The sequence below is a fragment of the Duganella sp. Root198D2 genome, from assembly GCF_001428585.1.
Taxonomy (GTDB): Bacteria; Pseudomonadota; Gammaproteobacteria; order Burkholderiales; family Burkholderiaceae_D; genus Rugamonas.
Genome location: NZ_LMIC01000023.1, coordinates 57,672 through 288,357 on the forward strand (window position 1 = coordinate 57,672; position 230,686 = coordinate 288,357).

The following is a 230,686-nucleotide window of genomic DNA, read 5'->3' on the forward strand; positions in this document are numbered from 1 at the left end:
TGCTGTACCTGGTGAAATGCCTGGCTGTGCGGCGCCTGGCGGTGATCGCCGCATATACCCATACGGCGATTGACGATTGGCTGGTGCGCGCGCTGCGCAAGACCTGGTTGCTGACCATAGCGGTGGGCGGGGCGTGGCTGGGGAGCCAGATGCTCGACTTGCCGCCGAAGCAGCAGACCTGGATGTGGCGCATCACGGCCACCACCCTGCTGCTGCAGGGCGGAGTCTGGGCCGACAGCCTGCTGCGCTCGTGGCGCGGCCATTACCGTGCGCGCGACGAGAAAGGCGCCTCTGCCACCTCCGCTGCGATCATCGACTTCGTATTGCGCCTGGTGGTCTGGGTCGTCTTTACCCTCATGGTACTGGACAACCTGGGCTTCAATATCACGACGCTGGTGGCCAGCCTCGGCATCAGCGGCATCGCAGTGGCGCTGGCGGTGCAGAACATCCTGGGCGACCTGTTTGCCTCGCTTTCCATCGTGCTGGACAAACCCTTCGTCGTCGGCGACTTCATCATTGTGGACGACAAGCTGGGCACGGTTGAATACATCGGCTTGAAGACCACGCGCTTGCGCGGCCTGGGCGGCGACCAGATCATTTTTTCCAACGGCGACATCCTGAAGGCCCGCATCCTGAACCAGACGCGCATGCACACGCGGCGTGCCGCATTCATCCTGCGGGTGCGTCACGGTACGGCGGAACAGCAGTTGCGCGAGATTCCGCGGCTACTGAAGGACGCCGTGCTGGCCCAGGAGCAGACGGCGACCTTCGAACGCTCGCATTTTTCGGGCCTTGGCGAGTGGTCGTTCGACTTCGAAACCGTCTACTGGATCAAGTCGCCCGACTACTTCGTCTTCATGGACACCCAGCAGGCAATCTACCTGCGGGTGGTGGGCGCGCTGGCCGAGCACGGCATCGAGCTGGCCATTCCCATGCGCTTGATGATGGCGCCGGCGGCCGCTGAAATGCTGCCCGCAGCAGGACCGGAAGCGACCCGCGCCAATCCGGTCCACTGAGCAGCCGGCTGGGCGCTCAGTTCGAGGTGGACCGACGCCAGGAAGGTGTGGTCGGGATTGCACCAGCGTCGCGTTGGCTCATACGGCATCGGGCTAGCTGCCATTTTTCAAACATTTTTCCCGTTCGTATCGTGAGCGCACTGAGGTAGATGCGCTGTTACGATGGCCCAACGAAAAAACAAATCGGGCAGGGGAGAAAATGGGCCAGTTCGAATATCCAAGGCCGCAGCTGGTGCGCGAGCAATGGCAGTCCTTGAACGGCGAGTGGGACTTCGAATTTGATGACGAGCATCAATTCAGCTTGCCGTCCGACCGCATCCCATGGTCGCGACGGATCACGGTGCCGTTTGCGCCAGAATCCGTTGCAAGTGGAATCGGCGATACGGACTTCCATTCTGCATGCTGGTACCGCTGCCGTTTCACGGTTGAGGAGCGCGGGCCTCGCACCTTGCTCCACTTTGGCGCCGTGGATTACCAGGCGCGCGTGTGGATCAACAACCATATGGTTGCCGAACACGAGGGCGGCCATACATCATTCACTGCCGACATCACGGATGAACTGGTCGACGGCGAACAAACGCTGGTGGTGTATGTCGAAGACGATCCGGCCGACCTGGCCAAGCCACGGGGCAAGCAGGACTGGCAACGTGAACCGCATTCGATCTGGTATCCGCGTACGACGGGGATCTGGCAATCCGTCTGGCTGGAGAATGTCGCGGCGACCTATATCCGCCGCTTGCGCTGGACGCCCATTTTCGACGGCTATGAGCTGGGCTGCGAGGTGCTGGCCGCCGGTGACGCCTGCCCCGCACTGGCGGTTGAGGTCAAGATCTGGCAAGGTGAAAAACTGCTGGCGGCCGACCGCTACATGCTGGTTGGGCAGGAGGCCAACCGCAAGATCGCACTGTCGGACCCTGGTATTGACGATTCCCGCAACGAGATCCTGTGGAGCCCTGAACGGCCAACCTTGCTTGATGCGGAACTGACCCTGTACAGCGGCGATCGCATTCTTGATCGTGTGCGCTCGTATGCCGCCATGCGCTCGGTATCAATCAACCGCGACCGTTTCATGCTCAATGGCCGGCCCTATCAGTTGCGCCTGGTACTCGATCAGGGTTACTGGACGGACAGCCTGATGACGGCGCCTTCGGACGACGATTTGCGGCGCGATGTCGAGCTGGCCAAGGCAATGGGCTTTAACGGCGTCCGCAAGCACCAGAAGATCGAGGATCCGCGCTACCTGTATTGGGCGGACCGCCTGGGCCTGCTGGTATGGGAGGAAATGCCGTCCGCTTACGCCTTCACGGCGCGGGCCATGACGCGGCTGGTGCGTGAATGGACGGAAGCCATTGAGCGCGACTACAGCCACCCCAGCCTGATTGTCTGGGTGCCGTTCAACGAATCATGGGGCGTGCCGAATCTGACGGCGGTGCAGGCGCATCGCAATGCCGTGGAGGCACTGTACCACCTGACACGCATGCTCGACCCGACCAGGCCGGTGATCGGCAACGATGGCTGGGAGGCCTCGGCCACGGACATCCTTGGCATCCACGACTATGATCCGGACCCCGACAAGGTGCGCCAGCGCTACGAAGTCACGGACCCGGTCCGCACATTATTCGACCAGCGCCGCCCGGGTGGCCGCATCCTCACCCTGGATGGCTTTCCGCACCGCGGCCAGCCCATTGTGCTGACTGAGTTCGGCGGCATTGCGTTCGATCCGAACGCGCCGCCCCACCATACCTGGGGCTATTCGCGGCAGAACACTCCCGCAGCCTTCCTCGATCATTACCGCGCCTTGTTGAAGGTGGTGAACGAGACGGTCATGTTCAGCGGTTTTTGCTACACGCAATTTGCCGACACGTTCCAGGAAACGAATGGCCTGCTGAACGCGGACCGCACGCCGAAGGTCCCGCTGGAACAGATCAGCGCGGCGACGCGCAACCTGATGTAGCGCCAATCAATCCGGCTGGCTGACAGCCTTTGCCTCGAGGAGAGCACCATGCAAACCCTGATCGTCTTCTGCCACCTGCGCTGGGACTTTGTTTTCCAGCGTCCGCAGCACCTGCTCACGCGCCTGGCGAAGCATTACAAGGTCATGTTCGTCGAAGAGCCGGTGTACGAGGCAGGCGAGGGGCGCATGGTATTTTCGCAAGCTTCGCCTAACCTGACAGTTTGCCAGCCGCATACGCCATCCCATGCGCCAGGCTTCCATGACGACCAGCTCCCCCTCCTGCAGCCGCTGGTGGCGGAGCTGGCACCGGCTGGCGAAGAGGTGCTGGTATGGTTTTATACGCCGATGGCGCTGCCATTGCTGCAGGGCCTGCACCCTTCGCTGGTGATCTACGATTGCATGGATGAGCTGAGCGCATTCAAGAATCCGCCCAAGCAGCTGCTTCAGCGCGAGAGTGCCTTGCTCAATATTGCCGACCTGGTGTTCACGGGCGGACCGAGCTTGTATGAAGCAAAGCGAACGCGCCATGACAATGCGCATTGCTTCCCGAGCAGTGTCGAGGCGGCGCATTTTGCGCAGGCGCTTGACCGCAGCAATGGACATGCGCTTCAACGCGGCGTCCCGCATCCGCGGCTGGGATTCTTTGGTGTTATCGACGAGCGCTTCGATGCCGGCCTGATTGCCGACATCGCCGATGCGCACCCGGAATGGCAGGTGGTGCTGGTGGGGCCTGTGGTCAAGATCGATCCTGCTGCGCTGCCGCAGCGGCAGAACGTGCACTATTTCGGTCAGCAGTCCTATCAGGATCTTCCGCAATTCCTGGCCGGATGGGACGTTTGCCTGCTGCCGTTCGCATTGAACGAAGCAACGCGTTTCATCAGCCCGACCAAAGTCCTGGAGTACATGGCGGCGGAGCTGCCAATCGTCAGCACGGCGATCCGCGATGTGGAGGACCCTTACGGGACGATTGTTGCAATTGGTCACGACCACAAGCAATTCATCGCCCATTGCGAAGCCGCGCTGGCGCAGACACCGGAGCAGACTTCCAGGATGGGCGCTTCGATGCGGGAGGTGGTGGCGCGCACCTCATGGGATGCCACAGCCGACCGCATGCAGCAACTGATTGCCGGTACACCACCAGGCGGCAAGGCCGCGCGGCTGACACGTAAAAGCGCCGGCGACAACGGGGAAGCGGGCCAATCCGATGCGCCCGGCAAGATCAATCCGCTGCGTGCATCTCCAGGTATACCGCTCTACGGCAGCATCGTTATTGGGGGCGGGCCGACTGGACTGTCGGCGGCATATCACGTAGGCACCGATAATTTGCTCCTGGAGCGAAATGGCAGCGTTGGCGGCTGGTGCCGCTCAATCCAGGACGGCGGTTTCACCTTTGATCATGCCGGGCACATCATGTTTTCCAATGACCCTTACGTGCTGGAGCTGTACGACAAACTGCTGGGCGAGAACCAGCACTGGCAGATGCGCGAAGCGTGGGTCTACAGCAAAGAGGTGTATACACGCTATCCGTTCCAGGCCTCCCTGAATGGCCTGCCACCTGAAGTCATCAAGGAATGTATCCTCGGTGCCATCGAGGCCCGCTACGGGGATGGCGCCGAGGCACCATCCTGCGCAAGCCAGCACGTGGAAGATTGTTGCGCTGATGGTGGTAGCGAAGCGGCGCGGGCCAGTGATACGGCTCGCAAGGAGAAGACGCAAAGCTTCGAGGACTTTATCTACAAGGTGTGGGGCGCCGGGATCGCGAAACACTTTGCCATCCCGTATAACCGCAAGCTCTGGACGGTGCCGCTCAGTGAAATGGAAACTTCCTGGCTGGGCGGCCGCGTGCCATTGCCGAACCTCGCGGAGATTGTTGAAGGCGCGCTGCGGCCGGTGCCCAGGCCGATGGGCCCCAACGCCCGTTTTGGCTATCCGAAGCGCGGCGGCTTCCAGTCGTTGATGAATGGCTTCCTGCCCCTGATTCGCGGAAAAATTGAGCTCAATGCCGAAGTGGCGCAGGTGCTGCCAGAGGAACACCGGGTAACGCTGGCAGACGGCCGCCGATTCCAGTACGAAAAACTGGTCAGCACGATGCCATTGCCGGAACTGGTCAAACTGATTGGCGATGCAGCGCCACCGGCGGTGCGGCAGGCCGCACGGGGGCTGCGTCACATCTCGATACGTTGTGTAAATATCGGCATCGCGCGCAGTGATGTGACAGACAAGCATTGGATCTACTATCCAGAAGACACGATATTTCATCGCATCTTCGTGCAAGGCAATGCCAGCCCCGAATGCAATGCTCCGGGCGGCTTTGGCTTCACCTGCGAGATCTCATACTCACCGCTCAAGCCGCTTCCACTGGACGGCCAAGCACTGATCCAGCGCTGTATTGACGACGCCATCAAAGTCGGCTTCATCAGCGCTGACGACCAGGTGCTGGTCGCAAACCAGATCGACATGCCTGTGGCCTATGTTGTCTACGACCACCAGCGGGCCGAAAACGTAGCGACGGTGCGGACCTGGCTGGCCGGGCATGACATTCATCTGGCTGGCCGTTACAGTGAATGGGAGTACTACAACTCCGACCATGCGTTCCTTGCAGGAAAGCGGGCAGCCGAGCAGGTCACGCGAGAACATAGCCGGGTTGCCCCGCGCGCGTCATGAGGAGCGCCGACGCCGGAGAACGGCCCCATGTGTAGCGGTCAGGGATTCATCGTTGATGCGAGGTGGACATGAAGATCACACGACTGAGCACTTACCGGGTGCCGCCGCGCTGGATGTTCCTCAGGATCGACACGGACGAGGGCATTGTCGGCTGGGGCGAGCCGGTGATAGAGGGCCGTGCCCGCACCGTTGAGACCGCTGTGCAAGAGCTGGGCGAATTGCTGGTCGGGCGCGACCCGGCACGCATTAACGACATCTGGCAGGTGCTGTACCGCGGCGGATTCTATCGCGGCGGTGCGGTATTCATGAGCGCCATTGCCGGCATCGACCAGGCGTTATGGGATATCAAGGGCAAGGCGCTGGGAGTTCCGGTGTACCAGTTGCTGGGTGGGCTGGTGCGTGAGCGGATGAAAATTTACAGCTGGGTCGGCGGTGACCGGCCGGCGGAGGTCGTCGCCGGGATCCGGACCCTGCAGGCGCTGGGCCTGAATACGTTCAAAATGAATGGAACTGAAGAACTGGCAATGCTCGATAGTGCGAAGGCGGTAGACGCCGCCGTCGAACGCATCGCGGGCATCCGCTCGGTGTTCGGATACGACATCGAGTTCGGCATCGACTTCCACGGCCGTGTTGCATGGCCAATGGCGAAGCCGCTGTTGCGGGCCCTGGAACCATATCGGCCTTTGTTCGTCGAAGAGCCCGTGCTGGCGGAACAGGCCGAGTATTACCGCCGGCTGTCGGATATGACCAGCATCCCCCTGGCAGCAGGTGAGCGCATGTATTCACGGTTCGAGTTCAAGCATGTACTGGAGCAGGGCGGGCTCGCTGTCCTGCAGCCCGACCTGTCGCACGCCGGCGGCATCAGCGAGTGCCTGCGCATTGCGGCCATGGCCGAGGCCTACGACGTGGCGCTGGCACCGCACTGCCCGCTCGGCCCCGTGGCACTGGCCGCCTGTTTGCAGGTCGACTTCGTTTCCTACAACGCCGTACTGCAGGAGCAGAGCATGGGTATCCATTACAACCGGGGCGCGGAGTTGCTGGACTATGTACACAACGCCGACGACTTCCGCATGGATGGCGGCTACATCAAGCCGCTGCCATTGCCGGGTTTGGGCGTCGATATCAACCAAGAGCGGGTCATTGAGGCTAGCCGCAGCGCGCGGGATTGGCGCAATCCGCTGTGGCGCCACCCCGATGGCAGCGTGGCGGAATGGTAGCGCCAGCCTGCCTGTTGGGTATCGATTGGGGTAGCAGCAACCGGCGCGCTTATGTCGTCGGCGCCGGCGGACACTGTTTGCATAGGCATGAGGACGCCCAAGGTGCGCTCGCCGTGCAGGGGCACTTTCCTGAGTCGCTCCAGGCGCTGCGCCATCATCTCGGCATCGACGCGCAAGTTCCGGTCGTGTTGTCCGGTATGGCGGGCAGCGCCCTGGGCTGGCAGGAGGTAGCCTATTTGGACAGTAGCGTCGCGCTGAACCGCCTGCCTGAGACGCTGGTGCCGGTAAACACAGCGCCGGGCTGCTTCATCGTCCCCGGTTATTGCCACCGCGGGGATGGTTCCGTTGATGTGATGCGGGGCGAAGAGACCCAGCTACTGGGTGCCTTGGCCCTTCAGCACGGCGACGGCTGGTATGTCCTGCCAGGCACCCATAGCAAGTGGGTCGAACTCCGCGAAGGCGTCATCAGGCGATTGTCGACTTACATCACGGGTGAATTGTACGCGGCCATGCGCAGCGGGGGAACGCTGGCGCCCTTGATGGGCGGTAGCGATGACCAGGCCGCGCTATGCAAAGGGGCCGACCGTGCGCAGGATGGCGAGACGCTGTCGCACACGCTGTTTGAAGCGCGGGCTCGCGTGGTGTCCGGCGATGCTGACGCTTCCGGCACCGCATCCTACGTCAGTGGCCTGCTGATCGGGGCCGAGTTCGCGGCACGCGCCGCATGCGACAGGGATGAATTGCCGCTACTGCGCCTGATCGCATCGGCCGGGCTGAATGCCCCATATCTCCAGGTTGCCCACGCGCTGGGCTACTCCACGCGGCTGATTGATCCAGACCAGGCCTATTGCGCTGCCCTGGCACGATTCGCGGAGGCGATCGCACCATGAACATCGAAGAAAGGCACTGGCGGGTGGAGCAGCTGGCCGCCTGGAGGGAAGGATGAAGCCATCCGTCTCCCAGTCTCGATTCGGCGAATTGGCCGATGGCCGGCCTGTCACCGAATTCACCCTGGATAACGGCACAGGGATGCTGCTCCGGGTGCTCGACTATGGCTGCATCATCCGGCGCTGGACACTGGCCGTATCTTCGGAAGAACCGGTCGATCTGGTATTGGGCTTTGACACAGTGCGGGAATATGAAACCGACGCAAGCTATATGGGCGCACTGGTCGGACGATTTGCCAATCGCATCGCTGGCGGACGTTTCGCCCTGGATGGCAAAGTGCATCAGTTGGGCCGAAATGAGGGCATGCACCACCTGCATGGAGGTGCTGCCGGCTTTCACAAGCAGATGTGGCAAACAGGCTTCCATGTCGAAAACGAACTGGCACGGCTCATCATGTATCGGCTGAGTCCTGCCGGGGAAGAGGGCTATCCGGGCAATCTGCTGGTGATGGTTACCTACGAGCTGCTGGCCTCGGGTGCCTTGCGTTGTACCTACCAGGCGGCATCGGACCAGGCGACGCCGGTCAGCATCAGCCAGCACAGCTACTTCAACGTTGCCGGCCGGGGCGATGTGCTGTCGCACCTGCTCTGGATCGATGCCGACCTGTATTTGCCGGTGCGTGACGACCTGATTCCCGTCGGACGTGCGGAGCCTGTGACTGGCGGCCCATTCGACTTCCGGCTTGCGCGCTGCATCGGAAGCAGCCTTGGCACCGACGACCGCCAACTGATGCTCGCGCGCGGCTATGACCACAATTTCGTTCTTGGGGCAATTCCCGGCCCGCAGGCCTGGCTGCGCGACCCGGCGTCGGGGCGCCGGCTGCGGATCTATACCGATTGTCCGGGCTTGCAGTTCTATAGCGGACAGTACCTCGATGCCTCAGCGGGTGGCCAAGGCAGGAGATTCGGACCGCATGCGGGTCTTTGCCTGGAGCCGCAGCAGTTCCCGGACGCGCCCAACCAGCCGTCATTTCCAGGCATGGTGTGCCGTCCAGGCGAACCTTGTGCAATGTCGACGCTATACGTCGTGGATGCAGGAGGAAATCATGGAACTGGTGGTTGACGCGCAAAACGCGCTGGGTGAGTGCGCGCTCTGGTGCGACCGGACGCAGCGGCTATGGTGGACCGACATTTTGGGACGCGTCTTATGCTGCTTCACGCCGTCCAGCGGAGCTGTCCAGACATGGGTGATGCCTGAACGCCTTGCCTCGTTTGCCCTGACGCACAACGATGACCGTATATTGCTTGGCCTGGAAAGGCGGCTGGCCTGGTTCAACCTGCCTGAAGCGGCCATCCTGACCATCGTGGAAGTGGATGGCGGCAGTCCCGAGGTCAGGCTCAATGACGGCCGCTGCGACAGGCAGGGGCGGTTTGTATTCGGCACCATGAACGAAGCGTTGGGACGGGCGCCGATCGGCCGTTTCTACCGGCTTGGGCACGATTTGCGGCTCGAATGCCTTCCCTTGAAACCGGTGGCCATTGCGAACAGCATCTGCTTTAGCCCGGACGGCCGGCTTATGTATTTCTGCGACTCGCTGGCCGGGGTCATCTGCTGCTGCGACTACGGCGATGAGCTTTCAGGTGAGCGGGAATTCGCCTGCCTGCCCCCCGGCTGCGGTGAGCCCGATGGTTCAACCGTGGACGCCGATGGCTGCGTCTGGAATGCGGAGTGGGGCGCCGGCCGCATCGTGCGCTATCGGCCGGACGGAATTGTCGACCGCGCCATCGCTGTGCCGGTCAGCCAGCCAACGTGCCCGGCGTTTGGCGGCCCAGGGCTGGACCAGTTGTACGTCACCACTGCGCTCGTGGATTTATTGGTGCATGAGCGCGATGCCGGTGGCGTGTTCTCGGTGCGCGTGGCGGATACCGTTGGTTTGCCCGAATCGCGCTTTGGCAGCTAATTGAAGGAGGTTCATATGCGAGCGCTGGTCTATCATGGAGCCCATGATGTAAAAGTCGACACCGTCCCGGATCCTGTCATCCAGGAGCCTGATGACGTCATCCTTCAAGTAAGCGCCACCGCGATCTGCGGCTCGGACTTGCACCTCTACCGGGGCAAAGTACCGGGAATGAAGGAGGGCGACATCATGGGCCATGAATTCATGGGTGCCGTGGTGGATGCCGGACCGGATGTCACGCGGTTGCAAAAGGGGGACCGGGTGGTGGTGCCTTTCGTGATCGCCTGCGGGAGCTGCTTCTTCTGCGACATGCACCTCTATTCGGCGTGTGAAACCACCAATCCGGACCGTGGCGCCATCATGAACAAGAAGTCGCTCCGTCCAGGGGCGGCATTGTTCGGCTTCAGTCACCTGTATGGCGGTGTGCCGGGAGGGCAGGCGGAATATGTGCGGGTGCCCAAAGCCAATGTCGGCCCGATCAGAATTCCGGATACGCTGGAGGACGAAAAAGTCCTGTTCCTGAGTGACATCCTGCCAACCGGCTACCAGGCGGTGTTGAACGCCGGGGTTGGCGCCGGGTCATCGCTGGCGATCTTTGGCGCCGGGCCGGTCGGACAGATGGCCGCGGCGTGCGCCCGCATGCTGGGCGTGGAAACGATCTTCATGGTGGATCACCATCCTTACCGGCTGGAGTTCGCACGCACGACCTACAACATCATTCCCGTCAATTTCGATCAGGTGGACGCAGCGGAATACATCATCGAACACACGAGCCGCCGCGGCGTTGACGCCGTGGTCGACGCCGTGGGATTCGAGGCGAAAGGTAGTGCGCTCGAAACAACGCTGGCGGCGCTCAAGCTCGAAGGGAGTAGCGGAAAAGCCCTGCGCCAGTGCATCGCCGCGGTGCGGCGAGGCGGAACCGTTAGCGTGCCGGGCGTCTACTCCGGATTCATTCACGGCTTTCTGTTTGGAGATGTGTTCGAAAAGGGCATTGGATTCAAAACTGGCCAAACCCACGTCCAGCGCCACATGCCCGAGCTGTTGACGTTCATTGAACAGGGAAAGCTCAGCCCGGATGTCATCATTTCGCACAGATTGCCGCTTCTCGAGGCCAGCGAGGGATACCGGATGTTCGATGAGAAGCGCGACGCCTGCCGTAAAGTCGTTCTTCGGCCATGAGGGCGCCAGGACTGCAAAACCATTACGGCATGGCGCCGGCATCACAGTGCAACGCAATGTCAGCCGCCCAGCGCTTTGAAGGCGGCGACAGCGGCGCGGGCCGACTCGGTTTGCGCCTGCGCCTGCGTGTCGGTGGCACGCAGCAGGTTTTCGTCCGCCTGCAGCACTTCGACCAGGCTGGCAACGCCCTGTTGGTAGGCGGCAAGCGAGGCCGCGCGTGCGCGGCCAAGCGAATTCACGCCGTCGGCCAGGATGCTGGCTTGCTGTTCACGGTTGACCAGGGTGGAGAAGGCATTCTCCACGTCCTCCATGGCATGCAGTGCTGATAAGCGGTAGGCTGCCAGCGCTTCGGCCTCGCGGCCTTTGGCCACTTCGATTTGGGCATTGATGCGGGCGAAGTCGAATAGCCGCCAGCGCAAGCCCAGTATCCCGGCAGCCTGGTTTGCGCTGCCGGAGAACAGCTTGCCTGCCGAGATGGCCGTGGCGCTGCCAAGCATTCCGCTCAGGGACAGCTTCGGATAATATTCAGCGGTTGCCGCGCCAATGCGGGCATTTGATGCCGCAAGTCGACGTTCTGCAACGACCAGGTCGGGCCGGCGCCGAAGCAGGTCGCGCGGCGACCCGGTCGCGGCGACCTGGGGGATGGCCGGAAGTACGCCGCGTGCCTCGGCCAGTTCCTGCCGGTGCGTTCCTGGAGCGCTGCCGAGCATGACGTCCATTGCATTCATGGCCGCATCCAAAGCCGCTTGCAGCACTGGCACCGTAGCCCGTACCTGCGCCAGCGCACCCTCGGTTTGCCGCATCTGCAGTTCGGCTGCCAGGCCCTGGTCGTAAAGCTGCCTTATCTTGGCCAGCAACTCCTGCTGCGTCTGAATTTGCCTGCCCGCGACGTCAAGGCGGATTTGCAGGCCCCGGATAGTCATGTAAAGGTCCGCAGTCTGGGCCGCTACGGCCAATTGCACGGCCGCCGCGCCAGCCTGGGACGCCTGGTATTCGGCAAGCGCTGCCTCGCGGTCGCGGCGCACGCCGCCAAACAAGTCCAGTTCCCAAGACGCTCCGAGACTGACATCATAGGCGCTGCCATTGCGGTCGTAGCCTGGCGTCGAACTCAGAACCTGTCCCAAAGGTGTTTCCAGCGATTGGTGGGCGCGCGTGCCCTGGGCGCTGACGCTGGCGGAGGGCAGGAGAGCCGCGTTGGCCGATGCCAGTCCGGCCTTGGCCTGGGTGATACGGGCCGCGGCCTGGCCGATGTCAAGGTTCTGGCGCAGTGCCAGGGCAACCAGGCGATTCAGGTTTGGGTCGTCAAAGCCTTCCCACCAGGCGCTGGATGGCACTGTCGCCGCGCTGCCCCGCTGTTCGATGGCCTCCTTGCTGAAATAGTGTTGGGGCAAGGGTGCGTCGGGGCGAGCGTAATCGGGGCCGACCGCGCAACCCGCTGCGAGACCGGCAATGAGGCTGATGGAAAGGCTGGTTTTGAACATGGCTGACTTTCTGGGAAGATGATTTTGAGGTGACTGTATCATGAAATGGTCACTGGTTGTGCAAAATGGAGTCAGGCGGTAAGCTGTCGGTCATGAATAAGGCAACCGTTACCCCCAGCCCATCGCGTGGTCCTGTCGACCATGAGGTGCGTGACCAGATCGTCGCCGCGGCGAGCGAGCATTTCCGTTTGTATGGCTATGAAAAGACCACGGTCTCCGACCTGGCCAAGTCGATCGGTTTCTCCAAGGCCTATATCTACAAATTCTTTGAGTCCAAGCAGGCGATTGGCGAACAGATTTGTGCGAACTGCCTGGCTGAAATCGAGTCGGATGTCAGGGCGGCCATCGACGCGGTCGAGAAGCCGCCTGAGAAGCTGCGCCGTATGTTCAAGGCGGTTGTCGAATCGAGCCTGCGCCTGTTTTTTGAAAATCGCAAACTTTACGATATAGCAGCAGCGGCAGCCACGGGAAATTGGGAATCCACCAGCATGTATGAGCAGCGCATCCAGTCCATCTTGCAGGACATCCTGCGGCAAGGCCGCGAGACGGAAGATTTCGAACGAAAGACGCCTCTCGACGAGGCGGTGACGGCGATTTACCTGGTGATGCGGCCGTACCTGAACCCGGTCCTGTTGCAATACGGCCTGGACTCCGCGCAGGAGGCGCCGCTCCAATTGTCGAGCCTGGTGCTCCGGAGTTTGTCGCCCTGAACGAGCCGATACGGCAGAAATGTGCAAGTGACTATTGACTTAAGTGGTCACTAGTCTCAAAATGGAATCCTGTTTGCTTCCTTTTCGGGATTCCTATGCGCCGCCGCAACCTCATTTTCTCGTCTGTCGTTACCGTCCTGCCCCTTGCGCTAGCCGCTTGCGGCGAAAAACCGCCCGCCGATCCACGTACTGCTGCTCCGCTGGTGAGGGCGGTCGGGGTCGAGAGCGATGTCGCCGATGCCCGCGCATTCACCGGGACTGTCGCTGCCCGCGTGCAAAGCGACCTGGGTTTTCGTGTCGCCGGCAAGGTGACGGAGCGGCTGGTGGATACCGGCCAAGCCGTCAAGCGCGGCCAGGCGCTGATGCGTATCGATCCCTCCGACCTGAAGCTGGCAGTCAACGCCCAGCTGGAAGTCGTTGCCGCAGCACGTGCCCGGGCCCAGCAAACGGCCGACGATGAAACCCGCTACCGTGGCTTGCGCGGCACGGGCGCCATATCGGCATCAGCCTACGACCAGGCCAAGGCTGCGGCAGATGCGGCCAAAGCGCAGCTCAGCGCGGCTGAATCGCAGGCGGAATTAGCGCGCAACGCGAGCCGTTATGCGGAGCTGGTGGCCGATGCCGACGGCGTGGTTGTCGACACGCTGGCCGAGCCCGGCCAGGTCGTCAATGCAGGGCAGGCCGTTGTGCGGGTAGCGCACGCCGGCCGGCGCGAAGCCGTCATCCAGTTGCCGGAAACCCTGCGCCCGTCCGTGGGCGCCACCGCCCAGGCGAGGCTGTTCGGCAAGGAGGAACTGGCAGTGCCGGCCCGGCTGCGGCAGCTTTCCGATGCCGCCGACCGGCTGACGCGCACGTACGAGGCCCGCTATGTGCTCGAGGGCGAGCTATCGAATGCGCCGCTCGGCTCCACAGTCACCCTCCAGGTCCCGCTAGCGAACGCGCAGGGGCGGGGCGGCCTGCGGGTGCCCATTGGCGCGTTGTTCGATGCAGGTAAGGGGCCGGGTGTTTGGCTGCTGGCTGGAGAACCAGCCAAGGTCTCCTGGCGGCCGGTCGTCGTGCAGCGCCTGGACGACGATAGCGCACGTGTCGCCGGCGGTCTTAAACCGGGCGATCGCATCGTTGCCCTTGGTGCGCACCTGCTGCATGAAGGCGACCAGGTACGCGTGGCCGGCCAGGCCGCCGCAGCAACCGTGGCGGGGCTGCCATGAGCGAGGGGCGTTTCAACATGTCTGCGCTGGCCGTACGCGAGCGCTCCGTCACATTGTTCCTGATTTGCCTGATCTCCCTGGCTGGTGTCATTGCGTTCTTCAAGTTGGGACGCGCGGAAGATCCTGCCTTCACGGTCAAGGTGATGACCATCGTTACCGCCTGGCCAGGCGCCACGGCGCAGGAAATGCAGGACCAGGTCGCCGAGAAGATCGAGAAGCGCCTGCAGGAATTGCGCTGGTACGACCGCAGTGAAACCTATACCCGACCGGGCCTGGCCTTCACGACCTTGACCCTGCTCGACAGCACGCCGCCGTCTGAAGTGCAGGGAGATTTTTACCAGGCGCGCAAAAAGGTCGGCGATGAGATAAGCAACCTGCCGCCCGGCGTGATCGGCCCTCTGGTCAACGACGAATACGCGGACGTTACCTTTGCCCTGTTCGCCCTCAAGGCGAAGGGAGAGCCGCAGCGCACGCTGGTGCGCGACGCGGAGGCGCTGCGTCAGCGCCTGCTGCGCGTTCCCGGCGTGAAAAAAGTCAACATCATCGGCGAGCAGGCGGAGCGCATTTACCTTGAATTTTCGCATGAGCGGCTGGCAACGCTTGGCGTCAGCCAGCAGGATGTATTCGCGGCGCTGCAAAGCCAGAATGTCCTGACCCCGGCCGGTTCGGTGGAAACCAGGGGCCCGCAGGTGCTGGTGCGCCTGGATGGTGCCTTCGACCAGTTGCAGAAGATTCGCGACACGCCGGTGGTGGCACAGGGCCGCACGTTGAAGCTGTCCGATATCGCCACCGTCAAGCGCGGCTACGAAGACCCGGCAACGTTCATGATCCGCAACGGCGGCGAGCCGGCGCTCCTGCTGGGCATTGTGATGCGTGAGGGCTGGAATGGCCTTGACCTCGGCAAGGCGCTCGACAAGGAAGTAGGTGCGATCAATGCCGAACTGCCGCTGGGCATGGGCTTGAGCAAGATCACCGACCAGGCCGTGAATATCGGTTCGGCCGTCGATGAATTCATGCTCAAGTTCTTTGCCGCGCTGCTGGTGGTGATGGTGGTGTGCTTCGCCAGCATGGGTTGGCGGGTCGGGATCGTGGTTGCAGCCGCCGTGCCGCTGACCCTGGCGACGGTGTTCATCGTGATGGCAGCGACCGGCAAGAATTTCGACCGGATCACGCTTGGCTCGCTGATTCTCGGCCTGGGCCTGCTGGTGGACGACGCCATCATTGCCATTGAGATGATGGTGGTGAAGATGGAGGAGGGCTTCAGCCGCGTCGCTGCCTCGGCCTACGCCTGGAGCCATACGGCGGCGCCGATGCTGGCCGGCACGCTGGTGACGGCGGTAGGCTTCATGCCCAATGGCTTTGCCCGCTCTACCGCCGGCGAGTACACCAGCAATATGTTCTGGATTGTCGGCATCGCGCTGATCGCCTCATGGGTAGTGGCTGTGGTGTTTACGCCTTACCTCGGCGTCAAGCTGCTGCCCGACGTCGAGAAGGTCGCCGGCGGCCACGGGGCGCTTTACGACACGCCGCGCTATAACCGCTTCCGCCAGCTCCTGAAGCGCGTGATCGCACGCAAGTGGCTGGTGGCGGGCGCGGTGGTCGGCTTGTTTGTCGTGGCCGTACTCAGCATGGCGGTGGTGAAGAAGCAGTTCTTCCCGATCTCGGATCGTCCCGAAGTGCTGGTTGAAGTGCAGATGCCCTACGGCACGTCGATCGGCGCGACCAGCGCCGCCGCCGCAAAGGTGGAAGCCTGGCTTGCCAAGCAGGACGAGGCGAAAATCGTTACGGCCTACATCGGCCAGGGCGCGCCGCGTTTCTACCTGGCGATGGGCCCGGAACTGCCAGATCCATCGTTTGCCAAGATCGTGGTGCGCACCGATAACCAGGTGCAGCGGGAGGAGTTGAAACAGCGGCTGCGCAAGGCGGTAGCCGACGGGCTGGCGCCCGAGGCACGGGTGCGCGTCACCCAGCTTGTGTTCGGGCCATATTCGCCGTTCCCGGTGGCCTATCGCGTCTCCGGCGCCGACCCGGAAAAGCTGCGCCATATCGCTGCCGATGTACAGCAGGTGATGGGCGCCAGTGCGATGATGCGGACGGTGAATACCGACTGGGGCACCCGCACGCCATCCTTGCACTTCACCTTGCAGCAAGACCGCCTGCAGGCCATGGGCCTGACGTCAAGCGCGGTGGCGCAGCAATTGCAGTTCTTCCTGTCCGGTGTGCCGATCACCGCGGTGCGCGAGGATATCCGCACGGTGCAGGTGGTGGCCCGCTCGGCCGGCGAGGTACGCCTCGACCCGGCCAGGATCGCCGATTTCACGCTGACCGGCGCCAATGGCCAGCGCATACCTTTATCCCAGGTCGGGAAGGTCGAAGTGCTGGCGGAGGAGCCGGTGATGCGCCGGCGCGACCGCCTGCCGACGATCACGGTGCGCGGCGATATCGCCGAGGGCCTGCAGCCACCGGACGTATCTGCCGCCATCAGCCGCCAGTTGCAGCCGCTGATCGACAAGCTGCCGAGTGGCTACCGCATCGAACAGGCCGGCTCCATCGAGGAATCGGGCAAGGCGACCGTGGCGATGCTGCCGCTGTTCCCGATCATGCTGGCGATTACCCTGCTCATCATCATCTTCCAGGTGCGCTCCATTTCCGCGATGGTGATGGTGTTCCTGACCAGCCCCCTGGGTTTGATCGGGGTGGTGCCGATGCTGATCGTGTTCGGGCAGCCATTTGGCATCAATGCGCTGGTGGGCCTGATCGCGCTGTCAGGCATCCTGATGCGCAACACGCTGATTTTGATCGGGCAGATTCATGACAATACGAGGGCTGGACTCGATCCCTTCAACGCGGTGGTGGAGGCAACGGTACAGCGCGCCAGGCCGGTGATCCTGACAGCGCTGGCGGCGGTGCTGGCCTTCATCCCGCTGACCCATTCAGTGTTCTGGGGCACGCTCGCTTACACCCTGATCGGCGGCACCTTTGCGGGAACCATTCTTACGCTGGTCTTCCTGCCTGCGATGTATGCGATCTGGTTCAAGATCCAGGCTGGCGGCGATAGCGTGGAACAGCCAGAGGCGGACAGCAACGTCGCGCCGATTGCGGGGCGGCTTAGCCATCATTGAAAAGGAAATGGAAATACAGGAATCTACAGTTGTTGTTGTCACGGGGGTGTCGTCGGGTATTGGCCGCGCCACAGCAGAGAAATTGGCCAGGCGCGGTTGCCGCGTGTTCGGAACCGTACGGGATATCGCCGGTGCGAGCCCATTGGCCGGTGTCGAGTTGGTGGAGATGGATGTACGCAGCGACACGTCCGTTAAGCAAGCATTTCAGCAGATCGTCGCACGCGCCGGACGCATCGACGTCCTGGTCAATAACGCCGGGGTGACCATCGTCGGCGCGGTGGAAGAGACTTCGATCACGAGGCGGGTGCGCTGTTCGATACCAACCTGTTCGGTATCCTGCGCACGGCACAGGCGGTCCTGCCGCAGATGCGGCTGCAGCGCAGCGGCAGGATCGTCAACGTCAGCTCGGTGCTTGGTTTCCTGCCGGCGCCTTACATGGGCTTTTATGCGGCGTCCAAACATGCGGTCGAGGGGCTGTCGGAATCGCTGGACCATGAAGTGCGCCAGTTCGGCATTCGAGTCGCCCTGGTCGAGCCGGGTTTCACGAAAACGAACCTGGACCTGAACTCGCCGCACACTGCGTCCAGCATTGCAGACTATGACCGTGAGCGTAGCCTTGCTACACAAGCTGTGGCAGCAAGCGTCAGCGGCGCGCCGGAACCGGATGCTGTGGCGGACACCATTGTGCAGGCGGCACTGGGACCATGGCGCATGCGGCGCGTTCCATCCGGCCAGGCGTCCTTGCTCAGCAAGTTACGGCGATTTATGCCGGCCGGGCCGGTGGACGCAGGATTGCGCAAGACTTTTGGACTTGCCTGATGCCGCAGCAAGATTTATGCGGTTCGTCCGTCGACAGGTAACGCGGAGCTTGACTGTGGAGGGCTATGGCGCAATAGTTGATGCGGAAATGCCATCATCAACTCCGCATTGCTCAGAAGATTCATGAGACGCTTTGCTTTCGCGACATGCCTGGTTTTCGCCGCGTTCGGCACGGACGCGCGGAGCGATACGTTCAAGGTCGGCTTCTACGATTACCCGCCTATGATGATCGAGAACGGGCGGAGCGGGATTTATCAGGAAATCCTGGATGAGCTAAGCAACATCACGGGCCACCGCTTTCAGATCCAGTACTTCCCCTACGCGCGCCTTGCCAAAGAGTTCGACGTAGGACGTATCGACCTTGAACCCGGCGTGTTTCCCGGCTGGGTAAAAAATCAAAGGGTTCCGGGCGAATTTTCAGTCCCGTTTGGTAAGGTCGTCGACGTACTCGTGTTCGCCCCGGGCAAATATTTTCCAATGCATACGCCGAGGGACTTGAGTGGCAGAACCATCGGATTGGTAAGGGGTTACACCTATCCGGACTTGCATGAGCTGTTTGACAGCGGCGCCGTGCATCGCTCCGATGCCGTGAGCGAGGCGCAGCTCATGGCCATGCTTTCGGCGGGGCGCATGGACCAGATCCTGATAAACAAAGCGGTTGCCCAATACAATGTTCTCATGGTGCCCAAGTATCGTGAGTTTGTCCTGGGTGACGTTCTCGGTTCGTTTGATGTCTCGATGCGCGTCCACCCCGGCAAGAAAGCCTTGCTGCCGAAATTGGACGAAGCCATCATCACAATGAAACGCTCGGGGGCCATCGCCAGGATCTACGCCAAGTATGGTGTGAGCCTCTAAGACGTTGGTACAGTTGCTGTTGGGAAAAATCGTAATCCATAAACTTACCGACGGCTATGGTGACTGCACATTGTCCGGCGCTGTGCAATACTGGGCTATATATGCATGGGGACAAAGCAATGGCCGGTACAGAACAAGCAAGGCGGGTCGACAATCGAGTTGCCGAAAAGGTGGAGCGTGGCATAGCGCTGATGGCCCTTACTGGAAGGGAAGAGGCGGTGCGCTACTTGAGGAACTGCGGAGTCCCGGCCGACGTCATTGGACGCGTACTCACCAGTCCGATAGCTCGCAGGACGCACGGTGCACACTTGGCTGATCAGCGACCCGATCACCGGGGAAACGAAGGCTTGCATTGAGGGCCGGGGTATGGCTGTCTGGCGGCATGCCTGCGCTTTGCCTGGAAAACGACAGTGGACTTTGAGATTTCAATTTGAAATGGAATAATAGGTCTCAGCGGTTTTCAGTCGCAAGATGGTTAATGTATCGCCATGGCCAGTTGGAGGTGATGATGCGCTCTACGACGGAAGTGATCGGGTCTCACAGTGTTCGGCACGAGATGTACACCGTGATTTGCAAGAGTGGACAGCGAGGTATCGAGTTCAGCGATGCGCGGCTGGCAGCGTTGGCCTTCCTGCGCGCGCCGGCCAATGATCGGCCCTTTGTGTTGCGCCACCAGGGTAATGCAACGCATGTGGTGGCTTCAGCAAAAGCGGGAACAAAGCTGATTGAGCCCGGTCGATTGGATGACACCTTCCGCGCCGCTTACGAGTCGGCAGCCATCGCCAATGCATTTTAGTGAGGCCGGCGTACCACGCTGGCCCTCACGATCAGATCGCGCGGTCGCTGCGATTCGATTGCAAGCGGTATTCACTCAGGACGGACATTCGCAGCTTTCTCACCCTTCGGACTTGGCGCGCGCTCAAAGGAGACGCGTTGATTTTCCTTGAGAGCCTTGAATCCTTTTGCCTGGATATCCTGGAAATGCACGAACAGGTCTGCACCGCCAGTGTCTGGTGTGATGAAGCCAAACCCCTTCGCTTCATTGAACCACTTTACGGTGCCGGTTTCGGTAGTCATGTTAGAACCTCCAAGTTGATATGAAAATACCTGGCGCCCCTTTGCGACCAGCGCCCGCTCGATCAGCCTGCCTGCGGGTTTAACCGGGAAAGCCTGGAACTATTCCCCCTGCCAACAAAGACCCGGTCTGTAATGTCATGACGGAACAGCTCAAGCCAGGAAGTGTTGTCACTGATGAGGTATTGCTTTGACTTGCCGGTCGACTTTCGCATCACGGTAAGTTCGCCCTGTAAACCTGATACCTCGTCGGTCTTTGGATCGGTTGTGTCGACGGCGCTCAACGAAAAGTCCTGCTGCGCCAGATGGTGCTGGCGGAGGATCGATTCAAATTCCGCAATATCTCTCTGTTCGATCAGTTGCATGGCTTCACCTTTTGAGGGGCTCTTTCAGTTTAGGCCAGATTTGCCGCTCCGCTTTCCAAATAGTCCGGAGCTGGGTCTCCGCAACGTATACGGCGAACGCATCGGGTTGCGAATGTTAATAGTAAAGCCCAATGCCGGCGGCCGGCGCGGCATGCTAAATTTCTTCTTCCAACAGGCGGGCAAGTCTCGTCCTCGGCGAATGCCGGGAATACAGGGAGAACAGCATGCCAGATGATTTAATGATTGGAGATCGGCGATCACTCGAAGGATTAACGGAAATGGTCGACGGCGCCCTTGAGTTGGCTGACGAATGTGGATGGAGATATGCGTTGGCATATCTGATCAGCGAGCGTGTTCCTTCGCAAGTGATCCAGCGACTGTTGTCAGGACGCGCGCGAGCCAGAAAGGCCGCAATCAATAACAACATGAGTTTTCCAGACAAGAGCTACTGCTGGCAAGGACGAAATACAGAAGAGACGCAACGCCTTTTTGCGACCTTGCGATTGCGCAGTCCGATCAAATTCCAACCATGCGACCTGCCGCCGATGGCATCGCGCAGCCGCGGCCCCGTCTCCGACGACGAATGACACGGCAGGGCGATAGTCCTTAACGGTTGTTGCGCAGTTTGCTAATGCGCCGGCCCCCAAGGAACAGTCCTGTGGCGCACAACATTGCGCCGAATACGCAAAGCACCGCCACCAGGACGTCCCATAAGGGTCGCTTGCGCACGGCGGCCGCAAAATCAAGCTGGTGCAGGCCATTGAACAGCCAGCGGTTCCACTTGCTGTTGCGATCGGCATGTCCGACCAGCTGTCCCTTGCGGGGATCGGCATAGAATGTGGTCTCGTCGTTCAACTGGAACTGCACGCGCAGTACCGGGAAGTCGCGATCTCCATGATGTCTGTAGTAAAAGCTGTCACCGCTATCGATCAGCTCAGCCGCAAGAACCTGGACGCCAGGCCGCGCGGCGCGCACGGCATGCAGCAGTACCTCTTGCGCAATGGGCGCCGCTGGCCTGCCGCTGTCTGGGTCCAGCAAGCGTTGCCCGGTACGGTCGAGTGCACCGAAGAAAAGTTTGCCGTCGACTCTGCGCCACTCGAGCTCGAATAAGCCCTGGCTGGCATGGACCGCCTGCGCCAGGTCCAGCGACAAATCCTGGCGACTGAGCGGGCCGCCTGCGAAGGCCAACTGGTCGTTGGCCGTTACGCCCGGTGAAGAAAGCCAGTTGAATGGGGTGACCGATAGCCAGCCGCTGAACAGCCAGGTCAGTGTCAGCGTCCCAATACCCAGCCCAAGCCAATGATGCCATGCCTGCCAGCCACGATACGGCGAACGCCGGCCGCTGGCATAGCGCTGGCGCAGCCGCAAACGCTGAAGGCCCAGAACCATGCCTGCCATCACCAGCACGAGGGCTGCGGCGGAAGTCCACATCACCGCTTGCCGCCAAGGCTGGGCATATGTACGCAAGGGCGTGAAATAGATCCAGTGCATGACCGAGCCAACCCAGTTCCAGCCACGCTCGTTGCGCGTGGCGTCCCGCACTAACTCGCCAGTGCGGCTGGACACATACAGGACACTGCCCACATCGTCGTTCGCCCGAACCCGGTACAGCGGCCGATGTCCGCTGACGGAACCAAAAGACCACTGGTCCAGGTCAATCCGGTCCACCGCCAGGCTGCTTGCTCCAGGCGCCGCATTTCTGGCTGAGGCCTGGGCGATAGCCTCCGTGACTTCCAGAGCGGTGCCGGTGTCCGCCCAGGCTGACCACCGGCGGCCATCGCGCATGAAGTGATAGGCAGGACGTCCTGCAATGGTATTGATCTTTACCGCAGAGGGAACGCCGGCTTGGCCGGAAGATTGCCATGCATCCCAGGCGCTGGCCTTGACCTGCTGGATATCCAATGGCGCCAGCCACGCCATGCGTTCCTGCTTGTTAAGGGCAGGATATGGCACGTACATCATGACGATGCCGGAGATGAACCACATCAGCACGAGCAAGCCGATGGCGATGCCGAGCCAGCGGTGCAGCAGGTGCAGCTGGCGTTTCCACGATCCCACGGTGCGGGAGATCAGTAACGCCACTGCACGGTCAGCTCGGCGTGGCGGCGCTCGCCCAGCAGGTACTGGCTATCGCTGTATGAGGTGCTGGCATAAAGCTTGTCGCTCAGGTTGCGCAGGTTCAGCTGCAGCAGCACATTGCGGTTGACGTTCCAGCCAAGCGACGCGTCCATCGTGGTATACGCGGCGAGCGCCTGCGTGTTGCCATTGTCGATATAGCGTTCGCCAACGTAGCGCGCGCCGATCGCCACGCGCCATGAGTCTGCATGGTAGTTCAGCCACACGTTGGACGAGATCTTTGGTACGTCGGCCGGACGCATCCCAGCGCGCGAGCGATTGCCGCTTTCGATCAACTGGTCGAACCGGGCATCGGTGTAGGCCGCATTGGCCTCCAGGCGCCATTCCGGCAATAGGGTCACACTGGAGGTAAACTCCGCGCCACGCGACGATTGCGATCCGCCCTGGATCGACAGCGCCGGACTGGATGGATCGCGCGTGATGATGTCGTTCTTGCTGATGCGGTACAGTGCCGCAGTCCATTCAGCCTTGCCGTTCGCCAGGGATTGCTTGATGCCGGTTTCGACTTGGCGCGAGCTGGTCAGCTTGTAGCGGCTGCTGGCCAGGTTCAGCGACAGCAAACTGCCAACCGGGTCGCTGCCGCTGCTGACCTGCCCGTACAGGGAAGCGTCGGCGGCCAGCTTCCAGGTCAGGCCCAGGCGCACTGCGTTCGAATGCAGCCTGGTGGTAAAGCCGGCGGCACCGCGCAGGCTGGCGCGCTCGACCTTGTACTGGTCGTGGCGGAAACCGGCAAGCATCAAAAGGCTTGGGTTGATGGCGTAGGCATCTTCCACATACACGGCATTGGTGGTGGTATCGGTGCTGAAGTCAGGCCGCAGCGGATCAGGGCTGGCAAACAGGCCCGGATTGAAGCCAGTCGGGGCTACTGTGGATGATCCGCCGTAGGGCGAGTTGTTGGCGTGGGTGAAGTTGATGACAGCAGCTTCCCAGCCAGCTACGACGCGGTTGTCTCCGCCGTTCCAGCGTGCTTCCAGTCGATTGCCGGTCTGTTCCTGCTCATGCCGGATGGCGATATAGTCGCTTCGCTCCACCACCTTGGCTTGCGCATCATAGGAATAATATTCCGCATTGCGCCAGTTCCGGTGCACCTTCATGTAAGCGAGCTCGTTACTGATGGCCAATACCGGGCTGACACGCCAGGTGAAGCGGGCAACGGCTTTGTCATCCTTGTACGAGATGTCGGCATCGCCGACGTTGTAGTTCTGGTCGCGAAGTTCGCGCGCGATACGGCCATTGACAAGGGGCGTGCCAAAGTAGCGCTGCGGTTTTTGTTCCAGGTGGTCGAGCGAGAAGTCGAGGTCGAGGCCGGGCGCCAATGAACAGGTCAGGCTGGACAGGATCTTGCCGCGGCGGGATTGGCCGCGGTCGATGAAACCTTCGCTATGATCGGCATAGGCGTCGATGCGGAACGCCGCTTTCTCGCCGAGTGCGCCAGTTGCGCCGACACCGCCGCGCAAGGTCTTGCCGCCGCCGACACCAGCCATGGCCTCGAAGCTGGTGGCGCGCTGTGGAGCTTTGCGTACGGCGTTGATGGTTGCGCCGGTGGTGCCGCTGCCATAGACCACGGACCCCGGGCCGCGCAGCACGTCGATGTATTCATAGCCCCAGGGGTCGGACGGATAGGTGGCCGTACCGGAACCGACTTGCGGGCGCTGGCCATTCTCCAGTAGCGCAATGGCGCTGTTGCCGCTGAAGCCGCGTGCAGAGTAGGCGACTCCGTTACCCGGCGAGCTCGTATCTGTCAGGCCGGTAGTACGCGTGATGGCATCCTTGACCAGCAGGTCGCCACGCGCCTGCATCGTGTCGGCGCTGAGGGAGTCGACGCTGGCCGGCAGTTCCTGTGCGGTCAGGTCCAATCTGCTTGCCGTAGCGCCAGGGCGCGTCAGTCCGAGGCCCTCATACGCCGTCGCTCCCTGTACGGTTACGGTTGGCATGATCTCGGTTTGCTGAGCCCAGGCAGCGGAAGTGAAAAGCACAGAGATCGCGGCAACGATAGGGCGCAGGGAAGGGGAGCGGGCTGGTCGGGATGAGGACATGGATGGATTTCTGCTGGGACGGCATGGCACGCGCGCATTGCGAGCGCGAGTGCGCACAACGACCGAGTGCGGTAGCTTTAGCGATAAATGGAAAACGGCGAAACATATCTTGCAAGAGCCACACCCCGGGCTTTGCTTAATCATCGTGACTGGCCGGTCTTCTGGCTTGCCTTCATTCTTCCCTGATCGTGCCTTCCCGTGCGTTGGACAGTGGCGGTTGATCAGAGTCGTCAGGCTTACAGCAGCGGGGACTGCGCCGGAATGGTGCGAGATGAAAATCCCGCGCGTCACCGGCTTCCCGTTTCACCCTTCGGCCGACAAGCAGAAGGGCACCTTTCACGTATTGGCGCGCATTCTACATGCAAAATGCGATCAGAGGTAAATTTGGGCCACGACAGGGGTACTTCGTCCACGGCCGTGTGAAATGGATCAATGCTGAGCAGTCACGAAGCCAACACAACGTTCAGAAGGTTGTGTGCTCTTCTTCGAAAAGCCAGGTGAGGGGATTTTTCTACCATCGAAACGGCCATTATTCCCTCCAACGACGCAAAGATTAACTCGGCGAGTTCGCGCTCTGCGCCGTCCTGCCGCAATCTCAAATTGGCCGGTTCGCTGTGCAGAATCTTCTCTAGCCAGTCTATATTCTGCGTTGCAAACCGCTGTAACTCTTCAATGCATGTACGCTCCTGGAACGACGGTTCGCGCACCATCATCAGGTACATGCAAGGCCGCTTGCCGTCCTCCAGCATTTGCGCGAAGAGTTCGGTGTATTGCCGAAGGTGCTCAGCAAGCGTCAAGCTACCTGATCCGGAAATCGCATTCAGCCTTGATGCCTGCTCTTCTCGATATAGTTGCATTGCCTGTCGGGCCAGATCTTCTTTCGATGCGAAATGATGGTAAAGGCTCGGTGCCTTAATCTGTAGGTTATCAGCGATTTGCCGCATTCCCAGTGTGCTGAAACCGAACTGCTGAAACAGGCGTATCGCCGCGCCCAGAATGGCCTCCCGGGTGAGTGACGCTTGATTTGCTTTGACAGGCGCCATGGGTGTCACTCCAGAATCTCGATGCCACCGCGGTGGGCAACGAACAGAAGCGCTTCTTCCAATGCGTAGGCCTCATGCTCGTCGCTTCCCTGGACATGAAGTACGTCTCCTGCCCGCATCTCGACGTCATTGAAGCGGATAGCGCCTTCCAGAATACAGATTTGCTCCCACCCATGATGGGAATGTTTTGGAAAGCGTGCGCCCGCCTGGAACCTGGCCAAGTAGCCGCCGTCGCCGTCATTACCTGTCCAGGTCGAACATGTCTGAATCCCGGGAATGCCTGAATCGCACCATTCACGGTTAATTTGCCGAACCAAATTCATTTGCTGATTTCCATCTCATAAGGAATACGGAACTCTAACTAACGTTCGTTAGGTTGTCAATGGCAGGTTCATCTGGAGCAAGCCAGGGCATGACCCTGGCTTGCTCGGTGCCTGTTGCTTGGTCTCGAGGCCGGTATCGGACGCTTGAGGGGGATCAGAACTTGTACTGCAGGTTGGCAAAGAACGACCGGCCGCGTGGGTCACCGTAGGTCGGGTCCCAGGTCACTTCGAAGTAGCGCGACTGGTTGGTGAATGGCGGCGCGGTATCGGCGACATTAATCACGCCGGCGCGCAGCTTGAGGTTCTTGTTGAACGAATAGCTGCCGGTCAGGTCCCACAGCGAATAGGCCTTCACATCACGGTCGTTCCAGCCCGGATCAGCCAGGCCCGGAATGTTCTGGTCGCGATAGCTGGAGAAGAAGGTGTTGCCCAGGCTCAGGCTGAGGGGACCCTGGGTCCAGTCGACACTGAGTTTGTGGCGCCAGCGCTGCACGGCCTTGTCGTCGCGGAACACGCCCAGGCCATTCGTCATCGGCGAGAGTGGATCGGACTGGAACTTGTACTTGGTGATCAGCGTGCCATCCAGGCTGGCGCTGAAGCGGCCCAGCGACGTGGCATCGCCACGCCAGTTGAGCGCAAGATCGAAGCCTGACGTGTTGAGCTTGCCGCGGTTTTCTTTCTTGAACTGCAGGAAGGACACCACACCATCTTCGTCGCGCACCACGATATTCGGATCGTTGTAGTAGACCGGGTTGTCGAACACGGTTTGCTCACCGATCTCCGAAATAATGTCGGTCTTACGAATGATCCAGTAATCGAGGCTACCGCTCCAGTTGTTATTGGGTTGCAGTACCACGCCGGCAGAGAACTGTTTGGATTTTTCCGGCTTCAGCTGCGGGTTGCCGTAACGGTCCAGGTCGAACTGGGCAATTTCTCCCGAGACCGGGTCTTTAACAAAGCTGGCCGTGGTGCCGGAACGCACCGGCAGGAACAGTTCGGCAATCGACGGTGCACGGAAGCCGGTGCCGTAGGAAGCGCGGCCCAGTACTTCTTTGCTGGGACGGTAGCTGACGGCGATTTTCGGATTGGTGCTTGTCAGTTTCGGGGTGGTGATATTGGTCAGCGGATCGTGTACGCCTTTGTAGCGGTCATGGCGGATCGCGAACTGGCCTTCCCATTCCTTGCTGAACGGCGCATTGATCTCCGCATAGATGCCGGCTATGTCGCGCGAGTTGGACGAATCGGCCAGCAGTTCGTCGGAGCTGGCGCGGTCACCCTGCACGTCATTGGTGCGCAATGCTTCGGTAGAGCTGAACGCGGTCTTCTCGCGCCGCAGCTCGGCGCCCACCGCCAGCATGGCATCGCCACCGCCCAGCGCCATCAGCGGGCGGGTCACCTTGCCATCGACGCTGTCGCTGGTGCCTTTGGAGATACGCGCTGCGTCGTGGATCTTGATCGAGTCCATGAACTTGCGCCCCGAGCCGTCCGTCGCCGGAACAAAGGGGTTGTACTGGCCGCTGGCCATGCCCGCCAGCATTTTGCTGCGTGAGACCCAGCCATCCATATCGAGGTCGGTAGCCTTGTTGACGCTATGGTTAAGCGCCGTATCGTAATCCCAGTCGCCCACCTTGCCGGTCGCACCCAGTACGAAGCGCGACGCTTTGCTGGTCACTTCCGAGGTGCGGCGGCCGGCGTCCGTCAGGCGGAAGCGGAAGTTGACCGGGGTGACGATGCCGGTCTTCGCTTGCAGGTCGGCCGGCAGGAAGATGCCGTTGTCGGTGCCGTTGATGCTGCCCGAAGTGGCGGGCGATGCGGCATAGCTGGTCTCGGCTTTGCTCAGCAGGACTTCGGCAAACACTTCATGGGTGTCAGCTATCTGGAAGGTGGCACGGCCGATAAAGCTTCGCTTTTTGGATTCCGGATAGACTTCGGAGTCGCCCATGTAGTTGAAGGAACAGCCTTCGGTGCCGCCAGGACCGAGTGGCCGCACCACGTTCGGGCTGCCATTCACGCAGGAGTCCTTGCCGAAGTTGACGCGCCGGCCCGGCGACGGCGCCCAGGTGCCGCCAGGGCCGGAACCTTTCAGGTAGCTCGAATTGTTCAGGGTCGCCAGCTGGGCAGGAGTCAGGTCGACGTTGGCAGGGAATGTGTAGCTGGAGAGCTGCGGAGAGAGGCGGTCCGGCAGGCTGTATTCCTGCATGAACTCGCGTTGCGAGCTGGCCAGGCGGTCGGTTTTCTGCACGTCCAGTGCGCCGAACACGTTGTAGCGGTCAGTGCTCAAATTACCAAAGCCTCCGGACAGCGAGGCCGATCTTTTGCCGCCGCCACCTTCGTGCGTACGCAGCGCATACACGCTGGCATCGCCACCCTGGTAATCCTTGCGGGTGATGAAGTTGATCACGCCGCCCATGGCATCGGTACCGTAAATCGCCGAAGCGCCATCCTTGAGCACTTCCACGCGCTGGATGGCGCCGGCTGGGATGTTGTTCAGGTCGACGCCGGAATTGTCGCCAGGGCTGGCGAAGTTGGCCATGCGGCGGCCGTTCAGCAGCACCAGGGTGCTCGATACACCCAGGCCGCGCAGGTTGGCGCCATTGAATCCGCGCTGGCCACCCATGACGTCGCTGACGCTGGCACCGTCGGTCAGGCCGCCGACATTCGAGGAAATTTTTTGCAGCAGTTCAGCTGCAGTTGTCACGCCGGTCTTTTCAATGTCTTCGCGCTTGATGACTTCTACTGGCAAAGCTGTCTCACCCTCGATGCGCTTGATGCTGGAGCCGGTGATTTCCACGCGCGGCATGGTCTGCGCGTAAGCGCTCAAGCTCATGCTGCCAAGGGCGAGTAATACAGCATGGGTGCAATGGGTGCGGCGGAAGGCCGATGCCTTGTGCTTGCCAGGTATTTTCATGCGATCAGTCCTCGTGAGTAGGTATTCAAACGCTATTAACTAGCTTCGGTGGAACTGTTTCAGTGTATGCAACTTTGCACGCCTTGCGCGCGCAGGAACTTGCATGAGTACCTCGGTGCAAAGGGGGTGTTGGATTGTTGCAACAAAGTCAATGCCGGATCAATGGCAACATGGTCGGCAATTCCATTCCAGTGAAGGAGCCTGTTCGTGAAATCCGTATCGACACTGCTGTTATGCGCGGCGCTATCCAGCGGCCAATTTCCGGGTTCCTGCGCCCATGCTGCGGACGCTTTGCCGTCGCAGGCGTTCCAGCCTGTCGCCGGTACGGTGGTGCCGATGGGTGGCTCCGTGCGCAACGATAACGAGGCGGTACGCCAGCGCCTGGTGCAGCTGGCCGGCGGCCCTGCGGCGCGGTTTGTGGTGATTCCCAGCGCATCGTCGCAGCCTGAAACGTCGGGCGCGGAGGCGGTGGAGCAGCTAAGGCGCCGCGGTGCCCAGGCGGAACTGCTGAAGATCGCTCCGTGCTGGGCTGGCGAGACGCTGGAGTCCGCACGCCGGGCGGCAGCCGACCCTGCCATCGTGGCCAGGATCGGTGCCGCCACAGGCGTGTTCTTTACCGGTGGCGAGCAGGGGCGCACGGCCGACGTATTGAATCCGGACGGGAAGGCATCTCCGGTACTGCAGGCTGTGCGCGAACTGCAGGCGCGCGGTGGCGTGATTGCCGGCAGCAGTGCCGGTGCCGCCATCATGAGCAGCACGATGTTCCGCGATGCGATGAATTCCGTGCAGGTGATGAAGGGCGTGATGCGCGACGGTAAGGAGATCGACCGGGGGCTGGGGTTTGTTGGCGAACAGCTGTTCATTGACCAGCATTTCCTCAAGCGCGGCAGGGTGGGGCGCATGCTGGCGCTGATGCTCGCCAAAGGCTACAAGGTGGGGCTTGGCGTGGACGAGAACACCGCAGCGATTATTCACGGTAGCGAAATCGAAATTGTCGGCGGCAGTGGCGCGCTCCTGCTGGACTTGCGCCGGGCAACGCAGGAACAAGGGCCTGTGAATGTACGCAATGTACGGATTTCCTATCTCGATAATGGCGATCGGTATGACCTCGCTAGACTGCAGGGGCAGGTGCTGGCGGCAAAACAGGCCAGGGGTGAGCTCAAGTTCCGCCAGCCAGGCTTTGCTCCGGAGCTGGAATTCATGCGCCCCGCCTATACCGACATCCTCGGCGAAAACGCCATCCTGCGTGCACTGTCGCAACTGGTGGATGGTCCGCGCGACCATGTGCGCGGCATCGCCTTCGACCTCGAGCAGCTACCCGATGCACCAGTTGCCGATCCAGCCCCTGAGCTGGGCTTCGAGTTCATGCTGCGGCGCGATGAGCATACGCATGGCTGGGACAGTGCCGGACTGGATGATAAGGATTACTCGATCTTCGACGCCAGGCTCGATGTGCGGCCGGTGCGTTTGAAAACGCCGTTCTACCAGGCGTGGCAGGAGCCATGAATTTTTGCCTTCACCTGACTGCGTCCTGGATTCTGCCGCTGGACTGCAAGGCATTCTTCAGCGCATCCGCATTGACGGTCACCTGGCCGCCCTGCATCTCCTGAGGTTCGGCGATCTCGATGGAGGTCGTGGTGAATTCAGTGCTATGCACTTTGCCGGAATTCAGCATCACATGGACGGTGTTGCCATCCTCGGCCGAGCATTTTGGTGCAGCCCAGGGAATGCGATGGCGCAGTGACAATTCAAGAGAATCCCCCTTGGATGGACGCCTATATTGAACTGGTGCTGTCGGCGTCCGCCGTACGCGCCACACTTCATTCAAGAGGAGGTCCATGCAATTAGTTATCAAGCTCGCTCCGGAAATTTCGCAAGTCAAATCCCGTGCTGATGTGCCGCCGTTCACACCGGAGTTGAGACGTACCTTGACGGCGCTCGCTCTAGACTTGCACCCAATGCATCCGGGCAGCAGTGATCCTGATCTGACGGGTTTTTTTTATACGGAAGTAGCGGATCAAGGCGCCGCCGTGCACGCACTCGGCTTGCTGCAACAAGCACCTGGTGTTCAGTCAGCATATCTTAAGCCGCGTGACGAGATGCCCTGAAAGTGACCGCAACAGGAACGTAAGGGGAGGATCTGCAATGCAGAAGAATCGTGGATTCATCGCAGGAAACAAGCAGGGTGGCGGTGCCCCGTCTGGCGACGGAAATGTACCGGAACGGCTCAAAAGCGAATGGGAGTTGATTGTTGTCGCGGAACCTGGATTTGCGCTGCGCTCCCGGCAGGATGGTGTTGAGTCGGCGGCCAGTGCGGACGTCGCGCCGCTGGCACGTTTGCTCGAGGCCGAGCAGATTGTGCTGGAACCCTTGTTTGGCAGCGAAGACAAAGTACTGCGCGAGCGGCAGATGGCGCCGGCGGCATCGGATGGCAGCCCTGAAATGCCGGACCTGTCCGTGTATTACCGTGTCGACGTGGCACAGGACCGCATGGCGCACCTTGCCGAACAGCTGCGCAAGCAGCCATCAGTCAATGCCGCCTACATCAAACCTCCGGCTGAACTGGCCCATGCGGCTTTGGATGTCACATGGGAGGAGCTGAACACGATGACGCCGGATGCGCAAGATGCGCCCCCGGTGACTGCGGACTTCAGCAGTCGCCAAGGGTACCTTGATGCCGCACCCGGCGGTATCGATGCGCGCTATGCGTGGACCTTGGGCGGCGGCGGCGGCACAGGGGTGAATGTGATCGACCTGGAATGGGGATGGCGCTTCAGCCACGAAGACCTGCTTCAAAACCAGGGCGGCGTGGTAGGTGGCACCGGCGCCACCAGTACTGACCACGGGACAGCCGTGCTGGGCGAGATCAGCGGCGACCGTAACACGATCGGCATCACCGGCATTGCGCCGGAAGCGTCCATCAGCGCGGTGGCCTTCTCCATGCCCACTGCTACGGCAATCCGCAACGCAGCGGACCGTTTGCGCCCCGGCGATATCATGCTGCTGGAAATCCACCGGCCTGGTCCGCGTTACGCCTTCGCGGGACGCCTGGACCAATTGGGCTATGTCGCCGTCGAGTGGTGGCCGGATGATTTCGCAGCCATCCGTTATGCCAGCAGCAAGGGGATCCTGGTGGTAGAGGCAGCAGGCAACGGCGCCGAGAACCTAGACGATGCGCTGTATAGCACCCGGCCGGCAGGTTTCCCGGCAACATGGACCAATCCATTCAATCGCAGCAATCCCCAGTGCGGCGCCATCGTGGTCGGCGCCGGCGCGCCGCCGCCTGGAACGCACGGCAATGACCATGGTCCGGATAGATCGCGCCTGGGATTTTCCAATTTTGGCGCGTGCATCGACGCGCAGGGGTGGGGCCGCGAAGTCACGACCACCGGCTATGGTGACCTGCAAGGCGGCGGCAACGAGGACCTCTGGTACACCGACCGCTTCAGCGGAACATCCAGTGCTTCCCCCATTGTGGTGGGCGCCCTGGCATGCGTGCAAGGCGTGCTGCGCGCACGCGGGCGAATTCCCATGTCGCCGGCAAGGGCGAGGGAGGTTTTGCGTACCACGGGCTCACCCCAACAAGATGCACCGGGCCGCCCGGCCAGCCAGCGCATCGGCAATCGCCCCAACCTGCGGCAGATCCTGGCGGCGGTCACGGCCAATGTGACGCCCTGGGTCGGGGTTCAGTTCCGCGGCAGCCTGCCTGCTGGCGCCAGCCGCCGCTGGTTCACTTACAACTGGCCGGCACATTGGCACATGCTGTGGACTGTTGTCCCGACAACGCCGAGGCCGGGCGGGCCGCAAATCAAATGGCAGGTCCAGGTGGAGCGAGCGTCCGATGCATACATCACTTACTGGATCACGATCACGAACGTCAGCGCCGCGCCATGCGACATCGAAGCCCGCTACGCCGTGCTGGGTTGGTAAATCTTTCGGAGGCATATCATGAGAGTTGGAGTTCAGTTCACCGGGTCGGTGCCAGCGGGTGCAACCCGCCGCTGGTTTACTTTCAATTGGCCACAGGCCTGGCATGTTAAGTGGAATGTGGTGCCGACATCGCCACGCCCTGGTTCACCACAGATCGACTGGGATGTTGAAGTTGAGCGAGCGGATGCCAACAATATTACTTACTGGATCAGCATTCGCAATGTCACCGCGGAGCCCGTGAACATCGAAGCTCGTTATGCGGTGTTGAACTGAAAGGAGCGATTCATGCGTATTGTCATCGAGACAGATGAGCAGTCAGGTGCCGGTTCAAGCGGCAGCATGGTACGAGCCGGCGGGGGCGACTCCGCTTCGTTTGCGCCCGCGGCGCTTGACGCTACCGATGCGGGCCCGCCGTCGCAGCAGCTGCTGCAGGCGATTTCCGCAGCCAGCGCACCGAGCCTGGCAAGGAACGTCGGCCGTGAAGCCATTGACGGCGGCGGACCAGCCCTCGAGTTGGTGCAAGATCTAAGGCAATCTGCCGCGGAGCCTTCCAGCCGCTCTTCGGAGAGCCCGGAAAACGGCGGTGGCGCGCCGCTGTGACGTATTGAATAGCGCGAAATAAAGCGCGTCGCAATGCACGCCATCCATCTCCTGGATGGCGTGCCATCAGTCGGTAGCGCATCCCACCTTACATTGATACGTCGCTGTTACTTGTGTTACGCATCGCCACGCTCCTACCATCAAAGTCGTGCAGCGCAGTGCCATCCACATTTCGCATCGCGATCGCTTGTTCGTGCTTCCGATTAGGAAGCCGACGTAAAAATGCGACTGTGGAAATGTGCGCAATTCTTCGTCATTTCGCCATGTAGAGTAGACCTGCATGCTCATGCGGAACTGGCTGTACTCACGTAATCAGGCTGTGAAGCGGGCAGTGCGAGGTCCGGGCTTTGATTGGCCTGCCGCCGCGCATTGCATACGTTCCAATTGCGATAGCGAGGTGTATGGTGAGAATGCGTGTATCCCAGGACGGGCCGAAGGCATTGACCGTCAATGCGGTGGCGGGCACTTATGTTGTACTGCTCGGTATGGAGGTGAGCGATGACGCGCGCAAAGGCTTGCTAGGCTTTGCAATCCATCGGACGGATAAGACGGCCGATGAACAGTATTGGTTAAAGGGGTTCAAGACCTTTGAAGCGACTGAACCCAATCCTGCGCCAGGCAGCCTGGTATCGACCCTGGAGCATCCGGTGCAAGGCTTCCTGTGGGGCGACTACACGGCCAAGGCGAACAACAACTACGTCTACAAGGTGGTGCCGGTATATGGCGATCCGCGCAACCTGCAATACGGTGTTGCGGTCGAAGTGCCTGTGACCACCGAGAACGAGGACAATGGCGCACACGCCATCTACTTCAATCGCGGCGTGGCCGGCAGCCAGGCATATGCCCGCAAGTTCGGCAACGTCAGCCCGGCAAAGGCGGGGCCGGAGGCATACAAGTGGCTGTCGCGCGGCGTGGAAGAGGCGATCATCGCTTTCATCGGGCAGGCAAAGGGCGAGCGCTACGCGATCCGGGCCTCGGCCTATGAATTCAGCCACAAGGCAGTACTGGCAGCCTTTGGTGCGGCTGCCGCCAGCGGCGCTGATGTGAAAATCGTATACGACTGCCGTAAGAAAGAGCCGCAGGAAACCAGCAACAAGGCTATTGCGGCAGCTGGCATTGCAGCGCTGATGATTCCGCGCAAGGCAAATCCAAGCTATATCTCGCACAACAAGTTCATCGTGCTGCTAAAGGATGGCGAGCCGGTCGAAGTGCTGAGCGGGTCGACGAATTTCACCGACGGCGGCATCTATGGGCAGTCGAACGTGGTGCATATCACGCGCCTGCAGGAGGTGGCATCGAAGTACCTGCAGTACTGGCATCAACTTGCTGTCGACACGCCTGCCGTAAAACTGCGCCCTGAGAACCTGAAACAGACCCCCGATCCCGAAGGCGACCTGGCCACCGGGGTGCACGTCGTGTTCAGCCCTCGTCCTTCGCTGAATGCCCTGCAATGGTATTCGGGCAGCATCGACCAGGCGCAGAAGCTGGCAGGGTTCACGGCGGCGTTCGGCGTCAACAAGCTGTTCGCCGATGTCCTGGCACGCAATTCAGCGAATATGCGTTACGTGCTGCTGGAAAAGCCTGGCCCGACATATGACGAGTTCAAGGCCGTTCGAAACAACCTGATCGCGATTGGCGAGGTGCTCGACACGGAAGTTGTCGGCGACTCGGAGTTGCATCGCTGGCTGGGTGAAAAGCTCAGTGGCCTGAACAGCTTCGTCAACTACGTGCATACCAAGTACCTGTTTGTCGATCCAATGGGGGCCAATCCGACCGTCATCAGCGGCTCCGCCAATTTCAGCGATGCCTCGACCACCAACAATGACGAGAACATGCTGATCGTCCGCGGCAATTGCAGCGTGGCTGACATCTACCTCGGTGAGTTCATGCGCCTGTGGAGCCACTTCCGTTTTCGCGATGTCGCCAAGCGCTACTCGATGGTCAACGCGAAAAAGGCTGTCGGCAAAGCGGCCAGCGCCGGGAGTGGCGACAACGCGCCGTACCTGGCCCCGGACGATAGCTGGATACGCACCTACTACGGCGACAACCTGGCCAAGGTAACCGAGCGTGAACTGCTGCAGGGCATGTACATCCCGAAACAATAAAACAGGAGGGACATGGTGATGGATCTGATCGGCGGGCCGGTATGCCAGGCCAAAGTGGACCCCAGCCTGCTGCCCGGTGACGGCCAGGCGTTGACGCATGCGAACAAGGAAGCGCTGTGGGACATCTTCAAACAGATTGCTGTGACCTGGAAGAACGTGCGCTACGAGTCGTCGAACCTGAAAAGCTCGTGGCTGGAGATGCTGCAGCAAAAATCGGAACTTGCGCCCAGCTACACCGGCGAATACGTCAACGCCATCTATGTGGTCAGGGAGCTGGTGGCGATGTACGGCGAGGGGGAGGCATACCGCAGGCTGTTCCTGGCGAACGGCATCCCGCCCGGGCCGCCAGGCACGCGCCTGGCCCACGCCAAGCGCTACGTGGTCGATGAATTCATCAAGCTGCAAGTGATGATGAGCGGCTTCAAGCACTTCGGCGGCAAGAACTACCACGGCTATGTGAAGGGTTCGCGCTACAACGAGCATGCGCTGGTGCGGCAGTACGAACCAAAGGAGAACAACTCATGACTGCCAGCCGAGTCTATGACTATGTCATCGTGGGATCCGGTGTGGCGGGGGTGAGCCTGGCCAAGCGCCTGTTGGAGGACGACCCCGAAACCGCTATCCTGATGCTGGAAGCCGGTCCGTTCATACCGTCGCGCGACCGGCGCTCCTGGTGGGACTACATCACCTTGAACCGTGCGCCGTACGACTTCACGTATGACCAGGATTGGGAAGTGCCGTCCACCGGCAACGTGAACTGGCTATCGGCAGGTACGCGAGTGAAGGCGGTTGGCGGTTCGACCATGCACTGGGGAGCCTGGAGCCTGCGCTTCAAGCCGGAAGACTTCCAGCTCTACACGAATACCGGTGAAGGCGCCGACTGGCCAATCGGCTACAACGACCTGGAGGACTATTACAACCAGGCGGAGGAATTCCTGTCCGTCTGCGGCGACGACGCCGAGGACTGGTCGCCGCGCAGCAAGCCCTATCCGGCACCGCCTTTCGCCTGGACGGCGGCCGATGGCGAGATGATCGAAGCCTTCCAGGCTTTGGGCATCAAACCCGGCAAGATGCCGATTGCCCGCTACCGGAAATGCCTGACCACCGGCACCTGCAAATACTGTCCTTTCGGGGCCCGCTTCTCCGCGCAGAACGTGCTGACGGAAATGACGGACAACAAACGCTTTGTGAACTTCGAACTGCGCGCCAACACGCCAGTGACGGAAGTGCGCATGCGCAGCAAAGAGGACGTGGACGGCCTCGATTGCATCGACAACACAACCGGTACGCACTACATCGTGCAGGCAAGCCGTTACGTCATCTGTTCCGGCTCCTATGAAACGCCGAAGCTGCTCATGAAATCGAAGAACCAATACTGGCCGCAAGGCGTCGGCAATGACCACGACCTGCTGGGGCGTTTCATCATCTCGCACTCCATGCTCAAGGTGCGGGGCCGTACCCCCGCCAATCCGAACCGGTGGTTCCAGGAGTACGACTTCCCGACGTTGATGTCGCGCAGCTACGATACGCCGGAACGGCAGAAGATCGGCAAGATCTTCTTGTTCAAGGACCGTGTACGCCCCAATACCGACATCGCCGCCTTGATGATCGCCGGGAAGACGCCGGAAGAGGTGGACACGATCGTCAGCGGCCCGATGGAGATGGAGCTGCAGGCTTTCATGGAGGAGAAGGGCAAGTTCGACAACCGCCTGCAGATCGCCGAGGGCTATGACAGGTTCGGCCTGCCGCTGACGACGGTCAGCTTCAGTCGTACCGAGCAGGAAAACATCAATACGCAAGCCAATCTCGACCTGATGCAGGAAGTTATCGTCAAGATGGGTTACGAAGTGGTGTACGCCAAGACGGAAGACCCGGGTGCGCACCATACCACCGGCACCTGCCGCATGGGTGCGACGCCGGAGATGGGGGTCACCGACAGCGACCTGAAAGTTTTCGCTACCGACAACCTGTACCTCTGCTCGAACGGCGTCTTCCCGAGTGGCAGCGCAGTTAATCCGACACTGACGCTGACGGCGCTGTCGATGCGCCTGTCCGATCACTTCCTTGCCCACCCAATCAACAAGGCCCAACCATGACTACCGCCCCCGCCAGCAGCCTGCACGACCGTGTGTGTCAGGTCCTGAGTGCCCGCAATCCGAGCATCAAGGAGAATGTTGCGTGCCTGATGCATGCCGAACTGGAGGTGAAAGTCAGCCCGGAAGAGCGGCTTGCCTTGCTGAAGAAGACTTTGCAGCAGGCAGTGCTGCTGGAGTTTGCCACGCTGCCCCCATACCTGTGCGCCTTGTGGTCGATCAAGGACAATCTTGATCCGGTGGCCAAGTCGATCCGGCACGTGGTGCAGGAGGAAATGCTGCACATGGCGCTGGCCTGCAATATGCTCGCGTCGCTGGGTGGCAAGCCGCATATCTACGACACCACCAGCGGCGGGCTGCATTATCCATGCGCATTGCCAGGCGGCGTCCATCCCGAACTTCACATCGGGCTGGCCGGCCTGAGTGATGCAACGCTGGACGACTTCATGGAAATTGAACTGCCGGAAGCACCGATGGAGATCGGCACTTACGACAGCAAGTACAAGCACGCCCATGATCACGAAGGGACGCACGCCAGTACCATCGGGGCGCTGTACGACGCCATTGCCCATGAATTCGATAGCCTGAAGCCGGAAATGACGCCGGACCACCAGGTCGCGGGGCCATTGTCCTGGTTTGTGGTGGATGCCCCTGAAAAAGTGGTCAGCGCTATCGATTGGATCAAGACGCAGGGCGAGGGCGCGGTGCAGCTCGACCCTTCGGAGAAGGGCCTGGCGTCCTTATCGCACTACTACCGTTTCTGGGAAGTGCGCGAGCGGCGCAAGATCGAGTACGACCCGGTCAACAAGAAGTACGTATTCGGGGCGCCGCTCGAATTCCCAGAGGCCTGGCCCATGGCAGAGGTGCCGGAAGGCGGCTACCGCGCCGATGAAGTGAGCCAGGAGGTTGGCGACCTGCTGCTTGGCTTTGACCGCACTTATTCGAAGGCGATCCAGCTGCTGGAAAGCGCCTGGGGCGAGGGCGGGCAGGGCGCGATGTGGCGCGCCATCGAGTTGATGTTCGAGCTGGAAAAAACGGCGCGGCCCCTGATGCAGATTCCGATTCCTGATGGCCGGGGCACGTACGGCCCTTGCTTCCGCCTGATCAATCTTTGAGGAGCCGCCATGTTATCGACACCCCAGCAGGCCGGCGAGCTGCGACATGTAGTCAGCACCGTCGAACTGAATGCATCGGCCGACACGGTATGGTCGGTGGTTGGTGGTTTCTACACCATCCACCACTGGCATCCCGATATCACGGAGTCGGAGGTCGATCCTGAGCAAACCGAGATCCCGATGCTGCGGCGGGTGCTGACCTTTCCAGGACAGCCCACGACGACCGAAGAGCTGGTGACGATGGATAACCCCAATCGCTGGTACAGCTACAAGTGGCAGGCCGGGGCCTGGGGCGAACAAGTGAAGGAGTACCAGGCGCAGATCCGCGTGCTGGAGATCGTTCCCGGCCAGACGTGCATGGTGCATTGGTCCTCGACATTCCGCTACACGGAAGATGCACTGAGCTCGTTTTACCAGCGCGGGTTGGATAACCTTATCGAGCGCTTTGGCCGTTCAAAATCAAGGAGCTGACATGGGAAGCTATGTGGAAATCAACGACACACTTCAACTGACTACGGAGCAGGGATTCCCCGCCGACCTGCTGAACCTGTCGCGGCACCGGGAGAAGCCGATTACGCTGCAGGACGTGGAGGGCAGGGTGTTCGAATTCAAGGACAAGCCGAGTGCCCGCATCTTCCAGCTGGACCCTGTGCGCGTCTATTACGTCCACAATATCGATGGCAAATGGCTGTTCTGGGGCAGGGTCTTCGTCGAGAGCCAGACCATCTACAAGAAACTGAACGCCGATGGCAGCTGGACGGAGGGGAACTGGCTAACATCCGGCAGCTACCGCATCATCGACGTGTATCCGCCGGACTACCAGCACACGTTTACGCTGCATGAGGCGCCGGCGGATCGCAATTACTTCAAGCCCTGATACGTCACTCAGAACTGTGGCAACTGGCGTCGCCCTTTAACGGTCAGTTGCTGCCTCACGCCGCTGGACGGATGTGGCACCGTTGCCCCGGCGGGCTGTCCGCCTCCGACCCAAATGATGGCACTGCCGGCTTCCACGATACGGTTGCCCTTCGCGTCGACCGTGCTCATTGCTTTGCCATCCAGCGCAAATGCGATCCTGCGCCGCTCGCCCGGCTCCAGGTGGACGCGGGTGAAGGCGGTCAGCGTGCTGGTCGGCGCGCTGCCGCCGGGACGGCTGACGTACACCTGAACCACCTCATCACCCGCGTATTTGCCATCGTTTTTTACGTCAACCGAGAGTTTGATGCCGCATCCGGCGCAGACGGTCTTTGGCGTTGCCGCACTGGCGGAATAGCTAAAGTGCGTGTAGCTGAGGCCGTGCCCGAACGGATAGAGTGGCGCGCCCTTGAGGTACTTATAAGTGCGCCCTTGCATGCTGTAGTCCTTAAATGGAGGCAAGTCCGCGGCCGCTTTGTAGAACGTCACCGGCAGGCGGCCGGACGGGCTGAAGTCGCCGGCGATGAGTTCGGCCACAGCCTGTCCACCTTCGCCGCCCGGATACCAGGCCTGGATGATGGCCGGCACATTGCCTTCGGCCCAGTTGAGAGCCATGGCGCTGCCGCTCATATTCACCAGCACCATCGGCCGGCCGAGTGCTGCCAGGCGCTCCAGCAGCGCTTCCTGGGGGGCGGGAAGGTCAATGCTGGTGCGGTCGCCGCCGGCAAAGCCGGGCGCTTGCACGGACATCTCCTCGCCTTCGAGTTCCCAGTTCAGGCCGCTGACATAAACGATCAGGTCAGCCTTGCTTGCTGCTTCCAGCGCAGCCGTATCGTCGAAACTTGGCTTGCTCCACTGCAGGCGCTGCTCGCCGCTCCAGCCGGTCTGTTGTGCCTCGATTTCGATCCGGTACACTTTACCGGCCTGCAGCCTGATCTCGGTTTTTGCAGTCGGCCAGGCGATGTCCCACAAATCTGCCACCAATTGGCCATCGACGCGAATGCGGTAGGGCTGGCCGCCTTTCAGGCGGAAATTGTGCATGCCGCTTTCTGCGGCGCGGACGTAGCCGGACCAGCGCGCTGAAGTCTGGCGTTCATATGCGTCAGGCCAGCCCCATTTGAACTGGGCCTGCGCCATGGTTTCCGATGCACTCGGCGTACCTTGCAGCCTGGTGTTGTCAAAGCGCTCCAGCTTCAACCCGGCCTGGGTGCATGCGGCGTCGGAGTACAGGTTGCCAGGCGGCAGGTCTTGCAGGGGCGGGGCGACCCAGCCCGTACCTTCGACATAGCTCACCTGGGCATTCGGGAAACGGGCACGGATGCCGTCCAGTACTGTGACTGGCCTGCTCGGCGTGCCGCTGTAATTGCCCACCAGCGCATCGATGCTGTGGGCGTTCGGCCCGATCACAGCAATGTGTCGTGGCGCTTTCTTTAGCGGCAGCAGGCCGTCGTTTTTCAACAGCACGAGCGATTGGCGTGCCGTTTCCAGGTTCAGGCTGCGGTGCGCCGGGGTGTCGTAGTCTTTGGCGCTGATTTGCCGGTAGGGCCGGTTGCCTGGCGTTTCGAGCAGTCCCAGCCGGATGCGCGCTTCCAGCAGGCGCTGTATGGCGCGGTCGAGGGCGGCTTCCGCCAACAAGCCCTGTTTGACGGCGCGCACCGTGGTCGCAGGCGCCGCGGTCGGCGAGCCGCCAAATTCGCAGACCAAGTCGGTGCCGGCGTTTACTGCCGCCGCAACCGCTTCTTCCGGCGTCTTGGCATAGCGGTGTGCGCCGTCCAAATGGATGTCTGCCACGGCGCCGCAATCCGATACGATATGGCCCCGGAACTTCCAGGCGCCGCGCAGGAAGTCCTTCAGCAGCGGCACGTTGGCGCAGGCCGGCACGCCATCCACGGCGTTGTAGGCGCACATGACCGACAAGGCCTTGCCTTGCGTGACGGTGGCATGGAATGCGGGCAGGTAGGTCTCGACCAGGTCGCGCGGCGCAGGATGCACGTCATCGCGGTGGCGATCCGATTCGGGGCCGCTGTGAACCGCCAGGTGCTTGACGGTAGCCGACACCTTTGGCGCCAGCGGGTCGTCGCCTTGCAAGCCTTGGATATACGCGACTCCCATGAGCGAGGTCAGATAGGGATCTTCGCCATAGGTTTCCTGGCCGCGGCCCCAGCGCGGATCGCGGAAGATATTCACGTTGGGCGACCATACAGTCAAGCCCCGGTAAATGCCAGTGGCGCCGTCGGCGCCGACCGTTTCAAGATATTTGGCGCGGAATTCGGTGGCGACCGTATCGCCGACCCGCTTCATGAGGGCACTGTTCCAGGTCGCCGCGAGGCCGATGGCCTGCGGGAAGACCGTGGCGTTGCCGGCGCGGGCAACGCCGTGCAAGCCTTCGTTCCACCAGTTATAGGCGGGAATGCCCAGGCGTGCGATGGCCGGGGAGTCGTGCTGCAACAGGCTGGCTTTCTCTTCCAGCGTCATTTGCGCCACCAGGTCGGCCGCGCTGCCGCCGCTGTATGCCTGTGCCGACAAGGCATACATGCCGATGACAATGGCCGCTGCCTTGGCGCATACGGACCTGCGATCGATGTTCATGACAGATTTTCCTGCCGGTTCGGTTAGCGGCAGAGCGCACTGACTGGATTTTCACCCTTGGCGGTGATCACCCCCAGGCGATACGGGATCTTGATGTAGTCATCCACAGGCACTGCCGGGTCATTGCCCTGGAAGAGGTATTCGAGCGGCCGGCAAGGATCGATGGTCATTGTCTGGTCCGCGTTGGTCCGGACCATTTCGCCGTGAGAGATACCTTCCGACCAGATCTTTTCGACGTTAGTGCGGTTGGCGAAGGCATTCATGGGGGCGGAAGAGAATGGCTCCCATTTTCCTTCCAGGCCGTCGCTTTTCCAGATCCGGAAGTAGCGCCCCTGCGGAGAAATTGCTTCCACCAGGGTGATGTAGGTTTGTGTATTGGCGATCCTGTAGGTGTTGCTCGCCTCGAACAGGTCCTCCCTTTTTTCGTTCATGACGGCGACCGTGTTGTGGAAGCCATTCGGGAAGCGGGCTATATCGGTTTCGGAGCGCAGCATGCGGCCGTGGTCATCGGTATTGAACAGGTAGCACTTCTTTTCGTCGCAAATCACCCAGAAATCCAGCCAGCCATTGCCCTGCGGCTGCTTGATGATATCGGGAGCGACGGAAAAAAACGGTTTAGGTGCGCTCCAGGACGCCGGATCGCCGATGTCGTTCGACGTCGAGTAGAGTGGATCCGGGCCCTGATAGATGAGGTACCAGGTTTTTTGCGGAGCAAAATAGAATACCTGCGGTGCAGCGCGATACCCCGGCCCCATCGGGGACCTGTCAAGCGGGACTATCTTTGCGCTCGGCGCCTCCGACCACTTTTCAAAGCTGGTGTAGGCGAGCCCCCAGCCTGCCGATCCGGCGGTCGTCATGAATACGTGGTACCTGCCGTTCACACGGACAATCGACGGGTCTTTCACGGCATAGATTGCCTGCTTCGTATCCGGTTGCGGCGATATCAGTGGCGCGCTCGATTCCCAGCCAAACGTCGCATGGCTTTCAGTGCCGCCCGAAATGCTGTTGGGACCGCTGCACGCTGTCAGGGCAGTCATGATGGTCACGCCGAGAATGCATTTTTTCACGTTCAAGATTCTTCCTCTGGGCAGCAAGGGAGCAGTCGGCATTGCCGTACTGCCTCTCTATTGATAATTTGCGAAAACTCACTCTAGGGTAGACGGTTTCTATACGTCAATAAGTTCCAGACCGGTTGCTAGAAATAATAAACAGCCTCGGTAGTTTTATATTGCGCGGTTATGGTATATGATGATCGTCATGTCAAAGAAAACCACAAAGCAACAGTTGCCAACTCGTAAAGAGGAAACGCACGAGCGTATCGTCGAGGTCGCGGCGCGCGCCATTCGCCGTACCGGCTACAGCGGCACCGGTGTCGCTGACATCATGAAAGAGGCCGGCCTGACACACGGCGGTTTTTATGCGCACTTCGATTCGCGCGACGCGCTGCTGGCTGAAGCCGGGGATCGTGCCGGCGCCGAGTCGGTGGCGCTGGCGGGGCGCGTGGCGGCGGCAGCTGCGCCGGGGCAGGCGTTGCAGGCAATGATGCAGGCCTACCTGTCGCCAGAACACATAGCAGCCATTGAAACCGGATGCCCGGTTTCGGCACTGGGATCGGAAATGCCAAGGCAAGCGCCGGAGGTGCGGCGTGCGGCAACCATCCACATCAAGGAAATGATTGACTTGTTCGCGCGGCAAATGCCGGACTGGGGCCAGCCCCAGGCGCATGAACAGGCAATGGCCCTGGTTTGCGGCTTGATTGGCACAACGATGGTGGCGCGTGCGGTTGACGACCCCAAGCTGTCGCAGGCACTCTGTGCGGCCGCGCTCAATCGATTTTTACCGGCCTCCGGTTGAAGCGGGGCGCTGCGGCGGCGCCTTTTTTTTGGCATGAAATATGATACGCATCATATTGCGTAATCGATTTGAGAGGAATCTGGCATGAAAAAGATCGCTTTGGTTACCGGCGCTTCGTCCGGCATTGGCGAGGCGACGGCAACGCGCCTGTCGGAGGCGGGCTTCAAGGTGTACGGCACCAGCCGCCGCGGCGCCCAGGCGGGGACAGGGGCATACACGATGCTTTCCCTCGATGTGACGAGCGACGATTCGGTGCAGGCCGCGGTCGCGGCCGTGATCGCGGCGGAAGGGGGCATTGATTTGCTGGTCAACAACGCTGGCTTTGGTGTGGCGCCAGCGGGGGCGGAGGAAAGCTCCATCGCACAGGCGCAGGCGATGTTCGACACCAACTTCTTTGGTGTCGTTCGCATGACGCGCGCCGTGCTGCCGCATATGCGGGCGAGGGGAAAGGGGCGCATCGTACACATCGGTTCCGTGCTGGGCATCCTGCCGATGCCTTACGGCGCATTGTATGCGGCCAGCAAGCATGCCATTGAAGGCTATTCGGAATCGCTGGACCACGAATTGCGTCACTGGGGCATTCGTTCCATCGTGATCGAACCGGCATACACGAGGACACCGTTCGACGCCAACCTGCTGCAGCCCGACGCCACGCTGGAAGCATACGGCGAAGTGCGCAACACCGTCGCGCGCAGGGTGCAGCAGGCGATGGCAAGCGCCGAAGGCCCGGGGGTCGTAGCGGAAACGGTATTGAAAGCGGCCCTGGCAGGCAAACCAAAACCGCGTTACACCGCCGGAGCCCTGGCAAGGCGCCTGCGCCTTTTACGCTCATACGCGCCGGCCGGCCTGGTGGACGCAGGGCTGCGCAAGGATCTGGGCCTGGCATAGCGCAAGGTCCGGGGTATCTGTTGAAACCATTCGGGAAAATTCCAATGAAAGCACTCGTTTTAAAGCGCTACGGCGGCGCAAAGCATGTCGAGTTCGCGGACCTTCCGCGACCCGCGGTTAAACCGGATGAGATCCTGGTGCAGGTGTACGCAGCCGGCCTTAATCCCATCGATAACATGATTCCGACGGGGAGTTTCAAACCCCTCATCAAACTCCGGCTGCCGGCAACCATGGGCAGCGACCTTGCGGGTATTGTGGTGGAGACGGGGAGCCGGGTGACCCGATTCAAAGTCGGGGACGCGGTCTTTGCCAGCACCTTCGACCTGGGCGCCGGCACGCTTGCCGAATATGCTGCGGTGCCGGAGCACGCGGCAGCGCTTAAGCCGGAGAACCTGGACTTTGTGCAGGCCGCGTCAATTCCAATGGTAGGCCTGACTTCATGGCAAGCGTTCGCCGAACGTGCCAGGCTGCAGCCTGGCCAGAAGGTCTTTATTCCGGCGGGTGCCGGAGGTATCGGCAGTTTTGCCATCCAGTTGGCGAAACTGTTCGGCGCCAGGGTCGCAACGACGACCAGCACCGCCAATGTGGAATTGGTGCGCCAGCTGGGCGCGGACGAAGTGATCGATTATAAGAAGCAGGAGTTCGAAGAGCTGCTGCGCGACTGCGACGTGATACTTGCGACACTGCGCGGCGGCGAGCTGGAAAAGTCCCTGCAGGTCGTTGCGCCAGGCAGCAAGATCGTCTCGCTGATCGGGCCGCCGGATGCCGCGTTCGCACGGCAGCGCGGCATGAACTTCCTGATGAAGTTCGTGTTCGGCCTGCTGAGCTGGAAAATCATCCGTCTCGCGCGACAGCGTGCGTCCAGCTATTCCTTCCTGTTCGTTCGTCCGGATGGCCGGCAATTGGCAAAGATCGGCGAACACCTTGCCGCGTCGCGCCTGCGTCCCGTGGTCGATAAAGTGTTTCCCTTTGCCCAGGCAAAGGAGGGGCTGGCCTATCTCGGGCAAGGCCGGGCGAAAGGCAAAGTGGTTGTGCAAATGGTGGCTTCCGAGGCGGCAAGTGATGCCATACCGGGGTAGCCGGCTACCCCGGTATGGCAAAGCCAGGGATCAGCTACGGCGGCGCACCAGGGAGGCGGCGGCCAGCCCTCCCAGCATCAGCGCCAGCGTGCCTGGCAGCGGCACGGCATTCGCCGCTTCTGCCACCTCGATATTGTCGATCTGGTTGAAGGCGCCCGAGCTTAAGCGCAGTTCTGCGATGCCGGTCAGCGCCGCAGTCCAGCTGCCTGCATCCTGGATGGCGCCGAGCAGCTTGCCGTCGGCCGACACCTTGCTTACATCGACCAGGTAATCGAAGCTCTTCAGGTTGAACAGTCCGCCGCCAACGCGGGTCAGCGTCACGAAGGTGTCCAGTCCGTTGTCGAGGCCGTCGTGCCAGTTGAAGGTCTGGGGCTCGAACGTGCCGGTGCCGAGGTTTGCCGAACCGGGTGCTGCGTTGGGCGCGTGCAAGGTCAGCTGGAAACCGGCTTCCACATAGCTCAGGTTCGAACCGTCATAGTTCATGCCTGCTGCCAGTGGAAAGCCGTTGCCGTACATGAAGCCGGTGAGGCTGTCGAAGCTCAGGATGGTTGCGTTGGCGCTGCTGGCTGCCGCGCCAAGGGCGATGGCGGCGAGGATGGATTTGAATTTCATAGGGTCTCCGAAAGTTGTGGCTGGCGTCATCAGTAGCTGAATACGACGCCGCGGCCGGCGGCGCTGGCGAATACGCGTCCTGGCACCGACTGGTCCGCAGCAAGGTTGCCCAGGCCGGCGTACTGGTGCTTGTCGTCATTGATCCGGCGCCAGTTCACGCCGCCGTCGTCGGAGCGGTGCACGCCCCAGACGCCGTTGATCGTGCCCACGATGTAAATGGACGACGAGTACGCGGCACCGGCAGGTGCCCTGCCCAGTGCGATGGAAGTTGCGCCATACACCTCCGGATACATCCAGGACGGCTGTCTGCCCCAGATCGGCGCCGTAGCTGCCAGCCTGGTCCAGTTCGCCCCTGAATCGGTGGAATGGAAGATGCTGAAGCCGTCGGCCAGCCAGATATCGCCTTCCGCATTCGGATTCACTGCAAGCGAGGTGTGGCCGAAGTCGGCCACCAGTGCGCCCGCCGCAGTCAATGTGGTGCTTTCGGTGAAAGTGTGCCCACCATCGGTCGAGGTCCAGAAATGCGCGCTGTCCGACCACTGGTTCCACCATGCGCCGCCCGAGTTGTAGGCGTACACCTTGTTGGGATTCTTGCGGTCGGCAACCACGCGGTAGCCGCGGTTGATGCCTACGGCGCCCAGGGCCGGCAGGTTGGTATAGCTCCAGCTTGCACCGTTATCGGTGGTATAGGCGGGCCGGGAATTGGACGGCGCCCAGACGATATGGCCCGGCTTCGTGACCGCGATGTTGGATTCACCTCCCGTGTTGGCCACGCCGTCAGGGTGGTTGGCAGCAAACGCCGTCCAGCTCAGGCCGGAGTCGCTGGAATAGGCGCCGGCGACGTTGGGCGTGTTCCACACGGGAGTACCGATCGCTGCGATATAGGAAGGCGTGGACCAGGCCATGTCGGCGCTATTGCCGTTGCCGAACCAGCCGCGCGGGCCGCGCGTCGGCGTCTTCAGGAGCTCGGTCTGCACGTGCATGCCGATATCGCCCGAACTTCTGAGCAGCGTGTAGCTGGCGCCCTTGGGCGGCGTCGCCAGGCCGAGCGTGGCAGTTTCCTCGAGACCGTTCACGTCCAGGTTCCAGGCCGGCGCCGCCGCCGATGCGTTGCTGGTTCCCCACACGCCGCCGCCGAAGACATGCAGGATGCGGTCGGGGTTGTTCGGGTCGATTTCGACGTCGTCGATCCAGCCGGCGAAGTCCGGGCCGGACGGGGTGTGCGGCGTCATCGAGGCAATTTCGCGCCAGCTCTGGCCGGCGTCATCCGACAACTGCACGATTGGCTGGCCTTGCCAGTTGCCCCAGGAATTCGTGACGCCCAGTGCAATGCGGGTGGTCGGGCCGGAGCCATGGACCGACAGGCCGCCGAGACCGAAGTTGACCCACTGTTCGGTGTCGTAGCCCTTCAACAGCGTCCAGTTGCTGCCGTCAAATTTGTAGAGCCTGGCGGGACCGCCGGCGCCCGGGCCGATGTCACGGGTGAACACCATGTAGATCATGCCGTCCCTGGCGCGGACCATATGCGGGATGTGGTAGCCGCTTACCGGCGTCGCGATGCCCGTCCAGCTGGCACCGCCGTCGGTCGACTTGTACAGGCTGAAACTCAAGCCGGCCGCATTGGCATAGTCCGGCGCCACGGTGGCGTAAATACCCTGCGTGGCCGCACCCGCGCCGGTGCTGGAGGTATCGAACAATACGCCTTCGATGCCGCCCGAGGTACGCCCGGGCAGGCTGGGGATCTGGTCGGCGGGATACTGGAACGACGACAGCGAAGTTACCTGCGCCCAGTTCTGGCCATGGTCCGAGCTCTTCCACAAACCCGCTGTGCGCGAGCCGTAAAACAGGACCGAGGACTGGTTGGGATCGACCATCAGGCGTTCGCCAATGGCTCGGCCCGGATCGTTGGAACCGACGCGGAAGGGCAGGTCGACATGTGTCCAGTTGTCGCCGCGATCGCTGGAGATGTAGAGGCGGCCATTGCTGCCGGCCCAGTCGTACAGGCCTGTGACCAGGTAGACGCGCTTGTCGTCGCTGGCGTCCAGGGCAATGCTTTCGGCACCGTTGAAGAACTCTTCGCGAATCCCGAAACCATCGGTAATCGGAATCCACGTCGAGGTCGCTGCCTCCCAGCGATAGCTTCCTCCCATGTCGGTGCGCGCGTACAGGACATTCGGGCTGGTAGGGTGGAATACCAGGCCGGGCACGTAGCCGCTGCCGCCGAATTTGACGTTCATCCAGCGGCTGCCGGTTGCCGTGCCGGCGGCGCTGCTGGTGGTGACGGTAGCGGCGAAAGATGGCGACTGGGTGGCGGGACTGCTTTCGCCACCGCAGCCTGCCGCCAGGCCTGCCACGAGGCAGGCGAGGGCAAGGGTTTGCTTCTTCATCCTTAAGCTCCAAGAAAAATGTGATGCCGTGATTGTTGGAATATCGGACCGGATGGTCCGACAGAACCAGACTACGTCGAGGCCAAAACCATTTTTCGCATTCGCGGCTAGAAAACCTTGAATGTGCAGGAAGTTGTAAAGATTTACACGGTATTAGAAGCTGACCTTGAAGCTGGAGGCCATTTGCGACGGCAGGCTGGCCGGTAGCTCGATGGTCAATGCCTCATCGGTTTGCTGCCAGCGCAGCGTCGTGCTGCTGCCAAGCAGGGTGACTGCCTTCACCGCACGCGGCTCGAGTCCGGATTTGCGGCCCAGCGACTCGATGCGCACCGGCTTGGCTGGCGTGCCGAGCGTGATGGCGTAAATCGCTCCCGCTTTTGTGGTGAAGCGGATATCCTGCGGCGTGTAGGCGGTATCTTCCTTGAAGTGGCCGGACGATGCCTTTGTCGGACCCTCGCCGAAGGTCTTCCAGGGACGGGTGCCGTAGATGGCCTCGCCATTGATGGCCATCCAGGCCGCCATCTCCTGCAGGAAGCGCATTGGCTCCGGCGGCAAGCTGCCGTCAGGGTATTGCACCACGTTCAGCAGCAGGTTGCCGTTCTTGCTGACGATATCGGCCAGCATATGGACCACTTCGCTCGTGCTCTTGTACTTGTAGCCCTCGCTGTAGAACCAGTCGCCAATGGAGGTGTCGGTTTGCCAGGGCAGGGGATTGATGTGATCCATGACCCCGCGCTCCACGTCCTGTACGCCGGCTTCGCGTATGAACTCGCCGGAACCGATCTCCTTGTGGTTGTAGACCGCTTCCAGCTTGCCGCCGTGGTTGGCGATGCTGGCGTTGTAGAAGTTTGCCAGCAGGGTACGCCCTACCGTACCAAAAGGAATGCCACCGTCGGAGTAGAGCAGGTCTGGCTGATAGCGCGTCACAAGGTCGGTGATGCGGTTGAACCATTCCTGGTGGAAGCGTGCATCGGTGGTGTACCAGGTGCTTGAACTGCGGTACGGCTGGTTGTGGGCGCGATGGTAGAGCGAGGCGTACTTCGGATCGGCGCCATCATAGTCCACGCCCAGCATGGGCCAGGCCTGATCGTAGCCATGGCTGGGTGCGAACCAGCCGTAGCTGGCGCCGAGGTGCTCCGAAACCCCGAAGCGCAAGCCGGCTTTGAGGGCGGCTTTCTTCCAGTCGCCGACGATATCGCGCTTTGGACCTGTTTTCACGGCGTTCCACTCGTGATGGCGCGAGTCCCACAGGTCGAAATTGTCATGGTGCACGCCCATGCTGACGAAGTAGCGCGCGCCAGCGTTCTTGTACAAGGCCATCAACGCTTCGGGGTCGAATTTCTCGGCTTTCCACAGGGGGATGATGTCCTTGTAGCCGGACTTCGATGGGTGGCCGTAGTGCTCAAGGTGGTGTTTGTATTGCGCGGTACCGTAAATATACATATTGCGCGCATACCAGTCGCCGGCGCGCGGCACGGATTGCGGCCCCCAGTGCGACCAGATGCCGAACTTGGCGTCGCGGAACCAGTCGGGCGCCTGGTAGGTTTTGAACGATGCGGCGTCCGCGCGGAACGGACCGGCAACGGTGCTCAACTGGACGGGCAAATCCTCGGCGTGGACTGCCGGGATCGGCACGCACAAGGTAAGCAGTGGGGCGGCAAACGCGAGCAGCGTGGCGCGGCGATTGGGCATGGGTGGTCTCCGGATATTGTGAACTTCAGATGGCGGAGACAGGTTAATTACATTCGACCGCCCGGGCAAGCGATGCCGTGCGTTTTGGGGGAAAGTGCGAAATATCGTTGGCCTGCTTGTTAACTTTCGCAATTGCCACCGCTTTGGCGCCGCTCGCACAATGAGGTTGATCCAGCCAGCCGGTAGACCGCAACGAATGAAATCGTCAATAAACAGGCATCACATCAAGCAAATGCTGCTCGCAGCCGTGGGAACGTTTGCATTTGCCGCTGGCGCCCCGCCGGTTGCCGCGGCACAGGCCCCGTCCTTCGCCGCGATCTTCGGCGATCATGCTGTGCTGCAGCGCGGCCAGCCCATCGTGACCTGGGGCCGGGCGGCGCCTGCCGCCATCGTGAGCGTGACGCTTGGCACCGGGACGGTGCAAGTCACGGCCGATAGCCGCGGCAAGTGGCGCGCCGAACTGCCGGCCATGGCGGCGGGAGGGCCCTATGTGTTGGGCGTCAGCTCAAACGGCAGTGCTGCCACCCTGAATGACATCATGGTGGGAGACGTCTTCCTGTGCGGCGGGCAGTCGAACATGGAGCTGCCAATGGCCAATGCAACCAATGCGCCGATGGATGTCGCCTTCTCTGCCAATCCGCACATCCGCTTCGCCAATATCGTGCGCGACAGCTCGCCAGTGCTGCGTGATGAATTCAAGACGGCGCCGCAATGGCAGGTGGCTGGAGCGCAGTCCACCGGCCAGGCGTCCGCCGTTTGCTATTACATGGCCCGCACCTTGCACCGCCAGTACGGGGTTCCGGTCGGTTTCGTCAATGCCAGCTGGGGCGGCAGTTCGATCCAGAGCTGGATCAGCGGTGAGTCCATGCGCAAGTCTGGCAGCTATGGCCAGGCGCTGGACGTGGTGGATGCGTATGGAGCTGATGTGGCAGCGGGCATGCGTGCCGAGGAAGAGCGGCAGGAAGCCTGGTGGGCCAGCGTCGATCCAGCCGCCCGCGCGCAGCAGGCCTGGGCCGGGCCGGATTTTGACGACAGCGCCTGGCCAGGGATGGAACCGGGCGGGCGCTGGAGCGAATCCGGCATCGAAGCGGTCAGAAAACATCGCGGTGTCGCATGGTTCCGTAGCACGCTCGATCTGACCGCGCAGCAGGCCGCTGGCGTGACGCAGCTACTGCTTGGGCAGATTGCGAGCGCCGACACCACCTGGGTCAATGGGGTGCGGGTTGGCGCCAGCACCAATTGGTGGTCTGGGCGCGAGTACGCGGTGCCGAAGGGTGTGCTGAGGGCGGGACGGAACGTCATCGCGGTCCGCGTCCTGGACGACGATAACGGCGGTGGGCTGCTGAGCCCGGCGGACCAGCGGGTCCTGCTGACGGCGGACGGTTCAAGGATAGTCTTGCCGGCGCGCTGGAAGTACCAGATCGGGTCCCGCTTCAAGGCTACCCAGCCCCCTACGCCATGGGAACCGCCGACCAGCCTGACCACGCTGTACAACGGCATGCTCGCACCGCTGCGGGGGTACAAGTTCAAACTGGCGGCGTGGTACCAAGGCGAGGCAAACGCTGGCGCCGCGCGGGAGTACCGTCGCCTGCTGCCGCTGCTGTTCGACGACTGGCGCAAGACATTTGCACAGCCTGGCCTGCCGTTCGTGGTCGCGCAGCTGACCTCATTCGGGTCGGTGGCGACCAGGCCTGGCTATTCTGCGTGGGCCGAACTACGCGAGGCACAGTCGGCGGCGGTGCGCAACGATCCGCACGCAGGCCTGGCCGTGACGTTCGATTTCGGCGACCGTTCCGATATCCATCCGGCGCAGAAATCGATCGTCGGCGCACGCCTGGCCAGGGCCGCCCGGGTGGTCGCATACGGTGAAGCGATCACGCCAGGCGGACCGCAAGCAGTATCCGCACGCCGCAGCGGAAAGGACATCGTGATCCGATTTGCCGATACCAACGGCGGGCTGCGCACCTATTCGTCGGACACGGCGATCGGATTCGAGGTCTGCGGGAAAGACGCGTGCAAATACGCCCACGCGACTGCCAGCGGCGACACGGTCACCTTGCACGGCGCCGCGACACCGGGCATAAGCAAAGTACGCTACGCCTGGGCCGACGCGCCATTCATCAACCTGTTCAGCGCGGACGACCTGCCTGCCAATGGATTCGAACTGGAGGTGAAATGAAGTCGTTAGCGTTGCCCTGGACACTGTTCCTGCTGTTTGCCGCCGGCAGCGGCAGCGCTGCCGGCGCGTGCGGCCCGGACGCATTGGGCACGTCGCGCGTGCTGACGCTGAAGCATGAGTACGCGGCTTACGGGACGGTGCAGTACGGACCCCTGCCTTTGCAGATCGGCGAGGTAGTCCTTACGTTTGACGACGGCCCGCTCCCGGAGACTCTTGACCGCGTGTTGCAAGCTCTCGAAGCGCAATGCGCGAAGGCGACCTTCTTCATGACCGGAGCCAATCTCGCCAAATACCCGGAGCTGGGGCAGCGCGTGGTGCGGGCCGGCCATACCCCGGCTTTGCGCATCCGTCGCTGAAGTCGATGACAACGGCCGCGCAACTGGCTGACCTGGAGCAGGGAATGCAGTCTTTTGGCGCCGTCTTTGGTCATGCCCCGGCGGCGTACAGGTTTCCTTTCCTGGAAGAGACACCTGCCACCCTGGCGGTACTCAAGGAGCGCAAGATCACAGTGGCCTCGGTCGACGTAGGCATCGACGACTACAAGCCTAACGACATGCGCAGTGCTGCGCTGGTGGAGCGCCTGGTGCAGCGGCTGCACGCCGCCGGCGGCGGCATCGTCCTGATGCACGATGCGAACGCGGCAACGGCAGAGGCGCTTCCGGCTCTCCTGAATGCCATCCGGGATAACGGCTACAAGGTCGTGCAATTGCGATGGGAATGATTGAATGATTTACTGCTCAACGAAGACGAATATGAAGATGAAGAAACTGAGTGTGTTACTGGGCCTGGCCTTGGCCAGCGGTGCGGTGCTTGCGCTGGAGAGCCCGAACCGGCAACTGGACGTATCGGTTGCCGTCAACCCGGACAAGACGTTGTCATATACCGTCAAGCGCAATGGGCATGCAGTGCTGCTGCCTTCACCGCTGGGTTTGAAGCTGGCCGGTGCCGATTTATCGCATGACCTGAAACTGGTGAACACTTCGCCGGTCAAGCTGGTCTCCGACCAGTATGAAATGGCGGTTGGCAAGCGTCGCGAGATCCAGTATCGCGCCAATGAGCAGGTGTACTCCCTGGTTAACGCGGCCGGCAACAAGATGGATGTGGTGTTCCGTGTCTCGGACGACGGCGTGGCATTTCGCTATATCGTTGCCGATCCGGCGCTCCCTGCCAAGCGTTTCGTCAGCGAGGCGACCGGTTTCGCCTTCGATCCCAAGTCGCGCGCCTTCCTGCAGCCGATGGCAGTGGCCAAGAGCGGCTGGGGCAGGACCAACCCTTCCTACGAGGAGCATTATCAGGTCGACATTCCGGTTGGACAGCCAGCCCCGCTGAAATCAGGCTGGGTGTTCCCGGCCCTGTTCCGCAGCGGCGACACCTGGGTGGCCTTGACAGAAGCAAATATGGACGGCGGTTTCCACGCCTCGCGCCTGGCGACCAGCTCGGCAGGTGGCGTGTACCGTATCGATGGACCGACGCCAAAGGAAGTCTTCACCAATGGCAAACTGCTGGCGGAAACCAAGGGCAGCTTGACCACTCCGTGGCGCGTGATCGCAGTGGGAGCGCTCGACACCGTCATGAACTCCACCCTTGGCACCGACCTTGCTGCGCCGGCGATCAAGTTCGACTCCAGGCTGGTCCAGCCCGGCCATGCATCCTGGAGCTGGCCCCTGCTCAAGGATGGCGCCACGGTATTCGAGGTACAGAAGAAGTTTATCGACTATGCGGCCGACATGAAGTGGGACTATACGCTGGTCGACGCCGAATGGGATAAGCAGATCGGCTATGACAAGATGGCCGAGCTGGCCGGCTATGCCGCCGCCAAGGGTGTGAGCCTGCTCGCCTGGTACAACTCCGCCGGCGCCTGGAATGCGGCGCCGCAGACGCCGCGCGACAAGCTTTTGACGCATGAATCCCGGATAAAGGAATTCGCGCGCCTGCGCAGCATGGGCATCAAGGGCGTCAAGGTCGACTTTTTTGGTGGCGATGGCGTCTCGATGATCAAGTATTACGTGGATATCCTGAACGATGCCGCCGATGCCGGCCTGCTGGTCAACTTCCATGGCGCCACCTTGCCGCGCGGCCTGGAGCGAACCTTCCCGAACCTGATGACGGCCGAAGCCATCCGTGGTTTCGAGTTCACTACCTTCGACCAGAAGGAGCACGATGCCGTACCGGGCCATGCGGTAAACGCCGCCATGATCCGCAACCTGTTCGACCCGATGGACTTCACGCCGATGGTGTTCGGCGATATGGGGCAGATCAAGCGCATCACCCGCAACGGCTTCGAGCTGGCCCAGTCGGTGCTGTTCCTGTCGGGCATCCAGCATTTCGCGGAGATCCCGGAAGGGATGGCGACGGTGCCGGACTATGTGCGCGGCTTCCTGCGCGACCTGCCGCGGCGCTGGGATGACAGCCGCTTCCTCGCGGGCTATCCGGCTTCGCACGTTGTCGTGGCGCGCAAGGCGGGTGGAAGCTGGTATGTGGCCGGCATCAATGCCGACCAGGGCGAGCGCACTGTCGAGCTGGACCTGTCCTTCATCGGCGGCCGCAAGGGTGTCATGATCACCGATGGCGCGGGACCGCGCGAGTTCAGCCAGAAGGAACTGGCCTCCGGCAAGACGCGTGTGACGCTCAAGCCCCGCGGCGGCTTTGTCGCGGTGTTCCGCTGAGCGTGAGGATTCATGAAACATCTCCCTGAAACTGTGCTGGCCGCGTCGCTGGCACTGGCGGCTGTCTGGGGCGCACCGGCCCACGCCGCCTGCAAGCAGGCCCCGTGTACCAAGGCCGCGGCAGCGGCTGGCAGTGGACTGGATAAGAACGGCCACTCGCTGGCGCTGCCTATCGCCGCCCGCGATGGCTTCGGCTACGTGCGCCTGCAGCACGGCGTGCAGTTCCGCGTCGGCGGGATCACCAAGAACGTCATCTTCTATGGTCCCGGCACGGTTCGCGTCAATGCCAACCTGGGCGAAAACCACTGGACCAGCCCGAGCATCGTGGTAGTCGGCAAGCCGGCCAGGGTCGCCTTCGAACTGCAGGAAAGCGCGGATACACTGGTCATCAGCAGCGCCCAGTTGCGCATATCCATCGACCGCAAGACCGGCGCCCTGAGATTCATGGATGGCGCCGGCCGTGAGTACACGCATGAGGCGGAGCAGCCGCAATCGGTCAGGGCGGTCGAGATTTCGGGCGCACCGTCCTACGAGGTGGAGAACCGTTTCATCCTCAAGCCGGACGAGGCGATCTTTGGCTTCGGCTATACCGACAGCGACGCCGTCAACCGGCGCAAGCAGGACCTGCTGCTGGTGCAGACCAACCTGGGCATCATCATTCCCGTCATGATGTCGTCCGAACGCTACGGCATCCTGTGGGATACCTATTCCAGGATGCGCTTCCAGGACGGCGCGGAAGGTGCAAGGCTGTGGGCCGAAAGCGCACCTGGCGGTGTCGACTATTACTTCATGGGCGGCCGCTCGATGGACGGCGTGGTGGGCGAGTACCGCCGCCTGACCGGCGCCGCGCCGATGTATCCGAAGCAGGCCTTTGGCCTGTTCATGAGCAAGGAGCGCTACCCCACCCAGCAGCGCATCGTCGAAGTGGCCGAAACCTTCCGCAAGGAGCGCTTCCCGCTCGACTACATTGTGCAGGACTGGCAGTACTGGGGCAGCGACAAGGACGGCAGCTGGAGCGGCATGACCTGGGACCCGGTGCGTTTTCCCGATCCGGCCGGCATGGCGGACAGCCTGCATGGGCTGAACCTGAAGCTGATGGTCTCGATCTGGCCGTCGGTGGGCAATGACACGGCGCTGGCCCGGGAACTGGACCAATACGGCCTGCGCTTCGAACCGCTGCACTGGATCTCGCAAAAGGCGCGTGTCTACGATGCCTACAGCCCGAAAGCACGCCAGATCTACTTCAAGCACGCGAAGTCGGGCCTGTTCGACAAGGGCGTGGACGCGCTGTGGATGGATGGCACCGAAGTGGAGGTTGGTTCCGCCGCCTGGGATGCGGGCAAGAATGAAGCCGACATCAAGGCGCTGGGGAAAAACGCGCTGGGCGACTTCGCGCGCTACCTGAATCCTTATACGCTGCTGACCACCCAGGGCACCTACGATGGCCAGCGCGCCACCAGCGACAAGCGCGTGTTCACGCTGACCCGTTCGGCCTGGGCCGGGGCGCAGCGCACCGCCGCCGCATCGTGGTCCGGCGATATCTTCTCGAGCTGGGACACTTTGCGCAAGCAGGTGAGCGGCGGCGTCAACGTGACCATCACCGGCAACCCTTACTGGACCCAGGACACCGGCGGCTTCTTCGTTGCCCGCGATTTCCCGGGCGGCGAGAAAGACCCGGCCTATCGCGAATTGTTCGCACGCTGGTTCCAGTATGGCGCATTCAACCCGATCATGCGCGTACACGGCACGGACATCGAGCGCGAGCCTTACATTTTCAAGACGCTCGATCCGGAAGTCTACAAGTCCCTGCTCGATACCGTGCACCTGCGTTACCGCCTGCTGCCCTATATCTACGGCCTGAGCGCCAAGGTGACCAGCGACCATTACACGCTGATGCGCGCTTTGCCGATGGATTTTGCGGACGATAAGGCGACCTACGGCATCAATGATGCCTTCATGTTCGGTCCGTCGCTGCTGGTGCACCCGGTCACGCGGCCGATGTACCGCATCCAGCCGCCACCGCCGGCTACCATCCCGGCCGATTACCTGCGCACGCCGGACGGCCAGCCGGGGCTGGCGGGACAGTACTTCGAAGGGCGCAACTTCGACACGCCGAAAGGCCAGGTGATCGACAAGGTTATCGACCATTCATGGCCGGCGCCGCCGCTGGCCACGATTCCGGCCGGACTGAGCCGGCTGGACGACTTCTCGGCGCGCTGGAACGGCACGCTGGAAGCGCCGGAGGATGGCGAGTACGAGATCGGCATCGAAGGCGACGACGGCTACCGCCTGTTCCTCGACGGTGCGCTGGTGCTCCAGCGCTGGGAGAACGGCGGCAAGCGGCTGGCCAGTTCGCGCCAGGTGCTGCGCAAGGGGCAGCGCGTCAAGCTCACGCTCGAGTACTACCAGGCCACCTCGGACCGTAGTTTGCGCCTGGCCTGGCGCACGCCAAGCGCCATCCGGGCGCTGGCGGAAAGCAGGCCGGTGTCGGACGCCGGCATGCGCACCTACCTGCCGAAAGGGACGGCCTGGTATGACTTCTGGAGCAACCAGCGCCACGAAGGCGGACAGGCCGTGGTGCGCGAGGTGCCGCTGGATATCGTGCCGCTTTATGTGCGTGCCGGCGCCATCCTGCCTATGGGACCGGTGCTGCAGTACGCCACCGAACAGCCGGATGCGCCTTACGAAATCCGCATTTACCCGGGCGCCGACGGCAGCTTCACTCTGTACGAAGACGACAACCAGACCTATGCCTATGAAAGGGGCCAAGCCGCCCGCGTCCAGCTTGGCTGGAACGACAAGGCGAAGGTGCTGACCATTGGCGCCCGCAAAGGCAGCTTCCCCGGCATGGTGAAAGCCCGCACCCTGAACCTGGTGCTGGTCGACCCCGCCAATGGCAAGGGCGTCGGCATGGCGCAAGCCGCAAGGGCCGTGCGCTACGACGGCAAAGCCATGGCCGTGCGGTTCTCCCAATGAAACCCCTTAGCAACCCATCAATTGATTCCTGGACCCTGATCCCATGACAAACCTGCCTCGCCGCCGATTCCTCACTTCCTCCGTGGCCACGGCCGCCACCCTTGCCCTGCCTGGCGCCGCGCTGGCGTCGGCCCCAAAAGGCGGGGGCCGCACGGCATTGGCACCAACCCCGCCGATGGGCTGGAATAGCTGGAACTCATTCGCCACCACCATCAGCGAGGCGCAGGCGCTGGAAAATGCCCGCATCATGGCGCACAAGCTGCTGCCGTCGGGCTATGACATCTTCACGGTCGACATCCAGTGGTATGAGCCGAATGCCAAGGGCTACGAATATCGCAAGGATGCCGAACTGACGATGGACGAGTATGGCCGCTTGCTGCCGGCGCCGAACCGCTTCCCGTCGGCCGCGCAGGGCAAAGGTTTCAAGGACCTGGCGGAGCAGATCCACCGCCTGGGCATGAAGTTCGGCATCCACGTCATGCGCGGCATACCGCGCCAGGCGGTGCGGATGAATACGCCGATCCTGGGCACCAGCCTGCATGCACAGGATATTGCGGACACCGGCTCGACCTGTGCCTGGAACGGCGACATGTACGGTATCGACATGAGCAAGCCCGGCGCGCAGGAGTATTACAACTCGATCTTCAAGCTGTATGCGTCGTGGGGCGTGGATTTCGTCAAGATGGACGACCTGGCCCGCCCTTATGACAAGAACTGGCCCGAGATTGAAGGTGCGCACAAAGCGATCCAGGCGTCGGGGCGGGCGATCACCCTCAGCATCTCGCCCGGGGAAACCGACCTCAAATGGGCCAACCACGTGCCGCACTATGCGCAGATGTGGCGCATTTCGGATGACTTCTGGGATGAGTGGAAGCTGCTGAAGGAGCAGTTCGAACGCCTGGAAAACTGGAATCCCTTCATGGCGGAAAACTCTTGGCCGGACGCCGACATGCTGCCGCTGGGCCGGCTGGCGATGGGGGAGCGCGACACGAAATTCACGCCCGATGAACAGCAAACCCTGATGACGCTGTGGAGCATTGCCCGTTCGCCGCTGATCATGGGCGGCGACCTGCGGCGCCTCGACGCCGCGACGCTCGCCCTGCTGACGAACCCGGAGGTGCTGGCGGTAAACCAGAAGAGCCAGCAGAACCGGCCGCACCGCGCCGAACCCGGCACACGCATCTGGAGTGCGCAAGCGACCCGCGGCAAAGGGATCCACTACCTGGCCCTGTTCAACACCGAGGATGCGCCGGTGCGGATCGACTTCGACCTGTCGCGCCTCAACCTCGGCAACAGGAACGTGTCGGTGCGGGACCTGTGGCGGCGCCAGGACCTGGCGCCGGTGCATGGGGCGATCCGGCAGGCGCTGGCACCGCACGGCTCAGCCCTGCTGCGTTTGGTGGCCGATGCGCGCTAGGGCAGGAGCGCCCAGGCTATCAAGCCCGACACAATGAGGAAGGGGAAGGAATACAGGTGGAAACGCAGCCATAAATGACGCTCGGGGGCCATGCGCAGCGCGATGATATTGGCCAGCGAGCCAATCGCGAGGCCAAAGCCGCCCGCGTTGACGCCGTAAGCAATGACCTTGTAGGCCGTCGAATACTGGACCAGCAGGATGGTGGCCGGCACGTTGCTGATGAGCTGCGACCCGAGCAGGGCTGACATGAACAGTTCAAGCTGCGAGAAATGCGGGATTGCTGCGACACCGCGCTGGATGAAGTCCATCTGCGACAGCAGGCGGATGTCGATGAACATCAGGATGAAGACGACAATCAGGCTCCAGTCGACCTTGGCAATGATCTCGCGGCAAAGCAGCACGACTGCGATTGCCACGCCAAGCAGGCCCCAGCCCGGCTGCCCCAGTTCGACCGCCGCCAGGAAGGCGAGGTAGAGCAGGGCGCAGCTCCTGAGCAGCCCGGCCCGGTAGGAGGCGGGATCATCCTTCAACTCGGCATGGATTGTCTTGTGCGGGAAGCAGAACCAGGTTGCGAGGAGCAGCACGACGAAAATCGCCAGTGCGAGCGGCGCCATTTGCCAGGTGAAGTCGGTGAATGACAGGTGGGAGCGCTGCCACAGCAAGATGTTCTGTGGATTGCCGATCGGCGTCAACAGCGAGCCTGCATTCACCGCCAATGCTTCAAAGATGACCAGGCGGCCGATCGGCAGGCCGCCGATGCCCGACAGGCTGACGGTCAGGGGAACCACGATAAAGAGCGCGATGTCGTTGGTCAGCACGGTGGACAGCAGCGTCGACGCCGAGACCAGGAAAATCGCCAGCACCCGTTCCTGCTGCAGCCGATTGATGATGAGGCGCCCGAGGTGTTCCAGGTATCCGCTTGCCTCGATGCCGGTGGTGAGCAACAGCATCCCTGCAAGGGTTGCGATGGTGTGCCAGTCCACCCAGCTTCCATACTCTGCGATCGGATGCGGCGACAGGAACGACAGCATGATACCCGCCGCCAGCAGCAGGTGCATCAAGCGGTCGCGCAGGAACGGCCGGCTGATCTGGCGAAGGAAGGAAGGGGCGGCGAATGGAGCGGTGGTCTCGGGCATGGGCGCCATCATAGCAGGCCCCAGGCGGCGAGGGCCGCGATCCGATGTGAGTTTTCGTTCCATGAGTTGGTGACTTTAGCAATTGCCAGCAATGCAAGGCCGCTTGCACAATCGCTCATCTTCCAATGAAGGACGGCTATGAACCCAGTTTTACAGCGTGTGCCCGCTCTGGCAATGCAGCTGCTGTTGGCAGCATCGATTTCCATGCCGGCACTTGCGCCGGCGGCCCAGGCGGCGCCGGACATGCCGGCGGGGCAGGCCGGCCAACCGTCCCGCATCGACTGGTGGCGGCAGGCCCGCTTCGGCATGTTCATTCACTGGGGACTGTACGCGATACCCGGGCGCGGCGAGTGGGTGCAATGGAACGAGCGCATCCCGGTGGGCGAATATGCCAAGCTGGCCGACCAGTTCCGCCCCGCCAGCTTCAATCCCGACGAATGGGCGCAGCTGGCCAAGGCAGCGGGCATGAAGTACACGGTGCTGACCGCCCGCCACCACGATGGATTTGCCATGTTCGACGACGGCGACAACCCGTTCTCGAGCGTCAATAGCGCCGCGCACCGCGACTTCGTGGCGGACTATGTCAAGGCGGTACGCAAGGCGGGGCTGGGCGTGGGCTTGTACTATTCCCCGCTCGACTGGCGCTATCCCGGCTTCTTCTTCCCGGACCTGCAGCGCGAGAGTGCGGAGGCCATGCGCAGCCAATACCACCGCCAGGTTGAACGCCTGCTCAGCAATTACGGAAAGATCGACGTATTGTGGTTTGACGGCGGTGAAATGGACTGGCTCAATTTTGGCGGCGACTGGGCCGGCGCGGAGTGGGGCGTGGGCTGGAAAAAACGGGCGGCGGGGCAGCACTACGCCGGAGCATTCAGCTGGCGCTCCGAGCAGGTCTACGCCAGGCTTCGGCAGCTGCAGCCCAACGTCCTGGTCAATGGCCGTGCCGACATGCCGGAAGACTTCCATTCGCGCGAAGGCGACGGTGCGCTTGGCGATTACGACGACCGTCATCCATGGGAACTTTGCACCACCATCGCCGGTGCCTGGGGATACCAGCCGAACATGAAACCCAAGCCGCTGAAGCATTACATCCAGCTGCTGGCCAATGTCGCGGGGCGCGACGGCAACCTGTTGCTGAATGTCGGCCCCGGTCCCGATGGCAGGATCGACCCGGAGCAGGCGCAGCGCCTGCGGGAGATCGGCGCCTGGCTGGAAAAGTATGGCCAGAGCATCTATGGCACGCGCGGCGGGCCCTTCCTGCCGGGAGAGTATGGCAGCTCGACGCGCAGCGGCAATACGATCTATCTCCATGTCTTGCGCTGGCCGGGCGCGAAGCTGGTGCTGCCGGCGATACCGGCCAAGGTGCTGCGGGCGACCCTGCTGGGAGGTGCCGCAGTGGACTTCAAGCAGTCCGCCAGCGGCCTGGCAATCACGGCGCCGCCCGGCGCACCGGCCCCGATCGATACCGTGATCGCCTTGCAGCTCGATTCACCGGCTGCGGCCATTGCGGTGCGCTGAATGCGTGCATAAGAAATATCGTTCCATTCCTTGGTGATTTTAGCAATTGCGGGGCAAGCGCCGATGCTTGCACAATCTTTGCAACAAGCTGCGTTGGACGAAATATATGACGTACAAAAGGGGCGGTGCAATGCAACGAATGGGAATGGTGATCGGGCTCGCTGCAGACAAGGTGGAGGAGTACAAGGTCCTGCATGCGGACGTCTGGCCACAGGTGCTGGCGACGCTGCAGCAAGCCAAGGTGCGCAATTACACGATCTTCCTGCGTGAGCCGGAGAATCTCCTGTTCGGCTATTGGGAATACCACGGCGATGATTTTGCAGCCGACATGAAGCTGGTTGCGGCGCACGCCGAGACCCGGCGCTGGTGGACTTTCTGCAGCCCTTGCCAGGTGCCCCTGGCCAGCCGCGCCGATGGCGAACACTGGGCGATGATGGCCCCCGTGTTCCACATGGACTGAAAGGAAGCTGCCATGCCGATCGCCTCGCAGCCCGCTGCACCCCTGCTGCTGATGTCAGCCGAAGACAATTGCCTGATCGCCCGCGTGCAGCTGGCTGCCGGCGCGATCATCGACATCGATGGCGTCCCCGTTGCGCTGCAGGAGGATATCCCGCTAGGCTACAAGGTGGCCCGCCGCGCGCTGCGCAGCGGCGACAAGGTGCTGCGCTACGGCGCCTTGATCGGCAGCGTCACGACCGAAGTGGCGCGCGGTGCGATGCTGCACACGCATAACCTGGCGAGCGACTACATACCCACCTATACCCTGGGGCCGGATGCCCACGCCTTTATCGGAAGCGGCCATTGATCATGAGCACAACCATGCCAGCCCTGACGGGCTACCCGCGCGCGGACGGTCGCAAGGGCATCCGCAATATTGTCGCCGTTGCCTATACGGTCGAATGCGCGCATCACGTGGCGCGCCTGGTGGTCAATGCGTTCCCCGGGCAGGAGGTGCACCTGATCGGCTTCCCTGGCTGCTACCCGAACGAATACGCCGACACGATGATGAAGCGGCTGGCGAGCCACCCGAACGTAGGCGCTGCGCTGATCGTCTCCCTCGGCTGCGAAAGCTTCAACCGCCGCGGCCTGCAGGAGGCGGTAGCCGCCAGCGGGCGGCCGGTGCACACCATCACCATCCAGCAGAACCGCGGCACCCGCAGCAGCGTAGCGGACGGCGTGGAATGGGTGCGCTGGGCCCTGGAGGCGCTGGCAACCCAGCAGCGCGTACCGATGGCCGCTGGAGAGCTGGTGGTGGCCACCATCTGCGGCGGCTCGGACAGTACCAGCGGCATTACCGCCAACCCCGCCGTCGGGGTGGCATTCGACCAGCTGGTTGCTGCCGGTGCCGCCTGCATTTTTGAAGAAACCGGTGAACTGGTCGGCTGCGAATTCCACATGCAGCGGCGCGCCGCCACGCCGGAGCTGGGCGCTGCCATCGTGGCCTGCGTGGACAAGGCGGCCCGCTACTACAGCGTGCTCGGCCACGGCAGTTTTGCGCCCGGCAATGCCGACGGCGGCCTGACGACGCTGGAAGAAAAGTCGCTGGGAGCGTACGCCAAGAGCGGCGCCTCGCCGATCAGCGGCATCCTGAAGCCGGGCGACCAGCCCGCGGCCGGCGGCCTGTACCTGCTGGACGTGGTGCCCGATGGCGAGGTGCGCTTTGGCTTCCCCAACATTTCCGACAATGCGGAGATCGTCGAACTGATTGCCTGCGGCGCTCACCTGACGCTGTTTACCACCGGCCGCGGCTCCGTGGTGGGGTCGGCCATCTCGCCGGTGATCAAGGTGTGCGCCAACCCTGCCACTTACGAGCGCCTGGCGGACGACATGGATGTGAATGCCGGTCGCATCCTCGCTGGCGAGGCTTCGCTGCAGCAGGTCGGTGGCGAGATCGTCGACCTGGTGGCGCGCGTGGCAAATGGCGAGCAAAGCTGTTCGGAAGCGCTGGGCCACCAGGAATTCATCCTTACCTACAAGCAGTTCGAGCCGTCCGGCCCGGGTTGCTTTCCCTTGAAGCAGGCCTGACATGGACGCCGCCATGCTTGCCGGCGACAGCCGCACGCTGCAGCGCAGCGGAATCGCCCTGACCGCCATGGGCCTGGGATGCGCCCAGCTCGGGGGCCTGTACCAGGCCATGAGCGACGCCGAAGCGCACGCAGTGGTCGATGCGGCGTGGGAGTCGGGTATCCGCTATTTCGACACCGCGCCTTATTACGGCTATACCTTGTCCGAGCGCCGCCTTGGAATGGCGTTGCGGGAACGCGAGCGCGACAGCTACGTCGTCAGTACCAAGGCCGGGCGCCTGATGCTGCTCGATGCCAGCGTGCAGGCCGGTGAAAACGGCTGGGCCCAGCCCTTGCCATTCCGGCCGCGCTTTGACTACAACTACGACGGGATCATGCGTTCGCACCAGGACAGCTTGCGGCGCCTGTGCCTGGACCGTATCGACATCCTGTATGTGCATGACATCGGCCGTGCCACGCACGGGACTTTGCACAACCACTACTGGAAGCAGCTGACCGTTGGCGGCGGTTTCCGCGCGCTCGCCGAACTGCGCGACGGGGGCAGCGTGCGTGCCATCGGCCTGGGCGTCAACGAATGGCAGATAGTGGCCGACGCGATCGATGCCTGCGATATCGATTGCGCCCTGCTTGCCGGGCGCTACACCCTGCTGGAACAGGCCGCGCGCGAACCCCTGCTGGACCTTTGCGCCAGGCGCGGCGTCGATATCGTCATCGGCGGGCCGTTCAATTCCGGCATCCTGGCCGGATCGCGCAAGTTCAATTATGCGGATGCGCCGCGCACCATCATCAAGCGCGTCGAGGCCATCGAGGCGGTATGCCGCGGCTACCAGGTGCCGATCCAGGCCGCTGCCCTGCAGTTCCCGATGGCCCATCCGGCGGTAGTGTCATGCGTCGCCGGAGCCCACAGCGCGCAGCAGCTGCGTGAAAACGCCGCCTGGTTTGCGCAGCCGCTGCCTGGCGAATTGTGGCAGGAACTGGTGCGGCGCGGCCTGCTCGACTGCCGGGCACCGACGCCGCAGGCGGCCTGAAGCTTCGATCATCATTTTGTCCGACGTACAAGGAAGACCATGAAACTGCTGCGCTTTGGCCCGAAGGGCCACGAAAGACCCGGCCTGCTCGACGCCAACGGCGTCCTGCGCGACCTGTCCGGCCTGTTGCCGGACCTGACCCCCGACCACCTGGGCCGGACCGCGCTGGACAAGCTGGCATCGGTAGACCCGGACCGCTTGCCGGCCATCGAAGGAGCGGTGCGCCTGGCGCCGGTGGTGGCCGGCATCGGCAAGATGATTTGCGTTGGCCTTAACTATTCGGACCATGCGGCCGAATCGGGCATGGCGGTGCCGTCCGAACCTGTCCTGTTCACCAAGTCCACCAGTGCCATCGTCGGCTGCAACGATGCGGTGGTGCTGCCGCGCGATTCCGCCAAGAGCGACTGGGAAGTCGAGCTGGGCGTGGTGATCGGCACGCGCGCCCGCTACGTCGAGCCCGAGGATGCGCTGGACCATGTGGCCGGCTATTGCGTGGTCAATGACCTCTCCGAACGCGAGTACCAGCTCGAGCGCGGCGGCCAGTGGGACAAGGGCAAAGGCTGCGATACCTTCGGGCCGGTCGGGCCCTGGCTGGTCACCGCCGACGAGGTGCCCGATCCGCAAAACCTCGACCTGTGGCTGGAGGTGAACGGCAAGCGCTACCAGGACGGCAATACCCGCACCATGGTGTTCACGGTGGCGCAGCTGGTGAGCTACATCAGCCGCTTCATGACGCTAAACCCGGGTGACGTGATCAGTACCGGAACGCCGCCCGGCGTGGGGCTGGGCCAGAAACCGCAGCCGGTCTACCTGCGACCGGGCGACCGCATCGTGCTGGGCATCGAAGGGCTCGGCCAGCAGAACCAGACCGTGCACGCCTGGGACCCGGCGCTGATCGACGCTTGACGCCGGCCCCTTCAGCAGCAGTCCATTTGCCAACCCACAAGGCACCGCCAAGCGTGCCGCTTCGGAGACACGCAGCCATGACCGAACCAAGCAGCCGGCAGAGCTACGCTTTTGCCTTTGCGATGATCACCTCGCTGTTTTTCATGTGGGGCTTCGTCCATAACCTCGACCCTATCCTGATCCCGCACTTGCGGCGGTCCTTCAACCTGACTGTTTTGCAATCGGCGCTGGTGGATTCGGCAGTCTTCATCGCATATTTCGTGATGGCGCTGCCGGCGGGCATGCTGATCCGCCGCGTTGGCTACAAATGGGCGATGATCGCAGGCTTGCTGCTGTTTGCCGCTGGCGCGCTGCTGTTCCTGCCTGCAGCCGATACCCACCGCTATGCGTTCTTCCTCGGCGCGCTGTTCATTATCGCCTGCGGCCTGGCGGTACTTGAAACCGCGGCCAATCCTTACATCGCGCTGCTGGGAAGGCCGGAGCGTGCCGTCCAGCGCCTGAACCTGGCGCAGTCGTTCAATGGCCTGGCGGCCACGCTGGCGCCGATCGCCGGCGCACGACTGATCCTGGTGGACGGGATGCCGGAAGCGCAGTTGCAGGCAATGCCGGCGGCAGTGCGCCAGGCTACGCTGGCGGCGGTAGCGGCCAGCGTGAAAGGACCGTACCTGGCCATCGCACTGGTGATCCTCGTCATCGCCGTGGTCTTCTACTTCCTCAAGATGCCGGCACTGTGCAGCGAACCGGCCACGCAGGCCGGCGGCGCACTGCGGCGGGCTTTTGGCAGGCCGGCCATCCGCCGTGCGGCCATCGCGCAGTTCTTCTACGTCGGCGCGCAAGTCTGCGTGTTCAGCTTCTTCATCCTGTATGCATCGCAGGCGGCGGGCCTGGCGCAGGTCGCGGCGGCCGATTACCTCGGCTGGGGCTGCGGGCTGGCATTTGTCGGCGGGCGCTTCGCCGGCACCTGCCTGATGAAGTACATCGCATCGGCGCGCCTGTTGTTCGCCTACGCCCTGGCCTGCATGCTGCTGTCGGCTGTCGCCATGTTTGCTGGCGGCCTGGCCGGCGTGGCGGCGGTGATCGGCATCGCATTCTTCATGTCGATCATGTTCCCGACCATCTTTGCCCTGGGCATCCACGGCGCGGGATGCGACACGGAAATGGGCAGCAGCCTGATCATCATGAGCATCGTGGGCGGCGCCGTACTGCCGCTGGTGTTTGGCTATATCAGCGACGTGACGGGCAAGCTCCAGTACGGTTATGCCGCGCCCTTGCTGTGCTTCCTGGTGATTGCCTGGTTCGCGCGCACTGCGGCGCGCCAGCAAAACCCGCAAGCCGCCATGGCCCCCGAAGGAGCGCTGCAACATGTTTGAATTAACGCAGAAGAAGGCCGTCATCACCGGCGGCGGCAGCGGCATCGGGCGGGCCATCGCCATGCTGTTCGCGCGGCAGGGAGCGCGGGTCCATATCGTTGACGTCAGCGCCGGGGCTTGCGCCAGCGTCGCGGCGGAGATCCACGCTGCCGGCGGCGAAGCCCGGGCCCATCCCTGCGACGTGACGCAGCAGGCGGCGGTACAGCAGGTGTTCGCGGACATCGGGCCGATCGACATCCTGGTCAACAACGCCGGCGTGGCGCATATCGGGACGGCCGGCAACACCTGCGAGGCGGATTTTGAGCGGGTGATGAACGTCAACGTAAAAGGCGTCTACAACTGCCTGCACGCGGCTATTCCGCGCCTGCGGGAGAGCGGCGGCGGCGCGATCGTGAACATGGCCTCGGTGGCCGCGTGGGTCGCCGTGGCAGAGCGCTTTGCCTATTCGGCTGCGAAAGGCGCGGTGACCGCCATGACGCTCTCCGTGGCAAAAGACTACCTGCAGGACCATATCCGCTGCAATTCGATTTCCCCAGGCCGCGTGCATACGCCGTTCGTCGATGGCTTCCTGGCCCGCCAATATCCGGGCCAGGAAGCCCAGATGTTCGAGCGCCTGTCCAGGACCCAGCCAATTGGCCGCATGGCGCAGCCGGACGAAGTGGCGGCGCTGGCGCTTTACCTGTGCAGCGATGCGGCGGCATTCATTACCGGCAGCGATTACCCGATCGATGGCGGCTTTATCACCTTGAATTCATGAATCCAATCCTGACCTCCCTTGCGGCTGCAGCCGCAGCAGTTCTCGTCCCGGCGGCTTGCGCCGGCGCGGCGCCCGCCACTATCCTGTCGCCGGACGGGAAGATCGCCATCCGGATCGAGGAGGACGCGGGCCATTTTTCCATTTCGCGCGCCGGCAAGGAGCTGATTGCGGCGTCGCCGCTGGGCCTGGAACTTGATGGCGCCCGGGCTTTCGGCGCATTGGCGCTGGAATCGCGCGCCGAGATCAAGGTGGACCGCAGTATCGCCCTGGTGGCGGCCAAGGCGTCTTCGGCGCGCGACCACTACCGCGGCGCCACGCTGGTATTCAAGGAGCGTACGGGCGCCGGCCGGCGCCTGCTGCTTGATGTCCGGGCCTACGACGATGGCGTCGCCTTCCGCTACCGCGTCGATGGCACCGAAGCAGTGCGCCTGCGCGGCGAACGCACGGCGTTTGTTCCGGCCGGCGACCCCGAGTGCCTGGTGTCGGTGGCCGATGGCGCGCATGAAGTTCCTTTCGAAAACGTGAAAGTGTCGCGGCTGCTGCCCGGCAAGGCATACGACGTGCCGGTGGTGTGCACCCTTCCTTCCGCCGGGACCACCTATGCGATCACGCAGGCCGGCCTGGCCGGCTATACCGGCGCCGCGCTGCTGGCCGGGAACGGGGCGCTGCGCGTGCGGCTGTCGGCGCCACCGAAGCGGCCGGCGCCGCCGTATGTGTCGCAGGGCGGGCTGACGACGGCCTGGCGCGCGGTCATGATCGGCAATCGTCCCGGTGACTTGATCGCCTCGCACCTGGTCGGCAACCTGAATCCGCCGCCGGTGGGCGACTTCAGCTGGGTAAGGCCCGGCAAGGCGGCATGGGACTGGTGGTCGGGCCCGCTGGCCGGCATGAAACCGGACATGGACAGCTACAAGCGCTTCATCGATTTCGCCGCCGCTGCCGGTTTTCCCTACTACCTGATCGACGCCGGCTGGGCCTCCGGCCCCGGCGGCTGCTGCGATGCCGATCCAGCCACCGACGTAACCCGCGCCGCCGATGGCATCGACATGCCGGAGCTGGTGCGCTATGCGGCGGCAAAGGGTGTCGGCTTGCTGCTCTGGGCGCACTGGGAGCACGTGGCGCCGCGCATGGACGAGGTGCTCGATACCTACGCGCGCTGGGGCATCAAGGGCATCAAGGTCGACTTCATGAACCGCGACGACCAGGACGTTGTCGCCTTCTACCAGCAGATCGCACAGGCTACGGCGCAGCGCCGCCTGCTGCTCGACCTGCACGGCGCCTATGTCCCCGCCGGGTTGCAGCGCACCTATCCGAACTTCATCACCCAGGAAGGCGTGATGGGCGCGGAGTGGAACAAGATGGGCACCAGGATCACGCCGCAGCACAACCTGATGCTGCCCTACACGCGCATGCTGGCCGGCCCGATCGATTACACCCCTGGCGGGTTTGACAACGGACAGCCGGCGACGTTCAAGGTGCGCGAAGTGAATCCGCAAACCCAGACGACGCGCGGCCAGGCGCTGGCCATGTACGTGGTCTACGACAGCCCGCTGCAGATGGTGTCGGGCGCGCCGGAGGGCTATCGCGATGCGCCCGGCTTCGACTTCATCCGGCGCGTGCCGACAGCATGGGATGAGACGCGCTTCCTGTCCGGCACGCCGGGACGCGACATCGTGCTGGCGCGGCGCCAGGGCGCCACCTGGTACCTGGGCGCGATGACAGCCGACGACGCCAGCGGCGGCCGGGTCGAAAAGATAGCGCTGGGTTTCCTGCCCGCCGGCCGCTACCGCGCCACGCTGTGGGAAGACGGCGCTTCGCCCAACGAACTCAGGCGCGCGCAGCGCATGGTGAAGGCGGGCGACGTGCTGCCGCTGCGGCTGGCCTCTGCCGGCGGCGCCGCCGTGATACTGGAACCGATTACCGCAAGCGAAGGAAAATAGCATGAAGACACTGGTATGCCAGGCGCCGGGCGAACTGCGCATGAGCGAGGTGCCGGTCCCGGTGCCGGCGCCGGGTGAGGCACTGGTACGGGTGCGCCGTATCGGCTTGTGCGGCACCGACATGCATATCTTCCGCGGCAGCCAGCCTTTCCTGCAGTATCCGCGTGTGATGGGGCACGAGCTGTCGGGGGAAATCGTGGCTGCGCCGGAAGGTTCCGGCCTGGCGCCGGGCGACCAGGTATATGTCATGCCTTACCTGTCGTGCGGGCGTTGCGTGGCCTGCCGCCGGGGCAAGACCAATTGCTGCGCCAATATCCAGGTGCTGGGCGTGCACCGCGACGGCGGCATGGCCGAGTACCTGGCGCTGCCGGCGCAGTTTGTATTCAAGACCGACGGCATCTCGCTCGACGAGGCGGCGATGCTGGAATTCCTGGCGATCGGCGCGCACGCGGTGCGCCGTGCTGTGGTGCAGGAAGGCCAGCGCGTGCTGGTGGTCGGAGCTGGGCCGATCGGCCTGGCGGCGACGCTGTTTGCGCGCCTGAACGGGGCCCGGGTCACCGTGCTCGATACCCGCGAGGACCGGCTGGCGTTCAGCCGCGAAGTGCTCAAGGCGCCGTACACGGTGCTGGCCGGGGAGGGCGACAAGCAGCTGATGGCGGCATTGACCGAGGGTGAGTTCTACGACGTGGTGTTCGACGCCACCGGTAATGCCAAGGCCATGGAACGCGGGCTGGAGTTCGTCGCACACGGCGGCGCCTATGTGCTGGTATCGATCGTGCCGGACCGGATCTCCTTCGCCGACCCCGAGTTCCACAAACGGGAAACCAGCCTGCTGGGCAGCCGCAACGCTACTGCCGATGATTTTCGCACGGTGCTCGCTGCCATGAGGGCGGGCCAGGTACCGACCGGCTTGATGAACACCCACCGCTGCACGCTGGAGGGCTTGATCGACGCCCTGCCGCAATGGATGGATCCGGCCAGCGGTGTGATCAAGGCCATCGTCGAGGTATAGATGCAGCCCATTCTCCAATTCGGCACCAGCCGCTTCCTGCAGGCGCACGCCGACCTGTTCATCAGCGAAGCGCTGGAGAGCGGCAACGCGCTGGGCAGGGTGACGGTGGTGCAAACCACCGCCAGCGCCGCAAGCGCGCGCCGGGTGGCGGCGTTCAGCCAGGGCGGCACATATCCGGTCGTCATTCGCGGCTGGCAGGATGGCGCGCCTGTCCAGCGCGAAGTGCAGGTCCGGTCGGTGGCGAACGCCCTGCAGGCCAGCCGGCAATGGCCGCAGGTGCTGCAGGCGGCGCTGGCTGCGCAGGTGATCATTTCAAATACCGGCGACCGGGGATACGAACTGGAGCCGTCCGATGATGCCGGCCTGCTGCAAGGCGGCCGGGTGCCGCGCAGCTTTCCGGCCAAATTGCTGGTGCTGCTGCACGCTCGCTATCTGCACGGCGCGGCGCCGCTCACCCTGATGCCATGCGAGCTGCTGGCCAATAATGGCAGCGCGCTGCGCGGCACGGTAGCGGGTCTGGCGCGGCGCTGGGAGATGGACCGTGCTTTCCTGGCCTGGCTGGAAGGTTCCTGTATCTGGGTGAATTCGCTGGTCGACCGCATCGTGTCGCAGGCGCTTGAACCGGCAGGAGCGGTGGCCGAGCCGTACGCCTTGTGGGCGATTGAGGCGCAAGCAGGAATGGTGCTGCCATGCAGCCATCCCCAGCTGGTGGTGACCGGATGCCTGGCTCCTTACGAGCGGCGCAAGCTCCTGATGCTGAACCTGGGGCACAGCTTCCTGGCCGAACATTGGCTGCTGGGGGCGCGGCCGGCCGGGGAAACCGTGCGCGAAGCGATGGCGGATCCTGCGCTGCGGACAATGCTGGAAGCGCTCTGGGAAGAAGAGGTGCTGCCGCTGTTTGCCGCCTTGGGCGAAGGCGAGGCGAGCCGCGCCTACCTGGCGCAGGTAAGGGACCGCTTCTGCAACCCTTTCCTCGACCACCGGCTGGCCGATATCGCCCAGAACCACGAGGAAAAGAAGCGCCGCCGCCTGTTGCCGGCGCTGGAACTGGCCGCCGGGTTGGGGCTGCAACTGCCGCAGCCGCGCCTGCGCGCCGCGATGGCGGGGAGCACGCCGGCATGATGCGCGTCGACGCCCACCAGCATTTCTGGCGCCTGGCCGACCGCAAGGGAGCATGGCCGCCGCCGCAATTGGCGCCGCTCTACCGCGACTTTTACCCGGAAGACCTGGGCGGCCTGCTGCACCGGCACGGCGTGGCCGCGACCGTGCTGGTGCAGTCGCTGCCGAACGAGGCCGATACCCATTTCTTGCTGGACCTGTCGGAGCGCTACAGTTTTATCGGCGCGGTCGTTGGCTGGGCCGACCTGAAAGCACCCGATGCAGCGCAGCGCATTGCAGCATTGGCGTGCCGTCCCAAGCTGCGCGGCCTGCGCCCCATGCTGCAAGACCTGGACGACGATGGCTGGATCGGTGATCCCGCCCTGGCTGCCGCCGTGGCGGCCATGCGGCAGCACGGCCTGCGCTTCGATGCCCTGGTCCTGCCGCGCCATTTGCCGGCCTTGCTGGCGTTTGCGCGCCGCAACCCGCAGCTCCCCATCGTGATCGACCACCTGGCCAAACCGGCCATGCACAGCGAACCCGATACGCGCTGGCTGAGCGACATGGCCAGCCTGGCGGCCCAGCCGCAGGTGCACTGCAAACTATCGGGCATGGTCACCGAGGCCGGCAGCGGCTGGACGGTCGCGCAGTTGCAGCCCTATGCCCGGCATATCCTGCAGGTTTTCGGCCCGGAGCGTGTGCTGTGGGGCAGCGACTGGCCGGTGCTTACGCTGGCCGCCGAATACGGGGCCTGGATCGATGCCAGCGCAGCGCTGCTGGCGCATCTTGACGAAGCGCAGCAGCGGGCCGTGTTTGGCTTGAATGCCTGCCGATTCTACGGGATGGCCTGCCATGCAGGGTGAAGGTGGCAGGCCGGAAGCGCGCCTTTACCGGCTGGTGGCCGAGCGCATTGAGCTGCTGATCCGGCAGGAAGGGCTGGCGACAGGGGCGCGCCTGCCGGCGGAACGCGAGCTGGCAGCCAGCCTGGGCGTGAGCCGCGCCTCGTTGCGCGAAGCCTTTGTGGCGCTGGAGATCGGCGGCGTGATCGAGGTGCGCAGCGGCTCGGGGGTGTATGTGGCGGGCAGGCCCGCGCTGCCTGCCGCCGGCGTGGAATCGGGCCCGGGGCCGTTCGAGGTGCTGGCGGCGCGCAGGGTGGTGGAGGCCGAAGTGGCAGCCAGGGCAGCCCGCAATGGCAGCGACTCGGCACTCGATGCGATCCTCGCCGCGCTGCTCGAGATGGAGCAAACCTACGCCGATCCAGCCTGCCATGAGATGGCGGACCGGCGCTTCCACCTGGCACTGGCAAGGGCGGCCGGCAATTCGGCGCTGGTGGCGCTCGTGGAGTACCTGTGGAACCAGCGCGGCGCCATGGCGCACCGGCTCAAGCATCATTACCGTACCGAGGAACTGGGCAAGGCGACCTTGGCCGACCACCGCGCCATTTTCAGCGCCGTTGCCGCGCGCGACGAGGCCGGCGCGCGGCAGGCGATGCGTGCCCACCTGGCACGCGTGCACCGCACCTTGTCCGGCGGCTGAGGCGTCGCGATCCGTGGCCCGTTTGCCCACCGTCTCACGGCGCAGCGCCAACCTGCTGCTGGACCATATCGCAGAAAACATCGTGGTGGGCGAGGCGCTCCCCACCGAACACCGGCTGGCCGCGCTGGCGGCGGGCAGCCGCAGTGCCGTTCGCAGCGCCATTGCGCACTTTTTCGCGCGTGGGCTGATCAGCGGCAGGAAGGGGCGCCTCCTGCTGCGCAAGCCGGCGCCGGGCGACTATTTCGATGTTGCCGATTTGCAGGGCGGAGCCGAGCGGGTGCGGCAAGCGCTGATGGAGCTGATCTACCAGGGCGACTGGCTGCCAGGTGCCGAGTTCACCGAGGCGGAGCTGGCGCGCGCGGCGCGAGTCAGCACAGTCAGCGTGCGTGAGTTCCTGATCGGGTTCTCGCGCTATGGACTGATCAGGAAAAAGCCGCAAGGCGGCTGGCGCCTGTCTGCCTTCGACCGCGCCTTCGCCATGGAAGTGGCGGAGGTCCGCCAGATGTTCGAGCTGGCCGCCATCGAGCGCTTCGCTGCCCTGGCGGCTGGCGACCCGGCCCTGGCCGCTCTCGGCCAGCTGATCGTGAGGCACGAGCAGCTTGCTGCCGGCATGGCGCAGCGCCACCAGGACTTCCCGGCGCTGGACCGCGACTTCCATACCTTCCTGATCGGCTGCCTGGAAAACCGCTTCGCGCAGGATTTTTACGACATTGTCTCGCTGGTCTTCCATTATCACTACCAATGGGACAAGGCTTCGGAAATGGCGCGCAACCAGCATGCTGTGCACGAACACCTCGCCATCCTGCAGGCCCTCGCGCGCCGCGACACGGCAGCGGCGCTGGCCGCCATGCGCGCCCACCTCGATTCGGCCCGCAGCACGCTGCTGCAGTCGATCCACAGCCGCCAGCTGGCCTTTACGAATTCGGCCAACGACAACAATGATTTGACTCAAATGCCGCCACGTTGACGCGCGGCGCCGGGCTTTCCTATATGTTTTATCCATTCCCGCCGCCCGCTTTTGGCGGCCGGGAAGCAGCGCCTGCCGCCCACAGCGGCAGCAGGTTTTTTATCGTCCACATGCAGTTCAATCCAACAGGAGACATATCAAATGAAGTGGATCAAATCAGTGTTCCGGAGCGCGCTGGCCCGGGCAGCCGCTTGCGCGGCGGTGGCCCTTGCGGTCCAGCAGCCCGCCGCAGCCTATAGTTGGGATACCGTCGCCATGGGCGGCGGCGGCTTCGTCTCGGCGGTCATCCCGAGCAAGACCGAGGCCGGCGTGGTGTATGCCCGCACCGACGTCGGCGGCGCCTTCCGCTGGGATAATGCCAATGGCCGCTGGGTGCCGCTGCTGGACTGGGTCTCGGACGAACAGACCGGCTACCTGGGCGTCGAATCGCTGGCGGTCGACCCCAAGAGTGCGCGCAATGTCTATATGCTGGTCGGCATAAGCTACTTCAATAACGGCAAGAGCGCGATCCTGCGCTCCACCGATTACGGCGCGAGCTTCACCACCATCGACGTGAGCGGCCAGTTCAAGGCGCATGGCAATGGCATGGGGCGCCAGGGTGGCGAGCGGCTGGTGGTCGATCCCGGTTCCAGCAACGTGCTGTATGTCGGCACACGCTGGAATGGTCTGTTCAAGAGCACCAATTCCGGTTCCACCTGGTCGCAGGTGACTTCGCTGAACGTGGCCGCGACGCCGAACGACAACGGCATCAGCCTCGTGATGGCCGACCCGTCCAGCGTGTCGGGCGGCGTGGCGCAGCGCCTGTTCGTCGGCGTCTCGCGTTACGGTTCGGCAGGAACGAACTTCTATCGCAGCGACAATGCGGGTGCTTCCTTCTCCGCCGTGTCGGGCGCGCCATCGGGATTCATGCCGCAGCGCGCAGCGTTCGATGGCGCAGGCAACCTGATCGTCACCTATGGCAATGGCGCCGGCCCGCACGGCAACCAGTCGGGATCGGAGCCGATGGACAATGGCCAGGTCTGGAAGTACACCATTTCGAACGGGGCCTGGACCAATATCACCCCGGTCGGCGTGGCGCGCGCGTTCAGCGGTATCAGCGTTGATCCGTCCAATCCGCAGCGCATGGTGGCGTCGACGGTCAACCAGTACGCCGCGCAAGGCGGGGCCTGGGGCGACCGCGTATACATCAGCAGCAACGGCGGCGCCAGCTGGACCGACGTGATTGCGCGCGGCTTTGCCCGCGACAACGGCGGCATCAGCTGGATCGGCAATGGTTCCATCCACTGGGCCGGCACAGTGAGCTTTGATCCGTTCAACAGCAAAACCGTGTGGGTCACCTCCGGCAACGGCATCTTCAAGACCAGCGATATCGATGCTGCGACGACCACCTGGACCTTCAACAGCAAGGGCCTGGAAGAAACGGTGCCGTTGAACGCCGTCAGCATTCCCGGCGGCCCACTGCTGTCGGCGCTGGGCGACGTGGACGGCTTCCGCCACTACAACACCGCCACCTATACCAATCCCATGCACGAGCCGCGCATGGGAACGACCACCGGCCTGGCGGTGGCCGCAGCCAACACCAGCATGGCGGTGCGGGTCGGCGCCAATATGTACACTTCGGCCAACGGTGGCGTCAACTGGAGCCAGGTAGCGATGAACGGCAGCAAAGGGCAGGTCGCGTTGTCGGCCAGCGGTTCCGCGCTGCTGCATAGCCCGGAGAACTCGTCCACCACCTACCGTTCGACCAATATGGGCGGCAGCTGGTCGGCAGTTGGCGGCCTTGGCGTAAACAATGCGCGTCCCGTCGCCGATCCATCCAATGCCAGCAAGTTCTACGTCTACAACCCGGCCGACGGCAGTTTCATGATCAGCACCGATGGCGGCGCCTCGTTCTGGAAATTCAACACGCTTGCCAGCTGGGGTTCGGACGTGATCCGGGCGGCGCCTGGCCGGGAAGGCGATATCTGGGTGCCGCTGTACGGCGGCGGCCTGGCGCGCAGCACCAGCTCGGGGTGGCAATTCAGCACCTTCGCCAATGTCAGCTACTGCAGCGCGGTCGGCTTCGGCAAGGCAGCCGATGGCGCCAGCTATCCGACGGTCTTCATCTGGGGCACGGTGGGCGGCGTACGCGGCTTGTTCCGTTCGACCGACGCCGGCGCCAACTGGACCCGCATCAACGACAACGCGCACCAGTACGGCGGGGTTGGCAATGGCCGCTTCGTGGTGGGCGATATGAATAGCTACGGCGTGGTGTATATGAGCACCGCGGGCCGCGGCATGGTGGTCGGCAGGCCGTAGGCAGGGAAGGAAACAGGGAAGGAAATATGCTCCCGCCGCAGTCCGCAAGGGACGCGGCGGGAGCAGGCGGGAGGCTTAGAACATATAGCGCAGCGAGACGCGGTAGCTGCGGCCCGGCTCGAACCAGGCGCGCCCCATGTTGCCGGGGTGTTGCTGCTGGGTCTGCCTGACCACGGTATCGGTCAGGTTATTGGCCGCAAAACTGGCCGACAGGCGCTCGGTCACCTTGTAGTCGATGCCGAAGTCAAGCTGTCCCATCGCTTCCTGCCAGGTCGGCAAGCCCCAGCCCACGTCCTGCATGCCGGGACGGGCCGGATCGGCGCTGGTGGCATCCGTACCCTGGGTGCCATTGACGGTCACGCCCTGCAGGAAACGGCCGCGCCAGCTGTAGGCCAGGCGCGCCGACAGCGGCCCGCGGTCGTACAGGAAGGCTACATTGTAGGCATTCTTCGACAGGTACATGATAGGCAGCGAAGTGAACGGCAGGCCGTTGGTATCGCAGCCGTACACGGCCAGCGAGCTGTTGTTGAAGGTACTCGAGGAAGGGCAGTATTTCAGGTCGAACGGGTGGTCGAGGTTCTGTTTGCTCTTGATGTAGGTGTAATTGGCGGAGATGCCGAAACCCTTGGCCCATTCCGGCAACAGCTGCTGCAATCCCGGCACGTGGTCGAAATATGTCTGGCCGGCGACTTCAGCTCCGCTCACCGAGCCGTTGGCGACATTGTTCGGCGCCGTGATCAGGAAGCTTTGCTCGTTGCCATCGAGCGACTTGTAGCTGCGCGTGAAGGCCGACGGCAGGATGATGTCGCGCACCTTCTTGTGGAACAGGCCCAGGGTCAGCGATGCGCCATTGCCCGGGTACCATTCGAGCGACAAGTCGTAGCTGTTGGCCGTGATCGGCTTCAGTTTGACGTTGCCGTCGTCCTTGCCGGTATAGGTGATGTTTTTCACGCTGCGGTCGTCGTTGTCGGTGACGGTCTGGTTGAGCGTGATGTATTCGCGCAGGTCGCCAAAGCCCGGGCGGTACATCGCCTTGGCGAATGCAAAGCGGGCCTGCAGCTTGTCGGTCAGGTCTGCCTTCAGGTTCAGGCTTGGCAGGTAGTTGGTGTATTTATGCTGTGCCTCCAGCGGCTCGTCGATGGTGCCGAACTGCGGTACTTCCGGCCGCGGGCTGCTGCCATAGTTCGGCTTGAACACCGTGTAGCCCTGGGCTCTGGTGTTGGTGCGTACCACGCGCAGGCCGGCACTGCCTTCCACCGGGAAGCGCCATTCGTCGAAGGCAAAGCGCGCCGAAACATAGCCGGCCTGGGTGTTTTCCTTCTGGCGGCCGGTGTTGGCGGGATCGCCATCGAAGGTCAGCGCCTTCCAGTTGTTGCCGGCGGTCGAGCAATCGTTGCTGGTGCCATACAGCTGGTTGCCGTCCTGGCATTGCAGCTGCATGATCCGGGTCGCCTGCTGGTAAGCGCCCGGATAGTCGCGGGTGAAGCCCAGGGTCGGCATCACCAGCGACGGCGGCAGATTGGTTTTGCCGTTGAAGAAATTATTGAAATTGACTAGCTGGTTCGGCACCAGGGCGGCATAGCGTGGATCGCTCAGGTAGCCGAAGCTGCCGCGGCTCTGCCAGCTTTGCATATCGGTCGAACTGGGCAGCCGGCCCGGCACGCTGGTGGTCTTGACGTTCCATGGCTCGGCCACGCTGTACCAGCCGCTGCCGCCGGCGTTGATGCGCGTTGCGGAGCGGTCGGTCAGGCGTACCCCGAAGCCCAGGTCGCGCAGTACCGGGTGGTCAAAGCGCACCTTGGCGTCGACTTTCCAGGCGTACAGGTCGCCCGACGCCTTGCTCAGGCTCGGCATCATGTGGTCCAGGTAATAGTTGCCCGGATTGGACAGGAAGTCGCGCGCCGACTGGTCGAAGCTGATGCTGGGCGGGGTGCCGGCGGTGGCGATGCCCATGCTTGGCACATAGGTCACCATCGCCAGATTGGTGGAGAAGTTCTTGTTGGTCGAATGGACCCATTGCAGGTCATTCTGCACTGTCCAGCGATCGTTGATCTTCCACTTGGTATTCCAGGCGATCTCCCTGGTCTGCGAGCGGCGGTCGGCAAAGCCGGTGTTGGAATTGAAATTCAGGCCGCCGGCGGCGAAATTGTTGGCGCCAAGGCCGCCGAACGGGTAGGTGTAGGTGGCCGATTGCAGTACGCCATTGGCGTCGAACACGGGATCGACGAGTTTGGACTTGTAAGGGTTTTCCACGCCGCTGTAGAGGGCGTATTCTTCGCTTTGTTCCTTGTAGCCCGAATGGAAGTAGGTGAGGGCCGATTCCAGCTTGTCGTTCTTCCATTGCAGCGCGCCGTAGATGCCGGCGCGGTTGGTCTCGCCCGTATTGCGGCGCCAGGAGGCGGACTTGGGCGCCCACACCGTCTGGCCGTCGACAATACCGGTGCGTGGATAGAACGCGTCCATCTGCACCGTGTCGTTGAGCGTATTGGTGCGGTTGAACGACAGGTCGATCAGGGCGCCGAACTGGCCGCTGGCGGTATCCCAGCGCTTCGAATACAGGGCGGAGGCGCCGGGTGATTTCTGCTTGCCCAGCTGGTTGTAATTGCCGTTGGCCGATAAGGCAAATTTCTCGCTCTTGTAGTCGAATGGCAGCGCGGTGCGCAGGTCGACCTGGCCGCTGACGCCGCCTTCAATCAGGCTGGCTGGCGGGTTCTTGTGCACGATGACGGCGGACATCAGTTCCGGCGGCACGTCGCCCCAGCTCAGCTCACGGCCCGGCCAGCCCGCCGAAAACGCTTCCCGCCCGTTCAGGGTGGACGAACCCCAGGTCAGGCCGCGGATCGAGATTCCGGAGCCTTCCACGGAAAAGTGCTCGGGGTCGCCGCGCGAGCGGTTGCGGTCAATGGTAATGCCGCTGACCCGCTGCAGTACTTCGGTAATCGATTTGTCGGGCAGCTTGCCGGCTTCCTCTGCCACGACGGCCTCGACGATTTCATCGGCATGCTGCTTGATCTTCTGTGCCGACTGCAGCGCTGCACGCTGGCCGCTTACCACGATCTTCGGCGTAGCATCGCCGGATTCCTGCGCATGTGCCACGCCCCCCACAACCAGGACTGCTTGTGCGACCGCGACGGACAGCGCGGTTCTTTTGATTTGTCTCCGCATCACTTCAAACTCCCTCAAGAAATAGTGCTCGATAGCCTGCTTACTGCACGGTGATTGCGCCGCTCAGGGTGATCTCGGTTGGATAGGTCGGGCTGCTCGCCGTGGCACTCTGCACCGAGAAGTTGGGTTGCGCCGCGTCGAAGCCGATGCTGACGATCGGATAGCTGGCCAGCTCGCCGGCTGCAGTCAATCCCGCCAGGTCGCAGGTTTCGCCGATTGCCGTGAAGCTGCCCAGTTGCAGTTCGTATTTCTGGACGGCTGCACCCTTTGGCGTAAACACGGTATTCAGCGTGACGTTGCAGGCCTTGTTGTTGTCCGAAACCTTGTTGGCGAAGTGGCCGAGCACCAGCGTGACTTTGACGGCCTTGGCGGAAGCACTGAACCATTCGCTGTTCTGTCCCAGGTTGAATTTCACCGACGTCTGTTTGTCGACCTGGACGCCGCCCGTGGTGTTGCCGGTTTTACTGATGCTGCCGACGTTCGGGCCCAGGATGCTGAAGCCGGCGTAGCCGCCGATCCAGCCGTCGTTGTTTGGATGATTCGGATCCTTGGTCTGGATCAGGTAATGGAAGCTGAACGTGCTGCCGTCCGTGCTGGCGTTGGCGCCACACCAGTTGGCATCGCTGCACCACCAGCCGTCGATATTGCTGCCTGCAAAGGTGGTGATCGCGCCGCCTTCCAGCGTCGCGCTGGCCGAGGCGTAGCCGGAAGCGAACGTCAGCACCGGCGGCGGTGCGTCGCCGACAGTAAAGCTAACCATCTGCTGCGTTGCCGCGGCATAGTTGGTATCGCCTTCCTGGCTGGCCGAGAGGGTGCACTGGCCCTTGGACAGCAGCGTCAAAGCGGCGCCGCTGGCGGTGCAGACGTCCGGCGTGGTGGAACCGTAGGTGATCGGCAAGCCGGAAGTGGCAACGGCCGCCAGCGGTGCCGGTTGTCCGGTGATGGCCTGGAAACCGGGCGATTCAAAATTGATGGACTGGGCCTTCTTCAGGACCTTGAACAGCTGCTGCGAGCTGGCCGGCGCATAGCTGGCGTCGCCGGCCTGGCTGGCGGTGATCGAACATTCGCCGGGCTTGACTGGCACCAGCTTGCCGTCGGCCACAGTGCAGAAGTCCGGCGTGTTCGAGCTGAACGTGATCGCCAGTCCCGATGTCGCGGTCGCGGCCAGGGCTTCCGGCGCAGTCGCCAGATAGCGTGCTCCCGGGTAGGGGAAATCGATCGACTGGGATTTGCTGCCCGAGCTGTCGCTGCCGCTTCCGCCGCCACCACAGGCGCTTAGCGCGGTGATACAGGCCAGCCCCGCCATCGATACAGGGATTCTCATCGCATGTCTCCTCATGATTTGTTCTCCAGGTTTTGATTTGTCTGCCTCCGGCCAATCCAATGGCACTGGCAAATCCTTTTTTTACTTCACTGCTGTTGAATGCAGGCAGGTGTCAGCAAACTGTATGGTGCAAGCGCGGGCGCTCACCATCAATTACAAAAAACGTCAATACAACAGACATTTTTCCGCAAGCAAGAGTGCGTGCGTCAGCGCCGCACGTCGAGTGCGCAGTTGCTGACAGCGTCGATCTGCGCCTCGTTGGCCAGGTTGAAGTCGCCGGCGATTGAATGCTTGGCCACGGCAGCAGCCAGGCCGAAGCCAAGCGTCCGGTCGTCGTCCCAGCCGTGCAGCAAGCCGTGCAAAATCCCCGCGGCGAATGCATCGCCGGTACCGATGCGGTCGACGATGCCGTGCATTTCGTAGGTGCGGGCCTGTATCGAGCCGCTTCGCGTGCACAGCGTAGCGCTGAGGTCATGGCGCTCGTTGGCGAGCTGGCTACGGCTGGTGGCCGCGATCGATGCAAGATGTGGAAATGCAGCGAATGCTGCCGCCATGGCTTCGGTGCGGCTGCCTTGGCCCAGGCCAGGGCGGCGCAGCACCAGTGCGAAGTCGCGCTGGTCGGCAAAAGCCAGGTCGGCGTGGCGCATCAGTTCGCACAGCACGTCGGCGCCGTCGCTGCCTCGCCGTGCCCACAACGCTGCACGGTAATTGCCATCGAAAGAGACTTTGACACCCAGCGCGCGTGCGGCGCGCATGGCGTCCAGGGTGGTTTGCGCACCGCGCTCGCCGGTGGCTGCCGAAATGCCGGAAACATGCAGCCAGCCCGCGCCTTCCAGCAGCGCCGGCCAGTGATAGGCGGCCGGCTCGGTCGCGGCGAAGACGGAGCATTCGCGGTCGTAAATTATTTCGGCGGGGCGCAACACCGCTCCGCTGGTCAGGAAATACAGCCCGACCCTTCCAGGCGCAAAGCGGATGGCGCGCGTATCGACCCCGTGGGCCCGGACGCCATCACGTATCGATTGGCCCAGCGCATTGTCGGGCAGGCTGCTGACCAGCGCGGCGCGGTGTCCCAGGCGGGCCAGGGAGACGGCGACATTGGCCTCGGCACCGCCAATACAGGTATCAAGGTGCGGCGACTGGAGCATCACCTGGCCGCCCGGCGCCGACAGGCGAAGCAGCAGCTCGCCGAAGCATACGATGTCATTTTCCATGCGACTATGTTGGGAACTTCGTCCCTGCAGCGCAATGGCGAAAACGGCCAAGGCGGCCAATGAAATGCGCCAGACGGCAGCCGATACGGAAAAACATGGAGCCGGCTAGTGAATATTGGAATTGCCCGGCAAAGTGGCGCAGCCGAAAATCGGCCGCAAGCCATACCGACAATGCCCCGCTTACCAGGAATGCGTTCCGATGTTGAACAGACTCGCCCTTATCGTCGCCGCCTGACTGGCGACGGCGTGTACGCTGCCAGTGCAACAAGGCCCGGCGGCCGGCAATCCGGAGCGGCCGGGCGCCACGCAGCCGCGCGCCATTCGGCTGGCGAGCGACGATGTACGTGCATTCCCGGTGCCGCCGGCAGGCTTCGCGGACAGGCAGCCGGGCATTGCGCAAGGGCTGGTGAAGGAATTCGAATACGACTCGGCGGTCACGGGAAAGCGGCGCAAGGCCAGCGTGTACCTGCCGCCAGCCTATTCTGCACTGCGCCGATATCCGGTGCTGTATTTATTGCATGGCCTGGCCGGGACCCATGATGAATGGCCCGCTTATGTCCGCGCCGCACCGGTTCTCGACCAGCTGATCGCGGCTGGAAAGGCGGTGCCAATGATCGTCGTCATGCCCAATGGCCGCGCGCTGCCCGACGACCAGCCTGCTCCCGAAGAACGCAAGTTTTCGGAAGAACATGTCGCAGGCTTTGCCAACTTTGAACGCGACCTGCTGGAGAACCTGGTTCCGGCGATCGACCGCAACTACCCGACCTTGCCCGGCGCCGGACAGCGGGCGATAGCCGGCCTGTCGATGGGCGGCGGCCAGGCGCTGAATTTCGGACTTGGCCACCCAGAGGCATTTTCCTGGGTGGGCGGATTCTCTGCGGCGCCCAATACCCGCGCCGCCACGAGCCTGCTGGCGCGACCGGCGGACGGGCCGCCGCTGCGGCTGCTGTACCTGTCGTGCGGGAAGCAAGATGGTTTGATCGGCGTGTCGCAGGATTTCCACCAGGCGCTGCGCCGGCTCGGGGTGCCGCACATCTGGCATGTCGACGACTATGGACATGAGCGCGAGAGCTGGGCCGAGGCCTTGTACCAGTTTGCCCAGCTGGTCTTCCGCTGAACGCCCAGCCGTCAAGTGGCGAAAGCGTCATGATGAATTTGTGTAAAATGGCTCAAGAGCCACAGATTGCTGAACAATGAACATGCTTCGCCTGTTGACCTGGATAGGCTTGCTATGCATTGCGGCCTCCGCACACGCGGCGACCACGGTGACCTGCGTCACCGAGGAGAACCGGCCCGTCAATTTCCTGGAGAACGGCAAGGTCACCGGCTTCAGCACGGAAGTGATCCAGGCCGTGCTGAAGGAAATCGACGTGGAATGCGATTTCCATGTCATGCCCTGGGCGCGCGCTTATTCAACGGCCCTGCATTCTGAAAATGTGCTGATCTTCTCCATCCTGCGCACGCCGGAGCGCGAACAATTGTTCAAATGGGTCGGCGTGGTTTCCCCGCCGGACAGTTCCTACCTGTTCGCCCTGCGCGAGCGCAAGCTGAAGATCCATAGCCTCAGCGATGCCCTCAACTACAAGATCGGGACCATCAATGGCGATGCGCGCGAGCAGTACCTCGAGTCCAAGGGCTTTGTCAAAGGCCTGCAGCTGCAGGGGAATGCCTTGCCGAAAACGACATATGAGAAACTGAAACTGGGTCGCGTTGATTTTTGGGCAATGAGTGAAATCGTCGCGCTCGACCTGGTACGGCGCGAGGGCGGCGACCCCGAGCAAATCCTGGTGCGGGCCCTGCACCTGTCTGAACTGGGCAGCGGCGGCAGCTATATGGCGTTTGGCCCGAAGACCGACGACTACCTGGTCGAGCGATTCCGCAAAGGCCTTGAGACCATCAAGGTGCACGGCATATTTGCTGCGCTGCATAAGAAGTGGTTCTGATTTTACCGAATATCGTTCGGCTGCCTGGCGCTTTTCGTAATTGCCCGGTATGCAAGGCGTCGGCAAAATCGCAGCATGACAAAATCCTCTGGAGTGTTGGCGGCCTTGCTTCTGGCGGCCGCCGGGACCGGCCCGTGCGCCGCTGGCGACAATGAAATCGTCCTGTTCGCAGGAAGGCCGGCGCCATCCTGGAGCGCAGCGATAGGCGCGTTCGAAGCGCCGCCAGGCGCCTCGGCAGGGTTGCGTATCGGCGAGGTCGATGGCAAGCAGGGGGCACTCACGCTGCAATGGAAGGATTCCTGGACTACCGCCATGCGCCTGGAAGGCGGGCCTCCGCTAGACTTGCGTCCCTTCGCTGCCGGCGGCACATTGGAGTTTGACCTGAAGGTGCTTGACTTGAGCCAGGGCGGCATCTATTTTGCCCTGGGTTGCGGGCCGGATTGCTACCGCAAGCTTTCCTATGTCGTGGCCGGCAAGGCCCTGCAGGGCAAACCCTGGCAGCACCTGTCTTTCGCGCTGTCGTGCTTCATGCGCGATGGGGACGATTTCAGCAAAGTGCCGCTTCCATTTTCCCTCGAGGCCAACGGGACGGGGCAGGTCGCGCTTGCCGGCATCAAGCTTGTGCAGTCCGGTGTCCCCAATGCGGGCTGCCCCGATTACCGCACCCAATCGTCAACGCCGGGGCCGCTCGACCATTCCTGGGCGCTGTCTTCCTGGCTGGCGCGCCACGAGAGGAATCTCGAGGAGAATCGCAAACTCCTGGCAGCGGGCAAGAAGCCGCAAATGGTATTCATCGGCGACTCCATCACGGAGGGTTGGGAGACGCCCGGCCAGGCGGTCTGGCAGCGCTATTACGCCAGGCATGATGCGGTCGCGCTGGGCTTCGGCGGCGACCATACCGAGAATGTGCTATGGCGCTTGCGGCACGGCGAGCTGGACGGCCTGGCGCCCAAGGTTGCCGTGCTGATGATCGGCACCAACAATAGCGGCGACCGTCATGACGACCCAAGGGCAACCGCGGCCGGCGTCAAGGCAGTCATTGACGAGATGCGCAGCCGCCTGCCGCGTACCAAGGTGCTGCTGCTGGCGATCTTCCCCCGGGAGGAACAGCCGACGGCCTTCCTGCGCCGCCTGAACGAAAGGGTGAACTCCCTTATTTCGTGCTATGCGGACGGTAAGCACGTCTTCTACGCCAATATCAATGGCGCGCTGCTGAATGCGGACGGCACGCTGTCGCGCGACGTGATGCCGGACCTGCTGCACCCGCAGGAGAAGGGGTACGAGATCTGGGCGCGCAGCATGGAACCGGTCCTGACGAAACTGATGACGGAGTAATTCTATGAAGATGACCAGGGCGGTCCTGGCCTGCCTGCTGTTGGCGGCCGGTGCGATGCAATCCGCGCGGGCCGGAAATTGCGCCACGGTCCCGGCCGAGCGCTATTTCGAATACCCCTGGATGTCGGTCGAGCGCTGGCACCAGATGCACGCCGACCAGGTTGCGCGCGCCACGCAGGGCGATGTCGACGTGATGTTCGTTGGCGATTCGCTCACGGAAATGTGGCCGAAAGCGCTGTGGGACAAGAATTTCGGGCATCTCAAGGCCGCCAATTTCGGCATAGGCGGTGATCATACCGGCAACGTGCTATGGCGGCTGCAGCATCCGGCCATCGCTGCCCTGAAGCCAAAGCTGGTGGTGCTGATGATCGGCGTGAACAATATCAACCTGTGCAGCGAAGGCGCGGAAGAGGTATTTGCCGGCATCCAGGCGGTGCTGGGGCAGTTGCGCAAGCAGTACCCGCAGGCGCGCATCCTGCTCAATGCCGTGCTGCCGGAAAGCACGCCGGAATCGGAAGAGCGCCTCCGCATCGGCGCGCTTAACCGCAAGGCCAGGGCGCTGGGTGACGGGAAGACGATCTTCTTCCGCGATTATGGCCGCCACTTCGTGGGTGAGGGCGGAGTGCTGTCGAGGCAGTTGCAGCCCGACCTCCTGCACTTCTCCGAACAGGGCTACCAGGTCCTGGCCGGTGCGATGCGGCCGGATATCGAGGCCCTCCTGAAGTGAGCCGGGCGGCAGGGCCCGGCCACTGCTTCAGCGGCCCGTGCCTTCCTCGACGATGGCCAGGTCCCATGGGCCAAGGTTGAGCGTATCGCCGGCTTTGACCGGGCGCGAAGACAACAGGTCGGTACCGGCCTGGTGCTGGTAGCTGAAGCTGGCCGCGGCGGCGGAATAATTGAAGAAGTAGCGCACCGTCTTGCCGTAGCCGTTGGTGCCGCTGCGGGTATGGACCTGCGGCGGCAGTTGCTGGTCGGGGCTGGACAGCCCTGCATCCTCCAGTGCCGACTTCAGCACTGCTTTTTGCAGCTTGTCCGTCAGGTAGGTTCCCTCATAGATAACCGTGCCCGCGCCGTACTGGTTCTGCGTGATGGCCGGCCAGCGGCCGAAGAAATGATGGTCGTAGTAGGCCAGGGCCCTGGCCGTATCGAGCTGCAGGAACTCGGCCCAGTACTGGACCTTGTTGTCGGCGCCGGCCTGGAATGGATCGCCTTTCAGCGCCAGGGGCTGCGCCAGGTTGGAAAACTCCTGGTAATGGAAGCCGAGGGCCTCGCGCAGCGGGCCGGGCGCCATGCTCCAGCGCACCGCGGCGTTTTCGTTGGCGAAGCCGCTCTTGAAGGTCATTACCACGCGGCCACCCTGGCGGATGTAGCCGGCGATACGCTTCAGCAGCGCGTCGTCGGCGACGTACAGCGCCGGCACGAGCAGCAGCTTGTATTGCGAGAAGTCCTGTACCTCCGGGAAAACGAAATCGGCGCCCACCTTCATGTCGTACAGGGCGCGGTGCATCTGCCGTACCAGTGAACCGTAATCGGCCTTGCTGCCGCCCGCGCCCCACTGGGCGTCCTTGGCAAATGGCATGTCGTTCAGGGCGTTCAGGGAATCGCGGCTCCACAGGATGGCGACGTCGTTGCGCAATTTCAGGTTGACCAGGCGCGGCCCGATCTTTTGCAGCTCGCGTCCGGTGCGGCTCATTTCGGCGTAAGCCCGGTTCGGCTCCATGTCGTGCGACAGCACGCCTTTCCAGTAGGTCTCCTGGTTGGCGTGGATCGACGACCAATGCCAGTACTCGACCATGTTCGAACCATTCGACAGGTGGGTGTATACGTCCTGCCGGAACTGGCCGTCATAGGGCGGATACTGGAACGAGGAACTCCAGTCCGTACTTTGCGCATTCGTTTCCGTTACCAGGAAGTTGTTGCGCTTGAGCGAACGTGTAAAGTCCGCCTGCAAGGTTTGCTCGGCCCCGTTGTAGTACTCGCGCTGGCCCCAGTGGTAGATGTTCACGGCCGGCATGTCGAGGGCGGCGGAAACAGCTTCCTCGTTCACGTCGCTGTGCATCGCGCCGGCAAAATCATGGGTCACGAACTGGCGCGGCGAAGCGTTTTCGCGCACCAGGTTCGCCTGCCAGTGCAGGAATCCGGTCACGCGCATCTGGCCCCAGCGCGACCATTCAAGCTTGTAGCCGGTGCTCTGGGCGGCATCGGGGCGCGGCAGGTCGAGCCACGAGTGGAGGTTCTGGCCCCAGTAGTTCAGGAACCAGGCCTTGCTGAGGTTTTCCGGCGTGCCGAATTTCTTTTCCAGGTGGTGCTGGAAGCGTACGAAGACATCGTCGTTGGCCGCGCCGTAGGTGCTGGTTTCGTTATCGACCTGCCAGCCGATGACGTTCGGGTTATCCTTGTAGCGGCTGACGATCTTGCGGATCAGGCGCTCGGCGTAAAAGCGGTAGGCTGCCGAGTCGGTATTCATGTTCTGGCGCATGCCGTACATGTTCTGGGCGCCGTTGAACTTGCGGGCCAGGATTTCGGGATTCTGCTTGGCCATCCAGGCCGGGATCGAGTAGGTCGGGGTGCCCATGATCACTTTAATGCCGGCCTTGCCCATGGCATCGATGACACGGTCCATCCAGGCGTACTCGAAACGGCCGTCCTCCGGTTCCCACAGGCTCCAGGTTGATTCGCCCAGGCGCACGACATTGAAGCCGGCAGCTTTCATCATCTGCACATCCTTCTCCAGCCGCTCGTATGGCATGTACTCATGGTAATAGGCGGCGCCATACAGGATGGTGGGCAGGGGTGCAACGGCCGGGGAGGGGGCCTGGGCGCAGGCAGCGCTGGCGAGACTGTATGCCAGTGCCGCCGAAAGGATCCTGTGTCGTAACATTGCGTCTTTTTCCTCAGGTTGAATTTCCAGTCATTCCATTGTGGCGGCTCCCCGCGGCCGGGCCAATGCTTTGGCCACAAGCTGCGCAATTTCATTTTGCCGGTTGGCGTTTTTTGCAATTGCGGCGTGCTGGCGCAGCTCACACAATGGTCCAAAACATGAAAGGAAGAGTAAATGAGACCCGTGCTGACAAGGACTGTGTTCGCCCTGGCGCTGAGTGCGGCGCCGTTCGCGCATGCGCAGAATTGCGGCAGCGGCGGCGGCGCCACTGTCTGCCTGAACGCCAGCGCCAGCGGCAGCGACGTGCGCCTGAACTGGAGCGTCAGCGGCGCCGTCAGCGGCCTGCAGGTTTATCGCGATACCGATAGCGACCCGAATGGCCGCAGCCGCATTGCCGCGCTGGGCAAGAGCGCGACCAGCTATACCGACAACAGCGCCGCAGCGGGGACTGTCTATTGGTACTGGATCAAGTTCAGCACCGGTGGCGGCAGCTTCAGCTCGGGTGCGGCGCATGCCGTGCGCGTCGGCGTGATGCGCAACCTGAGCAGCATGCAGTTGTCGGCGCAGATGGCGCCCGGCTGGAACCTGGGCAATTCGCTGGAAGCGACGGGCGGCACTTACGTCTGGGGCAGCAGCAACTTCAATGAAACGGGGTGGGGCAATCCCAGGGCGTCCCAGGCCCTGTTCCATGCCGTCAAGGCAGCCGGCTTCAAAAGCGTGCGCATTCCTGTCTCGTGGAAGCAGTACGCCGACGCAGATGACAACATCAGCCCGCAATGGATGGAGCGCGTGACCGAAGTTGTGAACTACGCGCACAGCGCAGGCCTGGTGGCGATGATCAATATCCACTGGGACGGGGGCTGGATGCAGCCGACTTATGCCCGGCAGTCCGCTGCCAATGCGCGCCTGGCCAAATTCTGGACCCAGATCGCCAACAACTTCAAGAACCATGACGACACGCTGCTCTTCGCTGGCACCAACGAGGTGATGGTCGACGGGAATTACCAGCCGCCGACCGCCGAATACTGCGACGTGCAGAAGGGCTTCAACCAGGCGTTCATCTCCGCTGTACGTGCTACCGGCGGCAATAACGCCAGCCGGCACCTGGTGGTGCAGGCCTTCAATACCAATATCAACCACGCCAACTCCTGCAACGCCGCCATGCCAGGCGACAGGGTCGCCAATCGCATGATGATGGAAGTGCATTATTACGACCCGTTCGACTTCGCGCTGGACGAGAAAAGCACATCCTGGAAGTGGGGCCAGGCTGCCAACCCGTCGGGCTGGGCCAACGAGGCCTATGCCGATAGCCAGTTCCAGATGATGAAAACCGGCTTTATCGACAAAGGCGTGCCTGTCTTGCTGGGCGAGTTCGGCGCGATCGTGCGCACCGAGTACGATCCCGCCGGCATCTACCGCAAGTCGTGGGACCAGTACATCACGCGTGCGGCGTTCACGCGCGGCATCGTGCCGATGTATTGGGATAACGGCTACACCGGCAATCACCAGATGGGCCTCTTCGACCGCGCGAGCGGTGCGCAAGCCTTCCCCGACGTGATCGGTAGCATCGTCAATGCGTCGAAATGATCCGATGACCCGATTGCCCGCACACTGGAACCGGTGCGCGCTGCGCGCCGGTGCCCCGGCACCGTTGTTGTAACCTGTAGTCTCCTCTACCTCTATTTCGGTAGTTTCCGGGGCGGCCGCGGCTGCCCCCTTTTTTGAGGAACCCATGAAATTGAAGAAAACGATCAGTCTCCTGTCGGCCGCTGTTGCCTTGTGCTGCGGACCTGCGCTGGCCGCATCGGATAGCAAGCCCTGGATGAATTCGAAACTGGGCGCGGCCGAGCGGGCCGACCTGGTGATCAGGGAAATGACCCTGGACGAAAAGCTGAAGCTGGTTTTCGGCTACTTCGGCATGGATAACGAGGGCAAGAAATACAAGCGCCCGCAAGAATCGTACAACCAGTCGGCAGGCTTTGTGTATGGCGTACCGCGCCTGGGCATCCCGAACCTGTGGCAGACCGACGCCGGAGTGGGCGTGGCAAGCCAGGGCGGGCCCCAGGTGCGCACGGCGACCGCGCTGCCATCGGGCCTGAATACCGCCGCCACCTGGGATCCGCAGACCGCCTTCGCAGGCGGCGCCATGATCGGTGCGGAGGCGCGCGGCTACGGCTTCAATGTGCTGCTGGCCGGCGGCGTCAACCTGATGCGGGACCCGCGCAATGGCCGTAATTTCGAATATGGCGGCGAGGACCCGCTGTTGGCCGGCAGGATGGTCGGCGCCCAGATCAAGGGCATCCAGTCGAGCCGCGTGGTGTCGACCCTGAAGCATTACGCACTGAACGACCAGGAAACCGGCCGCACCACGCTGAACGTGAAGATCGATGACCAGTCGGCCCGCATGTCGGACCTGCTGGCTTTGCAGATTGCCAAGGAAGAGGGCAATCCCGGCTCGGTCATGTGCTCCTACAACCGCGTCAACGGCGTGTACGCCTGCGAGAGCAGCTACTTGCTGAACGAGGTGCTGAAGAAGGACTGGGGCTTCAAGGGCTGGGTCATGTCGGACTGGGGCGCCACCCACAGCACCATCCCTGCCGCCAATGCCGGCCTGGACCAGCAATCGGGCATGCCGTTCGACCTCGCCGACTATTTCGGCGCGCCGCTGAAAGAGGCGGTGCTGAACGGCTGGGTGCCGCAGTCGCGCCTGGACGATATGGCGCGCCGCGTGCTGCACGCGATGTTCGAACATGGCGTGGTGGATCACCCGGTGGCGTCCGAACCGGGCAAGATCGACTTCAAGGCGAATGGCGCCGTTTCGCTGAAAGACGCGCAAGAAGGCATGGTGCTGCTGAAAAACCAGGCAGGATTGCTGCCGCTGGCGAAGTCGCTGCGGCGCATCGCCGTGATCGGCGGCCATGCCGACAAGGGCGTGCTGGCCGGCGGCGGCTCTTCGCTGGTGTACCCGGCCGGCGGCAATGCGGTGCCGGGCCTGGAACCGAAGACCTGGCCGGGACCGATCATGTATTACCCGTCCTCGCCGCTGAAGGCGATCCAGCAGCGCGTACCGGCGGCCCAGGTGTCGTTCAATGACGGCAGCGACAAGGCTGCCGCGGCAAAACTGGCGCAGGAGAGCGATGTGGTGCTGGTTTTCGCCACGCAATGGACCGGCGAGGCGTTCGACATGCCCAGCCTGTCGCTGCCCGGCGCGCAGGACGAACTGATCGCGGCGGTGAGCACGGCTAATCCGAAGACCGTGGTGGTGCTGGAAACCGGCGGCCCGGTAAGCATGCCATGGCTGGCGAAAGTGCCTGCCGTGCTGGAGGCCTGGTACCCGGGCACCAGCGGCGGCGAGGCGATTGCCAGCGTGCTGTTTGGCGAGGTCAACCCGTCAGGCCACCTGCCTGCCACGTTCCCGGCGTCGGAAGCGCAGTTGCCGCGTCCCGTACTGGACGGCTATCCGGAAGTGGCGGACAAGCGTTTCGATGTCGAATACCGCGAAGGAGCGGCAGTCGGCTACAAATGGTTCGACCTGAAAGGGCTGAAGCCGCTGTTCCCGTTCGGCCACGGCCTGTCGTACTCCGAATTCGGTTTCTCAGGCTTGTCCGCCAGTGTGAAAAACGGTGCGCTGCAGGCGACGTTCACGGTGAAGAACACCGGCAAAGTGGCAGGCAAGGAGGTGGCCCAGGTCTATGTGGCGCCGCTCAATGCCAAGTGGGAAGCGCCGAAGCGGCTGGCCGGGTTCCAGAAGCTGGCGCTGCAGCCGGGGGCCGAAGGCAAAGCCACGGTCACGGTCGATCCGCGCCTGTTGGCGATGTACGATTCCGCCAGCAAGACCTGGAACATCGCCAAGGGGGACTATCAAGTCACCCTGGCGGCCGATGCCGCGGGCGGGAAGGCCGTCAGCACGGTGGTTCACCTGGAAGCTGCCAGCTATGATGTGAACGGCAAGCCGTTGCGCCGCTGACGATGATACTGGAGGGGGCACGATTGGCGCCCCTTTCACTCGTTGAACTGTTATGATGCAATAAGCAAGCCCGGCAAGAGGCTTCGCATACGGAGACAGTTCAACCATCTGTAATGATGCAAAAATTCTACAAGCAGGCCTTGCTGGCACTGATCGGCCTGGTGATCGCGGATGCATTGCTGGCGTTCTTCCTGATCTACCAAAGTTATTTGTCCGTCCCCCTGCTGGCGGCGCAGGGAGCCGGGGCGGGCTGGCAATACATGACCAACACCGACCAGGTCATGGGCGGCACGTCAAGCGCCCGGATACCGGACCCGCAGCGCGCGCAACTGCGCTTCGACTTCAAGCTGACCAATGCCGGGCAATACCCGTTTGCCTCGGCCGGAATGATCTTGCGCGATGCCAGGGGGGAGGTGGCCCAGGCCAACTGGGCCAGGTATAGCGAGATTTCCTTCCTTGCCAAGTGCGCGCCGTCCAATTCGATGATCTTTGGCATATCGACTTTCGACGACAATATTTCCAAAGCCGGCGATTTCATCACCTACCGCTCCCCCGGCACTTATTTTTCCTGCAACGCGCGCGGGGTCCCGGTCTCGCTGGACCTGTCGCGCCTCACCATTCCCGACTGGTGGTTCTATTCGGTCAAGCTGGACTTGTCGCACCAGGGTTATGAATTGAACAAGGTGTCGAAGCTCATGTTCGGGACCAGCAGCCAAAGCCCGATGCACGTCGATTCCTACCTGGATATCAGTGAACTGACCCTGCATGGCCGCGACTACCGCTATATCGCCGCCCTGGTGGCGAGCGTGCTGGCGAGCTGGCTGGCGTTTGCCCTGTGGTTCTTCCGCGCCCACGCGCAGGCCCTGACTTCCAGCCTTGACTCCAAGATGAAGGAAGACCTGCCGCTGGTCGCTTATCGCGAATTAACCCTGGAACCATATAAGGATAAAGAAAAAGCCAGCGTGCTGCGATATATCGCCACCAATTACACCAATCCGGATCTGGACCTGGAATGCGTGGTTTCGGCCACCGGGACCAATCGCAATAAAGTCAATGAGGTTTTAAAAACCGAGTTGGGGATGACATTTACCAGTTACCTCAATAAATTACGCCTGACGCAGGCGGCCAGGTTATTGTCGGAAAAAAGCACGGCGACGGTTTCGGAAATCGCCTATTCGGTGGGCTACTCCAACGTCTCCTATTTCAATAAATTGTTCAAGGAAGAATACGGCTGCACGCCGAAATCTTTCCGCCTGCTGGCCAGCCAGCAGGCTCCGGTAAATCCCCCCTCCCAGGCAGAAAACCAGCCTTCCCAGGGCGCAGAAACCGCCTGAGCGGCTTGCACTCCCTGCACAACTAATCGCATTTCTTGCACATTGATAGAAATTCCTCCACGGGCGCTACCGTGCAGGGAGGCCCCGTTGCTATGCTTGGTCCATGGCTTGGCGCTTGCTGCCAGCCATTAATTGCCGTCAGCGGCGACCTTTCTTTTTGAATGCGAAGACCGGGGGTGCCTGTCGGCCCACCCCGGCTTATTGGAGACATCATGGAAAAGAATCTTTTCGGTATCAGTGCCGGCAAAGTGCAATTGCCCGGCCAGCCAATGCAAACAGGCGCGGTACGCCGAAAGCGTGCTGCGGCGGAAAAATCCGCCGCTTAGCATTCATTTGAACCTGTTTTGCGATTGGCGATTATGAATACTTCGAAAGCACACCGTATTGCCCTGCTTTTTAATGCAAACAAGAGTTTCGACCGTGAAGTTATTTCCGGGATTGCCGCTTATCTTGGCAGCACCCGCGCGGCATGGGATTTATTCCTGGAAGAGGATTTCCGCCTGCGCCTGGCCGGTATCGAAGACTGGCAGGGTGACGGCATTATTGCCGACTTCGATGATCCAACCGTAGCCGCGGCCCTGGGCCGCTGCAGCGTGCCGGTGGTGGCGGTCGGCGGCTCGTACGTCGACGAAGCGGACTACCCGCGCGGCGTGCCCTATGTGGCTACCGACAATTTCAAGCTGATCAAGCTGGCCCGCGACCACCTGATCGACGTCGGCCTGCACCGCTTTGCCATGTTCAGCCTGCCCAAGGCCCGGGATAACCGCTGGGCCCAGGAGCGCGAAAATGCCTTCCGCGCCCTGATGGAAGCGGACAAGATGGATGCTGAGATTTTCCGCGGCTGCGAAACCAGTGCTTCCGCCTGGGACGAATCGGTGGAAGGGCAGATTGCCTGGCTGCGCAGCCTGCCCAAGCCGGTCGGCATCATCGGCGTGACCGATGCGCGCGCCCGCCAATTGCTGCAGGCCTGCGTCATCGCCGGCATCGCCGTGCCGGAACAGGTGGCATTGATCGGCATCGACAATGACCCGCTGGTGCGCATGCTGACCCGCATTCCGCTCAGTTCCGTGATCCAGGGCGCGCAGGAAATGGGACGTACCGCGGCCCACTTGCTGGACCAGATGCTGCATGGCGTGCGCCTGTCGAATACGCGCATCCTGATGCCGCCGGCCGGGATCAATGTGTTCGCGTCGAGCCAGCACCAGGCGGTGCGCCATCCGCACGTGGCAAGGGCGCGTCATTTCATCCGCCAGTATGCCTGCCAGGGCATCAAGACGCACCAGGTGGCGGAATACGTTGGCGTGTCGCGTTCTTCGCTGGAAGCCTATTTCCGCCAGGAGCTTGGCTGCAGCGTGCACGACGTGATCCTGCAGTTCAAGCTCGATGCCGCCAAGGCCGGCCTGGAATGCGTTGAACGCAGCATTGCCGACGTGGCGCTCGGCTGCGGATTTACCTCGACCCAATACATGCACCTGGTGTTCAAGCGCGAGCTGGGATGTACGCCGCGGGCCTACCGTGACAGGGCGCTGGCGCTCGAGACGCAGTGAAGCAAGGGCCTGAGGGCCCTGTTTCTTTTGATGGGGCAGGTATCGTACCGGCGAACTGCCGATCAGGGGCAGCGTGGCCGGAAAGTGCGCGCGGCGGCAACTGGTGCCGCCAGCGCGCTTGTCGCCGCCGGGCCGCCGTGGCACAGCTTCCAGAATCCCTGTTTTCCGCCCGCGTTCGCCGGGCCGGCGGGTGTTCAATAGTGAAAGAAGACATGAGATCAAAGAGAATTTTCCTTGCCGCCGCAGTGTGCTGCGGCACTGCCGCGCTTGGCCCGGTCGCGGCGAACCCGGCATCCACCGGCCTGCCCTGGATGGACGCCCGGCTGGCGCCTGGAGAGCGGGCCGGAATGGTGGTCCAGGCCATGACCCTGGATGAAAAACTCAAGCTGGTGTACGGCTACCTGGGTGCCGACCTGGAGTGGAAAAACTCGAAACGCCCGGCCGAATCCCGGCTGCAGTCGGCCGGTTTTATTCATGGCGTGGCGCGCCTGGGCATTCCGCATTTGTGGGAAACCGACGCCGGCCTGGGCGTAGCCAGCCAGGCCGGTCCGGATGTGCGCCCCGGCACGGCACTGCCTTCGGGCATGAATACGACTGCCACCTGGAACCCCGGGCTGGCCTACGGCGGCGGCGCCATGATCGGCGCCGAAGCGCGTGCCTTTGGCTTCAACGTGATGCTGGCTGGCGGCGTGAACCTGGTGCGGGAACCGCGCAATGGCCGCAACTTCGAATATGGCGGCGAAGACCCGCTGCTGGCCGGGAAGATGGTCGGCGCGCAGATCCGCGGCATCCAGTCGAACCGCGTGATCTCCACCCTCAAGCATTTTGCGCTGAATGACCAGGAATCCGGGCGCACCACGCTGAACGCCAGGATCGGCGACCAGGCGGCGCGCATGTCGGACTTGCTGGCGCTGCAGATTGCCATGGAAGAGGGGAATCCGGGGGCCGTCATGTGCTCCTACAACCGCGTCAACGGCGTGCATGCCTGCGAGAGCAGCTACCTGCTGACCGAAGTGTTGAAGCAGGACTGGGGCTTCAGGGGCTGGGTGATGTCGGATTGGGGCGCGGTGCACAGTACCGTCCCGGCCGCCAATGCGGGGCTGGACCAGCAATCGGGCATGCCGTTCGACCTGGCCGACTATTTCGGCCCGCCGCTGAAAGAAGCCGTGCTCAATGGCTGGGTGCTGCCGGCGCGCCTGGATGACATGGCACGCCGCGTGCTGCACGCGATGTTCGAACAGGGTGCGGTGGACCACCCGGTCAAGCCGGCGCCTGAAAGCTTCGACCGCAAGGCGCATGCCGCCGTCTCGCTGGCCGATGCGCAGGAAGGCATGGTGCTGCTGAAGAACAGTGCCGGCGCGCTGCCGCTGAAAAAGACCGCGAAGCGCATTGCCGTGATCGGCGGGCATGCCGACAAGGGTGTGCTGGCAGGCGGCGGTTCTTCACTGGTGACGGCGGAAGGCGGCAACGCGGTAGCGGGACTGGAACCGAAAAGCTGGCCGGGTCCGGTCATGTACTACCCGTCCTCGCCGCTGAAAGCGATACGGAAGCGCGTGCCGTCGGCCGCGGTGTCGTACCACGATGGCGTGGACCTGGCCGGCGCCGCCAGGCTGGCGCGCAGCAGCGATGTGGTGCTGGTGTTTGCCAACCAATGGACCGCCGAAGCGCTCGATGTGCCAAGCTTGTCGCTGCCAAACAGGCAGGACGACCTGATTGCCGCGGTGGCCGCAGCCAACCCGAATACCGTGGTGGTCCTGCAAACCGGCGGGCCGGTCACGATGCCGTGGCTGGCGCATGTTCCGGCCGTGCTGGAAGCCTGGTACCCGGGCAGCAATGGCGGCGAGGCTATCGCCGCTGTGCTGTTTGGCGAAGCCAACCCGTCCGGGCACCTGCCGGTCACCTTCCCAGCCTCGGAAGCGCAACTGCCGCGCCCGGTGCTTGACGGGTATCCCGAAGTGAAGGATCTCCGTTTCGACGTCGATTACCATGAGGGCGCGGCGGTAGGCTACAAGTGGTTCGACCTGAGAGGGGAAAAACCGCTGTTCCCGTTCGGCCATGGCCTGTCGTATTCAGAATTCGCGCTGTCCGGCCTGGCTGCGCGCGTCAAGGACGGCGCGCTGGACGTTTCGTTTGCGGTGAAAAACGTCGGCAAGGTCGCAGGCAAGGAAGTCGCGCAGGTTTACGTGGCCCCGCTTGGCGTGCGCTGGGAAGCGCCGAAGCGCCTGGCAGGTTTCCAAAAAGTCGACCTGAAGCCGGGAGCCAGCGCAAATGCGGCGGTCACGGTCGATCCTCGCCTGCTGGCGATGTATGATTCGGCGTCGAAAACCTGGCAGGTGGCCGCCGGCGATTACAAGGTGATCCTTGCCGCCGACGCCGCCGGCAGCAAGGCACTGAGCCAGGTTGTGCACCTGGAGGCCGCCACCTACGACGTGCGTGGCAAGCGTTTGCGCTAAGCTTTGTTCACAGTGCAGCGCCCGCCATGCGGCGGGCGGTCTGTTTGTGATCGGCTGTCCTCAGTTGGAGTAGAGCAGGCCGCGGCCGGTGCCTGACACGTAGATCCGGCCGTAGGTGTTGTGGTCGGCCGCCATCACGCCAATGCCGCCAAACTGGTGGGCATCGTCGTTGAAGCGGGTCCAGCTCACGCCCGCGTCGTCCGAGCGGTGCACGCCCCAGACGCCGTTGATCGTCCCCACCACATAGATCGCGGCCGAGTACTTGGCGCCGCTGGCCGCCTTGCCCAGCGCGATCAGGCTCGCGCCCTGCGTGCCGGCACCCGCCGCGAAGGTATTCAGCTTGGTCCAGTTCGCGCCCGAATCGACCGAGTGGTAGACGGTATTGCCGTCGGCCAGCCAGAGGTCGCCTTCGGCGTTGGGGTTGACTGCCATCGAGGTGGTCCAGAAGGCGCTTGGCGCGAGGCTGGCCGTCACCGAGCCCTGGCTCAGGCTGAAACTGTGGCCGCCATCGGTCGAGACATAGAACTTGCCTGGGGTGCCCCACGTTGCCCCGCCCGAATCATAGGCATACACCTTGTTCGGATTTTTGCGGTCCGCCGCCAGGTGATAGCCGCGATCCCAGTTCTGTCCGACCACAGGAAGCGCCGGCAGGTTGGTCGCAGTCCAGCTCGCGCCGCTATTGGTGCTGTAGGACGGCACCGAGTTGGCAGGCGCCCAGACGATGTTGTTGCGCGACGGGACTACCAGGCTGGCCGCGGAGCCAATGTTGGCCTGGGCTCCGGCGGGCAGGGTGGCGAAATCGGCCCAGGTCTTGCCGCCGTCGCCGGACCAGAAGCCGAAGCCGCCTGCGCCGGACCAGTTGGCCACGCCGGCACCGGCGATATACAGCGGGTCGGCCCACGCCATGTCGGCGGTGTTGCCGTTGCTCCAGTTGGCGTTGGGGGCCAAGGTCGGCTTGCTGGCGACGTCGGTCTGGAGCCAGGTGCCGATGTCGCCGGCACTGTTGATGAACTTGTATGGCGCAGCGGCCGGCGGCGTGACGATGGCCTGGGTCGCGGTTTCCTCGATATTGCTGATGGCGCCAAGCCAGGTCGGCGTCGCCGAGGAAGCATTGCGGGTCTCGATGATGCCGCCGCCGTGCACGTGCAGGATGTGGTCGCGGTTGGACGGATCGATTTCGACGTCGTCGACCCAGCCCGAGGCGCTTTCGCCCGGCATGGCGGCTTCGATTTCGCGCCAGGTCGCGCCGGCATTGTCGGACAGTTGTACGATCTGCTGGCCGTTCCAGTTGCCCCAGGAGTTGGTCACGCCCAGTGCGATGCGGGTGGTGGCGCCGCTGCCGTGGACCGAGACGCCGCCCAGGCCGAAGTTGGTGCCGCCCGCCGGGTCTACGCTCTTGAGCAAGGTCCAGCTGCTGCCGTCGAATTTGTAGAGGCGGCCGGGACCGCCGGCGCCGGGCCCGGCATCCTTGGTGAACACGACATAGAACATGCCGTCTGCGGCCCGCACCATGTGCGGGATGTGGTAGCCCGATACCGGGGTCGCGACCGGGCTCCAGCTTGTGCCGCCATCGGTGGATTTGTACATGCTCGAGCCCAGTCCGGCTGCGCCGGCATAGTCCGGGGCCACGGCCGTGTAGATGGTCTGGGTGGCCGTGCCGCTGCCCTTGGTGCCGGTGTCGTATACCACCAGCTCGACGCCCATGGCGCTGCCGCCGACGGCATTGACCTGGTCCTGGGTCATCTTGAGCGAAGACAGTGCCGTGACCTGGGACCAGGTCTTGCCGGAGTCGGTGCTCTTCCACAGGCCGGCCGTGCGCGAGCCGAAGAACAGGGTAGAAGGCTTGTTCGGGTCGACCATCAGGCGTTCGCCGATGGCGCGGCCGGAGTTGTTGCCGCCCAGCGGGAAGGGCAGGTCGACGTGGGTCCAATGGTCGCCGCGGTCGCTGGAGATGTACAGGCGGCCGTTGCCCTCGAAAGTGTACATGCCGGTCGCCATGTAGACCAGCTGGTCGTTATTCGGATCGACCGCGATGCTTTCGATGCCGTGGTATTTGCTCTCGGCTGCGCCGAAGCCCAGGCCGTCGGTGATCGGCGTCCACGAGGACGTCGCCTGGTTCCAGCGGTAGGCGCCGCCGATGTCGGTGCGCGCGTACAGCAGGTTGGCGGTGCTCGGATGGAATACCAGGCCGCTGACGTAGCCGCCGCCGCCCCATTTCACGCTGTTCCAGGTGGTTGCTTTGGTGGTGGGCGTGGCGCTGCCGGCCGGATCCGGGGTGCTGCCGGCAGGATCCGGTGCGCTGCTGCCGCCCGGGGCCGGCGTGCTGCCGGCGCTGCCTGGGGCTGGTGCGCTGGTGTTGCCTGGGGTGGTCCCGCTGCCTGTGCCGTCGGAGCCGCCGCCACAGCCCGCGGCGAGGCTGGCTGCGATCGCAAGGACGATCGCCCGCATTTTGTAGTTATTCATGCTATCCCTTCCAAAGAGTGAAAATTGCCGCTAACGCGCCATGCATTGTGCAAGCCGGTAGGTGCGCTGGCAATTCTCAAGAACGCCAAACTGGTGAATGAAATTGCGTAATGGCCGGCACAATGAAAAAGGGCCTTGCGGCCCTTTTATGCAGCTGCAGTTCGGCTTGCGGTTACCAGAGCGAACCGTAAATCGCAGCCAGCGCCACGCCGATGATGGCCGAGCCGACGGTAAAGGCGCCGTCAACCCGGAACATCGAGCTGTCGACGTGCAGGTGCTTGATGACGCCGTCGCGCCTGGCTTCGGCCAGCTTGCTGAGCAGGACCATGCCGGCGATCACGAACCAGAACACGATGAACATGCGGTCCAGGAAAGGAATCTCGGCAACGCCGGCCTCGGTGACTTTGGCGAAACCGATCGGCAGCAGGAAGGACAGGTCCATCATGGTCGGCAGGAACTTCAGCAGGATGGAGCCGGCCAGGCCGCCGACCGTGGCGAACATGGCTGCGCCCTGCGTGGTCTTTTTCCAGAAGAAGCCCATCAGGAACATGGCCAGGATGCCAGGCGAGACAAAGCCGGTGTATTCCTGGATGTACTGGAAGCCGCCTTTCTTGTCGATGCCCAGCATTGGCGCGATCAGCACGGCCAGCGCCATCGACACCACCACGCTGACACGGCCAATCCACACCATGCGCTGCTCGGTGGCCTGTTTGTTGAAGTTCTTGTTGTAGATGTCGAGGGTGAAGATGGTGGCAATGCTATTCGCCTTGCCGGCCAGCGAGGCCACCACGGCAGCGGTCAGGGCGGCGAAGGCTACGCCCTTCAGGCCCGATGGCAGCAGGTTGAGCAGGACCGGGTAGGCGCGGTCGGGATTCAGCTCGCCGCCCTGGCGCATGGCATCGCCCAGTGCGCCGGATTTATCCAGGGCGTAGGCGGCAATGCCCGGCAGTACCACGATGACCGGCATCAGCAGCTTGAGGAAGGCGGCGAACAGCAGGCCTTTGCGCGCCGTCGGCAGGTCGGCGCCCAGGGCGCGCTGGGTGATGTACTGGTTGCAGCCCCAGTAGTTCAGGTTGACAATCCACATGCCGCCCAGCAGTACCGACAGGCCCGGCAGGTCCATGTAGTTCGGGTCTTCGCGTTTCAGCACCATGTCGAAGTGGCCGCGTGCCGCGCCGAACAGTTCGGACAGGCCATGCATCGCGCCATGCTTGCCGGCCAGGCCAGCCACCAGGTCAAGCGCCAGCCAGGTGGTGACCAGGCCGCCGACCACCAGGCAGGCCACCTGCACCACGTCGGTATAGCCGATCACCTTCATGCCGCCGAGGGTGATGATGGCTGCGAACACGGCCAGGAACAGCATGCAGGGCAGCAGGGCGATGCCTGACAGGCTGGAGATCGCCAGCGCGCCCAGGTACAGGATGGAGGTCAGGTTGACCACCACGTACAAGCCAAGCCAGAACAGGGCCATGGTGGTGGCAACCGCCTTGCCGTAGCGCTGTTCCAGGAACTGTGGCATGGTATAGATGCGGTTCTTCAGGTACACCGGCATGAAGAACACGGCCACGATGACCAGCGTGGCGGCCGCCATCAGTTCGTAGACGGCGATCGCCATGCCGATCTTGTAGCCCGAGCCGCTCATGCCGATGAACTGTTCGGCGGAGATGTTGGAGGCAATCAGCGAAGCACCGATGGCCCACCAGGTGAGCGAGCCTTCGGCCAGGAAGTAGTCGTGCGAAGCCTGGCCGGAACTGCTTTGCTTGCGGCGGTAGATCCAGATGCCGTAACCGGCCACGGCGATGAAGTAAATCAGGAAGACAATCAAGTCCAGGGTTGAAAAGGTACTCATGCGGTGCTCACAAAGTGGGGTTGTCTCTGGGCGGGAGCGCGTGGACTGTGCGCCGTCCCCCGTTTTTTCGAATCGATATCCGGAAATCGTAGGCGATAGCCGCCTCTCATTTCCAATAACACTTTTGCATGCAGCTATATCGGATTGCATATGGGTCGGAATTCTCATGCGGTTCCGCTCCGCTGCGCTGGCATTATTGCCCAATCCCGGCGCTTGCAGGCCACCCGGAACGACAGTTCGCCAGAATCGTTCCGGGCCTTGGTGATTTTAGTAATTGAATCGCCATGCGCCGGATTGCAGAATGGCATGGTGCCGAAGTGTGCACAGGGAGCCCGATTTTTCAATGATGACGAAACATTTTTCCGGCGCAGCGTCAGAGGCTGACGAATACCGCTTGTTTACACTCAGGAACGCCAACGATATGGTGGTCACGGTCAGCGAACGCGGCGCCGCTTTGTGGGCCTGGCGTGCGCCGGACCGCTACGGGCGGATGGCGGATGTGCTGCAGGCGCCCGGCCGCAGTGCCGGCATGGCACTGTGGCAAGGACGCCACGCCGATGGCGGCGTCCAGCTGTTGCGCATGGGGGATGGCGATGCCTTGGCCCAGATGACCAGGTTCCGCCTGGACGACGATGGCAGCCTGACGGTGGAGCATGAGGTGGTAGCCATGGCGCTGGCCCCGCTCGAAACGGCATCCAATCCCTGTTTCAACCTGAACGGCGGCATGGCCGACGTGGGCGACCATATGCTGCAGATCGACGCCGACTACTACGTCGAAGCGGATGCCAATGGCGCCCCGGCCGGAGTGGCCGCCGTGGCCGGCACAGCCTTCGACTTCCGCCAGCCGGCGCCGATTGGTGCGCGCCTGCGCTGGCCCGATAGCCAGCTGGTCGGACGGGCCGGCTTCGACCACTGTTTCTTCGTGCGCGACCATTTTGCCGGCGGCCAGGGTCCGCTGCGCAAGGTGGCCCGTGTCGTCGATCCAGGGTCGGGGCGCTGCCTGCAGGTGTATACCACTGAAGCGGCGATGCAGTTTTGCGCCGGCCCGCTGGGCGGCTTTACCCTTGAAGCGCGCTCGCGCCCGGAGCTGGCAAGCGCCGCCTGGCCGAACATGATGGTCCTGCCCGGCCAGGTGTACCGGCAGACCTCGGTCTACCGGCTGTCGCTGGAGGCTTAGGCAGGCGTCAGGCCGCGGTAGGAAAACTGCCGCGCCCGGACTTCGCCGCTGCCGGCGCTGTAGAGGCCGACTTTCAGGCTCATGAATCCACCGAACACGTTGTGGTGGAATCCCGAGACTTCCATCTGCCACGGGTGCTTGACCCACGCTGCGCCGTCGCGCGAGTAATGGTAAGTCACCACGTTGCTGCGGTTGGTGAGCCGGATGTGGATGGTGCCGGCGGCGACGTTTTGCCGCATCCAGCTTTGCTCTTCGCTGCACTGGTAGGTGAACATCTGCGCCGGACTGAAACCGATGCCGCAGAAGGCGCGCTGGCTGTAATACAGCAGCAGGCCGCCCTGCGCCCCTTCTGAAATATCAAGAACCACCGACACTTCGTAATCGCGGTCGCCGACGATGCAGGTGAGCGGCGAACAGTCGGCGGGCGAGCTGCCCTTGCCCTTGATGACCAGCCCCTTGCCGTCGTAGCGGGCGCGCAGCATTTCATCGGCACCGGGGGCGAAGAAGCTCCATTGAACGCCGAAGCGGTTGCTTGAAAAGTCGTCCGACAGCGCCTGCCCGGCAGGCGAGAGCTGGCCGCCCCTGGGTTTGCGCAGGGGCCTGGACAGGGTGCCGCCGCGTGCGCGGAACCAGCCGTCGCTGGTCCATTCGACCGGTTCCAGCAAGGCCTGGCGGCCCAGTGTGCGAAAGCCATTCTCATAGCCGTGGTAGATCATCCACCAGTCGCCGCCCGGTCCTTCGAAGACGCTGGCGTGGCCGCGCGACCACCACGGTTCGTCTGCGCTGCGGGTGCGTACGATCGGGTTGGCCGGGCAGTCCTGCCAGGGGCCATGGATGGACCGCGAGCGCGCCGCGGTCACCATATGGCTGGTGGGCGGGCCGGAAGTGCCGCCGACGGCAGTCACCAGGTAGAACCATTCGCCGCGCCGGAATAGCTTGGGGCCTTCCGGCGCGAACATCTCGACTACCCAGTCCTCCGGGTAGCGCCAGGGCTCATAGACTTTTTCCAGCGCTCCGGCTGTCGAGAGGCCGTCGTCGGACAGGGCGACGCGGCGCACGCCATTGAAGAACAGGTAGCGCTTGCCATCCTCGCCCACCGCGTGGCCGGGGTCGATGCAGCCTTGCAGCTTGAGGTCGACCGGATCGCTCCACGGGCCGCGGATATTGTCGGCATGGATGACGTGGATCGAGTCGCCGGCCGGGATGTACAGGAAGTAGCGCCCCTGGTGCTTGACCAGGTCCATCGCCCATACGTTGCCGATCGGCTGGCTCAGGGCGGCGCAGATGGGAGCCCAGTTGAGCAGGTCGCGCGAATGCCAGATGACGGCGCCGGGGTAGGACAGGAAGGACGAAAACGTCATGTAGTAATCGTCGCCGTCCTTCAGGATGGTGGGGTCGGCATGGTCGCCGGGCACGATCGGATTCATGAACATGCCATTGCCTGAGTCGGCCTTGCGTTGCCCCTCGATGCCGTAGGCTGGCTGCGGCGGGCGCGGCGCGCCCGGCGGGCATGCCGGCACGCCGGCGGCGGCGGCGCCGGCCAGCGGCGCCAAGGGGGCTGCCGCGGCCCCGGCCCCGGCCAGGGCCAGCTTGAGCAGGCCGCGGCGGCGCGCCGGATCGGCTGGTTTGCTGTCGCGCCTCATTTTCCTGCCACCCTGGTGATGCCTGGCGCCTTGCGCGACAAGTCGGCGTCGCCGCTGACGGTGAGGCGGCCGGCGCTGTCGTCCCATTTCAGCCTGGCCAGCGTGGCCTTGCCTTTTTCGTAGTCGTAGGAGACGCCATCGTCGTCATACAGGGTGAATTCGCCGTCCCTGCCCGGATAGACCTTGATCTCGGCAATTGCCTGCCTGGTGGCGGTCGACTGGATCTCGGCGCCCAGCGGCACGATGGAGCCGGCGCGCACGAAGACCGGGATCTGCTCGATCGGTGCCGCGACCTTGATCCAGCGGCCGCCAGCCAGTTTTTCATTGGTCCAGAAGTTGTACCAGTCGCTGCCCGCGGGCAGGTAGACATCCTTTTCGGTCTGGCCCTGCTCGGTCACCGGCGCCACCAGGAAGGCCGGGCCGAACATGTATTCGGTACCGATATTGGCGACGTTCGGGTCCTGCGGGAAGTCCATCCACAGCGGGCGCATGAAAGGCGCGCCATTGTCCCAGGTCGCCTTGGCCTGGCTGTAGATGTAAGGGATCAGCTGGTAGCGCAGGCGGTCGTAGCGCGCCATGATGCTTTCGGCGTGCTGGCCGAAGGCCCAGATTTCCGCATGCTTGCGGTCGCCATGCAGGCGCAGTGTGGGCAGGAAGGTGCCGTACTGGAACCAGCGTGTGAGCAGTTCAGGATAGTCGTGGTTCTGGCCGATGGTCTCTTCGCCGCCGCGCGGGTCGACCAGCGGCTGCCTGGTGGCCCGGGTCGACTGCGGCAGCCATTGCCAGCCGCCGATATCGTTGCCCCAGTAGGCGATGCCGGAAGCGGTCATGTTCAGGCCAGTCGGGATCTGGCGCGCCAGCGCTTCCCACGACGGGTTGATGTCGGAAGACCAGAACAGGGCGCCGGTGCGCTGGGAACCGAGGTAGGCGGCGCGCGACAGGATCAGGGCGCGCTTGTTCGGCTTCCAGGCGCGCATGCCCTGGTGTACGCCTTCGGTGTGCAGCAGCGGGAACAGGTTGTGGTAGCGGTCGCCGGAGCCGATCGAATAGAAATAGCCGTCCGGTACCAGGTCCGGCTCGGTTTCGTCGAGCCATGGGTAGTCGAAGCCTTGCGACAGGATATTGTCGCGCATGCGCTCCCAGAACCATTGGCGCGCGGCCGGGTTGGTGGCATCGATCAGGGCGCCCACGCGGTCGGAGCGGAACGGCAGGCCGTCGACGGTCTTGCCGTCCTTGTCCTTCAGGAAGTAGCCCTTGGCATCGAGCTCGTTGAAATAGCGGCCCGAGGTTTCAAAGCGCGGCCAGACCGAGACGATCGACTGCATGCCCAGCTCGTGCAGCTCCTTGTTCATGGCCGCCGGGGCGGGGAATTGCGCCGGATCGATATCGAGCTGGCCCATGCGGGTCCAGTGGAACCAGTCAAGCACCATGATGTCGAGCGGGTATTTCTTCTGGCGGTAAGTGTTCGCCACGCTGAGGATTTCCTGCTGGCTTTCGTAGCGCGCTTTGGACTGGATCAGGCCGAAAGCAGCCTTGGGCGGGATCGGCGTCTTGCCGGTCACGCGCGCGTAGCCCGAATAGATTTCTTCCGGCGTGCTGCCGGTGATGACGAAGAAGCTGACACGCTCGCCGACGTTCGACTGGAAGGCGGTACGGCCGTTGACGCCGGCGATGAAGCGGGTCGCCGAGGCATTGTCCCAGACAATGCCGTAGCCCTTGGAGGACACCATGAACGGCACGCAGACCGTCTCGCCGGCCGGTGCATCGTACCAGTGCTTGCAGTCGAGCACACGGCCGCGCAGGTCGAGCGGGCCGGTCGATTCCTGGTTCTGGCCCATGCCGTAGTAATGTTCGTCGGCAGGCGCGCTGAAGCTGGCGCCGGCCTGGTAGGTCTTTTCGCCGGCAACCGTGTGCGGCGCCAGCTCCCAGCCCGTCATGTCGAGCACCAGCTCGCCCTTGGCGTTGCGTACCTGCAGGCCGACCGGCGCCAGCTGCGGCGCGAAGTACTTTTCCATCTGGCTTGGCACGCGCGGTTGCGGGGCGGGCGGCAGGCGCAGGTTCAGCGCCGCCGAGGCGAAGCTGTCGCCATCTTTTCCGCTGCTGTGGCGGAAGGCCGAATTGTCGGCGTTCTGCGGCAAAATGCCAAATCCCGGACCCTTCAGTGCTTCGGCCTTGTCGGCCGCAATGGTGATGTGGAGCACGTTCGGCCCATAGGCCTCCACCGAGACCCAGGCGCCGTTGCGGTCAAGGGTAGCGATTGGCGCTGCGTGGGCGGCGCCCAGGCCGGTCAAGGAAAGCGCAGCGGCCAGGGCCGTGCGTTTGCAATGCACATTCATCAAAACTCCTTCATTGGGAAATCAGTTTGCGGTCGCGCAGCCAGTCTTCGGCGCGCCGGGTCCAGCTGGAGGCAGTGCCGTTGCCGGTGCGCATGGCCATGCCGTGGCCGCCGTGCTCGAAGACCAGCATTTCAGCCGGCACCTTGGCGCGGGTCAGGGCCTGGAAGTAGAGGATGCTGTTGTCGACCGGCACCAGGCCATCGTCCTGCGAGTGGATCAGCAGGGTGGGCGGCGTAGCCGCGCTGACCTGCTTCTCGAGCGACATCAGCTGCACCAGTGCGGCCGGCGGCCTGGGGCCGAGCAGTGCGTCGCGCGAGCCGGCGTGGACGGCCGGCGCTTGCATGCTGATCACGGGATACATCAGGATGGCGAAATCGGGGCGTGCGCTGACAGGGTCGAGCGCATCGCCGGCCCTTCCCGCCGGATGGTTGAACAGGGTGGAGGCGCTGGCGGCAAGGTGGCCGCCGGCCGAACTGCCCATGACGCCGATGCGGTCCGGTGCGATGCCGTATTTTGCCGCCTGCGAGCGCACCAGGCGGATCGCGTGCAGGACGTCCTGCAAGGGAGCCGGATGGCCGTAATCGGCCAGGCGGTACTTGAGGACGAAGGCGGTGATGCCAAGGCTGGACAGCCATTGTGCGTATTGCTGGCCCTCACGCGTATTGGACAGGAACTGGTAGCTGCCGCCAGGGCAGATGATGACGGCCGTGCCGGTCGGGCGGTCCAGGGCAGCCGGATACAGCGCCAGGGTCGGCTGGCTGACATTGCTGATACGCTCGCCGTCGGCGCGTTCCGGGCCGGCCTGCGGCCGCGCGTTGGGGACCCCATCGGGCCAGACCGGTATGACGCTGGTTTGCGCAAGGGCGCTGTTGGCGGCCATGAACAGCAGGGCCAGGATCCATGATCGCATTGGTTGCATTCTCCGGGAATTGACAAACCAGGCCATCTTTGCAGACTGGCCGTGGCGCTGCAATTATGAAAATCACCGACCGGCAGAATGATTTACCGCAAGCGGCAGCGGCCACATTCCCAGTCCGAATGCCCGGTGATAGCATGCCTCGCACAACCAGAAACAACAGGAGTCCGACCGAATGAAGCTGCAACACATCTGCCTGGCCGCGCTGGGCGCGGCATGTCTATCGAATAGCGCGGCGAATGCCGCCACGCCCGCCAAGGCGGCGGAGCGCCAGGTTGTGCTGGACGCTGCGAAAGCCGGCCAGTCGCTGGACCGTTTCTACGATCTGTCGATCGGCTCCGATTATCCGGGCACCCTGCGGCGTGCAGACAGCATGGCCCAGTTGAAGACCCTGGTCGACGAAACCGGCTTCCGCTACATCCGCTTCCACGCCATCTTCCACGACGTGCTGCAGACCGTGAAGAAGGAAAACGGCAAGCTGGTCTACGACTGGAGCGGCATCGACAAGCTGTATGACGACCTGCTGGCGCGCAATATCAAGCCCTTCGTCGAACTGGGCTTCACACCCCAGGCGCTGGCCACTTCGAACGCCAGGATTTTCTACTGGGAGGGCAATACCTCGCACCCTGAGCTCAGTGGCTGGCGCGACCTGGTTACGGCCTTCGTCCAGCACTGCCAGCAGCGCTATGGCAAGGACGAAGTGCGCAGCTGGTTCTTTGAAGTCTGGAATGAGCCGAACCTCGACGGGTTCTGGGAGGGCGCCGAGCAGAAGGCGTATTTCGAACTGTACGACGTCTCGGCCAAGGCGATCAAGGCCATCGATCCGGCCCTGCGCGTAGGCGGTCCGTCCACTGCCGGCGCGGCCTGGGTGCCCGAGTTCCTCGAGCATGTGGCCAGCAGCGGCGCGGCGGTGGATTTCGTAAGCACCCATACCTACGGCGTCGATAGCGGCTTCCTGGACGAGAAGGGCGTGGAGGACACCAAGCTGTCGCCATCGCCCGATGCCATCATCGGCGACGTGCGCAAGGTGCGCCAGCAGATCGCCGCATCGAAGTACCCGCAGCTGCCGCTGTACTTCACCGAATGGAGTACCAGCTACAACCCGCGCGACAAGGTGCACGACTCCTATATCGGCGCGGCCTACATCCTGAGCAAGCTGAAAGGGACCAAGGGCCTGGCGCAAGGCATGAGCTACTGGACCTACACCGACCTGTTCGAAGAACCCGGGCCGCAGACCAGGCCATTCGACGGCGGCTTCGGCCTGATGACGCCACAGGGCGTGCGCAAGGGTCCGTATTTCTCGTACAAATACCTGCACGCCTTGAGCGGCAAGGAAATTCCGGTGGCCGACGGGCAGGTGATGGCGGCCAGCGATGGCAAGGCGATGCGCGCCGTGGCCTGGGACTTCCAGCAGCCGCAACAGGCGGTCAGCAACCGTTCCTTCTTCACCAAGGTGCTGCCGGCCACGCCGTCCGCGCCGCTGGCGTTCACGGTGCGCCACGCCAAGCCCGGCAAGTATCGCGTGCAGGTGCACCGCACCGGCTTCCGCGCCAACGATGCCCATACGGCCTACATTGAAATGGGCATGCCGGAAAAGCTGACGCCGGAGCAGCTGGACAAGCTCACGGCCTTGACCAGCGACGCGCCGGAAACGGTGCGCGAAGTCAGCATCGGCAAGTCGGGCAGTTTCTCGCTCACCGTACCGATGCGCAGCAATGACGTGGTGCTGCTGACGCTGGAACCGGTGGGGAAGCGCTGAAGCGCTAGCGCGCCGGCGGCGCCGGCCGGAAAGTCCATTCAACGGAATCGGCGGCGCCGCCCGCCGAGACTTGCAGCCGGTTGGCGCCCTCGGCCAGTTCCACCTGCCAGGTGGCGATGTGGCCGGCCACCGGCCGCTGGCCGAGGTCGACGCCGTTCAGGCGCAGGCGCGCGCTGGCCTGGTTGCTGTACACCTTGACCTGCGTGGCAGCCTGGGTGCGCAGGGCGTGGCGGCGCGAGGTGATATAGGCCATTGGCTGCGTCGCCCAGTTGGCCTGGTACCAGAAATAGGCGTCCTTCCTGATCGTACGGTCGAAGCTGACCAGGCCCTTGTCGTTGAATCCCGGGGTGTCGCCCTCGTTGCGGCCTGCCGACGCGAAGTCGAACCCGACCCAGACGAAGCTGGCCCAGAGCCAGGGCCGCGCCGCCAGCTGCGGCCAGGCCGCCTCGTGGTACAGCGCCTGGTACTGCTCGGGGTGCCAGCGGCCGCCCGGCTGCGGGCGTCGCGGCGGGTCTTCCTGCTGCAGTGCACTGGCGCCCGCGCCATACTCGCTGATGGCCAGCGCAGTTGCCGGGCGGCGCGTGCGGTTGGCATCAAGGAAGGGGCCCAGGTCGGCGAATTGTCCGTCGTACCAGCCGAAATAGACGTTGGAAGCGACGGCATCGGTGTGCGACGCCTGCGGGCCATCGATCGGTGCGCAGCAATTGGCGTAGGCGGTCGGGCGGCTCGGGTCCTCCTCATGTGCGATTTGCTGCAGCTTTGCCAATACGCGCGCGCTCGCCGCGTCGCTCTGGTAAATCTCGTTGCCCAGACCCCACAGCATGACGGAAGGATGGTTGCTGTTCTGGCGCACCAGCTCGCGCAGCTGCTGCGTGCTGTTGGCAAGGAAGTCATCCGAGCCGTTGACGGCGGCGGTCAGGGGCAGTTCGGTCCACACCAGCCATCCGGCACGGTCTGACAGGTCATAGCCGCGCTGCGGATGCTGGTAGTGCGCATAGCGCAGGCCGGTGACCCCGAGTTCCGACAGGATACGGTAGTCGGCGTCGATGTCCGCGTCGGAAGCGGCGATGCCTTTGCCGGGCAGCGAAGTCTGGTGCACATTGACGCCATGCACCCGGTAGCTCGCACCGTTGAGCAGCAGGCCGCGCTCGGGATCGAGCCGGATATCGCGGATGCCGGCTGCAAATGAGAGCCGGTCGCGCAAGCTGGCCCCGGCGCCGCCTTCTTCGGCCAGTTCGGCTTCGCTGGTGTACAGGTAGGGATCGGATGTCCCTTGCCACAGGTGCGGTGCCGGCAGCACCGCTTGCAAATCGATTTCCACCGCGCTGCGGGGCGGCAGCTCGACGGTTTTGCGCGCGCTGGCGACGATCCGTTGGCCGGCATCGCGCAGCCGCGTGGTGACGACGGCCCGCGCGCTGCGATCACGGTCATTGCGCACCCGTGCGGTCCAGGCCAGCGATGCCGTTTCGTGTGAGATGGCATAGGGCTTGAAGTAGACGCCCGGGCCGCCGTAGTCAAGCATGTCGAAATGGAGATCGCTGGTCGCCACAAGGCGGACTTTGCGATAGAGCCCGCCGGAGAGCGTGTAGTCGCCGGCCAGCGGCGCGACGGCGGCATCAGGCGCATTGTCGACGCGAAGCACCAGCGTGTTGTCGCCTTGCCGAAGCAGGTTTGTGACGTCAAAGCGGAAACGGGCGAAGCCGCCTGCGTGCCGGCCTGCCTGTTGGCCGTTGATCCAGGCTTCCGTTACCAGCAGGGCGCCATCGAACTCCAGGAAATGGCGCTGGCCGTTGCGCACGCGCGACAGGTGCAGCGTGCGGCTATACCAGGCGGGCCCGCGGTAGGCGCCGTAGCTGTGGGGCAGGGTGACCGCCTGCCAGCCATGGTCGCCAACCTTGTGGAAAAGCCAATCCGCATCAAGCGCAATCGCTTCGCGCGGTGGTGCGGCGGCGGCCAGCGGCGCAAGCAATGCGCACGATATCAATGCGAGGGTCGGTTTCATAGCGCCGCATTGTCCACCGCAGTGCGCCGCAGTTCAATTGCCCTGCAAGATTTCATTGTGCGACTTGGTAGTTTTCACAATTGCGAAGGCCGGTGGCCACTTGCACAATCCAGACGCATAAAGAGTCGATCCACACACGAGATCGCGAAGGGGACGAGGATGAATACCGCATACAAGCGCATCGTGGTCGTTGGCGGCGGAACGGCCGGCTGGATGACAGCCACCGCATTGGCGACCGCTTTCCCGGTCAGCACGGTCGAGCTGGTTGAATCGGAGGAAATCGGCATTGTCGGCGTTGGCGAGGCAAGCTTTCCCTCCATCCGTGCCTTCCACAAAATCCTCGGTATCGACGAAGCGCAATTCCTGCGCGCCACCGACGGCACCTTCAAGCTGGGCATCGAGTTTCGCGACTGGCGCGAAGCGGGAGCGAAATACTTCCATACCTTCGGCGATTTCGGTGGACTGAGCGGCCCGTATGCGCTGTGGGGCCAGCACCGCCGCCTCGGCGAGGCGGAGCTGGGTGCGCTGGACCGGCAATGCCTGCCCAGCGTGATGGCCAGCCAGGGACGTTTCATGGCCCCCGGTCCCGGCGACGGGCGGCAGTTCAATTACGCCTACCATTTCGACGCTGCGCTGTACGCCGCCTTCCTGCGCACGATGGCGCTGCAGCGCGGCGTACGCCGCAGCGAAGGCCGTATCGTCGACGCGGTGCGCCGTGCCGACGGCGGCATCGCCCACCTGGCGCTTGCCGACGGCCGCGTGGTGGAAGGCGACCTGTTCGCCGACTGCTCGGGCTTTGCTTCGCTGCTGCTCGGGCGTGCGCTGGAAGAGCGCTACGTCGATTTCAGCCGCTGGCTGCCGGTGGACCGGGCCTGGGCTTGCCCGTCCGCGCGCAATGGTGCGGCGTTGACGCCCTCTACGCGTTGTACCGCGCTGGAAGCGGGCTGGGCATGGCGTATCCCCTTGAGCAACCGTACCGGGCATGGCCATGTGTTCGCCAGCCGCTACATCGACGAAGAACGGGCGCGGGAACAGTTGATGCAGCAGCTCGACGGCGCAGCATTGGCCGACGCGCGCCTGCTGCGTTTCAGCGCCGGGCACCGTGAGCGGTTCTGGGTGCACAACGTGGTGGCGCTCGGCCTGTCTTCCGGCTTCCTCGAACCGCTGGAGTCGACCAGCATCTTCCTGGTCCAGAGCGGCCTGGGACGACTGATCGAACTGCTGCTGGCCGGCGCGCGCCCCGGCCAGGAAGCCGTGGCCGCCTACAACGCCGGCATGCGGCGCCAGTTCGAGCGTATCCGCGACTTCATCATCCTCCACTACTGCCTGACGGCTCGCCGCGACAGCCAGCTTTGGCGCGATATGGCGAGCATGGAATTGCCGGAGACGCTGGCTTTCAAAATCCACGCATGGCGCCAGGCCGGCGCCCTGCACCAGTACGACCAGGAAGGTTTCGACGCTACCAGTTGGCTGGCGATCCACGCGGGCATGGGCCACTGGCCCGAGCGCGCGGATCCCTCGCTGCACGAAATGCCGCACGAAGATGCCTTGCGCGCCCTGCGCATGCGGCGCGACAGCATCGCCGCCACCGTCGCAACCATGCCGAGCCACCAGGATTACCTGCACAGCGTGCTGGCACGCTGACCGAGACGCTGTTTATAGGAAGTTTGATGAAACGACGAGACTTATTGAAGCATATGGGAGCCGCCGTGCCTGCAGCCGCACTATCTGGCGTGGCGCGCGCTGCGGCCGACACCCTGGCGCCGGGCGCCGCGACCCCGATCGCCTCCGGGCCGTTCAAGCCGGAATGGGAATCGCTGGACCAATACCAGGTACCTGAATGGTTCCGCGACGCCAAGTTCGGCATCTGGGCCCACTGGGGCCCGCAATGCGCACCGGAGTTCGGCGACTGGTACGGCAGGCTGATGTATGAGGAGGGCAGCGACGCCTACCGCAATCACCTGCAGAAGTACGGCCACCCTTCGCAAGCCGGTTTCAAGGACGTCATCCATCAATGGAAGGCTGAAAAATGGGATCCGGACGGTCTGGTCGCCTTGTACAAGAAAGCAGGCGCGAAGTACTTTGTCGCCCTGGCCAACCACCATGACAACTTCGACACCTACAGCAGCCGCTACCAGCCGGAATGGAATTCGACAAAGATCGGACCGGGCAAGGACCTGATCGCAGGCTGGAGCAAGGCAGCCCGCGCCAACGGCCTGCGTTTCGGCGTCAGTGTGCACGCCGCCCATGCCTGGACCTGGTATGAACTGGCGCAGCGTTCGGACAAGAGCGGTCCCTATGCCGGCATCCCTTACGACGGCAACCTGACGCGCCTCGATGGCCTGGGAAGGTGGTGGGAAGGGATCGACCCGCAAGCACTGTATGCACAGCGCCATCCGCTGAGCAAGGCGGAAGGCGACGGCGGCGTGAACAACGAACAATGGCACTGGGGTGGAGGAGCCGCGATTCCGGACAAGGCTTACTGCGACAAATTCTTCGACCGCACGCGCGACCTGATCGATACCTACGATCCGGACCTGGTGTACTACGACGATACCGTGCTGCCTTTGTATCCGTTCAGCGATGTCGGGCTGCGCCTTGCGGCCCACATGTATAACCGCAGCATTGCCACCAAGGGCAAGCTGGAAGCTGTCGTCAACGGCAAGATCCTGAATGAACAGCAGCGCCGCAGCATGGTATGGGACATCGAGCGCGGCCAGAGTAACAAGATTGAGGCATTGCCATGGCAGACCTGCACCTGCATCGGCAGCTGGCACTACGACCGGCGCATCTACGATAACCGCGCCTACAAGAGCGCGCAGGCCGTGGTGCACACCCTGATCGACGTGGTCAGCAAGAACGGCAACCTTCTGCTCAGCGTTCCGGTGCGCGCCAATGGCACCATCGACTCGCAGGAGACCGCGATTGTGGAGGAAATCGGACGCTGGATGGCGCGCAACGGCGAGGCAATTTACGACACGCGCCCCTGGACTGTGTTTGGTGAAGGCCCAGTGATGGAAGACGCAGCCGCACCGGTGTCCGGTGCGGGCTTCAACGAAGGCAAGGGCAAGCCGTTCTCGGCGGCCGATATCCGCTTCACCGCCAAGGGCGATGCGGTGTATGCCTTCGTGATGGGCTGGCCGCAGGATGGCAAGGTGCTGATCAAGACGCTGCGCGCTGCAACGCCGTACCTGAAAAAACGCATTGCGCGCATTGAGCTGGCAAGCAGCGGGCGCCCGCTGGCTTTCCGCCAGGGCGCCGACGGTTTGCAGGTGACGCTGCCGGCACACAAACCTGCGCTGGCCTACGCCAACGTGCTGAAGATCACCTGACAGGGCGGGATTACAGATTTTCGTTTGTTGTATTGGTGATTTTCACAATTGCCGCCGGGTGCAGCCGAAGGCAGAATGGTTTGCCCGCCAGAGGTTATAAAACAGATAATGGAGATATCAATGAAAATTCGAATTCTTGCCGCGCAAAGCGGCGAAACAGCACGCGCCGTCTAGGCGCGGCGCGATTCAGGCTTATCCCGCCAGGCACTCCTAAGCAATGCGCAGCTCGCGCGCCGGCACGGCGGCGTAGCCGCGCTGCATCGGGTCACGGTGACCAGATCAATAAGTTAGAACGAGAGGATTCAGAGTGAAACACTTGAGGAAGACAGCGATCGCCATGGCCGCGGCGCACATCGCACTGCTGGCAAGCGGCGCCGCCCTGGCGCAAACAGCAGCTGCCGGCAAGGGCAGTGAGAACACCGTGGTAGTGGTGGGCCAACGCGCCGCGCTGGAATCGGCACTGAAGATCAAGCAGAATTCCGACGAGATTGTCGATTCGATCGTGGCCGACGACATCGGCAAATTGCCGGACCGTTCGGTTACCGAAGTGCTGCAGCGCATTCCTGGCGTGAGCATCGACCGCACCATGAACCGCGCTGACCCGATGCAAGGCCTGGGTGATGGCATCCAGCACTTCGCCGCCGAAGGTACGGGCGTGTCGGTGCGCGGCTTGAGCTATGTGCGCTCGGAATTGAACGGGCGCGATTCGTTCTCCGCCAACGGTGGCCGTGCGCTGAGTTTCGAGGACGTGCCGCCCGAGCTGATGGCCGGCGTGGACGTGTACAAGAATCCATCGGCCGAGCAGATCGAAGGCGCGGTGGGCGGCCTGGTCAACCTGCGCACCGCCATGCCATTCGACTACAAGGGTTTCAAGTCCGCGCTGTCGGTGGAAGGCTCGCGCGCCAGCCGCAGCGGCAAGACCAAGCCGGCGGTGTCCGGCCTGGTGTCGAACCGCTGGGACACCCCGATCGGACAGGTCGGCGCGCTGCTCGACCTTTCGCATTCGCAGATTTCCACCGCCAGCGATGCCCTCGGCGTCAGCAACTACCTGCCGCGCGCCGATATCACGCCAGGCCAGTTGCGCTGGATCAGCCCGGGCGCCAGCTGGAACTCGAACACGTTCGACCGCACCCGCCAGGGCCTGTATGGCGCCCTGCAATGGAAGAAGGGCGATCTCTCCTCCGGGCTGACGTACTTCAAATCGAAGTACAAGATCCATACGGAGGAGAGCGGGTTCTTCATGACCACCACTGCATCGACGCTCACCGTCGATCCGGGCGCGACGTACGACGAAAAAGGGGCGCTGTTGACGGGCGTATTGCGCAATCCGACCGATGGCGGCTTTGGCCTGAGCAACGGCATCGGCTTCGGCACCGACGCGCGTACCACCGCCCGAAAGGCTGACACCTCCGACCTGTCCTGGAACGCCCAGTGGCGCGCTTCCGACCAATGGGTGTTCAAGGCCGACTTGCAGCACACCCGCGCCACCACCAAAGGATTTGACAACACGGTCGGCCTGGGCGGCTTCATGCCCAAGGAAACGATGGACCTGAGGACCTCGCCGCCGACCTACACCTTCGACGCCGCCGACCGTGCCTGGCTGGCCGATCCCTCGCACTATTACTGGAGTTTTGGCCAGGAGCACCGCGACAAGGCGGTTGCCACGCAAAATGCGGCACGCCTGGACGCCAGGTTCATCTTTGATTCGCCCGTCCTGCAGGACCTGCGTTTCGGTGTGCGCGCGACCAAGCGCGACTCGCTCACCAACCGTACCCATGGCGGCAATGGCGGCAACGAATGGTCCAACATCACGCAGACCTGGTCGGTCGGTGACAGCTGGCAGCCATACAGCCAGTTCGCCGTCCTGACCGATCCGCGCTTGGGACAGAACTACACCACGCACGCTTTCGGCAGTTTCTTCAACGGCACCTTGCCGGCACCGCCGACAATCGTTGTGCCAACCCCGGCGACAGTGGCCGGCTCCTTTGACGCCACGCCGGCGATGTTCAATGAATTGCACGGCTACGCCAACAACTTCTGCAAAAACCCGGGGCCGACCGGCGATTGCACCAACTGGAAGCCTTCGCCATTCGGCGGCCCGAGCGATACCAACGAGCAGCACGAGCGCACCAAGGCGGCCTATGCCCAGCTCCGTTTCGCCATCGACAGCTTGCCCTATCCGGTCGATGGCAACATCGGCACGCGGGTCGTCAAGACGCAAGCGCAGGCGGTCGGGATGTTCTTGTTCAGCCCGCCGACCGGAACCCAGCCGCCGGGCGTGCCGGCAATTGCGGAGCTGTCTGAAAAGCGTACCGTCGAACATAATTACACCAACGTCCTGCCGAGCCTGAACCTGCGCATGAAGGTCGGCAGCGAGCTGCAGTTCCGCTTCGCCGCGTCGAAAGGCATGACGCGGCCGGACTTTTACATGATGCAGCAGTACACCACGCTGGAACAGAAGGTGAACACGCACACCGACGCGGCGACCAACCAGACGGTGCTCGATTCGATCGACTACAAGGGCAGCGCCAACGGCAACCCCATGCTCAAGCCGACCACTTCGAACAACCTGGACCTGACGGCAGAATGGTATGGCAGCCATGGCAGTTCGGCGACGCTGTCGCTGTTCAACAAACGGCTGAAGGACATCATCATCAACCGCACCTCGTTCTACACCTTGACCGATGGTGCGGGCGCGGCGCACGATTTCCTGACTACGGGACCGGTGAACGGTGCCGAGGGCCGCGCCCGTGGCGCCGAACTCGGATTCCAGCACTATTTCGACAAGCTGCCGGGTTTGCTGTCGGGCATTGGTGTCTCAGGCAACTACACCTATATCGACAGCAAGCTGGACATGCACGCGCCGACCGGCCTGTGGTGCACGCCGAAGGGCACGCTGGTGGCCAATACGCTGCGTGACCTCGCCGGCTGCGATACCGACGGCCGCGTGATCGGCAATATGCCGCTGACGGGCATGTCGAAGAACGCCTACAACCTGGCGTTGTTGTACGATAAAGGTCCGTGGTCGGGACGCCTGGCATATAGCTGGCGTTCGAAGTACCTGCAGGTGATCAATGCCTATGGCAGCAATGGCACCGATGGTATCGACCAGAACCCGGATAGCCCGAACAAGGGCCAATTGAACTCGGTGAACTACGCCCTGCCGGTGTGGGGTGGCGCGTACGGCCAACTGGACCTGGGACTGCAGTACAAGGTGACCGACAATATGACCGTGGCGTTCAACGTCGGCAACCTGAACAATGCCATGTACAAGCAGTACGTGCAGCAGCACATCGGCATGAAGGAGCACTTCGCCAACTTCACCGGCCGCAGCTACTACCTGCAGGCGCGATACTCGTTCTAGAACGGTCTGGCGGCACGCCGAGGCGGCGTGCTGCCTATTTCATCATGGAAGACGCATGAAAAGAATTCACTGCCGCCGCATGGCGGCGTTTGGCTTGATGGCCGTGCTGGCTGCGACTGCCGATGCGGCGCAGGCGCCGATTCCACAGCTGGCAGGTAAAGACGGGCGCTATGCGCTGCTGGTCGACGGCAAGCCGTTCACCATGCTGGGCGTGCAGGCCCACAATTCCAGCAATTATCCGGCCGCACTGGATAAGGTATGGGCGGCGGCAAAAGATGCGCATGCCAACACGGTCGAAATTCCGGTGGCCTGGGAGCAGCTGGAGCCGGCCGAAGGGAGGTTTGACTTCAGCTTCGTCGATACCCTGGTCGCGCAGGCGCGCCAGAACAAGATGCGGCTGGTCCTGTTGTGGTTCGGCACCTGGAAGAACACCGGACCGCAGTACACGCCAGAGTGGGTGAAGTTTGATAACCGGCGTTTCCCGCGCATGGTCGACAGGGAGGGGAAGGGGATCTACTGCTTGTCGCCGTTTGGCGAACAGACTTTGCAGGCCGATAAGAAAGCCTTTGTCGCCCTGATGGCGCACCTGAAAAAGATCGATGCAGCGCAGCGCACCGTGATCATGGTGCAGGTAGAAAACGAAGTGGGCACCTATGGCACCGTGCGCGACTTCGGGGCGAAGGCGGAGGCGGCCTTCCGCCAGCCGGTGCCGCCGGCTATCCTGGCGCGCAAGAAGGCGCCTGTGCCGGGTGCGGCCAGCGGCACCTGGGCCGAAGTGTATGGCCCGTACGCCGACGAATACTTCCACGCTTACGCGGTGGCGAGCTATATCGAAGCGCTGGCCAAAGCAGGGCGTGCGGTCTACGACCTGCCGATGTATGTCAACAACGCGCTGCGCGACCCGATCGAGCCGATGGCGCCATGGAAGGGCAACTTTGCCAGCGGCGGGCCGACTTTCGACGTGATCGATATCTACAAGGCAGCCGCGCCGCATATCGACATTGCCGCGCCGGACGTGTACTCGCCTGAATCGAGCAAGGTGGTGGCCACGCTCTCCCTGTTCCAGCGTCCGGACAATGCCTTGCTTGTGCCTGAAATGGGCAATGCGGCCGGATATGCACGGTATGTCTACCAGATCCTGGGCCGCGGAGCGATCGGGGTCGCGCCATTCGGCATCGACTATGCCGACTACAGCAACTACCCGCTCGGATCAAAGCTGAAGGACAAGGCCATGGCCGAACCTTTCGGCAGGATCTACGCGGCGTTCCGCCCGATGCAGGGGCAGTGGGCGCAGTGGGCGCTGGACGGGCGCACTTTCGGCATTGCCGAGGCCGAGGACCGCAAGCCGCAAACGATCGATGCCAATGGCTGGAAAATCACGGCATCGTTCCGCGAATGGCAATTCGGGACTGCCAACAACGGCGACCGCCCGCCCGGCACCGAGTCGCCCAACGGCGGCGCCGCCCTGGCACAGGTGGCCGCCAACGAGTTTGTGGTGATCGGCCAGAATATACGTCTGGCCTTTGAGGGCGCCGGCGCGAACGCCGGCAAGCCTTCGATGTACGCCCGCGTGGAAGAGGGTCATTTCGACAACGCGGGCAAATGGGTTATGGAACGCAACTGGAACGGCGACCAGACCGACTATGGCATCAATTTCACCGCCAACCCCACGGTACTGAAGATCCGCCTGGGCACTTATTGAAGGAGAAGCAGGCATGGCAGGTAAGCCGATCCGGAACATCGTAATTGTCGGCGGCGGCACCGCCGGCTGGATGAGCGCTGCGCCGCTGGCGCTCAAGCTTGGCAAGGCCTGCCGGATCGTGCTGGTCGAATCGCCGGAGATCGGAACGGTGGGCGTTGGCGAGGCGACCCTGCCCACCATCCGCTACTTCAACCACGCGCTGGGGCTGGATAACGCCGATTTCGTCCGCAAGACGCAGGCCACCTACAAGCTCGGTATCGAGTTCAAGGACTGGGGGCATGTTGGCAACCGCTTTTTCCACGGCTTCGGCGACTTCGGCCCCACCATCGAAAACCGTTCGCCGGTGACCTACTGGCTGCGCCTGGCCCGCGAATACAAGGACATGCCGTCCTACGAGGAATGGTCGACAGCGACCGCCATGGCACGCAGTAACCGCTTCATGGAGCCTTACGGCGACCAGCCTGCCGCGACCAATGCCTTCTCTTACGCCTATCATTTCGACGCCAGCCTGTACGCGGCCTACCTGCGCGATTATGCAATGGAGCGCGGCGTGCAGCGCATTGAAGGCTTGATCAGTGAGGTCGAGCAGCATCCTGAAACGGGTTTCATCACCGCGGTGAAGCTGAACGACGGGCGCCGCGTCGAGGGCGACCTGTTCATCGACTGCTCCGGCTTCCGCGGCCTGCTGATCGAAGGCGTCTACCAGGCCGGGTACGACGACTGGAGCGCCATGCTGCCGTGTAACAGCGCGCAGGCCGTACCCTCTGAAAAGGTGGAGCCCCTGACGCCATACACGACGTCCACCGCCCGCAGCGCCGGCTGGACCTGGCGAATCCCGCTGCAACACCGCACCGGCAATGGCCATGTGTATTGCAACGGCTTTACCAGTGACGAAGAGGCGGGACGCGTGCTGCTGGCCGGCCTGGACGGCCGCGCCCTCGATAACCCGCGCCAGCTGCGATTCACCACCGGACGGCGCCGCAAGTCATGGGTCAAGAATTGCGTGGCAATCGGTTTGTCGAGCGGCTTTCTGGAGCCGCTTGAATCGACCAGCATCAATATCATCGAAAACTCGGTTGGCTGGCTGCTGCAGTATTTCCCCGACCGTGACGCCAGCCCGGAGCTGGCCGATGAATTCAACCGGCTGGTGTCGCAGCGCTACGAGTATGTGCGCGACTTCATCATCCTGCACTACAAGGCGACCCGGCGCGACGATTCCGAATTCTGGCGCTATTGCGCCAATATGGCGATCCCGGACACCTTGCGGCACCAGATCGAGCTGTTCCGGGCCACTGGGCGCGTGGCCATTTACGACCGGGACGGCTTTAGCGTCGCTTCCCACGTCTCGATCCTGATGGGGCTGGGGATCGTACCCAGGGCCTACGATCCGCTGGTCGACCTTTTCGACCTGGCGCGCCTGCATGAGCACTTCAGCCGGCTGCGCGAGACCATCAGCCAGGCAGTGGCCGCCATGCCCGGGCATGGCCAATACATTAAGCAATTACGATAGAAGAACCCAGTACGCGTAATTATGAACGCCGTTGGTGACTTTCATAATTGCCGAGACCAGCGCTAGCGGGCAACATTCCATTCGTAAATCAACCAACCCAGTCAGGGAGAAGATTCAAGTGACGAATGGAATATTGCCGGCCGACCTGGAGCGGGCGCTGCTGGTAGGGCGTGTCTGGCGCGAAAACGTGGGCCCTGCAGTCGTCGTAGTGCGCCAAGGCGAAGTATTCGACATCACGCAGCACGCGCCGACCGTGTCCGCGCTGCTCGAACGCGCCGGCCTGCAGGAACTGCTGGCGAACCTGCACGGCGAGCTGCTCGGGACGGCGGAAGAATTGGTGGATGGCTCGGCCGCCGCCCGCGGCTTGCGCCTGCTGGCGCCGTGCGACCTGCAGGCCATCAAGGCCTGCGGCGTCACTTTTGCAGTCAGCCTGCTCGAACGCGTGATCGAAGAGCGCGCAAAGGGCGATCCGGCAAACGCCGCGGGCTTGCGGCGTGAGATCCAGTCGCGCATTGGCGTCGACTTGTCCGAAATCCGCCCCGGCTCCGATGAAGCCATGCGCCTGAAACAAGACCTGCTGGCGCAGGGCTTGTGGTCGCAATACATGGAGGTGGGCATTGGACCAGACGCCGAAGTATTTACCAAATCGCAGCCAATGTCTGCCGTCAGCCATGGCGACGCCGTGGGCCTCCATCCATCCTCGAAATGGAACAATCCCGAGCCGGAAATCGTGCTGGCGGTGAATGGCGCCGGCGTGGCCCTGGGCGCCACCCTGGGCAACGACGTCAACCTGCGCGACATCGAAGGCCGCAGCGCCCTGTTGCTGGGCAAGGCCAAGGACAATAACGCCTCGTGCTCGATTGGCCCCTTCATCCGCCTGTTCGACCAGCACTTCGACATGGACACAATCCGCAACGCGGAAGTGAGCCTCGCGATCGAAGGCGACGACGGCTTCCAGCTGGCGGGCACCAGCCGCATGCGCGAGATCAGCCGCGATCCGCTCGACCTGGTGGCCCAGACCTGCGGCAAGCACCACCAGTATCCCGATGGCTTCATGCTCTTCCTCGGCACCATGTTTTCGCCGACCAAGGACCGCGCTGCGGCTGGCGGCGGCTTCACCCACCACCTGGGTGACCGCGTCAGCATCAGCAGCCCGGCGCTGGGAACCCTGGCCAACCACGTGCAGCGCAGCGACCAGCTGCCGCCCTGGACCTTCGGCGTGCGTGCCCTGTACAGCAACCTGGCGCAGCGCGGCATCGCGCTCGGGGAGTGAACATGGCTGGCAAACCAATGGAATTTGCGCGCTATCCGGACCTGCCGGGCAAACTGGTCGTGGTCACTGGCGGCGGCAGCGGTATCGGCGCTGCCATCGTCGAAGCCTTTGCCGGCCAGGGGGCGCAGGTGGTCTTCCTGGACGTGCAGGACGAACCGTCGCGCGAACTGGCCGCCAGGCTGGCCGGAAGCAGCCACCCGCCGCATTATGTGCACTGCGACCTGACCGACCTGGAGCAACTCGGCGCTGCGTTTACCGCCATTACGCGCGACTACGGCGCTGTCGACGTCCTGGTGAACAATGCCGCCAACGACCAGCGCCACCAGGTGCAGGACGTTACGGCGCAGTACTGGGACCAGAGCCTGGCCGTCAACCTGCGCCACCAGTTCTTCTGCACCCAGGCGGTGGTGCCCGGCATGCAGTCGAAAGGCGCCGGCGTGATCCTGAACTTCGGCTCCATCTCATGGCATCTTGCGCTGGCCGGCTTACCGCTGTACATGGCGGCCAAGGCTGCCATCGAAGGCCTGACGCGCGGCCTGGCGCGCGAGTTGGGCCCGCACGGCATCCGCGTCAACTGCATCGTGCCGGGCGCGGTCAACACGCCGCGCCAGATGGCGCTGTGGCAGACGCCGGAGAGCGAAGGGGCAATCCTGGCAGCGCAATGCCTGCCGCAACGCGTTGAGCCGGATGACGTCGCGGCGCTGACGCTGTTCCTGGCGTCGTCCAACGCGGCGCGCTGCAGCGGACGCGAGTATTTTGTCGATGGCGGCTGGTATGGCGCTTAAGGAGGGTGACACCATGAACAAACGCCGCTTCCGCTCGCAGGACTGGTTCGACAATCCAGAGCGCATCGACATGACTGCGCTCTATCTCGAGCGTTTCATGAATTACGGCATCACGGCCGAGGAACTGCGGTCCGGCCGGCCGATTATCGGCATCGCCCAAAGCGGCAGCGACATCAATCCATGCAACCGCATCCACCTGGAACTGGCCAAGCGGGTGCGCGAGGGCATCCGCGACGCCGGCGGCATTCCGATGGAATTCCCGGTACACCCGACTTTCGAGAATTGCCGGCGGCCGACTGCCGCTATCGATCGCAACCTGGCCTACCTGGGGCTGGTAGAGATCCTGCACGGCTATCCGATTGACGCGGTGGTGCTGATGACCGGTTGCGACAAGAGCACCCCGTCCCAGCTGATGGCCGCGGCCACGGTCGACATTCCAGCCATCGTGCTGTCGGGCGGGCCGATGCTGGACGGCTGGCTCGACGGGGAACTGGTGGGTTCCGGAGCCGCCATCTGGAAAGGCCGGCGTATGATGGCGGCGGGCCAGATCAATGAAGAGAAGTTCCTGCAGATCGCAACGGCGTCCGCCCCTTCTTCGGGACATTGCAACACAATGGGCACCGCCTCCACCATGAATGCGATCGCCGAGGCGCTCGGCATGTCGCTGACCGGTTGCTCGGCCATTCCCGCGCCATACCGCGAACGGGGGCAGATGGCGTATGAAACCGGGCGCCGCATCGTGGCCATGGCGCATGAGGACTTGCGGCCATCGCAGGTCATGACGCGCGCGGCATTCCTGGATGCCATCGTGGTCAACGCCGCCATTGGCGGCTCGACCAACGCACAGCCGCATATCATGGCCATGGCGCGCCATGCCGGCGTTGAAATCACGCCGGAGGACTGGATGCGCTTTGGGTACGACGTGCCTTTGCTGCTCAATATGCAGCCGGCTGGAAAATACCTGGGCGAGCGCTTCCATCGCGCTGGCGGCGTACCGGCCATCATGTGGGAGCTGCTGCAGGCTGGCCGCCTGCTTTCCGATCGCCCAACCGTCACGGGCCGCAGCATGGCCGCCAACCTGGAAGGCCGCGCCACTTCCGACCGTGAAATGATCTATCCGTTTGAACAGCCGCTGAAGAAGCAGGCCGGGTTCCTGGTCCTGAAAGGCAACCTGTTCGATTTCGCCATCATGAAGACCAGTGTAATCTCGGCGGACTTTCGCCAGCGCTACCTGTCTGCACCGGGACATGAAGGCGTGTTCGAATGCCGCGCAGTAGTGTTCGACGGCTCGGACGACTACCATGCCCGCATCAACGATCCGGCGCTCGAGATTGATGCGCGCACCATGCTGGTCATTCGCGGCTCCGGCCCGATCGGCTGGCCGGGCTCGGCCGAGGTGGTCAATATGCAGCCGCCGGATACCTTGCTGAAACAGGGTATCAGCGCTTTGCCGACGCTGGGCGACGGCCGCCAGTCCGGTACTTCGGACAGCCCATCGATCCTGAACGCATCGCCGGAAAGCGCGGCCGGCGGCAACCTGGCATGGCTGCGCACCGGCGACATTATCCGCGTCGACCTGAACGAGGGGCGCTGCGATGTGCTGATCGGCGACGAGGAGTTCGCCGAGCGGAAAAAGCTGGCTCCGGCACCGGTCCCTCCCAGCCAGACGCCGTGGCAGGAGCTGTACCGCGCTACCGTCGGCCAGTTGCAATCCGGGGCCTGCCTGGAATTGGCCGTATCCTACCGTGGGGTTGGCCACGATTTACCGCGCCATAACCATTAAGCTGCCGCCCCTGAATTTCGCAGGGGCTTTTTTACGCGAACTATCATCAATATGCGGCGGTGACATTTCAAGAGAATCTCCCGGGAAGGAAGGCCTATAGTGTACGGGGCGCGGTCGCACGCCCGGCACTTCATTTCACAGGAGATTCAAGCAATTGCTTACCCAGCCCGCCCCGGAACGTTCACGCCAAGGCGCCGTCGCGCACACGGCCGGCTGGTTGCCGCAAGTACGGGATTAGGCGGGTATGGTTTCGATATTTGTGGATGATGTCGATAGAACCCGGCAAGTGAAGGATTGGAAGATTTGGCGGGATACCAAGGAGAAGAAGCTCGTTCTTACCTGCTATTTTCATTCGGGAAAGTCGTTTCATTACCCGCTTGGTAAATGCCGGATTCAACCGACCGTCAAAGTGGATGCGAGATTGCTGTCGCGCGCGGGTGGAAGCGTGTTCAATGCGATCGACAGCGCCGAAATTTACGGCGGACGCTATGCGGTGGTACGGTACGCCGGAAACCCCAACGACTACGTCTGGAATGCGTCGGGTATTACCCTTAGTTCAGTATCCTCCGTCAAGGAGGGGCCAGTATTCCGCTACCTGGCGGACGTCGCGCAAGCCAGGATCGCGATGTCTGCGCCAGCGGACAGGCCAATCACCGAGAATATCCTGCGTCAACTTGAGAAGCTGCCTGCACATGAAGACAGCGTACTTGACGCGTATTGTTCGGGGCAGTGGCGATCGCGGCAACCGGACGGGGAACTGATATATCCATTTGGTGTGAACGAGAGCCAGTTGCAGGCGGTAGAGCAGGCCTTCACGTCCCAGGCAAGTCTGGTTGAAGGTCCGCCAGGTACTGGCAAGACGCAGACAATCCTGAACATCGTCGCAAATATTGTGTTGCGAGGAAAGACCGTTGCGATCCTGTCCAACAACAACGCCGCGGTCGACAACGTCTACGAGAAGCTTGCCAAGGTTGACCTGGACTGGCTGGTTGCCAGGCTGGGGAGCCAGGAAAATCGCCATGAGTTCTTCAAGTCGCTTGCCCCGGTCCACAGCTGCGATCCTGCCGCGGCGCCGAGTATGGAGCAAATCCAGATCTGCCTGCGCAAGTTGAGCGGGCTTCTCCAGGCCCGGGGCAGGGTAGCGCGGCTGACGGCGGAGATCGATGAAATCAATATCGAACTCCGGTACCTGCAGCAATGGCAGGAAGAAAACGAGGTGATGGCGCCGCTGTCTGTGACGAAGTACAAGCTCTCTCCAGGAAAGTCGACGGATTTGATGGCCTACCTGGCCTGCCTCGAAGACAAGCGCCTCAGGATTAAAGACAGGATCGAACTCCTGCTCAATTTCAGAATCCTGCGCATGAAGCCCTTTGATAATCTGGAAAAGCGCAAGGCGGTAATTTACGCGCTCCAGCGGCACTTCTACGAAGAGCTGCTCCGGATGAAGGGGGCGGAACTCGATGACTGCCAACAGGCGCTCGATAGGGGCAATTTCGAGGCGCTGCTGGAGGAGCTGAGCGCCGGGTCGATGTTATATCTGAAACAGCAACTGGCTCGAACGCCGCAGCCTCCTGTGGAGTTCGACGCAAAGACCTACCGCAAGGATTTTGACGCTTTCCTGAAACGATTCCCTGTACTCGGCAGCAGCACACACTCGATTGTCAATTCCCTCGCGCCGGGGACGATACTCGATTACGTCATTATCGATGAGGCGTCGCAACAGGACATTGTTCCAGGAATCCTGGCGCTTGGCTGCGCCAGAAACCTGATCATCGTCGGTGACAGGAAACAGTTGCCGCATATCCCTGCAAAAACGGGGCTTGCCGCACCAGCAGAGTTTTACGATTGCGACAGATATAGCCTGCTCGATTCGTGCATCGGGGTATTTGGAAGCGCCATGCCAATGACGCTGCTGAAGGAGCACTATCGTTGCCATCCAAGGATCATCCAGTTCTGCAACCAGCAGTTCTACGACAATCAGCTTGTACCGATGACCCTGGACTCTGGCGAGAAGCCGCTGAGGCTGATTGTGACCGCCAAGGGAAATCATGAACGCAGGAATGCCAATCGTCGTGAGCTGGACTCATTCCTCGAAACACTCGATTGGAGTGGACCGAGTGACTGGGATGGTGCAAACAGCCGGGGCTTCATCGCGCCATTTAAGGCACAAGTTTCGCTATCGCGCGGGCTGTTGCCATCGGACTTTGTGAAGGAAACTGTGCACAAATTCCAAGGCCGGGAGTGCGATGAGATCGTCTTCTCCACGGTGCTGGACAAAAAGACCAGCGGTTCGGAGAAGCTGGCCTTTGTGGACGATCCTCACCTGGTCAATGTCGCTGTGTCGCGAGCCAGGGAAAGATTTACGCTTGTCACTGGCGACGGCGTTTTCAGCGGAGGTACCGGGCACGTGGCTGCGCTTTTGCGTTACATGGAATATTATGCCGACGTTGATCAAGTCTATCGTGCTCCGGTCGTATCGGCCTTCGACCTGCTATATGAAGAGTATGACCAGTCCCTTGAGAGGCTCAATGATAAATTGCGCGATAGCGATTCAAAGTTCAAGTCCGAACGTATCGTAGCAGCCATTCTGCGCCATGCCTTGAAGCACGAAGCGCACCAGACGATGAAATTCCACAGCCAGGTGCCGCTGATTCAGCTGGTGGCGTCGAGCCGGCTGCCGTTGACTCCGCGCGAAAAGGAATTCATTCGGAATCGCGCGAGCTGTGACTTCGTGCTCTATTTTAAGGTCGGCAAGGCACCTCTCGGCGTGATCGAGGTCGATGGCGGCTCGCATGACTTGCCGCACCAGGCCGAGCTTGACGCCCTTAAGGACAGCATCCTTAAAAAATACGCGATCCCTATCTTGCGGTTAAAGACGGTGGAATCGGAAATTGAAGAAAAGGTGGGGCGATTCCTGTTCCAATGGGCGAGGGGCCCTAGCGGCGATGCTTGCCGAAAAAATCAATGATCAATCGGCCAGCATCGGGACCTGCTTTCGCATTGAACCGTTCCGATGGATCGCCTCCGCTCCACGCGTGGCCAAGGCCGCTAATGCGCACTGAACGTACCACGGGTTTATTGCCAAGCAGGTAGTCGTGAATTTCGTGTGCGTTCCGGCTGCCGCCGCGCAGGGATGGCTTGATCGTTATACGCTGCGCTCCTGTGTCATGGGGCATGCCATTCAATCGCAGCCACTGGCGTATGAGCTGTTGCTGATTTACCGGATGGACCACTTTATCGTCGTCGCCCTGGATGGTCAGGACCGGCATGAGCGGCATCGGCAGGGCAACTCCAGTCAGCGAAGGCCGCCTGCGATGCTCCAGGATGCGTTCGATCGGGCCTTCGGCGGGCGTTGCCGAACCGTGCCGCATCACGCGCAGGCCATCCACCGCATTGCTTGCGGCGCCAAAGACCGGGCTCGAATGCAGGCCGACCGCTGCAATCAACTCAGGATGATTGAGCGCCAGTATGGCGGCCATTCCGGCGCCGGCGGAAATGCCGCAGGCGTAGATCCGGCTGCGGTTGATTGGGTACTGTGTGCAGATCTTTTCAATCAGTCCCGCCAAGGCAGCGGCTTCATCGCTGCCTTGCTGTACCGACGAGGAATACCAACGCCAGCAGCGCTGTGCCTGCATGCTGAGCGGTTGCTGCGGGTACAGCACTGCATATCCCTTGCCCTCTGCCAGGTGATTCATTCGCGTCCCTTTGGCGAGCTGGGTAGCGCTTTGATGGCAACCGTGCAGCATCACAATCAGGGGCCAGCCATGGCGGACTACAGTTTCGGGGATCTGTTCAGGCGTATACAGCCAATAGTTCATCCGTGCGAGATGGCTTCGGGATTGCAGCGGATATGCAAACTGGCCGGCTTGCCAGTTACCCGGGGCGGGATGGACATCCTTACGTTCGTGCGAACGGATTGGCACCTTCCTGGACGATGAGCCAGTCCGTTTTACGGCTTTGGGCGCTGAGGCAGCGACGAGTTTGGTGACTAAACGCTGCTGTGCTTTACCGGCGCGTGCCAGGCTGCGCAGCAATTGGGATACTGGATTTGCTTTTGCCATCAGGACTCCGCCGGTTTTTGCTGCGCTGCAGTATGTTACCCCGCCCGGCCCGTTCCGGAGCGTCCGATATGCAGCGCCTCTCCATCCTGTGCAATAATCGATTTCATCACCCTGATGAGGCGTGGCGCTATTTGAGGAATGGTAGCGCTTGCCATCCGGAACGCTATCAAGATGTCCTTTTCACTCCGTCTGTTGTTTGCCATCACTCTCATCCCAAAGACCATCTATGCGGCGGAGCTGGTGATGGCCATCTCGAACGGCAGCGGCATGCCAATGACCGACATTCGTGCCGAGGAATTGAAAGGCGGGATACTCAAGGAGTTCGGGGATGCATTGGGTGAACAGTTGCATCTCCAGCCGCGCTACCTGATCTTGCCACGCACCAGGGTTGAAGGCGCACTCTTGCGCGGGCACGCCGACTTGCTATGCGACCTGCGGCCCGAGTGGCTCGACAACCAGACCTTCCTCTGGTCCGACGCGATCATCTCGAATCGGATGATTGTTGCCATGCGCCGCGAAAGACCTTTGCCAGCGTCCCTGGATGCCATCGCAGGGCTGCGCGTCGGTACTGTCCGGGGGTACCGCTACCCGGAAGTCGAGCGCTTGCAGCCGGCGATCGCGCGTGATAACGCTGCCAACGATAGCCAGAACCTGGAGAAGCTGCTGCTTGGGCGCTTTGACTTTATTTTCACGAACCGCATTTATTTCGACTGGCAGCGCAAGGTGCATCCTGAACGGGAGCGCCTGGCTCCCTACGACCTGAAGATCACGGACTTTGATACTTACTGTGCAATCCCCGCGCATGGCAAGCTTGCTATCAAGGACCTGAACCAGGCGATTGCGACGCTTAAGGCGCGTGGCACCATCCAATCGATCCTGGCGCGTTACCGGCCGCATGGCCCATCCTGAAATTTCGCGCTTCCGGCCAGCGGGCGCACAAGGTCCACACCTTGTGCGCAAGTATGGTTCGACGAAGTAAGCGACGATGCCGCCAGGTTCGTCAAATTCCTGCCTTTGCTGAGAAGGATGGCCAATGCGGGCAGCAAGATGGCGCAGGCCGGCCGGCTCGAGCTGGCTGCGCCCGCGGCGCATTATCTTCCCGACGGCTATCGGCATTTTCACGACCCGCTGCGGCGCACTGCCCGCGACTCGGGTCCGGGAAACCGCTGGCGTTCATTTCCGAACCTGGCCTGGGCTGGCGCTGTTCCGGCGCAGGGTACCTGGTACTGCAGGACATCATGGAGTCAATTGCGCAAACGGGGCTTGCCGAACATCTCGACCAGCATTTGTTCGCTCGCCTAACAGTCAGAACTGCTCGTTGCGCGCCACGAGTTCACCAGGGGAGCCGAGCAAGAAAATATTGTCGTTCAGCGCCTCTTCGGTTTTGTAGCGCTCATAGGTGGTAAGGGAAGGCAGCAGGTCGCGCACCAGTGACTGCTGGCTCGGGGTGGTTTTGTCCTTTGTCAGCTTGCCGAGCAGGAACGTCTGCACCCGCTCCGACTGATTTGCCATCTGTTCCAACGTCGCCTTGTTCAACTTTCCGTCCCTGAAGTTCAGCGAGACATTGCTGCGCGCGCTGTCGTCAATCTGATGGTATTCATAGTTCTGGGTCTGCGGCGTTCCGTCGAAAAAGGGCGCACTGGATTTTTCGATGGCGGTATGGAATTGGGCCCCCAGGTGTGATTGCTGCGATTGGCTGATGGCGCGCTCGTTGAGCGTTGGGGTCTTCACCGTGGTCGACTGCGAAACATCGTAGGAGAAATTATCCTGTTCCAGCGGCTTGCGCGGATTGCTCGATGTTGGTGTCTGGGTGACGGAAGCACTGAAATCGGAAAGGCCGGTGAGGGTGCTGCGGTCGGAGTTCAGCTGCCAGCGGGAATCCGCAGCAAGCGCATCCTTGCGCTCCTCGCTGGTAGCGGTTCGATTCATGTCCGAGAAAGCGTCCTTGAACATGGCCATCAACCTCTTGTCGCCGTGACCGCGCGACACTGCCTGGTCGAATTGGGCAAGGTAATTGTTGATGGCCTTTGCCTGCTGCTGCCTGGTGCCGACGTGCTCCACGGCGCCCGTATCCACATTCACTTCAGCCTTGCCATCGGGCCCGCCTATGCTCACTTTGCGCCGCGCGTCGTCAATGCTGAAATCCAGGGTTTGCGTGGTGGCGTCGGCTGTCTTCACTTCGGCATGGAAGTCGATGGACTGCACAAACTGGTGATCGAACCGGGTCAGGCCGCCTAACCGTACTTGCGGATTCGGTTCGGCCATTCCGTCAATGGCGGCCTGGAATGCGTCCGCCAGCCCGGCAAGGGCTTGGCGCTCATCATCCTTCAACTCGGCGCTTGAACTGACCTGGAAGATCATTTCGTCATCCACATTGGCCAGCGTCAGTTCAAGCTTGGCGCCACTTCGTGTCGTGACGCTCAGCCCGAATCTGTTGTCGACGGTGTCGGGCAATTTCGCATGGTCGGGCGGAATCACCGAACCGGTGCCGAGCTGCTTCAGGATATCCGCACCCAGCTCATGGTAGCGCTGACCCGTCGAAACCGGGGCGGCGGCAGCGGCGAGCGCTTCCGGGCTCAGTGCGACGATGGTTGACGGCGGCGACGTGCCGGCCGCCGCGTCGAGCCTGGCGACGACCGGATTGAGGCTCCGGCCGGATGCCGGCGCCGCGTAGCGGCTGGCTGGTTGCCAGTTGGAGAGAGTGGAAATTGAGCTCATTCCCACTTAACGGAAATTCATTAGTGAAACTTTAATTGTGACCCTTCGGCATTGCAAAGCGTGCTACCCTACCATTGCTTTTGAGGAAATGTTTTTCGTGCCCGTTTTGCGATCCGCAGCGGGCGGTTCCACAATCCAGGCCGGCTGCCGCTACCCGCTGCGGGCCCGCCAGGATTGGTCCTGCGTCACCATCGCAATTGAAGGAATCTGAATGAGCAAGGGCGAACCACTTCGCCTGCACGTGCCCGAACCGACGGGACGTCCAGGCTGTGCAACTGATTTTACCTATCTCCGGCTTTCGCCGGCCGGCGCCGTGCGCCGTCCCGAGGTTGACGTGGCTCCCATGGACACGCGCGATCTCGCATACTCCCTGATCAGCGTGATCGACGCCGAAGGCAACGCAGTCGGGCCCTGGGTCCCCGAAATCGATATCGAAACCGTGCGCAAAGGCATGCGCGCCATGATGAAGACGCGCATCTTCGATAGCCGCATGCTGATGGCGCAGCGCCAGAAGAAGATGTCTTTCTATATGCAGAGCCTTGGCGAGGAGGCCATCGGCACCGCGCAAGCGCTGGCGCTCAATGTGGACGACATGTGTTTTCCCACCTATCGCCAGCAAAGCATCCTGGTGGTGCGCGACTACCCGATGGTGGACATGATCTGCCAGCTGATGTCGAATGAGCGCGATCCGCTCAAAGGCCGCCAGTTGCCCGTCATGTACTCGGTGAAGAAGGCGGGCTTCTTTTCGATTTCCGGCAACCTCGCGACGCAATATATCCAGGCAGTGGGCTGGGGCATGGCGTCTGCGATCAAGGGCGATACCAAGATTGCATCGGCATGGATCGGTGACGGCGCCACGGCGGAGGCGGACTTCGACACCGCACTGACTTTCGCCCACGTGTATCGCGCCCCGGTGATCCTCAATGTGGTCAACAACCAGTGGGCCATCTCGACCTTCCAGGCCATTGCCGGCGGCGAGGACACCACATTCGCTGCGCGTGGCGTAGGCTGCGGTATCGCGTCGCTGCGTGTCGACGGCAATGACTTCCTGGCGGTGTACGCGGCGTCGCGCTGGGCCGCCGAGCGGGCGCGCCGCAACCTCGGCCCCTGCCTGATCGAATGGGTTACCTATCGCGCGGGCCCGCATTCTACCTCCGACGACCCATCAAAGTACCGACCCGGCGACGACTGGTCGCATTTCCCCCTTGGGGATCCGATCGCACGCCTGAAGCAGTACCTGATCAAGGCCGGCGCCTGGTCCGAGCAGGAGCACGAGGAAACCCAGAAACGGCTGGAGGCGGAAGTCCTGGCGGCGCAGAAGGAGGCCGAGCAGTACGGCACCATGGCCAGCGGCCATACCTTCAGTCCCGCGGAAATGTTCGACGGCATCTATAAGGAATTGCCGGAACACTTGCGCGTGCAACGTCAGCAACTGGGGATCTGAGATGGCGGAAAACACAGTAAAAACTTCCATGACCATGATCCAGGCGCTGCGTTCGGCGATGGATGTGATGATGGAGAAGGATGAAAATGTCGTGGTCTTCGGCCAGGACGTTGGCTACTTTGGCGGCGTGTTCCGCTGCACCGAGGGCCTGCAAAAGAAATACGGCAAATCGCGCGTGTTCGATACACCGATTTCCGAAGGCGGCATCGTCGGCGTGGCCATTGGCATGGGGGCGTACGGCCTTCGGCCATGTATCGAAATCCAGTTTGCCGACTATATCTACCCGGCTTACGACCAGATCGTGTCGGAGGCGGCGCGACTGCGCTTCCGTTCGGCCGGTGACTTTACCGCGCCGATCACCATCCGTACGCCATGCGGTGGCGGCATTTACGGTGGCCAGACGCACAGCCAAAGCCCGGAGGCGGTCTTCGCCCACGTCTGCGGCTTGCGCACGGTGATGCCGTCGAATCCTTACGACGCCAAGGGACTGCTGATTTCTTCGATCGAGAACGACGACCCGGTGATCTTCCTCGAACCGAAGCGCTTATACAACGGCCCGTTTGACGGCCACCACGATAAGCCGGTGGTGCCCTGGTCGCAGAATCCTTTGGGCGAAGTGCCCGAAGGCTATTACACCGTCCCGCTGGACAAGGCGGCCATTTTCCGGCCGGGCAAGCAACTCACCGTACTTGCCTACGGCACCATGGTGTGGGTATGCGAGGCCGCCGCGCGGGAGACCGGCATCGATGCCGAGATCATCGACCTGCGCAGCCTGTGGCCGCTGGACCTTGAGACCATCGTCGAGTCGGTCAGGAAGACCGGCCGTTGCGTGGTGGTGCACGAAGCCACCCGTACTTGCGGCTTCGGCGCCGAACTGGTGTCGCTGGTGCAGGAACATTGCTTCTACCACCTGGAAGCGCCGATCGAACGTGTGACGGGCTGGGACACGCCTTATCCGCACGCGCAGGAGTGGGCGTATTTCCCTGGGCCGGCGCGTGTTGGCGCGGCGTTCAAACGTACGGTGGAGGCATAAAGATGGGTATTCACGTCATCAAGATGCCTGATATTGGCGAGGGCATTGCAGAAGTTGAGCTGGTCATGTGGCATGTCAAGGTGGGCGACGCCGTTACGGAGGACATGATCCTGGCTGATGTCATGACCGACAAGGCCACCATCGAGATCCCGTCGCCGGTGCACGGCACCGTGGCCATGCTGGGTTGCGCGGCGGGGCAGGTGATGGCTGTTGGGGCGGACCTGATTCATATTGAAGTGGAGGGTGCGGGCAACCTGAAACCGCAGGCTGCAAGCGCTGCCGCTGCCGCTTCCGCTGCAGCTGCAGCACCGGGGCAGGCTGCGCCACCGGCGCCGGTTGCCGCTGCTGCGCCTGTGCCGGCGGCGGTTGCTCCTGCGCCTGCTGCAGCCAAGGCCGCGGCGCCGCCGGCAGCGCACGCGTCCACGCCTGCGTCGACCCGCGTTGCGCGTGAGCCCGGCGAACGTCCGCTCGCTTCGCCGGCAGTGCGCAAGAGGGCCTGGGACATGGGTGTTGAACTGCAGTTCGTGCATGGCAGCGGTCCAGCCGGCCGCATCCAGCACGCGGACCTCGACTCTTATGCTGCGCGCGGCGTCCAGGGTGGACCAGCCGCTGTCGCGCGCGGTTATCGCGAGATCCACACGGAACAGGCGATTCCCCTGATAGGGCTGCGCCGCAAGATCGCGCAGAAAATGCAGGAATCGAAGCGCCGCATCCCTCACTTCTCCTATGTCGAGGAGGTCGATGTCACCGAGCTGGAGAACCTGCGCCTCCGCATGAACGAGCAATGGGGCAAGGATCGCGGAAAACTGACGGTGCTGCCGTTGCTGGCGCGCGCCCTGGTGGTTGCGCTGCGCCAGTTTCCACAGATGAACGCACGCTTCGATGACGACGCGGGCGTGGTCACGCAGTACGGTGCCGTCCATCTCGGGGTTGCGACGCAGACCGATTCGGGGCTGATGGTATCGGTGCTGCGCCACGCCGAGGCGCGCGATATGTGGTCCTGTGCCGCAGAGATCGGGCGCCTTGCCGATGCTGCGCGTACCGGCAAGGCCACGCGCGACGAGCTGTCCGGTTCGACCATCACCATTTCCAGCCTCGGTGCGCTGGGCGGGATCGTCACCACCCCCGTGATCAACCATCCGGAAGTGGCCATCATCGGCGTCAACAAGATCGTGGAGCGGCCCATGGTACGGCAGGGGGCGGTAGTAATCCGCAAGATGATGAACCTGTCGTCCTCATTCGACCACCGCGTGGTCGACGGAATGGATGCCGCCCAGTTCGTGCAAACCATCCGCGGCCTGCTCGAATGCCCAGCCATGCTCTTTGTGGAGTAATCAATGAATCAACACACCACTACGCTGCTGGTAATCGGCGGCGGTCCCGGCGGCTATATTGCGGCCATTCGCGCCGGGCAGCTGGGTATTCCGACCACGCTGGTCGAAGCTGCGGAACTTGGCGGCACATGCCTCAATGTCGGCTGCATTCCATCGAAAGCGCTGATCCATGCGGCGGAGGAATTTGAGAAAGCCAGCCATTTCGCGAGCGGATCGGCGCTCGGGATTTCGGTGCAGGCGCCGCGCATCGACATTGGCCAGACCGTGCTGTGGAAAGACGGCATCGTCGCTCGCCTGACCGGCGGCGTGGCGGCATTGCTGAAGAAAAGCGGGGTGCGCGTCGTCAAGGGATGGGCCAATATCGTCGATGGCAAGACGGTCGAAGTGGTTCGCGACGGCGAAAGCCCGCAGCGTATCGGCTGCGAACACCTGCTGCTGGCCACCGGTTCGCATGCTACCGAATTGCCCTTCATGCCGTTTGGCGGGAAAGTGATCAGTGCAACGGAAGCACTGTCGCCCAAGACCGTGCCGGGCAAACTGGTGGTGGTGGGAGCAGGGTACATCGGTCTCGAACTGGGTATTGCTTATGCCAAGCTGGGGGCGCAGGTTGCCGTGGTGGAGGCACAGGAGCGGATCCTGCCCGCCTACGATACGGAATTGATCCGTCCGGTGGCCATTGCACTCAAGGGACTGGATGTCGAGACCCATCTTGGGTGCTCGGTGCTCGGGCTGGAGCAAGGGGGCGTGGCGGTGCGCATTCGAAATGCCGCCGGCGAAGAGTCGGCATTGGCGGCGGACCAGGTGCTGGTCGCAGTCGGGCGCCGTCCGAATACACGCGGCTTCGGCCTGGAAAAGCTGCGCATCGACATGGATGGCCACTTCATCAAGGTCGACGACCAGTGCCGCACCTCGATGCGCGATGTGTGGGCGATCGGCGACGTGACCGGCGAACCGATGCTGGCGCATCGCGCCATGGCACAGGGCGAAATGGTGGCCGAGGTCATTAGCGGCAAGCGCCGCCATTTCAGCCCTGCCGCTATTGCGGCGGTGTGCTTTACCGATCCGGAAGTCGTGGTGGCCGGCGCCACGCCCCAGCAGGCACGAGTGCAGGGGATCGACTTCATCGAGGCCGTGTTCCCGTTTGCCGCCAACGGGCGCGCCATGTCACTCGAATCAAAGGACGGTTTCGTCCGGGTGGTAGCGCGCCGCGACAATCACCTGATCGTCGGCTGGCAGGCAGTGGGCAAGGCCGTGTCGGAGCTATCCGCGGCGTTCGCCCAATCCATCGAGATGGGGGCGACGCTGGAAGACGTGGCGGGGACGATCCACGCGCATCCCACCTTGGGCGAAGCGATCCAGGAAGCAGCGCTGCGGGCGTTGGGGCATGCGCTGCATATCTGATCGGCCTTGTTACTGTTGCGGCTGTGCCGGCGGCTGCGGTTGCTGCTGGTTGCGCTTGGCGATTTCGTTGCCAACATAACCGCCGCCAATCGCACCGACCACGGTAGCCACCTTGCGGCCATTGCCGCCGCCAACCTGGTTGCCGATCAAACCACCCACCACCGCGCCGATGCCGATGCCTAAAGCACTATTCTGTGGCGCAGCGACCGTGGCCGGTGCTGGCGCTTGCGCTTGCGGTTCAGCGGCCGCCACCTGCTGCGCCGGCGGGTAGTTACGGCGCGCCGGCGTCCTGTGCTCCACTACCTTGCGTGCTTCGGGTTCAGGCGCCGGCGCCGAGACCGCAACGGCTGCCGGCGTTGCGACGGCGGCTATCGGGGCGGCTGCCGCACTTGGCATGGTGGTCGCTTGGGAGTTCGGCAGCAGGCCGGCGATGGATGCGGCTCCAACCAGGCTCACGAGCGCAACCGAGGCGGCTGCGGCGATAATCATTGGATGAATTTTGGTGCGGGCGCTGTTTTCCATTTTCTTCTTTCGTGAATTCGCCATCATTGGCGCTTGCTCACTAAACGGCTGGGAAAGGCAAGGCGGTGACGCAAAAAGTGTTTCACGGGTAAGTAAATGTAAGCGGTTGAAGTAGCATATTTGGCAATTCGAGGCAGGAATTCGACCATTCGTCGCAAGCGAAGGACAGCAACCTGCCACCGCTCATAAAATTCAAGCTGGCCAATCCGAGCCGCTTTAGAAGAGAGAATCCATGAGAATTCCCCTGACCGTCCTTGCCTTGTCGCTGTCCGCCATGGGCGCCCATGCCGAATCGCCGTTCAAGTTCGCCGCCACCCCGGGCAAGCTGCCCAAGGACGTGATTCCGCTCCAATATACGGCGCACCTGGTGCCGGATGTTGCGAACAACACATTCAGCGGCTCCGAAACGATTGATGTCGAGGTGAAGCAGGCCACTTCCAGCATCATGCTCAATGCCCTGAACATGGAGATCGACGCCGCCGCCCTGAGCGGCAAGGGATTGCCGGAAACCAGGCTGGACCCGGTGCTCGACAAAAAGGCTCAAACGCTCAGCTTCAAGCTGGCCAAGCCGCTGCTGCCGGGCAAATACACGCTTGCGCTCAAGTTTCGCGGCGTGGTCAATCGTGAACCGCGCGGCCTGTTCTACCTGAAGTACAAGAGCGGCGCGGACGACAAGTCCCTGCTGGCAACCACCATGGAGCCGACCGATGCACGCCGCTTGCTGCCTACCTGGGACGAACCTTCGTTCCGCGCCAGGTTCAAGCTGACCGTGGACGTGCCGGCCAGCTTCAAAGCCTTCTCGAACACGCCGGCTGAAAAGCAGGAAACCCTGCCTGGCGGCCTGCAGCGCGTATCCTTCGGTGTCACGCCAAAGATGCCGAGTTACCTTTTCGTGCTGGTCGCTGGTGAAATGGCGCGCAATGTGGCCGCGCAGGACGGGGTTGAGATCGGCGTTGTATCCACCATCGGAAAGGAGGGTTCGACCCAGTTCGCGCTGGACTCCTCCAAAGAACTCCTGCATTACTACAACAATTATTTCGGCGTGCCTTACCCGCTGGCAAAGCTGGACCAGATCGCCATCCCCGGCATGAACGGCGCGATGGAGAACTGGGGCGGCATCGTCTACAACGAAGCGACCTTGCTGTACGACGCGAAGAAGAACCCCGAGACCACAAAGCAGACCGTATACGCCGTCACGGCGCACGAGATGGCACACCAGTGGTTCGGCAACCTGGTCACCATGGCCTGGTGGGACAACCTCTGGCTCAACGAAGGCTTTGCTTCCTGGATGGGCACCAAGGCGACCGCCCGTTTCCATCCTGAATGGCGTATGCAGCTCGACGCGATGGTGGACCGCGAGAGCGTGATGAACCTGGATGCGCGCGCGACCACGCATCCGATCCAGACCAAGGTCGAGAACGAAGAACAGGCCAACAGCGTGTTCGATGCGATCACTTACGGCAAGGGCCAGGCCTTCCTGCACATGCTGGAGGCGTACCTGGGCGAGGATGCGTTCCGCGAAGGTATCCGGGCCTACATGGCCAAGCACAAATACTCCAACACGACGAGCGCCGACCTGTGGGCGGCACTGGAGAAGGCGTCCGGCAAACCGGTTGCCATGCTGGCTTCAGACTGGACCACCCAGGCAGGCGTGCCCGTTGTAAAAGTGGCGCAAAGCTGCGAGAACGGCCAGCGCAAGGTCACGCTGACGCAGCAGCCTTTCGTGTTGGACGGCAGCCCCGTGCCGACGCGCCAGTGGCATATCCCGGTTGCGCTCGGCACCGTCGGCGGCAAGGTGGAGTACACCATGCTGTCGGGCGCCAGCAGCACCGTGACCCGTCCCGGCTGCGACGGCCAATTGATCGTCGACCCTGACAGTGTCGGCTATTATCGCGTGCAGTACGACGATGCCAGTTTCAATGCGCTGGCTGCGATGGCCACCGGGCTGCCGGACGCCAGCCGCGTCAAGCTGCTGGGCGACGCCTGGGCCATGGTGGTGAGTGAACGCATCCCCCTTTCGCGCTACCTGTCATTGGCCAGCCAGTTCAAGGACGAGCCGCGCCTTGCCGTCTGGGGCGCAATGCTGAACAACCTGGGCAACCTGTATAACCTGGCGCAGGGTACGCCGGAACGCGCCAAGCTTGGCCGCTACATCGCCACGCTGGTGCTGCCGAAGTTCCAGGCCTTGGGCTGGGAAGAGAAGCCGGGCGAATCGGTCGAGGACCGCCAGCTGCGCACTGCGCTGGCCGGCGTATTGGCCCGTACCGGCGACGAGAAGGTGATCGCCGAAGCCCGTGCGCGTTTCCAGCGTTACCTGGCGGATCCGGCCAGCTTGCCGCCTTCCTCGCTGGGCTTCGTGATGTCGGTGGTGGGACGCTATGCGGACGAGACGACCTACGATGCGCTGAAAGGACTGGCACTGAAGGCGCAGTCGGTGGAAGAGCGCAACCGCTTCGCGCGCTCGCTGGCGATGGCGATCGACCCCAAGCTGTCCGAGCGCACGCTGCAAATCGCACTGTTGCCCGACCTGCCGATCCAGCTGACCAGCATGGTGTTACCGAGCGTGGCCTCGGCGGAACACGTCGGGCAGGCCTGGACCTTCGCGGTTGCGAATCGCGAGGCGCTGCTGAAGAACCAGGATTCGGTGGCGGGCAACCGCATGTATTCGGCCATTGTCGCCAGCTCGGTCGACGCCGCCGATGCGGACCGGATGGAAGCCTATGTCAAGGAGCACTTCTCGGCCGACGCTCTGGTCGATGCCAAGCGAATTGGCAACGGCGTCAGGGTGCGTGCCAAGCAAAGGGCGCTGCTCGTTTCGCAGATTGGTCCGGCCCTCGATGAGATGAAATAAGGGCGAGGCCGGGCGACAAGCCGCGGGCTACATTCGGTCCAGGCTTTCGATGCGATTTGAAAGGATCGTGCCCATCCAGCGCAAGGAGTTGGACACGACCTGATCGTTCGGCATGATGCGGCTTAGTATCGCCTGGCTGTTCAACAGGACAGCGCCGCCGTCGGCAGGGTCCGCGACTTCCCAGGCGCCCGCGATGATCGGAAACTTCGTGAGCCACCGCAGTACGACGTCGACTTCTTTCTGGTGGATGAAATCGTATGGCGAATTGTGCATGTCGCCGTGACCTTGCTTCGCATTGTGGAGAATTGCTTGCGCAGTGAGTGGCTTGGCGGGCTTGAAGAGTTGCTTTCCGCCGATCTCGCCGCCCTTGGTGGGGCTTGCCGGCAAAATGCCGCCGACCAGGTGCAGCTTGAGCGTATTGTCGATCTGTCCCATGGCGCGCCCATTGCCGATCGGGCCGTGGATCACGGTTTGAGGCGGAACGGGCATGCCAACTCCCGTGGTGGCATCACGCGGGATGGCCAGGGGGTGCCACAGGATGGCACCCCAGGTGAAATTGGGTGTGCTGGCTTCGGCCAGGTCAAGCACCATCAAGTTGATTGGCCAGGCGCGGGCGTTTCGCGCGGGTTCGGCATGGAATATTGCCATCGTCGTGACCGGCAATAGAAACTGCATGCGCGAATAGTCCTTGCCCAACGCTAGCTTTTCCCCCTTCATTAACTTGCGGATTGCGCCGGCGATAACTGGGGAACGGGTAATATCGTTCCAGGAAATCGCGCGCGGCACCCCGCGCCCGGCTGCCAGCGCCTGCCGGCTTTGATCGTAGATCAATCCCGGGTCCACCATACGTTGAGCCAGCAGTTGGTATTCGGGATCGCGATGCGAGTTTTTCACCATCCAGCCCTGCAGCCTGGCCCTGTCCTCTGCATGAAAGAACTCCATCGAGTCGTTAGATGCGCCGCCGCTTATCTTTGCCGCGGCTTCCACCACTTTGCTGAGGACGACCGCGGTCCAGTTCGCGGGCGGCGTTCCGCTGGCCGTAACCTGGCGCAGTACCTGCCTGGAATTGACGCCCGGCTGCGTTTCTTCGATGCCCAAGCGAATCGTCATCAAAAATCCTGTCTCAGTGCGCAAGCGTGGCAAGCGGCCGTAAAGGCTGCGAAACGACTTGCATGCTGCCTCCAGGATGCTCGCGCCTTGCAGATAGGCTGGGCCGGCATCGCCAATATAGACGCGCTTGTTCTTCGTAATCAGGCGGCCGGCCAGCTTATAGTAAATGACAGCTTCGTGTGTCGATGCTTTCCAGCGTGTGATCCAATCCGATGCACTGTCCATGACGTAGGGATCGTTGGCCGCGCCGGTGCCAGCGAGATCCGGAGCCAGCCTGGTTTCATGAATCAGCTTCTCGATCAGGGCGAGCAGGTGGAAGCCATCCACAAAGACGTTGCCGTTGCGCAGCTTCAAATAGCGTGCCATGATGCCTCCGAGCCGAAGATGGCGCCTGGCGCCGTTATCCATCCTGCCCAGTTTTAGCTGATTGCCAGCGCTGTTTCAAGTATCAATGCAGTATCAAAGCGTCGCTGCGAGAGGCCGCGCTGCGGCCTGCTACTGGAGCTTTACCAGGTCGGCTACAACGTCGAAGTCGCACTGGACGTGCTTCTTTTCAGCACCGCAGATGGCGGCATCGAAGAGCGGCAGCGTGCGCTTGCCGGAGTTGGCGCCGATGATTGAACGCGCGATGCCATTTTTGACGCAATCATCGCTGGGGGACGAGGCGGGCAGGGCGGCCGCATTGAACTCGAACTGGCCGACTGCGTGGACGCGCTTGAACCCTGGCAGCGGAGCGTCCGAGACAGTCATTTTGTCGACCTGGATTTTAAGCTTCGCCTCCGGATCATTCTCAACCGCTGAGTACTGCTGGCTATAGGTGCCGCCGTTGTACCCCTTGAGCAGATCACGATCAGAGGTCCTGACGTTGAAAGAAGCCAGCGTCATCCCCGGCTCGGTCAGCGATGGGAAGTGGAAGGTGCCGGTTTCCATTGGCAGCGGCATCAGTGAGCTGGAAACCTGGTATGCCTTGCCGTCATGCTCCACGTCCAGGCTTAGGCCGAAGCCGGTGATGGTATTGCCCTGGATGCCGAAACTGGCCAGCCCGACTTCCGGTTCACCGGTGCCAGCCAGCTTGATATCGCCGGCAACGCAGTTCATCGTATTGCCCTTGCCCGGCGTTTCCGATTGCTTCGCGTGCGATGTTGCCGTCTTCTGGCCGCAGGCTGCAAGCAGGATCGATGCAAGCAAAATGGCCAAGGGCTTCATGACTATTATTCGTCGAATTCCGAACTCAGGTCCTTGAAGCCCTTACGCACTGCGAAGGGCAGGAATTCGTCCGGCGTATCGAGCACGATCAGGCGCTTTTCCTGAATGACCGGATCGCCCGGCGTCAGATCAGGGCCGCTGTAGCCCAGAGTACGCAAGCGTGCGCTGATTTCGGCAAGCAGCTTATGATCCTTGTGCAAGCCGTCGCTGGCCGGTGCCGCCAGGTCGGCATAAAGGTCGACCACGCCATAACCTTCATCGAAGATGCGCAGGGACTTGATGTCGACGGTGCGGCCATTGCCGTCCACTGCTTTGAAAGGGCCGCTGAGCTGGATATCGGTGTCTTGAGTCATGCCGGCAGCATACACCATTTGATCGGATGCGCCGTAGTGAAAACTCATTTGCCCAGCAAACGAAGGGATTCTTCCCAATCATTCTCCCAGGCATAGAGGAAGTCGTGCGCCTTGAATGCGCGCTTTAACGGTCCGAGCGGAACACGGTAAACGTCGTGCAGTCCAAGCGCCAGGGTGACTGGATTCCATACCGCGTTACGTTTCGATTTGCGGGCGCTGGCTTTGACGCGGGCGCCGTCGTCACCGAAGATCCCAAGCGCCGTATCCAGTTCGCGCGCCAGGTCCAGTCGCACGAAAGCAGAAAAAGCGGTCAATACTTCGGCCTTGCCGATGCCATACTGCGATTCGCTTGTACTTGCGGCCTCACCCTGTGGGGGCGTCGGACGGTTCTCGTGCTTCAGCTTCCCCGCGAGGCGCTGCAGGTCCTTCTTGGGGAAACGCAATTCGTCGAGTGAGCGCCGAAATCCCGGGGCAGGCAATCGTGCCGGCAATTGATAGGCATCTTTCGTGAACGTGATCAGGACATCGTCGCTACCGGCTACCAGCCGTGCGATATCGTCCTGGAAGAAGATTGGCGCCGCATAGCCGCCGTTGGCATCGCCGAACAACTCCGGGTACGCCGCATCGTAATCGAGCCAGATCACCGGTTTCAGGCCGTTCTCCAGCAGGCGGGCGAGGGTCCACGGGGAGCCGGTCTGCTGCGCCAGCCAGGCGCAGGCTTCATCGGTGGTGGCCCTGAAAGGTAATACGGTATCGCTCATAGGTTTTTCTGTAGATTCTGGTGCGCGCTTGTGATTATATCCGTGGCGCGCAGCGCAGCACCCGTCTTTCAAGAGAAAAGAGGGGTGTGGAATCGTCAGATTCGCCTTACTTCAGGAACTGGACCAGCCTGGGGAGTACATCGGCTGTCGCTTCCTCCATCAGCCAGTGTCCGCTGTTCTTGATCACCACGCCTTCGACGTTGTTATCGACCAGGCGGGCCTGCTGTATCAGGAATTGACCCGATGCTTTTTCCCCGGTCAGCACCAGCATCGGCATGGTCAGCGGCGTTTTCATATAGGTCGCAAATTCTTCCGCGTCCTGGGCAAAAGCCCGGAAGACTTCGAAGCCCGCCGCCATATGGCCCGGTTGTGCGTATTCAGCAGCGTAGAATCTGCGATCAGCCTCGCTCAGAGATTTCGTTTTATCCGCCGCGAAATCGTTCCAGAAATGTTCGAAGTAAGTGCGTTCACGCCCTTTGACCAGGGCCAGCGGCGTCTCGCCATAAAAATGGAAATGCCACAAGTCGCGCAATAGCCAGACGTCCTTCCAATTGCCCACACCAGGCAGGAAGGCATCCATCAAGGCAATCTTGCTGACCTCTTGCGGGTACTGCGCGGCATAGGCGTAAGCAACCATCAGGCCAATATCGTGCCCGACCACCTTGGCCGATTTGATGCCAAGGCTGACCGCCAGTGCGTGCACGTCCTGCGCCATGACCGATTTGGTATAGGGACCTTGCGGCAGGCCGGATTGCCCGAATCCGCGCAAGTCGGGAGCAATCACCAAATGCTCTTTCGATAGCTGGGCGATCAGCGGCAACCACATATGGCTGGACTGGGTGTAGCCATGCAGCAGGATCACCGGATCGCCTTTGCCGGCTGCCAGATAGTGGATGCGAACGCCATTTACGTCCGCAAAATTACTCTTGGGTGTTTGCGCGTGAGCGTGTCCGGCGACGCTGCAAAACAAGAGTAAGCCCATGTAAAGCAAATTGCCCATAGTTCGTAGCATGATGATCTCCAGTGGTTGAACCACCAGAATATCCATGCCTGTACAAGCGGCATACCCACTATCGGGTAGTTTGTTTCTATACAATGTTCGTCATTGCAAGAAAGTTCAGAAACGACAATACATTGCCGATCGCGCACGCTATGGAGAGTTCATTGCTGAGTTATAGAAGCTTGGTTTCGGTGCTGGTGCTTCTTTTTTGCTGCGCGTCGTCTCAAGCCCGCAGCTGGCCAGGGGCCCAGATCAACCTGCACCACACCAGCTGGACTGCGCGCGATGGCGCCCCGGCCATGGTCCTGTCGATGACCCAGTCGAAGGACGGCTGGCTGTGGCTTGGCGGCCCGGCCGGACTGCATCGCTTTGACGGAATCCGGTTTGAACAGTTCACACCGGCCAACACGCCCTTATTGACCAGGAACGTCAGCCTGGTCAACGCGTTCGTCGATGGCTCTTTATGGATAGGCTATCGCACCGGCGGCGCCGCAAGGATTGAACATGGACGCATCCGGAATTACAGCGAACCGGACGGCCTGCCGAAGCGCGCGGTATGGGGCATTGAGCAAGATGGCAACGGCCGGACATGGGCGGCGACCGCTCAGGGGATGTATTACCTGGAAAACGATCGTTGGCATGCGTCTCCCACTTCGTGGCGGCTCCCCGCTGATACGTACAAAACCCTGATGCGCGACCGGGATGGCGTATTGTGGGCGCAAGGCGATAGCGGAGTCTACTTCCTCCGGCCGGGCAATACGCATTTCGGCAAGGCTCCAATCGATAGCGGCACTGGCGTCCTGTTCAACCTGGCGGACGGCGCCGTAGTAAGTTGGAATGCCGCCCGCGCCCGTTTCAATCGTTTGTCAGGCCCTGGACAAGATAGTTATCCCTCGTTGTGGGAGCGCTTGGGCGACCCTACGAGCCTGCTAATTGACCACCGGGGGAACCTGTGGGTAGGACATAAGGACGGACTTGAATACCGTACGCGGGATCGGGCGTACCTGACTACGCCACCGCAAGGCCTGAGCGGCCCTGCCGTAGGTGCGATATTCGAGGATAGGGAGGGCAATGTATGGGCCGCCACGTCTACAGGAATCGATCGTTTCCGCGGCAGGCGCTTTGCAAGAATCGAAGTGCCTGAGTCGGCCATTGGCGCCGCCATCCTGGCCGACGACAACGGCGGTGCGTGGGTGGGCGGCTTTCACATTGCTGCAGGCGATGCTGGCGATCCGAGGATTACGCCGTTGTGGCCTGCCAGGCGTGAGGGCTGGGCGGATATGCTGACCAGCTTCACTCGTAGCAGCGATGGTACGTTGTGGGGCGCGTCATATGGCGCGCTGCGGCGTATCCAGGGTGCGGACAATCGCCGAATCGAACTGCCGGCCAGCATTGGCGAACGGGTAATAACAAGTGTGGCGGCTGACCGAAACGGAGAGTTGCTTGCGGCGATTCAGCAGATGGGCCTGTACCGCCTGGATTCCAGCGGCGGCTGGGGGAAAACCGGGGAAAATGGTGAAGTCAATGTAATGGCGCGCTCCGATGCCGCAGGCTTATGGCTTGGATACTTTCCGGGCCGCGTAGTGCACGCCGAGGATGGCAAATGGCAAAGCTACGGAGCAGCCGAGGGCCTTGCGATTGGACTGGTAATGTCGCTGCATTTGCATGGCAAGCACGTGTGGGCGGGCGGGGACAACGGACTAGCGCTGTTCGAGGCCGGCCGGTTCAAGCAGGTCAGCGGCATCAATGGCGAGTCCTTCGACGGCATTTCTGGCATAGTCGAAATGGAAAATGGCGATCTATGGCTGAATGCCACGGCAGGCCTGTTCCGGATTGCGGGTGGAGAGGTCGCCAAGGCGCGGCGGGAACCGGCATACCGCGTGCATTTCGAAAGGCTGGATCAGTCGGATGGGCTGGAGGGCAGTGCGCCGCGCATTACCCCATCGCCTTCGCTGGTGCTCTCGTCGGATTTGCGCTTGTGGATAGTCAGGTCGACCGGCTTGTTCCGGCTGGATCCGGAGGAACAACTGCCGCAATCGCCCGCCTTGCCCCCGATCATCAAGACAATCGGCGCTCCGGGTGAAGGCAAGGCCTTGCAGGGAGATGTTCAATTTGCACCAGGCGTGACGTCCTTGCAGGTCGACTACACCGTCCCTTTGCTGGCCATGCCGGAAAGGGTGCGGTTTCGTTATTGGCTGGATGGGGTGGATAAGGAATGGCAGGATGTCGGCACCCGTCGCAGTGCCTATTACAGCAACCTTGCGCCGGGTGATTATCAGTTCCGCCTTGCTGCCTCAGACTACAACGGCAAGTGGGGCGATCAGCACACGGTGGCACGCTTCACGATCGTCCCGACCATGGCGCAAACATGGTGGTTCAAGGTGCTATGCGTAGCGCTGCTTCTGTCAGGTGCCTACATTGCATATCGCTGGCATGTTAACCGCTTGGCCAGGCAAATGGCCTATCGCCTGCAGGCACGGATGCATGAGCGTGAGCGAATTGCCAGGGAGTTGCATGACACCTTGCTGCAATCGGTGCAAAGCTTGATCCTGCATATCCATGCAGCCGTTACGAAATTGCCGGCGAAAGATATTTTGCGGATCCAACTTGAGACTGCGTTACAGCAAGCAGACGACGTGGTGGATGAAGGCCGCGAACGGATTCGCGAGTTGCGGGGGGCGGATGACCACAGGCTCAGCTTCCCCGATGCGGTGCTGGCTGCAGCGGCCCGCTTGCGAGTTGGTGAAGCCGGCGCGATCCGGATGAAAATGAGTGGCGTGCTTCGCCTGATCGACGGTGCCATTTACCAAGACGTCCTGGCGATTGTGATCGAGGCCATCGCCAACGCCTACAGGCACGCCGGCGCAGGCCGGATCGAGGTCGAATTTCAATACGGTATGCGGGAATTCCGTTGCGTCGTACGCGATGACGGCGTAGGCATACCAGTGGAAGTGCTGAGCGAGGGCGGGCGCCAGGATCACTGGGGAATGCGTGGTATGGCTGAGCGTTCGGCCCGGATCGGCGCCAAGCTTACAGTACTAAGTAGTGCCGGCCATGGCACTCAGTGGCAGTTAACGCTGCCGGCGGCGCTGGCCTATACCCGAAAGGGTGATCAAAACGGCATTTTCAGGTGATACCCTCATGCAGGTGAAAAAAGGAGCGCTGTTATGGAAAGCGAACGCGGCAGGACGATCAGGATTCTGGTCGCAGACGATCACCCCCTGATGCGCAGCGGGATTGCTGCTGTGCTGTCCGCAGATCCGGCATTTTCGGTTGTAGCAGAAGCCGCCGACGGCGATGAAGCCATCGAACAGTACAAGCGCGTTCGCCCCGACATCACGCTGATGGACCTGCAGATGCCGCGCCGCGATGGGATAGAGGCAACTGCGGCGATCTGCAGCTTAGACGCGCAGGCACGCGTCATTGTCCTGAGTACATACGCCGGCAACGTGCAGGTAGCACGCGCCTTGAAAGCGGGCGCGAGCGGCTATATCCTGAAAAACCTGGCCCGGAGCGAATTAGGCAGCTATATAGCTGCCGTGCATGCGGGACAGCGACAGCTACCGCAGCAAGTCGCCTCCAGCCTGGCCAGCTGCTTCCAGCAGGATTCGCTGAGCAAGCGGGAGCTGGAAGTGTTGCGCCATGTCGCCGATGGCAATTCCAACCAGCGTGTTGGCCAGTGCCTGGGGGTGAGGGAAGACACCATCAAAGCGCATATGAAGACCATCCTGCAAAAACTTGATGCGCGCGATCGCACCCATGCGGTGACGATCGCCTTGCGTCGCGGCTATTGGGAAAACTAGAGGAGGAACACCATGGATCTGCAACTCGAAGGCAAGCTTGCATTGATTAGCGGTAGTACGGCAGGAATTGGCAATGCCATCGCATACGCCCTGGCGCAGGAAGGTGCGAATGTTATCGTCAACGGCAGGTCGCAGGCCGGGGTCGATGAGGCGGTGGAGCGCATGCGCTCCGAAACGCGTGGAACGGTCCTCGGCTTTGCTGGTGACCTGAGCCAGCCCGATGCCGCACAGGAAGTGGTGCGGCGCCATCCCGGCATCAGCATCCTGGTCAACAACCTTGGCATCTTTGAGGCGAAGGCCTTTGAGGACATTCCGGATGAGGATTGGCAGCGCTTCTTCGACATCAATGTCCTGAGCGGGGTGCGCCTTGCCCGCCTGGTGCTGCCGGATATGAAGCGGGCCAACTGGGGACGCATCATTTTCATCTCCAGCGAAAGCGGGATCCAGATCCCCACCGAGATGATCCACTACGGCATGACCAAGACGGCGCAACTAGCGGTGTCGCGCGGGCTGGCGGAATCGGTTGCGGGGACCGGCATCACGGTCAACAGTATCTTGCCCGGACCGACGAAGTCGCGCGGCGTCGGCGACTTCGTGGAAGGCATGGCGCGTTCCGCCGAAAAGAGTTTCGAGCAGGTGGAGGCGGAGTTCTTCGACCATGTGCGGCCTACGTCCTTGATCAAGCGCTTCGCCACGCCGCAGGAGGTGGCGTCGCTGGTCGCCTATGTGGCGAGCCCGCTTTCGTCGGCAACGACCGGCGCAGCATTGCGTGTCGATGGGGGTGTGGTCAAGAGTGCGTTCTGACGGGCAATCGTGTTGCCGTAAATATATGCTCGTGCATTATGATTGCGCAAGGCTGCACGGGGAGGCATTGCGCGATGCGCAGTGGCCGCGACGGGCGGATGGAACTTGAAAAACACGATAGGAAAGAAATGAAGAATTTGTTTTGCACGCTGCTCCTGGCCACCCTTGGTTGCGCCAGCGTTCACGCTGCCGATCTGGAACTGGATGACTGCGACGTCCTGCTTGGAAAGAAGTCCAATGCTGCCTACAAAAGCTGGATGAAAGAAAACCATAAGGAAGCTGAAAGCGGTAACCGCGACGCGATCCGCCTGCGCGCGGCGGAAGCGAACAATCGCCTGGCCTGTCATGAAGAAGTACTTACCGGAAGTTCCGGTTGGGGTGTGACGATGACTTCTGCGGACGGCAGCTCGGAATCGCAACTGCCACCCATCATCACCGACATCCGCAAGCATGCTGCCGCATGGCGCGCGCTGAACCAGGCAGTCAAGTACGGCCACCAGGCCGGCGCTTTCGATGTTGGTTACAAGGGTGCGGCCGCGCAACAGGTGATGCGTTATGCGGCCGAGCTGCCGGAGCAACTGGAAGGAGCTTATGCGGATGCGGCTGCGGTCTATGAATACGACTGCGTGCTGAAGCGCCAGTTCGGGCGGCGCGACCGCAATGCAGGCTGTGCTTCCGTCCGTTCCACAAAGGCGCGCCTGCTGCCGCTGGTCGCAGCTGAGCGACGCCAGGTGCTGGATGTATCCGCGCGCCAGTGGGCAGAACAATTGCCGGCCGTGCCAAAGAATCAGTAAGACCGTTGTTGTACGTAAGCCGAAGGCAGCCCGATGTGGCTGTCTTTTTTTAAAGCTGGACGCCGGCAATCCTCGCTATTTTGCGTTGCAGCGCCATTTCGTCCAATGCCTCCGCAGGGAGGTTGCGGAAGATCTCCAGCCGCGTCTTGATTTCGCGGCAGACCGTGAAGAACTCCTGGCGGATCCCATCCACCGGCCCTTGCCTGGCAGCCGGGTCGCGGAAGTTCCAGTTCGCCGATGCTGGCTGGCCCGGCCAGACCGGGCATGGTTCGCCCGCCGCCACGTCGCACATGGTGATCACGAAATCCATCTCCGGTGCGCCGGGCTCCGAAAATTCATCCAGGGATTTGCTGCGCAGGCCATTCAGCGAATCGTCGAGGGCCCTGATTTGTTCAACGGCGAACAGATTCAGCTTGCCGGCGGGCTGGCTGCCTGCGCTGAAGGCGCGGAAACGGCCGCCGCCAACGGCATTCAGCATTGCCTCTGCCATGATGCTGCGGGCAGTATTCTGTGTGCTGAGGAACAGCACGTTGTAGGTTCGGTTGCTCATGCAAATTGTCCAATCATAGCGAAGCAAGGTTACAGTTTCATGACATATTTGTTTCGCTATCAATGCAGAGGAAAAGGTCATTGGACACCCCGGTTCTTGCGCGCTAACTTGCGTAAAAACATAATTGGAGACGAACGTGACCAAACCCTTCTCGCTGTTATGGGCTGCCGCCGTATTGGCCTGCTCCATATTGTCCCTTGATGCAACGGCTGGTGTTCCCTATGCCCCGGTGGCTTTCCAGAACGCGTCGGTACATGATCCTTCCGTGATCAGGACTGGCGGCACCTACTATGTGTTCGGCTCCCACCTGGCATCGGCCAAATCCACGGACCTGATGAACTGGACACAAGTCACCAGTTCCGTCAGCGCGACCAATAAGCTGTTCCTGAACGGTTCCGGCAACGTGTTTACGGAACTGGCGGAGACCTTCAACTGGGCCCAAACGAATACCTTGTGGGCGCCGGACGTGATCCGGCTGGCAGATGGCCGGTACTATATGTATTACAACGCCTGCAAGGGTGATTCGCCACGCTCGGCGCTGGGTGTGGCGGTGGCTGACAAGATCGAGGGCCCTTATGTGAACAAGGGCATCATCCTGAAGTCGGGCATGTGGGGCCAGGCAAGCTACGACGGCACTGTTTACGACGCGCTCAAACATCCGAACACAGTCGATCCAAACGTGTTCTTCGATAATGGCGGCCGGCTGTGGATGGTGTACGGTTCCTACTCCGGCGGTATCTTCATCATGCAGATGAATCCAGCGGACGGCATGCCCCTGCCGGGGCAGGGTTATGGGAAGCGCCTGATGGGTGGTAATCACAGCCGAATCGAAGGCGCCTACGTGATGTACAGCCCTGCAACGCAGTACTACTACCTGTTCAGTTCATTTGGCGGGCTGGACGCCGCAGGTGGCTACAATATGCGCGTGGCACGCTCCACGAACCCGGATGGTCCTTATGTCGACGCCCAAGGGCTGAACATGGCGAACGTCAAGGCGGACCCGGCGAAGCCCCTGTTTGACGATGCCTCGATTTCCCCTTATGGCGTGAAAATCATGGGGAACTTCCTGTTTGAGCGAAGAATTGGTGACGCTGGGACCGGTGTCGGCACCGGCTATGTATCGGCCGGCCACAATTCGGCGTATTACGACGCGGCCACCCGCAAACATTTCCTGGTTTTCCATAGCCGTTTCCCGGAGCGCGGCGAGCAGCATGAGATTCGCGTGCACCAGATGTTCATGAACGCTGACGGATGGCCGGTGCTGGCGCCGTATCGCAATACCAACGAAACGCTGGCGCCTATACCGCGCGGGTTCGTCTTTGGCGACTATATGTTCGTCAACCATGGAAAGGACATTTCCGCCAGCATCAAGAAGTCGAAGCTGGTCACGCTTAATGCGAATGGCACGATCAGCGGGGCTGCATCGGGCACCTGGACGCTCCAGGGCGGCAACCAGGCCGAGATCAACCTGGCCGGCTCGCCGCCATTCAAAGGCGTCTTCCTGAACCAATGGGATGAGACTTCCAAGAGCTATACCGTGGCGTTCAGTGCGACGTCGCGCGACGGCGTGTCCATCATGGGCAGCCGCTTGCCGGCCCGCAGCGACATGCAGGTCGTGCAGGCGGTATACGGCGAACTCAGTCTGGGCAATACCAATGCGGTCACGGGAGATATCGCATTGCCGACCAGTGCCGCGCGCGATTCGGTCATCTCCTGGGCTTCTTCCAATCCTTCGGTGTTAAGCAGTACCGGACAGGTCAGCAGTCCTGCAAGCGACGTGAACGTAACACTTACGGCCACTATCACGAAGGGACACGCGCGCGTTGTCAAAACGTTCGCTGTCACAGTGCGCAAGCTGCGCGGCATGCTTGCGCACTACACGTTTGACGGCAACCTGGGCGATTCGACCGGAACTTTCGGCGCGGGCACAGTCGTCGCTAGCAAAATCGATGTTGCCGGTGGCAGCCTGATTTACGAAGCGGGCATGAAAGGAAGTGCTGCCGTCTTCAACGGAGCAACCGGCGTGCGCTTGCCGGATGGGCTCATATCGAATAACGCCTACACGGTGGCGATGTGGCTCAAGCCTGCGCAGCTGGCTGCTTTCTCGACCACTTTCTTTGGCGCCCGCAATGCCGAGTCGTGGATCAGCTTCCTGCCGAAAGGCCATGACTTTGCCGGCGGGGCGAGCATGCTGTGGTCCGGGACGGCCTGGTATGACGCGGGGCTGGGGATGAACATCCCCGTCGGGCAATGGTCGCACGTGGCATTCACGGTCAAGAATGGGGCTGTCAGCGTGTATGTCAACGGGACGAAGCGCTTCAGCGGGGCGAACTTCCCGAATGTGTTTACGACAAACACAGGCGTGTTTGCGCTGGGCGTCAACTGGTGGGATACGCCGTATAAGGGCTCAATGGATGACTTGCGCATTTACGGTACGGCGTTAAGCGATTCGGAAGTCGCAAGCATTGCGCGCTGATTTTTTGCAGGTACAACGAATGCCCGGCTTTGGCCACCTTCCCAAGCCGCTTTGATTTTTATCAAACCATCGCTGAAAGGCGAAGAACGCAACAATTTTCAGCCGTAAGATCGTCGTAAGGCAATAAGCAGGGCGCCTGGTTAGAGTAGCTGCAGCACGCCGCAAGTGCAATTCGATCACTCCTGACTGGGAACGGAAATGAACGCACGATTGATGCAGCCACTGCAAGAGAATGGAGTCGCCCTGTCAAACGATGACCTCTGGCGCGAGGTTGAACAGTTGCTGGCCAGCCCGACCTTCGCGAAAGCGCCCCGCATGTGCCGCCTGCTGACTTTCCTGCTTGAGAAGAAGCTGGGTGGACATGAGCACGAGATCAACGAATATGCGATCGGTTTGGACCTATTCGATCGCGATGCGAGCACATACGATACAACGCTCGATCCGCAAGTGCGGGTGCAGATCGGGCGCCTGCGAACTCGGCTGGCAACCTACTATGCGGCCACGGAGCATGCGGCGGCGATCCATATTTCGATCCCGATGGGGAGCTACGTTCCTGTCATCTCGCATTCCGGAGCGGTGCCGAAGCTCCTGCGCTACAAGCGAATCCAGCTTGCTCCGTTACGAAACCTGACCGGCCCCGGTGCAAGCAGCAATTTTGTTTGCGGACTTGACGAGGAACTCGGCTCCAGGTTGTTCCAGTCGCTTGGCAATGGTGTGCAATTCAGCGCCGCCGGCACGATGTGCGAAGCCGGCAATGCCAGCCAGGCTCCGAGGCTGGAAGGGAGCGTACGCGTGGAAGACAAGCATGTGCGTGCTTCAATCAGGCTGGTGGAGCCTGTGGCCGGCAGCATCGCCTGGCTTTCGCAATTTGATCGCTGCGGCGAGCTCTGCATGTCATTACAGGAGGAGCTGGCCGCGGCGATCTGTGACGAACTACGGCACTATCTCGCCGACTATCAAGGCGGGATGTTAGCTTCCTGAGGGTCTTCCTTGAACCTGGCCTCAGTCACCGAATTGTAGAAGTGTATGTAGTAATTGAACACTTCGGAATGGTTGCCGTGGTCATTGTAGGTGGCGATCGACAAGCCGTAAGCTCCGTTCTCAAACGGCAGCGACTCGGCATTTTCAGGCTTGGGCGAGATTTTGGTAATGGTCCAGCCATTTACCGATGCATCGTCGTCCAGCACGAAGTTGCATATTGTCGGGCGGTTGATCTGCATGTCGCACCGGTCGGACCGATCGTGGAATATGCCGGAAACCGGTTCGGTGTATGTGTACGTTGCATTGGCATCGTTCTCGATACCAAAGATACTGACAACGATGAGTCGTTGAACAGTTGGTCTGTCAATTGGCTGCATGTATTTCCCTTCTAATGGCTAGAAACAAATTGGAAGTACGAACTATCACGGTAGCCTATCTCTTTAAGTTGTTTTGCTCCTTTCTGGAAGATGACTTGATTCTGCAAGCATGCATTCACCCGCACCCATGGATCAAGGATTTGATGGTTCATTGACTCTGCCGCTTCACCTGCGATCAGTTCGCGGATGTGCGAACAAGTTGCAACCGAAGCCTGTGTGTTTTTCTGCTGTTGCTGGAGCGAAGCCTGCAGCTGCAAGGCTTCGATCAATGCCAGCCTGCCATTGAGGTTCGACGGATTGCTGGCGTAAATCGCCTCGAGGTTCGCGACCGAACGTTTGACTTCCTCTTCCGCCGCGGTCGCCTTGCCACTGGCAAACAGCAGCGTCGCGAGCCGTGTGCGCGCGGTGGCTTCGCGGCGCTTCCAGTCCGAATTCCTGGGGTCGAGAGCCAGGATTGCCTGCAACCGGCGGTGTGAGTCCGCTACCTTGGGCAGCAATCCATCGGGCGGGGAATGGCGTGCGGTGATGCGCAGCAGTTCGAGGTCCAGGCTCGCCAGCTCCACTTGCCAGGCGCGGTTGTTCGGATCCTGCGCCGTCACCTGCATGAGCAGGCTCCTTGCTTCCTCATAATCGCGCAGGGCTTCCTTATCCATGCCAAGCGCCAGGCCGATGCTGGCACGGTGCTGGAGGGCCAAGGCATGCCTGTGCACCCACATGGTCTCGCTCGGGAAGCGTTCACGCAACCGGGTGATCAATTGCATCTCCTGCGCATACAGGCGTTGCGCTTCCTGCAGCTCGCCCGAGGCTTCCTTGGCCGAAGCCAGCCAGGAGTAGCTGCTCGCCAGCTCGACGACGATCGGGTACAGGTCTGGTCTGATGGCCAATACCTTGCGTTTCAGCTCAATTGATTCCACAAATTCAGGAACCGCCAATGCTGGCTTGCCGCGTTTGAAGGCCAGGTTACCGAGATTATTGTGGGCATACGACTGCTCGATCAGCCATTCGGTATTTTGCGGCTCGATCTGGTGCAGCATGTCGGAATAGGTGAGATAGTCCCGCCACGCTTCTCCCGCCGCTTGCCAGTCGTTGCGGTCCTTGTGCATCTGGCCGACCCAGTAGGCGTTGGCTCCCAGGCTCTTGAGCACCTGGATGTCCTTGGGCGCAGCCTGGTGCTGGCGTGTCAGGATCACATTGGCCTGGTTTAGCGCATCAATGGCTACTTTGGAATCGCCGCGCGAACGGCCAACCTCGCCGATTACCTGCAAGCCCTTGGCACGCAAGGTAAGGGCATTGGGGCTCAGGTCCTCGCCATCCGAGCCGCGCAGGTATTGCATTGCCTTGCCGCTGACGCTTTCCAGCAAGTCCAGGCGGCCCAGCGGACGCAGCTTGTCGGCAAAGTCGCCGAGCATGAAGTCCATCAGGCTTTCCGCCTCGTTGCGGCGCAGCTCCGCCGAACGTTTGGCGGCCATGGCGCTGAGTCCAAGGCCCGTGGCCAGTAGAGCCAGGGCGACAATTGCCGACATCGCCAGCACGCGGAGGCGCTCGCGCTGGCGTGCACGCTGGTGCGACGCGCGAATCAGCTCCGACTCATTTTCGGACAGCGAGAGCACGCCGGCGTGCTGCAGGTCGCGTGCTTCATCCAGCAGTTTTCCGTGCGGGAGCAGCAAGTCGGCTGGCCGCCCTTCGTCGCGCCAGCGTGTCGCCTGCTGCGCCAGGCGGCCGCGCGTGCGCAGGGCAACACGGTGCGCCGCTATCCAGTCGGTCATGCGCGGCCAGCGGCGCAGGATGGCGTCGTGCGCGATACCGAAGACTGGATTGCCGTCGGCCAGGTCGCTGACGAACAGGCGCGCTTCGACCAGCGCGCGCACCGCTTCCTGCGCGGCTGTGCTGCGCAGCGCCGACCACGGGGCACGCTGGCTGGTCGCAGTGTCGCCGTCGAGCGAGAGCACAATCAGCAGCGACATGATGTGCGGGATGGTCGCGCGCTGGGCGTCGTCGAGCTCCAGTACCACCTGTTCGGCGCGCTGGCCGATTGCACCCTCAAGATCGCCCAGCTGGTGGAAGGCCTCGAAGCTGAGCACTCCTTGCTCCGTGCGCAGGCGGTACAGCTCCTGCAGGCAATACTGCAGCAGGGGCAGGGCGTCCGGACTGTCTGTCGCGCTCTCGCATAACACGTCGTCGAGCCGCGCATTGGTCAACGGGTCGATACCGAAACTGAGTTTGGCCGCCGCCGCCGGCCGGCGGATGATTTGCGCGATGTCGCTGAAGCCAGGGGCGCCAAGGTCGAAGTGGCCGCCGTGCCGCTTGCCTTCGGTTAGCAAGGCGTATTTGGCGATGCTGGGATAGAAGTCGTTACGGCAGGCGATCACCAGGAGTGCGGCATGGCTGCGTGCCAGTTGCCCCAGCACCGACAGGAAGGCGCGGCGCTCAGTCTCGGCGATGCGGCCTTCGTTGAAAAAGGCTTCGAAGCGGTCGATGAAAATGGCGAATCGCAGTCGCTTGTGGAGCTGGGAGTGCGCTTCGAGCGCAGCTTCCATTCCTGCTATCACCGAGTCGCAGGACTGCTGCAGCCGGATGCCCAAGGAAATAGCGTTCTCGCCAGGGAAGGCGCAGTCCTCGCCCCACTGCAGGTCGAGCAGGGCGCCGGCCAGGCCGGTGAACAGGGTTTGCTCGCCCAGTTCCACCAGGTCGAAGCCAGTCGCAGCCAATACGCCGACTTCGTGACCTGATGCCAGGTCCGATAAGGCTGGAAGCAGGCCGGCCTGGATCAGCGACGTCTTGCCAACGCCGCTGGGGCCGAGCACCATCGTCAGGGAAAAACCGTGCCTGGCCTGTTCCATCACTGTTTCAAGCAGGTTGCGGGTTGCTTCGTCGCGGCCGAAGAAGACATCCGCATGTGCTTCGTCGAAGGCCATCAGGCCACGGAACGGCGAACCAGCTTGCCAGCTCCTGGCGCCTACCGATTCAAAGTCGATCGGGGCCACCGCGCGATAGCCGCGCATGCGGATGGTCTCGATGTATTCGGGGGATTTTGCATCGTCGCCGAGCAGGCGCCGCAACTGAGCGACGTTCTTGTGCAGGGAGCTGTCGCTGTTGACGACGTTGCCCCAGCACTGCTCCAGCAATTCTTCTGCGCTGACCACCGCGCCGCGTGCATTGCACAAAGCAAGCAATACATCCATCGTGCGCGGCTCCATCTGGCGCTTGCCTTGCGTGCCCTCAATCGAGTTGGTGGATGGGTCGATCAGCCATGCACCAAAGCGGAAGGGGCTTCTTGTTCCTTTCAATCCTGCTGCTGCAACACTAGCGTCGGGCATGTCGGAAGATCGCTGGAGGGACGAAGCCGCATGCTAACACGATTGCCCTCAAAAGTTGCGACGCAGAATTGGGCCAATATCGCTTGATACTGCGCTGATACTTGTGTTACGCGAGCGCGCAGTCCTAATCTCAAAACCGAAACACCCGGTTTGTCCCCTATAACATTTCCAGTGAGGGCGTGATGTCAGACAGCTTGCAAAAATGGGTGGGACGGAACCGTCCCCCGCGCGTGCAAATTACCTACGATGTGGAAATCGGCGACGCGGTCGAGAAGAAGGAACTGCCTTTAGTGGTGGGCTTGCTGGCCGATCTGTCGGGCCAGCCACTGGTGCCGTTGCCGAAGCTGAAGCAGCGCCGCCTGGTGGAAATCGACCGCGACAACTTCAAGGAAGTGATGGCGAAGATTGCCCCGCGCCTCGACCTGTCGGTGCCGGACACCTACAAGAAAGACGGCAACCTGAAGATCGAATTGAAGTTCAGCGAGATCGATCATTTCCATCCGGAGTCCATTGCACAACAAGTGCCACGCCTGGCGAAGCTGCTGGTGGTGCGCCAGCAATTACGCGACCTGCTCGGCAAACTCGATGGCAACGATGAACTGGATACGCTGCTCGAGAAGATTGTCGAAAACACGGAAGAACTGAAGGCGCTGAAGGCCGAAAGCGGTGCTGCTTCCGCGGGCGAACCTGCAGCGGAAGAAAAAGCCGAAGAAGTCCAGTCCTGATAGCGCCAGCGCGCTGTTTTCCCTACCATTCAGAGAGAGTCCAAAATGGCCAGCAATCAAGAGGAAGTCCAGGCCGGTGCCAGTACGACCAACCAGGAATCGAGCCTGTTGGATCGCATCGTCCAAGAAGGAAAAATGGCCGTCGAGCCATCGCAAAGCCAGTACGCACGCCAACTTCTTGGCCAGTTCGCCACCCAGGTACTGGACGAAGGCATGAAGAAGGCGCCCGACGCGGGCGTCGTTGCCATGATCAATGAACGCGTCGCACAGATCGACAAGATCCTGAGCGACCAGGTCAATGCCATCCTGCACGACGAGCGTTTCCAGGCGCTCGAAGGATCGTGGCGCGGCCTGCACGACATGGTGTTCGGTACCGAGACAGGCACCATGCTCAAGCTGCGCTTGCTCAACGTGACGAAGAAGGAATTGTTGAAGGACCTGGAAGGCGCGGTCGATCACGATATGAGCGTACTGTTCAAGAAAGTCTACGAAGAAGAATACGGTACGTTTGGCGGCAACCCTTACTCGCTGTTCATCGGCGACTACTACTTCGGCCGCCATCCGCAGGACATCGCGCTACTGGAACGCTTATCAAAAGTCGCCGCGGCTGCGCACGCGCCGTTCATTGCCGCTGCAGCGCCTTCGCTGTTCGACATGGGTTCGTTCACCGAACTGGGCGTGCCGCGCGACATGGCGAAGATTTTCGAAAGCGATGAGCTGGTCTCCTGGCGCGGCTTCCGCGACACGGAAGACTCGCGCTATATCGCCCTGGTGCTGCCGCGCTACGCCGCTCGCCTGCCTTACGGCGCAAAGACCAATCCGGTCGAACAGTTCGCCTTCGAAGAAGATGTGGACGGCAAGGACCACAACAAATACCTGTGGGCGAACTCCGCTTACCAGCTAGGCCTGCGCATCACCGATGCTTTCGCCAAACATAGCTGGACCACGGCAATCCGCGGCGTGGAAGGCGGCGGCAAGATTACGGGCCTGACGGCGCACACCTTCAAGACCGACGAAGGCGACATCGCGCTGAAGTGCCCGACCGAGGTAACGATCACCGACCGCCGCGAGAAGGAATTGAACGACCTTGGCTTCATCGCCGTGGTCAACTCCAAGGGTTCGGACATGGCCGCCTTCTTCGGCGGGCAGTCGGTCAACAAGCCGAAGCTGTACAACAAGGATGCCGCCAACGCCAATGCGGCGCTGTCTTCACGCCTGCCGTATGTATTGGCCGCCTCGCGCTTTGCGCACTATATCAAGGTGATCATGCGCGACAAGATCGGCAGCTTCCAGACCCGCGGCAGCGTGGAGAACTTCCTCAACAACTGGCTGAGCGACTATGTCCTCCTGAGCCCGAACGCTTCGCAGGGCGAGAAGGCGCGCTTCCCGCTGTCGGAAGGTCGCGTCGACGTTACCGAGGTGCCCGGCAAGCCGGGGGCCTATTCGGCCACGGTATTCCTGCGGCCGCACTTCCAGATGGAGGAGCTGACTACCTCGATCCGGCTGGTGGCGCAACTGCCCGCCGCGGCTGCCTGATTGACCATCGATCCTGCGCGCGGCATGCGCCAGTCGCTGCCGCCGCATTCACTTTACGGAGCTTGCTATGTCAGACGTACTGATTCTCGACCTGGGTGCCGACATCAAGGGCAACTGCACCATCACCGGCTTTACGGACAAGATCATCGTCCATTCGTTCTCGCACAACGCCTACCTGCCGATGGGCAGCGACGCCGGCAATACCGAACGGACCCTGGGCCGTGCCGTGCTGTCGGAAATGTCTTTTTCAAAGTCTTCCGACCTGTCCACCACCGAGTTGTTCAAGGCTTGCGTGAAAGGTACGAAGATCGGCCCGGCCAAGCTGAACATCGGCCGGGTGGAGAATGGCGCCTACATGAACTTCATGACCTATGTGATGGATAACGCCATGGTCTCGCAAATGAGCTGCAGCGGCGGCGGCGGTATCCCGAACGACTCGTTCTCGGTGAATTTCACCAAGATCAAGGCCGATTTCACGCAGCAGAAAACCGATTCGACGTCCAAAGGTACCGGTACCTGGAACTGGAACCTGGAGACGATGAAGGCGGATTAACCAGGATCCGCGGATGGCCTGCATCTTTCGGCAGGATCGAGAGATGCAGCGCCGTGTTTTGACTCCCAAAAAATTCATTACCCGATCGCAGCGGTCACGAAAGCATCGTCGCCAACTTCAAGGCGGACGGGCTCAACAACATTTCCGCCAGCCTTTGCTCAAGGTGATCGCAGTGCATACCTCGCTGGACTGGCAAGTCTGAGTACGGTCTCATGCGGAGACAAATCGTGGGCTACATATGCTACCAACTCAACAATTCTTCCAATCTTCAGGGAATTCGCCCGCGGCGTTAGCCGGAGGAGGAACACGAGCCGCTGTTCCGAATCCGGGGCCTGCAGGCTGGTAGCAACCTCCGCAAATTCCGGCTTGTAAACTCCGATGTTACCCACGTGATACTTGTGTAACGTACCGGGCCAACCCTAACATCACTTCAAGCCCTTTTGACCGATGCAGCCTTGAATTGGTGCCCCCATGAAGCTCATGCCAGCGAATTCCGTTTCACCGTTGTTCGACCGCCTCGCGGGAATATCCGATGCGGCAGGTGACGGCCGCTTGCTTGACGCCGACGGTTTGCAGCAGTCGGTGCTGACCGATCTGTCCCGGCTATTCAACTCCCGCAACGGCCTGACGATCGAGCAATTCCTCGGCGACCAGGCGAGCTCCCTGCATTACGGCCTGCCCGACACCTTGCGCCTTTCGCCGCAGTCGGCGGCCGACCTGGCGCAATGGGAACGGGTGGTGGCGCGTGCAGTGGCGTTGTACGAGCCGCGCCTGTCGCAGGTGGTCGTGAAGGTGGAACGCGATCCCGGCAAGCCGGTCGCTGCGCGTATCCGGATCGGTGGTGCCGTGACGCTTGGGCTGCAGCAGCGCCAGGTGCATTTCGACTGCCTGCTCGACGGCCGTGCGGCCTCGCTGGAGCCGGCAGCATGAACCCGAGGGAGAAGCCTGCCATGCGCGCGCAGGACGACCTGCTGGAGTACTACCGCCGCGAACTCGCCTACCTGCGCGTTCAGTCGGCTGACTTCGCGGCGCGCTACCCGAAGGTCGCACATCGGCTGGTGTTGACCGGTGACGAAGCGGCCGATCCGCATACCGAACACCTGATCCAGTCGGTGGCCTACCTGAATGCGCGCGTACATCGCGAACTGGAGCGCGACTTTCCGACCGTGGCTGCCGCCATGCTCGACAACCTGTGTCCGAGCCTGACCCAGCCTGTTCCTGCCATGACGGTCATGCAGATGGCGCTCGACCCGAGCGAGGGCAAGGTCACGGCGGGAATGCCGGTGAAGCGCGGCACAATGCTGTCGGCGACCGCCGCGACGGGAGAACAATGCCGCTTCCAGGTGGGATGGAACACGATCCTGTGGCCGCTGAGGATTGGCGCCATCATGCAGGAGGACGCGCGAACCTTGCGCCTCGACCTGCTGTGCGAAGGCGGTGTCGACGTGGCGGAGCTGGAGCTCGATACGCTGCGCCTGCATTTGTCGGGCGACCTGCTGATTACAATGCCGCTGCACGAACTGCTGATCAGTGCATTGGAATATATCGAGGTGGTCGGCAGTGCGGGCGTTTACCGCATGTCTGCGCACCATTTGGTGGATGTGGGCTTCGCCGAGGATGAAGCGCTGCTGGCGCGGCCGGCGCACGTCCATCCCGCATACTGCCTGTTGCAGGAGTACTTCGCGTTCCCGCGTAAATTCCAGTTCTTCGACTTATCCGGTTTGCGCGGGCGCCTCGGCCGGGGAACCGGCTTTTCGGTCCGCCTGGTGTTCACCCGCAGCGCGGCAGTCTTGTCTCAATTGCGTCCCGAGAACGTGCTTCTGGGATGTGTGCCGGCTCTGAACCTGTTCCCTGTTACCAGCGAGCCGATAGTGCTTGACCGGCGCCACTATGAGTACCTGTTGATCCCGGATCGTCGCCGCGACGCGGTGCTGGAAGTGCATTCGATCGTCTCGGTCAGTGCGGCCGACCCGCGCGGGGAGCGCAGCCTGGAAATCCCTAGCGCGTTCGCTGATGCCGAGCCCGGCGCAGGCGGCGCGGAGGTATGCTGGAGCATGCGGCGCGAAGCCAGCCTGCGCAAGGGTATCAACGGCAGCGACGTTTACCTCGGTTTTGTCGATCGTGGCGATGTGCGCGCGGAACTTGGCGAATTTGTAGTCTACGCCAGCCTGCTATGCACCAACCGGCTGCTGGCCGAGCAGGTCGCACCCGGCACGCGTTTCCGGGGCGATGGAGTCGCCGCTTCGACCTCGGTCCGCGCCGTCTACCAGCCCAGCGCTCAGCGCCAGCCGGCACTTGGCAATGATGCGTTGTGGGCCCTGGTGGGGCTGCTGCGCCTGAATCACCGCTCGCTGGCCGACGGCTCGAACGGGGCTGCCACACTGCGCGAAATGCTGTCGCTGTTCGCCGGCAGCAGTGCGCGCGACCAGTTGCAGGTGCGCGGCATCAAGCGCCTGCACGCCCAGCCAGCTACGGCACGCCTGGGCAGCGAATCTTGGCGCGGGCATTGCCGCGGCACCGACGTCACGCTGGAATTCGATGCCGCTGCATTCGACGGTACTTCGCCGCTGGTGCTGGCGGGCGTACTGGCGCGCTTCTTTGCGATGTACACCACGGCCAATTCTTTCGTGCGCCTGTCCGTGCAGCGCACCGGCGAGACCTGGAAGCAGTGGCCTGCGATGGCGGGGCGGCAATGCCTGACCTGATCTCACAGCTGCGGGCAGCGCCGCATGACTTCAACCTGTTCCAGGCCATCAGCCTGCTGGAGCGCAGCGAGCCGGCGCGCGCACGGGTTGGCCGCGGTATCGGCGCCAATGAAGCACTGCGGCTGGCGGCGCAGGTCGGGATGGCTTTTGCGCCGAGCGATATCGCCAGCCTGGACGAGAGTGCCAGGCCCGGACCGCCGTTGACCTTGCGCACACCAGCCTTGTCCCTGGCCGGCGCGCAGGGACCGCTGGCAGCGGCGTTCACCGAGCTGCTGCTGGCGCGCCGCCGAGCGCGTGACGGCGCCGGGCTGGATTTCCTGGACATCTTCAACCAGCGCCTGATCGGATTCTGGTACCGCGCCCGTTGCAAGCACCACCTGCCGCTGCAGGGCATCGCCAGCCCGGCGCCGCTTCCGCACAGCCTGGATGCACTGTCGGGGCTTGGCCTGGCGGAAGGCGCCCACGGGCCGGGCGGCGAACTGGCATGGTTGCGCCATGCGGGCCTGCAGGGGGCCGCACCGCGTTCGCTGGCCAGCTTGCTGGCGTTGTTACGCGATCGCCTCGGCGTCCAGTTCGAAGGGCAGCAATTCGTCGGAGGCTGGCACCCGCTGGCAGTTAGCGACCGTGCGCGCCTGCAGGGACTGGGCGGCGGCCACCTGGCGCAACGCCTGGGTGGAGGCGGCAGCCTTGGTGCGCGCGCCTGGGACCAGTGCGCCGGTATCGCGCTTGGTGCCCCGGCGTTGGCGCACGAGCGGTTCGCAGAGCTGCTGCCCGGTGGGCGGCAGTGCGGGCTGCTGGCCTGGCTGGTGGCGCGGCACCTGCAGCGCGATATGAAGGTGACGCTGGAGCTGAAGCTGGCAACTTCCCCGAAATCCCGCCTCGGGGCCCGGCAGGCAGATGCCCTTGCGCCGCGGCTGGGGCGCAGTGCATGGCTGTGCGGCCGTGCCGCCCCGGGGCGCCGGGAATGCGAATACCAGGCAGCACGTTTCGTGCTGCCGGCACCGGGGAGCTGAGGCATGGAAGTCGATATCCGCAGCCTGTTGACACGCCTCGACCCGGAATGCCGGCGGGCGATGGATGCCGCTGCCGAACTGTGTGTCCAGCAGACCCATTTCAACGTCGAGGTGGAGCACTTCCTGGCGGCGCTGATCGATGGCGGCGCCTCCGACCTGCTGCTGCTGCTGCGGCACTATGGCGTGGGCGGCGACGCCGTGCGGCGCCAGGTGCAGGACTGCCTGGATGGCTTCAAGCGCGGCAATGGCCGTACGCCGGCGCTTTCGCCGCATTTTGCCCCCTTGTTCCGTGAAGCCTGGCTGACTGGATCCATGCTGCTGGGCACGCAGCAGATCCGCTCCGGCGTGGTGCTGCTGGCCATGCTGGAATTGGACAGCCTGCGCGGCATGCTGATCGAAACTGCACCAGCCTTGCTCGAGATCCCGCGCGAACGCCTGAAGACCGAGCTGGCCACGCTGCTGGCTGGCAGCGCCGGCGGCGCAGGACAGGGCGGAGCAGCCTCGCTGCCAAGTGCAACGACGCCCGCACTGGACCTGTACACGGTCGATATGACGGCGCTGGCGCGCGCGGGCCGCATCGATCCGGTGCGCGGCCGCAATGACGAAATCCGCCAGATCATCGATATCCTGCTGCGGCGGCGCCAGAATAATCCCATCCTCACCGGCGAGGCAGGCGTGGGCAAGACAGCGGTGGTGGAAGGCTTTGCCCAGCGCGTCGCCGACGGCAACGTGCCGGGCGTACTGGCCGATGTGCGCGTATGCGCGCTCGACCTGGCGCTGCTGCAGGCGGGCGCCGGCGTGCGCGGTGAATTCGAACAGCGCCTGAAGTCGGTGATCGCGGAGGTGCGCGCCGCCGCCTCTCCTGTGATCCTGTTTATCGACGAGGCGCACCAGTTGATCGGTGCCGGCGGCAGCGAGGGGCAGGGCGATGCCGCCAACCTGCTCAAGCCGGCCCTGGCGCGCGGCGAACTGCGCACGATTGCGGCGACCACCTGGGCCGAATACAAGAAGCATGTCGAGCGCGATCCTGCGCTGGCACGGCGCTTCCAGGTGGTGAAAGTGGATGAGCCGGTACCGGAAGCGGCGGTCGGCATGTTGCGCGGCATGGTCGCTACGCTCGAGCGGCATCACAAGGTGGAAATCCTGGACGAAGCAGTGCGCGATGCGGTGCGCCTGTCGCAGCGCTACATCGCCGGACGGCAGTTGCCGGACAAGGCGATCAGCGTGCTGGATACGGCCTGCGCGCGGGTGGCCATCGCGCAGGCGGGCACGCCGCCGGCGCTGGAAGCGCTTCAGCACGAGATAGTGCTGGCACAGGAAGGGTTGCGCCTGGCACGCCAGGAGCTCGGGCGCGGCGAAGGCGATGCCGCCGCGGCGGCACAACTGGCAGGCGCGCTGGAACGCCTCGCCGCGCGCCATGCAAGCGTCCTGGCCAAGGTGGGCGAGGAGCGGCACGCGGTCGAGGAGATACTGGCGCTGCGGCGCGAGATCGCTGCCTGTGCCGATGCCGGGGGCAGCGGGGATGAAGAACAGCTGGCGCAGGCCGCCCGGTTGCAACGCTTGCAAAAAGGGCTGGAGGCTATCCGCGACGATGAACCGCTGGTGCCGGTCTGTGTCGATTCGGCCATGGTGGCCGGTGTAATTGCCGGCTGGACCGGGATCCCTGTGGGCAGGATGCTGGCCGACGAAGTGCACACGGTGCTGGAACTGAACGAGCGCCTGTGCGAGCGCATCGTCGGCCAGGACCAGGCGCTGGACGCTATCGCGCGCCGGGTGCGCACCTCGCGCGCGGAGCTCGACGATCCTGGCAAGCCGGCCGGGGTGTTCATGCTGGTCGGGCCAAGCGGCGTTGGCAAGACGGAGACCGCCTGTGCCCTGGCGGAGCTGCTGTATGGCGGCGAGCGCAATATGATCACCATCAATATGTCGGAATTCCAGGAGGCGCACACCATCTCCAGCCTGAAGGGGGCGCCGCCCGGCTACGTCGGCTATGGCAAGGGTGGCGTGCTGACCGAGGCGGTGCGCCGCAGGCCCTACAGCGTGGTGCTGCTGGACGAGATGGAAAAGGCGCACCCGGACGTGCTGGAACTGTTCTTCCAGGTGTTCGACAAGGGCACCATGGAAGATGGCGAGGGCGTGCCGATCGACTTCAGGCATTGCATGATCCTGCTCACATCGAATGCAGCGCAGGATGTGATCACGCGTGCCTGCCAGAATGGCGTGGCGCCCGATCCCGCCGCCCTGGTGGAGCAGCTGCGGCCGGCCTTGCTGCGCCAGTTCAGCCCTGCCTTCCTTGGACGGGTGGTGCTGGTCCCGTACTACCCGCTGGACGATGCCGGCATCGGCCTGATTGTCGACATGAAGCTGGCCCGGCTGGCCGAACGCTTTGCCGCCCACCATCATGCGCGTTTCAGCTGGGACGATGCGGTAACGGCTGCCATCGCAGCGCGCTGCACGGAGGTCGACAGCGGTGCGCGCAATATCGATTTCATACTGACCCAGACCGTGCTGCCGCAGCTTGCCAGCCAGGTCCTGGAACGCATCGCCACCGCCTCGGCATTTTCGGGGGTGCACATGGCAATGGCGGGCACGCAATTTTCCTACATTTTCCGCGATAGTCCGATCGGGAGGGTGGCATGAACACCGGTTTTCAACAGGCCGGCGGCCTGATGCACCTGACGTCGCCGTTCGGCGCCAACGACCTGCTGCTGGATAGCCTGGCGGGCAGCGAAGGCTTGTCGGAGCTGTTCAAGTTCACCCTGCATATGCGCTCTTCCAGCACCAGCCTGCGTGCGGCAACGGCCGTCGGCAAGGAAATGACGGTGAGCATCGGCGGGTCGGGCGGCACGCGCCATATCAGCGGCATGGTCATGCGTTTCGTACAGAGCGGCCAGGATAAGGATTTTTCGCTCTACGAGGCGGAACTGGTGCCGACGCTGTGGAAGCTGACGCTGTCGCGCGACCGCAAGATTTTCTCCAATCTCGGCGTCGATGCCATTATCAAGGATGTGCTGACTGCCTTTGGCGTGGCATTCGACTCCCGGCTCAGCAAAAGCTACGCGAAGCGTGAGTATTGCGTGCAATACGACGAAACCGCTTTCGACTTCGTTTCGCGCCTGATGGAGCAGGCCGGCATCTGCTACTTCTTCACCTTTGGCGCCAGCGGGCACACCATGGTGCTGGCCGATACTTCCAGCCAGTTTGCCGACTGCAGCGGTGGCGCCAAGGTGCGCTTCTGGCCTGAAACGGGCATGCTGCGGCCGGTCGATGCGGTCTCGCGCTTTGCCCACGAGCACCGCATCGTGCTGCAGCAGGCGACAGTCAGCGATTACGATTTCGATACGCCGGATACTTCGCTGGAGGGCGATTTCTCCGCCACGGGCGGTGTTGGCGCCAGCTACGAATTCGCCACCGGGCATGCGACGGTCGACGCAGGCCGGGCCCTGGCTCAACTGCAGGTGGAGGAGAGCCAGTGCGCCTCCGAAGTACTGCACGGCGACAGCTTCTGCTACCCGTTCAGTGCCGGCACCCGTTTTACGCTGGCCGGGCACTTCGTCGCTGCCTTGAATGCCTGCTTCGTGCTGCGCCGGGTACAACATACGGTACGCGGCGACTTGTACAGCAATGCCTTTGAAGCATTTCCGGCCCCGGTGCCATTCCGTCCGCCGCGCCAGGCGCCGATTCCCCGTGTCGCGGGCTGCGAAACGGCCGTGGTGGTTGGGCCATCGGGGGAAGAAATCTGGACCGATAAGCATGGACGCGTGAAGGTGCGCTTCCCTTGGGACCGCGCGGCTGCCGACGACAAGCGGGCGCCGTGGATACGGGTGGCGCAGGCCACGGCGGGCAAGGGCGTCGGCGCCTTCTTCCTGCCTCGCGTCGGGCATGAAGTGGTGATCAGCTATGTGAACGGCGACCCTGACCGCCCGCTTGTGACCGGGAGCGTCTATAACGGCAACAACATGCCGCCGGCGACGCTGCCCGCCAACCAGACCCAATCCATCCTGCGCACCCTGTCGTCGAAGCAGGGCAGCGCCGGCAACGAACTGCGCTTCGAGGACAAGAAGGACGCCGAGCAGCTCTACCTGCATGCGCAGAAGGATATGGACGTGGAGATCGAGAACGCGCTGACGACCACGGTAAAAAAGGGCGCCGAGCTGCGCACGCTGGAAGAGGGCGACCGCACCATTGTGCTGAAAAAAGGCAAGGAGTTGCGCCAGGTGGCCGGTACGCGGGAGCTGGCTGTGACAGGGGCCGAGAGCCATGCGAACCAGGCAGCTTTCACCCATACCGTCAAAGGCGACTACCAGCTCACGGTGGATGGCAGCCTGACCATCTCGGTCAAAGGCGGCATCAAGCTGGTATCGGACGACAGCCTGGCGCTGGAGGCGGCGAAAGCACTGTCGGCCAAGGCGGGCACGGAATTGAGCAATAAGGCAGGCACCGCGCTGCAGTGCGAAGCCGGTACGGACTTGAGCAGCAAGGCCGGCAAGGCCTTGCTGCTGCAGGCCGGCCTGCAGATCGACCAGAAGGCGCCGATCATCAACAGCAAGGCCGATGCCACCCAGACCGTGGAAGCGGGCGCGGTGCTGACGCTCAAAGGCGCGATGGCGAAGGTGAACTGAATGGAAGCGCAACTGCAGGCAGTGAACGAAAGCCCGGCGCCGACCGTGGTCGAGGAGCACGATGCCGACGGCAATGTGCTGCTGCGCAGCGCCATGGCCAGCGGTGTGCTGCATGGGCCGCTGGAACAGTTCTGGCCCGGCGGCCAGCTCGCAATGCAGGCCAATTTCGAGAACGGCAAGCTGCACGGTCCAATGACGCTGTACGACGCCGACGGCGCACTGGTGCAGCGCAGCGCCTTCCAGCGCGGCCTGGCGCATGGCGTGGTGGAGACTTATGTGCATGGCCGGCGCGTGATGGCACAGACCATGGCCGAAGGCATTGCCTGCGGACCGTCGCTGTCGTATGACGAGGCGGGCCAGGTCACGGCGCGCCTGTCGCTGCAGTCCGGCCAGATTGAAGGACCCGCGGCCTTCTTCCACGAAGGCAGGCAGGTACGCAATTCGGTGTACCGGGGCGGTTTGCTGGAGGGCGAGTCGGTCGACCTCGACGCCGAGGGCCAGGTGGTGCAACGCTGCAGCTACCGCGCCAACCTCCTGCATGGTTCGCTGCGCCGCTACTGGCCGAACGGGGCGCTGATGGAGGAAGTGCTGTACCACGACGGCGTGCCGGTGGGAATACCGGTGCGCTTCAATGCGCAGGGGGGGCGCCTGGGCAATGCCGAGGCGGCGCCGGCCTTGATGGAGCGCATCAAACGACTTTTGAGGGGCGAATGATGGGACAACAAGTATGCGCTGGAGCGATGCTCAAATGCTCGTTCGGGATGGCGCCCGGCACGCTGATGGTGCCTCCGGCCAGCCAGGTCATGTCGACCATGCCGGACGCGAATGTAATGGACTGCAAGCCGATGGTGAACATACTGCCGTTCGGCATGTGCACCTCGCTGGGCAACCCGCAGGTGGCGGCTGCCACGGCGGCGGCCCTGGGCGTGCTGACGCCAATGCCGTGCGTGCCGATGACCAGCGCACCGTGGATGCCGGGTTCGCCCACTGTTTTGCTGGGCAAGCTGCCGGCACTGAACAATGCCTCCAAGCTGATGTGCATGGCCGGCGGCGTGATCGAAGTATGCATGCCGGGGCAGGCGACGGTGGCGGTCCCCTGAGCTGCAATTCCAACTGACAGGTGCGATGATGGAATACCGATTGAGCCTTACTCCCCGTTTGCTGGCGGTCGGCCTGTGCGGCGTGTTGGCCTTGCTGGTGCTGCTGTTTGCGCTGGGTTTCCAGGTCGGCCTGCGCATGTCGGCGCAGACCGCGGAGCCGCCGCAAGTGCTGGCTGCTGCGCCGCAGGCATTCAAAAACGTCGAAGCGGCGACGCCGCCAGCGGCCGGGCAGGAGTCGCCATGAACGCGCGCCTGGCCTGGCTGGCGATAGTGGCTTGCCTGCTGGTCGCGCCGGCAGCGCTGGCTGCCAATGCGGCGCCAGCGGCGGCATCGCCGCTGGTACGGACCGCCGACGGCCGCCTGCTGGCGCCCGAAATCGCGCGCATCGTCGAGCGCGGCGAACTGGTTGTGGCCATGTACCAGACCGACAGTCCGCCGTTCTACGCGCAGAAGGATGGCGTCCTGCGCGGCATCGATATCGACCTGGCGCAGGCAATCGCCGGTGAACTTGGCGTGAAAGTCCGCTTCGACCGCACTTCAGCCACTGTCGATGCGGTGGTGGAAATGGTCGGCAACGGCCAGGCCGACCTGGGTATCAGCCGCCTCGGCCGTACACTGCGGCGCAGCCAGATGGTGGCGTTCTCCACGCCTTACCGGATGCTGGGCCACGCGATGCTGATTCACCGGGTGCGCTTCGCCGAAAAATACGGCAAGCAGCCGCTCAAGGAAGCACTGCGCAGCTTCGAAGGACCGCTGGGCGTGATTGCCAATACGTCATGGGTGGAGTTTGCCCGGCGCGACTTCCCGGCAGCAAAATTGCAGCCATATCCAAGCTGGCAGGCGCTGGTCGAGGCGGTGCGCCATGGCGAAGTGCTGGCGGCCTATCGCGACGAGCTGGCCGTGCGCGAGGTGCTGGAGCAGGACCCGCGCCTGGCCCTGAGCCTGCGTACCGTGACGTTTACCGACGCGCAAACCGCGCTGAGCGTGATGGTTGGCGTGCGCGACGGCACCTTGCTGTCCTTCGGCAACGAGGTGATTGCGATGCAGGCCAGCCGGCGCAAGCCTGAAGAGCGGAGAATGAAACCATGAGCTCCCTGGTACAACCGGCAGGAGCGCCGCCGGCCGCGGCATGGCGCCGCGTGCAGTCCCTCGCCACCAATCCGCTGGTGGTTCTCGCTTGCGTGCTGTTGGGCGGGACGATCGGCTGGTCGGCGCCGGCTATCGGGCAGCGCCTGGCGCTGGTTGGCGCCATTTACGTCAATTTGCTGACCATGGTGGTGCTGCCGTTCATGATCTCGGCCGTGGTCCTGAGCTTGCAGACTTTGTACCGCGAAGGCGGGACCAGCAGGATCGCCCAGCGCGTGGTGGCGGTTTTCGTGCTGCTTGCCTTGGCGGCGGCGATGCTGGCCACGGCGGGCACGCTGGCCATGCATCCGGGCGACAACCTGTCCGATGCCACCCGGCTTGAACTGGGGCAGATCGTCGGCGGCGCCGCCGACCAGACCAACACTGCCATGGCCTTGCGCCAGCCGGATTCGCCGCCGGCAACGGTCAATGCGCAGGAGATCGTGCGGCGCCTGGTGCCGTCGAATATCTTTGCCGCCCTGGCCGAAGGCGAAACCCTGAAAGTGCTGATCTTCGCGCTGCTGTTCGGGATGTCGGTGGGCCAGGTGCCGGAACGCATAGCCGGCGGCCTGCAGCAGGCGCTGCAATCGGTGTACGAGGCCTGCCAGACCTTGACGCGCTGGATCAACCTGCCGCTGCCCCTGGTAGTGGTGTGCATGACGGCGGGCCAGGTGGCGCATACCGGCGTCGCCGCCATGGCTGCGATGGCCGGTTACGTGGTGAGCTTCCTGTTCGCCAGCGTGCTGGTGATCTGCCTGGCCCTGCTGCTGCTGCGCCAGCGCGCAGGGGGCGAATTGCAACCCGTCCTGAAAGCCATGCGCGAACCGTTTGCGCTCGGGGTGGCCACGAACAGCAGCGCCGCCTGCATGCCGGCGATGGTGCAGGCGTTGGCCGGGCCGCTGGGTTTTGCGCGCACCCGCGTCGAATTGCTGGTGCCCCTGTGTACGGCCTTGCTGCGCGCCGGACCGGTGGTGTATTTCGTCAGCGGCACCATGTTCATCGCGGCGCTGTACGGCCGCACGCTGGGGGGCGGCGAACTGGCGCTGCTGGCCGCGGTGGCTGCGCTGACCGGTTTCGCTTCGTCCGGCATGGGCGGGGTGGCGACAGTTGGGCTGATGGGCACGGTATGCGCCTGCCTGTCGCTGCCGTTCGAGGCCGCGTTCGTGCTGTTCGTTGCGGTCGACCCGCTGTGCGCAATGGCGCGTACTGCGGTCAGCGTGCTGGTGAGCTGCGCGGCGGTATCGCTGATCTGCGCACGGCCACTCAGTTTGTGAGGGAAACACCATGAAGCTGCTCCAGGCGATCCTGCACCAGCCAGCGGTCCTGTTGGCCGCCATGCTGCTGGGCGCGTGGTGCGGCCTGGCGTGGCCGGGAGCGAGCCCCGTGCTGGCGGCGCTGGCAGCGCTCTACCTGTCGCTGGTCCAGGCAGCCACGCTGCCGTTCCTGGCCCTGGCGGTGTATTTCGGCCTGCAGCGCAGCGTTGCCGGCGGCGCGCCGTGGGGCCGCTTCGCCTTGCTGCTGGCGGCCGGCGTGGGCGGCATGTTCCTGTGCGCCCTGGCGGGAGCCTTGCTGACCAGCGCGGCGGCCGGCGGCGCCGGCATGGCGCCCGGGCAGGCGGCAGCACTGGGACGCTTGACGCTGCAGGCCGAACTTGCCGCCCCGGTCAGCCTGCGCGGCGCCGACGCGGCGCAAGCGGCAATGCCCGTGGCGCCGGACCTGGTGCCGTCCAACCTGTACGCGGCGCTGGCAGCGGGTGCCGTGCCATCGGTGCTGGTGGGCGTGCTGCTGTTTGGCGCAGCCGTCGCCGCGCAAAAAATGGAGCGCGCAGCGCATCTTGGCCATATCCTGGAGGCCGTCTATCGCGGCCTGGAAGGGGTGATTGGCCTGGTCAATCGCGGCTTGCCGCTGATCGCCTTTGTGCTGGCGGCGGCAGCCGTCGGCGCTGCCGGCAATGAAGCCGGCCTGCTGGGCGGATTCCTCGCCAGCTGGGGTGTGGCGGCGCTGCTGGCAGCAAGCCTGGCGCTGGCCGCCCTGTGCTGGCGCCTCAAGTCGGCCCCGGGTCCGGTGCTGTCGGCTTTGCGCGCGCCGCTGACGGTCTGCCTGTTCTCGCCGGTAGGTACCGCTGCACTGCCGGAATTCATCGCCGCGCTCAGCGGGAGGCTGGGCTTTGCGCGCGGCAGCGTTGAACTGCTGGCGTCCGCGTTCCCGGTGTTCGTGCGCAGCGGCGAGGCGCTGTTCTACGCGGTACTGGCGGTGTATGCAGCCAATCTCTATGGCCACGCGCTGGGCGCGCAGGAGATCGTGCTGATGGCCATCTTGTCCTGCTGGTTCACGCTCGCGACCAGCGGCCTGCCGGGCGCGAAGGCAGCCCTGTGGGCTGGGGTGCTGCAAGCGCGCTTCGGCCTGCCGCTCGATGCCTTGCTGCCGGTGATGGTGGCTGTGGAATTGCTGTGTGAAGGCACGCGCAGCCTGGTGTCCTACCTGGCTGCCGCCGCGCTGGTTGCCTTGTCGACCGAACCCGGGCGGATGCCGGCGGCGGCAGCGGGCGGCAGCGCCGCAGCGGCACCGGTGCTGCTGGTGCTGGGGCGGCGCGAGGCGGTCCTCAGCCTGCTGCTGCTGGGCGGCACGTTCCTGCTGGTGTTCTGCGCCGGCATGGGCGCCGGACTGCGCAAGAACCTGCTGGCTACTTTTTAAGGAGGCGCCATGAAACATGCGAAGCCTGCCGTCCCCTTGCTGGCGGCTATCCTGCTGGCCGGCTGCAGCACGCTGGCCAACCTTGCCGGCGGTCCGCGGCCGCAGGCACCGCGCTGGCAAACGCTGGCCCTGGCCGCTGCCGACAACGCCAACGGCAATAGTGCGCTGGCGGTCGACGTGGTGCTGGTCAAGGACAAGAGCGTGCTCGAGACGCTGGCCGCGATGCCTGCCGCCCGCTATTTTGCCGCGCGCGCCGACCTGCAGCGCACTTTTCCCGAGGCCCTGACCGTGCTGGCGGTGGAAATAACGCCGGGCCAGGTGATTCAGCTCGAGCCAAAGCGCTTCGGCGCAGAACGTGCCTGGGCCGCGCTGGCCTTTGCCAACTACGCCGTGCCGGGCGAACACCGCGCGCGCCTGCTGCTTGACCGCGGCGGCTACGTCCTGCAATTGAACGCCCAGGGCTTTGTCGCGAGCGACATCCAGCCCGGTACAGCCCACTAGAGGAGGAAAGTGCCATGGCCGAAGCACGCTTATCCGAACATATCCAGTGGCATGAGGGCATGCTGCTGGCGCCCCAGCACTTCCAGCAGGAGAGCGCGCGGGTCGACGCCCTGGTGGGCTGGCAAACCCTTGCCGGCCAGCCCGCTGCCTGGGGCGTGCGCCGCCTCGAGGTTGACGAAGCGCTGCTGGGCAATGGCCTGCTGCGCATCACTGCCATCGAGGCTATCCTGCCGGACGGCATGGCGGTGCATTACAACGCGGCGCTGGCGCAGGGCCATGCGCTGGAACTGGACCTGGCGCCATACCGCGGCGCCATGGAGCAGCAGGCAGTGCCGGTCTACCTGGCGGTGGGCAGCGCGCGCTCGCTGCGGCTGGCGGGCCAGCCGGCCCGTTTCCGCCGCATCGCCGGCAGCCTGGTCGAAGACGAGGTGTCGGAGGCACTGGCGGAAGAGGTGCCGCGCATGGCGTCGAACCTGGCGCTGATGGCTGGCACGGTGCCTGGCGCAGCCTACGTTTCGCTGCAGCTGATGCAACTGCTGCGCGAGAACGAAGAGGTGCGGCGCGCCCCGTTCTGGCCGGCGCAGCTGGCGGTGGCGCCGCAGGCGCCGCTGCTGGAACGCGCCAAGGCGCTGGCAGCGCAGATGCGCAGCAAGGCGCTGTTCCTGGCGCGCCAGAGTGCAGCCGGGTCGTCGCTGCCGGAAGAAAGGCTGGCCTTGCTGGAACTGCGCTCGCGCCTGGCCAGCCTGACGCTGCACCTGCCGCTGCTGGAAGCGGCCGTCTTTGCGCCCCAGGTGCAGCCGCTGCCGCTCTACCTGGCCCTCTGCGCGCAACTGGGCCCGCTGTGCGCGCTGCGCCCCGGCGCCGTGCCGCTGGTGCCTCCCGTGTACGTGCACGCCGACAGCCACGGCGCTTTCCAGCAAGTGCTGGACAACCTGGAGGACCTGGCCTGCGAGGTGAGCCAGGAATGGCGCAGCCACACCTTCCGCGACGAGGGGCGCGTATTCGCCTTGCCGATAGAGGAAGCCTGGCTGGGCGCGCGCCTGGTCGTCGGCTTGCGCGGCCAGGACGAGCGCGGCCTGCAGGACTGGATGGAGCGCGCAGTGATCGGCTCGCGCACCGTTTCGACTTCGCTGGCCGAACGCCGGGTGCCGGGTGCGGCCCGCTGGTCGATCGACTGCGCACCGGAACTGGGTTTGCGCGGCGGCGCCGGCTGGAACCTGTTTGCCATTGAAGCCGCGCCGCAGTTTATCGTCGCCGGCCAGGACCTGCTGCTTAGCAACCTGCTGGAACATTCGCAAGCAGGGCGCCCGCGCGAAGTGGTGCTCTTCGTGAAAGACTGAACATGGCTACCCACGACACCAGTGCCGGCGGCGACGACTTTGCCTCGGCCCAGTTGCGCGCCTTCGTCGGCGTGCTGCAGCAGGAGGTGGCCGCTGCCGTGCGCCTGGGCGAAGCGGACGGCCGCGCCGGCGCCGATGCGCTGAGCCAGCGCCTTTGTGCCCTGATCGAGGAACAGGCGCGCGAGGCGGGCCGGGTCGCCGGCCGCAGCGGCGCCGACGCGGCGGCGCAGGCGCGCTACCTGAAGGCGGCCCTGGCCGACGAAGTGCTGCTGCACACCGATTGGGCCGGCCGCCAGTATTGGCAGCACGTGCTGCTGGAGGCGCTGCTGTTCCACAGCAGCCAGGCCGGCCAGCGCGTGTTTGCCGACATCGACCAGCTGCTGCGCGAGCGCGAGCCGGCCCAGCGCAGCCAGGCGCGCATGTTCCTGCACGTGCTGGCGCTCGGATTCCAGGGCAGCTATCGCGACGGACCGACCTTGGCCCCGCTGGCCGCTTACCGCCGCGAACTGTTCCAATTCGCCTACCAGCGTGCGCCGGGGCTGGGCGGGCGCGACGCGGTGCTGAGCGACCAGCCCTATGCCAGTACGCTGGCGCACCTGGGCACGCGGCGCCTGGCGAGCCTGAGCCGGCGCTACCTGGCGCTGGGACTGGTGCTGCTGATCCTGCTCGGCCTGTCCGAGGTGTTCTGGCTGTGGCAATCGTGGCCGGTGCGTGACGCGCTTGCGGCGCCGGCAGTTGCCTGGTCCGCCGCACCGGCGGCAAGGGGGCTGCCATGCTGAACTTCCTGTCCGATAACCTGGCCATCGTCAGCCTGCTGCTGGTGACGCTGCTGGTATTGGCCCTGCTGGCGGTGGTGGTCAGCGCCGCGCTGCGCGGGCCCGGCCAGCCTGCCGGCGCCGCCGTCGCAAAACTCGGCAGCGATTCGCTGCGCCAGTCTTTCCGCACCGCGCTCGAGCTGATCGAGGGCAGCCTTGCCACGCGTGCCGAACGTTACAAGCTATGCTGGACGCTGGTGCTGGATGAAGGCAGCGGCGCCGGGCTGCCGCTGGCGCAATCGGGCCTGCCCAGCGCACTCAGCGCCGACAGCAGCCAGCGCGCCGCAGCGCTCGGGGTAAGCTGGCATTTCTTCGACCAGGGCGTGGTGGCGCAGTTGCAGGCCAGCCAGCTCGGTTCTCCCGATCCGGACATTGCCGCCAATACCGGCATCTGGGACGACTTTATTGCGCTGTGCCGCAAGTACCGCCCGCAGCGGCCGTTCGACGCCATCGTCCTGGCCCTGCCTTGTTCGGCCCTGCTGGCCGGCGATGCGCAAGGCCAGCAGGAACTGGCCGCGCGCGCCAAGGCGATCCACCGCCGCCTGTGGCTGGCGCAAAACCGGCTGGCCCTGCGCTTCCCGCTGCACCTGGTCATCACCGAATGCGAGCAGGTGCCCGGCTTTGCCAGCTTTGCCGCCGCCTTGCCCGAGGTACTGCGCCGCTGCATGCTGGGCTGGGCCGCGCCGTATGAAGTAGTGGCGCCGTTCCGGGAAACATGGGTCGACGCCGCCATGGACCAGGTGACCGGCAGCGTAGCCGACGCCTGCGCCGAACTGTGTGCGCTGGAGGGCGGCGATGGCGGCAGCTCCGCCTATTTCCTGCTCCCGGCGCAGCTGGAACGCTTGCGTGCCGGCTTGAAGCTGTTCTGCGGGGAGCTGATGCGCCCCAGCGCCTACCATGAGCCGTTCCTGTTGCGCGGCATCTTCCTGAGCGGCGATTGCAGCGCGGCCATGCCGGCGGGCCAGGCCCGGGCGGCGGAGCAGGGCGGCACGGCGGCGCTGGAGCAGGCGCCGGGCATGCCGGCCTTCCTGCGCGATATCTTCGAGCGCAAGATCTTTCCTGAGATGGGCCTGCTGCGCGGCGCCTCGCGCCTGCGGCGACCGGCGCTGAGCCGTGCCGGCCAGCTTGCGCTGTGGGCGCTGCCGGCGGCGTGGAGCGTCGGGCTGGTGGTCGCCACCATCCAGCTGTCGCAGCAAGGCAGCGCGGCACACGAGTACCTGCAGCGCCAGGCGCTGGCCGATGGCGCCGCCGACACGCCCAGCGCGCAAGCCGGCCAGCAGCGCACAGTCGACGCCTTGCGCAGCCTGGAACAGCTGGGGGCGCGCCGTTTCTCCTCGGTCTTCATGCCCGGTTCCTGGTCCGTATTCGACGACCTGCATGTGCGGCTGCAGCGGCGCCTGGCCAGGGATTTTGCCGAACATGCTTTCGAACCGTTGCGCCGCGCAGCATTGGCGCAGGCTTCGGTCCTGACCGGCGTGCCGCGCGATCCTGCCGGACAGCTGATCCCTGGCGCGCAATGCAGCCTGCCGGCGCGCTGGAGCGAGTCGGCCGGATCGGCGCGCGCCCTCAACCTGGAAGACTTGCCGCAGTACCTTGGCCTGCTGCAGTACCTGGACCAGCTCGACCGGCTGGACGGCGCACTGCAGGCCCTGCGGCGGCTGCAGGATCCCGGCGCGCCGCCGGCCACCAGCGACGACCTGGCGCTGGCGGTGCGCGACCTGCTCGGCGTGCAGCTGCAAGGGCTGCCGCCGCGCACGGCAGCGATGTTTCGCGCCACCGCGCAGAAACTGCCGGCGCTGGACACTACAGTGATGCAGCAGGCCGCCTATTGCACGCTGAAGCTGGCCAGCCATGCGCTCTACCGGCGGTTGTTCGAGGGCAATGGCCTGCTGCGTGCCGAACAGGCAGTTGCGGCCAGCACGGCCGGCCTGCTGGAGACCGCGCCCCGCGCCCCCGAACTGGGGGGGCAGCTGCAGCTCTGGCTAGCGCTGCGGGGCGCCCTGGACGATGAAAAAGCCATGCTGGCCACGGCCAAGGGCGGCTGGATGCGCGAAGGCACAGTCAACCTGGGGGCCACCCACGATGCGCTGCTGGCGCGCATTTCCGGCAATGGGCTGCTCGGGCCGGAGCCGGCGCGCAAGTTGAAGGAACGGGCGGCGCAAGGCTTCGCGGCCTTCAAGACTGCATGGGACGGGCTGCTGGCGACCCCGCTGGCAATCGATGGCGGCAGCACCGGCCTGGCCTGGAGCGAGGGACACTGGGCTTTCACGCCGGAGCGCAAACTGCTGCACGAGACGGTATCGGCATTGCTGGCGCAGCCTTACATGAAAGAGGGCGCCGCTGCACGCTTGCCGGAGGTGCCGCCCGGCGCCACGCTGGCCTGGGACAAAGGCCAATTGGAACGCGCTGCCAGCATGGCCGAGGCGCGCAAAGCCTTTCAAGCCGGCAGCTATCTGCATTTGCCGGCCGCCTTGCAGCCCGCCAGCGCAGCCCTGGTCGACCTGGCGCTGGCCGAGAGCACGCATAATGCGCTGGCGCAGGCGGCCAGTATTGCCCCGGCAGCCTTGCCAGGCGCGGCCAGCGATGCCGAACGCGCGGCGGCGCTGCGCGTGCGCGCCTTCCTTGAGGAACTGGGTGCGCGCGCGGCGCTGGCCGAACTGGATGCGGCGCTGGCGCGCGACGCGCTGACCCGCCTGCAGCGCATGGACGACTACTTTACGGCGGCCGAAGTGTTCCAGCCGCGCGACCGCAGCTTCCTGTCGTGGAAAGGCGGTAAAGGACCGCTGGCCGACGCCTTTGCCGGCGGCGATGCAGGCGCCCTGCCGGACTACGTCGCGCAACAGCTGGAGTTCATCGAGGTGGCCGGCAAACAGGTGGAAGGCGTGCTGCCGCTGGCCGGCGCCACTGCAGCCGGTGCACCGGCGCTGGCGCGCTGGCAGGGTATCGCCGCCGACTTGCGGCGCTACCGCCTGAAAAGCCCGACCAGTTCGCTGATCGCACTGGAGCATTTCATCCTGCAGGGCGGCAGCGAGATCGAGGCCGGCAACTGCCTGGACAAGCTGGCAGGGCGCGCGACGCAGCGGCGCGGCGCCGACCTGTTCGCCGAACGCCTGGCCAGCCTGCAGGACGCTTTGCAAGCCCGCTGCCGCGAGCTGTCTGCCCACCAGTACAAGGTGGAATGGGAGCGCTTTGCCGACGCCTATAACCGCGACCTCGGCAAGCGCCTGCCGTTTTTGGCCTGGCCCGGCAGTGGCAGCGAGACTCCCGCTGCCGCCGTCGACGAGGTAGGGGCGGCGCTGCGCCAGTATGAACGGGTGCGCGCCGCAGGTGCACGCGCCGAGCGCGATCCCGGCGCGCCGGTGGCCAGTGCCGCGGTGCGCCAGGCGGACCTGCAATGGCGCCGCGTGCGCGAGGTGCTGGCGCCACTGTTCCCGGCGGAAGAAGGCCAGGCCGGCGGCCTGGATGTGACGGCGCAGTTCCGCGTCAACGTCGCGGCGGAGTCGGAAGGAAACAAGATCATCGAATGGAGCCTGGCGATCGGCGCCAATACGGTAAGGCAGGGCGAGGTGCGCGCCTTGCGCTGGGAGCCGGGCATGCCGGTGCTGCTGACCCTGCGCCTGGCGCGCGATGGCACCGTGGTCCCGAAGGCGGAAGCCGGCCATCCGAACATGACGGTGGAGGCGCGCACGGTCAGCTACCGCTTCGACGATCCGTGGGCCTTGTTCAGCCTTATCGGCGCCTACCGCGACGGCGACACCAGTGCCGGCGACGGCCGGGTTCCCTTGCTGCGTTTCGAATTCCCGCTGGCGCACAGCGAACCGGCCGCGCCTGATACACGCGCCCGCGTCTTCGTGCGCCTGCTGGTCAGCGCTCCGGGCAAGCGTGCGCCGCTGGCCTGGCCGCTGGCGTGGCCGACGCAGGCGCCCGCCTGGGATGAGCCGGCCCGGGCCAATGAAGCGCCGCGCCGCACGGCGCAGGCGGTCCTGGCCGAGTGAGGGCAGCATGGACATGACAAGGCCGGCCAGGATCGCGCTGTTCGGCAGCTTTTATCGCGGTTTTCATGTGCTGACCGAACTGCTCAAAGGCCCGGTCGGGCTGCAGGTAATGGTGGTGGGTGTTGCCACCGACGATGCCGGCGCCAGTTTTGTCAGCCCCGCGCGCCGCGTCTGGGCTTATCCACACAGCGCCTGCGAAGCGGCAATGGTGGAGACGTTGGCGGGTGCACATGGACTGCCGGTCTACAAAGGGCGCGTCAAGAGTGAACTTTTCTACCGTGAATATGAAGAGGAATGGCGCCCCGACCTGTGCATTGCCGCCACTTTCGGCCAGCGCATCGATGCCCGCCTGCGCAGTTTTCCCCGTTTCGGCTTCTTCAACCTGCATCCCTGCATCGACGACGGCTGGCCATCCGGCTATGCGGGCCCGAATCCCTTCCAGGCGCTGCTGGACGATGGTTCCGACCATGCCGTGATCGCCTTGCACGAGGTGGACGAAGGTTTCGATACCGGCCGGCTGGTGGCCCTGTCGGAGCGGATCTACTTTCCGCCCGCCGCTTCGGTGGTAGACCTGCACAAGTGCACCTCTCCGCTGGCGGCCAAATTCCTGGTGCAACAACTTGGCAAGCTGCTTGCCGTCACTTCCCTAAAGGCTTAGCGATGAAAGCGATCCCCGATTTCCTGGTCAGCGCCTCCGAACAGCAATTGCTGGACCAGTTGCTGGCGCCCGTGTCGCAAGACGCGCCATGCGGTCCACCGGCACGCGACGACTCCGCGTTTACCGAGATCCGCCTGCTGCGCGAAGAGGACGACCCGAGCCTGCCCATGGGCCATTGGGACCGGCCGCTGAAATACGCCGACTGGGACCAGGTGGCACAGCGCTGCGGCACGATGCTCGCCACGCGCTCAAAAGACTTGCAGCTTGCCGTCTGGCTGGCCGAAGCGTGGATGCGCCAGCGCGGCTTCGTCGGCTTGCTGCATGGCCTGCGTTTGCTGGATGCGCTGTTGCGCAGCTATTGGCCGGTGCTGCATCCCTTGATCGAGGACGACGGTGATTGCGATGCGCGGCTGGCGTCGCTGGAGTGGCTGAACGACTCGCTCAGCGTCAGCGTACGCGTCCAGGCGCCGTTGTTGATGCTGGAAGGCTTCAAGCCGCCGCGCGCTACGCTGGCCGACTGGGAACGCATGGCGACGGCGCGTGAAGCGGGCGCCGATGCGCCGGGCGGCGAACCGGTGGCGACCCGCGCCGATGTACTGGCCGCTGGTGCGGCGCAAGGTGCGCAAATGGCAGTCACGCGGGCCGCCGTTTTGCATAGCCTGGACTACCTGCACTCGATGTCGGCCATGCTGCACGATCAATTGCAGGAGCAGTCGCCCAAACTGGGCAAGCTGCAAGGCGCGCTGGAAGCCGTCCAGCGCGTGCTGCAGCAGTTGCAGCCGGAGCAGCGGGAAAGTGTCGCGGCAGCCGCCGCTGGGGAAGCGCCGCAAGCGCCGGCTGCTGAAACGGCGCCGGAACCAGCGCCAAAGCAGGAGCCGATCGTCGTCGGCCAATGGCGGGACCGCAACGAAGCCTATGTGACGCTGGATGCTTTGGCCGACTACCTGGTGGCGGTGGAACCGCACAGCCCAACGCCGTTCCTGTTGCGCCGTGCCGCCCGGTGGGGCCGCATGCCCCTGCCGGAAGTCCTGGCTGAAGTCATGCAGGAAGAAGGAGACCTGAATCGCCTGATGAACGTGATCGGCATCAAGTTCTAGTGCCGGCCCGAGCCGCGGCCGCACCAGCGTGCCGCAACCGCTTGCTCATTCCGCTGAGACAGGGAGCAGGATCTCGCGGCTGCCGTTGGTCGACATGGAGGAAAGGATGCCGGCTGCCTCCATGTCTTCCACCATGCGCGCTGCACGGTTGTATCCGATCCGCAACTGGCGCTGGATCGAAGAAATAGAGGCACGGCGGGTACGGATGACGAAGGCCACCGCTTCGTCGTAGAGCGGATCGGTTTCCCCGGCGCTGACGTCGCCGAGAAGGTCGGCTGCCGGCTCTTCGCTTGGCGTGCCGGCCAGGATCGCCTCCTCATATTCGGGTTCGCCAAACTGCTTCAGGTAGTCCACTACGCGGTGCACTTCTTCGTCGGATACGAAGGCGCCATGCACGCGCTGCGGGTAGCCGCTGCCTGGCGGCAGGAACAGCATGTCGCCGTGGCCCAGCAGGGTCTCGGCCCCCATCTGGTCAAGCACGGTGCGCGAGTCGATCTTGGACGACACCTGGAAGGCAACGCGGGTCGGGATATTGGCCTTGATCAGGCCCGTGATCACATCGACCGAAGGGCGCTGCGTCGCGAGGATCAGGTGGATGCCGGCTGCGCGGGCCTTCTGCGCCAGGCGCGCGATCAATTCTTCAATTTTTTTTCCGGCCACCATCATCAGGTCAGCCAGCTCGTCGATGACTACGACAATAGTCGGCAGCGTCGACAGCGGTTCCGGTGCGTCCGGTGTGAGCGAGAACGGATTCGTGATGTATTTCTCGGCCGCCTTGCCGTCGCGGATTTTCTGGTTGAAGCCGGCCAGGTTGCGCACACCCAGGGCGGACATCAGGCGGTAGCGCTTTTCCATTTCGGCGACACACCAGGTCAGCGCATTGGCCGCCAGCTTCATGTCGGTGACCACGGGCGCCAGCAGGTGCGGGATGCCGTCGTAGACCGATAGTTCCAGCATCTTCGGATCGATCATGATCAGGCGCACATCGGTTGGCGTGGCCTTGTACAGCAGGGATACGATCATGGCATTGATTGCCACCGATTTGCCGGAACCGGTGGTGCCCGCAACCAGCATGTGCGGCGCGCGCGCCAGGTCGGTGACCACCGGGGCGCCGGTGATGTCCTTGCCCATCGCCAGCGTGAGTTGCGAACGGGAGGCGCGGTAGGCATCCGATGCCAGGATCTCGGAGAGCTGGATCATGTGGCGGCGGGTGTTGGGCAGCTCGAGGCCCATGCAGGTCTTGCCGGGAATGGTCTCGACCACGCGCACCGAAGTCACGGCGAGCGCGCGCGACAGGTCCTTCACCAGCGCCACGATCTGCGCGCCGCGCACGCCCACCGCCGGCTCGATCTCGAAACGGGTGATGACAGGACCGGCGGAGGCGCCAAGTACGGTGACCGGGACCTTGAATTCCTTCAGGCGCTGTTCGATCAGACGGCCCGTCTCCTCCAGTTCGGTGGAGGACACTTCGAACCTGGCTTCGGAAAAGGCGTCCAGCAGGTCCAGTCCAGGAATTTCGATATCGAACTCCGACGCCGTGCAGTGCGCGGCCGGTTCGGCAGGCGGGGCTGGCGGAGCGGATGCCGGCGCGGGCTCTGGCGCGGCGGGAGGCGGGGCGAAAACCGTGATGGACGGTTCCAGCTGCTGCACGTTCGGCACAGCAACCAGCGGCACAGGCTCAATTTGAATGACTGGAGGGGACGGATGCCAGTCCAATCGCGGCGCAGCATCCGGCACAGGCGCAAACGGCGTGTATTCGACTTCGATCGGCTGCCCGGTGATGTGCGGCGCATGTTCCAGCGTGGACTGCACGCCTGCCATGTCGCTCAGCCAAGCCGGCTCGGGCATTGTAGCGGCAATCGTGCGCACTTCTATAGCTGTCTGCACCAGCTGTACTTGTACCATCGCCGCTTGCACGCCCGGCGCCAGCGGGGAAGCGGCCTTCATGGTGCGGACCGGCTCGGACGCCGGCGGCAGCTTCACGATCCTGATGGTTTGTGCCTGCTTGGGACGCGTCTCGGATTCTTCCCTGGCCCTGGCCCGGGCCAGCATTGCCGGGGTTGGGCGCAGGCTTTCGACTTCCGCCCATTCTTCGCTCGGACGGGGCGCAGCGGCGCGCGCCTTCTCCAGGGCATCCGCTCCGAAGAAGCGCGCCGGTGGTGCGTCCGGGGGAGCTTCCCACGCCGGACGTTTGTCGATAAAACGGTCGCTCGTGCGCTGCGGGGTAGCCGTCGCGGCAGTGACGGGGCCAGGTCTCGGCGCCGCACGCCGGTCCGGCCCGGCCGGGCGCTTGGTCAAGCGCGCGAGGCGGCTGCACCAAGCCAGGAATTCGAGGGCCCGATAGCCGAACAGCCAGGGAACGGCCACGATCCCCGTGGCGAGGACCAGGCCTATCCCGGCAGGACGGCTGAGCGAGGCGGCAATCGAGTTGGCCAGCAAAAAAAGCAGGGTGCCCAGGACCAGGCGAATGAAGCCTTGTCCAAGCAGGGTTGCCCTCTTCAGCACAAACACCTTCACCAGGCGCCAGACCAGGGGGAGGGTGCACAGCACGGACCAGCCAAACCACGACATCACTGCCATTCAAATCCTTCTTCTCAACTCAGGGGCGCCAAGCAGAAGTTTAACATGAGCAATGTTTACTGGCTTTCAAATGAAGCCCCGTCAATCCAACTTTTAGCCCTCCTGCTGCGGGGCCACGCTGCCGCAGTCGCTGCCTTTCCAGCGGGCGGTCACTTCCTGGGTGGCATGGAAGTCGCCCGCTTGCGGCACGGGGGCGCCATTCGGGCCGGTGACCTTGCCGTCGCCGACCATCTTGAAACGCCATTCCTTACTGTTGGCGACGATATATTCGCCGCTGCCGTTGTAGTTGTTCCCTTGTGGTCCCATGCAAGCGGCCTTGAATTTGGCGCCGGAACTGCTGGCCGAGATGATGTCCAGCTTGCAGCCCTGGGACGACTGTTCCATTTTGCGCTTGATGACTTCGGTGTCGACGCCCTTGGCCACCTGTGCCGGTGTCAGGCAGGTTTGGGTTCCGCCAGCGTTGCTGCCGTGACCCATCTGTTCCTGCATCTGCTTGCGTTGTTCCGGCGTCAGGCGCGCCATCATCTTTTCGCGGCCCTTGCGCATCGCTTCCTCGACGTTCTGGCCGTTGATCAGGGTGACGCGGGTTTCTTCCCACAGGCCCGGGGCCAGTTTGAGAGGGATCACCTCGGCGTGGCTAGTCAGGCAAACGGTGGCAAGGCCGGCAGTAAGGGCCAGTGCCCGGATAGTGAGTTTCATTCGATGCTCCTGTTGGGAAAAGGAGCGAATAATAGCAAAAAAACATCAGGATGCGTCGCCCGTGTTGCGCTCTACGATCACATAGTGCTTGCGAACCGGTTCGACAACCTCGAACACCCCCTTGAAACCGCCCGGTATCACCAGCGCGTCACCCGGTCCCGCTTCGGCGGCCCGGCCTTGCTCGTCAATCACGCGGCAGCGGCCTTCGAGGACATGGAAATACTCATCCTTGCCAGGTGCGAACTCTATGCGCCAGCTGCCTTTTTCGCAGGCCCAGATGCCGGCATGGACTTCGCCGCTGGCATTGGTGAAATGGTTCCAGGTGGTGCGCTGTGGATGCCCCTCCAGCCGGCGTTCTTCGCGCGGATGGTCGTATTCAGGTGCCGGGGATGCGGTGCGGAATTCGGTGATTGCTGTCATGGCGTTATTTTGCGCGCGGCGCTGGGGGCAGTTTCGCCAGGGCGCCGTTGCTCAGTTCATAGGTATTGAAATCCTGCGCCAGGAATAGCGTGCCGCTGTAATGCCGGCGCGCTTCGGCTGCCACCTCAGCCATGCCTTCCAGGCTGTCGTAGCGGGCGCTGAAATGGGTCAGGACCAGGTTCGGTATTTGCGCATCGGCGGCAAAGCTGGCGGTGCGCTGCACCGAGCTGTGCTGAGGGCCGGGACCGACTTTTTGCAGCACGGCCTCGGTGTAGGTAGCCTCGTGGACCAGCACGTCGGCATGCTGGCAAGCCTTGGCCAGCAGCGACGGCGTATCGTTGTCGCCGCCGATGACCGCGGTCGCCCGTTCGGTGTGCTGCGAGCGGTAGCGGGCTGCGGCCAGCACGGTACCGTCGTCCATTTGTACGTCCTTGCCATGCTGGAGCTGGCCCCAGGCCGGACCGGGCGGCACGCCGCGCGCGCGCAGCGCCTCACTATCAACCTTCCATGTAGTCTTTTCGAAGCTAAACTTGAAGCCGAAGCTGGGAGCGCGGTGCGAGAGCGGGAAGCGTTCGATCGTCAGCCCATCCTGCTGGTAGACCGACTGCTCGCTAGCCACGTCGATGTGGATGATCTCGAACGTCAGGAAGAGTTCGGTATGCAGCATGGTGGCATCGAGCCAGGCCTTGACCGGGGCCGGGGCGATCAGGATAAGCGGTTTCTTGCGGCCGTTCATGGATGCGCTTGCGAGCAGGCCCGGCAGCCCGTAGCTATGGTCGCCATGGATGTGGGTGACGCAGATCCCCGCCAGGTCATGCACGGTGAGCGGGATGCGCAGCAGCTGGTGCTGGGTGGCTTCGCCACAATCGACCAGCCACCAGTCGCGGTTCATTGTTGTATGTAAGGCCAGCGCAGTTACGTTACGCCGGATAGTTGGCACGCCGGATGAGGTGCCAAGGAAGGTCAGTTTCAGCATGCCATATTATGCCGCATCGGCGCCGGTTCGTGGCCAGCGCGCGACAAGCGCTAAGGCCTTCCAGGCCATTTGCTTGTCCCTGCGAGCCACGGGGTTGTTGCCGCGCAGGCCGGCGCTAAGATGAGTTGTTGGCTGGTCGATTCGAAAAATACTTCAATGATCGGAGACACTCTATGCAAACTCGCATCCGCAGTACGCTTTTGGCCGCAGTAGTCTTGTTTACCCTAGGGGGACAGGCAGCAGCAAACACCCTGACCCAAAACGTTTCCTGGACCATCGACCGTGCCGGCACGAGCACCAAGTACCGCGTTGTCGCTTATGGCGATTCAATTTATGCGGGATATAACGGCTCGATCACCAGCGCGGCCAAGTATTCAGCACCGACGGTTGATGCGGAATACCTGTCGGCAGCATGGAATGCCGATATCGAAAGCGTACGCCGCGCCAAATCCGGCGCCGTGGCCTCCGATGTCTACAACAATAAAATTGTCGCCGAGCGATCTTATATGCAGGCCAGCAATACGCGCGTGGTCACCTTCGAAATGTGCGGCAACGACGGGCTGCAGGCCCGCTCCGCCTTCAAGGGCCAGAGCGGTACCTGCGATGACTCGGTGCTGACGGCTGCCGAGAATAGCTGCAAGACCTACGTTGCCGCAGCCATGGACTACATCAATGCCAACGCCTATTCGGGCGTGAAGGTGAAGGTCATCTCGAACCTGCACTATCCGGGCTACACGGCCGACAATGTGCAGAGCTCCTGCAAGGATCCGAACACCGGCGCCACCGTCAATATGCAGCAGAAGTTCCTGCCTGCACTGGCCCGTATGAATTTCATGATGTGCGATACGGCGCGCCAGAAAGGCTTCCAGTGCGCTGACAACTTCGCCCAGTACATGGGCGCAGATTACGACAGCAATGGCGATGGCATTGCCGATTCCGACGCGCTGCGCTATGTGGCGGGTGAAAGCCAGGCCAGTTACGTCACGCGCATCACGTCGACCTTGCGTTCGACCCTGCGCGACGCCAATACGCACTTCGTGTCGGCGGGCAGCAGCTACGACTACATCCAGTCGGACGATACCCACCCGACTTACACCGGCAGCACTGTGACGGCAGGGCTGTTCGGCGGCACCACCGGCAGCGGGGCGCCTCGCTACACTTCCTTCAGTTCGGGCAAGAACCCGATCTGGAACCAGTTCGGGCATGAACGCATGGGGTGGGCGGTCTCGGTCTTCAACTCGCCAACGCCGTGAGTTCCTGGCGCCCCAGCCCGGGTTACCTGGCGGCGGCGCTGCTGCTGGCCGTTGGCGCGGCCAGCCTGGCTTTCTTTCTTTGGTACTTTGCGCGCGGTGACGCGGCAGCCGGGGCGGGCCAACCGCCGGCCCCGGCAAATGTGGCGGCTGCCGGACGACCAGCCTTGGCTGCCACAGCCGCGCCACCGGTTGCGCGCGAAGCGCCCCGGCGCCAAATGCAGCCTGCGCCTGAAGGCGATGCCGATCCAACGCGCGACTTGCGCAGTTACGTCATGCGGGGCGAGAAGCCGACCATGAATGAGGTCATCAAACGCTTGCACGAGCAGGGCGTGCATACCGGCCTGGGCGCGTTCAACCCGCCCGGCACGAACCCGCCGCTCGCAGGGCTGGCGGTACCGAAGGATTTCGCGCTGCCGCCGGGGTATGTGCGCCACCACCAGGTGACCGACGACGGCCAGAACATAGAGCCCATCTTGATGTTCGCCCCGGATTTCCAGCTCTACGATGCATCGAACCGGCCGCTCGAAATGCCGAAAGACCGCGTCGTTCCTCCTGAACTGGCGCCGCCCGGACTGCCTTTGCGGCGCATTGTGATTCCTCCCCCGATCGACAGCTCCGGAAAATGAAGATACTTGCCTGCATTCTCGCCAGTGCTGCGATGACTGCCCTGTATGCGCGCGGCGGCGCGGCCTGCGTGCTGGGTTTTGTGTTGCTCGTACCATGGCTGCGGGCGCTCGACGGACGCAGTTCGCTTAGCTGGACGTTGCTCTGCGCCTGGATCATGTCGCTGGCTTACACGGCAGCCGGCTTTGCGTGGTTCGGCGCGGCCTTTGGGCGCTATACGCAGATCGGGGAAGCGACCGGGTTCGCTTTGCTGCTGCTTGCCGCGCCGCTCTTCCAGCCGCAGTTCTTTGCTTATGCGCTGGCACGCTACGCGGCGCGGCGCTGGTACGGGCGAGCCGTGAGCGCGCTGGCGGCGGCCGCGGCCTGGGGCGCGACGGAATGGCTGGTGCCGCGCATGCTGGGCGATACGCTTGGTTATGGCCTGTATCCCTCGCGCTTGCTGCGGCAGGCGGCCGATGTGGGCGGGACGGCTGGCTTGACGTTTTTGCTCCTGCTTGCCAATGAGGGCGTGGCCGCCAGCCTGGCGCGCTATCGTGAGGGATGGCGCGCATTCGCCAGGCCGTTGGCGATGGCGGCGCTGGTTCCCGCAGTCCTCGCCGCCTACGGCGCGCTGGCGCTGTCGGGCAGCCCGGCAGCTGCAGGCAAGCCGCTTCGCATGGGCTTGATCCAGGCGGATATGGCGGATTACGAACGGCAGCGGCAGGAGAAGGGCACTTACGCGGTTGTGCGCGCAGTGCTGGACCGGCACTTCGCGATGGGTTACGACGCGGTCGCGCGCCAGCACGCGGAGGCGCTGCTGTGGTCCGAAACCGCCTATCCCACTACATTCGGCAAGCCCAAAAGCGCGGCGGGAGCGGAGTTCGACCGGGAGATCGGCGAATACGCCAATGCGGCAGCGGTGCCGCTGGTATTCGGCACCTACGACCGCGATGAGCGGGGCGAGTACAACGCCGCGGCTTTTGTGCAGCCCGGCCGCGGCCTGGTGGGCATGTACCGCAAGTCGCGGCTGTTCCCGTTCACCGAGTACCTGCCGCCATTGCTGGACCGCCCATCGGTACGAACCCTGCTGCCATGGGCCGGCAACTGGCTGCCCGGCAGCGGCGCGCGGGTCTTCCCTTTGCGTCTTGCCGACGGCCGCGAAATACCAGTGTTGCCCTTGATCTGCCGCGACGATGTCGATCCGGGCCTGGCCATCGCCGGCGCGCGGCTTGGCGGGCAGGTCATCTTCACGATGTCGAATGATTCCTGGTTCAGTGGCGACGGACCGGGGGCACGGCTGCACCAGGCGGCGGCAGCGTTCCGCAGCATTGAAACGCGCTTGCCGCAGTTTCGCGTGACGACCAACGGTTTCAGCGCCGCGATCGATGAATACGGCGAGGTGCTGGCCGGAACCGGCGTCGGCCAACCAGGTATCGTGATTGCCGACCTGCCGGTGCGCTCACCGGCGCCGACGCTGATGGTGCTGTGGGGCGACTGGGTCGGGCTGGCCTGCTGCGCGATGTTGCTGGTGCTGACCGTAAGGCCACTCAGCCAGTTGTGGCGGCCGCATGCTGAAGGAGCACGGGCGCGTGCGTCACGGCCGGCTTTTCCGGTGCGGCTGGCCGTGTTGCCGGCTGCGGCGCGCATCGTGGCGGGTGTTCTTCGCGTGACTTCACGTGCCGGCCTGCTGGCCATGTGTGCAGCCCTGCTGTTGAACGAGCCGCTGCGTACCAATACCCTGGCGCAGATGCGCATGTTTACCCTGTTCTTCCTGCTGCCGGAAGCGATAGCGTGGTGCGTGCTGATGGCATTTTCGGCGCGGGCTTCAATTGTCGACGGGCGGCTGGTGCTGGAACGCGGGGCGCAGAAGCTTGAACTCGCTTTGGCCGAGCTGGCTGCAGTTGAACCCTGGCGCTTGCCCGTGCCGGGCCCGGGCGTGACGCTGCGGCTGCGCTCTGGACGCTATTCGAACTTTGGCCTGGCGCTGCCGGACCCAGCCGCGTTCTCCGCTGGTCTGGCGGCCGCCGGCGGTCCCATGCCTGCCAAGCCGCGCCGCTGGCGCACGTTAGCGGCGCCGGGAACGCGGCTCGATCATCCGCTGGCCAAGTTCGTGCTGCTGCCGTTTGCGCTGGCGCTTCCGGCCTTCCACCTGCACCAGCACATTGCGTATGGCAGCGCACTGGGCGAATTCTACAGTTTTGGCCTGGCTGCCTACCTGGGCGCCTTTGGAATGTGGTGGGCAGCCTGGGCCATTGGAGTGGTACTGGGCGCTGCTTTGCTGCGTACGGTAATTGAATCGGTAACCCTGCTGGCGGAAGCGCTGCGGCCTGGAAATGCGCCTGGCATCCGGCACGGACTGGAGCGCGCAGGGCACTTCGCGCTCTACCTTGCCTTGCCGGGCTGGCTCCTGCTGCGGGTGTTCAGCGGCTAGGCGTTGGCGTACTAGAGCGTGGGACGGATATCGAAGGTGGCGCCCGGCGGCGCCGCTTCCGGGTCGTCCGCGACATGGACGTGGCTGACACGCGCAGCGCCCGGGCCACGGTGCGCCCATTCAATGATGGCTTTCACGGCGTCGGCTGGACCATGCACGCTGGCTTCCACGGCGCCGTTGGCGCGGTTGCGAACCCAGCCCGCCAGGCCGAGCGCGGTTGCCCGTTCCGCAAGCGCGTAGCGGTAGCCGACGCCTTGCACCAGACCTTCGATCATCAATCGCTTGGCCATCACATCCTCCAGTTGACGCGGTTGCGGCCGGCCTCCTTGGCGCGGTACAGGGCAGCATCGGCGGCATCGAACAGTGCCGGCGCCGTTTCCTGGCTTCCCGCGGGCAGGGTGGCGCCGCCGATACTGACGGTCAGGACCGGGCTGGCGATGGACTGCTGGTGGGGAATCAGGAGCTGTGCCACCGCTTCCCGGATGCCTTCCGCCACATACAAGGCTTGCGCGGCATCGGTTTCCGGCATCAGGACCACCAGTTCCTCGCCGCCGTAGCGGGCCGCTACATCGCATGGACGGCGCATGGCGCTGCGTGCGACGCGGGCCACGGCCCGCAGGGCGCGGTCGCCGGCCGGGTGACCGTAATGATCGTTGTACTGCTTAAAGCAGTCGATGTCCAGCAGCGCTACTGAAATCGTGTGCGCATGGCGTGAGGCGCGCTGCCATTCGCTTTCATAGACTTCATCGAAGCGGCGGCGGTTGGCCAGTTCGGTCAAGCCATCGATATGCGCCAGGTGTTCCAGCATGCGGCGCTGGCGCACCACTTCCAGGTGGGTGGCGACGCGCGCCATCACAACCGTGCTGTTGAAGGGCTTGGTGATGTAATCGGCGGCGCCCAGCTTGAGGCCGCGTGCCTCGTCCTCAGGCCGCCCCATGCCGGTGATGAAGATGACTTCAATCTGGGCGGTGGCAGGATCGGCGCGCAGGCGGCGCAATACTTCGTAGCCGTCCATGTCGGGCAACATCACGTCCAGCATCAGCAGGTCGGGCAGGTGGCGCTGCGCCCGCTCGATGGCCTGCTCGCCTGTCTTGGCGAGCAATACGACGTACTCCGGTTTCAGCAAGGTGGCGAGAACCTGGCGGTTGATTCCGTCATCATCCGCGATCAAGACCTTTTGGTTCATGCGTTCATTTCCATGTCGATGCCGAGTGCCTGCGCCAGTTCGGCCAGCGGTTTCAGGGCATCATGATATTCGATTTCATCCACCGCACGCTGGATGCGCGCCAGCAGGGCAGCGTGGGTGGAACCTGCGAGCAGGGCGCTCAATTCGGTCAGCAAGTCTTCGGCGCGGGCGTCGTCGGCGCGCAGGAAACCATCGAGTTCGCGCAGCAGGCGGCCAAAATCGGCGGCCTGGCTTGCGCCGGCGCCGGCTGCCGGCTGCAGGGCATTGGTAAAGCCGGCCAGGATGATTCCCAGCGTCTTGGCCATGTCTGCCGCCTCCCGGGTGCAGCGCTCGGGGCGCCCGTCGCGGATACCGGCTTCCACGATGTCGGAAAGCTGGGCGAGCCCGATGGCGCCAAGATAGGTGGCGCTTGACTTGAGGTTGTGGGCCAGGCGTTCCACCTGGGCCCAGTCGCCGTCGGCCAGCGCAGCAGTCAGCAAGGCAGGCCCGTCGCCATATTCGCTGCAGAAGCTGCGCATGCGTTTGGCAAGGATGGCGGGATCGCGGTCGGCGCGCGCCAGCGCGTACTGCCAGTCCACGCCTGCCAGCGGCGGATAGGCGACGGCGACCGGGTCCGCGCCGCTTTCAGCCGCCGGGGCACCGGGAATGGCGCGCCCCACCAGGCGCGACGGATCGATCCATTTCAGCATGGCGCGGAACAGCACGTCCGGGTCGATCGGTTTGGTGATATGGGCGTTCATGCCTGCTTCCAGGCTCTTGGCCTGGTCGTCCGGCATGGCGTGGGCAGTCATGGCCAGGATCGGCAGGTCGCGCAGCGCCGGGATGGCGCGGATCTGGCGGGTGGCGCTCAGTCCGTCGACCACCTGCATCTGCACGTCCATCAGCACCAGGTCGTAGTCGCCTTGCTGCACCATCTGCACAGCCTCGCCGCCGTGTACGGCAACATCGACGTGCACGCGTACGGTTTCCAGGAAATCGACCGCCACTTCACGGTTATTGGCATTATCTTCCACCAGCAGGACGCGGGCGCCGCGCAGCCTGGCCAGTTCCTCGGCCGGCACGCCGCGCTGCTCGCCCTGCAGGGAAGCGGGCTGTGCGATCTCCGGGCGCAGCACCTGCAGCAGGCTGTGATACAGCAGCGCCGGGCCGACCGGTTTGGTCAGGAATCCTTGCAGCGGCAGTTCGCCTTCTTCCTGCAGCACGGTTTCGCGGGTGCAGGCGCTGACCATCAGGATCGATGGCGGTGCGGCGAAGCGCGGGTCGGCATGAATGCGGTGGATGGTTTCAACGCCGTCCCATCCCGGCATCATGTAATCCATCAGCACCACCTGGTAAGGCATCCCGGTTTCGACGCCGCGCACCAGCATATTGAGGGACTGTTCGCCGGAGCTCGCGCTGTGCGCTGCCACGGCGAAGGTGCCGAGCATTTCCACCAGCGCTTCGCGCGCGGTGGCACTGTCGTCCACCACCAGGACGCGGGCCTGCTGCAGGCCCCCGGTCGGCGACGAAAGCGGCTCCGCACTCGCATCGCCGACGCCAAGTTTGACAGTGAAGCTGAAGCGGCTGCCGACGCCCGGCGTGCTGGAGACCTTGATGCTGCCGCCCATCAGTTCCACCAGCTGGCGGGAAATGCTCAGGCCCAGGCCCGTGCCGCCGTATTTGCGGGTGATCGAACTGTCCGCCTGGTTGAAGGACTGGAACAGGCGCGCAAGCTGCTCCTCGCTCATGCCGATGCCGGTATCGCTGACGCTGAATTGCAGCACCACGCCATCCGGCGAACGTTCGGCAGCCCTGACGGCGACCACGATCTCGCCGCGTTCGGTGAACTTGACCGCGTTGTTGGTCAGGTTGATCAACACCTGGCCCAGGCGCAGCGGATCGCCGACCAGTTTTTGCGGCACGCCGCGTTCGACGCGGAACACCAGCTCCACCTTGCGCGCATCGGTCTTGATGGCGGTCAGGGTGGACAGGTGGTCCAGCATTTCATCCAGGCTGAACGGCACCGCTTCCAAAGCCAGCTTGCCGGCCTCGATCTTGGAAAAGTCGAGGATGTCGTTGATGATGCCGAGCAGGTGCTCGCCCGCGCCGAGGATCTTGGCCAGGTAGTTGCGCTGTTTCGGACTGGGGTCGGTCATCAGCGCCAGGCGGCTCATGCCGATAATGGCATTCATCGGGGTGCGGATTTCGTGGCTCATATTGGCCAGGAAATCCGACTTCAGGCGGGTGGCCGCTTCGGCGCGCAGCATGGCATTCTGCATGGCCTTGGTGCGCAGGCCGAGGATGCGCATGAAGACTACCATGTCGAAGGCGTTGCCGAACTGGAGCGCGTGCATGGTCCAGAAGTTGGCTGCCAGCTTGCCGCTGATCACCTGGCTCAGGACGACGGACGACAGGAAGCTGACCGCCCAGCCCACCATGAAGTAGATGCCGACCGAATCGCCGGCGCGGGCGCGCTTGTAAGCGCCCGGCAAGCCAAGCAGCATCGGCAGCAGGCCAAGGGTGCTGACGATGATGACCAGGCCTTCGACGCTGATCACGTCGAGGCAATAGGCGACGGCGAACAGGGCGGCGAGCGCGGCGCCGGCCTTCATCAGGATCGAGAACGTGCGGTCGACGCCAGGGCGCGCCAGCGACTGTTCGACAAACAGGTAGCCGCCGCAGGACGCCATCAGCGCGAACAGGCCTCCGGCGTGCAGCGTCATCCAGACGTTGTCGCGCCAGATGTACTGGCTGCCAAGGCCGAAGAATTCGAAGGAGAACAGGGTGGTGCCGGCGATCAGCAGCGAATATTTGGCAAACAGCGGCTCGCGCAGGTTGGCCCACTGGGCCATGCTGTACAGCAGCAGGCAGAGGCTGAGGCCAATCAGTATCCCTTGCAGCATCTGCTCGGCAAGCGCCGAAGCGTGATATACCGCGGCTTTGGAAAAGTGGATCGGCAGGATCATCGAGCCGACGTTCTCAACGCGCAGCAGGACCACATGGTCGGCGCCGGGCGTCAGGCGCAGCGCCGCCGCCGGCGTGCGGCCGCCGCCGCCCGGGGCGACTACCGGCTGCAGGTTGCCGGTCACCGTGTGGCTGTGCAGCGCGCCATCGGTGGCGGCAAACACGTCGACCCGGTTGATCTGCGAATAATCGATGTTCAGCGTCCATTCGCCGCTGGCGTCGGCCGGTACGAATACGGGGATGCGGACCCAGATGACGGTGCCCTTGTTGACGCCCAGGGTGGCATACGCCGATTGCGGCTTCTTGAATCCGGAAACGGCGGCCAGCACTTCGGCCGCGCTCAGGGTGCCGCCCGGGTCTTTCAAAATCGTGGCTGCGGGCCAGGCGTCGTGCGAACCGGCTTGTTCGTCGAGCACCAGGGGTGCGGCCGGTGCGGTAGCCGTGGCGTCGGCCTGGCAAAGGGTTGTCGCCAGCGCCAGGAACAACGCCAGGAAAAAACGCGTCAGCATGGCTGCTGGTCTCCTGCCGGCTTGGCCGGGCCACGGCCGGCCAGGCGCGCTTCCAAAGCATTCATCCAGGCCGGAGCCTTGGGATCCTTGCCCCAGCCGCGCACGGCGTGGTCGACCTGGTTCAGGACCGCGGGCGGGAGTTTCAGGGGGCGGGTCTGGTCCATCAGGAATTTCACGGTGAACTGGTAGCCGAAGACGCGGGTAATCATGCGGCAGATCGAAAAGTTGGGGAACACCAGCCGCACCAGGGCGTCCACGCCGCGCACCGCGAGCATGCCGCTGATGAACAGGGCGCGCGACAGCAGGTTGACGCGCTGGTTGAGCGCCAGGTCGGCGCGGGCGGACTTGCCGCACAGGTAGCGGGTGAGCAGGACCGGGAACGGCTTCAGGATGCGCAGCGGGATCTGGTCCTGCATGGCCTTCATCAAGGCCGCACCAAGCTCCGGACGCGTATCGGGCAGGTAGGGCGACAGCCTGGCGCGGGCCTGGATTTCGTTGAAGCTGGCTTCGGCCTGCTGCATGGTCTGCGGCATCAGGCTGGACTCGATGCCGAGGATATGGCCGACCACATTCCAGGTGTGCAGGTAGGCTTCCTCATCCTGCTGCGGCAAGCCAAGGCCAAGCTTGCGCAGGCCGCGCAGGAAGATGTAATGGAAGGTGAGCAGGGTGTAGGCCAGTTCTTCCTGGTTGCAAGGCAGGCCGTCGGCCGCGACATCCCAGCCATGGTTATACAGCGTGTCGTGTACATTGCGGCAAGGCGCATCCATCGGCGCCACGGCGCCACCGCCATCCAGCACGGCGTCGGAAGGATTGCCGCGCAAGATCAGGTGACGGATGGTGGCGTGGATCAGGCGCACTTTGAGGATCTGCGCCACGCCGCCGCCTTCCGCGCTGGTCAGGCCGCCGTGCATCATGACCGGGAAGATCATGGCTGCAGTGGCGCGCACGCGGTAATCGGTGTGCGCCTCAAGCTGGCCGGCGACGTGCAGCACGCCCGCCAGGTCCGGCACCACATAGCATTCGGGCAGGCTGGCGCAGAACAGCAGGCTGCAGGACAGCATGCTCATGTCGAAGAACAGTTCTTCCGCGCGTGCAATGCGGGCGCCATCGGCCCATTCAGGCAGCCTGGAGCCGGCGGCGAGGAAGGCTTCCAGTGCCGAGGCAATCGGAGCCGGCGTGCTTTCCGGCGCGCGCCAATCGCCGATGATGGCGTTGCTTTGCCACTGGCCGAGCAGGCGATTGACGATTGCAATGGCGTCCCACTGGCTGCCGTCATGGCCATGCAGGATAGCCGCTATGGTGTCATCGGCGAGCGGATCGGCGCGCAGGGTAGGCGCTATCGCAACGGGTGCGTTCATTTTCCTTCCTTCCAGCGCATCCAGCCGCAAAGGCCGGTCAGGACTGGAATGCCCATGGCGAACAGCGCGATGGTGCGGGTCTCGATCGGATTGCCCTTGAGGGCCTGGAATACCATGCTGCCGCCGTAAATCAGCAGCGGCACCAGTGCGTAGAGCGGCGTAATGCGGCTGCTTGGAACCGACGGCTTCTTGCGCAACGTCAGGCGGAAGCCGTAAATGATCACGAATGCGACAGTCATCCAGCCGACAAAGCCCTGCAGGGTTTCGCCGAACCAGCCGCCATCGGTCCTGGTCATGATCCAGGCCTTGAGCGTGAATACCATATAGGGATCGGCGCCCAGGTCGTAGGCGGTGACGATCATGGCGCCAAGGAAGGCCATGATGAAGGTCATCAGGGTCGATGGCACGCCGTCGGTCGGCGTTTGCCAGACGATCAGGTTGGCGATCACATAAGCGACGTAGCACAGGGCGAACCACATCAGCGGAATGATGAAAGGCACGGAGCCGATTCTCGGGCCCAGCACCTCGGTGTAAGTGTACGAACCGAAGAACCAGCCATAACGTGCGCCCATCTCCTCGGCGAACCAGCCCACCACCAGGCCGATGACGACGAAGCGGAAAGCCGGCGCATGCCCGAGGAAATGGCTCGCGCTCGCCCAGCAGCAGGCAAACATCAGGATCGAACTGACGATCAGCAGCGTCGTCGTCTCACCCCAGCTGCGCGATGCAAGCGCGACCAGGAAGCCCGCCAGGAGAACGAGGGTGAGGCGGGGTAGTTGGTTCAGCAGCGACTTCATAAGTCTCCGGGTCAAAAATGGTAGTCGAATCGAATATCAAACGTCCTTGGTTCGCTTGGGGCAGCCATGCCGAAGCTGTCGATGGTGACAGGCTGCACCTTGTTTCCAAGGTTTTTCACATGCGCCAAGAGGCTCCAGCTGGCGCCATCGGGACGGTACGCCAGCGACAGGTCGCCGGAGGTGCGCGACGGAACGCGGTACTGCAGCAGCTGGCTGGAGACGCTGATGTTGTAAGCCGCGCTGCGCCGTGCATTGATGCTGGAGGTAAGCGCTGCGCCAGGCACGCGGAAAGTATGGTCCCAGCCAAGAGAGAGGACCGAATGGGGCGCCCGGTCCAGCGCTTGGCCGGCCCATGACACCACGCCATCCGGCTTGTAGCTCACGTAATGGGCATCGAGCAGCGTCAGGGCATAGCTGAAACTGTCGGCGGAAGTCGCACGTAGCTGGCCGTCCAGTTCGAGCCCCCTGACGCTGGCGGCGCCGGCGTTCCGGGTCACGAAGCGCGGCGCGCCGGCAACGATGGCCACGCCGGACAATTGCAGGTTGGTGTAGTCGTAATGGAAGACCGCCAGGTTCAGGCTGGCGCGCCTGTTCCAGAAACGGCTTTTAAGGCCGGCTTCCCAGGATTTCAGCGTTTCCGGCTGGTAGAACAGGGTTTCCGCCGGCACTGCGATCACCGCGGGGCAGGGAATGCCCAGCGCGCTTGATCCTGCCAGGCAGCCGTCATTGAAGCCGCCGGACTTGTAGCCGGTGGCGACGCTGGCGTAGGCCATCGTCGCTGGGGCCAGGTCGAGCTCGGCGCCAAGCTTCCAGGTGGCCTTATGCGTGGCCAGTTTGGCGTCGTTCAGCATTTTGAAGTCGGTGGCGGCGTTGAATTCGCGCGCCTGCTGGAAATTGGTCGAACCAACGCGCGATTTCTCGTCATCCGTGTAGCGCAGGCCGGCAGTGGCGCGCAGCGCCGGCGTCACGCTGTAAGTGAGCTGTCCGAAAGCGGCCTTGCTGCGCGAAACGGTCGGACCATGCGGGAAGACGTAATACGGCGGCAGCTTCACCAGCTGCAGGTCGCGGAAGACATAGAGCTGGTGCGACTCTTCGCGAAAGTAGTAAACGCCGCCCTGGGCTTTCAGCGGCCCGCTGCCGTTGGACGACAGGCGCAATTCGTGGGAATCCTGGCGCTGGTCGCCCCAGAAATTTTCGTGCACGCCGATCGCGAGGGTCGGCAGCACGCGGTAATAGAAATTGGCCAGGAAGTCGTGGTCATTCTTGCGGTGCGAACCAAGGTAATCCAGCGTAGCCGGGCCCAGTTTCCATGACAGTTCGGCGCCAAGACTGTCGGTCGATTTGTGGCTGTAGCCTTGTTCGAGCCGCGTATTGAAGGGCGTAAAGGCGTTGGTAAGCTGCGCATCGCTGCCGGCGTCGAACCATTGCGGCTGTCCCGCGCCGACGCCTTTGTAGAAATTGCTGTCCGGGACGACGTTGTCGATATTGCCGTTTTGCGTGGCATGCTCATAGCGCAGCAGCAGCGAGGCCGAAGGACCCAGCGCCAGTTTGGCCGACAGGCGCGCCGCACGGTCGTCGCGGTCCTGTCCCAGTTCGTAACCGGTGCCCTGGCCGTTGCGCAGGTAGCTGGCATGCTTGTTGACCGCGACTGCGGCGCGCAGCGCCAGCTTGTCGTTGAGCGGGACATTCAACATGCCGGATGCCGTACGCGCGTTGAAATTGCCCAGCGCGAGGCTGGCCGCGCCTTCCCAATGCTGGACCGGTGCATTGCTGATCACGTTCACCAGGCCGGCCGTCGTATTGCGGCCGTACAGGGTACCTTGCGGGCCGCGTAATACTTCGATGCGGTCGACGTCGAGGAAGCCCAGGGTCTGGGCTTGCGGGCGGGCGATATAAATACCGTCCTGCATGAAGGCGGCCGAAGGGTCGCCTTTTTCGGTCACGTCGGAATTCGATACGCCGCGAATCGTGATGCGCAGGCCGTCCGGGGCGCCGTCCAGGTGCACATTGGGCAGGCGCTTGCCGATGCCGGCGGCATTGTCGATGCCGAGCTTGTCGAGTTGCCCTGCGGTCAGCACCGACATCGCGACCGGCGTGCGCGATTCGGGCGCAACGACACGCTGGGCCGTCACGAGGACTTCCGGCAGCGGCTCTTCGGTTTGGCTTTGCGCCAGTACCGGCGCGCAAAGTATGCTGGAGACGGCGGCCGCCAGCATGGTCGGGCGCAGATTCGCCCCGCAATTCGACATGATTACCCCTAGTGCCTTGCTGGATATGATTATTTTTGCAACGTTGATTAAAACTGTTGCTAGCAAAGTTCAAGAGTCTATCAGTTTGGCAACTCCGGAAATAGGGTTATGTAGGCTTTCCCCGACATGGATACGACACGATGGCTGATAGCGTGCCGGCCGCGACGGGCGAATACTGGCGGCAGGCCTGAAAAAGGAAAGGAGTGCATCATGCTTGTACGAAACATAACTTTCGCCTTCACCCTGGCTTGCAGCGCCCTTGGCGCAGCAGTGGCGGCCGATGAGCCGCAATTCGTTACCGGCGGCGTTGGCCTTGAAGAGCGCGGCCAGATGCTGGCCAGTAAGCCCGATTACAACGTGCGCATGACCTTCGCGACGCGCGGCACCGGCGAGTACCGTTCCGACGTGCAGGTTGAAATCTCCGACACGAAGGGGCACACCAACGTCAACGCCCATGACGCCGGGCCGCTGATGTTTGTCAACCTGGAACCCGGCCGCTACCGGGTGACGGCAACGGCTGCCGATGGACAGGTCCAGCGCCGCGAGGTGCAAGTGCAGCCGGGACGGACCAAGGACCTGTACTTCTACTGGAGCGAACCAGCCACTATCGTGCAGTAGACATCAAGGCGTTGAGCGGGCCGTAATCAAAGGCCTGCTCATCGTCGATGGCGCCGGTCTGGTGAAAGCGTTCCATGTACACCCGCAAGCGGCCCATCATTACCTCAGCCGGGGCCGAACCGGCGCTGAGCCGGCGTACGCCCAGTTCTGCCAGGCGCGCCGGCGCGGGCAGGTTCGGCCGGGCCAGCACATTGAGCGGCATCGTTGTGCCTTTGGCAAGGGCGGCCATTTCGCCTTCGTCGCTCACGCCCGGCGCGAACAGGCCGCTGGCGCCTGCCTCCTGGTACAGGGCCGCCCGGCGCAGCGTTTCCGCCACGCGCGCGCCCGGCTCGGCCAAGCCGCGCAGGTAGACGTCGCAACGGGCATTGATATACAGGTCGATGCCGGCCGCCTTGGCCGCCGCGCGTGCCGCGTTGATCTTGCGCGCCAGCAGCTCTGGCGTTGCGCTGCCATCTTCAATATTGATGCCGACCACGCCGGCCTGTGCCAGCTGGCCGACAAACTGGCCGACCACTTCCGGATCGGAAGAATAGCCGTCTTCGATATCGACCGTCAGCGGCAGGGCGCTGGCGCGGACGATGTCGCGTACGGTTTCCAGCAGCAGGGCGGTCGGCAGCTGGGAGCCGTCGGCGTAGCCGTGGCCCCAGGCGACGGCGGCGCTGCTGGTGGCAAGCGCCTTGGCGCCGGCCAGGGCAGCGATGCGGGCGGTACCACCGTCCCAGCAATTGGCGAGCAGCAGGAGGCCATCCTGGTGCAGCGCGTGGAATTGGGTGTCGTTGCGCATGTGGTTTTTTCCTTAACATTGGGGAGCAGGCCATTCTGCCACGGTTCCCGCATTCCTGCTTTGGTACAATTCGGGCTTGCCAATCTCTCCCCACACCATAGTGCAAAGCCGCCAACTCTACGTCCGCCTGCTCAAGGAATTCCTCCCCTATAAGTGGGCCGCCCTGATGACCCTGGTCGGCGTGGGCGTGGCTTCGCTGACCGATGTGCTGCTGATCCGCCAGCTGCAGAACGTGGTCGACGCGGTGCAGCCGGGCGCGGCTGGCGCCGCGCCGCAGAGCGGCGCGCTGGCGACCATCCATGGCTGGCTTGAGCGCATCCTGCCGAGCGACCCCGGCGCTGCTGCCATGTGGGCGATCCCGGCCCTGATCATGGCTCTTGCGCTGCTGCGCATGGTCAGCACGTTCATTGGCGACTACGGCTCGGCGTGGCTGACGCAACGCGTGCAGGCCAATGTGCGCGAGAAGATGTTCGCGCGCGTGTTGCGCCTGCCGAACCGCTATTTCGACCAGTCTTCGACCGGCACCACCTTGTCGCGCATTGCGTTTGATGCGACCCAGGTGACCCAGGCCGGCTTGAGCGTGTTCACCATCGCCGTGCGCGATACGGTGGCGGTGGTCGGCTTCCTCGGCAACCTGTTCGATATCGACTGGAAACTGGCCCTGTTCTGCCTCGTGCTGCTGCCGCTGGTGGCGCTGGTGGTGACGATTGCGGCGCGCCGCATGCGCCGCCTCAGCTCCAGCGCCCAGCAGGCAATGGGCGAACTGACCCGCGTGCTGGACGAAAGCATCGGCGGCCAGCGGGTGGTGAAGATTTACGGCGGCCAGCCTTACGAGGAAAAGCGTTTTGAAGAAGTCGTGAAGCTGAACCGCCAACTGGCGGTGAAGCACGCCTCGACCGCCGCGATGAACTCGGGCCTGATCATGCTGATGGTCGGCGCCACGCTGTCGGCCGTGATCTATTACGCCTTGCTGCGCGCGCAGGCCGGCGCACTGACCCCGGGTGCTTTCGTTGCCTTCATCACCTGCCTGATGTCCTTGCAGGGCCCGATCAAGAACCTGACCAAGCTCAACGAACCGCTGCAGCGCGGCCTGGCTGCGGCGGAGTCAGTATTCGGCTTGATCGATGCGCCGATGGAGGCGGATACCGGTACGCGCAGCGCCGAAAACGTCAAAGGCCGCATCGAGCTGGTCGACGTCGGCTTCCGCTACAACGTGGACGACCCGGAAGCTGCACCGGCGCTGCGTTCCGTGTCGCTCGACATTGCAGCCGGCGAAACGGTGGCGCTGGTTGGCGGCTCGGGCAGCGGCAAGACGACGCTGGCCGGCCTGCTGCCGCGCTTCTACGACGTTGGCAGCGGCCGCATCCTGCTGGATGGCGTGGACCTGCGCGAATACAGCCTGCCCGAGCTGCGCAGCAAGATCGCGCTGGTGAGCCAGGATGTGGTGCTGTTCAACGATACGCTGGCGGCCAATATCGCTTACGGCGATCCTGCGCCGGACATGGCGCGGGTTGAGGCGGCGTCGCGTGCGGCAAATGCGCACGACTTCATCATGCGCCAGCCGCAGGGCTACCAGACCGAGGTCGGCGAGAATGCTACGCGCCTGTCAGGCGGCCAGCGCCAGCGCCTGGCCATCGCGCGCGCCTTGTACAAGGACGCGCCGATCCTGATCCTGGACGAGGCGACCAGTGCGCTGGATACCGAGACCGAACGGCAGGTGCAGGCTGCGTTGGAAAAGCTGATGGAAGGCCGGACTACGGTCGTCATCGCGCACCGCCTGTCCACCATTGAGAACGCCGACCGCATCGTGGTGATGGCGGCCGGCTCGATTACTGAGCAGGGCAGCCACCAAGCGCTGCTGGCGAAAGGCGGCATCTATGCGCGCCTGTACCAGACGCAGAAGCAGCTGGACCAATAATCACCTGGCGGGCTGCAGCAGGTAGGCCGCCATGTCGCGCGCATCGCGCTCCGGCACCCCAAGCTGCGGCATGGCGGTGCCGGGTTTGACCTCCTGCGGCGTGCGGATCCATTGCACCAGGTTTTCTTGCGTTGCGGGCAGCTTGCCGGCAATGAAGCTCCTGTGCGCCAGTCCGCCCAGGTCGGGTCCGACGTAAGTGAGCGGGCCGGTCACTCCGGGGATGTGATGGCAGGACTGGCAGGCAAACTGGGTCAGCGCCAGCCTGCCGCGCTCGCGATCCGGCGCGCCGGCCGGCGCCTGCAACGTTCCTGGCCGCGGCAGCGGTGCCGGCTTTGCGATGGCGGCATATTCTGCGGGGGTGATGGCCGGCAGCGCACCAAGGAAGGCGACCACGTCCCACACTTCCTGCTCGCCGAGGTGGAAGCGCCAGGCAGGCATCCCGCTCATCTTGATCCCATTCGAGGTAATCCAGTACATCTCACGCGCCTTCCAGCGGCGCGCCGCATCGGCCAAAGGCCCCGGCACCGGCTGCATGCTCAATCCGATCACGCCCATCGGCATACCAGGCCCGCCATGGCATTGCTCGCAGTGCTGGCGAAAGACGGCGCCACCACGTGCTACGGCTCCCGCAGCCGCCGGCGGCGCAACGATATCGCGCGCATGGAAGCGCACCGACTGCTGCATGCCGCGCTCAATCAGGGTGTGCACGAACTGGAAATGCGGCCTTATCGCCGAAGCGTCATACCAGCCGGCTTGCAGCACCAGCGCAGCCGCCAGCGCCCCGGCCAGCAGGGCCAGGCACAAGCTCGCAGCGGCGGTAGCAATAAGGCGACGCACAATCGGGAAAGGGGCGATGATGTCTTGAATGAATTATAGGGGCCGGCAGCGGGAAGGCAGGGACGATTCGTGCAAGCAATCACTATGCGTTTATGGAAAAAGGGGCTGACGGCGCGCACCGCCATGGCCGCGCTTTTGCTGCCGTTCGCATTGTGTGCCTGCCAGCCGCGCAAGCCGTACCCGCCAGCCGGTGACGGCGGCGACCCGCGGCGTGGCAAGGCCCTGCTTGCGCAGTTCCAGTGCGGCAGCTGCCACTTTATTCCGGATGTGGAGGCGGCACGCGGCAAAGCCGCACCATCGCTCGCCGAATTCGGCTTGCGCAGCTATATCGCCGGGCGCTGGCCGAACCAGCAGGCCAACCTGGTGCGCTGGATTTCTGCGCCGCAAAGCATGGATCCCGCGACCCTGATGCCGGACATGGGCGTGTCTGCCGACGACGCCCGCCATATCGCGGCTTATCTCTATTCGCTCAAATGACGCCGGCCCTGCAATCGGTCCTGTCGCCCGCAGGGCCGGATGCGGCGCTGCTTAGCCGCTTTGGCTGGATGCTGTTTGGCGCCGGAACCCTCATCTTCCTGCTGGTTGCGCTGCTGGTCCTGGCAAGCGTTGTTCGCAAGCGCGGCAGGTCGTGGTCGCGCAGGCTGGTGGTGGGCGGCGGTTTGTTGGTGCCCGTGCCCTTGCTGGCGGCGCTCATGGGATGGTCGGGCTGGCAGGCCTCGCTTATCTCCTGGCCGTTCTCGGGGACCCGCATCCAGGTGACCGTAACGGCGCACATGTGGTGGTGGGAGGTGCGCTACCGCGACACGGTATCTGGCCGGGAGGCGGTACTTGCGAATGAGCTGCGGCTGCCGGTAGGCGAGCGGGTGTATCTTGCGCTTGCTTCGGCGGACGTGCTGCATGCGTTCTGGGTGCCGGCGCTGGCGGGAAAGGTCGATATGGTGCCGGGGCGCATCCATGGGCTGACGCTGCGCGCCGATGCGCCCGGCCGTTATCGCGGCCAATGCGCCGAATATTGCGGCATCCAGCATGCCGCCATGGCGCTGGATGCGGTGGCGCTCGCACCCGGGGATTTCGATGGCTGGCTGGCGCGCCAGGCTGCCCCTGCCGTAAGCGGCGCGGCGGCGGGAGCTGTTGCGCGCCGCGGCCGCGAAGTCTTTCTCGCGGCGCGCTGCAATGCCTGCCATACGGTGCGCGGCGTAAGCGAGGGTGGCACACTGGGGCCGGACCTGACGCACCTGGCGAGCCGCAGCCACATTGCGGCCGGTGCGCTGCCCTTGAGCCGCGCCGCATTGACCGGCTGGATCGCTGACCCGCAGGCTGCCAAACCCGGTGCCCGCATGCCGCACAGCCGTCTGCCGCCGGACCAACTGCAAGCCTTGGCCAGCTGGCTGGAGACCTTGCAATGAGCGAAGCGCGCGCTACTCCGAACAGCCTCCCGCGCCCGCCCGGCGAGTACGAGGCGCTTGAGCGCGCATGGCGCAAACCGGCCGGCTGGCGCGCGCTGACCGCCGTCAACAATACCCGGATCGGCCGCCTGTACCTCGCAACCGCGTTTGGCTTTTTCCTGTTTGCTGGCGCCCTGGCGCTGGCCATGCGCCTGCAACTGGCCGTCCCCGGCAACGACTTCCTGGCGCCCGGCACCTACAACCAGTTCTTCACCATGCACGGCACGGTGATGATGTTCCTGTTCGCCATCCCGATGGTGGAGGCCATTGCGGTGTTCCTGCTGCCTGGCATGCTGGGCGCACGGGACTTGCCATTCCCGCGCCTGTCGGCCTATGCCTATTGGGCCTATGCCTTTGGCGGCGCCGGCTTCATCGCGACCCTGGCTTTCGGACTGGCGCCGGATGGCGGCTGGTTCATGTATCCGCCGCTCACCGGCAAGGAATATTCACCCGGCTTGAATGCAGACTTCTGGCTGCTCGGCATCGGCTTCATCGAGATCTCCGCGATTGCGGGGGCAATTGAGCTGATCATCGGCATCCTGTTCACCCGTACGCCGGGTATGACACCGGCGCGGATACCGGTCTTCGCCTGGTCGATGCTGGTGGTGGCCGCGATGGTGGTTTTCGCTTTCCCGCCACTGATTGCCGGTACTGCGCTGCTGGAACTGGAAAGGGCTTACGACTGGCCATTCTTCATCCCTGCGCGCGGCGGCGATCCCGTGCTGTGGCAGCACCTGTTCTGGTTCTTCGGGCATCCGGAGGTGTACATCATCTTCCTTCCGGCGGCCGGCATGGTGTCGTCGATGCTGCCTGCGCTGGTGCAGACACCCCTGGTCGCGCGCCGTGCCGTGATTGTCTCGCTGGCGGCGGTTGGCACGCTGAGCTTCGCCCTCTGGATGCACCACATGTTTACGGCCGGCCTTGGGCAGCTGGAAACTTCCCTGGTGTCGGCTGCCAGCATGGCCATTGCGGTTCCGACCGCGGTACAGGTGTTCGCCTGGATTGCGACGCTATGGCGGGGCAGGGTGCAGCTGAACGCGCCGACGCTGTTCATTCTCGGTTTCCTGCTGGTGTTCGTACTCGGTGGCCTGACAGGCGTGATGGTGGCAGCAGTGCCGTTCGACTGGCAGGCGCATGACAGCTACTTCATCGTTGCCCACCTTCACTACGTGTTGGTGGGCGGGCTGGTGTTCCCCATGTTTGCGGCCGCCTATTTCTGGATGCCCTTGTTCAAGGGGCACCGCATGTCGGAGCCATGGGCGCGCTGGGTCTTTGGCCTGGTATTTGGCGGCACTAACGTGGCGTTCTTCCCGATGCACATATCGGGGCTGCTCGGCATGCCGCGCCGGGTCTACAGCTATGGCACGGAAATGGGCTGGACGGGCCTGAACATGGCCAGCACAGTGGGCGCTTTGCTGCTGGCTGGCGGGGCCGCTCTGTTCCTGATCGACCTGGTGCGAACCCTGCGCCGCCCGCAACGGGCGCACGGCAATCCATGGCGAGCGAGTTCGCTGGAGTGGCTGCCGCAGGATGAATATGCGACACGCAGCCAGCCGGAAGTGCGTTCGGCGGAACCGCTGTGGCGGCAGCCGCTCCTGGAGCAAGAGGTGGAGACAGGCATGCATTGGCTGCCAGGCAGCGTGACCGGCAGGCGCGAGACGCTGGTGACCGGCTGGCGCGATGCGCGCCCCAGGCATTTGCTGGTGCTGCCGGGCGATAGCTGGCTGCCTTTCCTTTGCGCCTTCGGCACGGCGGCATTCTTCCTGTTGTTGACGCTGCAGCTAGCCATCGCCGCCTGGCTGTTCGGGGCCCTTGCCATCGCGACGCTCGTGGCCTGGCTGTGGGCGGCGGACCGGCCGCCCGCTGCTGCCCAGGCGTTGGTCGCAGAAGGTGTGGCGGTGCCGATCGGGGCACAAGGGCGTGCATCGCATTCCTGGTGGGCGACCTGGGTGCTGGTTGTAGTGGATGTGGCGATTTTCGCTTCGCTGGCCTTCACGCTGGTGCACTTGTCGATGAAACTGGAGGTGTGTCCGCCGCCGGGCGCGCACTTGCCGGACAGGCCGTGGCCATGGCTGCAGGCGTCCTTGCTCACGGCCAGTTCGGTCCTGGCCTGGTGGAGCGGGCGCCGGCCGCTGCAATGGTGGCCGATATTGGCGGCGGCGACGTGCCTGCTGGGTGCTTTTGCGGCAGACCTGGGAGCGCACCGGCATGCTGGCCTTGCCCCGTCGGGCGATGCCTGGAGTGCCTCCGTGGCAGCTTTATTGTGTTACGAAGGCCTGCATGCGTCCGTGCTGGCGCCGGCAGCGATCTACCTTGCGGCACGGGGGAAACTGCGGGCGGCCAGCCGTGCCACGCTGGATAACACGATCCTGCTGTGGCACTGCGCCGTTGCGCAGGCGCTGGCAGGGCTGGCTTTGCTGTACTGGCTTTAGAAAGAGTAGACCAGCGTTACCGATGTCTGGGTGTCGGTGTTTTGCTTGTCGATCGGTACGGTGGAGTCGTTGATGGCGCTGAAAGCGGCCTTCATGTGCATCGAACCGTTGATGCGCGCGCTAAGCGAAGTTTCGGAAGTCGAGTGCGTGTTCCAGGAGGCGCGTTCCACCGTCAGCATCTGCGCAAACGTCGCGCTGTCGCTGAGCTTCCAGCGGAAAGCTGCGCGGCCACGCAGCACCAGGCCGCGATCTTCCTCGCCGTTTGCGCGTGTCGCTTTGAAGAAACCCGGGCCGGCTTCCATGTCCAGGGTCTTGTTGTCGCTCTGGTAGACGCGGAAGCCATGACCGACACCGACGCTGGCGCTGCGGGTGTATGCGCCGAAGCGGTCTTCGGAGAAGGCGCCCAGGACAAACAGGGTGGAATTTTCTTCGAGCAGTTTGTAGCCGGCCTTGGCGCCAAACTGGTAGCGTTCAGCCGAACGCTGCCTGGTCTCTTCGCCGTTGACGCGCGCGCGGTCTTCCTTGAAGTAGCCGTTGCCGGTGTACTCGTTGCTCCAGCGGAGGGTATCGTGCAGGACTTCGAACCTGCCGGTGACGGATGTACCGGCAGTATTGCCACTGGTGGTAATCGCGCCGATTTCGGCGGACAGCATCAGGTTACCAGTGTGATCGACTTCGTTGTCTTCTGCCAGTGCGTTGCCAGCGGCCAGGCCGGAGGCGAAAATCAGGGGGATCAGGTATTTCATAACTGAATTCTATCAGGGCTCTACAGAATGTGCCCGCTTCAGGCAGCGCAACACGAAGGTCGAGCGGCTGTGGCGAATGCCGGGCAGTTTATACAATTTTCGGCGCAGGAACTCTTCGTAACCCGCCGTGCCGGCCACGGCAACCTTGATCAGGTAGTCGTATTCGCCGGTCAGCAGGTAGGCCTCCATCACTTCCGGAAGCTCGGCCAGCGCGAGGCCGAATTTGTGCAGCATGTCGTCGTCGTGGCGGTCCAGTGTGACCTCGATGATGACGGTGTCCGGCAGGCCGAGGGCCTGCTGGTTGAGCAGCGCAGTATACCCCTCGATCACGCCGCGCTCCTCCATCGCCTTGACGCGGTTCCAGCACGGGGTGGTGGACAGGCCCACGGTTTCCGCCAGCTTGGTATTGCTTAGACGGCCATCCCGGCGAAGTTCGCGCAGGATTTTGCGGTCCATTTCATCAAGGTGTTCCATGAATTCGGATAAATGAAGAAGATTCTTCTATTTTACATGGAAATCGAGGCAAAGTTTGGATGCCTATTCTGGCCTGCCAGCCGGATAATCTTCATATGAATACCGAAAAGAAAACCTTCCGCCTGCGCCTCGACCGCTGCTCCGCCATGGATGCTGCAGAGGCGGTGCTGGCGACGCTGCGCCGCGGCGGCGTCCAGCTCCATGCGATGCGCATGGCACCGGGTGTGCACGGCATGAACCTGGACCTGGATGTGGCAGCCGAGGGCGAAGATGCCCTCGTGCTGGCCCGGATGCGCCTGTGTAACCTGATCGGCGTGCTGAAAATTCGCGTGCAGCCGCGCGCCTACGCGCCGATATAAGCGTATTTGAAACTGAAGACGATGGCGATGACCCACACGATCGGCTTGACTTCCCGGAAACGGCCGGTCAGCAGTTTGAGTGCGGCGTAGGTGATGAAGCCGAAGGCGATGCCGTGTGCAATCGAATAAGTGAAGGGAATCAGCAGGGCGGTAATCGCGGCTGGAATGCATTCGGTGGTTTCATTCCAGTCGAAGTCGCCGAGGTCGCGCAGCATCAGGCAGGCGACGAACAGCAGCGCCGGCGCCGTGGCATAGGCAGGCACCACGCCCGCCAGCGGGGCAATAAAGAGGGCCGCCAGGAACAGCAATGCCACCACCAGCGCGGTGAGGCCGGTGCGGCCGCCAGCTTGCACGCCCGAGGCGCTTTCCAGGTATGCGGTGGTGCTGGAAGTGCCGAGGATGGAGCCGGCCACAATGGCGGTGCTGTCCGCCAGCAGGGCTTTATTCAAGCGTTCCATCTTGCCGCTGACCAGCAAGCCGGCGCGGCTGGCGACGCCCATCAGGGTACCGGTGGCGTCGAACAGTTCGACCAGGAAGAACACCAGCACCACATTCAGTACGCCGACGCCGAGCGCGCCCGGCACGTCCAGTTTCAGCAAGGTGGCGTCCAGCGATGGCGGCGCGGAGAACACGCCATGGAACTGATTCCCGGCGAAGAAGAAGCTCAGCACAGTGACGGCCATGATGCCTATCAGGATCGCGCCTTTGACTTTCAGGCGGTCCAGCGTAACGATGAGCAGGAAACCGACTACGGCCAGCAGTGCAGGAGGCTTATGCAGGTCGCCCACGGTGACCATGGTGTTTGGATTGGCCATGACAATGCCGGCGCTCTTCAAGGCGATCAGGCCGAGGAACAGGCCAAGGCCGACGGTGATGGCGATGCGCAGCGAACGGGGGATGCCGTTGACGATGGCTTCGCGCAGGCCAAGCAGGCTGACAAGCAGGAACAGGCAGCCGGAAATGAAGACGGCGCCCAATGCAACCGGCCATTTGATGCCCATGCCGAGTACCACGGCGTAGGCGAAGTAGGCATTCAGGCCCATGCCTGGCGCCATGCCGATCGGGTAGTTGGCGTACAGGGCCATGATGGCCGTACCGAGTGCGGCGGCCAGGCAGGTGGCGACAAACACTGCTTCTTTCGGCAAGCCGGCGTCGCCCAGGATGGCCGGATTGACGAAGATAATATAGGCCATGGTGAGGAAGGTGGTGATCCCCGCCACCACTTCCGTGCGCACGTCGCTGCCGGCTTCCTTGAGTTTGAATAGTTTTTCTACAATCGACACGACTGCTCCCCGGTTTGAACTACCGGGGAGCATACCACTACAGCAAGCCCAGCGCGCGGGCGATATCGTCCCATGCAACATACTTGAAATTTTGTGCGCCATCGGGCAGGCGCTTGTACCCGTCCTGCACCACCAGCATGCCGCGCGCAAAGCGGCCGCCGAGGTTGGCGGAGGTGACATCCAGGCCGTCGGTCTCCGAGGCGCCATCGATGCCTGCTTCGGGGTTCATGCCGATGCGGAAGCTGCCGCGGATGCGGTGCGGGGGCATGGCGTCGGCCACCACGTAACTGTTGCTGCCCTGGCTGGAGACGACCAGGTAGCTGGCACTGGCGCCGTGGTAGATGGCCATGCCTTCGACGTCAGCGCGCAGCGGGCCGCCGACCGGCAGGATCATTTTCGGCTCTGCCTTGGCATCTGCGCGGGCGTCGATGCTCCAGACGCCGCGCTTTTCTTCACCGGCGAACAGGCGCCCGTTGCGGTCGTCGGCAACACAGCCTTCAGGCTGGGTCGCCAGCTTGAATCGGCGCACCTCGGCGGCGGTGAAGGATCCGGCCTGGCGCCCGATGCGGTATTGCAGGTAGCTGCCGTCCTTGTCGTTGACAAAGGCCTGCAGGCCGCCGCTGGCCGGCTGGTACAGGCAGATGCCGTAAATCTTCTCCAATGGGGTCGGGAAGCGGGCGGCTTCCGCCACTATGCCAGCGGCGTCGATGGTGTACAGCACCAGCGAGTTCTCGTCGCGCTGGGTGGCAGCGGCGAGGTCGTAGGCTTGGCCGTCCAGCATGACGCCCTGGCGCAGGTCGACGTTGTTCAGGCGGCCCGATTCGAGCATTTGCAGCTGGCGGCCTTGCAGGTCGTAGACATGCAGCCCCTGCTTCTTGTTCGTGCCGAGCACGCGGCCCTCGGCGGGATGCTGGCGATCGATCCAGATCGCCGGATCGTCGGCCGCATCGCCCATGCGCGGCATGTTTTCGGTCTGCACCTGCGCTTGCACGACGACTGCTGGCGGCAAGTCGGTGTGCAACGCAATGGTGCGGCGGACCTTTCCGTCGCGGCCAAGCAGGGACACGCCTTCCCGGGCTGCTGCCAGGCCGTAGGCCGCGCCAATCGCCAGCGCGCGGCGCCCAGGGGGGCCTTCTGCGTCGGCATTGTAGGCCCAGACGCCCATGCCTTTTTCCGCAACGACCAGGCTGGCGCTCGCATCGTGCACCACGCATTGTTCGCTGTGCGGAGGCAGGGCAAGCTTGCGCAGCAATTGTGGGCGGCCGTGCAGCAGCCATTGCTCGGCCTGGCCGTCTTTCCCGGCCAGGAATGCGTACAGCAGGCCCTGGCCATCGCGGTAGAGGCAGGCGGCTTCGGGAGCAAGGGCGGAGCCGTCAAGTACCGCGCTGCCTGCCAGCGTGGCGCTGGCAGTGTCGACTGCCACGGCGATTGCGCGCTCGGTATTGGCGTCGACGACCAGCGCGGTGCCGGCGCGGTAATCGAGATGGCGGCCGCGCAAGGCCATCCGGGCGCGCTCGGCGCCATCCGCGGCGCGCAAATGCAGGCCTTGTTTGTCGAGCGACAGGGTGGCGCCGCCTGGGAGGGCAATGGTGTCAGCCGCGGCAGCGGGCAAGGCGCAGGCCAGCAGGAACGCGAGGCAAGAGAGACGGCGCATCAGAACACGCTCGCTTTCAGGCCCAGCTTATAGGTGCGGCCGTATTGCTCGTACTGGGCGTTGTGCGACTTGACGCCCTGATAAACGTAGTACTTCTCGTTACCCAGGTTGGCGACATCGAATCCCAGTTGCAAGCCTTTGGACAACTGCCAGGACAGGGAAAAGTCGACCTGCTTCTGTGTATCGACAATGCGGTCCTGTGCGCCGTTCAGCAGGTCCGAACCCAGTTCCAGCAGGTAGGGCGACTTGGTGTTCAGCGCAATACGGGTGCTGACCGGGCCGGCTTCGTAGCCTAGCATCAGGTTCATGACCCGATCAGACTGGCCCGGCATCGGGATGCGGCGCCCGAGCATTGCGCCGGCCTTGCTGTCGAAACGTGCGATATTGGCGCGCGAGCCGGTCACGGCTCCATTGGCACCGACCAGCAGGCCATTGAATGGAGCCGGCAACATGCGCAGCGGCTGCTGCCATGACAGCTCGAGACCCTTCACCTTGGCCGTGTCGCCATTGGCGTAAGTGGTGGCACTGGTGTAGCCGGCCCACTGGCCGCTGCCGGCGAGATTGGTGGTATAGGTGAAATCCTTGATGTCCTTGTAGAACAGGTAGGCCGACAGCATGCCATCGTTGCCGATCACGCGTTCGACGCCGAGGTCAAGATTGTGCGATTTGAGCGGGTTCAGGTCGGGGTTGCCGATCGTGGCTTCGGTCGCGCTGGCCAGCGCGACGCCGGGCGCCAACTGGCTGAAGTTGGCGCGCACGACGGAATTGGTCCAGGCGCTGCGCAGGCTGGTGCTGCGGTCCAGATCGTAGCGTAGTTGCAGCGATGGCAGCCAGCTGGTGTAGGACCGGCTGCGCCGCAACGGCGTGATGGCGCTGCCATTGACGCGCACGCCGGAGGCGTCGAAAGCGGTGTGCTCGGCGCGCACGCCCGCCAGCAGGCGCCAGTCGCCTTGCGACAGGGTGTTCTGGAAGTAGGCGGAATCGATATCCTCATTCAGGGCGAAGTCGTTGATGGCGGATTCGGCTGCGAGGCGGGCGGCATTACGGTCCAGCCCTGCAACGCGGGCGCGGATCGCGGCCGGATCGATGGCGGCCCCGATCTGGCCGAACGGGTAATCAAGCTGGCGGCCTTGCACAAACGATGCCATCGACAGGGAACCGCTGACAGCCTTGCTGCCGTAGCTCCACTGGTTGCTGTCGCTGGTTTTTTCGCGGCGGCTTGCCTTGGCGCCGAATTTCAGCGCCGCGTGCATTTCGCCCAGTTCGAAGACATGCCCGAGGTCGAACTTCAGGTGCTGCCCGGTATCCTTTGAGTAGCGCTGCTGCAGCGTGATCGCGTTCAGGCTGTAGCTGGACGGATCGTAGGCGGAGGCCGGCGCAGTCAATGCCGGGCGTTCGCCGTTAGTGAAACTGATGCCTTTGAAATTGGCGGCGCCGCGGAACCGGCCATCGTTCAGCGCCTCCGGCGTATCTTCGTCAGCCTTGCTGCGGCCGGCCTGGACGCCGAGCAGCCAGGCGCCGAGTTTTTGCTGGGTGCCGAGGACGGCAGACTGGATTTCCTGCGTATATTTGCGCTGGCGGATGCGGCGCTCGAGGCGGGCGCTGGCCGGGACGCCTTCGGCCAGGGTGCCGCCGCTGACGTTGCTGACGGTCAGGCGGTCGCGCACCTCGTCATCGCTGAAGCGGCTCAGGAAGGTACGCAGGAACCAGCTATTGCCGGCTTGCGGCAGGTAGTCCAGGTTCAGTGCCGCAGCCCGGCGTTCGCGCACCGGCAGGTAGTCGCGCAGTTCGAAGCCCGACAGGCGTTCGCCGTCCCACGCACCGCCCGTTTCCACGTTATCGGAACCGAATTTTCGTCTTTCTCCGCCCAGGCCTACCGCCACACCAAATTTGCCGTCGCCAAAACGGCTCGCCCACAACATGCCTGCACTGGGGCTGTTCTTGCCGGTGTTCTGGTCGTGCGAGGCGGCCGCGTTCACGGTCAGCAGTGAACCTGGCAGGTCGAAGGCGGACAGCGACTTGACTTCGACGGTGCCGCCAAGCGAGCTGGCGTCCTGTTCCGGCGTCAGGGTCTTGGTGACTTCGAGCGAGCGGATCAGGCCCGCCGGCAGCACGTCGAGCGCCACTGCGCGGCGGCTCGCTTCCGGCGACGGCACCAGCGCGCCGTTGATGGTGACCGCGTTCAGGTCGGGCCCCAGGCCGCGCACGGTGATATAGCGGCCTTCGCCCTGGTCGCGCTGCACGGAGACGCCCGGCAGGCGGGCCAGCGCTTCGGCGGCATTCTTGTCGGGCAGGTTGCCGATATCGTCGCTGCTCAAAACGTTGATGATGTTGTCAGCCTTGTCCTGGGCCGCGATGGACTTGGCCAGCACTGCGCGCTGGCCGGTAATGACGACGCTGGCGCCTGCCAGCGAAGCATCCGCACCCTCGGCGGCGATGGCATTGGCCAGTGTCAGGACGCCGGCGGCGAGAGCGCTCAATTGGGTTTTCATTTGCATTCTGTTTGGAGTGGAAGAATGCAGCGGATTATGTGAAGCCTGGATGACAGCCTGGTTACCCGGCGGTGAGCTGAAATGACCCCGTGCCTGTCATGCGCCGGTCACACGGCAGGACTAAGCTGCGCGGTTATGCTGAAACTTCATCGACATTCCCTGGTGGCCGCGGCGCTTGCCGTGATTGCGTGCCTGCTGCTGTATGCCGGCGCGGGCCAGGCCAAACCGTTCAACGCGTGGCGCTGGATGGACATTGTTGCCGAAGGCGGCATGGCGGCCATGGCGGGGCTGTGGTTCGTCATGACCCTGAGCAGCCGGCCGGGAGGGCTGGTCACGCGATTGTTGTCCGGCGGGCTGGCCGCCATCATGCTCGGCTCCTGGGCCGACTGCCTCGATGAATTCTTCCGTATCGACAAGGCAGCAAGCTGGGACAACTGGCTGGAGGCCCTGGTGCCATTCGGGATGCTGGTCCTGACGGCCGGCATCTATTACTGGCGCCACGAGCAGTTCATGCTGAACGACCACCTGGCCAAGCGCGAACGGCTGTTCCGCCAGCACCGCGCATTCGACCGCGTGACGCAACTGGCCGATGCTGCCTACATGCGGCACCAGATCCGGCTGGAGCAGGAACGCGACCCGTCCGGCCAATGCGCGCTGGTCTTATTGGACATCGACGGCTTCCACCGGATCAACCGCGAACATGGCGCGCGCGAGGGCGATCGCGTGTTGCAGGCGGTTGGGCACATGCTGTTGCTTAACCTGCGCAATGAAGACCTGCTGTGCCGCTACGCCGGTGACCGATTTGCATTGCTGTTGCCCGGCATGAAGGACGACCAGGCGCGCGCGCTGGCACAGCATTTGTGCAGCATGGTGGCGGCGATGCGCCATCATGGGCCGCAAGGTCCACTGCCGGTGAGCCTTCGTTTTGCGAGCGATGCGGCGCAAGGCGATGCAGATTGCCTGCTGGCGCGCCTGTCCGCCGCAGTCGATGGCGCCGGGGAGGTCCTTTTGCCGCGGTCGCAGGCGGCTTACGCGTCGTGATCCGCTACACGCTGCCGGACCAGGCGACCATTCCCGCGCAAGGCGTGCCATGGCACTTTTTGAAATACGCACTGCAACGCGATGCGCTGCCGGCGCCGATCGCGCGTGGCACAGGCATGCCCGGCGATGGCGGCGCGCCGTTACAGGGTACGCTGCTGAGCCCGCAGCAATGCCTGCAACTGCTCGGCAACACTTTGCGCGAACTGGATAGCCCGGACACCGGCTTTATGCTCGGCCAACACATGCTGCCCGGCGCAGATCCCGCTCTGTCGGGCGCACTGCGCCAGGCCGCGTCGCTTGGGCAGGCGCTCGCGATCCTGTGCGAGTGGCCGTCGTTCCTATCGCCATTGCTGCGCCCACGCCTGCACGTTGGCGACGGCCAGGCTGTGCTGTACTGGAGCGACAGCCATGGCGCGCCCGGCCTGCGCGCGGCGCTGGTGGAGATGCATATGACGGCCGTGGTGTCGCTGGCGCGCTGGCTGGGCGGCCGCCGCCTGCCGTGGCGCTTCTGTTTTAACCGCGCCCGGCCGCGCCACATCGAGCAGCATGAGGTGCATCTTGGCGGCGACCTGCGTTTCGATTGCCAGCTCGACGCCATGCTGCTGGATGCTGCGTTGCTGTCGCAGCCATGGCCGGGCGGGAATGCCGATGCATGCGCGGCCGGCCTGGCTGCCGCAGGCGGGCGTGGGCGCGCGCCCAGCTTGGCCGATGCACTGTACGACTACCTGCTGGCCGAAGTACGCTGCGCTCCCACGCTGGAAAGTGCGAGTGCGGCTTTCGGTGTCAGCCCTGCGACGCTCAAGCGACACCTGGCTCGCTACGGCACGCACTTCGTGGCGGAGCTGGACCAGGTCCGCACCCACGTGGCCTTGTACCTTTTCCAATCGCGGCGGGCCGACAATGAGGCAGTAGCGGATTACCTGGGCTTCCATGATGCAGCCAATTTCCGTCGATCCTTCAAGCGCTGGACCGGGCTGACACCGGCATTGCTGAGGGCATCCCTGGCGGGCTAGGACCGGCATGCCGGAAGCATTGGCCCGCCGGGGCGAGGCTCAGGCAAGTGCGAACAATTGCGAATAGACGCGGGCTGCCATCAGTCCCAGCGGCTGGTGATGCACGGCTGGCCCCATGTGGCGGGCGAGCAGGGTCATGGCTTCGGCCTTGCCGCCGCAGGCTGCGATCTGGGCTTCCAGCAGGCCAAGCTCGCTGGAGATGGTTTCCCAGGCGTGCTCGTCGCCGTCGAAGCGGTGGCGCAGGATGGGGCGGGGGTCTTCCGGCACCGGCGGCGCCTCGGCGGCCTCCGTAATGCCGGCCGCAGGCGCAGCGAAGATGGCAGGCATGGCGGATCCGTTGGCAACCGGCGGGTCCTGTGGCGCGCCGTCTTCCGGCGTCGCCGGCATGGTTTGCAGGCCGATGCGACCGAGGGCATAGCCCAGCTCGACTTGCTGCATGAACTGGGCCGCTGTTTCAGGCGCCTCGCCGAGCATGGCGCGCAGCACATTGAGGATGACGCTGTCGGAAGGCGGCGGGGGCGGCAATGCGATGCCGAGTTCTGCCAGTTCAAGCAGCAGCGAAGGCTGGGCGGCGGGCTGGTCCGCGACGGCGAGCTGATAGCCAAGCAGCTCAGCCACGTAGGGTTCGCCCGCGCTGGCCAGCGCGAGCCGGATAGCGCCTTGCACGAAGCCGCCGTCTTCCAGGTCTTGCCAGGTGCTGCAGGCCTGGACGGCAAGCACTTGTCGCACTTGCGCAACATGATTAGCCGCCGGAATGCCTTTGCCGAGGTAATCGAGGTAAAGCTTGACCAGCGGCATATAGGCCGCCTGCCGCCAATGGTCGAGCACACTATGCAGCCAGGCGCCTTCGACCAGCAAGCCGGGCGCCTGCACGCTCAGGAAGCGGCGTGCCTGGGCCAGCGTCGCAAAGTGGCGGCGCGGGGCGCCTTCCTGCCGTCCTTGCTGGTATTGCCGGAACTCCTCGGCGCGGTTGCGGCTGCGCAGTTCCAGCCATTCTTCCAGGCCGTGCAGGCCGCCGCTCCAGGATGATGGCAGGGCTGCCGCCTCGGCCAACCGCCGCTGCAGGTAGCCAGTTGCGGCGGCGCGGTCGGGCGCCTCGCGCAGCAGCATATACAGCTGTTGCGAGGGGCCGCTGGCTGCGGCCTGGGGGCTACGGCTAAGTGGAAGTGTGGTCATCATGTCAACCAGTATCCAATTGCAAGGCAGTGTTTCCAAGCAGAGAGAAGCGCGCCGCCATGTCGGACCAGTCTTACATGGTCGTGTAAAATCGGCCGCCATTGGTAAAACACAGGATCGCACATGCTTGACGCAATGTCGATGGACCAGCTGCGTACTTTCATCGCGGCCGCCGAAGAGGGCAGTTTTTCGGCAGCGGGGCGCAAGCTGCGGCGCGCGCAATCGGTGGTCAGCCAGACCCTCGCCAACCTCGAAATGCAAGTCGGCTTCCAGTTGTTTGACCGCAGCGGCCGCTATCCGCAATTGACGGAACAGGGGCGCGCCTTGCTCGATTGCGCGCGCGCCGCGGCCAGCAGCATGGATGGCTTCAAGGCCAGGGCCCGTACCCTAGCCGAGGGACTGGAAGCGGAACTGTCGGTCGCGGTCGACGTGATGTTCCCGATCGGGCGGCTGACGGAGGCGGTGCGGGTCTTCCATCACGAGTTTCCCGGCACGCCGCTGCGCCTTGATGTGGAAGCCCTGGGCGCCGTGGTGCAGCCCTTGCTGGAGCGGCGCTGCCGGCTAGCCGTGATCGGTTCTTATCCCGATGTGCCGCCAGAGTGCGAAACGGACTTCCTGTTCGAGGTGCCGGTGGTGGCAGTGGCGGCGGCCGGCCACCCTTTGGCCGCCATGCCTGCGCCGATTGCGCGCAGCGAGGCGGCGCGCCATGTGCAGCTGATCTTGAGCGACCGCTCGACGCTCACCGCGGGACGTCAATTCGGTGTGGTCAACCAGCAAGGCTGGCGCCTGGCGGACCTGGGCGCCAAGCATGCTTTCCTGCGCGCGGGCCTGGGCTGGGGCGGCATGCCGCGCCATATGGTGCAAGACGAGCTGGCGCGCGGCACGCTGGTCGAGCTGTCGCTGGAAGCGAGTCCGGTTCTGGGCCAGGCATTTTCAATGTATGCAAGCTGGCGCAAGGACCTGCCGCCGGGGCCGGCCGGGCGCCGCTTGATTGAGTTGCTGCGCGCGGCCTAGGGCTGGGATATCGCCGCTTCCGGCAGGCCGCGGCCATTGTCGATGGTGAAGCCGTTGCGGCCGCGGCGTTTGGTATCGTACAGCGCCATATCGGCGCGCCCGATCAGGCCGCCCGCCGTTTCGGTGCCGCCGGCATACAGTGCAATGCCGATGCTGGTGGTGACGCGCAGTGGCGCGTCGAGCACGGTGAAATCGTGCGCCACGGCAGCCATGACCTTCTCCGCCAGGAGCTGGACCTCGCCGGCATGGCGGATATTTTCAAACACGATCACGAATTCATCGCCAGCCAGGCGCGCCGCGGTATCGGTGGTGCGCACGCTGCCGGACAGGCGCAGTGCGAATTCCTTCAACACTTCGTCCCCGCCGGCGTGGCCCAGGCTGTCGTTGATGTGCTTGAAATTGTCGATGTCGAGGTAGGCCAGCGCCATCTGGCTGTCCTGGCGCCGCACGCGTTCGATGGCCTGGTCCAGCACGTCTTCGAACTGGCGCCGGTTGGGGATGCCGGTCAGCGGGTCGCGCCGCGCCTGGCGCAGCAATTCCGCTTCCACCTCGCGGCTGCGGGTAACGTCGGTGGTCAGGGCGTAGACCAAAGGTACGCTGCCGTCCTTGCGCACATCGGGCACGAAAATGGTTTCCAGCACGCGCGGCTCGCCGTGCAGGCGGGCGGTCGATTCGTATTCCGTGACTTCACCGCTGAAGGCGCGGTCAAGCCAGGGGCGCGCTTCTTGGTAGGCGCTGCCGCCGGCTACGCTGGCCATCGGGCGCCCGGGCAGGGTATCGGGATCGGTATCGAGCCAGCGGCGGTAGGTGGCGTTGCCGAACTGCAGGACGTGCTCGCGGTCGATGGCGCTGATCATCACCGGCAAATGGTCGGCAATCAGGCGCAGGCGCTTCTCGCTGGCAGCCTGCGCCAGTTCGGCAGTCTTGCGCTCGGTGATGTCGGTGCACATCATGTAGAAGCCAGGCACGCTGCCATCGGGCGCCAGGTCCGGCACCAGTTCGGCCATCAGGTGCAGGTGGCGCTCCAGTTCCTCGCCGGGGCGCTCGACGTGGACGCGGCGTCCGGCCAGCACGATATCGAAGCAATCCTTCCAGCGTTCGCAGGCTTCGGTGCCAAATACTTCATCGAAACGCTTGCCGAGCATGGTGCGCGGGTCGATGCCGAGCAGGAATTCGTAATGCTCGTTGGTGAAATGGTAGCGCAGGTCGCGGTCGATATAGGCCACCAGGGCCGGGATGTTGTCGGCGATCACGCGCGCCCGTTTTTCGCTTGCGGCCAGCCGGTCCTGCGCGGCCTGGCGTTCCGCCGTCAGTTCATACAGGGCTTCGCTGAGCTCGCCGATCTCGTCCTTGCCGCCGCTGCGCAGCAGGCTGATATCGCCGCCGCGGTTGCGGATGGCATGCAGGTTGGCGCGCAGTTTCTGCAGCGGCGACAGCAGGGCGTTGATCATCAGCCAGCTCAGCACCCCGGCCACCGCCGCAAACACCGTTGCCGCCAGCACCGCTTGCTGGCGCATGCTGATCATGGGCGCGAATGCTTCGGCAGTCGGGTAGCGCGCCGCCACGATCCAGTTGGTGGCGCTCAGCCGCTTATAGGAATAGATGCCGTCCACGCCATCCTTGTTGCTCGCCTCCATCCACCCTTCAAAGCCATCGAGCGCGCGCTGGGTACCGAGGTTAAGGCCGGGGCGCGCGTTGATATGCTCCAGCAGGCGTGACTTGTTGGGGTGATTGACCAGCAGGCCGTCGGTGGTCATGATGAACATGAAGCCTGTTTTGCCCGGCTTCATGGTATTGAAATGGTGGAAGAAGTCGGAGTTCAGCAAGTCGATGCTGCCCACCAGGACCGCCTGCACGTCGCCGCCGCTGTCGATGATGGGATGGGTCAATACGACGACGGGCAAATTGGACACGCGACCGCGCAGGGGCGGTGATATGATGGCCCGCTTTTGCGCCAGGGTCTGGACGAAATAGGGGCGGTCGGCCACGTTGGGCTTGTCCTGCTGCGGCGTGCGCAGGCTGGCCAGGTAGCGTCCATTGCTGTCGAACGCCGCCACGTTGGCAAATTCGGCGGAGGCCGAGGCATGGCGCTCGATGGCGGCGTGAATCGCGGAGGGCGTGCGCTGGGTCGCCGGAATCGCGTCCGCGATGGAGCTTAGCAGCAGGCGTTTGCTGGCCAGTTGCTCGTCGATATGGGCGGCGGCGACCGACAGGAGGCTGAACTGTTGCTGGCCGATCACGCTTTTCATGTCCCGTTCCGACATCGACAGGGCCAGCCAGGTCACGATGCTGGTGGCTGCAAGCACGAACAAGATGACCACGCAGGTCATGCGCGCACGCAAGCTCTGGGGTAGCAGTCGGGTGAGGGCCATGGCTTAGTATTGCACACCTGTTTGCGAGTGTGTTCTAAAATCCAAGGCACAGCCTTAACTGGAAATAATGTGAAAAATGCAATGACACTTGGCTGGGTGAACTGAGAATGGCTCATTTCCACCTGGCTTGGGAATTAGGGGGGGACCTGGCCCATGCAGGACGCTTGCGGGTCATTGCGCAAGCCCTGCTGGCACGCGGCCATGCGGTCAGCCTGTCGGTGCGCGACCTGGGCCAGGCCCGGCGCCTGCTGGGCGGACTCGAGGTGACGATGCTGCAGGCGCCGCTCTGGCTGCACGGCGCCGCCCAGCATGCGGCCAGCCTGGCCGAAATCATGCTCAGTTCCGGCTACCGCGAAGCGCAGGGACTGGACGGCCTGGTACGCGGCTGGCGCTCGGCGCTGCAGTTGCTGAAGCCCGACGTGGTGGTGGCCGAGTTTGCGCCCACGGCCTTGCTGGCGGCGCGCACCCTGGACATTCCTTCGGCGGCAATCGGTGCCGGTTTCACCTTGCCGCCGCCGGGCCAGCCCTTGCCCAATTTCCGCCCGTGGGAAGCGATGGACCTGCAGCGCCTGGCTGCGGCCGAAATGCATGCCCTGAAAGTCATGAATACGGTACTGGTGCACCATGGCGGCGTGCCATATGTGCAGGCGGCCGATGCGCTGCTGGGGCGCCAGCATTTCCTGTGCGCCTGGCCTGAACTGGACCATTATGGGCGCCCGCCCGAGCGCGAACAGTGGTACGGCCCCGCCTTCGTGGCGCCGGCTGGCGAAGCGCCGCAGTGGCCGCCCGGCCACGGCCACAAGGTATTCGTCTACCTGCGCCAGGAACATCCGGCCCACGTCGCGGTGCTGCACGCCCTGGTGATGGAAGGCTGCCGGGTGCTCTGCTACCAACCGGAAGTAGCTGCCGGCGCGGTGCCGCCGGTACATGCCACCAGCCTGGCATATGCACGCGGGCCGGTCGACCTGGCGGCAGCGCTGGCCGAGTCGCGCATCTGCGTCAGCCAGGCGGGCGAGGGCAGCATCGCGCATTCCCTGCTGGCCGCGGTGCCCATGCTGCTGTTGCCGACCCAGCTCGAGCGCTACCTGCTGGCGGCGCGCCTGGAACAGGCCGGCGTGGCGGTCAACGGCGGTCGCCTGCCGGGGGCGGTGGATTGGCGCAGCGTGGTGCGCAGTTTGCTGATGGACGGGCGTACCCTGATGGCGGCGCGCGGCGTCGCCAACCGTTATGCCGGCTTCACGCCGGCGCAGATGGCCGACCGGCTGGCTGCCCGCCTCGAACTGCTGGCGGCGAACGCTTAATGTGCTGTGCCTGGCCGGTGCTGATCGCAATACTGGCGCCAGGCCAGTTCTTCCAGCGCGGCCACCGCGTCGCGCAGTCCGTCAAAACGTGCATCGGTGAAACTGCGGGCAAACCGTTCGTGGAATTCCGCCCGCTCCAGTTCGGCGGGCGGCTGCTTGCGTGGCTGCTTGCGTGACTGCTCCATCGTATTCTCCAAGACTTGGGCCCATTTTGGCGGCGGGAAATGGTCGCGTCTGTGCGGCAGCGTACTGTTGGCAAGTGGGTACGCTTATCATTTATATAAGCCTTACTGTTATGCAGCCAATTCTTCATAGTGAAACGTTGCGATTTGCGCCACAAGTCAGTACACTCAATTTAATTCACGGCAACCATTTAAGTTCCGAATAAAAGTGTATTCACAGGCGCAAATCGATCCGGTCGTCAGTTTCCTGAACACGCAAGGTGAAGCGGTCCGCGGCACCATCGTGACGCTCCAGCGCAAGTCGCTGGTGATGGAAGTGTATAACCCGTATTCCATCGTGCAGGTCAGCGAAGTGTTAAGCGAGCTGACGGTACGCATGGGAACGGCCAGCGCCTACATCGGCAAGGCGGTAGTGATCAGCATGGTCAACACCGGCCTGACTGCCGTGGTGTCGGTGACGCTGATCGACGAATGGCGCGAGCTGAGCGAGGTGGTGATGCTGCCGGGCGCAGTGGGCCGCGAAGCGAGCAAGTTCGTGGCGGACTGGGACGAGCGCTTCCGCATCCGGCGCGATTACCAGATTGCCGTCAACGAGTCGCGCGCCTACCTGGCCGAGGTGGCGCGCTGGGTGGAGCAGGTCGACCTGTCCGATTCGCTGCCGAAAGAGGGCGGCCGCCTGCGCGCCGACGTCTTTGCCGAGCTGGCCGAGCCGCTGATCATGCGCGTGCGCCGCTATTTCGACGACCTGAACAAGGAAGCCGCCCTGGTCGAGGCCGATGCGGCTGCGGCCCACCGCGCTTTTGCCCAGGGCGCGCTGCACCCGCTGATCCTGCGCGCGCCGTTCGTGTTCCGCACCTTCAGCAAGCCGCTCGGCTATGCCGGCGACTATGAGATGGTGAACCAGATCCTGGGCGACCCGCGCCAGGGCCCCAGCACCTACTTCCAGATCGTCAACGCCGCCTTCCTGCAGACGGCGGTGGCGGTGGCGCACCGCAACCGCATCGAAATCCTGGTCGGGTTCCTGAAGCGCCAGGCCGACGCGGCGCGGCGCGTGGGCCGCCCCTACCGCGTGCTGAACGTGGGTTGCGGGCCGGCGCAGGAGATCCAGCGCTTCCTGCGCGAGTACGACGAGCCGCACTGGCTGTCGTTCGAGCTGGTCGACTTCAGCGAAGAAACCCTGGCCTGGACGCGCGGCCAACTGGGCGGCATCAGCGCCGGGCTGGCGCGCCAGCCCGACATCCGCTTCGTGCAGGACTCCGTGCACAACCTGCTGAAACGCCGCGTGGACGGTCCGCAAGCGGGGGCCGACTTCGATGTGGTGTATTGCGCCGGCCTGTTCGACTACCTGTCGGACAAGGTCTGCCACCGCCTGCTGAACTATTTCGCTTCCTGCATGAAGAGCGGCGGGCGCCTGCTGGTGACCAACGTCCACAGCAACAATCCGGAGCGCCCCGGCATGGAACACCTGCTGGAGTGGTACCTGATCTACCGCGACGAAGCCAAGATGGAACAACTGCTGCCGCCGCAATCGCGCGCGCGCCTCACCTATGTCGATGCGACCGGCGTCAATGTGTTTGCCGAAGCGTCGCTGCCATGACCGGACCGGCACCCTACGTGAGCCCACACCTGCATGCGGCCTATGAGTCGGACCTGCGCGCCTACCGGCTGCGCTTCAGCCGCGGCGGCGCCTGGACCGCGATCGGCCTGGTGCTGCTTGGCATCGGCCTCGATTTCAGCCTGTATCCCGACCACCTGGGGTCCTTTACGCTGGCACGGGTGCTGGTGTCCCTGGCCATCCTGGGCATTATCGGCCTGATGCGCCAGCCCTGGGGCGCGCGCCATGTGGAAGCGATGAGCTTCACCTGGCTGATGCTGCCGCAGATCATGATTGCCTGGATGATTGCCGTGACCGAAGGCGCCTCCTCGATTTATTATGCGGGCCTGAACCTGGGCGTGTTCGCCTCGGCCATCGCGTTTGCCTTCCGCATGTGGCAGAACCTGACGCTGGGCCTGCTCACCTACCTGCTGTACGCGGCCGCCTGCTGGGTGCATGACGGCCAGGCGCCGGTGGGCGGCGCCTTTGCCGTCAATTCGCTGCTGCTGGCCTTCAGCGCCATTGCCAGCGCGGTCTGCACCTATTACAACGAGCAGGCGCGCTTCAACCTGTTCCAGTTGAAGGCGGAACTGGCCGACAAGAACGCCCAGCTGGAAGCCAACAACCGCAGCCTGGCCGAGATCAAGGGCCAGATGCTGCAGCAGGAAAAGATGGCAGCCCTGGGTACGCTGGCTGCGGGCCTGCTGCACGAGGTGAACAACCCGGTCAACTTCTGCATGATGGCGATCGACATCGCGATGGAGGAGCCGGGCGCAAAAGGCAGCGAAGTGCTGCTGGAATGCCTGACCGATGCCAAGTCCGGCATGCAGCGCGTGCAGTACATCGTGTCCGACCTGAAGACTTTCGCCTACCGAAAGTCCGGCAGCGACCACGAGAGCGCACAATTCCTGTTCGAGCGCGCACTGGAATCGTCGGTGCGCCTGGTAGGCCACGAGATCAAGGGCATCAAGGTCAATCGCCATCTGCAGCCCGATACCCTGGTGCGCGGCGACGAAGCGGCCATCATCGGCGTGCTGATCAACCTGCTGAGCAATGCGGCGCTGGCCATGCGCAAGGGCGCGACGCAGGATCCGGCCATCGATGTCTATGCGGAAGCGCGCGGCGAGCGCCTGAAGATCACGGTGCGCGACAACGGCCCGGGCATCGCGCCGGAGAATATCGGCCGCGTCTTCGAACCGTTTTTCACCACGCGCGAAGTGGGGCAGGGCCTGGGCCTGGGCCTGTCGATCTGCTACAGCGTGATCCAGCGCCACGGCGGCCAACTGGCGGCCGAAAGCGTGCCGGGCGAATGGACCCGGTTTACCTTTGACCTGCCGCGCGTGAGCGGAGGCGAGAAATGAGCGATCGCAGCCAGCAGGCAACGGTGCTGTATGTGGACGACGAGGAATTGGCGCGCAAGTATTTTGCGCGCGCGGTGGAGAACGACTTCACGGTACTGACCGCGCCCAGCGTGGACGAGGCGCTCGTGATCCTGGCCAGGCCCGACAGCGATATCGACGTGCTGGTCACCGACTACCGCATGCCGGGCCGCGTCGGCGGCGAGCTGCTGCGCCAGGTCGAGCGCGATTACCCGCACCTGGTGCGCATCCTGGTCACGGCCTATGCCGACAAGGAGGTGCTGCTGGAAACCATCAACGGCGGCGACATCTTCCGCATCCTGGAAAAGCCGCTGGACGCCAATATGGTGCGCGACGCGCTGCGCCTGGCCAGTGAAAATGCGCGCGAGCGCGCCATGCGCCGCCAAAGCCTGCTGGCGATCGAGGAGACGGTGGCCTTCCTGGCGCACGAACTGAATACGCCGCTGGCCACCATCGCCAATTTCGCGCGCAATATCCAGCGCCGCGTCAACGCCCAGGCGGAAGACAAGGGCTTGCCGCTGCGGGCCGATATCGGCAACGCCGCGGCGCACATGAACGACAATGCGCGCTACTGCCTGTCGGTGCTGGCTTCGTTTGTCGAATCGGTCAAGCGCGCCAGCGTGGTGCCGACCGCGCGCCTGGCCAGCGGCAGCGCGCAGCAGATGGTCGCGGCCCTGCTGGGCGTGTATCCGCTGGCGCCCGGCCAGCGCGAGATGATCGAAGTCGATGTGCAGGCCGACTTCAATGTGCGCGCCTCGCCGAACTGCGTGGCGCTGGTGCTGTCCTCGCTGCTCAGCAACGCGCTGCGCGCGCTGCAGGGCCAGTCCGGCCCGCGCATCAGGCTCACCGTGGGCGTTGCCGAGCGGCCGTATATTATCGTGCAGGACAATGGCCCCGGCATTGCGCCGGCGCTGCTGAACCGCCTGCTGCTGGACCCGGTGTCCATGCACGGCAGCGAAGGCGGCAGCGGCTGGGGCCTGATCTTCTGCAACCGCGTGATGCAATCGTTCGGCGGCAACCTGCGGGTGCAGTCGGAACCGGGTCGCGCCACCACCGTCACCATGAATTTCCCGGAGTTAGAGAAGGAACGAGCATGACAGAACAACCGACCAAACAAACGCCGGCGATCCTCTACGTCGACGACGAGGCGACCGCCCTCAAATATTTCCAGCGCGCCCTCGGCGCGCTGGCGCCCGTGTACGTGGCCGAGTCGGTGGAGGAGGGCAAGCGTATGCTCGACGAGCACGCCGACGAGATCGCGGTGCTGGTGTCCGACCAGCGCATGCCCGGCGCCTATGGCAATGAGCTGCTGTTCTACGCCTGGGACCGCTACCCGCATATCGTGCGCATCCTCACCACCGCCTATTCGGAACTGGAGCACACGGTGGACGCGGTCAACCAGGGCCAGATCCACCGCTATATCCAGAAGCCATGGGATATTGCCGCGCTGCGCATGGAACTGAAACAGGCACTGGCCCTGGCCAAGCTGCAGAAGGAACATTCGCAACTGCTGCGCGAAAAGCTGCTGGTACGCCAGAAGCAGGCCGTAGCCAGCCGCATCGGCACCCTGTACACGCTGGCGGCCAGCCTGTCGGCCGGGCCGTCCTTCGTGCCGGTGGAAAGCTACCTGGCAGGCGCCCTCAGCGCCGGCATGACGCCGCCGGAACCGGACTGGCTGATGCTGGACCATTCCGACCTGATCAGCTCGGAGGCCTTCCGCAGCGCCGCCTTCGGCTGCGCCGTGCGCGACCACCTGCTGGAGCTGGAGCAGCGCTATGCCGATGCCGACCCGGCGCATGCCTTTGCGCTGCTGGGGGAGGCCTTCGGCCCGACCTTCCGCGCGGTCGATGCCAGCCATGCACTGTTCCTGAAGGCGTCCCAGCTCACCGAATTCCTGGAAACGCCAACCAGCGCGCCGGTCTCGTCGCAACACGCGTTCTGGCTGGCATGCCTGCTGTGGCTGGGCAAGCGCGGCGCGTCGCTGCAAATGGCCAGCAATGTACTGGGCGTCGAATGCCGCCTGGTGCAGGCCGACGCCGCCCTGACGCCGTCGCAGCTGGCGGCCTGGGTCGAGCAGTTCTGAGCGGTGCAGCGCCGGCACGCCGGGAGCCGCTCTCGTTACGTGCGCTGTGCCTGGCAAGGCTTGGCTAGCATGGGGGCAGCAACGGACATCAGGAGGCCAGTCATGCCAAAAGGAGCCAGCCCGAAGCGGGAGCGCGAATACAAGGAACTCAAGCAAGAGTTCAAGGAAGAGCACCGCTACCCCGGCCGCGAGGAAGAGGTCGCAGCGCGCATTGTAAACAAGCAGCGCCGCGAGCACGGCGAAACCAAGGCGCAGAAGTCGCGTTCGGGACGTAAAGTGCATTAATGAAGGCACGTTGAGCAAGACTTTCTGGCAACTTTGCGCTGGAGAGTCGGTTATACTCGGGGCTTCGGAGAACCGGAGCTGCCATGCCAGACCACGCCTTGCCCGAACGTCCTGACCTGCGACACAGGA

176 protein-coding genes, 2 pseudogenes and 1 riboswitch (2 of these 179 only partly in view) are annotated in these 230,686 nt (G+C 63.4%); of the genes and pseudogenes, 122 read left to right on the forward strand and 56 right to left on the reverse strand.

The window, feature by feature from the left end; translation table 11 throughout:
- From ASE26_RS18075 to ASE26_RS18110, 8 genes are all read left to right on the forward strand, one after another.
- Positions 1-1,016: the 3' portion of a mechanosensitive ion channel family protein gene (locus ASE26_RS18075; protein ID WP_055924041.1), read on the forward strand. Its footprint begins 76 nt before the window's first position; 1,016 of the gene's 1,092 nt are visible here — the last part of the coding sequence; the start codon falls outside the window, past its left edge; it ends in the stop codon at positions 1,014-1,016.
- A gap of 199 nt (positions 1,017-1,215) precedes the next feature.
- On the forward strand, positions 1,216-2,970 hold the full coding sequence (locus ASE26_RS18080) for a glycoside hydrolase family 2 protein (RefSeq protein ID WP_055924038.1): 1,755 nt from the start codon (positions 1,216-1,218) through the stop codon (positions 2,968-2,970).
- A 48-nt stretch (positions 2,971-3,018) separates the two neighbouring features.
- Positions 3,019-5,634: an FAD-dependent oxidoreductase gene (locus ASE26_RS18085; RefSeq protein WP_057246668.1), complete on the forward strand. Its 2,616-nt coding sequence runs from the start codon at positions 3,019-3,021 to the stop codon at positions 5,632-5,634.
- 68 nt (positions 5,635-5,702) lie between these two features.
- Complete coding sequence (gene dgoD, locus ASE26_RS18090) at positions 5,703-6,851, forward strand: galactonate dehydratase (RefSeq protein ID WP_055924034.1); 1,149 nt, start codon at positions 5,703-5,705, stop codon at positions 6,849-6,851.
- Entirely contained in the window at positions 6,845-7,741 is an 897-nt protein-coding gene (locus tag ASE26_RS18095; RefSeq protein ID WP_055924031.1) for a 2-dehydro-3-deoxygalactonokinase, read from the forward strand. Before dgoD ends, ASE26_RS18095 begins: the two co-directional genes overlap by 7 nt.
- 52 nt (positions 7,742-7,793) lie before the next feature.
- A complete protein-coding gene (locus ASE26_RS18100) occupies positions 7,794-8,861 on the forward strand; it encodes an aldose epimerase family protein (RefSeq protein ID WP_082591403.1) in 1,068 nt (355 codons plus the stop codon).
- On the forward strand, positions 8,845-9,699 hold the full coding sequence (locus ASE26_RS18105; protein WP_229208176.1) for an SMP-30/gluconolactonase/LRE family protein: 855 nt from the start codon (positions 8,845-8,847) through the stop codon (positions 9,697-9,699). The genes ASE26_RS18100 and ASE26_RS18105 overlap by 17 nt, the downstream gene beginning before the upstream one ends.
- 15 nt (positions 9,700-9,714) lie before the next feature.
- Positions 9,715-10,875, forward strand: a complete 1,161-nt coding sequence (locus tag ASE26_RS18110; RefSeq protein ID WP_057246671.1) for a zinc-dependent alcohol dehydrogenase — start codon at positions 9,715-9,717, stop codon at positions 10,873-10,875.
- 59 nt (positions 10,876-10,934) lie between these two features.
- Here ASE26_RS18110 and ASE26_RS18115 read toward each other — a convergent pair whose 3' ends face one another.
- A complete protein-coding gene (locus tag ASE26_RS18115) occupies positions 10,935-12,356 on the reverse strand; it encodes an efflux transporter outer membrane subunit (RefSeq protein WP_055924016.1) in 1,422 nt (473 codons plus the stop codon).
- Positions 12,357-12,448: 92 nt separating this feature from the next.
- On the opposite strand from ASE26_RS18115, the gene ASE26_RS18120 reads away from it, so the two are divergent.
- The 6 genes and pseudogenes from ASE26_RS18120 to ASE26_RS18145 all read left to right on the forward strand — a co-directional run bounded on the left by ASE26_RS18120 (position 12,449) and on the right by ASE26_RS18145 (position 19,866).
- The gene (locus ASE26_RS18120) at positions 12,449-13,066 is read left to right on the forward strand and encodes a TetR/AcrR family transcriptional regulator (RefSeq protein WP_055925217.1); all 618 of its coding nucleotides are present in this window, start codon (positions 12,449-12,451) and stop codon (positions 13,064-13,066) included.
- Between the two features lie 95 nt (positions 13,067-13,161).
- Positions 13,162-14,274, forward strand: a complete 1,113-nt coding sequence (locus ASE26_RS18125) for an efflux RND transporter periplasmic adaptor subunit (RefSeq protein WP_057246672.1) — start codon at positions 13,162-13,164, stop codon at positions 14,272-14,274.
- Positions 14,271-17,396, forward strand: a complete 3,126-nt coding sequence (locus tag ASE26_RS18130) for an efflux RND transporter permease subunit (protein WP_057246673.1) — start codon at positions 14,271-14,273, stop codon at positions 17,394-17,396. The genes ASE26_RS18125 and ASE26_RS18130 overlap by 4 nt, the downstream gene beginning before the upstream one ends.
- Positions 17,397-17,409: 13 nt before the next feature.
- Positions 17,410-18,215, forward strand: a pseudogene (locus ASE26_RS18135) (oxidoreductase).
- A 123-nt stretch (positions 18,216-18,338) separates the two neighbouring features.
- Complete coding sequence (locus ASE26_RS18140; RefSeq protein WP_055924002.1) at positions 18,339-19,070, forward strand: ABC transporter substrate-binding protein; 732 nt, start codon at positions 18,339-18,341, stop codon at positions 19,068-19,070.
- A gap of 478 nt (positions 19,071-19,548) precedes the next feature.
- Positions 19,549-19,866 (forward strand): hypothetical protein, encoded by a 318-nt coding sequence (locus ASE26_RS18145; protein WP_055923999.1) that lies wholly within the window; start codon positions 19,549-19,551, stop codon positions 19,864-19,866.
- 71 nt (positions 19,867-19,937) lie between these two features.
- Here the strand turns inward: ASE26_RS18145 and ASE26_RS18150 are convergent, their stop codons facing one another.
- The gene (locus tag ASE26_RS18150) at positions 19,938-20,147 is read right to left on the reverse strand and encodes a cold-shock protein (RefSeq protein ID WP_055923996.1); all 210 of its coding nucleotides are present in this window, start codon (positions 20,145-20,147) and stop codon (positions 19,938-19,940) included.
- A gap of 62 nt (positions 20,148-20,209) precedes the next feature.
- A complete protein-coding gene (locus tag ASE26_RS18155; protein WP_055923994.1) occupies positions 20,210-20,509 on the reverse strand; it encodes a hypothetical protein in 300 nt (99 codons plus the stop codon).
- Between the two features lie 224 nt (positions 20,510-20,733).
- On the opposite strand from ASE26_RS18155, the gene ASE26_RS30725 reads away from it, so the two are divergent.
- Complete coding sequence (locus ASE26_RS30725) at positions 20,734-21,096, forward strand: hypothetical protein (protein WP_156397807.1); 363 nt, start codon at positions 20,734-20,736, stop codon at positions 21,094-21,096.
- A 19-nt stretch (positions 21,097-21,115) separates the two neighbouring features.
- Here the strand turns inward: ASE26_RS30725 and ASE26_RS18160 are convergent, their stop codons facing one another.
- The 5 genes from ASE26_RS18160 to ASE26_RS18180 form a co-directional block, all read right to left on the reverse strand.
- Positions 21,116-22,591 (reverse strand): PepSY domain-containing protein, encoded by a 1,476-nt coding sequence (locus tag ASE26_RS18160; RefSeq protein ID WP_057246674.1) that lies wholly within the window; start codon positions 22,589-22,591, stop codon positions 21,116-21,118.
- Positions 22,579-24,579, reverse strand: a complete 2,001-nt coding sequence (locus ASE26_RS18165; protein WP_162246522.1) for a TonB-dependent siderophore receptor — start codon at positions 24,577-24,579, stop codon at positions 22,579-22,581. Before ASE26_RS18165 ends, ASE26_RS18160 begins: the two co-directional genes overlap by 13 nt.
- Before the next feature lie 235 nt (positions 24,580-24,814).
- A riboswitch (cobalamin riboswitch) is annotated at positions 24,815-25,033 on the reverse strand.
- Positions 25,034-25,124: 91 nt separating this feature from the next.
- Positions 25,125-25,724, reverse strand: a complete 600-nt coding sequence (locus ASE26_RS18170) for a TetR/AcrR family transcriptional regulator (RefSeq protein WP_055923984.1) — start codon at positions 25,722-25,724, stop codon at positions 25,125-25,127.
- Between the two features lie 5 nt (positions 25,725-25,729).
- Complete coding sequence (locus tag ASE26_RS18175) at positions 25,730-26,047, reverse strand: cupin domain-containing protein (protein ID WP_055923981.1); 318 nt, start codon at positions 26,045-26,047, stop codon at positions 25,730-25,732.
- A gap of 154 nt (positions 26,048-26,201) precedes the next feature.
- Entirely contained in the window at positions 26,202-28,955 is a 2,754-nt protein-coding gene (locus ASE26_RS18180) for a TonB-dependent receptor (protein ID WP_057246675.1), read from the reverse strand.
- A gap of 207 nt (positions 28,956-29,162) precedes the next feature.
- On the opposite strand from ASE26_RS18180, the gene ASE26_RS18185 reads away from it, so the two are divergent.
- The gene (locus ASE26_RS18185; protein WP_057246676.1) at positions 29,163-30,461 is read left to right on the forward strand and encodes a cyanophycinase; all 1,299 of its coding nucleotides are present in this window, start codon (positions 29,163-29,165) and stop codon (positions 30,459-30,461) included.
- 10 nt (positions 30,462-30,471) lie between these two features.
- Here the strand turns inward: ASE26_RS18185 and ASE26_RS30730 are convergent, their stop codons facing one another.
- The gene (locus ASE26_RS30730; RefSeq protein ID WP_156397805.1) at positions 30,472-30,702 is read right to left on the reverse strand and encodes a hypothetical protein; all 231 of its coding nucleotides are present in this window, start codon (positions 30,700-30,702) and stop codon (positions 30,472-30,474) included.
- Between the two features lie 91 nt (positions 30,703-30,793).
- On the opposite strand from ASE26_RS30730, the gene ASE26_RS30735 reads away from it, so the two are divergent.
- The 10 genes from ASE26_RS30735 to ASE26_RS18225 all read left to right on the forward strand — a co-directional run bounded on the left by ASE26_RS30735 (position 30,794) and on the right by ASE26_RS18225 (position 39,675).
- Positions 30,794-31,063, forward strand: coding sequence for a hypothetical protein (locus ASE26_RS30735; RefSeq protein ID WP_156397804.1), 270 nt, complete (start codon positions 30,794-30,796; stop codon positions 31,061-31,063).
- A gap of 37 nt (positions 31,064-31,100) precedes the next feature.
- Positions 31,101-32,885 (forward strand): S8 family peptidase, encoded by a 1,785-nt coding sequence (locus tag ASE26_RS18190; protein ID WP_082507043.1) that lies wholly within the window; start codon positions 31,101-31,103, stop codon positions 32,883-32,885.
- Between the two features lie 18 nt (positions 32,886-32,903).
- On the forward strand, positions 32,904-33,158 hold the full coding sequence (locus ASE26_RS30090) for a hypothetical protein (protein ID WP_082507042.1): 255 nt from the start codon (positions 32,904-32,906) through the stop codon (positions 33,156-33,158).
- 12 nt (positions 33,159-33,170) lie between these two features.
- On the forward strand, positions 33,171-33,485 hold the full coding sequence (locus tag ASE26_RS18195) for a hypothetical protein (protein WP_057246677.1): 315 nt from the start codon (positions 33,171-33,173) through the stop codon (positions 33,483-33,485).
- Between the two features lie 410 nt (positions 33,486-33,895).
- Positions 33,896-35,590 carry a phospholipase D-like domain-containing protein gene (locus tag ASE26_RS18200; protein ID WP_162259185.1) on the forward strand — a complete coding sequence of 565 codons (1,695 nt, stop codon included), beginning with the start codon at positions 33,896-33,898 and terminating at the stop codon, positions 35,588-35,590.
- A 12-nt stretch (positions 35,591-35,602) separates the two neighbouring features.
- Positions 35,603-36,115: a hypothetical protein gene (locus ASE26_RS18205; protein WP_055923965.1), complete on the forward strand. Its 513-nt coding sequence runs from the start codon at positions 35,603-35,605 to the stop codon at positions 36,113-36,115.
- On the forward strand, positions 36,112-37,686 hold the full coding sequence (locus ASE26_RS18210; RefSeq protein ID WP_057246679.1) for a GMC oxidoreductase: 1,575 nt from the start codon (positions 36,112-36,114) through the stop codon (positions 37,684-37,686). The genes ASE26_RS18205 and ASE26_RS18210 overlap by 4 nt, the downstream gene beginning before the upstream one ends.
- Positions 37,683-38,798: a ferritin-like protein gene (locus ASE26_RS18215; protein ID WP_055923960.1), complete on the forward strand. Its 1,116-nt coding sequence runs from the start codon at positions 37,683-37,685 to the stop codon at positions 38,796-38,798. The genes ASE26_RS18210 and ASE26_RS18215 overlap by 4 nt, the downstream gene beginning before the upstream one ends.
- A 9-nt stretch (positions 38,799-38,807) precedes the next feature.
- Positions 38,808-39,269, forward strand: a complete 462-nt coding sequence (locus ASE26_RS18220) for an SRPBCC family protein (protein ID WP_055923957.1) — start codon at positions 38,808-38,810, stop codon at positions 39,267-39,269.
- A gap of 1 nt (position 39,270) precedes the next feature.
- On the forward strand, positions 39,271-39,675 hold the full coding sequence (locus ASE26_RS18225) for a hypothetical protein (RefSeq protein ID WP_055923954.1): 405 nt from the start codon (positions 39,271-39,273) through the stop codon (positions 39,673-39,675).
- Between the two features lie 8 nt (positions 39,676-39,683).
- Here the strand turns inward: ASE26_RS18225 and ASE26_RS18230 are convergent, their stop codons facing one another.
- Both ASE26_RS18230 and ASE26_RS18235 read right to left on the reverse strand, forming a co-directional pair.
- A complete protein-coding gene (locus ASE26_RS18230) occupies positions 39,684-42,302 on the reverse strand; it encodes a glycoside hydrolase family 3 C-terminal domain-containing protein (protein WP_057246681.1) in 2,619 nt (872 codons plus the stop codon).
- A gap of 23 nt (positions 42,303-42,325) precedes the next feature.
- Complete coding sequence (locus tag ASE26_RS18235) at positions 42,326-43,369, reverse strand: non-reducing end alpha-L-arabinofuranosidase family hydrolase (RefSeq protein ID WP_229207042.1); 1,044 nt, start codon at positions 43,367-43,369, stop codon at positions 42,326-42,328.
- Between the two features lie 178 nt (positions 43,370-43,547).
- On the opposite strand from ASE26_RS18235, the gene ASE26_RS18240 reads away from it, so the two are divergent.
- From ASE26_RS18240 to ASE26_RS18250, 3 genes are all read left to right on the forward strand, one after another.
- Positions 43,548-44,156: a TetR/AcrR family transcriptional regulator gene (locus ASE26_RS18240; RefSeq protein ID WP_057246682.1), complete on the forward strand. Its 609-nt coding sequence runs from the start codon at positions 43,548-43,550 to the stop codon at positions 44,154-44,156.
- An 84-nt stretch (positions 44,157-44,240) separates the two neighbouring features.
- Entirely contained in the window at positions 44,241-45,044 is an 804-nt protein-coding gene (locus tag ASE26_RS18245; RefSeq protein ID WP_055923945.1) for an oxidoreductase, read from the forward strand.
- A 44-nt stretch (positions 45,045-45,088) separates the two neighbouring features.
- On the forward strand, positions 45,089-46,123 hold the full coding sequence (locus ASE26_RS18250; protein WP_057246683.1) for an NADP-dependent oxidoreductase: 1,035 nt from the start codon (positions 45,089-45,091) through the stop codon (positions 46,121-46,123).
- Positions 46,124-46,153: 30 nt separating this feature from the next.
- Here ASE26_RS18250 and ASE26_RS18255 read toward each other — a convergent pair whose 3' ends face one another.
- From ASE26_RS18255 to ASE26_RS18265, 3 genes are all read right to left on the reverse strand, one after another.
- Complete coding sequence (locus ASE26_RS18255; RefSeq protein ID WP_057246684.1) at positions 46,154-46,735, reverse strand: hypothetical protein; 582 nt, start codon at positions 46,733-46,735, stop codon at positions 46,154-46,156.
- Between the two features lie 29 nt (positions 46,736-46,764).
- Positions 46,765-49,122, reverse strand: coding sequence for a sialidase family protein (locus tag ASE26_RS18260; RefSeq protein WP_055923937.1), 2,358 nt, complete (start codon positions 49,120-49,122; stop codon positions 46,765-46,767).
- Between the two features lie 153 nt (positions 49,123-49,275).
- Positions 49,276-50,814, reverse strand: a complete 1,539-nt coding sequence (locus ASE26_RS18265; protein WP_082507040.1) for an alpha-L-fucosidase — start codon at positions 50,812-50,814, stop codon at positions 49,276-49,278.
- Positions 50,815-51,046: 232 nt separating this feature from the next.
- Here ASE26_RS18265 and ASE26_RS18270 point away from each other — a divergent pair, with 232 nt between their 5' ends.
- Genes ASE26_RS18270 through ASE26_RS18295 form a run of 6 tightly spaced genes read left to right on the forward strand, consistent with a single transcriptional unit; the run spans position 51,047 to position 60,052 of the window.
- Positions 51,047-52,993 (forward strand): sialate O-acetylesterase, encoded by a 1,947-nt coding sequence (locus ASE26_RS18270; protein ID WP_082507039.1) that lies wholly within the window; start codon positions 51,047-51,049, stop codon positions 52,991-52,993.
- Positions 52,990-53,349 (forward strand): polysaccharide deacetylase family protein, encoded by a 360-nt coding sequence (locus tag ASE26_RS18275; RefSeq protein ID WP_057246685.1) that lies wholly within the window; start codon positions 52,990-52,992, stop codon positions 53,347-53,349. The genes ASE26_RS18270 and ASE26_RS18275 overlap by 4 nt, the downstream gene beginning before the upstream one ends.
- 5 nt (positions 53,350-53,354) lie before the next feature.
- Complete coding sequence (locus ASE26_RS18280) at positions 53,355-53,714, forward strand: polysaccharide deacetylase family protein (protein ID WP_057246686.1); 360 nt, start codon at positions 53,355-53,357, stop codon at positions 53,712-53,714.
- A gap of 31 nt (positions 53,715-53,745) precedes the next feature.
- The gene (locus ASE26_RS18285) at positions 53,746-55,659 is read left to right on the forward strand and encodes a glycoside hydrolase family 97 protein (RefSeq protein WP_156397803.1); all 1,914 of its coding nucleotides are present in this window, start codon (positions 53,746-53,748) and stop codon (positions 55,657-55,659) included.
- A 12-nt stretch (positions 55,660-55,671) separates the two neighbouring features.
- Positions 55,672-58,635 carry a TIM-barrel domain-containing protein gene (locus ASE26_RS18290; protein ID WP_057246687.1) on the forward strand — a complete coding sequence of 988 codons (2,964 nt, stop codon included), beginning with the start codon at positions 55,672-55,674 and terminating at the stop codon, positions 58,633-58,635.
- A 43-nt stretch (positions 58,636-58,678) separates the two neighbouring features.
- Positions 58,679-60,052 carry a glycoside hydrolase family 27 protein gene (locus ASE26_RS18295; protein WP_057246688.1) on the forward strand — a complete coding sequence of 458 codons (1,374 nt, stop codon included), beginning with the start codon at positions 58,679-58,681 and terminating at the stop codon, positions 60,050-60,052.
- On the opposite strand, the gene ASE26_RS18300 is transcribed toward ASE26_RS18295, so the two are convergent.
- Positions 60,049-61,188, reverse strand: coding sequence for an SLC13 family permease (locus ASE26_RS18300; RefSeq protein ID WP_057246777.1), 1,140 nt, complete (start codon positions 61,186-61,188; stop codon positions 60,049-60,051). The two genes, ASE26_RS18295 and ASE26_RS18300, sit on opposite strands and share 4 nt — an antisense overlap.
- Before the next feature lie 138 nt (positions 61,189-61,326).
- Between ASE26_RS18300 and ASE26_RS18305 the strand changes: the two genes are divergently transcribed.
- The 15 genes from ASE26_RS18305 (at position 61,327) to ASE26_RS18375 (ending at position 77,642) form a co-directional block, all read left to right on the forward strand.
- Entirely contained in the window at positions 61,327-62,706 is a 1,380-nt protein-coding gene (locus ASE26_RS18305) for an alpha-L-fucosidase (protein WP_082591405.1), read from the forward strand.
- A gap of 130 nt (positions 62,707-62,836) precedes the next feature.
- On the forward strand, positions 62,837-63,166 hold the full coding sequence (locus ASE26_RS18310) for an L-rhamnose mutarotase (RefSeq protein WP_055925194.1): 330 nt from the start codon (positions 62,837-62,839) through the stop codon (positions 63,164-63,166).
- Positions 63,167-63,178: 12 nt separating this feature from the next.
- Positions 63,179-63,511, forward strand: a complete 333-nt coding sequence (locus tag ASE26_RS18315; protein WP_055923921.1) for a UxaA family hydrolase — start codon at positions 63,179-63,181, stop codon at positions 63,509-63,511.
- 14 nt (positions 63,512-63,525) lie between these two features.
- Positions 63,526-64,731 carry a UxaA family hydrolase gene (locus ASE26_RS18320; RefSeq protein WP_229208177.1) on the forward strand — a complete coding sequence of 402 codons (1,206 nt, stop codon included), beginning with the start codon at positions 63,526-63,528 and terminating at the stop codon, positions 64,729-64,731.
- A 13-nt stretch (positions 64,732-64,744) separates the two neighbouring features.
- The gene (locus ASE26_RS18325) at positions 64,745-65,758 is read left to right on the forward strand and encodes an aldo/keto reductase (RefSeq protein WP_057246778.1); all 1,014 of its coding nucleotides are present in this window, start codon (positions 64,745-64,747) and stop codon (positions 65,756-65,758) included.
- 39 nt (positions 65,759-65,797) lie between these two features.
- Positions 65,798-66,664, forward strand: a complete 867-nt coding sequence (locus ASE26_RS18330; protein ID WP_057246691.1) for a fumarylacetoacetate hydrolase family protein — start codon at positions 65,798-65,800, stop codon at positions 66,662-66,664.
- Between the two features lie 77 nt (positions 66,665-66,741).
- Entirely contained in the window at positions 66,742-68,034 is a 1,293-nt protein-coding gene (gene fucP, locus ASE26_RS18335) for an L-fucose:H+ symporter permease (protein ID WP_057246692.1), read from the forward strand.
- Entirely contained in the window at positions 68,027-68,791 is a 765-nt protein-coding gene (locus ASE26_RS18340; protein WP_055923909.1) for an SDR family NAD(P)-dependent oxidoreductase, read from the forward strand. Before fucP ends, ASE26_RS18340 begins: the two co-directional genes overlap by 8 nt.
- Positions 68,788-70,731, forward strand: coding sequence for a glycoside hydrolase family 97 protein (locus ASE26_RS18345; protein ID WP_082591406.1), 1,944 nt, complete (start codon positions 68,788-68,790; stop codon positions 70,729-70,731). The genes ASE26_RS18340 and ASE26_RS18345 overlap by 4 nt, the downstream gene beginning before the upstream one ends.
- 1 nt (position 70,732) lies before the next feature.
- Complete coding sequence (locus tag ASE26_RS18350) at positions 70,733-71,743, forward strand: zinc-binding alcohol dehydrogenase family protein (RefSeq protein ID WP_057246693.1); 1,011 nt, start codon at positions 70,733-70,735, stop codon at positions 71,741-71,743.
- A complete protein-coding gene (locus ASE26_RS18355; protein WP_057246694.1) occupies positions 71,744-72,865 on the forward strand; it encodes a D-mannonate oxidoreductase in 1,122 nt (373 codons plus the stop codon).
- Complete coding sequence (locus tag ASE26_RS18360) at positions 72,862-73,704, forward strand: amidohydrolase (protein WP_200960823.1); 843 nt, start codon at positions 72,862-72,864, stop codon at positions 73,702-73,704. Before ASE26_RS18355 ends, ASE26_RS18360 begins: the two co-directional genes overlap by 4 nt.
- Entirely contained in the window at positions 73,694-74,377 is a 684-nt protein-coding gene (locus ASE26_RS18365) for a FadR/GntR family transcriptional regulator (protein WP_200960824.1), read from the forward strand. The genes ASE26_RS18360 and ASE26_RS18365 overlap by 11 nt, the downstream gene beginning before the upstream one ends.
- Positions 74,378-74,390: 13 nt before the next feature.
- The gene (locus tag ASE26_RS18370) at positions 74,391-75,344 is read left to right on the forward strand and encodes a GntR family transcriptional regulator (protein ID WP_057246696.1); all 954 of its coding nucleotides are present in this window, start codon (positions 74,391-74,393) and stop codon (positions 75,342-75,344) included.
- A 141-nt stretch (positions 75,345-75,485) separates the two neighbouring features.
- Complete coding sequence (locus ASE26_RS18375; RefSeq protein ID WP_057246697.1) at positions 75,486-77,642, forward strand: hypothetical protein; 2,157 nt, start codon at positions 75,486-75,488, stop codon at positions 77,640-77,642.
- A 75-nt stretch (positions 77,643-77,717) separates the two neighbouring features.
- Here ASE26_RS18375 and ASE26_RS18380 read toward each other — a convergent pair whose 3' ends face one another.
- From ASE26_RS18380 to ASE26_RS18390, 3 genes are all read right to left on the reverse strand, one after another.
- Positions 77,718-80,807, reverse strand: a complete 3,090-nt coding sequence (locus ASE26_RS18380) for a TonB-dependent receptor (RefSeq protein WP_057246698.1) — start codon at positions 80,805-80,807, stop codon at positions 77,718-77,720.
- A gap of 40 nt (positions 80,808-80,847) precedes the next feature.
- Positions 80,848-82,131 carry a hypothetical protein gene (locus ASE26_RS18385; protein ID WP_156409964.1) on the reverse strand — a complete coding sequence of 428 codons (1,284 nt, stop codon included), beginning with the start codon at positions 82,129-82,131 and terminating at the stop codon, positions 80,848-80,850.
- A 206-nt stretch (positions 82,132-82,337) separates the two neighbouring features.
- On the reverse strand, positions 82,338-83,342 hold the full coding sequence (locus tag ASE26_RS18390) for a sugar kinase (protein WP_055923886.1): 1,005 nt from the start codon (positions 83,340-83,342) through the stop codon (positions 82,338-82,340).
- A gap of 259 nt (positions 83,343-83,601) precedes the next feature.
- On the opposite strand from ASE26_RS18390, the gene ASE26_RS18395 reads away from it, so the two are divergent.
- The 4 genes from ASE26_RS18395 (at position 83,602) to ASE26_RS18410 (ending at position 87,347) form a co-directional block, all read left to right on the forward strand.
- Positions 83,602-84,459 (forward strand): esterase family protein, encoded by an 858-nt coding sequence (locus ASE26_RS18395; RefSeq protein WP_057246700.1) that lies wholly within the window; start codon positions 83,602-83,604, stop codon positions 84,457-84,459.
- A gap of 82 nt (positions 84,460-84,541) precedes the next feature.
- Complete coding sequence (locus ASE26_RS18400; RefSeq protein ID WP_162246521.1) at positions 84,542-85,285, forward strand: ABC transporter substrate-binding protein; 744 nt, start codon at positions 84,542-84,544, stop codon at positions 85,283-85,285.
- A gap of 75 nt (positions 85,286-85,360) precedes the next feature.
- A complete protein-coding gene (locus tag ASE26_RS18405) occupies positions 85,361-86,620 on the forward strand; it encodes a GDSL-type esterase/lipase family protein (protein ID WP_057246701.1) in 1,260 nt (419 codons plus the stop codon).
- A gap of 4 nt (positions 86,621-86,624) precedes the next feature.
- Positions 86,625-87,347 carry a GDSL-type esterase/lipase family protein gene (locus tag ASE26_RS18410; protein WP_057246702.1) on the forward strand — a complete coding sequence of 241 codons (723 nt, stop codon included), beginning with the start codon at positions 86,625-86,627 and terminating at the stop codon, positions 87,345-87,347.
- Between the two features lie 27 nt (positions 87,348-87,374).
- Here the strand turns inward: ASE26_RS18410 and ASE26_RS18415 are convergent, their stop codons facing one another.
- On the reverse strand, positions 87,375-89,501 hold the full coding sequence (locus ASE26_RS18415; protein ID WP_055923869.1) for a beta-galactosidase: 2,127 nt from the start codon (positions 89,499-89,501) through the stop codon (positions 87,375-87,377).
- A 174-nt stretch (positions 89,502-89,675) separates the two neighbouring features.
- Between ASE26_RS18415 and ASE26_RS18420 the strand changes: the two genes are divergently transcribed.
- From ASE26_RS18420 to ASE26_RS18440, 5 genes are all read left to right on the forward strand, one after another.
- Positions 89,676-91,088, forward strand: coding sequence for a glycoside hydrolase family 5 protein (locus tag ASE26_RS18420; RefSeq protein WP_055923866.1), 1,413 nt, complete (start codon positions 89,676-89,678; stop codon positions 91,086-91,088).
- A gap of 145 nt (positions 91,089-91,233) precedes the next feature.
- Entirely contained in the window at positions 91,234-93,468 is a 2,235-nt protein-coding gene (locus ASE26_RS18425; RefSeq protein WP_055923864.1) for a glycoside hydrolase family 3 C-terminal domain-containing protein, read from the forward strand.
- A 113-nt stretch (positions 93,469-93,581) separates the two neighbouring features.
- Entirely contained in the window at positions 93,582-94,802 is a 1,221-nt protein-coding gene (locus ASE26_RS18430; RefSeq protein ID WP_156397801.1) for an AraC family transcriptional regulator, read from the forward strand.
- Positions 94,803-95,161: 359 nt separating this feature from the next.
- Entirely contained in the window at positions 95,162-96,349 is a 1,188-nt protein-coding gene (locus tag ASE26_RS18435) for a DNA-binding transcriptional regulator (RefSeq protein ID WP_057246703.1), read from the forward strand.
- Between the two features lie 212 nt (positions 96,350-96,561).
- Positions 96,562-98,802: a glycoside hydrolase family 3 C-terminal domain-containing protein gene (locus ASE26_RS18440; RefSeq protein ID WP_057246704.1), complete on the forward strand. Its 2,241-nt coding sequence runs from the start codon at positions 96,562-96,564 to the stop codon at positions 98,800-98,802.
- 60 nt (positions 98,803-98,862) lie between these two features.
- Here ASE26_RS18440 and ASE26_RS18445 read toward each other — a convergent pair whose 3' ends face one another.
- Both ASE26_RS18445 and ASE26_RS18450 read right to left on the reverse strand, forming a co-directional pair.
- Positions 98,863-101,265 (reverse strand): hypothetical protein, encoded by a 2,403-nt coding sequence (locus ASE26_RS18445; RefSeq protein ID WP_057246705.1) that lies wholly within the window; start codon positions 101,263-101,265, stop codon positions 98,863-98,865.
- Between the two features lie 172 nt (positions 101,266-101,437).
- The gene (locus tag ASE26_RS18450) at positions 101,438-103,114 is read right to left on the reverse strand and encodes a sodium/solute symporter (RefSeq protein ID WP_055923852.1); all 1,677 of its coding nucleotides are present in this window, start codon (positions 103,112-103,114) and stop codon (positions 101,438-101,440) included.
- A gap of 343 nt (positions 103,115-103,457) precedes the next feature.
- On the opposite strand from ASE26_RS18450, the gene ASE26_RS18455 reads away from it, so the two are divergent.
- Positions 103,458-104,291, forward strand: a complete 834-nt coding sequence (locus tag ASE26_RS18455; RefSeq protein ID WP_229208178.1) for a galactose-1-epimerase — start codon at positions 103,458-103,460, stop codon at positions 104,289-104,291.
- Here the strand turns inward: ASE26_RS18455 and ASE26_RS18460 are convergent.
- The 3 genes from ASE26_RS18460 to ASE26_RS18470 are packed head-to-tail and all read right to left on the reverse strand — an operon-like array spanning position 104,288 to position 109,180.
- Complete coding sequence (locus tag ASE26_RS18460; RefSeq protein ID WP_057246706.1) at positions 104,288-105,934, reverse strand: family 43 glycosylhydrolase; 1,647 nt, start codon at positions 105,932-105,934, stop codon at positions 104,288-104,290. The genes ASE26_RS18455 and ASE26_RS18460 overlap by 4 nt on opposite strands.
- Positions 105,931-108,270 carry a glycoside hydrolase family 31 protein gene (locus ASE26_RS18465; protein WP_055923846.1) on the reverse strand — a complete coding sequence of 780 codons (2,340 nt, stop codon included), beginning with the start codon at positions 108,268-108,270 and terminating at the stop codon, positions 105,931-105,933. Before ASE26_RS18465 ends, ASE26_RS18460 begins: the two co-directional genes overlap by 4 nt.
- A 10-nt stretch (positions 108,271-108,280) precedes the next feature.
- A complete protein-coding gene (locus ASE26_RS18470) occupies positions 108,281-109,180 on the reverse strand; it encodes an alpha/beta hydrolase (RefSeq protein WP_082507035.1) in 900 nt (299 codons plus the stop codon).
- Between the two features lie 181 nt (positions 109,181-109,361).
- On the opposite strand from ASE26_RS18470, the gene ASE26_RS18475 reads away from it, so the two are divergent.
- Complete coding sequence (locus ASE26_RS18475) at positions 109,362-110,945, forward strand: beta-xylosidase (RefSeq protein ID WP_057246707.1); 1,584 nt, start codon at positions 109,362-109,364, stop codon at positions 110,943-110,945.
- Between the two features lie 4 nt (positions 110,946-110,949).
- On the opposite strand, the gene ASE26_RS18480 is transcribed toward ASE26_RS18475, so the two are convergent.
- The gene (locus ASE26_RS18480) at positions 110,950-112,947 is read right to left on the reverse strand and encodes a glycoside hydrolase family 2 TIM barrel-domain containing protein (protein ID WP_082591409.1); all 1,998 of its coding nucleotides are present in this window, start codon (positions 112,945-112,947) and stop codon (positions 110,950-110,952) included.
- A gap of 159 nt (positions 112,948-113,106) precedes the next feature.
- On the opposite strand from ASE26_RS18480, the gene ASE26_RS18485 reads away from it, so the two are divergent.
- The 9 genes from ASE26_RS18485 to ASE26_RS18525 all read left to right on the forward strand — a co-directional run bounded on the left by ASE26_RS18485 (position 113,107) and on the right by ASE26_RS18525 (position 129,664).
- Positions 113,107-114,591: a tryptophan halogenase family protein gene (locus tag ASE26_RS18485; RefSeq protein WP_057246708.1), complete on the forward strand. Its 1,485-nt coding sequence runs from the start codon at positions 113,107-113,109 to the stop codon at positions 114,589-114,591.
- A 26-nt stretch (positions 114,592-114,617) separates the two neighbouring features.
- Positions 114,618-116,279: an alpha-L-fucosidase gene (locus ASE26_RS18490; protein ID WP_055923832.1), complete on the forward strand. Its 1,662-nt coding sequence runs from the start codon at positions 114,618-114,620 to the stop codon at positions 116,277-116,279.
- A 307-nt stretch (positions 116,280-116,586) separates the two neighbouring features.
- Entirely contained in the window at positions 116,587-119,643 is a 3,057-nt protein-coding gene (locus ASE26_RS18495; protein WP_055923829.1) for a TonB-dependent receptor, read from the forward strand.
- Between the two features lie 55 nt (positions 119,644-119,698).
- Entirely contained in the window at positions 119,699-121,345 is a 1,647-nt protein-coding gene (locus ASE26_RS18500; protein WP_057246709.1) for a DUF5597 domain-containing protein, read from the forward strand.
- A gap of 13 nt (positions 121,346-121,358) precedes the next feature.
- Positions 121,359-122,855, forward strand: a complete 1,497-nt coding sequence (locus tag ASE26_RS18505) for a tryptophan halogenase family protein (RefSeq protein WP_057246710.1) — start codon at positions 121,359-121,361, stop codon at positions 122,853-122,855.
- Between the two features lie 118 nt (positions 122,856-122,973).
- Positions 122,974-124,128, forward strand: a complete 1,155-nt coding sequence (locus tag ASE26_RS18510; RefSeq protein ID WP_229207014.1) for a fumarylacetoacetate hydrolase family protein — start codon at positions 122,974-122,976, stop codon at positions 124,126-124,128.
- 17 nt (positions 124,129-124,145) lie between these two features.
- Entirely contained in the window at positions 124,146-124,913 is a 768-nt protein-coding gene (locus tag ASE26_RS18515) for an SDR family NAD(P)-dependent oxidoreductase (protein WP_055923820.1), read from the forward strand.
- 13 nt (positions 124,914-124,926) lie between these two features.
- Entirely contained in the window at positions 124,927-126,696 is a 1,770-nt protein-coding gene (locus ASE26_RS18520) for an IlvD/Edd family dehydratase (RefSeq protein WP_057246783.1), read from the forward strand.
- 244 nt (positions 126,697-126,940) lie between these two features.
- A complete protein-coding gene (locus ASE26_RS18525) occupies positions 126,941-129,664 on the forward strand; it encodes an AAA domain-containing protein (protein WP_057246711.1) in 2,724 nt (907 codons plus the stop codon).
- Here ASE26_RS18525 and ASE26_RS18530 read toward each other — a convergent pair.
- Positions 129,633-130,757 carry a PHB depolymerase family esterase gene (locus ASE26_RS18530; protein ID WP_082507033.1) on the reverse strand — a complete coding sequence of 375 codons (1,125 nt, stop codon included), beginning with the start codon at positions 130,755-130,757 and terminating at the stop codon, positions 129,633-129,635. The genes ASE26_RS18525 and ASE26_RS18530 overlap by 32 nt on opposite strands.
- A gap of 138 nt (positions 130,758-130,895) precedes the next feature.
- Here ASE26_RS18530 and ASE26_RS18535 point away from each other — a divergent pair, with 138 nt between their 5' ends.
- Entirely contained in the window at positions 130,896-131,666 is a 771-nt protein-coding gene (locus ASE26_RS18535) for an ABC transporter substrate-binding protein (protein ID WP_229207013.1), read from the forward strand.
- A gap of 117 nt (positions 131,667-131,783) precedes the next feature.
- Positions 131,784-132,059, forward strand: coding sequence for a hypothetical protein (locus ASE26_RS30740; protein WP_156397800.1), 276 nt, complete (start codon positions 131,784-131,786; stop codon positions 132,057-132,059).
- Between the two features lie 3 nt (positions 132,060-132,062).
- Here the strand turns inward: ASE26_RS30740 and ASE26_RS18540 are convergent, their stop codons facing one another.
- Entirely contained in the window at positions 132,063-133,475 is a 1,413-nt protein-coding gene (locus ASE26_RS18540) for a hypothetical protein (RefSeq protein ID WP_057246712.1), read from the reverse strand.
- Positions 133,476-133,686: 211 nt separating this feature from the next.
- Here ASE26_RS18540 and ASE26_RS18545 point away from each other — a divergent pair, with 211 nt between their 5' ends.
- Genes ASE26_RS18545 through lpdA form a run of 4 tightly spaced genes read left to right on the forward strand, consistent with a single transcriptional unit; the run spans position 133,687 to position 138,687 of the window.
- Positions 133,687-134,919, forward strand: a complete 1,233-nt coding sequence (locus ASE26_RS18545) for a 3-methyl-2-oxobutanoate dehydrogenase (2-methylpropanoyl-transferring) subunit alpha (protein WP_055923808.1) — start codon at positions 133,687-133,689, stop codon at positions 134,917-134,919.
- A 1-nt stretch (position 134,920) separates the two neighbouring features.
- Positions 134,921-135,952, forward strand: coding sequence for an alpha-ketoacid dehydrogenase subunit beta (locus ASE26_RS18550; RefSeq protein WP_055923805.1), 1,032 nt, complete (start codon positions 134,921-134,923; stop codon positions 135,950-135,952).
- 2 nt (positions 135,953-135,954) lie between these two features.
- Positions 135,955-137,286 carry a dihydrolipoamide acetyltransferase family protein gene (locus ASE26_RS18555; RefSeq protein WP_055923802.1) on the forward strand — a complete coding sequence of 444 codons (1,332 nt, stop codon included), beginning with the start codon at positions 135,955-135,957 and terminating at the stop codon, positions 137,284-137,286.
- Between the two features lie 3 nt (positions 137,287-137,289).
- A complete protein-coding gene (gene lpdA, locus ASE26_RS18560) occupies positions 137,290-138,687 on the forward strand; it encodes a dihydrolipoyl dehydrogenase (RefSeq protein ID WP_055923799.1) in 1,398 nt (465 codons plus the stop codon).
- A gap of 9 nt (positions 138,688-138,696) precedes the next feature.
- On the opposite strand, the gene ASE26_RS31875 is transcribed toward lpdA, so the two are convergent.
- Positions 138,697-139,176, reverse strand: a complete 480-nt coding sequence (locus tag ASE26_RS31875; protein ID WP_255356969.1) for a glycine zipper 2TM domain-containing protein — start codon at positions 139,174-139,176, stop codon at positions 138,697-138,699.
- A gap of 265 nt (positions 139,177-139,441) precedes the next feature.
- Here ASE26_RS31875 and ASE26_RS18570 point away from each other — a divergent pair, with 265 nt between their 5' ends.
- Positions 139,442-142,060, forward strand: coding sequence for a M1 family metallopeptidase (locus tag ASE26_RS18570; RefSeq protein ID WP_055923793.1), 2,619 nt, complete (start codon positions 139,442-139,444; stop codon positions 142,058-142,060).
- 27 nt (positions 142,061-142,087) lie between these two features.
- Here ASE26_RS18570 and ASE26_RS18575 read toward each other — a convergent pair whose 3' ends face one another.
- The 5 genes from ASE26_RS18575 to ASE26_RS18595 form a co-directional block, all read right to left on the reverse strand.
- Entirely contained in the window at positions 142,088-143,536 is a 1,449-nt protein-coding gene (locus ASE26_RS18575) for a hypothetical protein (RefSeq protein WP_055923791.1), read from the reverse strand.
- Between the two features lie 129 nt (positions 143,537-143,665).
- On the reverse strand, positions 143,666-144,376 hold the full coding sequence (locus tag ASE26_RS18580; protein WP_055923788.1) for a hypothetical protein: 711 nt from the start codon (positions 144,374-144,376) through the stop codon (positions 143,666-143,668).
- A gap of 5 nt (positions 144,377-144,381) precedes the next feature.
- Positions 144,382-144,729, reverse strand: a complete 348-nt coding sequence (locus ASE26_RS18585) for a hypothetical protein (protein WP_055925167.1) — start codon at positions 144,727-144,729, stop codon at positions 144,382-144,384.
- A gap of 44 nt (positions 144,730-144,773) precedes the next feature.
- Positions 144,774-145,490: a hypothetical protein gene (locus ASE26_RS18590; protein WP_057246713.1), complete on the reverse strand. Its 717-nt coding sequence runs from the start codon at positions 145,488-145,490 to the stop codon at positions 144,774-144,776.
- A 106-nt stretch (positions 145,491-145,596) separates the two neighbouring features.
- Positions 145,597-146,538, reverse strand: a complete 942-nt coding sequence (locus tag ASE26_RS18595) for an alpha/beta fold hydrolase (protein ID WP_307142626.1) — start codon at positions 146,536-146,538, stop codon at positions 145,597-145,599.
- 47 nt (positions 146,539-146,585) lie between these two features.
- Between ASE26_RS18595 and ASE26_RS18600 the strand changes: the two genes are divergently transcribed.
- From ASE26_RS18600 to ASE26_RS18615, 4 genes are all read left to right on the forward strand, one after another.
- Entirely contained in the window at positions 146,586-149,624 is a 3,039-nt protein-coding gene (locus ASE26_RS18600; protein WP_055923779.1) for a sensor histidine kinase, read from the forward strand.
- Between the two features lie 33 nt (positions 149,625-149,657).
- A complete protein-coding gene (locus tag ASE26_RS18605) occupies positions 149,658-150,293 on the forward strand; it encodes a response regulator transcription factor (RefSeq protein WP_055923776.1) in 636 nt (211 codons plus the stop codon).
- Positions 150,294-150,305: 12 nt separating this feature from the next.
- On the forward strand, positions 150,306-151,097 hold the full coding sequence (locus tag ASE26_RS18610) for an SDR family NAD(P)-dependent oxidoreductase (protein WP_055923774.1): 792 nt from the start codon (positions 150,306-150,308) through the stop codon (positions 151,095-151,097).
- Positions 151,098-151,171: 74 nt separating this feature from the next.
- Positions 151,172-151,891 carry a hypothetical protein gene (locus tag ASE26_RS18615; RefSeq protein WP_156397799.1) on the forward strand — a complete coding sequence of 240 codons (720 nt, stop codon included), beginning with the start codon at positions 151,172-151,174 and terminating at the stop codon, positions 151,889-151,891.
- A gap of 49 nt (positions 151,892-151,940) precedes the next feature.
- On the opposite strand, the gene ASE26_RS18620 is transcribed toward ASE26_RS18615, so the two are convergent.
- Positions 151,941-152,441 carry an arsenate reductase ArsC gene (locus ASE26_RS18620; RefSeq protein WP_055923768.1) on the reverse strand — a complete coding sequence of 167 codons (501 nt, stop codon included), beginning with the start codon at positions 152,439-152,441 and terminating at the stop codon, positions 151,941-151,943.
- A 136-nt stretch (positions 152,442-152,577) separates the two neighbouring features.
- On the opposite strand from ASE26_RS18620, the gene ASE26_RS18625 reads away from it, so the two are divergent.
- Positions 152,578-154,917: a family 43 glycosylhydrolase gene (locus tag ASE26_RS18625; RefSeq protein ID WP_057246714.1), complete on the forward strand. Its 2,340-nt coding sequence runs from the start codon at positions 152,578-152,580 to the stop codon at positions 154,915-154,917.
- Positions 154,918-155,115: 198 nt separating this feature from the next.
- Complete coding sequence (locus ASE26_RS18630) at positions 155,116-155,898, forward strand: hypothetical protein (protein ID WP_057246715.1); 783 nt, start codon at positions 155,116-155,118, stop codon at positions 155,896-155,898.
- Here ASE26_RS18630 and ASE26_RS18635 read toward each other — a convergent pair.
- Both ASE26_RS18635 and ASE26_RS18640 read right to left on the reverse strand, forming a co-directional pair.
- Positions 155,874-156,275 (reverse strand): hypothetical protein, encoded by a 402-nt coding sequence (locus ASE26_RS18635; RefSeq protein ID WP_156397798.1) that lies wholly within the window; start codon positions 156,273-156,275, stop codon positions 155,874-155,876. The two genes, ASE26_RS18630 and ASE26_RS18635, sit on opposite strands and share 25 nt — an antisense overlap.
- 11 nt (positions 156,276-156,286) lie before the next feature.
- On the reverse strand, positions 156,287-159,562 hold the full coding sequence (locus ASE26_RS18640; RefSeq protein WP_229207012.1) for a winged helix-turn-helix domain-containing protein: 3,276 nt from the start codon (positions 159,560-159,562) through the stop codon (positions 156,287-156,289).
- A 212-nt stretch (positions 159,563-159,774) separates the two neighbouring features.
- Here ASE26_RS18640 and tssB point away from each other — a divergent pair, with 212 nt between their 5' ends.
- From tssB to tssA, 20 genes are all read left to right on the forward strand, one after another.
- Positions 159,775-160,317, forward strand: coding sequence for a type VI secretion system contractile sheath small subunit (gene tssB, locus ASE26_RS18645; protein ID WP_055923755.1), 543 nt, complete (start codon positions 159,775-159,777; stop codon positions 160,315-160,317).
- A gap of 45 nt (positions 160,318-160,362) precedes the next feature.
- Complete coding sequence (tssC, locus tag ASE26_RS18650) at positions 160,363-161,853, forward strand: type VI secretion system contractile sheath large subunit (RefSeq protein ID WP_055923752.1); 1,491 nt, start codon at positions 160,363-160,365, stop codon at positions 161,851-161,853.
- 67 nt (positions 161,854-161,920) lie between these two features.
- Entirely contained in the window at positions 161,921-162,406 is a 486-nt protein-coding gene (locus tag ASE26_RS18655; protein WP_055923749.1) for a type VI secretion system tube protein Hcp, read from the forward strand.
- Positions 162,407-162,877: 471 nt separating this feature from the next.
- Complete coding sequence (gene tssE / locus ASE26_RS18660; protein ID WP_055923746.1) at positions 162,878-163,336, forward strand: type VI secretion system baseplate subunit TssE; 459 nt, start codon at positions 162,878-162,880, stop codon at positions 163,334-163,336.
- Entirely contained in the window at positions 163,333-165,111 is a 1,779-nt protein-coding gene (tssF, locus tag ASE26_RS18665; RefSeq protein WP_229207011.1) for a type VI secretion system baseplate subunit TssF, read from the forward strand. Before tssE ends, tssF begins: the two co-directional genes overlap by 4 nt.
- Complete coding sequence (tssG, locus tag ASE26_RS18670) at positions 165,099-166,124, forward strand: type VI secretion system baseplate subunit TssG (RefSeq protein WP_082507032.1); 1,026 nt, start codon at positions 165,099-165,101, stop codon at positions 166,122-166,124. The genes tssF and tssG overlap by 13 nt, the downstream gene beginning before the upstream one ends.
- A 3-nt stretch (positions 166,125-166,127) precedes the next feature.
- Positions 166,128-168,764 (forward strand): type VI secretion system ATPase TssH, encoded by a 2,637-nt coding sequence (tssH, locus tag ASE26_RS18675; RefSeq protein WP_057246716.1) that lies wholly within the window; start codon positions 166,128-166,130, stop codon positions 168,762-168,764.
- Positions 168,761-170,746 carry a type VI secretion system Vgr family protein gene (locus ASE26_RS18680; protein ID WP_057246717.1) on the forward strand — a complete coding sequence of 662 codons (1,986 nt, stop codon included), beginning with the start codon at positions 168,761-168,763 and terminating at the stop codon, positions 170,744-170,746. Before tssH ends, ASE26_RS18680 begins: the two co-directional genes overlap by 4 nt.
- The gene (locus ASE26_RS18685) at positions 170,747-171,460 is read left to right on the forward strand and encodes a toxin-antitoxin system YwqK family antitoxin (protein WP_057246718.1); all 714 of its coding nucleotides are present in this window, start codon (positions 170,747-170,749) and stop codon (positions 171,458-171,460) included. It begins immediately after the preceding gene.
- On the forward strand, positions 171,460-171,846 hold the full coding sequence (locus ASE26_RS18690; RefSeq protein ID WP_055925156.1) for a DUF4280 domain-containing protein: 387 nt from the start codon (positions 171,460-171,462) through the stop codon (positions 171,844-171,846). The genes ASE26_RS18685 and ASE26_RS18690 overlap by 1 nt, the downstream gene beginning before the upstream one ends.
- Before the next feature lie 40 nt (positions 171,847-171,886).
- Positions 171,887-172,090, forward strand: coding sequence for a hypothetical protein (locus tag ASE26_RS18695; protein ID WP_156397797.1), 204 nt, complete (start codon positions 171,887-171,889; stop codon positions 172,088-172,090).
- Positions 172,087-172,935: an ABC transporter substrate-binding protein gene (locus ASE26_RS18700; protein WP_057246719.1), complete on the forward strand. Its 849-nt coding sequence runs from the start codon at positions 172,087-172,089 to the stop codon at positions 172,933-172,935. Before ASE26_RS18695 ends, ASE26_RS18700 begins: the two co-directional genes overlap by 4 nt.
- On the forward strand, positions 172,932-174,245 hold the full coding sequence (locus tag ASE26_RS18705) for a dicarboxylate/amino acid:cation symporter (RefSeq protein ID WP_057246720.1): 1,314 nt from the start codon (positions 172,932-172,934) through the stop codon (positions 174,243-174,245). The genes ASE26_RS18700 and ASE26_RS18705 overlap by 4 nt, the downstream gene beginning before the upstream one ends.
- Before the next feature lie 10 nt (positions 174,246-174,255).
- Positions 174,256-175,665 (forward strand): cation:dicarboxylate symporter family transporter, encoded by a 1,410-nt coding sequence (locus ASE26_RS18710; RefSeq protein ID WP_057246721.1) that lies wholly within the window; start codon positions 174,256-174,258, stop codon positions 175,663-175,665.
- Between the two features lie 9 nt (positions 175,666-175,674).
- Positions 175,675-176,166, forward strand: coding sequence for a hypothetical protein (locus tag ASE26_RS18715; protein WP_055923723.1), 492 nt, complete (start codon positions 175,675-175,677; stop codon positions 176,164-176,166).
- A gap of 14 nt (positions 176,167-176,180) precedes the next feature.
- Complete coding sequence (gene tssK, locus ASE26_RS18720; RefSeq protein ID WP_055923720.1) at positions 176,181-177,506, forward strand: type VI secretion system baseplate subunit TssK; 1,326 nt, start codon at positions 176,181-176,183, stop codon at positions 177,504-177,506.
- A 2-nt stretch (positions 177,507-177,508) separates the two neighbouring features.
- Positions 177,509-178,285 carry a DotU family type IV/VI secretion system protein gene (locus ASE26_RS18725; RefSeq protein ID WP_055923718.1) on the forward strand — a complete coding sequence of 259 codons (777 nt, stop codon included), beginning with the start codon at positions 177,509-177,511 and terminating at the stop codon, positions 178,283-178,285.
- Complete coding sequence (locus ASE26_RS18730; RefSeq protein ID WP_057246722.1) at positions 178,279-182,316, forward strand: type VI secretion system protein; 4,038 nt, start codon at positions 178,279-178,281, stop codon at positions 182,314-182,316. Before ASE26_RS18725 ends, ASE26_RS18730 begins: the two co-directional genes overlap by 7 nt.
- 7 nt (positions 182,317-182,323) lie before the next feature.
- Positions 182,324-182,974: a formyltransferase family protein gene (locus ASE26_RS18735; RefSeq protein WP_082591410.1), complete on the forward strand. Its 651-nt coding sequence runs from the start codon at positions 182,324-182,326 to the stop codon at positions 182,972-182,974.
- Positions 182,975-182,976: 2 nt separating this feature from the next.
- A complete protein-coding gene (gene tssA, locus ASE26_RS18740; RefSeq protein ID WP_055923713.1) occupies positions 182,977-184,071 on the forward strand; it encodes a type VI secretion system protein TssA in 1,095 nt (364 codons plus the stop codon).
- A 45-nt stretch (positions 184,072-184,116) separates the two neighbouring features.
- Here the strand turns inward: tssA and ASE26_RS32095 are convergent.
- The 4 genes and pseudogenes from ASE26_RS32095 to ASE26_RS18760 all read right to left on the reverse strand — a co-directional run.
- Positions 184,117-185,697 (reverse strand): annotated as a pseudogene (locus ASE26_RS32095) (DNA translocase FtsK); the annotation flags it as partial.
- Positions 185,698-186,744: 1,047 nt separating this feature from the next.
- Complete coding sequence (locus ASE26_RS18750; RefSeq protein ID WP_057246724.1) at positions 186,745-187,350, reverse strand: DUF3617 family protein; 606 nt, start codon at positions 187,348-187,350, stop codon at positions 186,745-186,747.
- Between the two features lie 45 nt (positions 187,351-187,395).
- Complete coding sequence (locus ASE26_RS18755) at positions 187,396-187,770, reverse strand: cupin domain-containing protein (protein WP_057246725.1); 375 nt, start codon at positions 187,768-187,770, stop codon at positions 187,396-187,398.
- Between the two features lie 4 nt (positions 187,771-187,774).
- The gene (locus ASE26_RS18760) at positions 187,775-188,746 is read right to left on the reverse strand and encodes a ribonuclease Z (RefSeq protein ID WP_057246726.1); all 972 of its coding nucleotides are present in this window, start codon (positions 188,744-188,746) and stop codon (positions 187,775-187,777) included.
- A 173-nt stretch (positions 188,747-188,919) separates the two neighbouring features.
- Between ASE26_RS18760 and ASE26_RS18765 the strand changes: the two genes are divergently transcribed.
- Genes ASE26_RS18765 through lnt form a run of 3 tightly spaced genes read left to right on the forward strand, consistent with a single transcriptional unit; the run spans position 188,920 to position 193,033 of the window.
- Positions 188,920-189,999, forward strand: coding sequence for an SGNH/GDSL hydrolase family protein (locus tag ASE26_RS18765; protein WP_055923695.1), 1,080 nt, complete (start codon positions 188,920-188,922; stop codon positions 189,997-189,999).
- Positions 189,996-190,625: a hypothetical protein gene (locus tag ASE26_RS18770; protein ID WP_229207010.1), complete on the forward strand. Its 630-nt coding sequence runs from the start codon at positions 189,996-189,998 to the stop codon at positions 190,623-190,625. Before ASE26_RS18765 ends, ASE26_RS18770 begins: the two co-directional genes overlap by 4 nt.
- Positions 190,622-193,033 (forward strand): apolipoprotein N-acyltransferase, encoded by a 2,412-nt coding sequence (gene lnt, locus ASE26_RS18775; RefSeq protein ID WP_229208179.1) that lies wholly within the window; start codon positions 190,622-190,624, stop codon positions 193,031-193,033. Before ASE26_RS18770 ends, lnt begins: the two co-directional genes overlap by 4 nt.
- Positions 193,034-193,044: 11 nt before the next feature.
- Here the strand turns inward: lnt and ASE26_RS18780 are convergent, their stop codons facing one another.
- From ASE26_RS18780 to ASE26_RS18805, 6 genes are read right to left on the reverse strand one after another with little or no spacing between them, the layout of a single operon-like run.
- Entirely contained in the window at positions 193,045-193,323 is a 279-nt protein-coding gene (locus ASE26_RS18780) for an acylphosphatase (protein WP_055923688.1), read from the reverse strand.
- Complete coding sequence (locus tag ASE26_RS18785) at positions 193,323-194,219, reverse strand: diguanylate cyclase (RefSeq protein ID WP_055923684.1); 897 nt, start codon at positions 194,217-194,219, stop codon at positions 193,323-193,325. Before ASE26_RS18785 ends, ASE26_RS18780 begins: the two co-directional genes overlap by 1 nt.
- Positions 194,216-197,671 (reverse strand): hybrid sensor histidine kinase/response regulator, encoded by a 3,456-nt coding sequence (locus ASE26_RS18790; protein ID WP_055923680.1) that lies wholly within the window; start codon positions 197,669-197,671, stop codon positions 194,216-194,218. Before ASE26_RS18790 ends, ASE26_RS18785 begins: the two co-directional genes overlap by 4 nt.
- On the reverse strand, positions 197,665-199,029 hold the full coding sequence (locus ASE26_RS18795) for an oxygenase MpaB family protein (RefSeq protein WP_057246727.1): 1,365 nt from the start codon (positions 199,027-199,029) through the stop codon (positions 197,665-197,667). Before ASE26_RS18795 ends, ASE26_RS18790 begins: the two co-directional genes overlap by 7 nt.
- Positions 199,026-199,826 carry a carotenoid biosynthesis protein gene (locus tag ASE26_RS18800; protein WP_055923673.1) on the reverse strand — a complete coding sequence of 267 codons (801 nt, stop codon included), beginning with the start codon at positions 199,824-199,826 and terminating at the stop codon, positions 199,026-199,028. Before ASE26_RS18800 ends, ASE26_RS18795 begins: the two co-directional genes overlap by 4 nt.
- Before the next feature lie 11 nt (positions 199,827-199,837).
- The gene (locus tag ASE26_RS18805; protein ID WP_082507031.1) at positions 199,838-202,075 is read right to left on the reverse strand and encodes a TonB-dependent receptor; all 2,238 of its coding nucleotides are present in this window, start codon (positions 202,073-202,075) and stop codon (positions 199,838-199,840) included.
- Positions 202,076-202,285: 210 nt separating this feature from the next.
- Between ASE26_RS18805 and ASE26_RS18810 the strand changes: the two genes are divergently transcribed.
- On the forward strand, positions 202,286-202,693 hold the full coding sequence (locus ASE26_RS18810) for a hypothetical protein (protein WP_055923671.1): 408 nt from the start codon (positions 202,286-202,288) through the stop codon (positions 202,691-202,693).
- Here the strand turns inward: ASE26_RS18810 and ASE26_RS18815 are convergent.
- A complete protein-coding gene (locus ASE26_RS18815) occupies positions 202,680-203,477 on the reverse strand; it encodes an isocitrate lyase/phosphoenolpyruvate mutase family protein (RefSeq protein ID WP_055923667.1) in 798 nt (265 codons plus the stop codon). The genes ASE26_RS18810 and ASE26_RS18815 overlap by 14 nt on opposite strands.
- Before the next feature lie 100 nt (positions 203,478-203,577).
- Here ASE26_RS18815 and msbA point away from each other — a divergent pair, with 100 nt between their 5' ends.
- Positions 203,578-205,395 carry a lipid A export permease/ATP-binding protein MsbA gene (gene msbA / locus ASE26_RS18820; protein ID WP_055923664.1) on the forward strand — a complete coding sequence of 606 codons (1,818 nt, stop codon included), beginning with the start codon at positions 203,578-203,580 and terminating at the stop codon, positions 205,393-205,395.
- Here the strand turns inward: msbA and ASE26_RS18825 are convergent, their stop codons facing one another.
- Positions 205,396-206,232, reverse strand: coding sequence for a c-type cytochrome (locus ASE26_RS18825; protein ID WP_229207008.1), 837 nt, complete (start codon positions 206,230-206,232; stop codon positions 205,396-205,398).
- Positions 206,233-206,316: 84 nt separating this feature from the next.
- Between ASE26_RS18825 and ASE26_RS18830 the strand changes: the two genes are divergently transcribed.
- Genes ASE26_RS18830 through ASE26_RS18840 form a run of 3 tightly spaced genes read left to right on the forward strand, consistent with a single transcriptional unit; the run spans position 206,317 to position 210,109 of the window.
- Entirely contained in the window at positions 206,317-206,709 is a 393-nt protein-coding gene (locus ASE26_RS18830; RefSeq protein ID WP_082507030.1) for a cytochrome c family protein, read from the forward strand.
- Positions 206,706-207,638, forward strand: coding sequence for a c-type cytochrome (locus ASE26_RS18835; RefSeq protein WP_057246728.1), 933 nt, complete (start codon positions 206,706-206,708; stop codon positions 207,636-207,638). The genes ASE26_RS18830 and ASE26_RS18835 overlap by 4 nt, the downstream gene beginning before the upstream one ends.
- Entirely contained in the window at positions 207,635-210,109 is a 2,475-nt protein-coding gene (locus tag ASE26_RS18840) for a cbb3-type cytochrome c oxidase subunit I (protein ID WP_057246729.1), read from the forward strand. The genes ASE26_RS18835 and ASE26_RS18840 overlap by 4 nt, the downstream gene beginning before the upstream one ends.
- On the opposite strand, the gene ASE26_RS18845 is transcribed toward ASE26_RS18840, so the two are convergent.
- Entirely contained in the window at positions 210,106-210,855 is a 750-nt protein-coding gene (locus ASE26_RS18845) for a YdiY family protein (protein ID WP_055923649.1), read from the reverse strand. The two genes, ASE26_RS18840 and ASE26_RS18845, sit on opposite strands and share 4 nt — an antisense overlap.
- 12 nt (positions 210,856-210,867) lie before the next feature.
- Positions 210,868-211,329, reverse strand: a complete 462-nt coding sequence (locus ASE26_RS18850) for an Lrp/AsnC family transcriptional regulator (RefSeq protein ID WP_055923646.1) — start codon at positions 211,327-211,329, stop codon at positions 210,868-210,870.
- A 95-nt stretch (positions 211,330-211,424) separates the two neighbouring features.
- On the opposite strand from ASE26_RS18850, the gene ASE26_RS18855 reads away from it, so the two are divergent.
- Positions 211,425-211,688, forward strand: a complete 264-nt coding sequence (locus ASE26_RS18855) for a hypothetical protein (RefSeq protein WP_055923642.1) — start codon at positions 211,425-211,427, stop codon at positions 211,686-211,688.
- Here the strand turns inward: ASE26_RS18855 and ASE26_RS18860 are convergent.
- The 3 genes from ASE26_RS18860 to ASE26_RS18870 are packed head-to-tail and all read right to left on the reverse strand — an operon-like array spanning position 211,673 to position 217,117.
- The gene (locus ASE26_RS18860) at positions 211,673-213,004 is read right to left on the reverse strand and encodes an NCS2 family permease (RefSeq protein ID WP_055923639.1); all 1,332 of its coding nucleotides are present in this window, start codon (positions 213,002-213,004) and stop codon (positions 211,673-211,675) included. The two genes, ASE26_RS18855 and ASE26_RS18860, sit on opposite strands and share 16 nt — an antisense overlap.
- 4 nt (positions 213,005-213,008) lie before the next feature.
- Complete coding sequence (locus ASE26_RS18865) at positions 213,009-214,625, reverse strand: phytase (protein WP_055923637.1); 1,617 nt, start codon at positions 214,623-214,625, stop codon at positions 213,009-213,011.
- A complete protein-coding gene (locus ASE26_RS18870; protein WP_055923635.1) occupies positions 214,625-217,117 on the reverse strand; it encodes a TonB-dependent receptor in 2,493 nt (830 codons plus the stop codon). The genes ASE26_RS18865 and ASE26_RS18870 overlap by 1 nt, the downstream gene beginning before the upstream one ends.
- 135 nt (positions 217,118-217,252) lie before the next feature.
- On the opposite strand from ASE26_RS18870, the gene ASE26_RS18875 reads away from it, so the two are divergent.
- A complete protein-coding gene (locus ASE26_RS18875; RefSeq protein WP_055923633.1) occupies positions 217,253-218,158 on the forward strand; it encodes a GGDEF domain-containing protein in 906 nt (301 codons plus the stop codon).
- Positions 218,155-219,171: an AraC family transcriptional regulator gene (locus ASE26_RS18880; protein WP_055923630.1), complete on the forward strand. Its 1,017-nt coding sequence runs from the start codon at positions 218,155-218,157 to the stop codon at positions 219,169-219,171. Before ASE26_RS18875 ends, ASE26_RS18880 begins: the two co-directional genes overlap by 4 nt.
- 39 nt (positions 219,172-219,210) lie before the next feature.
- Here ASE26_RS18880 and ASE26_RS18885 read toward each other — a convergent pair whose 3' ends face one another.
- Positions 219,211-220,350 (reverse strand): hypothetical protein, encoded by a 1,140-nt coding sequence (locus ASE26_RS18885; protein ID WP_055923627.1) that lies wholly within the window; start codon positions 220,348-220,350, stop codon positions 219,211-219,213.
- A gap of 120 nt (positions 220,351-220,470) precedes the next feature.
- On the opposite strand from ASE26_RS18885, the gene ASE26_RS18890 reads away from it, so the two are divergent.
- On the forward strand, positions 220,471-221,361 hold the full coding sequence (locus ASE26_RS18890; RefSeq protein ID WP_055923623.1) for a LysR family transcriptional regulator: 891 nt from the start codon (positions 220,471-220,473) through the stop codon (positions 221,359-221,361).
- Here ASE26_RS18890 and ASE26_RS18895 read toward each other — a convergent pair.
- Entirely contained in the window at positions 221,358-223,733 is a 2,376-nt protein-coding gene (locus ASE26_RS18895; RefSeq protein WP_229208180.1) for a diguanylate cyclase domain-containing protein, read from the reverse strand. The two genes, ASE26_RS18890 and ASE26_RS18895, sit on opposite strands and share 4 nt — an antisense overlap.
- A gap of 107 nt (positions 223,734-223,840) precedes the next feature.
- Here ASE26_RS18895 and ASE26_RS18900 point away from each other — a divergent pair, with 107 nt between their 5' ends.
- A complete protein-coding gene (locus tag ASE26_RS18900; protein ID WP_156397796.1) occupies positions 223,841-225,034 on the forward strand; it encodes a glycosyltransferase in 1,194 nt (397 codons plus the stop codon).
- On the opposite strand, the gene ASE26_RS18905 is transcribed toward ASE26_RS18900, so the two are convergent.
- Positions 225,031-225,219 (reverse strand): hypothetical protein, encoded by a 189-nt coding sequence (locus tag ASE26_RS18905; protein ID WP_057246732.1) that lies wholly within the window; start codon positions 225,217-225,219, stop codon positions 225,031-225,033. The two genes, ASE26_RS18900 and ASE26_RS18905, sit on opposite strands and share 4 nt — an antisense overlap.
- Before the next feature lie 205 nt (positions 225,220-225,424).
- Here ASE26_RS18905 and ASE26_RS18910 point away from each other — a divergent pair, with 205 nt between their 5' ends.
- From ASE26_RS18910 to ASE26_RS18935, 6 genes are all read left to right on the forward strand, one after another.
- Positions 225,425-226,813 (forward strand): class I SAM-dependent methyltransferase, encoded by a 1,389-nt coding sequence (locus tag ASE26_RS18910; protein ID WP_057246733.1) that lies wholly within the window; start codon positions 225,425-225,427, stop codon positions 226,811-226,813.
- Positions 226,810-228,171: a sensor histidine kinase gene (locus ASE26_RS18915; protein WP_055923608.1), complete on the forward strand. Its 1,362-nt coding sequence runs from the start codon at positions 226,810-226,812 to the stop codon at positions 228,169-228,171. Before ASE26_RS18910 ends, ASE26_RS18915 begins: the two co-directional genes overlap by 4 nt.
- A complete protein-coding gene (locus ASE26_RS18920) occupies positions 228,168-229,286 on the forward strand; it encodes a hybrid sensor histidine kinase/response regulator (protein WP_055923605.1) in 1,119 nt (372 codons plus the stop codon). The genes ASE26_RS18915 and ASE26_RS18920 overlap by 4 nt, the downstream gene beginning before the upstream one ends.
- Positions 229,283-230,272 (forward strand): response regulator, encoded by a 990-nt coding sequence (locus tag ASE26_RS18925; protein WP_055923602.1) that lies wholly within the window; start codon positions 229,283-229,285, stop codon positions 230,270-230,272. Before ASE26_RS18920 ends, ASE26_RS18925 begins: the two co-directional genes overlap by 4 nt.
- 102 nt (positions 230,273-230,374) lie before the next feature.
- The gene (locus ASE26_RS18930; protein ID WP_055923599.1) at positions 230,375-230,557 is read left to right on the forward strand and encodes a hypothetical protein; all 183 of its coding nucleotides are present in this window, start codon (positions 230,375-230,377) and stop codon (positions 230,555-230,557) included.
- An 83-nt stretch (positions 230,558-230,640) separates the two neighbouring features.
- Positions 230,641-230,686, forward strand: partial view of an ATP-binding protein gene (locus ASE26_RS18935; protein ID WP_055923596.1) — the 5' end (the start) only. 4,079 nt of this gene lie beyond the right edge of the window; 46 of the gene's 4,125 nt are visible here — the first part of the coding sequence; it begins with the start codon at positions 230,641-230,643; the stop codon falls past the right edge of the window.

What these genes read in the sequence shown, in the direction of transcription:
- ASE26_RS18860 (WP_055923639.1), bottom strand. Translation starts at nt 213,004, where the DNA reads ATGCTCCCCGGTAGTTCAAACCGGGGAGCAGTCGTGTCGATTGTAGAA.
- ASE26_RS18380 (WP_057246698.1), bottom strand. Translation starts at nt 80,807, where the DNA reads ATGCGGAGACAAATCAAAAGAACCGCGCTGTCCGTCGCGGTCGCACAA.
- ASE26_RS18875 (WP_055923633.1), top strand. Translation starts at nt 217,253, where the DNA reads ATGCTGAAACTTCATCGACATTCCCTGGTGGCCGCGGCGCTTGCCGTG.
- ASE26_RS18290 (WP_057246687.1), top strand. Translation starts at nt 55,672, where the DNA reads ATGAAACATCTCCCTGAAACTGTGCTGGCCGCGTCGCTGGCACTGGCG.
- ASE26_RS18350 (WP_057246693.1), top strand. Translation starts at nt 70,733, where the DNA reads ATGAAGACACTGGTATGCCAGGCGCCGGGCGAACTGCGCATGAGCGAG.
- ASE26_RS18400 (WP_162246521.1), top strand. Translation starts at nt 84,542, where the DNA reads ATGCTTCGCCTGTTGACCTGGATAGGCTTGCTATGCATTGCGGCCTCC.
- ASE26_RS18730 (WP_057246722.1), top strand. Translation starts at nt 178,279, where the DNA reads ATGCTGAACTTCCTGTCCGATAACCTGGCCATCGTCAGCCTGCTGCTG.
- ASE26_RS18920 (WP_055923605.1), top strand. Translation starts at nt 228,168, where the DNA reads ATGAGCGATCGCAGCCAGCAGGCAACGGTGCTGTATGTGGACGACGAG.
- ASE26_RS18655 (WP_055923749.1), top strand. Translation starts at nt 161,921, where the DNA reads ATGTCAGACGTACTGATTCTCGACCTGGGTGCCGACATCAAGGGCAAC.
- ASE26_RS18210 (WP_057246679.1), top strand. Translation starts at nt 36,112, where the DNA reads ATGACTGCCAGCCGAGTCTATGACTATGTCATCGTGGGATCCGGTGTG.
- ASE26_RS18095 (WP_055924031.1), top strand. Translation starts at nt 6,845, where the DNA reads ATGGTAGCGCCAGCCTGCCTGTTGGGTATCGATTGGGGTAGCAGCAAC.
- ASE26_RS18615 (WP_156397799.1), top strand. Translation starts at nt 151,172, where the DNA reads ATGCGCAGTGGCCGCGACGGGCGGATGGAACTTGAAAAACACGATAGG.
- ASE26_RS18315 (WP_055923921.1), top strand. Translation starts at nt 63,179, where the DNA reads ATGCCGATCGCCTCGCAGCCCGCTGCACCCCTGCTGCTGATGTCAGCC.
- ASE26_RS18260 (WP_055923937.1), bottom strand. Translation starts at nt 49,122, where the DNA reads ATGAAGAAGCAAACCCTTGCCCTCGCCTGCCTCGTGGCAGGCCTGGCG.
- ASE26_RS18570 (WP_055923793.1), top strand. Translation starts at nt 139,442, where the DNA reads ATGAGAATTCCCCTGACCGTCCTTGCCTTGTCGCTGTCCGCCATGGGC.
- ASE26_RS18190 (WP_082507043.1), top strand. Translation starts at nt 31,101, where the DNA reads ATGCAGAAGAATCGTGGATTCATCGCAGGAAACAAGCAGGGTGGCGGT.
- ASE26_RS18140 (WP_055924002.1), top strand. Translation starts at nt 18,339, where the DNA reads ATGAGACGCTTTGCTTTCGCGACATGCCTGGTTTTCGCCGCGTTCGGC.
- ASE26_RS18345 (WP_082591406.1), top strand. Translation starts at nt 68,788, where the DNA reads ATGAATCCAATCCTGACCTCCCTTGCGGCTGCAGCCGCAGCAGTTCTC.
- ASE26_RS18330 (WP_057246691.1), top strand. Translation starts at nt 65,798, where the DNA reads ATGAAACTGCTGCGCTTTGGCCCGAAGGGCCACGAAAGACCCGGCCTG.
- ASE26_RS18520 (WP_057246783.1), top strand. Translation starts at nt 124,927, where the DNA reads ATGAACAAACGCCGCTTCCGCTCGCAGGACTGGTTCGACAATCCAGAG.
- ASE26_RS18250 (WP_057246683.1), top strand. Translation starts at nt 45,089, where the DNA reads ATGAAAGCACTCGTTTTAAAGCGCTACGGCGGCGCAAAGCATGTCGAG.
- ASE26_RS18630 (WP_057246715.1), top strand. Translation starts at nt 155,116, where the DNA reads ATGAACGCACGATTGATGCAGCCACTGCAAGAGAATGGAGTCGCCCTG.
- ASE26_RS18605 (WP_055923776.1), top strand. Translation starts at nt 149,658, where the DNA reads ATGGAAAGCGAACGCGGCAGGACGATCAGGATTCTGGTCGCAGACGAT.
- ASE26_RS18460 (WP_057246706.1), bottom strand. Translation starts at nt 105,934, where the DNA reads ATGAGGCGCGACAGCAAACCAGCCGATCCGGCGCGCCGCCGCGGCCTG.
- ASE26_RS18385 (WP_156409964.1), bottom strand. Translation starts at nt 82,131, where the DNA reads ATGAGAATCCCTGTATCGATGGCGGGGCTGGCCTGTATCACCGCGCTA.
- ASE26_RS18120 (WP_055925217.1), top strand. Translation starts at nt 12,449, where the DNA reads ATGAATAAGGCAACCGTTACCCCCAGCCCATCGCGTGGTCCTGTCGAC.
- ASE26_RS18795 (WP_057246727.1), bottom strand. Translation starts at nt 199,029, where the DNA reads ATGAACGCACCCGTTGCGATAGCGCCTACCCTGCGCGCCGATCCGCTC.
- ASE26_RS18475 (WP_057246707.1), top strand. Translation starts at nt 109,362, where the DNA reads ATGAAGCTGCAACACATCTGCCTGGCCGCGCTGGGCGCGGCATGTCTA.
- ASE26_RS18170 (WP_055923984.1), bottom strand. Translation starts at nt 25,724, where the DNA reads ATGGCGCCTGTCAAAGCAAATCAAGCGTCACTCACCCGGGAGGCCATT.
- ASE26_RS18930 (WP_055923599.1), top strand. Translation starts at nt 230,375, where the DNA reads ATGCCAAAAGGAGCCAGCCCGAAGCGGGAGCGCGAATACAAGGAACTC.
- ASE26_RS18535 (WP_229207013.1), top strand. Translation starts at nt 130,896, where the DNA reads ATGGTAGCGCTTGCCATCCGGAACGCTATCAAGATGTCCTTTTCACTC.
- ASE26_RS18925 (WP_055923602.1), top strand. Translation starts at nt 229,283, where the DNA reads ATGACAGAACAACCGACCAAACAAACGCCGGCGATCCTCTACGTCGAC.
- ASE26_RS18555 (WP_055923802.1), top strand. Translation starts at nt 135,955, where the DNA reads ATGGGTATTCACGTCATCAAGATGCCTGATATTGGCGAGGGCATTGCA.
- ASE26_RS18165 (WP_162246522.1), bottom strand. Translation starts at nt 24,579, where the DNA reads ATGCCAACCGTAACCGTACAGGGAGCGACGGCGTATGAGGGCCTCGGA.
- ASE26_RS18855 (WP_055923642.1), top strand. Translation starts at nt 211,425, where the DNA reads ATGAATACCGAAAAGAAAACCTTCCGCCTGCGCCTCGACCGCTGCTCC.
- ASE26_RS18915 (WP_055923608.1), top strand. Translation starts at nt 226,810, where the DNA reads ATGACCGGACCGGCACCCTACGTGAGCCCACACCTGCATGCGGCCTAT.
- ASE26_RS18800 (WP_055923673.1), bottom strand. Translation starts at nt 199,826, where the DNA reads ATGAAGTCGCTGCTGAACCAACTACCCCGCCTCACCCTCGTTCTCCTG.
- ASE26_RS18205 (WP_055923965.1), top strand. Translation starts at nt 35,603, where the DNA reads ATGGTGATGGATCTGATCGGCGGGCCGGTATGCCAGGCCAAAGTGGAC.
- ASE26_RS18470 (WP_082507035.1), bottom strand. Translation starts at nt 109,180, where the DNA reads ATGCGATCATGGATCCTGGCCCTGCTGTTCATGGCCGCCAACAGCGCC.
- ASE26_RS18105 (WP_229208176.1), top strand. Translation starts at nt 8,845, where the DNA reads ATGGAACTGGTGGTTGACGCGCAAAACGCGCTGGGTGAGTGCGCGCTC.
- ASE26_RS18810 (WP_055923671.1), top strand. Translation starts at nt 202,286, where the DNA reads ATGCTTGTACGAAACATAACTTTCGCCTTCACCCTGGCTTGCAGCGCC.
- ASE26_RS18320 (WP_229208177.1), top strand. Translation starts at nt 63,526, where the DNA reads ATGCCAGCCCTGACGGGCTACCCGCGCGCGGACGGTCGCAAGGGCATC.
- ASE26_RS18500 (WP_057246709.1), top strand. Translation starts at nt 119,699, where the DNA reads ATGAAAAGAATTCACTGCCGCCGCATGGCGGCGTTTGGCTTGATGGCC.
- ASE26_RS18355 (WP_057246694.1), top strand. Translation starts at nt 71,744, where the DNA reads ATGCAGCCCATTCTCCAATTCGGCACCAGCCGCTTCCTGCAGGCGCAC.
- ASE26_RS18865 (WP_055923637.1), bottom strand. Translation starts at nt 214,625, where the DNA reads ATGCGCCGTCTCTCTTGCCTCGCGTTCCTGCTGGCCTGCGCCTTGCCC.
- ASE26_RS30740 (WP_156397800.1), top strand. Translation starts at nt 131,784, where the DNA reads ATGGCCAATGCGGGCAGCAAGATGGCGCAGGCCGGCCGGCTCGAGCTG.
- ASE26_RS18485 (WP_057246708.1), top strand. Translation starts at nt 113,107, where the DNA reads ATGAATACCGCATACAAGCGCATCGTGGTCGTTGGCGGCGGAACGGCC.
- ASE26_RS18115 (WP_055924016.1), bottom strand. Translation starts at nt 12,356, where the DNA reads ATGTTCAAAACCAGCCTTTCCATCAGCCTCATTGCCGGTCTCGCAGCG.
- ASE26_RS18230 (WP_057246681.1), bottom strand. Translation starts at nt 42,302, where the DNA reads ATGAACATCGATCGCAGGTCCGTATGCGCCAAGGCAGCGGCCATTGTC.
- ASE26_RS18275 (WP_057246685.1), top strand. Translation starts at nt 52,990, where the DNA reads ATGAAGTCGTTAGCGTTGCCCTGGACACTGTTCCTGCTGTTTGCCGCC.
- ASE26_RS18425 (WP_055923864.1), top strand. Translation starts at nt 91,234, where the DNA reads ATGAAATTGAAGAAAACGATCAGTCTCCTGTCGGCCGCTGTTGCCTTG.
- ASE26_RS18830 (WP_082507030.1), top strand. Translation starts at nt 206,317, where the DNA reads ATGCGTTTATGGAAAAAGGGGCTGACGGCGCGCACCGCCATGGCCGCG.
- ASE26_RS18755 (WP_057246725.1), bottom strand. Translation starts at nt 187,770, where the DNA reads ATGACAGCAATCACCGAATTCCGCACCGCATCCCCGGCACCTGAATAC.
- ASE26_RS18765 (WP_055923695.1), top strand. Translation starts at nt 188,920, where the DNA reads ATGCAAACTCGCATCCGCAGTACGCTTTTGGCCGCAGTAGTCTTGTTT.
- ASE26_RS18280 (WP_057246686.1), top strand. Translation starts at nt 53,355, where the DNA reads ATGACAACGGCCGCGCAACTGGCTGACCTGGAGCAGGGAATGCAGTCT.
- ASE26_RS18360 (WP_200960823.1), top strand. Translation starts at nt 72,862, where the DNA reads ATGATGCGCGTCGACGCCCACCAGCATTTCTGGCGCCTGGCCGACCGC.
- ASE26_RS18585 (WP_055925167.1), bottom strand. Translation starts at nt 144,729, where the DNA reads ATGACTCAAGACACCGATATCCAGCTCAGCGGCCCTTTCAAAGCAGTG.
- ASE26_RS18490 (WP_055923832.1), top strand. Translation starts at nt 114,618, where the DNA reads ATGAAACGACGAGACTTATTGAAGCATATGGGAGCCGCCGTGCCTGCA.
- ASE26_RS18715 (WP_055923723.1), top strand. Translation starts at nt 175,675, where the DNA reads ATGAAACATGCGAAGCCTGCCGTCCCCTTGCTGGCGGCTATCCTGCTG.
- ASE26_RS18545 (WP_055923808.1), top strand. Translation starts at nt 133,687, where the DNA reads ATGAGCAAGGGCGAACCACTTCGCCTGCACGTGCCCGAACCGACGGGA.
- tssK (WP_055923720.1), top strand. Translation starts at nt 176,181, where the DNA reads ATGGCCGAAGCACGCTTATCCGAACATATCCAGTGGCATGAGGGCATG.
- ASE26_RS18735 (WP_082591410.1), top strand. Translation starts at nt 182,324, where the DNA reads ATGGACATGACAAGGCCGGCCAGGATCGCGCTGTTCGGCAGCTTTTAT.
- ASE26_RS18465 (WP_055923846.1), bottom strand. Translation starts at nt 108,270, where the DNA reads ATGAATGTGCATTGCAAACGCACGGCCCTGGCCGCTGCGCTTTCCTTG.
- ASE26_RS18450 (WP_055923852.1), bottom strand. Translation starts at nt 103,114, where the DNA reads ATGAGTACCTTTTCAACCCTGGACTTGATTGTCTTCCTGATTTACTTC.
- ASE26_RS18100 (WP_082591403.1), top strand. Translation starts at nt 7,794, where the DNA reads ATGAAGCCATCCGTCTCCCAGTCTCGATTCGGCGAATTGGCCGATGGC.
- ASE26_RS18255 (WP_057246684.1), bottom strand. Translation starts at nt 46,735, where the DNA reads ATGAAATTCAAATCCATCCTCGCCGCCATCGCCCTTGGCGCGGCAGCC.
- ASE26_RS18200 (WP_162259185.1), top strand. Translation starts at nt 33,896, where the DNA reads ATGCGTGTATCCCAGGACGGGCCGAAGGCATTGACCGTCAATGCGGTG.
- ASE26_RS18900 (WP_156397796.1), top strand. Translation starts at nt 223,841, where the DNA reads ATGGCTCATTTCCACCTGGCTTGGGAATTAGGGGGGGACCTGGCCCAT.
- ASE26_RS18845 (WP_055923649.1), bottom strand. Translation starts at nt 210,855, where the DNA reads ATGAAATACCTGATCCCCCTGATTTTCGCCTCCGGCCTGGCCGCTGGC.
- ASE26_RS18390 (WP_055923886.1), bottom strand. Translation starts at nt 83,342, where the DNA reads ATGGAAAATGACATCGTATGCTTCGGCGAGCTGCTGCTTCGCCTGTCG.
- ASE26_RS18635 (WP_156397798.1), bottom strand. Translation starts at nt 156,275, where the DNA reads ATGCAGCCAATTGACAGACCAACTGTTCAACGACTCATCGTTGTCAGT.
- ASE26_RS18270 (WP_082507039.1), top strand. Translation starts at nt 51,047, where the DNA reads ATGCTGCTCGCAGCCGTGGGAACGTTTGCATTTGCCGCTGGCGCCCCG.
- ASE26_RS18145 (WP_055923999.1), top strand. Translation starts at nt 19,549, where the DNA reads ATGTATCGCCATGGCCAGTTGGAGGTGATGATGCGCTCTACGACGGAA.
- ASE26_RS18410 (WP_057246702.1), top strand. Translation starts at nt 86,625, where the DNA reads ATGAAGATGACCAGGGCGGTCCTGGCCTGCCTGCTGTTGGCGGCCGGT.
- fucP (WP_057246692.1), top strand. Translation starts at nt 66,742, where the DNA reads ATGACCGAACCAAGCAGCCGGCAGAGCTACGCTTTTGCCTTTGCGATG.
- ASE26_RS18125 (WP_057246672.1), top strand. Translation starts at nt 13,162, where the DNA reads ATGCGCCGCCGCAACCTCATTTTCTCGTCTGTCGTTACCGTCCTGCCC.
- ASE26_RS30735 (WP_156397804.1), top strand. Translation starts at nt 30,794, where the DNA reads ATGCAATTAGTTATCAAGCTCGCTCCGGAAATTTCGCAAGTCAAATCC.
- ASE26_RS18580 (WP_055923788.1), bottom strand. Translation starts at nt 144,376, where the DNA reads ATGAAGCCCTTGGCCATTTTGCTTGCATCGATCCTGCTTGCAGCCTGC.
- lpdA (WP_055923799.1), top strand. Translation starts at nt 137,290, where the DNA reads ATGAATCAACACACCACTACGCTGCTGGTAATCGGCGGCGGTCCCGGC.
- ASE26_RS18405 (WP_057246701.1), top strand. Translation starts at nt 85,361, where the DNA reads ATGACAAAATCCTCTGGAGTGTTGGCGGCCTTGCTTCTGGCGGCCGCC.
- ASE26_RS18905 (WP_057246732.1), bottom strand. Translation starts at nt 225,219, where the DNA reads ATGGAGCAGTCACGCAAGCAGCCACGCAAGCAGCCGCCCGCCGAACTG.
- ASE26_RS18700 (WP_057246719.1), top strand. Translation starts at nt 172,087, where the DNA reads ATGAACGCGCGCCTGGCCTGGCTGGCGATAGTGGCTTGCCTGCTGGTC.
- ASE26_RS18215 (WP_055923960.1), top strand. Translation starts at nt 37,683, where the DNA reads ATGACTACCGCCCCCGCCAGCAGCCTGCACGACCGTGTGTGTCAGGTC.
- ASE26_RS18690 (WP_055925156.1), top strand. Translation starts at nt 171,460, where the DNA reads ATGGGACAACAAGTATGCGCTGGAGCGATGCTCAAATGCTCGTTCGGG.
- ASE26_RS18620 (WP_055923768.1), bottom strand. Translation starts at nt 152,441, where the DNA reads ATGAGCAACCGAACCTACAACGTGCTGTTCCTCAGCACACAGAATACT.
- ASE26_RS18240 (WP_057246682.1), top strand. Translation starts at nt 43,548, where the DNA reads ATGATGATCGTCATGTCAAAGAAAACCACAAAGCAACAGTTGCCAACT.
- ASE26_RS30090 (WP_082507042.1), top strand. Translation starts at nt 32,904, where the DNA reads ATGAGAGTTGGAGTTCAGTTCACCGGGTCGGTGCCAGCGGGTGCAACC.
- ASE26_RS18445 (WP_057246705.1), bottom strand. Translation starts at nt 101,265, where the DNA reads ATGAATAACTACAAAATGCGGGCGATCGTCCTTGCGATCGCAGCCAGC.
- ASE26_RS18705 (WP_057246720.1), top strand. Translation starts at nt 172,932, where the DNA reads ATGAGCTCCCTGGTACAACCGGCAGGAGCGCCGCCGGCCGCGGCATGG.
- ASE26_RS18180 (WP_057246675.1), bottom strand. Translation starts at nt 28,955, where the DNA reads ATGAAAATACCTGGCAAGCACAAGGCATCGGCCTTCCGCCGCACCCAT.
- ASE26_RS18245 (WP_055923945.1), top strand. Translation starts at nt 44,241, where the DNA reads ATGAAAAAGATCGCTTTGGTTACCGGCGCTTCGTCCGGCATTGGCGAG.
- ASE26_RS18815 (WP_055923667.1), bottom strand. Translation starts at nt 203,477, where the DNA reads ATGCGCAACGACACCCAATTCCACGCGCTGCACCAGGATGGCCTCCTG.
- ASE26_RS18455 (WP_229208178.1), top strand. Translation starts at nt 103,458, where the DNA reads ATGATGACGAAACATTTTTCCGGCGCAGCGTCAGAGGCTGACGAATAC.
- ASE26_RS18870 (WP_055923635.1), bottom strand. Translation starts at nt 217,117, where the DNA reads ATGAAAACCCAATTGAGCGCTCTCGCCGCCGGCGTCCTGACACTGGCC.
- ASE26_RS18710 (WP_057246721.1), top strand. Translation starts at nt 174,256, where the DNA reads ATGAAGCTGCTCCAGGCGATCCTGCACCAGCCAGCGGTCCTGTTGGCC.
- ASE26_RS18220 (WP_055923957.1), top strand. Translation starts at nt 38,808, where the DNA reads ATGTTATCGACACCCCAGCAGGCCGGCGAGCTGCGACATGTAGTCAGC.
- ASE26_RS18415 (WP_055923869.1), bottom strand. Translation starts at nt 89,501, where the DNA reads ATGTTACGACACAGGATCCTTTCGGCGGCACTGGCATACAGTCTCGCC.
- ASE26_RS18080 (WP_055924038.1), top strand. Translation starts at nt 1,216, where the DNA reads ATGGGCCAGTTCGAATATCCAAGGCCGCAGCTGGTGCGCGAGCAATGG.
- ASE26_RS18225 (WP_055923954.1), top strand. Translation starts at nt 39,271, where the DNA reads ATGGGAAGCTATGTGGAAATCAACGACACACTTCAACTGACTACGGAG.
- ASE26_RS18760 (WP_057246726.1), bottom strand. Translation starts at nt 188,746, where the DNA reads ATGCTGAAACTGACCTTCCTTGGCACCTCATCCGGCGTGCCAACTATC.
- ASE26_RS18305 (WP_082591405.1), top strand. Translation starts at nt 61,327, where the DNA reads ATGAACCCAGTTTTACAGCGTGTGCCCGCTCTGGCAATGCAGCTGCTG.
- ASE26_RS18540 (WP_057246712.1), bottom strand. Translation starts at nt 133,475, where the DNA reads ATGAGCTCAATTTCCACTCTCTCCAACTGGCAACCAGCCAGCCGCTAC.
- ASE26_RS18505 (WP_057246710.1), top strand. Translation starts at nt 121,359, where the DNA reads ATGGCAGGTAAGCCGATCCGGAACATCGTAATTGTCGGCGGCGGCACC.
- ASE26_RS18375 (WP_057246697.1), top strand. Translation starts at nt 75,486, where the DNA reads ATGAAGTGGATCAAATCAGTGTTCCGGAGCGCGCTGGCCCGGGCAGCC.
- ASE26_RS18340 (WP_055923909.1), top strand. Translation starts at nt 68,027, where the DNA reads ATGTTTGAATTAACGCAGAAGAAGGCCGTCATCACCGGCGGCGGCAGC.
- ASE26_RS18885 (WP_055923627.1), bottom strand. Translation starts at nt 220,350, where the DNA reads ATGATGACCACACTTCCACTTAGCCGTAGCCCCCAGGCCGCAGCCAGC.
- ASE26_RS18155 (WP_055923994.1), bottom strand. Translation starts at nt 20,509, where the DNA reads ATGCAACTGATCGAACAGAGAGATATTGCGGAATTTGAATCGATCCTC.
- ASE26_RS30725 (WP_156397807.1), top strand. Translation starts at nt 20,734, where the DNA reads ATGCCAGATGATTTAATGATTGGAGATCGGCGATCACTCGAAGGATTA.
- ASE26_RS18530 (WP_082507033.1), bottom strand. Translation starts at nt 130,757, where the DNA reads ATGGCAAAAGCAAATCCAGTATCCCAATTGCTGCGCAGCCTGGCACGC.
- ASE26_RS18440 (WP_057246704.1), top strand. Translation starts at nt 96,562, where the DNA reads ATGAGATCAAAGAGAATTTTCCTTGCCGCCGCAGTGTGCTGCGGCACT.
- tssC (WP_055923752.1), top strand. Translation starts at nt 160,363, where the DNA reads ATGGCCAGCAATCAAGAGGAAGTCCAGGCCGGTGCCAGTACGACCAAC.
- ASE26_RS18420 (WP_055923866.1), top strand. Translation starts at nt 89,676, where the DNA reads ATGAGACCCGTGCTGACAAGGACTGTGTTCGCCCTGGCGCTGAGTGCG.
- ASE26_RS18300 (WP_057246777.1), bottom strand. Translation starts at nt 61,188, where the DNA reads ATGCCCGAGACCACCGCTCCATTCGCCGCCCCTTCCTTCCTTCGCCAG.
- ASE26_RS18085 (WP_057246668.1), top strand. Translation starts at nt 3,019, where the DNA reads ATGCAAACCCTGATCGTCTTCTGCCACCTGCGCTGGGACTTTGTTTTC.
- tssB (WP_055923755.1), top strand. Translation starts at nt 159,775, where the DNA reads ATGTCAGACAGCTTGCAAAAATGGGTGGGACGGAACCGTCCCCCGCGC.
- ASE26_RS18600 (WP_055923779.1), top strand. Translation starts at nt 146,586, where the DNA reads ATGTTCGTCATTGCAAGAAAGTTCAGAAACGACAATACATTGCCGATC.
- ASE26_RS18525 (WP_057246711.1), top strand. Translation starts at nt 126,941, where the DNA reads ATGGTTTCGATATTTGTGGATGATGTCGATAGAACCCGGCAAGTGAAG.
- ASE26_RS18840 (WP_057246729.1), top strand. Translation starts at nt 207,635, where the DNA reads ATGAGCGAAGCGCGCGCTACTCCGAACAGCCTCCCGCGCCCGCCCGGC.
- ASE26_RS18750 (WP_057246724.1), bottom strand. Translation starts at nt 187,350, where the DNA reads ATGAAACTCACTATCCGGGCACTGGCCCTTACTGCCGGCCTTGCCACC.
- ASE26_RS18435 (WP_057246703.1), top strand. Translation starts at nt 95,162, where the DNA reads ATGAATACTTCGAAAGCACACCGTATTGCCCTGCTTTTTAATGCAAAC.
- ASE26_RS18480 (WP_082591409.1), bottom strand. Translation starts at nt 112,947, where the DNA reads ATGAAACCGACCCTCGCATTGATATCGTGCGCATTGCTTGCGCCGCTG.
- ASE26_RS18590 (WP_057246713.1), bottom strand. Translation starts at nt 145,490, where the DNA reads ATGAGCGATACCGTATTACCTTTCAGGGCCACCACCGATGAAGCCTGC.
- ASE26_RS18110 (WP_057246671.1), top strand. Translation starts at nt 9,715, where the DNA reads ATGCGAGCGCTGGTCTATCATGGAGCCCATGATGTAAAAGTCGACACC.
- tssF (WP_229207011.1), top strand. Translation starts at nt 163,333, where the DNA reads ATGAACCCGAGGGAGAAGCCTGCCATGCGCGCGCAGGACGACCTGCTG.
- ASE26_RS18610 (WP_055923774.1), top strand. Translation starts at nt 150,306, where the DNA reads ATGGATCTGCAACTCGAAGGCAAGCTTGCATTGATTAGCGGTAGTACG.
- ASE26_RS18365 (WP_200960824.1), top strand. Translation starts at nt 73,694, where the DNA reads ATGCAGGGTGAAGGTGGCAGGCCGGAAGCGCGCCTTTACCGGCTGGTG.
- ASE26_RS18430 (WP_156397801.1), top strand. Translation starts at nt 93,582, where the DNA reads ATGATGCAAAAATTCTACAAGCAGGCCTTGCTGGCACTGATCGGCCTG.
- ASE26_RS18725 (WP_055923718.1), top strand. Translation starts at nt 177,509, where the DNA reads ATGGCTACCCACGACACCAGTGCCGGCGGCGACGACTTTGCCTCGGCC.
- ASE26_RS18685 (WP_057246718.1), top strand. Translation starts at nt 170,747, where the DNA reads ATGGAAGCGCAACTGCAGGCAGTGAACGAAAGCCCGGCGCCGACCGTG.
- ASE26_RS18780 (WP_055923688.1), bottom strand. Translation starts at nt 193,323, where the DNA reads ATGGCCAAGCGATTGATGATCGAAGGTCTGGTGCAAGGCGTCGGCTAC.
- tssG (WP_082507032.1), top strand. Translation starts at nt 165,099, where the DNA reads ATGCCTGACCTGATCTCACAGCTGCGGGCAGCGCCGCATGACTTCAAC.
- tssH (WP_057246716.1), top strand. Translation starts at nt 166,128, where the DNA reads ATGGAAGTCGATATCCGCAGCCTGTTGACACGCCTCGACCCGGAATGC.
- dgoD (WP_055924034.1), top strand. Translation starts at nt 5,703, where the DNA reads ATGAAGATCACACGACTGAGCACTTACCGGGTGCCGCCGCGCTGGATG.
- ASE26_RS18550 (WP_055923805.1), top strand. Translation starts at nt 134,921, where the DNA reads ATGGCGGAAAACACAGTAAAAACTTCCATGACCATGATCCAGGCGCTG.
- ASE26_RS18195 (WP_057246677.1), top strand. Translation starts at nt 33,171, where the DNA reads ATGCGTATTGTCATCGAGACAGATGAGCAGTCAGGTGCCGGTTCAAGC.
- ASE26_RS18150 (WP_055923996.1), bottom strand. Translation starts at nt 20,147, where the DNA reads ATGACTACCGAAACCGGCACCGTAAAGTGGTTCAATGAAGCGAAGGGG.
- lnt (WP_229208179.1), top strand. Translation starts at nt 190,622, where the DNA reads ATGAAGATACTTGCCTGCATTCTCGCCAGTGCTGCGATGACTGCCCTG.
- ASE26_RS18325 (WP_057246778.1), top strand. Translation starts at nt 64,745, where the DNA reads ATGCTTGCCGGCGACAGCCGCACGCTGCAGCGCAGCGGAATCGCCCTG.
- ASE26_RS18850 (WP_055923646.1), bottom strand. Translation starts at nt 211,329, where the DNA reads ATGGAACACCTTGATGAAATGGACCGCAAAATCCTGCGCGAACTTCGC.
- ASE26_RS18595 (WP_307142626.1), bottom strand. Translation starts at nt 146,538, where the DNA reads ATGGATATTCTGGTGGTTCAACCACTGGAGATCATCATGCTACGAACT.
- ASE26_RS18790 (WP_055923680.1), bottom strand. Translation starts at nt 197,671, where the DNA reads ATGCTGACGCGTTTTTTCCTGGCGTTGTTCCTGGCGCTGGCGACAACC.
- ASE26_RS18295 (WP_057246688.1), top strand. Translation starts at nt 58,679, where the DNA reads ATGACAAACCTGCCTCGCCGCCGATTCCTCACTTCCTCCGTGGCCACG.
- ASE26_RS18175 (WP_055923981.1), bottom strand. Translation starts at nt 26,047, where the DNA reads ATGAATTTGGTTCGGCAAATTAACCGTGAATGGTGCGATTCAGGCATT.
- ASE26_RS18130 (WP_057246673.1), top strand. Translation starts at nt 14,271, where the DNA reads ATGAGCGAGGGGCGTTTCAACATGTCTGCGCTGGCCGTACGCGAGCGC.
- ASE26_RS18575 (WP_055923791.1), bottom strand. Translation starts at nt 143,536, where the DNA reads ATGGCACGCTATTTGAAGCTGCGCAACGGCAACGTCTTTGTGGATGGC.
- ASE26_RS18785 (WP_055923684.1), bottom strand. Translation starts at nt 194,219, where the DNA reads ATGAACCAAAAGGTCTTGATCGCGGATGATGACGGAATCAACCGCCAG.
- ASE26_RS18805 (WP_082507031.1), bottom strand. Translation starts at nt 202,075, where the DNA reads ATGTCGAATTGCGGGGCGAATCTGCGCCCGACCATGCTGGCGGCCGCC.
- ASE26_RS18285 (WP_156397803.1), top strand. Translation starts at nt 53,746, where the DNA reads ATGAAGATGAAGAAACTGAGTGTGTTACTGGGCCTGGCCTTGGCCAGC.
- ASE26_RS18835 (WP_057246728.1), top strand. Translation starts at nt 206,706, where the DNA reads ATGACGCCGGCCCTGCAATCGGTCCTGTCGCCCGCAGGGCCGGATGCG.
- tssA (WP_055923713.1), top strand. Translation starts at nt 182,977, where the DNA reads ATGAAAGCGATCCCCGATTTCCTGGTCAGCGCCTCCGAACAGCAATTG.
- ASE26_RS18895 (WP_229208180.1), bottom strand. Translation starts at nt 223,733, where the DNA reads ATGGCCCTCACCCGACTGCTACCCCAGAGCTTGCGTGCGCGCATGACC.
- ASE26_RS31875 (WP_255356969.1), bottom strand. Translation starts at nt 139,176, where the DNA reads ATGATTATCGCCGCAGCCGCCTCGGTTGCGCTCGTGAGCCTGGTTGGA.
- tssE (WP_055923746.1), top strand. Translation starts at nt 162,878, where the DNA reads ATGAAGCTCATGCCAGCGAATTCCGTTTCACCGTTGTTCGACCGCCTC.
- ASE26_RS18515 (WP_055923820.1), top strand. Translation starts at nt 124,146, where the DNA reads ATGGAATTTGCGCGCTATCCGGACCTGCCGGGCAAACTGGTCGTGGTC.
- ASE26_RS18310 (WP_055925194.1), top strand. Translation starts at nt 62,837, where the DNA reads ATGCAACGAATGGGAATGGTGATCGGGCTCGCTGCAGACAAGGTGGAG.
- ASE26_RS18680 (WP_057246717.1), top strand. Translation starts at nt 168,761, where the DNA reads ATGAACACCGGTTTTCAACAGGCCGGCGGCCTGATGCACCTGACGTCG.
- ASE26_RS18265 (WP_082507040.1), bottom strand. Translation starts at nt 50,814, where the DNA reads ATGCCCAATCGCCGCGCCACGCTGCTCGCGTTTGCCGCCCCACTGCTT.
- ASE26_RS18890 (WP_055923623.1), top strand. Translation starts at nt 220,471, where the DNA reads ATGCTTGACGCAATGTCGATGGACCAGCTGCGTACTTTCATCGCGGCC.